The organism is Phorcysia thermohydrogeniphila, assembly GCF_004339575.1.
GTDB lineage: Bacteria > Aquificota > Aquificia > Desulfurobacteriales > Desulfurobacteriaceae > Phorcysia > Phorcysia thermohydrogeniphila.
Map to the genome: position 1 here is coordinate 108,480 of NZ_SMFV01000002.1, position 219,267 is coordinate 327,746.

At 44.9% G+C, this 219,267-nt stretch carries 202 protein-coding genes and 1 tRNA gene (1 of these 203 cut by a window edge); 122 read left to right on the forward strand and 81 right to left on the reverse strand.

The window, feature by feature from the left end; genetic code table 11:
* The 3 genes in view from CLV27_RS03270 to fbp are tightly spaced (at most 60 nt apart) and all read left to right on the forward strand, a layout consistent with a single transcriptional unit that may run on beyond the window.
* Window positions 1-1,303 carry the 3' portion of a DegQ family serine endoprotease gene (locus CLV27_RS03270; RefSeq protein WP_132525783.1) on the forward strand. It extends 140 nt beyond the left edge of the window, so the window shows 1,303 of its 1,443 coding nt (coding positions 141-1,443); its start codon lies beyond the left edge, outside the window; the stop codon is at window positions 1,301-1,303.
* Window positions 1,304-1,312: 9 nt separating this feature from the next.
* Complete coding sequence (locus CLV27_RS03275) at window positions 1,313-2,281, forward strand: sigma-70 family RNA polymerase sigma factor (protein ID WP_132525785.1); 969 nt, start codon at window positions 1,313-1,315, stop codon at window positions 2,279-2,281.
* 60 nt (window positions 2,282-2,341) lie between these two features.
* Window positions 2,342-3,274 (forward strand): class 1 fructose-bisphosphatase, encoded by a 933-nt coding sequence (fbp, locus tag CLV27_RS03280; protein WP_132525787.1) that lies wholly within the window; start codon window positions 2,342-2,344, stop codon window positions 3,272-3,274.
* Window positions 3,275-3,292: 18 nt separating this feature from the next.
* Here fbp and CLV27_RS03285 read toward each other — a convergent pair whose 3' ends face one another.
* The 6 genes from CLV27_RS03285 to murJ are packed head-to-tail and all read right to left on the reverse strand — an operon-like array spanning window position 3,293 to window position 8,682.
* Window positions 3,293-4,726, reverse strand: a complete 1,434-nt coding sequence (locus CLV27_RS03285) for an ASKHA domain-containing protein (RefSeq protein WP_132525789.1) — start codon at window positions 4,724-4,726, stop codon at window positions 3,293-3,295.
* On the reverse strand, window positions 4,723-5,181 hold the full coding sequence (locus CLV27_RS03290; protein ID WP_132525791.1) for a hypothetical protein: 459 nt from the start codon (window positions 5,179-5,181) through the stop codon (window positions 4,723-4,725). The genes CLV27_RS03285 and CLV27_RS03290 overlap by 4 nt, the downstream gene beginning before the upstream one ends.
* Window positions 5,178-5,480: a nucleotidyltransferase domain-containing protein gene (locus tag CLV27_RS03295; RefSeq protein ID WP_132525793.1), complete on the reverse strand. Its 303-nt coding sequence runs from the start codon at window positions 5,478-5,480 to the stop codon at window positions 5,178-5,180. Before CLV27_RS03295 ends, CLV27_RS03290 begins: the two co-directional genes overlap by 4 nt.
* An 11-nt stretch (window positions 5,481-5,491) precedes the next feature.
* Window positions 5,492-6,409, reverse strand: coding sequence for a branched-chain amino acid transaminase (locus CLV27_RS03300; protein ID WP_132525795.1), 918 nt, complete (start codon window positions 6,407-6,409; stop codon window positions 5,492-5,494).
* Complete coding sequence (gene lgt, locus CLV27_RS03305) at window positions 6,406-7,167, reverse strand: prolipoprotein diacylglyceryl transferase (protein WP_132525797.1); 762 nt, start codon at window positions 7,165-7,167, stop codon at window positions 6,406-6,408. The genes CLV27_RS03300 and lgt overlap by 4 nt, the downstream gene beginning before the upstream one ends.
* The gene (murJ, locus tag CLV27_RS03310) at window positions 7,168-8,682 is read right to left on the reverse strand and encodes a murein biosynthesis integral membrane protein MurJ (RefSeq protein WP_132525799.1); all 1,515 of its coding nucleotides are present in this window, start codon (window positions 8,680-8,682) and stop codon (window positions 7,168-7,170) included.
* Between the two features lie 15 nt (window positions 8,683-8,697).
* Between murJ and CLV27_RS03315 the strand changes: the two genes are divergently transcribed.
* The 3 genes from CLV27_RS03315 (at window position 8,698) to CLV27_RS03325 (ending at window position 12,509) form a co-directional block, all read left to right on the forward strand.
* Window positions 8,698-9,990, forward strand: coding sequence for an NAD-binding protein (locus CLV27_RS03315; protein WP_132525801.1), 1,293 nt, complete (start codon window positions 8,698-8,700; stop codon window positions 9,988-9,990).
* Entirely contained in the window at window positions 9,987-11,429 is a 1,443-nt protein-coding gene (locus CLV27_RS03320) for a TrkH family potassium uptake protein (protein ID WP_132525803.1), read from the forward strand. The genes CLV27_RS03315 and CLV27_RS03320 overlap by 4 nt, the downstream gene beginning before the upstream one ends.
* Before the next feature lie 87 nt (window positions 11,430-11,516).
* Window positions 11,517-12,509 (forward strand): hypothetical protein, encoded by a 993-nt coding sequence (locus CLV27_RS03325; RefSeq protein WP_132525805.1) that lies wholly within the window; start codon window positions 11,517-11,519, stop codon window positions 12,507-12,509.
* On the opposite strand, the gene CLV27_RS03330 is transcribed toward CLV27_RS03325, so the two are convergent.
* From CLV27_RS03330 to CLV27_RS03355, 6 genes are all read right to left on the reverse strand, one after another.
* Complete coding sequence (locus tag CLV27_RS03330) at window positions 12,484-13,296, reverse strand: menaquinone biosynthetic enzyme MqnA/MqnD family protein (RefSeq protein WP_132525807.1); 813 nt, start codon at window positions 13,294-13,296, stop codon at window positions 12,484-12,486. The genes CLV27_RS03325 and CLV27_RS03330 overlap by 26 nt on opposite strands.
* Window positions 13,290-14,219 (reverse strand): Dph6-related ATP pyrophosphatase, encoded by a 930-nt coding sequence (locus CLV27_RS03335; RefSeq protein WP_132525809.1) that lies wholly within the window; start codon window positions 14,217-14,219, stop codon window positions 13,290-13,292. Before CLV27_RS03335 ends, CLV27_RS03330 begins: the two co-directional genes overlap by 7 nt.
* A 780-nt stretch (window positions 14,220-14,999) precedes the next feature.
* Window positions 15,000-15,968 carry a D-glycero-beta-D-manno-heptose-7-phosphate kinase gene (gene rfaE1 / locus CLV27_RS03340; RefSeq protein WP_132525811.1) on the reverse strand — a complete coding sequence of 323 codons (969 nt, stop codon included), beginning with the start codon at window positions 15,966-15,968 and terminating at the stop codon, window positions 15,000-15,002.
* Window positions 15,969-16,649, reverse strand: coding sequence for a RadC family protein (gene radC / locus CLV27_RS03345; protein WP_132525813.1), 681 nt, complete (start codon window positions 16,647-16,649; stop codon window positions 15,969-15,971).
* 3 nt (window positions 16,650-16,652) lie between these two features.
* Window positions 16,653-19,451, reverse strand: a complete 2,799-nt coding sequence (gene ileS / locus CLV27_RS03350) for an isoleucine--tRNA ligase (RefSeq protein WP_132525815.1) — start codon at window positions 19,449-19,451, stop codon at window positions 16,653-16,655.
* A 40-nt stretch (window positions 19,452-19,491) separates the two neighbouring features.
* Entirely contained in the window at window positions 19,492-19,782 is a 291-nt protein-coding gene (locus CLV27_RS03355; protein ID WP_132525817.1) for a cupin domain-containing protein, read from the reverse strand.
* Between the two features lie 68 nt (window positions 19,783-19,850).
* Between CLV27_RS03355 and rsgA the strand changes: the two genes are divergently transcribed.
* Genes rsgA through CLV27_RS03370 form a run of 3 tightly spaced genes read left to right on the forward strand, consistent with a single transcriptional unit; the run spans window position 19,851 to window position 22,496 of the window.
* Window positions 19,851-20,738, forward strand: a complete 888-nt coding sequence (gene rsgA / locus CLV27_RS03360; protein ID WP_132525819.1) for a ribosome small subunit-dependent GTPase A — start codon at window positions 19,851-19,853, stop codon at window positions 20,736-20,738.
* 14 nt (window positions 20,739-20,752) lie between these two features.
* Window positions 20,753-21,544, forward strand: a complete 792-nt coding sequence (gene panB / locus CLV27_RS03365) for a 3-methyl-2-oxobutanoate hydroxymethyltransferase (RefSeq protein WP_132525821.1) — start codon at window positions 20,753-20,755, stop codon at window positions 21,542-21,544.
* Window positions 21,525-22,496, forward strand: a complete 972-nt coding sequence (locus tag CLV27_RS03370) for an ABC transporter ATP-binding protein (protein ID WP_132525823.1) — start codon at window positions 21,525-21,527, stop codon at window positions 22,494-22,496. The genes panB and CLV27_RS03370 overlap by 20 nt, the downstream gene beginning before the upstream one ends.
* Here the strand turns inward: CLV27_RS03370 and CLV27_RS03375 are convergent.
* Genes CLV27_RS03375 through hisC form a run of 6 tightly spaced genes read right to left on the reverse strand, consistent with a single transcriptional unit; the run spans window position 22,487 to window position 26,502 of the window.
* Complete coding sequence (locus tag CLV27_RS03375) at window positions 22,487-23,194, reverse strand: ComF family protein (RefSeq protein ID WP_132525825.1); 708 nt, start codon at window positions 23,192-23,194, stop codon at window positions 22,487-22,489. The genes CLV27_RS03370 and CLV27_RS03375 overlap by 10 nt on opposite strands.
* Window positions 23,191-23,628, reverse strand: a complete 438-nt coding sequence (locus tag CLV27_RS03380; RefSeq protein ID WP_132525827.1) for a type II toxin-antitoxin system HicB family antitoxin — start codon at window positions 23,626-23,628, stop codon at window positions 23,191-23,193. Before CLV27_RS03380 ends, CLV27_RS03375 begins: the two co-directional genes overlap by 4 nt.
* Entirely contained in the window at window positions 23,609-23,878 is a 270-nt protein-coding gene (locus tag CLV27_RS03385) for a type II toxin-antitoxin system HicA family toxin (protein ID WP_132525829.1), read from the reverse strand. Before CLV27_RS03385 ends, CLV27_RS03380 begins: the two co-directional genes overlap by 20 nt.
* 55 nt (window positions 23,879-23,933) lie before the next feature.
* A complete protein-coding gene (locus CLV27_RS03390) occupies window positions 23,934-25,100 on the reverse strand; it encodes a metallophosphoesterase family protein (protein ID WP_132525831.1) in 1,167 nt (388 codons plus the stop codon).
* 5 nt (window positions 25,101-25,105) lie between these two features.
* Complete coding sequence (locus CLV27_RS03395) at window positions 25,106-25,393, reverse strand: hypothetical protein (RefSeq protein ID WP_132525833.1); 288 nt, start codon at window positions 25,391-25,393, stop codon at window positions 25,106-25,108.
* Window positions 25,390-26,502 (reverse strand): histidinol-phosphate transaminase, encoded by a 1,113-nt coding sequence (gene hisC, locus CLV27_RS03400; protein WP_132525835.1) that lies wholly within the window; start codon window positions 26,500-26,502, stop codon window positions 25,390-25,392. The genes CLV27_RS03395 and hisC overlap by 4 nt, the downstream gene beginning before the upstream one ends.
* A 66-nt stretch (window positions 26,503-26,568) precedes the next feature.
* On the opposite strand from hisC, the gene CLV27_RS03405 reads away from it, so the two are divergent.
* The 3 genes from CLV27_RS03405 to CLV27_RS03415 are packed head-to-tail and all read left to right on the forward strand — an operon-like array spanning window position 26,569 to window position 28,823.
* On the forward strand, window positions 26,569-27,066 hold the full coding sequence (locus CLV27_RS03405; protein WP_132525837.1) for a CinA family protein: 498 nt from the start codon (window positions 26,569-26,571) through the stop codon (window positions 27,064-27,066).
* Complete coding sequence (gene folK, locus CLV27_RS03410; protein WP_132525839.1) at window positions 27,063-27,467, forward strand: 2-amino-4-hydroxy-6-hydroxymethyldihydropteridine diphosphokinase; 405 nt, start codon at window positions 27,063-27,065, stop codon at window positions 27,465-27,467. Before CLV27_RS03405 ends, folK begins: the two co-directional genes overlap by 4 nt.
* A gap of 39 nt (window positions 27,468-27,506) precedes the next feature.
* Window positions 27,507-28,823: an HD-GYP domain-containing protein gene (locus tag CLV27_RS03415; RefSeq protein ID WP_243644861.1), complete on the forward strand. Its 1,317-nt coding sequence runs from the start codon at window positions 27,507-27,509 to the stop codon at window positions 28,821-28,823.
* On the opposite strand, the gene der is transcribed toward CLV27_RS03415, so the two are convergent.
* Window positions 28,810-30,243 carry a ribosome biogenesis GTPase Der gene (gene der, locus CLV27_RS03420; protein ID WP_132525841.1) on the reverse strand — a complete coding sequence of 478 codons (1,434 nt, stop codon included), beginning with the start codon at window positions 30,241-30,243 and terminating at the stop codon, window positions 28,810-28,812. The genes CLV27_RS03415 and der overlap by 14 nt on opposite strands.
* Before the next feature lie 109 nt (window positions 30,244-30,352).
* Between der and CLV27_RS03425 the strand changes: the two genes are divergently transcribed.
* Together CLV27_RS03425 and CLV27_RS03430 are read left to right on the forward strand one after the other, a co-directional pair.
* Window positions 30,353-31,759 carry a SagB/ThcOx family dehydrogenase gene (locus tag CLV27_RS03425; RefSeq protein ID WP_132525843.1) on the forward strand — a complete coding sequence of 469 codons (1,407 nt, stop codon included), beginning with the start codon at window positions 30,353-30,355 and terminating at the stop codon, window positions 31,757-31,759.
* A 57-nt stretch (window positions 31,760-31,816) separates the two neighbouring features.
* Window positions 31,817-33,220 (forward strand): mannose-1-phosphate guanylyltransferase/mannose-6-phosphate isomerase, encoded by a 1,404-nt coding sequence (locus CLV27_RS03430; protein ID WP_132525845.1) that lies wholly within the window; start codon window positions 31,817-31,819, stop codon window positions 33,218-33,220.
* A gap of 37 nt (window positions 33,221-33,257) precedes the next feature.
* Here the strand turns inward: CLV27_RS03430 and CLV27_RS03435 are convergent, their stop codons facing one another.
* From CLV27_RS03435 to moaCB, 3 genes are read right to left on the reverse strand one after another with little or no spacing between them, the layout of a single operon-like run.
* The gene (locus tag CLV27_RS03435; RefSeq protein WP_132525847.1) at window positions 33,258-33,617 is read right to left on the reverse strand and encodes a molybdenum cofactor biosynthesis protein MoaE; all 360 of its coding nucleotides are present in this window, start codon (window positions 33,615-33,617) and stop codon (window positions 33,258-33,260) included.
* The gene (gene mobA, locus CLV27_RS03440) at window positions 33,580-34,164 is read right to left on the reverse strand and encodes an NTP transferase domain-containing protein (RefSeq protein ID WP_132525849.1); all 585 of its coding nucleotides are present in this window, start codon (window positions 34,162-34,164) and stop codon (window positions 33,580-33,582) included. Before mobA ends, CLV27_RS03435 begins: the two co-directional genes overlap by 38 nt.
* Window positions 34,161-35,072: a bifunctional molybdenum cofactor biosynthesis protein MoaC/MoaB gene (moaCB, locus tag CLV27_RS03445; RefSeq protein WP_132525851.1), complete on the reverse strand. Its 912-nt coding sequence runs from the start codon at window positions 35,070-35,072 to the stop codon at window positions 34,161-34,163. The genes mobA and moaCB overlap by 4 nt, the downstream gene beginning before the upstream one ends.
* Before the next feature lie 517 nt (window positions 35,073-35,589).
* Here moaCB and CLV27_RS03450 point away from each other — a divergent pair.
* Genes CLV27_RS03450 through CLV27_RS03500 form a run of 11 tightly spaced genes read left to right on the forward strand, consistent with a single transcriptional unit; the run spans window position 35,590 to window position 51,686 of the window.
* A complete protein-coding gene (locus CLV27_RS03450) occupies window positions 35,590-36,906 on the forward strand; it encodes a nucleotide sugar dehydrogenase (RefSeq protein WP_132525853.1) in 1,317 nt (438 codons plus the stop codon).
* Entirely contained in the window at window positions 36,890-38,017 is a 1,128-nt protein-coding gene (locus tag CLV27_RS03455) for a right-handed parallel beta-helix repeat-containing protein (protein WP_132525855.1), read from the forward strand. The genes CLV27_RS03450 and CLV27_RS03455 overlap by 17 nt, the downstream gene beginning before the upstream one ends.
* A complete protein-coding gene (locus CLV27_RS03460) occupies window positions 38,002-39,552 on the forward strand; it encodes a glycosyltransferase (RefSeq protein WP_132525857.1) in 1,551 nt (516 codons plus the stop codon). Before CLV27_RS03455 ends, CLV27_RS03460 begins: the two co-directional genes overlap by 16 nt.
* A 19-nt stretch (window positions 39,553-39,571) precedes the next feature.
* A complete protein-coding gene (locus tag CLV27_RS03465) occupies window positions 39,572-40,735 on the forward strand; it encodes a biotin/lipoyl-containing protein (RefSeq protein ID WP_132525859.1) in 1,164 nt (387 codons plus the stop codon).
* Window positions 40,732-43,320: a right-handed parallel beta-helix repeat-containing protein gene (locus CLV27_RS03470; protein ID WP_132525861.1), complete on the forward strand. Its 2,589-nt coding sequence runs from the start codon at window positions 40,732-40,734 to the stop codon at window positions 43,318-43,320. Before CLV27_RS03465 ends, CLV27_RS03470 begins: the two co-directional genes overlap by 4 nt.
* Window positions 43,301-45,157 (forward strand): alginate export family protein, encoded by a 1,857-nt coding sequence (locus CLV27_RS03475; RefSeq protein ID WP_132525863.1) that lies wholly within the window; start codon window positions 43,301-43,303, stop codon window positions 45,155-45,157. The genes CLV27_RS03470 and CLV27_RS03475 overlap by 20 nt, the downstream gene beginning before the upstream one ends.
* 5 nt (window positions 45,158-45,162) lie before the next feature.
* Complete coding sequence (locus CLV27_RS03480) at window positions 45,163-47,283, forward strand: tetratricopeptide repeat protein (RefSeq protein WP_132525865.1); 2,121 nt, start codon at window positions 45,163-45,165, stop codon at window positions 47,281-47,283.
* Between the two features lie 7 nt (window positions 47,284-47,290).
* Window positions 47,291-47,980: an ABC transporter ATP-binding protein gene (locus CLV27_RS03485; protein ID WP_132525867.1), complete on the forward strand. Its 690-nt coding sequence runs from the start codon at window positions 47,291-47,293 to the stop codon at window positions 47,978-47,980.
* Entirely contained in the window at window positions 47,977-49,167 is a 1,191-nt protein-coding gene (locus tag CLV27_RS03490) for an ABC transporter permease (protein WP_132525869.1), read from the forward strand. Before CLV27_RS03485 ends, CLV27_RS03490 begins: the two co-directional genes overlap by 4 nt.
* Complete coding sequence (locus tag CLV27_RS03495; RefSeq protein ID WP_132525871.1) at window positions 49,167-50,354, forward strand: ABC transporter permease; 1,188 nt, start codon at window positions 49,167-49,169, stop codon at window positions 50,352-50,354. The genes CLV27_RS03490 and CLV27_RS03495 overlap by 1 nt, the downstream gene beginning before the upstream one ends.
* Window positions 50,355-50,399: 45 nt before the next feature.
* A complete protein-coding gene (locus CLV27_RS03500) occupies window positions 50,400-51,686 on the forward strand; it encodes an ATP-binding protein (protein ID WP_207891600.1) in 1,287 nt (428 codons plus the stop codon).
* A 7-nt stretch (window positions 51,687-51,693) separates the two neighbouring features.
* Here CLV27_RS03500 and CLV27_RS03505 read toward each other — a convergent pair whose 3' ends face one another.
* The 8 genes from CLV27_RS03505 to CLV27_RS03540 all read right to left on the reverse strand — a co-directional run bounded on the left by CLV27_RS03505 (window position 51,694) and on the right by CLV27_RS03540 (window position 63,371).
* The gene (locus CLV27_RS03505; RefSeq protein WP_132525875.1) at window positions 51,694-52,545 is read right to left on the reverse strand and encodes a nucleotidyl transferase AbiEii/AbiGii toxin family protein; all 852 of its coding nucleotides are present in this window, start codon (window positions 52,543-52,545) and stop codon (window positions 51,694-51,696) included.
* A 1,551-nt stretch (window positions 52,546-54,096) separates the two neighbouring features.
* Window positions 54,097-55,518: a signal recognition particle-docking protein FtsY gene (gene ftsY / locus CLV27_RS03510; RefSeq protein ID WP_132525877.1), complete on the reverse strand. Its 1,422-nt coding sequence runs from the start codon at window positions 55,516-55,518 to the stop codon at window positions 54,097-54,099.
* A 23-nt stretch (window positions 55,519-55,541) separates the two neighbouring features.
* Window positions 55,542-56,714 (reverse strand): bifunctional phosphopantothenoylcysteine decarboxylase/phosphopantothenate--cysteine ligase CoaBC, encoded by a 1,173-nt coding sequence (coaBC, locus tag CLV27_RS03515; protein WP_132525879.1) that lies wholly within the window; start codon window positions 56,712-56,714, stop codon window positions 55,542-55,544.
* Window positions 56,698-58,020: a chloride channel protein gene (locus CLV27_RS03520; protein ID WP_132525881.1), complete on the reverse strand. Its 1,323-nt coding sequence runs from the start codon at window positions 58,018-58,020 to the stop codon at window positions 56,698-56,700. The genes coaBC and CLV27_RS03520 overlap by 17 nt, the downstream gene beginning before the upstream one ends.
* 3 nt (window positions 58,021-58,023) lie before the next feature.
* Window positions 58,024-58,932 (reverse strand): zinc metalloprotease HtpX, encoded by a 909-nt coding sequence (locus CLV27_RS03525; RefSeq protein WP_132525883.1) that lies wholly within the window; start codon window positions 58,930-58,932, stop codon window positions 58,024-58,026.
* Window positions 58,933-58,954: 22 nt separating this feature from the next.
* Window positions 58,955-60,256: an NCS2 family permease gene (locus tag CLV27_RS03530; RefSeq protein WP_132525885.1), complete on the reverse strand. Its 1,302-nt coding sequence runs from the start codon at window positions 60,254-60,256 to the stop codon at window positions 58,955-58,957.
* Complete coding sequence (gene mutL, locus CLV27_RS03535) at window positions 60,184-61,632, reverse strand: DNA mismatch repair endonuclease MutL (RefSeq protein ID WP_132525887.1); 1,449 nt, start codon at window positions 61,630-61,632, stop codon at window positions 60,184-60,186. Before mutL ends, CLV27_RS03530 begins: the two co-directional genes overlap by 73 nt.
* Window positions 61,629-63,371 carry a chloride channel protein gene (locus CLV27_RS03540; protein ID WP_132525889.1) on the reverse strand — a complete coding sequence of 581 codons (1,743 nt, stop codon included), beginning with the start codon at window positions 63,369-63,371 and terminating at the stop codon, window positions 61,629-61,631. The genes mutL and CLV27_RS03540 overlap by 4 nt, the downstream gene beginning before the upstream one ends.
* A 151-nt stretch (window positions 63,372-63,522) precedes the next feature.
* Here CLV27_RS03540 and CLV27_RS03545 point away from each other — a divergent pair, with 151 nt between their 5' ends.
* Together CLV27_RS03545 and CLV27_RS03550 are read left to right on the forward strand one after the other, a co-directional pair.
* The gene (locus tag CLV27_RS03545; RefSeq protein WP_132525891.1) at window positions 63,523-65,466 is read left to right on the forward strand and encodes a DUF505 domain-containing protein; all 1,944 of its coding nucleotides are present in this window, start codon (window positions 63,523-63,525) and stop codon (window positions 65,464-65,466) included.
* Window positions 65,467-65,618: 152 nt separating this feature from the next.
* Window positions 65,619-66,635 (forward strand): nitrate- and nitrite sensing domain-containing protein, encoded by a 1,017-nt coding sequence (locus CLV27_RS03550; RefSeq protein WP_132525893.1) that lies wholly within the window; start codon window positions 65,619-65,621, stop codon window positions 66,633-66,635.
* Window positions 66,636-66,643: 8 nt separating this feature from the next.
* Here CLV27_RS03550 and CLV27_RS03555 read toward each other — a convergent pair whose 3' ends face one another.
* A complete protein-coding gene (locus CLV27_RS03555) occupies window positions 66,644-67,822 on the reverse strand; it encodes an RtcB family protein (protein WP_132525895.1) in 1,179 nt (392 codons plus the stop codon).
* A gap of 234 nt (window positions 67,823-68,056) precedes the next feature.
* Between CLV27_RS03555 and CLV27_RS03560 the strand changes: the two genes are divergently transcribed.
* The 12 genes from CLV27_RS03560 to CLV27_RS03610 all read left to right on the forward strand — a co-directional run bounded on the left by CLV27_RS03560 (window position 68,057) and on the right by CLV27_RS03610 (window position 86,594).
* Window positions 68,057-68,584, forward strand: a complete 528-nt coding sequence (locus tag CLV27_RS03560) for a GTP-binding protein (protein ID WP_165863671.1) — start codon at window positions 68,057-68,059, stop codon at window positions 68,582-68,584.
* Window positions 68,585-68,711: 127 nt separating this feature from the next.
* On the forward strand, window positions 68,712-70,664 hold the full coding sequence (locus CLV27_RS03565) for an aconitate hydratase (protein WP_132525899.1): 1,953 nt from the start codon (window positions 68,712-68,714) through the stop codon (window positions 70,662-70,664).
* Window positions 70,665-70,732: 68 nt separating this feature from the next.
* Window positions 70,733-72,940, forward strand: a complete 2,208-nt coding sequence (locus CLV27_RS03570) for an NADP-dependent isocitrate dehydrogenase (RefSeq protein WP_132525901.1) — start codon at window positions 70,733-70,735, stop codon at window positions 72,938-72,940.
* A 67-nt stretch (window positions 72,941-73,007) separates the two neighbouring features.
* On the forward strand, window positions 73,008-74,309 hold the full coding sequence (locus CLV27_RS03575) for an ATP citrate lyase citrate-binding domain-containing protein (protein ID WP_132525903.1): 1,302 nt from the start codon (window positions 73,008-73,010) through the stop codon (window positions 74,307-74,309).
* 15 nt (window positions 74,310-74,324) lie between these two features.
* Entirely contained in the window at window positions 74,325-76,175 is a 1,851-nt protein-coding gene (locus CLV27_RS03580; protein ID WP_132525905.1) for a citrate/2-methylcitrate synthase, read from the forward strand.
* A 780-nt stretch (window positions 76,176-76,955) separates the two neighbouring features.
* Window positions 76,956-77,105: a hypothetical protein gene (locus CLV27_RS08490; protein ID WP_165863672.1), complete on the forward strand. Its 150-nt coding sequence runs from the start codon at window positions 76,956-76,958 to the stop codon at window positions 77,103-77,105.
* On the forward strand, window positions 77,102-77,308 hold the full coding sequence (locus CLV27_RS03585; RefSeq protein WP_132525907.1) for a hypothetical protein: 207 nt from the start codon (window positions 77,102-77,104) through the stop codon (window positions 77,306-77,308). Before CLV27_RS08490 ends, CLV27_RS03585 begins: the two co-directional genes overlap by 4 nt.
* Before the next feature lie 9 nt (window positions 77,309-77,317).
* Window positions 77,318-81,526 (forward strand): RHS repeat-associated core domain-containing protein, encoded by a 4,209-nt coding sequence (locus CLV27_RS03590; RefSeq protein ID WP_132525909.1) that lies wholly within the window; start codon window positions 77,318-77,320, stop codon window positions 81,524-81,526.
* Window positions 81,523-82,248 carry a hypothetical protein gene (locus CLV27_RS03595; RefSeq protein ID WP_132525911.1) on the forward strand — a complete coding sequence of 242 codons (726 nt, stop codon included), beginning with the start codon at window positions 81,523-81,525 and terminating at the stop codon, window positions 82,246-82,248. The genes CLV27_RS03590 and CLV27_RS03595 overlap by 4 nt, the downstream gene beginning before the upstream one ends.
* 429 nt (window positions 82,249-82,677) lie before the next feature.
* Complete coding sequence (locus CLV27_RS03600) at window positions 82,678-82,920, forward strand: hypothetical protein (protein ID WP_132525913.1); 243 nt, start codon at window positions 82,678-82,680, stop codon at window positions 82,918-82,920.
* Window positions 82,921-82,972: 52 nt separating this feature from the next.
* Window positions 82,973-84,682, forward strand: coding sequence for a DNA double-strand break repair nuclease NurA (locus CLV27_RS03605; RefSeq protein WP_165863673.1), 1,710 nt, complete (start codon window positions 82,973-82,975; stop codon window positions 84,680-84,682).
* A gap of 10 nt (window positions 84,683-84,692) precedes the next feature.
* The gene (locus tag CLV27_RS03610) at window positions 84,693-86,594 is read left to right on the forward strand and encodes an ATP-binding protein (protein WP_132525917.1); all 1,902 of its coding nucleotides are present in this window, start codon (window positions 84,693-84,695) and stop codon (window positions 86,592-86,594) included.
* A 386-nt stretch (window positions 86,595-86,980) separates the two neighbouring features.
* On the opposite strand, the gene CLV27_RS03615 is transcribed toward CLV27_RS03610, so the two are convergent.
* Genes CLV27_RS03615 through CLV27_RS03625 form a run of 3 tightly spaced genes read right to left on the reverse strand, consistent with a single transcriptional unit; the run spans window position 86,981 to window position 91,224 of the window.
* A complete protein-coding gene (locus CLV27_RS03615; RefSeq protein WP_132525919.1) occupies window positions 86,981-88,666 on the reverse strand; it encodes a radical SAM protein in 1,686 nt (561 codons plus the stop codon).
* Window positions 88,647-89,816: a cation:proton antiporter gene (locus CLV27_RS03620; RefSeq protein WP_132525921.1), complete on the reverse strand. Its 1,170-nt coding sequence runs from the start codon at window positions 89,814-89,816 to the stop codon at window positions 88,647-88,649. The genes CLV27_RS03615 and CLV27_RS03620 overlap by 20 nt, the downstream gene beginning before the upstream one ends.
* Window position 89,817: 1 nt before the next feature.
* Window positions 89,818-91,224, reverse strand: a complete 1,407-nt coding sequence (locus tag CLV27_RS03625; RefSeq protein ID WP_132525923.1) for an NAD-binding protein — start codon at window positions 91,222-91,224, stop codon at window positions 89,818-89,820.
* Between the two features lie 155 nt (window positions 91,225-91,379).
* Here CLV27_RS03625 and CLV27_RS03630 point away from each other — a divergent pair, with 155 nt between their 5' ends.
* The 3 genes from CLV27_RS03630 to CLV27_RS03640 are packed head-to-tail and all read left to right on the forward strand — an operon-like array spanning window position 91,380 to window position 93,399.
* Window positions 91,380-92,129, forward strand: coding sequence for an ABC transporter ATP-binding protein (locus tag CLV27_RS03630; protein ID WP_132525925.1), 750 nt, complete (start codon window positions 91,380-91,382; stop codon window positions 92,127-92,129).
* The gene (locus CLV27_RS03635; protein ID WP_132525927.1) at window positions 92,113-93,036 is read left to right on the forward strand and encodes a SufB/SufD family protein; all 924 of its coding nucleotides are present in this window, start codon (window positions 92,113-92,115) and stop codon (window positions 93,034-93,036) included. Before CLV27_RS03630 ends, CLV27_RS03635 begins: the two co-directional genes overlap by 17 nt.
* A 27-nt stretch (window positions 93,037-93,063) precedes the next feature.
* The gene (locus tag CLV27_RS03640; RefSeq protein ID WP_132525929.1) at window positions 93,064-93,399 is read left to right on the forward strand and encodes a class II SORL domain-containing protein; all 336 of its coding nucleotides are present in this window, start codon (window positions 93,064-93,066) and stop codon (window positions 93,397-93,399) included.
* A 35-nt stretch (window positions 93,400-93,434) separates the two neighbouring features.
* Here the strand turns inward: CLV27_RS03640 and lysS are convergent, their stop codons facing one another.
* The gene (gene lysS / locus CLV27_RS03645) at window positions 93,435-94,997 is read right to left on the reverse strand and encodes a lysine--tRNA ligase (protein WP_132525931.1); all 1,563 of its coding nucleotides are present in this window, start codon (window positions 94,995-94,997) and stop codon (window positions 93,435-93,437) included.
* Window positions 94,998-95,118: 121 nt separating this feature from the next.
* Here lysS and CLV27_RS03650 point away from each other — a divergent pair, with 121 nt between their 5' ends.
* From CLV27_RS03650 to CLV27_RS03690, 9 genes are read left to right on the forward strand one after another with little or no spacing between them, the layout of a single operon-like run.
* Complete coding sequence (locus CLV27_RS03650) at window positions 95,119-95,904, forward strand: MlaE family ABC transporter permease (RefSeq protein WP_243644863.1); 786 nt, start codon at window positions 95,119-95,121, stop codon at window positions 95,902-95,904.
* The gene (locus CLV27_RS03655; RefSeq protein WP_132525935.1) at window positions 95,901-96,665 is read left to right on the forward strand and encodes an ABC transporter ATP-binding protein; all 765 of its coding nucleotides are present in this window, start codon (window positions 95,901-95,903) and stop codon (window positions 96,663-96,665) included. Before CLV27_RS03650 ends, CLV27_RS03655 begins: the two co-directional genes overlap by 4 nt.
* A 2-nt stretch (window positions 96,666-96,667) precedes the next feature.
* Window positions 96,668-98,251 (forward strand): MlaD family protein, encoded by a 1,584-nt coding sequence (locus tag CLV27_RS03660; RefSeq protein WP_132525937.1) that lies wholly within the window; start codon window positions 96,668-96,670, stop codon window positions 98,249-98,251.
* Window positions 98,248-98,865, forward strand: coding sequence for an imidazole glycerol phosphate synthase subunit HisH (gene hisH, locus CLV27_RS03665; protein WP_132525939.1), 618 nt, complete (start codon window positions 98,248-98,250; stop codon window positions 98,863-98,865). The genes CLV27_RS03660 and hisH (CLV27_RS03665) overlap by 4 nt, the downstream gene beginning before the upstream one ends.
* 16 nt (window positions 98,866-98,881) lie before the next feature.
* Window positions 98,882-99,286 (forward strand): type II secretion system major pseudopilin GspG, encoded by a 405-nt coding sequence (gene gspG / locus CLV27_RS03670; RefSeq protein WP_132525941.1) that lies wholly within the window; start codon window positions 98,882-98,884, stop codon window positions 99,284-99,286.
* Window positions 99,286-99,999 (forward strand): 23S rRNA (guanosine(2251)-2'-O)-methyltransferase RlmB, encoded by a 714-nt coding sequence (rlmB, locus tag CLV27_RS03675; RefSeq protein WP_132525943.1) that lies wholly within the window; start codon window positions 99,286-99,288, stop codon window positions 99,997-99,999. The genes gspG (CLV27_RS03670) and rlmB (CLV27_RS03675) overlap by 1 nt, the downstream gene beginning before the upstream one ends.
* A 10-nt stretch (window positions 100,000-100,009) precedes the next feature.
* The gene (locus CLV27_RS03680; protein ID WP_132525944.1) at window positions 100,010-100,408 is read left to right on the forward strand and encodes a hypothetical protein; all 399 of its coding nucleotides are present in this window, start codon (window positions 100,010-100,012) and stop codon (window positions 100,406-100,408) included.
* Window positions 100,405-101,409 (forward strand): two-component system sensor histidine kinase NtrB, encoded by a 1,005-nt coding sequence (locus tag CLV27_RS03685; protein ID WP_132525946.1) that lies wholly within the window; start codon window positions 100,405-100,407, stop codon window positions 101,407-101,409. Before CLV27_RS03680 ends, CLV27_RS03685 begins: the two co-directional genes overlap by 4 nt.
* Window positions 101,384-102,106: a sigma-54-dependent transcriptional regulator gene (locus tag CLV27_RS03690; protein WP_132525948.1), complete on the forward strand. Its 723-nt coding sequence runs from the start codon at window positions 101,384-101,386 to the stop codon at window positions 102,104-102,106. The genes CLV27_RS03685 and CLV27_RS03690 overlap by 26 nt, the downstream gene beginning before the upstream one ends.
* Here CLV27_RS03690 and CLV27_RS03695 read toward each other — a convergent pair.
* Window positions 102,017-102,220, reverse strand: a complete 204-nt coding sequence (locus CLV27_RS03695; RefSeq protein WP_207891601.1) for a hypothetical protein — start codon at window positions 102,218-102,220, stop codon at window positions 102,017-102,019. The two genes, CLV27_RS03690 and CLV27_RS03695, sit on opposite strands and share 90 nt — an antisense overlap.
* 121 nt (window positions 102,221-102,341) lie before the next feature.
* Between CLV27_RS03695 and CLV27_RS03700 the strand changes: the two genes are divergently transcribed.
* The 11 genes from CLV27_RS03700 (at window position 102,342) to CLV27_RS03750 (ending at window position 110,675) form a co-directional block, all read left to right on the forward strand.
* Window positions 102,342-103,127 carry an MlaE family ABC transporter permease gene (locus CLV27_RS03700; protein ID WP_243644863.1) on the forward strand — a complete coding sequence of 262 codons (786 nt, stop codon included), beginning with the start codon at window positions 102,342-102,344 and terminating at the stop codon, window positions 103,125-103,127.
* Window positions 103,124-103,888 (forward strand): ABC transporter ATP-binding protein, encoded by a 765-nt coding sequence (locus CLV27_RS03705; RefSeq protein ID WP_132525935.1) that lies wholly within the window; start codon window positions 103,124-103,126, stop codon window positions 103,886-103,888. The genes CLV27_RS03700 and CLV27_RS03705 overlap by 4 nt, the downstream gene beginning before the upstream one ends.
* Window positions 103,889-103,890: 2 nt before the next feature.
* A complete protein-coding gene (locus CLV27_RS03710; protein WP_132525937.1) occupies window positions 103,891-105,474 on the forward strand; it encodes an MlaD family protein in 1,584 nt (527 codons plus the stop codon).
* Entirely contained in the window at window positions 105,471-106,088 is a 618-nt protein-coding gene (gene hisH, locus CLV27_RS03715; RefSeq protein ID WP_132525939.1) for an imidazole glycerol phosphate synthase subunit HisH, read from the forward strand. Before CLV27_RS03710 ends, hisH (CLV27_RS03715) begins: the two co-directional genes overlap by 4 nt.
* A 16-nt stretch (window positions 106,089-106,104) precedes the next feature.
* Window positions 106,105-106,509, forward strand: a complete 405-nt coding sequence (gspG, locus tag CLV27_RS03720; protein ID WP_132525941.1) for a type II secretion system major pseudopilin GspG — start codon at window positions 106,105-106,107, stop codon at window positions 106,507-106,509.
* Window positions 106,509-107,222, forward strand: coding sequence for a 23S rRNA (guanosine(2251)-2'-O)-methyltransferase RlmB (gene rlmB / locus CLV27_RS03725; RefSeq protein ID WP_132525943.1), 714 nt, complete (start codon window positions 106,509-106,511; stop codon window positions 107,220-107,222). The genes gspG (CLV27_RS03720) and rlmB (CLV27_RS03725) overlap by 1 nt, the downstream gene beginning before the upstream one ends.
* Before the next feature lie 10 nt (window positions 107,223-107,232).
* Window positions 107,233-107,631 carry a hypothetical protein gene (locus CLV27_RS03730; RefSeq protein ID WP_132525944.1) on the forward strand — a complete coding sequence of 133 codons (399 nt, stop codon included), beginning with the start codon at window positions 107,233-107,235 and terminating at the stop codon, window positions 107,629-107,631.
* Entirely contained in the window at window positions 107,628-108,632 is a 1,005-nt protein-coding gene (locus CLV27_RS03735) for a two-component system sensor histidine kinase NtrB (RefSeq protein ID WP_132525946.1), read from the forward strand. The genes CLV27_RS03730 and CLV27_RS03735 overlap by 4 nt, the downstream gene beginning before the upstream one ends.
* Complete coding sequence (locus CLV27_RS03740; RefSeq protein WP_132525950.1) at window positions 108,607-109,977, forward strand: sigma-54-dependent transcriptional regulator; 1,371 nt, start codon at window positions 108,607-108,609, stop codon at window positions 109,975-109,977. The genes CLV27_RS03735 and CLV27_RS03740 overlap by 26 nt, the downstream gene beginning before the upstream one ends.
* Window positions 109,978-110,072: 95 nt before the next feature.
* A complete protein-coding gene (locus CLV27_RS03745) occupies window positions 110,073-110,330 on the forward strand; it encodes a 4Fe-4S binding protein (protein ID WP_132525952.1) in 258 nt (85 codons plus the stop codon).
* A 21-nt stretch (window positions 110,331-110,351) separates the two neighbouring features.
* Window positions 110,352-110,675 carry an ATP-binding protein gene (locus CLV27_RS03750; protein ID WP_132525954.1) on the forward strand — a complete coding sequence of 108 codons (324 nt, stop codon included), beginning with the start codon at window positions 110,352-110,354 and terminating at the stop codon, window positions 110,673-110,675.
* Between the two features lie 2 nt (window positions 110,676-110,677).
* Here the strand turns inward: CLV27_RS03750 and CLV27_RS03755 are convergent, their stop codons facing one another.
* The 4 genes from CLV27_RS03755 to argJ are packed head-to-tail and all read right to left on the reverse strand — an operon-like array spanning window position 110,678 to window position 114,926.
* Window positions 110,678-111,547, reverse strand: a complete 870-nt coding sequence (locus tag CLV27_RS03755) for a hypothetical protein (protein ID WP_132525956.1) — start codon at window positions 111,545-111,547, stop codon at window positions 110,678-110,680.
* A 2-nt stretch (window positions 111,548-111,549) separates the two neighbouring features.
* Complete coding sequence (hemE, locus tag CLV27_RS03760; RefSeq protein ID WP_132525958.1) at window positions 111,550-112,590, reverse strand: uroporphyrinogen decarboxylase; 1,041 nt, start codon at window positions 112,588-112,590, stop codon at window positions 111,550-111,552.
* Window positions 112,587-113,696: a radical SAM/SPASM domain-containing protein gene (locus tag CLV27_RS03765; protein WP_132525960.1), complete on the reverse strand. Its 1,110-nt coding sequence runs from the start codon at window positions 113,694-113,696 to the stop codon at window positions 112,587-112,589. The genes hemE and CLV27_RS03765 overlap by 4 nt, the downstream gene beginning before the upstream one ends.
* A gap of 54 nt (window positions 113,697-113,750) precedes the next feature.
* Window positions 113,751-114,926 (reverse strand): bifunctional glutamate N-acetyltransferase/amino-acid acetyltransferase ArgJ, encoded by a 1,176-nt coding sequence (gene argJ / locus CLV27_RS03770; RefSeq protein ID WP_132525962.1) that lies wholly within the window; start codon window positions 114,924-114,926, stop codon window positions 113,751-113,753.
* 81 nt (window positions 114,927-115,007) lie between these two features.
* Between argJ and CLV27_RS03775 the strand changes: the two genes are divergently transcribed.
* On the forward strand, window positions 115,008-117,803 hold the full coding sequence (locus CLV27_RS03775) for an EAL domain-containing protein (RefSeq protein WP_132525964.1): 2,796 nt from the start codon (window positions 115,008-115,010) through the stop codon (window positions 117,801-117,803).
* On the opposite strand, the gene CLV27_RS03780 is transcribed toward CLV27_RS03775, so the two are convergent.
* Window positions 117,790-118,845, reverse strand: a complete 1,056-nt coding sequence (locus CLV27_RS03780; RefSeq protein ID WP_132525966.1) for a PilZ domain-containing protein — start codon at window positions 118,843-118,845, stop codon at window positions 117,790-117,792. The two genes, CLV27_RS03775 and CLV27_RS03780, sit on opposite strands and share 14 nt — an antisense overlap.
* Before the next feature lie 53 nt (window positions 118,846-118,898).
* Between CLV27_RS03780 and CLV27_RS03785 the strand changes: the two genes are divergently transcribed.
* The 3 genes from CLV27_RS03785 to fliK are packed head-to-tail and all read left to right on the forward strand — an operon-like array spanning window position 118,899 to window position 121,937.
* Window positions 118,899-119,987, forward strand: a complete 1,089-nt coding sequence (locus CLV27_RS03785; protein WP_132525968.1) for a tRNA (guanine-N1)-methyltransferase — start codon at window positions 118,899-118,901, stop codon at window positions 119,985-119,987.
* Window positions 119,959-120,870, forward strand: coding sequence for a cysteine synthase A (cysK, locus tag CLV27_RS03790; protein ID WP_132525970.1), 912 nt, complete (start codon window positions 119,959-119,961; stop codon window positions 120,868-120,870). The genes CLV27_RS03785 and cysK overlap by 29 nt, the downstream gene beginning before the upstream one ends.
* 20 nt (window positions 120,871-120,890) lie before the next feature.
* Window positions 120,891-121,937 (forward strand): flagellar hook-length control protein FliK, encoded by a 1,047-nt coding sequence (fliK, locus tag CLV27_RS03795; RefSeq protein WP_132525972.1) that lies wholly within the window; start codon window positions 120,891-120,893, stop codon window positions 121,935-121,937.
* On the opposite strand, the gene CLV27_RS03800 is transcribed toward fliK, so the two are convergent.
* Window positions 121,915-122,316 (reverse strand): FAD-dependent thymidylate synthase, encoded by a 402-nt coding sequence (locus CLV27_RS03800; protein WP_132525974.1) that lies wholly within the window; start codon window positions 122,314-122,316, stop codon window positions 121,915-121,917. The two genes, fliK and CLV27_RS03800, sit on opposite strands and share 23 nt — an antisense overlap.
* A gap of 1 nt (window position 122,317) precedes the next feature.
* Window positions 122,318-122,524 (reverse strand): 50S ribosomal protein L31, encoded by a 207-nt coding sequence (rpmE, locus tag CLV27_RS03805; RefSeq protein WP_132525976.1) that lies wholly within the window; start codon window positions 122,522-122,524, stop codon window positions 122,318-122,320.
* 72 nt (window positions 122,525-122,596) lie between these two features.
* Here rpmE and CLV27_RS03810 point away from each other — a divergent pair, with 72 nt between their 5' ends.
* From CLV27_RS03810 to CLV27_RS03840, 7 genes are all read left to right on the forward strand, one after another.
* Window positions 122,597-123,220: a DedA family protein gene (locus CLV27_RS03810; RefSeq protein ID WP_132525978.1), complete on the forward strand. Its 624-nt coding sequence runs from the start codon at window positions 122,597-122,599 to the stop codon at window positions 123,218-123,220.
* Window positions 123,195-123,986 carry a tryptophan synthase subunit alpha gene (gene trpA, locus CLV27_RS03815; protein ID WP_132525980.1) on the forward strand — a complete coding sequence of 264 codons (792 nt, stop codon included), beginning with the start codon at window positions 123,195-123,197 and terminating at the stop codon, window positions 123,984-123,986. Before CLV27_RS03810 ends, trpA begins: the two co-directional genes overlap by 26 nt.
* 10 nt (window positions 123,987-123,996) lie before the next feature.
* On the forward strand, window positions 123,997-124,233 hold the full coding sequence (tatA, locus tag CLV27_RS03820) for a twin-arginine translocase TatA/TatE family subunit (protein WP_132525982.1): 237 nt from the start codon (window positions 123,997-123,999) through the stop codon (window positions 124,231-124,233).
* Window positions 124,234-124,240: 7 nt separating this feature from the next.
* On the forward strand, window positions 124,241-124,996 hold the full coding sequence (gene tatC / locus CLV27_RS03825) for a twin-arginine translocase subunit TatC (RefSeq protein WP_132525984.1): 756 nt from the start codon (window positions 124,241-124,243) through the stop codon (window positions 124,994-124,996).
* Between the two features lie 45 nt (window positions 124,997-125,041).
* On the forward strand, window positions 125,042-126,313 hold the full coding sequence (gene rho / locus CLV27_RS03830) for a transcription termination factor Rho (protein WP_132525986.1): 1,272 nt from the start codon (window positions 125,042-125,044) through the stop codon (window positions 126,311-126,313).
* The gene (locus CLV27_RS03835) at window positions 126,310-126,921 is read left to right on the forward strand and encodes a D-sedoheptulose 7-phosphate isomerase (RefSeq protein ID WP_132525988.1); all 612 of its coding nucleotides are present in this window, start codon (window positions 126,310-126,312) and stop codon (window positions 126,919-126,921) included. The genes rho and CLV27_RS03835 overlap by 4 nt, the downstream gene beginning before the upstream one ends.
* Before the next feature lie 80 nt (window positions 126,922-127,001).
* Window positions 127,002-127,796 carry a 2-amino-3,7-dideoxy-D-threo-hept-6-ulosonate synthase gene (locus tag CLV27_RS03840; RefSeq protein ID WP_132525990.1) on the forward strand — a complete coding sequence of 265 codons (795 nt, stop codon included), beginning with the start codon at window positions 127,002-127,004 and terminating at the stop codon, window positions 127,794-127,796.
* A 59-nt stretch (window positions 127,797-127,855) separates the two neighbouring features.
* Here CLV27_RS03840 and CLV27_RS03845 read toward each other — a convergent pair whose 3' ends face one another.
* Window positions 127,856-129,286 carry an aldehyde dehydrogenase family protein gene (locus tag CLV27_RS03845; protein ID WP_132525992.1) on the reverse strand — a complete coding sequence of 477 codons (1,431 nt, stop codon included), beginning with the start codon at window positions 129,284-129,286 and terminating at the stop codon, window positions 127,856-127,858.
* Window position 129,287: 1 nt separating this feature from the next.
* Window positions 129,288-130,004 carry a metallophosphoesterase family protein gene (locus CLV27_RS03850; protein WP_132525994.1) on the reverse strand — a complete coding sequence of 239 codons (717 nt, stop codon included), beginning with the start codon at window positions 130,002-130,004 and terminating at the stop codon, window positions 129,288-129,290.
* A 32-nt stretch (window positions 130,005-130,036) separates the two neighbouring features.
* On the opposite strand from CLV27_RS03850, the gene CLV27_RS03855 reads away from it, so the two are divergent.
* The gene (locus CLV27_RS03855) at window positions 130,037-130,996 is read left to right on the forward strand and encodes an amino acid--tRNA ligase-related protein (protein WP_132525996.1); all 960 of its coding nucleotides are present in this window, start codon (window positions 130,037-130,039) and stop codon (window positions 130,994-130,996) included.
* Here CLV27_RS03855 and CLV27_RS03860 read toward each other — a convergent pair.
* Entirely contained in the window at window positions 130,971-131,546 is a 576-nt protein-coding gene (locus tag CLV27_RS03860; RefSeq protein ID WP_132525998.1) for a UbiX family flavin prenyltransferase, read from the reverse strand. The two genes, CLV27_RS03855 and CLV27_RS03860, sit on opposite strands and share 26 nt — an antisense overlap.
* Window positions 131,547-131,743: 197 nt before the next feature.
* Here CLV27_RS03860 and argB point away from each other — a divergent pair, with 197 nt between their 5' ends.
* The 4 genes from argB to CLV27_RS03880 all read left to right on the forward strand — a co-directional run bounded on the left by argB (window position 131,744) and on the right by CLV27_RS03880 (window position 135,905).
* The gene (argB, locus tag CLV27_RS03865; RefSeq protein ID WP_132526000.1) at window positions 131,744-132,622 is read left to right on the forward strand and encodes an acetylglutamate kinase; all 879 of its coding nucleotides are present in this window, start codon (window positions 131,744-131,746) and stop codon (window positions 132,620-132,622) included.
* 121 nt (window positions 132,623-132,743) lie between these two features.
* Window positions 132,744-134,150: a cytochrome ubiquinol oxidase subunit I gene (locus tag CLV27_RS03870; RefSeq protein ID WP_132526003.1), complete on the forward strand. Its 1,407-nt coding sequence runs from the start codon at window positions 132,744-132,746 to the stop codon at window positions 134,148-134,150.
* A gap of 15 nt (window positions 134,151-134,165) precedes the next feature.
* Complete coding sequence (gene cydB, locus CLV27_RS03875; RefSeq protein WP_132526005.1) at window positions 134,166-135,356, forward strand: cytochrome d ubiquinol oxidase subunit II; 1,191 nt, start codon at window positions 134,166-134,168, stop codon at window positions 135,354-135,356.
* 135 nt (window positions 135,357-135,491) lie between these two features.
* Window positions 135,492-135,905, forward strand: a complete 414-nt coding sequence (locus tag CLV27_RS03880) for a hypothetical protein (RefSeq protein WP_132526007.1) — start codon at window positions 135,492-135,494, stop codon at window positions 135,903-135,905.
* 128 nt (window positions 135,906-136,033) lie between these two features.
* Here the strand turns inward: CLV27_RS03880 and CLV27_RS03885 are convergent, their stop codons facing one another.
* The 4 genes from CLV27_RS03885 to rpoN are packed head-to-tail and all read right to left on the reverse strand — an operon-like array spanning window position 136,034 to window position 141,247.
* On the reverse strand, window positions 136,034-136,756 hold the full coding sequence (locus tag CLV27_RS03885) for a protein kinase domain-containing protein (protein WP_132526009.1): 723 nt from the start codon (window positions 136,754-136,756) through the stop codon (window positions 136,034-136,036).
* Complete coding sequence (locus CLV27_RS03890; RefSeq protein ID WP_132526011.1) at window positions 136,711-137,334, reverse strand: hypothetical protein; 624 nt, start codon at window positions 137,332-137,334, stop codon at window positions 136,711-136,713. The genes CLV27_RS03885 and CLV27_RS03890 overlap by 46 nt, the downstream gene beginning before the upstream one ends.
* The gene (locus CLV27_RS03895) at window positions 137,313-139,967 is read right to left on the reverse strand and encodes a [protein-PII] uridylyltransferase family protein (RefSeq protein ID WP_132526013.1); all 2,655 of its coding nucleotides are present in this window, start codon (window positions 139,965-139,967) and stop codon (window positions 137,313-137,315) included. The genes CLV27_RS03890 and CLV27_RS03895 overlap by 22 nt, the downstream gene beginning before the upstream one ends.
* Window positions 139,964-141,247 (reverse strand): RNA polymerase factor sigma-54, encoded by a 1,284-nt coding sequence (gene rpoN, locus CLV27_RS03900; protein WP_132526015.1) that lies wholly within the window; start codon window positions 141,245-141,247, stop codon window positions 139,964-139,966. Before rpoN ends, CLV27_RS03895 begins: the two co-directional genes overlap by 4 nt.
* Before the next feature lie 32 nt (window positions 141,248-141,279).
* Between rpoN and CLV27_RS03905 the strand changes: the two genes are divergently transcribed.
* From CLV27_RS03905 to CLV27_RS03915, 3 genes are all read left to right on the forward strand, one after another.
* On the forward strand, window positions 141,280-142,110 hold the full coding sequence (locus tag CLV27_RS03905; protein WP_132526017.1) for a M48 family metallopeptidase: 831 nt from the start codon (window positions 141,280-141,282) through the stop codon (window positions 142,108-142,110).
* On the forward strand, window positions 142,088-143,047 hold the full coding sequence (locus tag CLV27_RS03910) for a KpsF/GutQ family sugar-phosphate isomerase (RefSeq protein ID WP_132526019.1): 960 nt from the start codon (window positions 142,088-142,090) through the stop codon (window positions 143,045-143,047). The genes CLV27_RS03905 and CLV27_RS03910 overlap by 23 nt, the downstream gene beginning before the upstream one ends.
* 170 nt (window positions 143,048-143,217) lie before the next feature.
* Entirely contained in the window at window positions 143,218-143,445 is a 228-nt protein-coding gene (locus tag CLV27_RS03915; RefSeq protein ID WP_132526021.1) for a hypothetical protein, read from the forward strand.
* Between the two features lie 6 nt (window positions 143,446-143,451).
* On the opposite strand, the gene CLV27_RS03920 is transcribed toward CLV27_RS03915, so the two are convergent.
* Complete coding sequence (locus tag CLV27_RS03920; protein WP_132526023.1) at window positions 143,452-144,735, reverse strand: anthranilate synthase component I family protein; 1,284 nt, start codon at window positions 144,733-144,735, stop codon at window positions 143,452-143,454.
* Between the two features lie 94 nt (window positions 144,736-144,829).
* On the opposite strand from CLV27_RS03920, the gene ilvB reads away from it, so the two are divergent.
* Genes ilvB through ilvC form a run of 5 tightly spaced genes read left to right on the forward strand, consistent with a single transcriptional unit; the run spans window position 144,830 to window position 152,271 of the window.
* Window positions 144,830-146,569 (forward strand): biosynthetic-type acetolactate synthase large subunit, encoded by a 1,740-nt coding sequence (ilvB, locus tag CLV27_RS03925; protein ID WP_132526025.1) that lies wholly within the window; start codon window positions 144,830-144,832, stop codon window positions 146,567-146,569.
* Window positions 146,570-146,579: 10 nt separating this feature from the next.
* A complete protein-coding gene (ilvN, locus tag CLV27_RS03930) occupies window positions 146,580-147,107 on the forward strand; it encodes an acetolactate synthase small subunit (protein WP_132526027.1) in 528 nt (175 codons plus the stop codon).
* Between the two features lie 42 nt (window positions 147,108-147,149).
* Window positions 147,150-148,607, forward strand: coding sequence for a KAP family P-loop NTPase fold protein (locus CLV27_RS03935; RefSeq protein ID WP_132526029.1), 1,458 nt, complete (start codon window positions 147,150-147,152; stop codon window positions 148,605-148,607).
* Window positions 148,608-148,622: 15 nt separating this feature from the next.
* Window positions 148,623-151,271, forward strand: coding sequence for a P-loop NTPase family protein (locus CLV27_RS03940; protein ID WP_132526031.1), 2,649 nt, complete (start codon window positions 148,623-148,625; stop codon window positions 151,269-151,271).
* The gene (ilvC, locus tag CLV27_RS03945) at window positions 151,264-152,271 is read left to right on the forward strand and encodes a ketol-acid reductoisomerase (RefSeq protein ID WP_132526033.1); all 1,008 of its coding nucleotides are present in this window, start codon (window positions 151,264-151,266) and stop codon (window positions 152,269-152,271) included. The genes CLV27_RS03940 and ilvC overlap by 8 nt, the downstream gene beginning before the upstream one ends.
* Before the next feature lie 13 nt (window positions 152,272-152,284).
* On the opposite strand, the gene CLV27_RS03950 is transcribed toward ilvC, so the two are convergent.
* Window positions 152,285-153,265 carry an SPOR domain-containing protein gene (locus CLV27_RS03950; RefSeq protein ID WP_132526035.1) on the reverse strand — a complete coding sequence of 327 codons (981 nt, stop codon included), beginning with the start codon at window positions 153,263-153,265 and terminating at the stop codon, window positions 152,285-152,287.
* A complete protein-coding gene (cysE, locus tag CLV27_RS03955; protein WP_132526037.1) occupies window positions 153,262-153,912 on the reverse strand; it encodes a serine O-acetyltransferase in 651 nt (216 codons plus the stop codon). The genes CLV27_RS03950 and cysE overlap by 4 nt, the downstream gene beginning before the upstream one ends.
* 67 nt (window positions 153,913-153,979) lie before the next feature.
* Between cysE and CLV27_RS03960 the strand changes: the two genes are divergently transcribed.
* Window positions 153,980-154,276, forward strand: a complete 297-nt coding sequence (locus tag CLV27_RS03960; RefSeq protein ID WP_132526039.1) for an ArsR/SmtB family transcription factor — start codon at window positions 153,980-153,982, stop codon at window positions 154,274-154,276.
* Here CLV27_RS03960 and mraY read toward each other — a convergent pair.
* The 7 genes from mraY to CLV27_RS03995 are packed head-to-tail and all read right to left on the reverse strand — an operon-like array spanning window position 154,273 to window position 160,940.
* A complete protein-coding gene (gene mraY, locus CLV27_RS03965; RefSeq protein ID WP_132526041.1) occupies window positions 154,273-155,349 on the reverse strand; it encodes a phospho-N-acetylmuramoyl-pentapeptide-transferase in 1,077 nt (358 codons plus the stop codon). The genes CLV27_RS03960 and mraY overlap by 4 nt on opposite strands.
* 3 nt (window positions 155,350-155,352) lie before the next feature.
* Window positions 155,353-156,420 carry an ABC transporter permease gene (locus CLV27_RS03970; RefSeq protein ID WP_132526043.1) on the reverse strand — a complete coding sequence of 356 codons (1,068 nt, stop codon included), beginning with the start codon at window positions 156,418-156,420 and terminating at the stop codon, window positions 155,353-155,355.
* On the reverse strand, window positions 156,410-157,399 hold the full coding sequence (locus tag CLV27_RS03975) for an ABC transporter permease (RefSeq protein WP_132526045.1): 990 nt from the start codon (window positions 157,397-157,399) through the stop codon (window positions 156,410-156,412). Before CLV27_RS03975 ends, CLV27_RS03970 begins: the two co-directional genes overlap by 11 nt.
* Before the next feature lie 16 nt (window positions 157,400-157,415).
* Window positions 157,416-158,078 (reverse strand): 2,5-diamino-6-(ribosylamino)-4(3H)-pyrimidinone 5'-phosphate reductase, encoded by a 663-nt coding sequence (locus CLV27_RS03980; protein ID WP_132526047.1) that lies wholly within the window; start codon window positions 158,076-158,078, stop codon window positions 157,416-157,418.
* 2 nt (window positions 158,079-158,080) lie between these two features.
* Window positions 158,081-158,704, reverse strand: a complete 624-nt coding sequence (locus CLV27_RS03985; RefSeq protein ID WP_132526049.1) for a CDP-alcohol phosphatidyltransferase family protein — start codon at window positions 158,702-158,704, stop codon at window positions 158,081-158,083.
* Complete coding sequence (locus CLV27_RS03990; protein WP_132526051.1) at window positions 158,704-160,038, reverse strand: UDP-glucose dehydrogenase family protein; 1,335 nt, start codon at window positions 160,036-160,038, stop codon at window positions 158,704-158,706. The genes CLV27_RS03985 and CLV27_RS03990 overlap by 1 nt, the downstream gene beginning before the upstream one ends.
* Window positions 160,020-160,940: a Ppx/GppA phosphatase family protein gene (locus CLV27_RS03995; RefSeq protein ID WP_132526053.1), complete on the reverse strand. Its 921-nt coding sequence runs from the start codon at window positions 160,938-160,940 to the stop codon at window positions 160,020-160,022. Before CLV27_RS03995 ends, CLV27_RS03990 begins: the two co-directional genes overlap by 19 nt.
* A gap of 59 nt (window positions 160,941-160,999) precedes the next feature.
* On the opposite strand from CLV27_RS03995, the gene CLV27_RS04000 reads away from it, so the two are divergent.
* From CLV27_RS04000 to CLV27_RS04025, 6 genes are all read left to right on the forward strand, one after another.
* Entirely contained in the window at window positions 161,000-161,596 is a 597-nt protein-coding gene (locus CLV27_RS04000; RefSeq protein ID WP_132526055.1) for a riboflavin synthase, read from the forward strand.
* Window positions 161,593-162,819: an ABC transporter permease gene (locus CLV27_RS04005; RefSeq protein WP_132526057.1), complete on the forward strand. Its 1,227-nt coding sequence runs from the start codon at window positions 161,593-161,595 to the stop codon at window positions 162,817-162,819. The genes CLV27_RS04000 and CLV27_RS04005 overlap by 4 nt, the downstream gene beginning before the upstream one ends.
* 2 nt (window positions 162,820-162,821) lie before the next feature.
* The gene (locus tag CLV27_RS04010) at window positions 162,822-163,295 is read left to right on the forward strand and encodes an N-acetyltransferase (RefSeq protein WP_132526059.1); all 474 of its coding nucleotides are present in this window, start codon (window positions 162,822-162,824) and stop codon (window positions 163,293-163,295) included.
* Window positions 163,292-164,515 carry a tyrosine--tRNA ligase gene (gene tyrS, locus CLV27_RS04015; protein WP_132526061.1) on the forward strand — a complete coding sequence of 408 codons (1,224 nt, stop codon included), beginning with the start codon at window positions 163,292-163,294 and terminating at the stop codon, window positions 164,513-164,515. The genes CLV27_RS04010 and tyrS overlap by 4 nt, the downstream gene beginning before the upstream one ends.
* Window positions 164,516-164,518: 3 nt before the next feature.
* Complete coding sequence (locus CLV27_RS04020; protein ID WP_132526063.1) at window positions 164,519-165,181, forward strand: hypothetical protein; 663 nt, start codon at window positions 164,519-164,521, stop codon at window positions 165,179-165,181.
* A 120-nt stretch (window positions 165,182-165,301) separates the two neighbouring features.
* Window positions 165,302-165,379: transfer RNA gene (locus tag CLV27_RS04025), tRNA-Pro, on the forward strand.
* A gap of 1 nt (window position 165,380) precedes the next feature.
* Here the strand turns inward: CLV27_RS04025 and uvrB are convergent.
* The 4 genes from uvrB to CLV27_RS04045 all read right to left on the reverse strand — a co-directional run bounded on the left by uvrB (window position 165,381) and on the right by CLV27_RS04045 (window position 170,091).
* On the reverse strand, window positions 165,381-167,369 hold the full coding sequence (uvrB, locus tag CLV27_RS04030; protein WP_132526065.1) for an excinuclease ABC subunit UvrB: 1,989 nt from the start codon (window positions 167,367-167,369) through the stop codon (window positions 165,381-165,383).
* A gap of 4 nt (window positions 167,370-167,373) precedes the next feature.
* The gene (locus CLV27_RS04035; RefSeq protein WP_132526067.1) at window positions 167,374-167,583 is read right to left on the reverse strand and encodes a DUF2283 domain-containing protein; all 210 of its coding nucleotides are present in this window, start codon (window positions 167,581-167,583) and stop codon (window positions 167,374-167,376) included.
* 303 nt (window positions 167,584-167,886) lie between these two features.
* Complete coding sequence (gene purB, locus CLV27_RS04040) at window positions 167,887-169,209, reverse strand: adenylosuccinate lyase (RefSeq protein WP_132526069.1); 1,323 nt, start codon at window positions 169,207-169,209, stop codon at window positions 167,887-167,889.
* Window positions 169,210-169,239: 30 nt separating this feature from the next.
* Window positions 169,240-170,091, reverse strand: coding sequence for an RluA family pseudouridine synthase (locus tag CLV27_RS04045; protein WP_132526071.1), 852 nt, complete (start codon window positions 170,089-170,091; stop codon window positions 169,240-169,242).
* 125 nt (window positions 170,092-170,216) lie between these two features.
* On the opposite strand from CLV27_RS04045, the gene CLV27_RS04050 reads away from it, so the two are divergent.
* Window positions 170,217-170,831 (forward strand): peroxiredoxin, encoded by a 615-nt coding sequence (locus CLV27_RS04050; RefSeq protein ID WP_132526073.1) that lies wholly within the window; start codon window positions 170,217-170,219, stop codon window positions 170,829-170,831.
* Here CLV27_RS04050 and CLV27_RS04055 read toward each other — a convergent pair.
* Together CLV27_RS04055 and CLV27_RS04060 are read right to left on the reverse strand one after the other, a co-directional pair.
* Window positions 170,828-171,838: a polysaccharide deacetylase family protein gene (locus CLV27_RS04055; RefSeq protein WP_165863674.1), complete on the reverse strand. Its 1,011-nt coding sequence runs from the start codon at window positions 171,836-171,838 to the stop codon at window positions 170,828-170,830. The genes CLV27_RS04050 and CLV27_RS04055 overlap by 4 nt on opposite strands.
* Window positions 171,810-172,610, reverse strand: a complete 801-nt coding sequence (locus CLV27_RS04060; protein ID WP_243644867.1) for a glucosaminidase domain-containing protein — start codon at window positions 172,608-172,610, stop codon at window positions 171,810-171,812. The genes CLV27_RS04055 and CLV27_RS04060 overlap by 29 nt, the downstream gene beginning before the upstream one ends.
* 90 nt (window positions 172,611-172,700) lie before the next feature.
* Here CLV27_RS04060 and CLV27_RS04065 point away from each other — a divergent pair, with 90 nt between their 5' ends.
* From CLV27_RS04065 to CLV27_RS04160, 20 genes are all read left to right on the forward strand, one after another.
* Window positions 172,701-173,279 (forward strand): Fe-S-containing hydro-lyase, encoded by a 579-nt coding sequence (locus tag CLV27_RS04065; RefSeq protein WP_132526077.1) that lies wholly within the window; start codon window positions 172,701-172,703, stop codon window positions 173,277-173,279.
* A 74-nt stretch (window positions 173,280-173,353) separates the two neighbouring features.
* On the forward strand, window positions 173,354-173,719 hold the full coding sequence (locus CLV27_RS04070; protein WP_132526079.1) for an NADH-quinone oxidoreductase subunit A: 366 nt from the start codon (window positions 173,354-173,356) through the stop codon (window positions 173,717-173,719).
* A complete protein-coding gene (locus CLV27_RS04075; protein ID WP_132526081.1) occupies window positions 173,710-174,183 on the forward strand; it encodes an NADH-quinone oxidoreductase subunit B in 474 nt (157 codons plus the stop codon). The genes CLV27_RS04070 and CLV27_RS04075 overlap by 10 nt, the downstream gene beginning before the upstream one ends.
* Entirely contained in the window at window positions 174,180-174,665 is a 486-nt protein-coding gene (locus CLV27_RS04080) for an NADH-quinone oxidoreductase subunit C (RefSeq protein WP_132526083.1), read from the forward strand. Before CLV27_RS04075 ends, CLV27_RS04080 begins: the two co-directional genes overlap by 4 nt.
* A 4-nt stretch (window positions 174,666-174,669) precedes the next feature.
* On the forward strand, window positions 174,670-175,851 hold the full coding sequence (gene nuoD, locus CLV27_RS04085; protein WP_132526085.1) for an NADH dehydrogenase (quinone) subunit D: 1,182 nt from the start codon (window positions 174,670-174,672) through the stop codon (window positions 175,849-175,851).
* On the forward strand, window positions 175,848-176,327 hold the full coding sequence (locus CLV27_RS04090) for an NADH-quinone oxidoreductase subunit NuoE family protein (RefSeq protein ID WP_132526087.1): 480 nt from the start codon (window positions 175,848-175,850) through the stop codon (window positions 176,325-176,327). The genes nuoD and CLV27_RS04090 overlap by 4 nt, the downstream gene beginning before the upstream one ends.
* 2 nt (window positions 176,328-176,329) lie before the next feature.
* Entirely contained in the window at window positions 176,330-177,598 is a 1,269-nt protein-coding gene (gene nuoF / locus CLV27_RS04095; protein ID WP_132526089.1) for an NADH-quinone oxidoreductase subunit NuoF, read from the forward strand.
* On the forward strand, window positions 177,595-179,787 hold the full coding sequence (locus tag CLV27_RS04100) for a 2Fe-2S iron-sulfur cluster-binding protein (protein ID WP_132526091.1): 2,193 nt from the start codon (window positions 177,595-177,597) through the stop codon (window positions 179,785-179,787). The genes nuoF and CLV27_RS04100 overlap by 4 nt, the downstream gene beginning before the upstream one ends.
* Window positions 179,787-180,260: a Crp/Fnr family transcriptional regulator gene (locus CLV27_RS04105; RefSeq protein WP_132526093.1), complete on the forward strand. Its 474-nt coding sequence runs from the start codon at window positions 179,787-179,789 to the stop codon at window positions 180,258-180,260. Before CLV27_RS04100 ends, CLV27_RS04105 begins: the two co-directional genes overlap by 1 nt.
* Window positions 180,257-181,219 (forward strand): NADH-quinone oxidoreductase subunit NuoH, encoded by a 963-nt coding sequence (gene nuoH, locus CLV27_RS04110; protein ID WP_132526095.1) that lies wholly within the window; start codon window positions 180,257-180,259, stop codon window positions 181,217-181,219. Before CLV27_RS04105 ends, nuoH begins: the two co-directional genes overlap by 4 nt.
* A 12-nt stretch (window positions 181,220-181,231) precedes the next feature.
* The gene (nuoI, locus tag CLV27_RS04115) at window positions 181,232-181,687 is read left to right on the forward strand and encodes an NADH-quinone oxidoreductase subunit NuoI (RefSeq protein ID WP_132526097.1); all 456 of its coding nucleotides are present in this window, start codon (window positions 181,232-181,234) and stop codon (window positions 181,685-181,687) included.
* On the forward strand, window positions 181,684-182,163 hold the full coding sequence (locus CLV27_RS04120) for an NADH-quinone oxidoreductase subunit J family protein (protein ID WP_132526099.1): 480 nt from the start codon (window positions 181,684-181,686) through the stop codon (window positions 182,161-182,163). Before nuoI ends, CLV27_RS04120 begins: the two co-directional genes overlap by 4 nt.
* A complete protein-coding gene (gene nuoK / locus CLV27_RS04125; protein WP_132526101.1) occupies window positions 182,163-182,462 on the forward strand; it encodes an NADH-quinone oxidoreductase subunit NuoK in 300 nt (99 codons plus the stop codon). The genes CLV27_RS04120 and nuoK overlap by 1 nt, the downstream gene beginning before the upstream one ends.
* 2 nt (window positions 182,463-182,464) lie before the next feature.
* Window positions 182,465-184,327: an NADH-quinone oxidoreductase subunit L gene (gene nuoL, locus CLV27_RS04130; protein WP_132526103.1), complete on the forward strand. Its 1,863-nt coding sequence runs from the start codon at window positions 182,465-182,467 to the stop codon at window positions 184,325-184,327.
* Window positions 184,328-184,338: 11 nt separating this feature from the next.
* A complete protein-coding gene (locus CLV27_RS04135) occupies window positions 184,339-185,793 on the forward strand; it encodes an NADH-quinone oxidoreductase subunit M (protein ID WP_132526106.1) in 1,455 nt (484 codons plus the stop codon).
* Window position 185,794: 1 nt separating this feature from the next.
* Entirely contained in the window at window positions 185,795-187,243 is a 1,449-nt protein-coding gene (locus CLV27_RS04140; RefSeq protein WP_132526108.1) for an NADH-quinone oxidoreductase subunit N, read from the forward strand.
* Window positions 187,240-188,637 carry an L-seryl-tRNA(Sec) selenium transferase gene (gene selA / locus CLV27_RS04145; protein ID WP_132526110.1) on the forward strand — a complete coding sequence of 466 codons (1,398 nt, stop codon included), beginning with the start codon at window positions 187,240-187,242 and terminating at the stop codon, window positions 188,635-188,637. Before CLV27_RS04140 ends, selA begins: the two co-directional genes overlap by 4 nt.
* A complete protein-coding gene (locus CLV27_RS04150; RefSeq protein WP_132526112.1) occupies window positions 188,579-190,636 on the forward strand; it encodes a TonB-dependent receptor plug domain-containing protein in 2,058 nt (685 codons plus the stop codon). The genes selA and CLV27_RS04150 overlap by 59 nt, the downstream gene beginning before the upstream one ends.
* On the forward strand, window positions 190,609-191,370 hold the full coding sequence (locus CLV27_RS04155) for a hypothetical protein (RefSeq protein ID WP_132526114.1): 762 nt from the start codon (window positions 190,609-190,611) through the stop codon (window positions 191,368-191,370). The genes CLV27_RS04150 and CLV27_RS04155 overlap by 28 nt, the downstream gene beginning before the upstream one ends.
* Complete coding sequence (locus CLV27_RS04160) at window positions 191,358-192,614, forward strand: GGDEF domain-containing protein (protein WP_132526116.1); 1,257 nt, start codon at window positions 191,358-191,360, stop codon at window positions 192,612-192,614. The genes CLV27_RS04155 and CLV27_RS04160 overlap by 13 nt, the downstream gene beginning before the upstream one ends.
* 54 nt (window positions 192,615-192,668) lie before the next feature.
* Here the strand turns inward: CLV27_RS04160 and CLV27_RS04165 are convergent, their stop codons facing one another.
* From CLV27_RS04165 to CLV27_RS04210, 10 genes are all read right to left on the reverse strand, one after another.
* Entirely contained in the window at window positions 192,669-193,379 is a 711-nt protein-coding gene (locus CLV27_RS04165) for a LysM peptidoglycan-binding domain-containing protein (RefSeq protein ID WP_132526118.1), read from the reverse strand.
* 3 nt (window positions 193,380-193,382) lie between these two features.
* Window positions 193,383-193,721, reverse strand: a complete 339-nt coding sequence (locus CLV27_RS04170; protein ID WP_132526120.1) for a hypothetical protein — start codon at window positions 193,719-193,721, stop codon at window positions 193,383-193,385.
* A 90-nt stretch (window positions 193,722-193,811) separates the two neighbouring features.
* Window positions 193,812-197,069 (reverse strand): efflux RND transporter permease subunit, encoded by a 3,258-nt coding sequence (locus tag CLV27_RS04175; RefSeq protein ID WP_132526122.1) that lies wholly within the window; start codon window positions 197,067-197,069, stop codon window positions 193,812-193,814.
* A gap of 3 nt (window positions 197,070-197,072) precedes the next feature.
* The gene (locus tag CLV27_RS04180) at window positions 197,073-198,248 is read right to left on the reverse strand and encodes an efflux RND transporter periplasmic adaptor subunit (protein WP_132526124.1); all 1,176 of its coding nucleotides are present in this window, start codon (window positions 198,246-198,248) and stop codon (window positions 197,073-197,075) included.
* Window positions 198,249-198,370: 122 nt separating this feature from the next.
* Window positions 198,371-199,042: a glutamine amidotransferase-related protein gene (locus CLV27_RS04185; protein WP_132526126.1), complete on the reverse strand. Its 672-nt coding sequence runs from the start codon at window positions 199,040-199,042 to the stop codon at window positions 198,371-198,373.
* A complete protein-coding gene (locus tag CLV27_RS04190) occupies window positions 199,039-200,424 on the reverse strand; it encodes a TldD/PmbA family protein (RefSeq protein WP_132526128.1) in 1,386 nt (461 codons plus the stop codon). The genes CLV27_RS04185 and CLV27_RS04190 overlap by 4 nt, the downstream gene beginning before the upstream one ends.
* A complete protein-coding gene (locus CLV27_RS04195; protein WP_132526130.1) occupies window positions 200,425-201,264 on the reverse strand; it encodes an NAD+ synthase in 840 nt (279 codons plus the stop codon).
* Window positions 201,261-202,094 carry a nitrilase-related carbon-nitrogen hydrolase gene (locus CLV27_RS04200; RefSeq protein WP_132526132.1) on the reverse strand — a complete coding sequence of 278 codons (834 nt, stop codon included), beginning with the start codon at window positions 202,092-202,094 and terminating at the stop codon, window positions 201,261-201,263. The genes CLV27_RS04195 and CLV27_RS04200 overlap by 4 nt, the downstream gene beginning before the upstream one ends.
* Before the next feature lie 2 nt (window positions 202,095-202,096).
* Window positions 202,097-203,296, reverse strand: coding sequence for a POTRA domain-containing protein (locus tag CLV27_RS04205; RefSeq protein ID WP_132526134.1), 1,200 nt, complete (start codon window positions 203,294-203,296; stop codon window positions 202,097-202,099).
* Window positions 203,293-203,523: a DUF2905 domain-containing protein gene (locus CLV27_RS04210; RefSeq protein WP_132526136.1), complete on the reverse strand. Its 231-nt coding sequence runs from the start codon at window positions 203,521-203,523 to the stop codon at window positions 203,293-203,295. Before CLV27_RS04210 ends, CLV27_RS04205 begins: the two co-directional genes overlap by 4 nt.
* Before the next feature lie 107 nt (window positions 203,524-203,630).
* Between CLV27_RS04210 and CLV27_RS04215 the strand changes: the two genes are divergently transcribed.
* The 3 genes from CLV27_RS04215 to CLV27_RS04225 all read left to right on the forward strand — a co-directional run bounded on the left by CLV27_RS04215 (window position 203,631) and on the right by CLV27_RS04225 (window position 208,018).
* Complete coding sequence (locus CLV27_RS04215; protein WP_132526138.1) at window positions 203,631-205,421, forward strand: thiamine pyrophosphate-dependent enzyme; 1,791 nt, start codon at window positions 203,631-203,633, stop codon at window positions 205,419-205,421.
* Window positions 205,418-205,951: a 2-oxoacid:acceptor oxidoreductase family protein gene (locus CLV27_RS04220; protein ID WP_132526140.1), complete on the forward strand. Its 534-nt coding sequence runs from the start codon at window positions 205,418-205,420 to the stop codon at window positions 205,949-205,951. Before CLV27_RS04215 ends, CLV27_RS04220 begins: the two co-directional genes overlap by 4 nt.
* Before the next feature lie 75 nt (window positions 205,952-206,026).
* Window positions 206,027-208,018, forward strand: a complete 1,992-nt coding sequence (locus tag CLV27_RS04225) for a pentapeptide repeat-containing protein (RefSeq protein ID WP_132526142.1) — start codon at window positions 206,027-206,029, stop codon at window positions 208,016-208,018.
* A gap of 34 nt (window positions 208,019-208,052) precedes the next feature.
* On the opposite strand, the gene CLV27_RS04230 is transcribed toward CLV27_RS04225, so the two are convergent.
* The 3 genes from CLV27_RS04230 to CLV27_RS04240 are packed head-to-tail and all read right to left on the reverse strand — an operon-like array spanning window position 208,053 to window position 211,401.
* Window positions 208,053-209,636, reverse strand: a complete 1,584-nt coding sequence (locus CLV27_RS04230; RefSeq protein ID WP_132526144.1) for an L-lactate permease — start codon at window positions 209,634-209,636, stop codon at window positions 208,053-208,055.
* Window positions 209,637-209,647: 11 nt separating this feature from the next.
* Window positions 209,648-210,088 (reverse strand): ACT domain-containing protein, encoded by a 441-nt coding sequence (locus CLV27_RS04235; RefSeq protein WP_132526146.1) that lies wholly within the window; start codon window positions 210,086-210,088, stop codon window positions 209,648-209,650.
* Between the two features lie 11 nt (window positions 210,089-210,099).
* Complete coding sequence (locus CLV27_RS04240) at window positions 210,100-211,401, reverse strand: phenylacetate--CoA ligase family protein (protein WP_132526148.1); 1,302 nt, start codon at window positions 211,399-211,401, stop codon at window positions 210,100-210,102.
* Window positions 211,402-211,488: 87 nt separating this feature from the next.
* On the opposite strand from CLV27_RS04240, the gene CLV27_RS04245 reads away from it, so the two are divergent.
* From CLV27_RS04245 to hisG, 5 genes are read left to right on the forward strand one after another with little or no spacing between them, the layout of a single operon-like run.
* On the forward strand, window positions 211,489-212,751 hold the full coding sequence (locus tag CLV27_RS04245) for a phenylacetate--CoA ligase family protein (protein WP_132526150.1): 1,263 nt from the start codon (window positions 211,489-211,491) through the stop codon (window positions 212,749-212,751).
* A 14-nt stretch (window positions 212,752-212,765) separates the two neighbouring features.
* Window positions 212,766-214,139, forward strand: coding sequence for a DcaP family trimeric outer membrane transporter (locus CLV27_RS04250; RefSeq protein WP_132526152.1), 1,374 nt, complete (start codon window positions 212,766-212,768; stop codon window positions 214,137-214,139).
* Window positions 214,140-214,190: 51 nt separating this feature from the next.
* Window positions 214,191-215,036, forward strand: a complete 846-nt coding sequence (gene prmC / locus CLV27_RS04255; protein WP_132526154.1) for a peptide chain release factor N(5)-glutamine methyltransferase — start codon at window positions 214,191-214,193, stop codon at window positions 215,034-215,036.
* A gap of 15 nt (window positions 215,037-215,051) precedes the next feature.
* Window positions 215,052-216,320, forward strand: coding sequence for a UDP-N-acetylglucosamine 1-carboxyvinyltransferase (gene murA, locus CLV27_RS04260; protein ID WP_132526156.1), 1,269 nt, complete (start codon window positions 215,052-215,054; stop codon window positions 216,318-216,320).
* 10 nt (window positions 216,321-216,330) lie between these two features.
* On the forward strand, window positions 216,331-216,972 hold the full coding sequence (hisG, locus tag CLV27_RS04265; protein WP_132526158.1) for an ATP phosphoribosyltransferase: 642 nt from the start codon (window positions 216,331-216,333) through the stop codon (window positions 216,970-216,972).
* Here hisG and purU read toward each other — a convergent pair.
* Both purU and glmS read right to left on the reverse strand, forming a co-directional pair.
* Window positions 216,969-217,823, reverse strand: coding sequence for a formyltetrahydrofolate deformylase (gene purU / locus CLV27_RS04270; RefSeq protein WP_132526160.1), 855 nt, complete (start codon window positions 217,821-217,823; stop codon window positions 216,969-216,971). The genes hisG and purU overlap by 4 nt on opposite strands.
* A 2-nt stretch (window positions 217,824-217,825) precedes the next feature.
* A partial coding sequence (glmS, locus tag CLV27_RS04275) for a glutamine--fructose-6-phosphate transaminase (isomerizing) (protein ID WP_132526162.1) occupies window positions 217,826-219,267 on the reverse strand: 1,442 nt, incomplete at its 5' end.

Consider the following 219,267-nt stretch of genomic DNA (forward strand, 5'->3'; position numbering starts at 1 on the left):
GAGCGTTGCGGAAAAAGTTAAGCCAGCCGTTGTTAACATTAGCACCATATCGGAAGTTAAGATAAACCACCCTCCAATTCCTCCTGAGTTTAAAGACTTTTTCTTCCACTTTGGAGTTCCCTTTCCCCAATTTCCGGACAAGTTCAGAACCCGTTCTCTCGGCTCAGGTTTTATCGTCAAGCAGGAGGAAGAGTGGGCTTACATCTTGACGAACAACCACGTCGTTGATAAGGCCACAAAGATAAAGGTGAAGCTTAGCGATGGTTCTGTTTATAGAGCGAAAGTTGTTGGAAAGGACCCCAAAACAGACGTTGCCCTGATAAAGATAAAGGTTGGAAACAAAAAAGTTCCAACTGTTGAGCTTGGAGACTCAGACAGGATAAAAGTGGGAGAGTTCGTAATAGCCATAGGAAACCCTTACGGTTTAAACTGGACGGTAACCCACGGCATCATTTCTGCCAAGGGAAGGCACGGCCTTGGGCTTAACCCGATAGAGAACTTCATTCAAACCGATGCGGCAATTAACCCCGGGAACAGCGGTGGGCCTTTATGCGACATTCACGGCAAAGTTATCGGAATAAACACTGCCATTGTCAGGAACGCTCAGGGGCTTGGTTTTGCCGTTCCGATTAACATAGCTAAGAAGGTTATGAATGACCTTCTAAAGTACGGTAAGGTAATAAGGGGATGGCTCGGCGTCTACATAGAGGACATATCTCCGGAGCTTGCCAAGAAGTTTGGAGTTAAGAAGGGGGTTCTCATAACGAGGGTTATGAAAGATAGTCCTGCTGAAAAGGGAGGTCTCAAGAACGGCGATATCATCGTTGAGTTTAACGGTCAGCCTGTGAAGAACGTTGCTGACCTTCAGCTAAAGGTTATAAATACAAAGCCCGGCGAAATTGTAAAAATAAAGGTTATTAGGGATGGAAGGGAGAAAGTTCTGACTGTTAAAATAGGGCAAATGCCGGGCACAGAGCACCTTGCCCTTGAAGACCTAATTTCTAAATTTGGTTTCTCCGTTCAGGAGTTAACTGAAGACCTTAGAGAGAGGCTTGGCATTCCCCGTTGGGTAAAAGGAGGCGTAATCGTTACGGAAGTTAAGCCGGGCTCACCGGCGGAGGACGCAGGTTTAAGGGAAGGAGATGTTATCGTCAAAGCCGGAACGACTCCGAGAAACTTAAGGAGAGTTAAGAACCTTGACGACCTCCTTGCCGTTATCAGGAATGCGGGAGATTCGGGTATCCTGCTAAAAGTTGTTCGTGGAGAAGGTGTATTCTACGTTGTTCTAAATCAGGAGGAGTAGGAGACGATGATGGAGGATAAAGAGTTTTTCCTTAGAGATGAAGAGAATTTCCCACTTGGGGAGTTTGATTCTCTGGAAGTAGATGAGGTTTCCTCTGAAGTTGACCTTTTTAGCCAGCAGATAGACCCGTCTCTTATAGAGACCTTTGTACCTGATAAGGACTCCCTTGATGCTTTCTTAAAGTCCATTTCAAAGATTCCCCTTCTTACTCGGGAAGAGGAGATAGAACTTGCCAGAAGAGCTAAGGCTGGGGACAAGGAGGCTCTCAAGAAGCTGGTTGAGTCAAACCTGAGGTTCGTTGTCAGCGTTGCAAAGAAGTACCTTGGCTGTGGACTGCCCCTTCACGACCTCATTGCTGAAGGGATTTTAGGGCTGATAGAGGCTGCAAGGCGCTTTGACCCTGATAAGGGAGTTAAGTTTATCTCCTACGCCGTCTGGTGGATAAGGCAGTCCATAATGCAGGCCTTAGCTCAGCAGACGGGAGCTGTAAAGATTCCCGTTAAGCAGGCAGTCCTCGTTAACAAGATTACCCGTTCGTACGGAGAGCTCCTCAAAAAACTCGGTAGAGAGCCGACAACCGAGGAGCTTGCCGAGTACGTTGGAATGGACGCAAAAGAGATAGAGAGACTTCTTACCGTCTGCCAAGTTCCCCTCTCTCTTGACACGCCGATAGGCGACGAGGAGGATACAACTTTTAAGGACTTCCTCAAGGGAGAGGGAACGGCAGAGGTTGAGGAGAAGGTCGTTCAGGAGGAACTGAAGCAGAGCATTCAGGAGATGCTTGAACAGCTTACCCCTCAGGAGAAAAAAATTATCATAATGCGCTTTGGACTTGACGGAAATGAGCCAAAGACCCTGAGGGAGATAGGGGAGCTCCTTGGAATCAGCAGGGAGAGGGTAAGACAGCTTGAAACAAGGGCTAAGAAGAAGATGAAAGAGTATGCACTAAGGAAGAAGTTAAACGTTTTCCTTAACTAATCTTTTGCTCCCCCCTTGTGGGGAGCTTTTAATAAAACCTTAAATAAGGGAGGAGATAAAATGGCTGTTCCTTTTACTGCTTACCTTCTTAGCAAGAAGGGGGAGATTCCACACCTTGACGATGACCTCATAATCCTTTTAAGCGAGATAGCTTCTGCAACTAAAGAGATTGCCGGAAAAGTAAGGAAGGCCGGACTTTTAAACATCCTCGGCAGTGCAGGTAAAGTAAACGTTCAAGGAGAAGAGGTTCAAAAGCTTGACGAGCTTGCAAACGAGATTCTCCTTGAGAGAATTAAAAACTGCGGTAAAGCCTGTGAGATAGCCTCTGAGGAGCTTGAAACAAGTGTTAAGCTTTCTGATTCTGGTTATGCCGTTTCCTTTGACCCCCTTGATGGCTCTTCAAACATTGACGTAAACGTTAGCATCGGAACGATTTTTTCTGTTCATAAAGACAGCGTCTTAAAGCCGGGAAGGGAGCTCCTTTGTGCAGGTTACGTAATTTACGGCCCGAGCACTATGCTCGTAATTTCTCTCGGAAAGGGCGTTGTTGCCTTCACCCTTGATACAGAGTCCGGTAACTACCTCCTCTCCCACCCTGAAGTGAAACTCCCAGAAAAGGGCAAGATTTACTCAATAAACGAGGCAAACAGGGAAAAGTGGACTGAAGAAGGTTTAAGGAAATTCATAGACTACCTTAAGGGAGAGAAGTACACCCTCCGTTACGTCGGCTCAATGGTTGCAGACGTTCACAGGACCCTCTTTAAGGGTGGAGTCTTCATCTACCCAGCAGACAAGAAGAATACGAGTGGAAAGCTAAGACTCCTCTACGAAGCAAGCCCGATGTCCTTCCTCATTGAGCAGGCCGGTGGTATCGGAACAACCGGTAAGGAGAGGATTCTTGACGTAGTTCCCGAGAAACTCCACCAGAGAGTTCCCGTTATCATCGGAAGCAAGTGGGAAGTTGAAAAGTGCCTTGAATTCTTGGGCGGCTAATTCCCCGCCGCCCTTTCTTTAAAGTTCCATTCCTTCTATGTATTTCCTTTCAAAAGTTTTGTTCCCTGCGAGTTCTAAAACTGCGAATTCTTCCTTAAGTTCTTTAAGTCGTTTCCTATATTTTTCTCTTCCGAGCATTAAGCTTGCGCCTTTTAGGGCTGCGTTGCCGATGGGGGTAGGGTCTGGGAGCTCCTCCGGAATCAACCCCACTCCTCTTAAGCTTCTCCTATCAAGGTGTGTTCCGAAAGCGCCACTAAAGAAGAGTTTTTCCGGTACTTTGGTTTCTGAAAGGAGAGCAGAAAGTCCGCCAAAGACAGCTCCTTTTGCAAGTAGGAACTTTCTTATGTCGTCCTGAGTGATGGCTATTAACGTTTCTCCATCATCGTAGAGAACAAAGGCCTTTTGGCCTTCTATCTCCCTTATGTAGCTTGAGAGGAGTGGGTTCTTTACGTTTTCAAAAGTTCCCTCTTTGTTTAGGACTCTAAAGCTCTTTAATAGGTAAATGGCGTCAAAGTAGCCACTCGCGCAGATTCCGATGGGCTTTGTTCCACCAATTGTTAAAAATCTGAAAGCCTTTCCGTCAAAAAAGACCTTGTAAATAGCTCCGGGGAGAGCTCTCATCCCGGAAAATAGTCCAACTCCCTCAAAGGCAGGGCCTGCTGGAACGGATGTAGCAATCTTCCTTTCGCCGTAGATTCCCATTTCTGCGTTTGTTCCAAGGTCTGCAACGGCAAAATCGCCGTTACCACTCTCTTCAAGGAATAAAACGTTTGAGAGGAAGTCTGAACCTATGAAGTTTTTTAGTGGAGGAGGAACGTAGAAGACGGTTTCTGGAGATTCTTCAAGTCCAAGTTCTCTTCCTGTAATTTCTACTTCCTCTGAGAGCTCCAGTTTAAAGGGATACCTTTCAAAACCGGAAACGGGAAGTCCTAAGAGGAAGTGATGAAGAACGGAGTTAGAGACAACGACGGCCTCTTTTACTTTTACGCCGAGCTCTCTTAGCAGAAGATCAAGGGTTTTTAGGAGGAACTCTCTCTCCTTTTCGTAGTTTTCCCTTGCAAGCTCTACCCTTGTTACAACGTCTGCTCCAAAGGCCGACTGAAGGTTGAGAGCTTTTAAGCTCTTTAAAAACTTTCCAGTTGAAAGGTCAAAAAGTGCAACTTCAACGCCCGTTGTCCCAAGGTCAATACTTACGCCGTAGCCTGTCTTTCCAGAATCAACTTCTACGTTTTCAAGCTCTTCTCCCTCTGCTACGAAGTTTTCCTCTCTTAGTTCAACTTCCCCTTTAAAAGGACCAGATATGAGACAGGCAAGCTCCTCTTTCCCGTCTATCCTAACTGAGCACTTTTTGCACGTTCCACGCCCGCCACAGTAGGCGGACTTCATAAAGCCTTTCTCTCTTAAAACCTCATAGAGCGTAAAACCTTCGGGAACTGTGACGGATAGCTTCATCTTTCAGGAAGTCCCCTTTTTGCCAGATACTCTTTGAATTTCTCGTATATCTCTTTAAGTCTTTCAGAAGCCTTTAGAGCTTCTCTTAGGTTGTCTATGAGCTCTTCTTCCTCCCAAGGGTAGGTATGGGTGAGAAGGTTTCTTAGCTCCCTGAGTTTTTTCCACTCCTTGGCATCAAGGAGCTCCAGCTGTTCAAGTCTATTTAAAATGTCAATGAAAGGCTTATTCCTAACTTCTTCTCCAAGAGAGGAGAGGGTTTGAGGGAATAGCTTTTCTCCCATTGAATCCTGCATCTTTGAAAACCTTAAAACGAAGGAGTCTATGGTTTCAACTTTCTCGTTGTCTTTGAGGAAATCGGGGGAGAGCTCCCCCCAAGACTCAATTTTTTCCTTAGCGTATAGAAGTCTCTGCAGGTGTTTGTCTATTTCCCATAGGATAAGCCTTAGGTCTTTCAAATTTCTACCCCTTTCTCTCTTGCTTCAAGACAGATGGGCTTTTGACAGTCCGGGGTAGCGACGATTAGGTCTATCTTCTGCTCTCCAATTCGCTCTTTTAGCTCTACCAGAAATTCAACTTTTTTGGCTGTCACGTTTTTAATCTCGGGTACTTCAACGAAGATATCTATGTCTCCTCCTCTGAGCTCCGCTTTAGTTCTTGAGCCAAAGATAAAGACCCTGCAATTCTCTCCAAATACCTTGGTAGCAACTTCCTTGATTGCTCTGATTTCGGAATCTTCTAACCTTAATTTCTTCACGAAAAGTTCCTTTAGTAAATTGGCGTTAGCCAGTGGGCGTACTTCTCATTCTCTCCCTTAACGATTGAGAAGTAAACTTCCTGAAGCCTTTTTGTTATCTTTCCTATCTCACCGTTTCCGATGATCACGTGGTCTATCTGGACAACAGGGGCTACCTGAGCTGCCGTTCCCGTGAAGAAGACCTCGTCTGCAACGTAGAGCTCACTCCTTAGGATTGGCCTTTCTTCAACTTCTATGCCGAGCTCGTTTTTTGCAATTTCAATAACTGCGTTCCTCGTGATTCCTTCAAGGATGTTGCTTGAAGATGGAGGAGTTATGAGCTTTCCGTTCCTGACTATGAAGAGGTTTTCACCGCTTCCTTCAGCAACAGTTCCGTCAGGGTTGAGCATTATTGCTTCATCGTAGCCGTGGATAAGGGCTTCCGTCTTTGCAAAGGCGCTGTTTACGTAAGCTCCTGCTACTTTACAGCGGGCGGGAATCATCGTGTCGTTTATCCTGTGCCATGAGGAGGTTTTTGCCTTAAGGCCTTTTGAGAGGTCAAGGTAGTCGCCTAAGGGGAGGGTGTAGATTGCAACTTCTGTCCTGTAGCCTATCAGCTTTGGAGAAATCTTAAGGTCTGCAAAGTAGGCAATAGGTCTTATGTAGGTGTCCTCTCTATGCTGGCAGAGCCTTAGGAGCTCCACCGTTATCTCTGTCAGCTCCTCTGCACTCTTGTCAACCTGAAGGTTTAAAATCCTGCAGTTTTTCAGCATCCTTTCGTAGTGTTCCTTTATGAAAAGGCCAAAGAGCTGTTTTTTCTCCTCGTTCCAGTAGGCCCTTATTCCCTCAAAGACTGCAGTTCCGTAGTGGAAGGAGTTTGTCTGTATGTTTATGTTTGCTTCCTCAATTGGAACGAACTTTCCCTCAAAGTATGCGTATCTCCTGCTCATCTATTTCCTCCAAGTTTTTTTCTTCGGTAGATAACAATTAGCGCTCCTACCGCCACCATTATTATACTTATCACTTGGTTGTTACTAAATAGCCCTAAGAGCTCCTTCGGCGTTGCCCTCAAAAACTCTATCAGGAAGCGAAAAATTCCGTAAAGAATTAAATAGAAGCCAAAAACTTCTCCGGTGGCTTTCCTCTTCCTGTAGAGGAAGTAGAGAGCTCCGGCAATTGCAAAGTTGGCAACTGCCGAAATAGGCTGGGTAGGACACAGTGGAACGCCAAGGGGAGCTGCAGAGTGGGGGTCTTTAAAGACGATTGAAAGGGGGGAGTCACAGACTTTACCGTAACAGCACCCTGCCATTGTGCAGCCGATACGGCCGAATCCAAGACCGACAGACAAGGGAATGGAGACAATATCTGCAAACTTCCAGAGAGGAATGTTCCTCTTCTTTATGAAATAGATGGCCGTTAGAGCTCCAAAAAAGACTCCACCATACCACACAAGGCCACCTTCCCAGAAGAAAAAGAGCTTGTACCATGGGTTTAAGTACTCTGGGTTGTATAGGAAGAAGAAAACCCTTGCCCCTATCACTCCGGCAATGACCGTCCAAAAGGCCGTGTCTGCAACGTCTTTCGTATTTAATCCCTCTCTTTCGGCAAGTTTCATCAGTATCAGTGAACCGAAGAAAATTCCAAGGGCGGCCATAACGCCGTAGGTGTAAATCGTTATGGGGCCAAGCTTAAAGAGTATCGGGTGCATTTATCCCTCCTTCTCTTTAATCAGGCTGATTATAGGGTCTTTTCTAACAACGAGGGTGGTAGCGTAAGTCACTGCAGCTATAAGGATTGTGAGAGTTACGGCCAAGACTTTTAAAAGGAAACCTTCTAAGGAGAAGTAAAGGAGAGCTCCCCCTGTTGAAACGAGGGCTACAGGGATTGAGGAGAGCAGGTAGCTGTTGGCCTTTCTAAAAAGTTCCCCCTTTGTTGAGATTCCGTACCTCCTTTCAAGCTCCCTTAAAAGAACTGTAACGTTTAGTAGTGATGTAAGGCTCGTTCCAAGGGCAAGGCCAGAAGCGCCAAGGCCAAGGACAAAGCAGAGAAAGAGGTTAACTATAAAGTTAAAAACTAAGGTTACTGCCGATACCACTACGGGAAACCTGTACTCGTTCAGGGAGTAGTAGGCGTTTGTAACGATTTTTTCCACAGAGAAGAAGAAGAGGCCGACGCTGTATCCCACAAGGACGAGGTAAGTTCCTGTAAGGTCTTTCTCGGTGAAGTTTCCGTGGTTAAAGACTACGTCAACTATTGGCTTTCCGAAGAATATTAGCCCTACGCTTGCCGGTATGACGATTGCAGAGCACAGGGTAAGGCCTGTGAGGAGCTCCTTCTCAAAACTTTTCCTTGAGCGTTTTGCAAGCCTTGGGAGGAGAACCTGAGATAGGCCGATTGCAAACATTCCAAGGGGAAGCTGGACAAACCTGTTTGCGTAGTAAAGGTATGAGATAGCTCCAGCCGTCAGAAAGGAGGCTAAAACAGTGTCTATCAGCATAGAAAACTGCCTTACGGCAAATCCAAATATTCCCGGAATGATGTTTTTAAGTGTCTCTTTAACCTCTTTTGAAAGTCCCAAGAGGGGCTTTACAGGAAAGTTCAGTCTCTTTAAGAAGATGAGCTGGAGGAGAACCTGAAAAGCTCCCCCCGCTATAACTCCTACGGCAAGGGCTTCTACTGAGAGTTTGTCGTAGAGCAGGAGGGCAGAAGCAATTAAGCTCAGGTTAAAGAGTGCAGTTGAGAAGGCCGGCGCAAAGAAGTGTTCAAAGCCGTTGAGAATTCCACCGTAAAAGGCTACAAGGCTAACCAAAAAGATGTAGGGAAACATCTCCCTTAAGAGCCTTACCGTGAGGGGGTATTGCTCCTCAGGAAGTCCCGGGGCAACGAGCTTAACGATGAGGGGGGCTAAGAGCTCCCCAAGAACTACCGTTATTAAAAGGGAAAGGAGCAGTATGGAGAAAAACTCTCCGGCAAATTTCTTTGCCTCTTCCCTTGATACCTTTAGCTTACGGGAAAAGGCTGGGGTAAAGGCGGAGCTGAAAGCTCCTTCAGCAAATATTCTCCTTAGTAGGTTGGGAATCCTAAAGGCGACGAAGAATGCGTCCGTTAAGCTGGTAGCTCCAAAGAGTGTAGCAATTATGACGTCCCTTGCTAATCCTAAAACTCTACTTCCAAAGATGGAGAGTGATACAATAAGAGACGATTTGACCACCGATTTCGCCATAGTAGAGGAATTATAGTGAAAGTTTGTATTATTGGTGCTGGCGTTGTTGGCAGTTACCTTGCCAAAAGGCTGTCCCGCGAGAACCACGAGATAGCAGTTGTTGACGTTAACGCCGATAAGGCTTCCCAGCTTGCCTACGGCTATGACATCCTTAGCGTTAACTGTGACGCTCTTAGCGTCAACTGTTTAAAAAAGGTGGAATCCTTTGAGCTCTTTGTTGTTGTTACTGAGAGTGACGAGAAGAATATTGCTATAGCTACGCTCCTTAGAAGCATTTTCGGTAAGAAGAGGGTAATAGTTAGGGTTAGTAATAAAGCCTTTTCTTCTCCTCCCGTTAAGGAGTTTTTGGGATGTGAAGTTGTAAACATTCTCTCAGAGACTGTTCAGACAGTTCTCTCCCAGATTAAGTATCCTTTTGCCCACGGAGCTGTAAGGCTTGAGAGTGAGGGGATAGTTATACTCAAGTACCTTGTAAGCCTGAACGATTTCTTGGCTGGTAAGAGAATCTCAGAGCTTAAAAGTGTAAGGGAGGAAGTTGACTTTACAATTGTTGCTGTTGAGCGGGAGGGAAAAGTTATTATTCCAAAGGGAGAGAGCTTTATTTTCCCTGAGGACAGAATCTACATAGCCGTTAAAGAGAATAGAGTTCCAGAGCTTGTTAGGGCTCTTCAGATTCGTTCTGAACCTGTTAAGATGGTTTTTGTCCTCGGCTACTCAAAGTTTACTGAGGAGCTCCTCTCAGTTCTTTCCGACTTTAAGGGAATAAAGGTAAAGTTCTTCTCTCCTGATAGAGAAACCTGTGAGAGCGTCTCAGGGAAATTTCCCGGGGTGGATGTATTTCACGGGGAGTTTACAGACGTGGAGCTCCTAAAAGAAGAGGGCATCGGTAATTCTGACCTAACGGTTTCTTTAAGTGATGACGAGGAGACTAACATCCTTGCAAGCATCTTAGCAAAGAAGCTCGGCACTAAAAAGGTCTGTTCGCTTATCCTTCACCCGGAGTATGAAAACATCGTTGAGTCCATAGGTATTGACGTTCCGCTAATTCCGAGAAAGCTGCTTGCCTCAAAGGTCTATAGGCAGCTTAGCCGTAAAGGTTTCCTTGAAGTCTTTGAGCTATCAGACAGCCTTGAAGTTGTTGAGATGACCGTCCCGAAAAAGTTCTCTGGGAAAACGGTTTCTGAACTTAGAGATAGCATCTGTGGGCTTATCGTAGCAGTTAAGAAAGAGAATGAAACTAAGCTTGCCAAGGGAGATACAGTTTTACTCTCAGGGGAGACCGTAATCTGCATAGAGAAGAGGAAATGAGGTTACAGGTAGTATTCCGTCACGTTACTTTTCTCCTCTTCATTCTGTCTCTTTCGTTTCTCTTCCCAGCGGTTTACTCTTTATGGGTTAATGACGGTCTTTTTATGAGTTTTCTCTACCCCCTCTTCCTTTCTTTTTCGCTCTTCCTTTTGGGAATTCAGTTTGAGAATAAAGAGCCAAAGGTTAAGGAGGCAATTTTAGTCGTTGTTCTTACATGGTTTCTCTTTCCGGTTCTCTCTGCTCTCTTCTATATAGAGAGTGGAGCTATTCCCTACTTTGCCGACGCTTACTTTGAGTCGGTGTCCGGTTTCACTACGACGGGAGCTTCAGTCCTTTCTGACATTGAGTCGCTACCGAAGAGTGTTTTGCTTTGGCGTTCAACGACCCACTGGATAGGCGGAATCGGCTTTGTTGTTTTCTCCCTTTCCCTCCTTCCCGTCTTTGGTGCAGGTGGTGCTCAGCTTATGAGGTTTGAGGCAGCGAAAGCTATTGAGGAAAAGGTTCTGCCGAGGGTTAAAGAAACGGCGAGGGCGATTCTCGTGGTGTATTTACTCCTTACCCTCTCTGAGGTAGTTCTCCTGAAACTTTGCGGTATGAGTCTGTTCCAAGCGATTAATCACACTTTCGCCACTGTAGCAACCGGCGGCTTTTCAACGAAAAACGAGAGTGTTGGAGCTTTTCACTCTTTCACTGTAGAGATGGTTATAGCAGTTTTCATGATTCTTGGAGCTCTCAATCTCTCTCTCTACTACCGAGCCTTTAGAGCTAGGAGCTTAAAGGTTTTCTTTTCAAATCATGAAGTAAAGGGATTGCTGGCAGTAATCTTTATTTCAACACTCTTCTCTATGGCAGTTCTCCTAAAAGAGCACGTCTACACAGACCTGTTTACAGCTTTTAGGTACGCCTTCTTTCAGGTTGTAACGGCAGCGACAACGACCGGTTTTTCCTCTACCGACTATACCAACTGGCCTCCGTCCATCCTTGCCCTAATAATGTTCCTCTCACTGATAGGTGCTTCCTCAGGCTCTACGGCTGGAGGTATAAAGCAGTTTAGGTTTATTGTGATGCTGAAAACAGTTTACAGCGAGCTTAAAAAAACTGCTCACCCGAGGATGGTTTACAGGGTTTCTATCGGAAACAGGGTGCTGGAGCTCTCTATTTTGAATACCATCTGGGCATTTATATCGGTTTACTTCTCTACAGCAGCCATTTTTGGGTTTATTATTGCTGCTTTTGGCCACGACCTTGTAACTTCTTTTTCTGCTTCAGTAGCCTGTATTACGAGCCTTGGCCCCGGTCTTGGTAGGGTAGGACCTGCAGGGAACTTTGGCTTTTTCTCCGACCCTGAAAAGCTTCTCCTCTCCTTAGAGATGATTTTAGGAAGGCTTGAGGTCTTTGCCGTCTTTGCTGTACTTCTTCCTTCTTTTTGGAAAGAATGAAATAAGAAAAATTTGATAGAATATCCGATGCTTTGAGTTACACTTTATGATAAAAATCTTTAGCGAAGAGGTTAAGGAGGAGAGGCTATGGCCATATCCCTTAATCAGGATATAAGGGCGGGGAAGAGTACTTATCACGTTCAGACGGAATACTATAAGACTTCAAATAAAATTATTTCAAACATTTTCAAAGACGGTAAAGCTGTAAAAAGGCTTGAGAAAGAAGTTGAAGAGGGCAGAGACCTTGATGAACAGATAAAGGAATTTCACAACAGTATAATTGAGAGACTTACAAAACCGACCCTCGTTAAGAGAAAGAAAAAGGAAGAAAAACCCGTTCAAGAAGCTCAAAAAGAAGTATTTACGCTTACAGAGCAGCAGGAAGAAAAAATTGCTGCAGTTATCTATCCTTTCTTTGGTATTGCTACTTACCTTGTAATATCTGATGCGGCAAGTAACGCTTCTTCTAAGGAGGAGTTTGTTGACCAGCTTCTCGGTGAGCTTGAGGAGGAAAAGGCAAAGGAGGTAAGGGAAGAGATACTTTCTATTCTCTCTGAAAAGGTAGAGGAAAAGCCTTCGGAGCTCAAAGAAGAGAAGAAGACCCTACCTTTCCCTGAGGAGGAGCTGACGGAAATTCTTTTTCCCTACTTTGGCATTATGACAGGTGTTTTGGTTGAGTCTGCAAAGAGAGTGTGGGACGGTGAGAAGGGGAAGCTGCTTGACTTCTTGGCCGGTGAGCTTGATGACGATGTAAGAGAGGAGGTTCTAAAGAAGGTTAGTAGTCTGCTTGGAGAGGTTGAGGAAAGTACTGTAGAAGTTGAAAAGAAAGAAGAAAAGGTTGAAACTCCTAAGGAGGAGAATCTGCCGACGGGAAGGAAACTTGACAGCTCTGAGGTTGATAAGGTACTTCCAGTTCTTCAGGAGTACTTTGGTATCTCTGCAGCGATGGTAGCCGAGGATGCCTTTGAGGAGTCCGGGGGAGAGGTTAACAGGTTTGTGGAGATTATTCTCAGTGAAGTTGATGAAAACGAGAGAGAGGAGCTTGAGATAAAGCTCAGAGGCTTACTGGGAGGAAGCTAAATTCCGCCTTCACCTTTACGCTTTGTGCGAACTTTTCAAGGCTCTCTAGTTCCTCTTCTCCCAGAGAGAATATAAGGTTTTCAAGGTAATTCTTGCACATTTTTTCAGGTAGCTGTAGCTTCTTAGAGTACCTGCTACATATCTCGCTGAAAGAGCCAATTCCTATTTCCCGTGATTTAGAAAGCCTCCGGTAGAACTCGCCTATCGCTTCTTTTTCTCTCTCGTATGAGTCTTTTCTAACGGCCCAGACCGCAAACACAAATGGAAGGCCGTAGAGGTTGTGCCACTCCTCTGCAAGGTCGTAAACGAAGGAAAACCTACGAGTTTTCAAGAACCTTAGTGCCTCGTCCCCAATCGTAAGAAGTGCCGTTGGATTTTTGGGTAGGTCGCAGACCTTTAGGGAGTAGTACCTAAAGTTAGGCTCTACCCCGTAAACTTCCCTTAGGAGGAACTTTAAGAGCTCCCTTGAGGTCATGGAGCTCCTTGTCAGCCACACGTCCTTCCTGTGGAGCTGATGAATTGGGACAGTAGAGAGGAAGAGGACGCTCAAGACTCTCTTTTTTGCTGAGATGGAGAAATTGGGGAAAAGCAGGTACTTATCGCTGTTTGTTAAGTACTCGTAAGATGAGATAACGGATATATCAAGTTTTCCTTCCCTTAAGAGCCTGTTAAGCTCAGAGGGGACGTCCTCAACGAACTCTATACCGTCTGAGGGAACTTTCCCACTTAAAAAGCCGTAGTAAACGGGAACTGTATTTAAATACTCTATCTTTCCAACCCTTAGCATCTTTCCTTTAGCTTCATGAGCGTTCTACAGACGGAGCAGACGGGAGCTGTCGTTGGCATTCCGCAAACTTCACACTCTTTTAGAACAAGTTGCTCCTTCAGCTCCCTCTCAAAGAGTGGGCGTCCCTTTTTGAGGAACTCCTTGTAAAAGCGTAGCTTCGTTCCCGGCATCTCGTGCTCTAACATCGCCAAGGCTTTCTTAAAGAGCTTGGACGTGGCTTCCTTGGCGTTGGGACAGCCGGTTTCCATGTATTCAATGCCGTTGACTATTGCGTAGCTGACGGTTTCCTTCTCGGTAAAGAAGCAGAAGGGCTTTACCCTCCTTGCAAAGCCGTTGCTTTCTGGCAGTACGGGGTGCTGTCTTCCGAGGTATCCAATCTCCCAGCGAATCGTGTTTGAAAGGAGGAGGGCAGACTCATCGTCAAGGTTGTGTCCTGTTGCTACGACCTTAAAGCCCTTTTCACGGCAGACCTTGTTCATTATGTAGCGCTTAAAGGTTCCGCAGACAGAACAGACGTCCTTCCTTCCAGCACCTTTTGCAATTTCGTTTATGGAATAGCCGAACTCTTCTCTTAGGTTAAAGACCATTAAAGGTCTTCCTATCCTCTCTGCAAACTTCTGACAAATTTCAAGGGACTTTCTTGAAAACTCCCACTCCTCTATGCCAAGGCTTACGTGGAAGCCGTAGGTTTCGTATCCAAGACGGTGGAGGGCAAGCCATAGGGAGAGGCTATCCTTACCGCCTGAAACGGCGACTAAAACCTTGTCCTTTTTGGAGAACATCCTGAAGGTTTTAATCGTCCTCTGGGTCTGCTTCTCAAACCAGCTAATAAAGTGTTCCTCACACAGGGCTAAACGGTGGTGTCTTATGTATATAACTGCTTTGGTTCTCTTCCCTTTAGACTTGCATATCTTGCAGTTCATTACCTTTCCCTTCTGGGAAGTTTTGCAGGTTAATTTATAAACTTCTTAACGTCTTATCAAGAAAACTGCCCCCTCCCAAAAACTTCCAGAGTGTTTGACCCTTTTGGGTGACAATCCCTCTACAGGGCATTTCAACTAAGCAAGGAGTAATGAAATCCTCAATGCTTACGAGTCAGGGCATTTCAACATGGGGTATTGACTGGAATAGCCTCTTGTATAGGAGGTCGCAATCCCTCTATAGGGCATTTCAACAACTTTATCCAACCTAATCTACTTGGAGAAACAACTGTCGCAATCCCTCTGTAGGGCATTTCAACACTAAAAGAAGACTATGAAGATGGAAAATACCACAAGAGTCACAATCCCTCTATAGGGCATTTCAACGTTCCGGTGACGGGTTACGTGATAGACAAAATGGAGTCGCAATCCCTCTATAGGGCATTTCAACCTGAGGAGCTTGAAAGGGCTTTTATTGTTGCAATTGCGTCGCAATCCCTCTATAGGGCATTTCAACGAACCCGAGCCTCCTATCAGAATCGTAGTGGAAAAGAGTCGCAATCCCTCTGTAGGGCATTTCAACCAAGGAGTCCTTATTCAGCTTTTGTCAAAGAACGGCAACGGCCTTCACAAACTATTATAACACGGAAAATGAAGTTTTTTGCAGAGAATCTCCAGTAAGGAATAAGGAAGTAAGGAAAAATCCTTGTTTACCTATTGTGAGACAAGGGGTATCTGTAAAACTAAAGAAAGCGTGGTTTGCTGCAGTTTTTGTTGTTAAATTCAAATATTTAGCGTTTTTCTTGCTTCTTCTATCTCTTCTACGGTTACGGTTGCAGTTCCGAGTTTCCCTACAACTACTCCTGCGGCCAAGTTGGCAATTTCTCCGGCCTCTTCTGGAGTTGCACCGGAGGCAATTGCAAGGGTAAAAACGCTTATAACGGTGTCGCCTGCCCCTGTAACGTCAAAAACCTGTTTAGCCCTTGTGGGTATGTGTTTAACAAAGTCCTTCCCTACAACAGAAAGTCCCTTTTCGCTCCTTGTGACTACGGCGTAGTCAAGTTTGAACTTTTCTATGAGCTTTTTTCCGGCTACCTCTGCGTCTTTATCTTCAATCGGTTTAACCTTTACGGCGTTAAAGGTCTCTTTTATGTTTGGCGTCATTGTGGTTACGTTTTTGTAAAGGTCAAAGTTCTTCTCCTTAGGGTCAAGGGTTACTGGGATGTTTCTCTTTATCTTATCCGTTATCTCAAAGAGCTTTTCGGTTACAACGCCCTTACCGTAGTCAGAGATTATGACTGCATCAAATTCTTTGTAAACAGACAGGATTACTTCGTTGAACTTTTTGGAGAGCTCCCCGTTCACGTAGTCGGCGTTCTCCCAGTCCACCCTTAGAAGTTGCTGAGCTCCGGCTATTATCCTCGTCTTTCTCGTCGTCGGTCTTTCTGGGTCTACAAAGAGGTATTCTGTGTTAGCTCCAAAGTTCTCAAGGAGCTCCCTTAACCTTTTCCCAGCCGTGTCCTTCCCTATAACTCCGAGGACGCTCGGGAGAGCTCCCAGAGAGGCAAGGTTCGCCGCTACGTTGGCAGCTCCCCCCGGCCTGTAGGTTACATCCTTTGCCTCTACTACTGGGACGGGAGCTTCCGGGGATATCCTCTCTACCTTGCCGTATATGTACTCGTCAAGCATAAAGTCGCCGATGACGAGGATTTTCTTTCCCTTAAAGGCCTTTAAAATCTCCTTCCTGAACATCTATAAAAGCCCTTCCTTTTTAAAGCTAAGGAATTGGGAACTGCCAAAAATTATGTGGTCAAGAACCTCAATTTCAAGGTGTTTTCCTGCCTTAATGAGCCTTTCTGTTACTACTATGTCCTCTCGGCTTGGCGTTACCTCTCCGGAAGGGTGGTTGTGAAAGAGGATTACTGCTGAGGCCAAGTCCTTTACGGCCGGATGAAAAACTTCTTTGGGAGTTACGGAGGTAAAGTTAACGCCACCCTTTGAGACTTCGTGAACCGATATGAGTTTCCCCTTAGAGTTGAGTGTAACGATTCCAAAAACCTCCACCTTTAAACCACTGTACTTTGGAAGGAGTAGTTTTGCTACGTCCTCGGGAGAGGAAATCTTTGGAGGAATTTTCTCACCTGCCAAGCACCTTTGGCCGAGCTCAATGGCTGCAATGAGGGTAACTGCTTTGGCTTTCCCGAGGCCTTTAAAGGAGAGGAGCTCCTCAAGGTGAGCCCTTGAAAGTCCTGAAAGTCCACCAAAGTGTTTTAGGAGCTCCCTCGCAAGTTCTAAGGCGTTCCTTTCTTTTGAGCCGGTTCTGAGGATTATTGCAAGGAGCTCCGAGTCCGACAGGTTTTCAGCTCCGAGCTTAATGAGCTTCTCCCTTGGCCTGTCAGACTCTGGGAGCTCCTTTATCGTGTAAAAGGCCATAAGTTAACCTCTTTTTTCCAGCTCCTTGAGGACTTTGGCACACCTTGGGCAAACGTCTGGGTACTCTTCGTCCTTCCCTACTTCCTCGCTGTACATCCAGCACCTTTCACACTTTTTGCCGGGAGCTCTCTCAACGACAACTTTCAGTCCTTTTAGCTCATCGTCGGAGATGGCGTTAGCAGGAGCTGAGGAAAGAGGTTCTACCTTTGCATAAGACGTGATGAACACGTAGGGGAGCTGTTCCTCGTAGTCTTTAAGGAGCTGTAGGAGCTCTCCGTCTGCAAATACTGTTACTGCGGCCTCAAGGGAGTGCCTTATGAGATCCTCTGAGCGTGCCTTTTCAAGTCCCTTGTTAACAACAGTTTTTACCTTTATAAGGGTGTTCCACCTGTTAAGCACTCCTTCGTCAAGAGCTTCACATGCAGGAGGAAACTCCTCTAAGAATACGGACTCCTCTTCTTTCCCGGGGATGTGGGAGTAGACCTCTTCGGCCGTGAAAGAGAGTATTGGAGCTACTAAGGTAGTCAGGCCGTAAAGTATCCTGTAGATTGCTGTCTGGGCGCTCCTGCGCTTTTTGGAGTCTGGGAGCTCGCAGTAAAGGGTATCCTTACTGATGTCAAGGTAGATGGCGCTAAGCTCGTTCGCACAGTACTCGTAAACCAGCCTGTAAATTCTGTTGAACTTGTAGCTGTTGTAGGCCTTAATAATCTCGTTTGAGAGCTGGTAGAACCTGTTGATAGCCCACTTGTCTATTTCCTCAAGCTCTTCGTAAGGGAGAGATTTATCCGGCGTAAAGTCGTTTAAGTTGCCGAGCATAAAGCGGAAGGTGTTCCTTATTTTTTTATAAACCTCAGCTACCTGCCTCAGTATGTTGTCGGATATTCTAACGTCCTCTGTGAAGTTTTCGCTTGCGACCCAGAGCCTTAGAATGTCTGCTCCGAACTTTTTAACGACGTCAAGGGGTGAAATGACGTTTCCAAGGGATTTGCTCATCTTGTAGCCTTTTTCGTCTAAGGTGAAGCCGTGGGTAAGAACTGAAAGATATGGAGCTTTGCCCCTTGTACCGCAGGACTCTAATAGGCTTGCTTGGAACCAACCCCTGTGTTGGTCAGAGCCCTCTAAGTACATGTCGGCGGGCCAAAAGAGCTCCGGCCTCCTTTCAAGGACTGCAGCGTGGGATGAGCCTGAGTCAAACCAAACGTCAAGTATGTCGGTTTCCTTCCTAAAGCTCTCTCCTCCGCACTCCGGACACTTAAAGCCTTCTGGGAGGAGTTCCTTGGCGCTTTTTTCGTACCAAGCGTCTGCGGACTCCCTCTCAAAGATATCGGCAACGTGGTCTGCAAGCTCTTTTGAGTAGATTGTTTTTCCACACTTTTCACAGTAGAAGGCAACTATCGGAACTCCCCAGATTCTCTGCCTTGAGATACACCAGTCGGGGCGCTGTTCTACCATGTTCCCTATTCTCGTCCTACCCCACTCAGGAATCCACTTAACCCTCTCTATCTCTTTAAGGGCTACTTCCCTTAAGGTTGGGTTACCTTTGTCCATAGCTATGAACCACTGGGGAGTTGCACGGAAGATGACTTTACCCTTACACCTCCAGCAGTGGGGGTATGAGTGGGTAATCTTTCCGGCAAAGAGGAGGTTACCGAGCTGGGATAGCTTCTCTATGATGAGCTTGTTGCCGTCCCAGATTTTTACGCCTTTAAGCCACTCGGGAGCTTCTTCAGTAAACCTTCCGTAGTCGTCAACTGGAACGAGGACTGGGAGGCCGTATTTAAGTCCTACTTGGTAGTCCTCCTCACCGTGTCCGGGGGCTATGTGGACAAGTCCCGTTCCAGTATCTGCTGCGACGTAGTCGGCTAAAACGACCTTTCCTTTTCTATCAATGAAGGGATGCTCATAGACGATACCCTCAAGCTCAGAACCTTTAAACTTCCTTAAAACCTCTCCAGAGAGCTCCGTCTTTTCCTTAAAGTCCTCAAGGAGGCTTTCTGCAACTATGTAGTGCTTACCCTGAGAGCTAAGGAGAACGTAGTCAAGCTCAGGGTGAACTGCTACGGCGACGTTTGCAGGTAGCGTCCAAGGGGTGGTCGTCCAGATGACAAGGTGGCTGGTTTCGGGGAGCTCCTTCCCTTTATCGTCAGTTACCTTAAAGGCAACGTAGATAGAAGGGGATGTTTCCTCAGAGTACTCAATCTCGGCCTCTGCCAGTGCCGTAATACAGGAAGGACACCAGTAAACGGGCTTTTTAGCCCTGTAGACGAGTCCCTTCTCGTAGAACTTTCCAAGTTCCCTTACGATATCTGCCTGATAGCGGGGGTCCATCGTTATGTATGGGTTCTTCCAGTCGCCTATAACTCCAAGCCTTATGAACTCCTCTTTCTGTGTTTTAATCCACTTTTCGGCGTAAGCTCTACACTTTTTCCTTACCTCAATGGGGTCTACTTCGTCCTTTCTCTTTCCTATTTCTTTAAAGACTGCTCTCTCTATTGGAAGTCCATGACAGTCCCAGCCGGGGACGAAGGGGGTCTGATACCCCTGCATTGCCTTGGACTTGACGACAATGTCTTTAAGTATCTTGTTGAGGGCGTGGCCTATGTGGATGTGTCCGTTTGCATAAGGAGGACCATCGTGAAGTACAAATTTTTCGTCACATTTATGTTTTTCCATTAGCCTATTGTAAAGGTCTATCTCGTCCCAAAACTTAAGTATTTCAGGTTCTTTTTTTGGGAGGTTTCCCCTCATTGGAAAAGAGGTTTTCGGTAAATTAAGGGTTTCCTTATAGTCTTTCTCTTTCATCTCCCAGCTTCCTCCATTAGCTTGATTGGGAAATAAAATTTTACCCTTTTGAACCGCAAACGTAAGTTACACCACTTTCTCCCACCCTTGCCCAGTGGCGAGTTCCGGCAGGGACCTCCATTCTATCACCGGCCTTGAGAGTTACAACTCTCTCCTCAGTTCCTATGGTTATTTCTCCTTCAATAATCCACCTAACTTCATCTAACGGGTGAGTGTGCCAGTCGTAGTAGGTTCCCGGAGGGTCGTGCCACAGGTATAGTCCCGTGAAGCCCTCTTCCCTGAGAGTTCTAAATATTTCTTCTTTGTTTGTTATCCCAGTTCGTTTTACCATTCCTTACCCCTTTCGGAGGATTATAATTCTTTATTGAACCAAAAATTTGGAGGAGGTAAAGAGGTTTAATGGTTGAAGGAATTGTAACCGAAAGGGCAGGACAGAAGATAACGGTATTTGTTCCAGAAGAAGGGAAGTACTACAGGGGAATTCCCCTCGGCAAAGTTAGGAAGAAGGACAGGATTTACGCTGGAGATAGAGTTACAGGAAGGCTCGTTGACAGTACCACTTTTGCAATAGAGGCGATAAAGGAGAGGAAAAACCTATTGGTTAGACCTCCTATTGCCAACGTTGATAAAGTAGTTGTTGTGGCAACCATAGAAAGCCCTCCTTTCCAGAGTTACCTTATGGACAACCTACTCGTTGTTTACGGGTTTTTGGGTATTGAGGCCGTAGTTGTTTTTAACAAGGTGGACATCCTCAGTGAAGAGGGAAGAAAAGAGCTTGATAAGTGGGTGAAAGTTTACTCAGACGCCGGCTATACCGTTATTCCGGTGAGTGCCGAAACTGGAGAGGGGCTTGATAGGCTATCTGAGGAGCTCTCAGGCGTTACCTCCATTTTTGCCGGGGCTTCAGGTGTTGGTAAGAGCTCCATCATTTCTAAGCTCACAGGTGAGCATCTTAGAGTTGGTGAGGTTAGCGAGAAGACAGAAAGGGGAAGGCATACAACGAGGGAGGTAAGGCTTATTCCCTTTAAGGGTGGCTTTATCGGCGATGCTCCCGGTTTCTCAAGGGTTGAAGCACTAAACTTTATGGACAAAGAGCAGGTAAGGCTTTACTTCCCGGAGTTTTTAAACTACCAGTGCAGGTTCTCCGACTGCCTCCACGTTAATGAGGAGGGCTGTGAAGTTACCGAAGCTGTAAAGAGAGGTGAAATAGCCTGCGAGAGGTATAAGAACTACTTAAAAATGATTCACGAGTTTGTTCCTTGGCTTTCAGAAGTTGAAGGTTGTTAAGCTATGGAGGGAAAATGCCTGTTACAACTGCTGATTTCATAGAGAAGAAAAAGAGAGGAGAGAAGATAACAGTTCTTACGGCTTACGATTACTTAACTGCAAAAATTGTTGATAGTGCAGGAGTTGATGCCATTTTGGTAGGAGACTCCCTCGGAATGGTAGCCCTTGGGTATAAGAGCACGATACCCGTAACTATGGAAGAGATGATTCACCACACAAAGGCCGTTGTCAGGGGCAGGAAAAACGCAATGGTAATTTTTGATATGCCTTTCCTTTCTTACCAGACAGGTGTAAGGGATGCGATACTAAACGCCGGTAGAGCTCTAAAAGAAACCGGCTGTGATGCCGTTAAGATAGAGGGAGGAGTGGAGCAAGCAGAGACGATAAGAGCTTTAGTAAATTCGGGTATTCCCGTTATGGGACATATCGGCCTTCAGCCTCAAAGCGTTAACGTTTACGGTGGATATAAACTGAGAGGAAAGGGAGAGGAGAGGAAAAGGATAATAGAGGACGCCAAGGCAGTAGAGGAGGCCGGAGCTTTTGCAGTTGTTCTTGAGAAGATTCCGGCAGAGCTTGCAAGAGAAATAACCGAAATGCTTTCAATTCCCACAATTGGTATTGGAGCAGGTAAGTACTGCGACGGTCAGGTTTTAGTCTTCCACGATATGGTCGGACTTTTTGAGGACTTTAAACCAAAATTTGTAAAGCGTTACGCAGAGCTTGGAAAGCTTGCGAGGGAAGCCGTAGAGAAGTTCATTGAAGAGGTAAAGAGCGGGAAGTTCCCAGATGAAGAACACTCCTACTGAGATTCTCCGCCTTGAAGGAGTTTCTAAAACTTTTCCGTTAAAGAAGGATTTTTTTGGCAGGGTTAAGAAACTCTTAAAGGCGGTTAACAACGTTTCACTCTTTATTAAACAGGGTGAAACCCTTGGAGTTATAGGTGAAAGTGGCTGTGGCAAGTCAACCCTCGGGAAAATTATCCTTGACCTTGAAAAGCCCGACAGGGGAACTGTTTACTACAAGGGAAGGGATATCTCCAAGCTAAAGGGGAAAGATTACAGGGAGTATAGGAGAAATGTTCAGGCAGTCTTTCAGAACCCCCAGAGCTCCCTAAACCCCCGAATGAAAATCTGGGAGATAGTAAGTGAGGGGTTAAGGATAAACTTTAAACTCTCTAAAAAAGAGCTTAAGGAGAGAGCTCTTTCCCTCTTGAATGAAGTTGGCCTTCCCTCTTCTTACGCCGACAGTTACCCCCACCAGCTATCTGGTGGACAAAAGCAAAGGGTAGCCATTGCGAGAGCTCTCGCCCTCTCTCCGGAGCTCATAGTTGCCGACGAACCGACCTCAGCCCTTGACGTTTCTGTTCAGGCTCAAATAGTGAACCTTTTTATGGATATACAGGAAAAGAAAGGGATTTCTTACTTCTTTATCTCCCACTCCTTACCCGTTGTTGAAGCCGTGAGCGATAGAGTTTTAGTAATGTATAAGGGCTACGTCGTTGAAGAGGGAAAGACTGAGGAAGTTTTTAAGGAGACTGCCCACCCTTATACGAGACTCCTAATAGAGTCTGTGCCGGAGCTCTTTTCTAAGAAGGAAAGGAAAGCAGTTACAACCTTAGAAGCCGAAGATGAGGAGTTAGAAAAAGGTTGTCCATTCTACCCAAGATGTTCTGTAAGAAAGAGAGAGTGCCTTTCGTACGATATGGAATCTTTTAAGCTGACAGAAACACACAAGGTTTCATGTATCCTTTACCTTTGAACTGGAGTATAGGCTACCGTATAGACAAATACGTTACTAGCTCCATTTTCCTTTAAAACTTTCACTATTTCATTGACCGTAGAGCCCGTTGTAAAGATGTCGTCAAAAATTAAAACTCTTTTGCCCTTTACGTTTCCCGTAAGGCTAAAAACTCCTTTAACGTTCTTCTCTCTTTCCTTTTCATTTAAAGAGGACTGCTGCGGAGTTTTGTAAATCTTCTCAAGAAGTGGAGAAAAAGCTACACGAGCTCCTTTCAGTATCTCCTCGCACTGATTGAAACCTCTTTCTTTTAGGCTATCTTTGTGAAGTGGAACGGGAATTACGACCTCTACCCTGTTCCTTAAGATGAAGCTCTTAAGATGACCTCCTATTGTTTTTCCGATTGAGTAGGCTACGGAGAGTTTTTTATCAAACTTTAGAGCTCTCAGAGCGATTTCCACAAGTCCATCGTAGAGGGCGAAAAACTCCACTTTGTCAAACTCAAAAACTTTTCCAGAGATAAGACACCTTTTGCAGTAGTCTCCACTTCCGGGAAGGAGCTCCACAGGGTGACCACAGGAAAGACACTTTTTACCGTGGTATGGAGTAAAGTATCTTCTCCAGCACTCTTCACAGGCTATGTGGTGGTGATTTAAAAAGAGAAAAGAACCACAGACCACGCAGTATTCAGGAAAGAGCAGGTCAAGTAGCCAGTTCATACACCAACAGGCTGAGAAAAGTTTTGCTTTGTCTGTTTGGTTAGGAGTTTCAGGAGTTCTTTCTCTGCACTCCTTGCAGATAGGAGGTTAATTATGTAAGTGTTTAAGCTTACTCCTTCCTCCTTTGCGGCTTCTGCAAGTTTTCGGTGAAGGGATTTGGGAAGTCTAAGAAGGATTCTTCCACTGTATTCCTTTTCTTCTCTCATTGATTCAGGTAAAGGAATATCTAAACCTTCTTCAAGGGCGGTTTCAATCCAAGCTCTTTTAGCATCTTCTAAGAGTTTTAAAACCTCTTCCAATGTATCAGCCTCAGTCATACAACCTTCAAGCTCTTTAATCTTTGCGAAAAAACCTCCATCTTTATAAGGGACTATTTCCACGGTATAGGGTAGTTTCATGTAGTATTCCAACTCTTTACTCACATTCTTCTTCATAGAATTCCTCCAGTTTAAGTAGTTTAATTACCTGCTTGACGTAAACCTCTTTAAGGAACGGACGTTTGAAGGGAATAGTTATAGGCATTGCTCCCTTTTTCCTGTAAACAAAGTGACTACTTCCTCCTCTTGGCTGTTTCGGTTCGTAACCGAATGCTCTGAGAAGTTTATCCATATCCTCAAAACTAACGTGTTTACAGTTGGTTAAAATGGCTTTCACCAACTTGCACTTTCGCTTAGTCCCTGACATTTTTTCCTCAGTGGCAATCTTAATGATATCGTATTTGATATCATAGTCAAGTCCCTTATTCCAGAAAACTCTTTATCTCTCCTAAGTTTTCCTTTAATTCCTTCTTTACGAACTCTTTTAGAATCTCTTGGATGTGGTCTGGATTGGCGGTTAAGACCTCTTTGGCGAGGTTTATTACCTTGTCGCCGTGGTTCTGTTCCCTTAAGAACTCTTCAAGGAACTCTGAAAAGGTCTTCCCCGGAGAGGTTACATCATTACTTTCAGAGGTTATTCTCCTTTTTGTAATTCTTAAGAGGAGGGACTGCTTTTCTATCTCCTCAAGGGTCTTACTGAGAGTTTCAATCTCAAGGGATTTATACTCGTAGTCAATGACGACCACCGGAGGCTGCTCTGCTAAGGAAACAAACTGTAGGACTTCTTCAAGGGTTTCTTTTGCCCTTTCTTCAGAGAACCTTGCTACCTTAAAGGGTCTTAAGTTTTCAAGCTCTATGCGTTTTAATTCTCTCCTATCAGTATCAAAAATGTTAAATCCCCTTTTTCCCCTTTCGGCTTCTTTAACGGTTCTAAACTCTGTTGCTCCAGAGTAGCTAAAGAGGCCTCCCTTTAGGTTTTCTTTGACGAAGGTATGGATGTGCCCGCCGGCGTAGTAGTCAAAGCCTTCTGGGAGCTCCATGAGCTCCATCTCAAAGCTCTCTTCGTAGGGTAGATACTGTCCAATTCCCTGATGGAACATGAGGATAGAGGTAGTGGCCTTAAAGGCAAGTTCAGATAGCTCGTCAAAGAAGCCTTCCTTTAAAACCTTTATCATTCTGCGGGGAAAGTACTGAAAGCCGGCTATTAGAACTCCGTCAAGAGAGAGAACGAGCTCTTCTGCTGGAGCTCCCGGCCTGTAGTTCAGTAGCTTTAAGATTCCTAAGTCCTCTAAAATCCTCTGAGGGGGGATTGTTCCCCTTCTTAGAGCTCTATCGTGGTTTCCCGTGATTGCTATGAACTCTATGCCGTGAGCCTTTACCTTCTGGAGGGTTCTTATACAGCGGGAAAGGGTTACCATATCAGGCTGGTAAGTTTCAAAGAGGTCGCCGGTGTGAAGGATGATGTCAACCCCTTCCTCTATGCAGATGTCAATTGCCCTTTCAAAGGCGAGCATAAAGTCCTGCTTCCTCTCAGGAAGCCGATACTGCATATAGCCTAAGTGGGTGTCCGATATGTGGGCTACCTTCATCTTTCCTACTCGTAATCAACAACTACCGTTCCGCCAAAAGTTCCTACCCTTATTATGTGTCCCCTTTCGTCCTTAAAGGTAACAACTCCCGTGTGTCTTCCGTTTTTGTCCATCTCAAACCAGACGTAACCTTTTCCCCGATACTCAGCGACCAGCTTCCCGCCGTTATACACCTTAACTGTGAACTTACCACCTGTAACTTTTAATACCTCTTTCTCTACTTTCGTCTGCCACTTACAGGAGCAGGAGGAAAAGAGAAGGGGCATAAGGGCTAAAAGTATTAGCTTCCTCATTGCCTTTCTTCCTTAAGCTCTTCAAGGACTTCCCTGAGCTTCTTTATGAAGAAGATGTTTTCCTTCATTGTTCCTATGGTTACCCTTATGTGGTCGGGGAATCCGTAGCCGTCCATAGCCCTTACGATTACTCCCTTTTGAAGGAGGCGCTTAAAGACTTCCCTGCTTGGGTATCCCACTTTAACGAGGATAAAGTTTGCGTAGGTTGGCACGTACTCAAGTCCGAGCTTTTCAAACTGCTCGTAGAGGTATTTCTTACCCTCTTCATTTACAACTTGGGAGTGCTTGATGAATGCCTTGTCCTCTAAGGCTGCGACTCCTGCGACTTGAGCTGGACGGGTTACGTTAAAGGGCTGTCTAATTCTGTTCATGTCGGCAATTATCTCTTTCTTTGCTACTGCGTAGCCCAAGCGGAGTCCTGCAAGCCCGTAGATTTTTGAGAAAGTCCTCGTTACAACGATGTTCTTCTCGTGGATGTACTCTATGCCGTTTTCAATGTCAAAACCTGCTCCGACGGCGTACTCGTAGTAGGCCTCGTCAAGAACTAAGAGGACGTCGTCTGGGAAGTCTTTTAAGAAGGCCTCAAACTCCTTCCTTGTAAAGGCCGTTCCCGTCGGGTTGTTAGGGTTTGCAAGGAAAACTACGGCGGTGTTTTCGTCTATTGCGTCAAGGTGGGCTTTTAGGTCCATGTAGTAGTTGTCCTTTGCCTTTACTACTTTATGCTCTGCTCCGGCAAGCTGGACGACTATCGGGTAAACTGCAAAGGACTTTTCGCTGTAAACTGCGTTTTTACCGGGGCGAAGGTATGCTCTGGAGATTATGTCAAGGGCTTCGTTAGAGCCAAGGCCTACAAAGATGTTTTCCGGCTCAACTCCAAGGTGTTTGGCAAGAGCTCTCTTTAAGTAGTAGGAGTTTCCGTCCGGGTATCTATTTAGGTTCTTTAAGTCCTCAATGATTGCCCTCACTGCTGCGGGGCATGGGCCTAAGGGGTTTTCGTTTGAGGCGAGTTTTACGATTTCTCTAAGTCCGAGCTCCCTTTTGAGCTCCTCCTCAGGTTTTCCGGGTTCGTATACGTGAACTTTCTTTATATGTTCTGGCAGGGAGAACATTGAAACCTCCTTCTTTAATCGGGTAAGATGGTATAGTGACTGAAATTATAACTTGTGAGGAAAGCTATGAGGCCGGAGTTTAAGCTGAAAGAGCTCCTAACTGAAAAAGGACTAAAACTCTCAACGGCTGAGAGCTGTACGGGAGGACTGGTTGCTGCGAGGATTGTAAACGTTCCGGGGAGCTCTGCCTACTTTATGGGTGGTGTGGTTGCTTACGACAATACCGTGAAGATGAAAGTCTTAAACGTTAGCCCTGAGACCCTTTTAAAGTACGGGGCTGTCAGCGAGCAGACTGCAAGGGAGATGGTTATTGGCGTGAAGAAACTCTTGGGAACTGAGTGTGCAATCTCTACAACCGGGATTGCAGGGCCTTCCGGGGGAACTCCGGAAAAGCCCGTTGGGCTTACCTACATCGGCGTTTCGGTAGGCGATAGGATAGAAGTTTTTAGGTTTATTTTTGAGGATAAAGACCCAGATGAGGTGGCAAGGAGGAACAACAGGAGGAGGAAGGCAGCAAAGAAGGCCATAAAACTCCTGATACAGATGCTTGAAGGGAAGCTATGAGGGTAGTCCTGATTCTTGGAACGAACCTTGGTAACCGTCTTGACAACCTGAAGAGGGCTGAGGAGCTTATAAGAAAGTTTGTGGGGAGGATTTTAAGAAGAAGTCCTGTTTTTGAAACTCCACCTTTTGGTGTTGAGAAGCAGCCTCCTTTTTTAAACTACGGTCTTTTAGTTGAAACTCACCACCCTCCTTTTGAGCTTTTAAGGCTCGTTAAGTGGATAGAGAAGAGAGTAGGTCGTTATAGAACTTTTAGATGGGGGCCTCGGGTTATTGATGTGGATATTGTTAAGTACGGGGACGTGAAAATTAGTGTTGAGGAGCTCCAAATACCCCATCCCGGACTAAAAGATAGAGAGTTTTTTAGAAAGATTTGTTCCTACTTAGATATAAGTGTAAAATAGTTGATATAGCAATTTAAACTTAAACAAAAGAGGAGAACTGTGAATTCATCCATAGATATATCAAAGTTTTTACTTGCAGTTTCTTCTATGAGTGGTCTTGTAGACCCGATTTTGAACAACCATAACTACCGAGTTGCTTTCATTTCCTACTCAATAGCAAGGGAGATAAGTTTTTCTAGTGATTTTCTATACAACATACTCGTTTCTGGACTCCTTCACGATATCGGATTGCTTTTGGTTTCCACACAGGAGGATATCGCTTTTGTTAAAGCGGTGGAGCTTGAGAGAGATAAAAGGAGGATGCACCTCCACGCAGAAATTGGATACGAACTGTTAAGACACTTTCCTTACTTCTCAAAGATAGCAAAGATTATCAGGTATCACCATTATAGTTGCCATGAAATTGTAAGGATAAAAGCTCCCTTTAGCTCCTTAATTCTCCATTTGGCAGATAGGATAGATACCGTAATATACGGCAGGATTGAGAAGCTTGGAAGGGAGAATCCTTATGCTTCTATATCGTCTATTAGGACACTGATTGAGGAGTACTTACTGAAGTTTAGTGGTAGAGTCTTTAACCCAAAGCTTGTTGAGATATTCCTTACAAAGATTAGTCCGAAGGACTCTTTCTGGTTTGAGCTATTAAATGAAAACTGCTTAAAGGAGTCTCTGGAGGAGCTCCTAAGGAGTTTTTCTCAGAAGTTACCTTTTGAGGCCTTTTACGATCTCTCAAAGATGCTTGCATACCTCATAGACTTTAAGAGTCCCTTTACTGCTACCCACTCTTCAGGTGTTGCTCAGACTGCCCTTTCTTTGGCGACTCTCTTTAACTTCACTTCCCCTGACCTTAAAAAGATAGAAGTGGCCGGTTTACTCCACGACATCGGGAAGATAGCGGTTCCAAAGGAGATTCTTGAAAAGCCGGGGAGGTTAACTCCGGAAGAGTACAGCATCATGAAGTCCCACGTCTTCTTTAGTTACCGAATCATTTCAAAGCTTGCAATTGACACCAACATAGTTGAGTGGGCTGCCTACCACCACGAAACCCTTGACGGTAGCGGGTATCCCTTCAGGTTGAACGCTAACGACCTTTCATTGGGCTCAAGAATAATGGCCGTTGCCGACGTTTTTACCGCTCTCATGGAGGACCGTCCTTACAAGAAAGGGCTTTCTGGTAAAGAAACAGTTGCAATAATAGAGAAGATGGTGGAGGAAGGAAAGCTTGATAGGACGGTAGTCAACGTCCTTAAGAAGAACCTTAAAAAGGTTGACTCCCATAGGAAGAAGGCGCAGGAGAGGGCGAAGGAGCTCTACCTCTCCCTGCGAAACTTGGCCTCAGACTTTATCTCTTCTTAAAGACAATCCTTAAAGGTATTTTGTTGAACTTAAACTTTTCCCTCAGCCTGTTTTCTAAAAAGCGTCTAAAGGATTGAGGAATTCCCTCTGGGTAATTGGAGAAGAGTAGGAATGTAGGTGGCTTTGTCTTTACCTGCGTTCCGTAGTAAATCTTCACAATCTTGTTCTTGTAAACTGGTGGCTGGTGGATTTCCATGAGCTCGGCGAGAGCTCTATTGAACTTTCCTGTTGTAACCCTCTTTGTGTACTGCCTGTAAAGGTCCTTAATCTGTTTTAATAGTTCCTCAAGCCCCTTTTTCTCCTTAGCAGATATGAATACCCTTGGGGCATAAGGGATAAAGTCAAAGGTAAGGTCAAGCCTCCTGTGGATGTTCTCCCACTCCTTCTGGCTCTGGAGCTTATCAATCTTGTTTACTGCGATAACTATTGGCTTGAACTTTTCTAAGGCGATTCCTGCAATTTTTGCGTCCCTGTCAGTTGGGCCTTCCTCTGCGTCTAAAAGGAGGACAACGACGTCTGCCCTGTCTATGGCGTCAAGAGCTCTCAGGTAAGAGTAGTACTCTATGTCCTTAATCTTTCCACGTCTCCTTATACCGGCTGTATCTATAAAGATGTACTCGTCATCCCCGATTTTTACGTAGGTGTCTATTGCGTCCCTCGTCGTTCCCGGAATGTCGCTGACGATAGCCCTCTCCTCTCCCACTAAAGCGTTTAAAAGGGTTGACTTACCCATATTTGGACGGCCGACGATGGCCACCTTTATCGGTTCTTTCTCCTCCTCTTCAAACTCGTACTCCTCTCCCTTCTCTAAGGTGTCTATGAGCTGGTTGAGCTCCTCAGAGGACTCCTCTGAGATTAGCCTCTCTGCCTTCTCTCTCCTCTCCTCCTTCTCCTGCTCCTTCTTTGCAACTTGGCGCAAAGCTTCGGGGAGTTTCTCTATGATTTTCTCCTTTAGGGTCGGAATACCTATCTTGTGAATTGCAGAGATGGAAATGACCTCATCAAAGCCGAGCCTGTAGAAGTCGTAAACCAAGTCCTCCATAAAAGGTTCGTCAATCTTGTTAACTGCAACGATTACGGGCTTTTTCCACTTCCTTAAAAGCCTTGCGACTTCCTCATCAAGGGGAGTTATTCCCTCCTTTCCGTCAACGACGAAGACAATAACGTCGGCCTCTTCCATAGCCCTTTTTGCCTGTTCCGTTGTCTCCTTGGCAAAACCTTCCCCGTGGGGATCAACACCTCCGGTGTCTACAAGGAGAACCCTGTGGTCCTCTATGTTCGCTTCCTGAATGATTCTATCTCTGGTAACTCCGGGGGTATCGTCAATTATCGCTAAACGTTTCTCAAGCAGCCTGTTAAACAAGGAAGACTTACCAACGTTTGGCCTTCCCACTATAGAAACAACCGGTAACCTTTTCATCTCTTTTCCTCCGAACTTCCGTTTTGCAGTTGTTTAATGTAAACGCTGGAAGTCCCAGAGGGAACCCCAAAAGTGGAGAGTGGTAAAATCCAAAACTTAGGGAGGAAAGATGAACTGTTACAACTACCATATAAAGACAGCCCACACCTTTGAGAGCGTAAGAAGACCCCACTATTTAGACTGGTCAAACTATCCAAGTCCTTTTAAGGTCTATAAGGGGATAAAGAAGTTCTCCCTTTTACCTTTTAAAGGTCCTCTTCAGGAAACTCTGGACGTCCTTTATAGGCTCTGTGGCAGTGGGGCGGAGGATGTTCTCTCCTTTGGGGAGCTCTCCGATTTAGCCTTTGCAATGAACGGGATAAGTAGGGTTGAGAACTTCCACGGAGAGGAGTTCTACTTTAGGACAGTTCCCTCTGCTGGAGCTCTCTACCCTTTTGAGCTCTACTTTTTCGTAAAAGAAGTAGAAGGTATCCCCGACGGTCTTTACCACTACCAACCGATAGACCACTCCTTGGAGCTCCTTGTAGAGAAGGATTTCTTTGAACTACTTCAGACGGCTCTCTGTGCAGAGATTCCCGGGAACGTTGTAGCTGTAATTACAAGCATCTACGCCAGAAGCGCTTGGAAGTACAGGACGAGGGCCTATAGGTACTGCCTCCTTGACGCCGGCCATATGGCTTCAAACGGCGTTGTTTTCTTAAGGTCTGTCGGCCTTGGAGGGTGCGTTGTATCAAAGTTTAAGGACGACAAGTTAAACCAGCTCCTTGGAGTGGACGGAGAGAACGAGTTTGCCTTAGCCGCTGTCCTCATAGATAGGCCTGCCCTCTTTTGGGGGGATGACTTTATAGTGACCTACCCCTATCCTCCCTTTGAGCCTGTAGTCAGAAAGCCCATATACAACGCTGAAATAGTGAATACCCATTTAGTAGGTAACCTTGATTCCTGCGAGTTTTACAGGGAATATCCAGATTCAGATGGAGTTTATCCTGAGGTTAACTCCCTTCCTTTGAAGGATGCCCTTTTAAGGCGTAGGTCTAAGAGGAAGTTTACCGGAGAGAGGCTTGACTTTGAAAGGTTTAAATATCTCCTTGAGTCCTCCCTCAACTGTTTCCCGGCCGACTGGGGATTCCCTCAAACATCCTTTTACCTTCAGGTTAAGAACGTTGAGGGGGTGGCAGATGGCATATACGCAGTAGGGGATGGGGAACTCTACCCGGTAATGAAGGGGGATTTCAGTAGAGAGGTTGCCTACCTTTGCTTGGCTCAAGGCTTTATTGCAAGGGCAAACGTTAACGTTATTTTCACCTTTGACTTTTCGGGTAAAGGCTGTAGGGACTACAGGGGAGCTCTGATGGAGGCGGGAGCTCTTGGGGAACTCCTTTACCTTGCTGCTGAGTCCCTTGGTCTTGGAGTTTGCGGTATAGGTGCTTTTTACGATTTTGACCTAAAAAGATTCCTTTCTCTTCCTGAATTTGAGTATCCGGTTTACGTGGTTTCTGTTGGGATTGTGAAATAATCGTGAAAATTTGTGATAAAATAGCCCAATAAAAATAAAGATAGGGAGAGGTGATACATGAAAATCGTAATCTTGGCAGGTGGGAGTGGGACAAGGCTTTTTCCCCTATCAAGGGAAAAGTATCCTAAGCAGTTCATAAAGTTAATTAACCACAGTTCCTTTTTCCAAGAAACCGTCAAAAGATTTACTTCTAAGTTTTCACTTGACGATTTTATCTTCTCTACAAAAAAGTACTATACATTTATGATAAAAGAACAACTTGAAGAACTAAAATTCAAGACAGACAATGTTCACTTTGTTTTAGAGCCTATAGGTAGGAATACAGCTCCTGCGATAGCTCTCTGTGCCAAGTATGCCCTTGATAAGATGGGGGTGGAGGAGGAGGAGGTTCTCTTTGTAACGCCTTCCGACCACTTTATAAGTCCTCGGGACGCAATGCTTAGGTACTTCCCCCTTACAGAAAAGCTTGCTTCACAAGGCTATATAGTGACCTTTGGTATAAAACCTTCACATCCAGAAACCGGTTACGGTTACATAAAAGTAGGGGAGCAGTTGGAGGAGGGTAGCTTTAAGGTTGAGAAGTTTACAGAGAAACCAGATTTTAAAAGGGCGGTTGAGTACGTTTCTTCGGGAGAGTACTTCTGGAACTCCGGTATGTTTGCCTTTACTATAAAGACTCTTAAGGAGGAGTTCCAGAAGTATCAGCCGGAGATATACTCACTGATCTTTGAAAATAGCTACGAGGAGGCGGTAGAGCGCTTTGAAGAACTTCCGGATATTTCCATTGACTACGCCATAATGGAGAACACCGATAGGGCTGCAGTGATACCCTGTGATGTTGTGTGGTCCGATATCGGTTCTTGGGACGCCGTTTATGAAGTATTCCCTAAGGACGAAGACTGTAACGTGAAGAAGGGTAACGTTATTACCTATGACACCAAGAACAGCATGATAATAGAAAAAGGAAAGAGGCTCATCGTAACAATTGGCGTTGAGGATTTAACCGTAATAGGAACGAGGGACGTTACTCTTATACTTAAGAGGGGTGAGAGCCAGAGAGTTAAAGAGGTAGTTAAGCTCCTCAAGAAGGACATTGAAAGGAAGCATTACGTAGATAGACACGTTACAGAGTATAGACCTTGGGGAAGCTTTACAGACCTTGAGGTTGGTGATAGGTACAGGATAAAACTCATTACCGTTAAGCCGGGAGAACAGCTGAGCCTTCAGATGCACTACCACAGGAGTGAGCACTGGATAGTCGTTAAGGGTACTGCAAAAGTTACGATTGAGGACAAGACCTTCTACGTCCACGAAAATGAGAGTGTATTTGTTCCAAAAACTACAGTTCACAGGCTTGAAAACCCCGGGAAGGTGCCCCTTGTCCTGATTGAGGTTCAGGTTGGTGAGTACATAGAGGAGGACGACATAGTAAGGTTTGAGGATAAGTACGGTAGGGTATAGGGGATTTTAGAGCCCGCGCTTTTAGCGCGGGCAAATTTTAACCGATTTCTTTTTCAACAACTACCTCTTTCTTTATTCGGGAGATAAGCTCTTCAAATGCTGGTAGAACGTCTGTTCTGAACCTGCCTGCAACGACTACGACCATTATGTCGTCGCCAACTTTAAGCCTGCCGCGGTTTATCCAGACCCTTATGGCCTCAATACCATCCCTGCTTTCAAACTCTGAAACAATTTTCTTAAGTTTCTCCTCGTCGTAGTCAAGCTCCATTTCCTCAACTGTCTTGCCACTTCTGGAGCTCCCCCTAACGATACCGTTGTGGACTAAAATCATTCCAAGGTTTTCTGGTCTTGAGGCTCTCTTAACATCCTCTATAAGCTTGTCTACAGATGGCCTCATTAAGTTCCTCCTTTCTGTTTATGTTTAAAAGGCTCTTCCTCGTGTAGTCAAAGGGTTCTAAGCTCTTAAAGTCAACCTGAGTGCTACCGAGTACTCTGTGGAGTTCCGAAATCCTGTGTCTCCCAGACCTTAGAAACTCTTCAACAGCTGGGACGTGCCTTTTGGACAGAAGGCAAAGTAGTGAGTGAACTCTACTTCCCTCAGAAACTACTGCTGGAGGGATGAAGCCAGAAAATGCCCTTAACGCCTTACTGCTTAGGAACGGCGTATCTCCGGGCAGAAAGAGGACCTTCTCGTAGGAGGCTCTTTTAAGTCCTGTAAGTATTCCGTAGATTGGGGAGAAGTCCTTAAAAGGTTCGGGGATAACTCTCACTCCCTTTAAGTGGGGAAACTTCAGTGGGTTCTTAGTAACGACGATAACTTCTGGAAAGTCCTTAACAGAGTTTAGAGTCCACTCTACCAAAAGTCTTCCTGCGACAGGCTCAGATAGTTTGTCTCTTCCAAAACGGGAGCTCTTGCCCCCTGCAAGGATGCAAACCGTTATCAGTGGCCACCTCCCTGAGCCATCTTGAGGGCATGCTTTATCAAGGGGGCGAACATCTTTAAATTCTGCTCAACGCCTTTTGTGCTACCCGGAAGGTTAATAACTATACAGTTTTCACTCAAGAAACCTGCCTTTGCTCTTGACATAAGTGCCTTAGGAGTGAACCTAACGCCAAGGATGTGCATAGCTTCAGAAAAGCCTACCATCTCTTTCTTTATGAGCTTTTCAGTCGCCTCTGGAGTTACGTCCCTTGGGCTGAACCCAGTTCCGCCTGTAGTGACTATTAAGTTTGCCCCGCTTTCCTTAAACCTGTTTATTGCCTCTGTAATTTTTTCAACCTCATCTGGAACAATTTCGTAGCCGATGATTTCAGCTCCAAAGCTTTCAAGAATCTCTTGGGCTACTTTACCACTTTTATCCTCCTTTTTTCCTACGTAGGCAGAATCACTAACAGTTATTACTGCTACTTTAAGACCTGAAAGGTCTTCTGCCCAGTCAGACTTTCCACCACTTTTCTCTACTACCTGTACTCCCTCAATAACCATGTTGCTGTCAAAGGCCTTACACATATCAAATATGTTGAGAAGCGCCATTAAACAGGCGTTCATAGCCTCAACTTCATATCCCGTTCTCCATATGCCCCTTACCTCTGCTTCAACTTCAATAAAGTCCTCTCCAACCTTTGTCTTTACCTCTATGTGGTCAATGGGGATTGGATGACAGAAGGGCATTAATTCTGAAGTTTTCTTTGCTCCCATAATTCCTGCAATTTGGGCAGCCGCAAGAACGTCGCCCTTAGGTATTTCCCTGTTTAGGATTTTCTTTACCGTTTCAGGAGAAAGTTTAATTCTTCCCTTTGCCTTTGCGGTTCTCAGGTTGTCAAACTTCGTCGTAATATCAACGGTTCTCATTTGAGCTCCTCCGCTTCGCTTTTGCCCATAGATTATAGCGGTAATTGTTCTTTTGTGGAGAGAAGGACAGGGATATAGGAGCTTAAGAGTTTTTTGGTTTTTAGTCTTTTGAGCTGACTTAATTTTTGTATTGACTTGACGATTGATTTGAGAGTTTTGGTAGTTTTGAACCTTTGACTTTGTCTATTATGGGCAGTTAACGGTTCACTCTGGGAATACATTTGTTTAGTTAAGTTAAAGTGTTTCTTGTGATTTCTTTTTTTTGATATCTGTCTGATGCGGACTTCTTTGAAAAAGTTTAGGAGAAGAACTATCAGGTGGCAGAAGGTTCCAATGACATTGTGCAATAAGGTTTGAATAGACTTACCAAAACCTTAGGAGTATGTTGGTAGAACTTGAATTTTCTAAGAATCAAAAGAAGTAATTGTTTTTCTGAGGTTTACTCTTTTGAGTAAATCGTGTAAAATGCTGTCGTGAAAAAAACGTAAAAAAACTAAACTACAAAAGGAGGGAAGTCGTGAGAATCGCTGTAATCGGTCTCGGTTACGTAGGTTTAGTTGGTGCCATGTGTTTAGCTTCAATGGGGCACGAGATTGTGGGGGTGGACATTGACGAAGGAAAAATTAACAAATTGAAGAACGGGGAGCTCCCAATCTATGAAGAAGGTCTGGAGGAGTACTACAAAAAGGCAGTTGAAGAGGGGAGGGTATCCTTCACAACTGACGTAAAGGAAGCTGTGGAAAAGACGGAGCTCTGTTTCGTATGCGTAGGAACTCCATCTAGGAAAGATGGAACTGTAAACCTTAGCTATGTAGAGAGCGCGGCTACAGAAATAGGAAGAGCGTTGAAGGATAAAGATAGTTTCTATACAGTTTGTTTCAGGAGCACAATTCCTCCCGGAACTTCCAATAGCTTAATAATTCCAATTTTAGAAAGGGAATCCGGTAAAAAAGTAGGTAAAGACTTTGGCTATGCTTTCAACCCTGAGTTCCTCAGGGAGGGAACTGCAATTTACGATTTCTTCAATCCACCAAAAACCGTTGTAGGTGCTGGGGACGAAAGGTCAGCTGAGGTTATTCTGGAGGTTTATAAAGATATTCCCGGAGGCAAGTTTAAGCTACCAATCGTAGAGTCTGAGATGGTTAAGTACGTTGACAACGTATGGCATGCTATAAAGGTAGCCTTTGCCAATGAGGTTGGCTACTTTGCAAAGCAACATGGAGCGGATGGAAGGCTTGTAATGAAAGTATTTTGCGAGGATAGGAAACTCAACATATCTCCCTACTACCTCATGCCCGGTTTTGCCTTTGGAGGTTCTTGTTTACCGAAAGACGTTAAAGGATTCGTCTCCATTGCTAACCAGAAAGGTATAGAAGTTCCTCTTATAAGCAGCGTTATGAAGTCAAACGAAAGCCATATAGACAAAGCAGTTAAGCTAATCAAGGAGCAAGTAGAGCCGGGAAGCACAGTTGCTATAATAGGAGTTGCGTTTAAACCCGGAACGGACGACACGAGGGAATCGCCAGCCGTTTACCTTGCGAGGAAGCTCCTTGACGAGGGGTATAAAGTAAGGTACTTTGACCCCCTCGTAGATACTGAAAGGGTCTACAGGCACTTTGATAGAGACTTCATTTCCATATCTGACGAAGACTTTTACTCCTCCCTTGAGGAGGCCTTTAAGGATACGGACTACCTCGTTCTTACTGGAAGTTACAGGGACGTACCCCAAGAAGAAGAGGCTTACCGTGAAAAGTACGTCTTTGACCTTAACGGAGTTCTCTACGATAAACCTAACCTAAGGGAGGCTTGCAAGTACTATGCGTTATGTTGGTAAACTCTTGAAAAATAGGAGCAAGGGACTGCTGTCCCTTGCCCTTTTTGTTTTTTCTCTATTTGGCTGTGCAACAGCTTCAGTGAAAGAAACTGCAACTGCTAAGGTGTGGAACGGAGGGAAAGTTATATTTGTCTCCCCCAAAGGAAGTGATAGAAACTCAGGGCTTTCTGCAGAAGAACCTCTTAGGACGATAAATTTAGCTCTTGAGAAGGCCTATCCCGGTGATACAGTAGTATTAATGCCGGGTAAGTATTATCAGAACATCACAACAGTAAGGTCGGGGACGAAGGATAGGCCTATTACTATCGTTGGAATGCCCGGCGCTGTGATTTATGGGTATAAAAGGAGAGGAGGAAGAATAATTCAGATAAGACACAGCTATATAACTTTAATGCACTTAACCGTAGATGGTCACTTTAGGAATTGTGAGAATATTGAGTGCTACCACGACAAACTTCTTTACGTTAAGGGCTCTCCTGACGAACTTTTAAAGGGTATAAGAGTTCTTGCTTCTCGTTTTGAAAACGCTTGGGGGGAATGCCTTAGGTTTAAGTTTGTTGAGGATGGGGAAATCGCTTGGAATCAGGTGTCTCACTGTGGATTGAGGGACTTCGTATTCGGCAGAGGAAAGCAGAATGGAGAAGGTATCTATATAGGAACGGCCCCCGAACAGATGCCAAAGGGGAAACTTGACAGGACGAACAACCTTCTCGTTCACCATAACTCAATAGCTACTTACGGTTCTGAGTGTATTGACGTGAAGGAAGGCTCACAAAGTTTAAAAATTTTTGATAATATTTGTTCAATGAATCAGGCCTATCACGTTGGAGGAATCTCTGTGAGGGCTAACAATAACCTTATTGAGGGAAATGTCGTATTTAAGAACAAAGGTTCAGGTATTCGTTTGGGGGGCGATACAGAAGAATTTGGAATATACAATGAGGTAGTTTCTAACTACTTGGACGCTAACACCTTTTCTGCCCTTAAAGTGATGAGGACTCCACAAAAGAAAATCTGTGGAAACAAGGCAACCCCTACAAATCCTCGCAAGTTTTATCCTAAGAAGAGCAAGTACGCTAAAGAGGCGTTTAGGCCATGCACAAACAGGTAGTTCCATCTCAAGTAGTTCCTACTCTCCTTTACATAGTGATGCTCGTTGTCTTTTTCGTGGCCTTGCCTCCCGTTTACCTCCATCCTGAAATGAAACGTTACGTTTTCATAATTGGTTTTGTTGCTGTGTGGCGTTACTCTTGGACGTTGCTCAACGTAGCGAGGGCTCTTTTCTACAAAAAGGTTTACTTTCCGGAATTAAGAAAAAAAGCGGATAGCGTTCCAAAAGAAAAGCTCCCCGAGCATGCCTTTATCCTCGTTACAACCTACCGTATCCCCGAGGAAATATCTATTCAGGTTTATAGAGGTGCAATAGGAGAGGTTATAAACTGCGTAAAGCACGGAATGAAAGCTACTTTAATAGCCTCTGTTGTTGAAAAGTGTGAGGAAAATCTTGTTAAAAAGCTCTGGAAAGTTATGTCCCCTCCGCCCGGAGCTTCCCTCCTAATTGTTCGCTTTGCTGGAACGGGAAAGAGGGACGGCTTAGCTGTAGCTTTTAGAGCTCTCCTCAGAGAGCCTGCAAAACTTCAAAACTCAGTAGTTGCCCTCGTTGATGGAGACACGATTTTAACTCCGGGTTCTATGGTCAAGTGCGCAAGCCTCTTTGCTATAAACCCCAAGCTTGGAGCTGTAACGACAAATGAAGACTGTGTTCTGCCGGAAAAAGATTGGGTTTACAAAATTTACAAGCAGTGGTATACCCTCCGTTTTGCTCAGAGGGATACCTACATGGCTTCTGTTGCCCTGTCCCACAGGGTTATGACGCTTACTGGAAGGATGTCTGTCTATAGAGGGGAGCTCTTTTTAGACCCTGAATTTGCAGAAACCGTTCAGCACGACTACGTTGAACACTGGCGTATCGGTTGGTTGCGATTCTTAACTGGGGACGATAAGTCCACTTGGTTCTACGTCTTAAAGAACGGATGGGAAATGCTCTACGTTCCAGACGTAATGGTTTGGTCCATGGAAGCTCCCCCCCACCGCAACTTCCTGAAAGGAACAACTATGCTGATGATACGTTGGTTCGGCAACTCACTAAGGGCTACTTACAGGGCCAAAAAGATACCAATCAGCGTTACGGGACTTTACGTTTGGTACACGATTCGCGACCAACGTATCACTATGTGGACAGGTCTTTACGGTCTTTTGGCTGCTCTCTTGGGAGAGATAAAGTGGGGTGGTGGCGTTCTTTTTGCTTACATCTGGTGGATTCTCCTTACTCGCTTTTTGGTAGCTCTCTTCTATGCTGTCCAGAGGGGTTACTACTACATAAGCTGGCCGATACTTCTCTACTTTAACCAGATATACGGTTCTCTCGTAAAGATTTACATCCTTAATCACCTTTACAAGCAAAAGTGGACAAGGCAACAGACAGTTCTGGCAGGTGAGGAGACTAAGTGGGACAGATTTTACGTTGTTACCTCTTCCCATATGACCCTTCTCGTTCAGGCCTTGACCTTTTTCATTGTAACCGGCTTCTCAGTTGGATTCTTTGATACTCAGGATTTGATTCGCTTCTTTGAAGTTTTCCACTGATGATTTAGGGGGTAACGGGATGGATGAAAGGAAAAAGGAGGAAACTCCTGAGACCCAACAACAGCAACCGCAGACCCAGAGGATAAAGCATAAGGCGGAGCCTACGAGGCACTATCCAAGGTATAAGATACCCGCTTACATAGAGATTGATGGAAAGCGTTACAAGCTAAACGATTGGTCGGTTGGTGGATGTGCTATAGACGGTTTGCCAGATGAACAGCTTGACAAGAAGTGGGCAGTTGGAAACTTCATAGTTCCTTTTGATACTTTTGAGACGGTTATAAAGGACATAAAGCTTGAATTTCTTCACAGGCGTCCAGACGGTTCAGTCGGCTGTAGGTTTACGGAACTAAGGCCTGAACAAATTTCTCTTATGCAGGATATAATAGAGGCCTACCTTGAAGGTAGCATTGTTACCCTTGACGAATTCATAAACGTTGTAAAAAGGGAAGACCTTAGAGAAACCCTTGAAGGAAGGCGTCCTAAACCCCCGAAGAGGGGAGGTAAAGAGGAGTTCCTAAGAAGGATTTTTGTTCTTTCGGTTCTCTTTTCTGCTTTAACGCTTCTTGTTATATTCCTCTTAGAAGCGCTTCATGCGAGAATTTTCATTATTAAACCGGTAGCTGCTTTTTACGACGCCAAGCTTGAAATAATTAGGTCGCCTATTAACGGCTTCTTCAAGACCAAGTATAACTGGCAGGTTGGTGATAGGGTAAAGAAAAATCAAGTTATAGGTGTTGTTGATTCACCTGCAAGTTTTTCCGTTGCAATTCCGTCTCCTGTAACAGGAACTGTTGTTGAGGTCTATGCTAAAAACTTGGATGTGGTTAGGTTTATAGACCCCCTCCTTGCAGTTCTGCCCGATGGGGAGGAGATATACGTTTACGCCAACATCCTCCACTCAGATATGGAAAGGGTGAGGGTTGGACAGGACGTGGAAATTATCCGTCAGGACGGCAAAGTACAAAGGGGTAAGATAGTTTCAATAGAAGGAAGCCCCTCTCTTGCGACTTTCCACTCAATTACTCCCTTGCCGGCCTACTCCCTCTCTTGGAACTACGACAGGGTAAAGATAAAGATTATAGGGGAGAAAGTTCCTCTCTCCGACTTGAAAAAGTCGGTTGACGTTGTTATAGACCTGACACCGACCCTTCTCAAGCCAATCTTCTGGATTCTGCCATGAGTTTAAGAAGGTTAGTTGGGCTTATTGTTCTGACAGTCTTTTTGGTGGCTAACTCTCCGTTGGCCTATGCTTTTACCTTTTTGAAGGAGGACGTTTACGAAAAGGCTATTAAGAAATTTTTCGTGGTTCCTCCAAAGGGAACGGTTAAAATAGTTCCGAAGAGACTCTCCTTTAAACCCGAAAAAGTAAAGGAGGCTGAGGAAAAGTTAAAGAAGTTAACGCCGGAGGAAGTTCTAAAGGCTGTTCCCAAGAAATGTAACGGAGGAAAATTTTACTTCTTGCCTGTAAAGTACCTTTACTTTCTGCCCTTTAGGGAATACTACATAAAGTGGTGGGAGGAAGCTCCAAACTTAAAAATCCTCGTTTTGACTAAAGGAAACTTTTCCTTAGAGTGGCTCTGGAAGAAGATAAAGAACGATAAAGTAATTGAAAAAGATGGGGACGCCTACATTCTTAAAGTTCCTGTAATTGTCGCTCGGGGTGCTAACCTCGTTATCAGGAACACAGAACTGAGAATGGCCTTAGAGCCGGGTTGTCCGATTCTCGTCATCGGAAAGATATTCATAATAAGCTCTAAGGTTGTAGCTTGGGATACCAAGAACAACAAATTTTCTCCTCTTCCCCACATTGCAAAAGAAAACTTCTACCTCTACGGAACGCAGAAACAGAGACCTTACATCTTAGCGATTCGTAGTGGAAAGCTGATTATCGTAGACTCTTACTTTTCCGGCCTTGGGTATAAAGGGCTCTTTAGCTCTTTCGGCCTTGGCCTTAACACTTGGGTTAGTAAGAAGTTAAAGGTTAGTCCCGTTGTAAAACTCCTTGATATGCCGGTTTCTCGTGAACAGCCGGAGCTTAAAAGGGTAAATAAGCTTGTTCGTTCTCTCCTTGAACAGGAATACTCAACAGGAATATTCTTGGGGAACGACATTATAGCCAACTACATGGGATTTTACTCCAACGAGGCAAGGAACGTAGTGTTTGTTGGAAACTACGTTAAGGATAACGCCCTTTACAACTACGACCCCCACGACTGGACCAAGAACCAGCTCGTTGCTTACAACGTCTTTGAGAATGCGGGAAAGGCCCACGGCCTAATCTTTTCAAGGTTTACCACAGGGGTAGTTATAGGAAACGTTTCTGTTGGGAATCACGGCGCTGGCATAATGATGGATAGAAAGTCGGAAGCAATTATCTACCGCAACGTTGTTTTTGGTAACAGGCTGGGGGGAATTTCCCTTCTTGAGAGTGATAGGAACTTCATCGTGAACAACGTGGTTACGAGAAACAGGTCCTACGGTATATACCTTAGGAACTCCTTGGACGTTTTTGTTAAAGGTAACAGGATTTTCAAGAATCCAAGTTACGGCTTTGAAGTCGCTGCTGCTGACATTGGTTATCAGATTTACAGGAACCTCTACACGGACCCCTACCACATGGCGGCATCTGCTTGGCTTGAAGAGAACGACTTTCATTTAAACTTTGCCGGTGAGGTAATGGTAGCTAACGGTGGAGCAATAGCTCTCTACAAAAATGAGTTCTACCCTCAGCCAAGGCTCTTTATGGGCGATATTTCAAAGTATACCGACGAAATAATGAGAAATCAGGATAAAGAACCCGTTGTTATTCCCGGTTACGGTATTTTAGAGGAGAGGAAAAAGGTTCGTCCTGATGTTTCAGGTTACCTTGAAAGGATAGAGCTTAACCTTGTAAGGGCTGGAAACGACGAGAGTAGGACTGCCATAGGAGTTCTGAAGCTCTTTAAGGCTCATAAGGAAGCAGAAGAGTATGGAGAATCGGCGAAAACCCGAGCGGAGAAAAGGGAAGGTATAAAGTGGCTTTTATCGGCTGCGTCCCGTGGAGAAACTCAAGGACTTGTAATACTTGGAGCAAACTCTCTTGTAGATAAGAAGCTGCAAGAAGAAGGAATAATGCTTGTTGCCGAGGCAGCGGTTCTTGGTAGCGTTAACGCCCGTTACATCCTTTTCTTGCTACCTGTGTTTTCTGAAGTGAGCAGGAAGGAGGTTAACTCTTACGTTGATAAGGCGATAGAACGTATAGAGAATGGTAAACTCGTAGACTGTGCCCTTTTTGGAGCTAAGAACGCTTGTTTTAAGGTAGGACCAAAGGAAAGGGAGTTCTTCAGGAAACAGATATTAAACTTTAAGAGACAGTTTTCTTTATCAGGGAGCAGGGATTACTGGGAGTTTTTCAGGAAGAACGTGGAAGATGTTGTAACCACTGGCTACAAGAAAAAAGTAGATACACTTAAGGTCGTTATAGTTAAGAAAAACGCTGGTATGAGGAAGTATATTAACTGGGAAAAGGAAAGGTTTCACGATGTTGAGATTGGTTTCCTTGAAGGTTATCCAGAACTTGTTCGCTATATAAGGAAGAACTTTGCTACTATTAAGGCGTGGACCTTGATGCTTAAGCAGGACGATGATGCAGATTTTAAACAAATAGAGAAAGATGTTCGCCAAAACCTTGAAAAGATGAATCTTTTCCGTTTAAGGAAGGTAGACGTTGATAAACTCATGAACCATTTGAGGCAGGGGTATTTCAATGCGCAAGGGGTTGAATAAATTAGCTCTTGTTTTTGTTTTTTTACTGTATTTCCTAACTGGTGAGGCCTCATCAAATTCTTTAAGTGGTGATAGAGACTACTACTGCGTACAGCTTGTAACATCTCCCTACCCCTCTCAACTTGTTGAAATGGCTACGGAACTTTCTGGGCGTTTTGAAGATGTTAGGGTAGAAAAGATAGGCTCTCTGTACACTCTAAGGGTTGGTTTCTGGGATAGGGTTAGAGAGGGAAAGGACGTACTGCGAGAGCTCAAAAGGCGTTTCCCTTCAGCTTTTATGAGGGTGTGTGCTTATAAGCCTGAAAGGTGGATCTTCCCGTCAAAGGTGGTTAGAAAGAGAGAGCAGGAGGTAGAAGAGGTAGAGAATAGAGTTCCTGAGGAGAAGAGTGAGTCTGTAGCTCAGGAGCTCCACAGCGAAGAGGAAAAGGAAGGAGTACTGCCCAGCTGGCTTCGTGAAGGTATTCTGGAACTTCCCAAATGGTTCAAGCAGGCCGTTTTCAGCGAGGATAAACCTCTTGACGTTGCAGCCTCTGAGTCTGCTAAGTCTGCCAGCAGTGAGTCCTTTACGGAGGGAGCTCTCTTTTTGAAATACTACCTTAACCTCTACGCCCGTGTTGCAGATAGCTTGGAGTCAGGAACGTGCAAGTTAGAGGGTAAGGATCTCGTTCTAAAGCCGGGCGTGAAGTTCGCTTGGAGTATGACCGATAAGCTCAGCTTGTGGGGAGATGTAAGGGTAGGTGGCGCTTATCAGAAGTTTTTGGACACTCACAGAAAGAAGTTTTGGCTTGATATAAGGCAGCTTTACATCTCCAACAGGCCGATTTTTGACCCTAACTACTACGGTTTCGTTTTCTCAGCTGGACGGGTTCTTGTTTCAGAGCCGAGAGGATTCTGGTTCTACAACTCCATTGATGGAATAAGGGTAGATTACTTGAGCACCCTGTTAAGCGGTAGCCTCTGGCTTGGAAAGAGGATAAACGACGTTTACGTAACCAACAACGAGGAAAGGAGCAACATCTCTGGATACACCTATCTTGTAGGAACTGTTGATTACCAATACCGCTACCGCCAGCACATTCACCTCTTTTACGTTAAGGAGTATAGGGGAAGCTCGGCTTCTGTTGGTGATACCTTTGACGTTTGGTCTCCTGTGAAGGAAAAGGAAAACCTAAACTGGGTAGGGGGTAGGTGGACCTACTCTTGGGACGATAGGTTTGAGGGTAGAAAAGTTGACCTTTGGCTTGACGTAGGGTACATGTGGGGAGACAGGGACATCCTTGAAACCCAAAGGGTTGGTTGTACTGCTACAAGTGAAGTGATTTCTGTTGCAAGTGCTTCTATGGACGGTGGAGGATTTGAGCTTGGTGGAAAGTATATTGATAACGACGTTGGAATTGGAGCTCGTGTTGCTGGCGGGACGGAGTACTTCTACCAACCGAGACTTTCAAGCAACAGGGAGCACCTCTTTGGTCCAAATACAATTCGCTACTACGGCGAGTACACCAACCCTGACCTAACGAACACTTTGATATTCAGCGTCTTTGGCGGATACCAGTGGAAGGAGAACCACTGGATAGAGCTAAACATCCTTAAGTATAACCTCGTTAATAAGGACCAAGGAACTTCTTTCTCCCGTTATTTCCCTTCTCCTAACGGAAAAGACGGTGACCTTGGATGGGAGATAGACTTCATCCTTGAAGGAGAAGAAAAGGGGCTTTCGGCAAAGTGGCGTTACTACCTCATAGGTAGCTACTTTGAGCCCGGCTCTGCCTACGACGGAGTAAGTGAAGTTGATAGGTCGTATGGACTTTTCCTCAACATTAAGAGGTACTGGTAAAGGTGATGAAAAGGGTAGTTCTCTTCCTGCTTGCTCTGCTAATGTTTGTTTCGTGTGCTGATTTAAGGAGAGCGGAGCTCCTATACCTACAGGGAAAAGTAGAAGAGGCATCTAAGGAGCTAAAAGAGCTTGCTGATAGAGGATTTCCCAGAGCAAACTTCCTTCTCGGTAAAATAGCATTAGAAGAGGGGGATACGGAAAAGGCAATTTCCTACTTTAAGAGGGCTTACGAGCTTGGTTACGTTCCTGCAGCTAAGGAGATAGCTACTCTTTACATGAGTCTTGGAGACGAAGAAGAAGCGTTAGTTTGGCTTGAAATTGCAGCTGAAAAGGGAGACGTTTCTGCTGAGTATCTACTTTACAAGTATAGGCTACAGATAGCCCTCAGGGAGGGGGATGAAAGGGGAGTAAGGAGGGTTCTAAAAAAACTTAACTACTTTGCCAGAGCTAAAAAGTTTCCAAAGGCTTACGTTCTCATAGGGGATTACTACTACCAGCATGGAAAAGTAGAGGAGGCTATTAAGTACTACAGGAGAGCATATCTAAACGGCTTTACAAAAGCCGGTCTGAAGATAGCTTCTATCTATCTTTCTCTCGGCAAGAAGAAAGTGGCAATGGAGCTCTATAAGGAGCTCTACGCTAAAGGGGTTAAGCAGGCTGCTTACAGGCTTGGAAAGCTCTACGAGAAAGAGGCTAAAAGCGTAGAGCTCGGCTACTGTCCGGTGGCCGATGCGAAAACGGCGGAAGACTACCTAAGGTTAAGGAAGGAGATAGAGAAGAAGAAAGAGGCCGTTCTTAAAGAAGCTATAGAGTGGTATCGTCGCGCTGGCGACTACCTACCCGCGCGGTATAGGTTGCTCAGGTTAAAGTGGATATCTTCGGGAAATCCTTGTGGAGATTATCAGGTTATGCTCAGGTTTGCTCAAAACGGAGTTAGGGACGCCTACAAGGATCTTGTAAAACTCTACGCTGCTGGTAGCTGTCCAGCTCCGGAAGGGGTTTCTAAGGTTCTAAGTTCCCTTGAGAGACGTTTTGCCCTTGAGGGAGGAAGGCAGGAAAGAGCTCCACAAGGCGTTTCTGAAGCGACTAAGTGGGTTCGTGAAGCAAAGAGGCTCTTAACGGCAGCTCCATCAAAGGCTAAGGTTTACCTTGAAAAAGCCTGTAGGGCTGGAAGTGAGGATGCTGAGATAGAACTTGCAAGCCTTCTTAAGAAGAAGAATCCAGCTTTAGCTGAGGCCGTTTTCCTCTACCATGCCAGTAAGGGTAACCCCAAGGCTATGTTCTTGCTTGCTCAGCTATACCTTGAGAAAGGTTTAAAGGAGAAAGCTTTCTCTTGGCTTGAAAAGGCCGCTTCCCTTGGATACCGTCCTGCTATAGACTACATGCTTGACCAAGGGGAGGTGCAGAAAGCCCTTGAGTTTGTGAAGAGGTTAAAGGACACCGACCCCTGTTTTTACCACCTTGTTATGTCTAAGGTGTACGGTGAGGGTTTAGGGGTAAAACCGGACTTCAAGAAGGCCTTAGAGCACCTAAAGCTTGCAGACCAGAAGAACTGTCCGCAGGCTAAACTGCGTTTAGCTCAAATTTACTACTCTTCCGGTAAGTACAAAAAGGCCTTAAAGTACGTTCAGAAGTACTTAAAGTATAACAAGAACGACGGACTAGCTTTAGCCCTCCTTGCTAAAATTTACTTAAAGTTTGGCAATACAGAAAAGGCAGTTGACTACCTTGTAAAGGCTATTGAGAACGGTTATTCTCCTCAGCTCTTAGAACTCCAGTTCCTCTTTAACGACCTTAAAGACAAGAAGATAAGAAAAATGAAGCTCTCAAATGCGCTCCTCATTTTCTTGGCCGATAAGCTGGTGGACAGCAACTTTAACGCCTCCGTATGTTACGCTTACAGGGCAGCCCTTAATAGGGCAACAGGTGCAGCCATCTTCATCTTAAGGCTTGGGACAAGGGTGGATACGCAGGAGCAGGCAGAGTTCCTGAAGAAGGTTGCTGAGAACCCAAAAGTTTGCGCTAAATACTTAAGAGCCCTACAAAGCAGGCTGAGGAGAGGAAACCTTACCCTTAGCTCACTCATAGAGTACCTATCTTCCGTCGGTTCTTCCAAGAAGGGGTAAAGCCTTTATGCCTCTCGTAGAGCTAAGGAACGTTACCAAGTCCTACTTTCAGGGAGAACTTGAGGTAAAAGTTCTAAAGGGTATATCCCTCTCTGTAGAGAGAGGGGAGTTTGTTGCCATCATGGGACCTTCGGGTTCGGGGAAATCAACCCTTATGTACATCCTTGGCTGTCTTGATAGGCCAACTTCTGGCGAGTACTACCTTGACGGTAAGAACGTTCTTGAGCTCTCAGACGACGAACTCTCGCAGCTCAGGAGTAGATATATCGGTTTTGTCTTTCAGGCCTTTTATTTAGTTCCGTACCTTTCTGTCCTTGACAACGTTATGCTTCCGGTTGAGTATTTAGACTCTAAGTATAGAAGGGAGCTCTTTTCTAAAACTACTCCTGAAAGAAGAGCAAGGGAAATCTTGGAGCGTTTAGGGCTTTCTGAGAGGCTTCACTTTAAGCCTGACCAGCTTTCTGGAGGTCAAAAGCAGAGGGTTGCGATTGCAAGAGCTCTGATAAACTCTCCTGAGATTATCTTAGCGGATGAACCGACAGGCCAGCTTGACAGTGAATCAGGAAAGGCGGTGATGGAGCTCTTAACGGAGCTGAACAAGGAAGGAAAAACCGTTATCGTCGTTACCCACGACAAAGCGGTAGCTTCTTACGCTAAAAGAATCGTGAGGATAAAGGACGGGCAGATAGTGGAATGATAGGGCTTTACCTTAGGGACCTTGTCTTTTCCCTTCTCCACAACAAAGTAAGAACGCTCTTTGCCCTCCTTGGAATCGTCTTTGGAGTCTCCTCCGTTGTTCTGATAGTTTCCGCCATTGAGGGGAGCAGCCTTCAGGCCAACAGGGTAATAAAGAAGCTTGGACCAGACTCCGTTTTAATAGTTTCCGGAAGTATAGGGAAAGGACCTCGTGGGCTCTTTAGGAACTTAGGACTCTCAGACGTCAAAGAAATAGAAAGGCTTGAAGGGATATTTGCCCTTACCTACGGAATTGTTAAGCCAACGACCGTTGCAGGTGGCCGTCTTTCAAAGTTTTCCTCTGTCTTTGGGGTGGGTGAGAACTGGCTCGTTTCTTGGGACTACAGAGTTGAGCTTGGAAGGGGCTTTACAGAAGAGGACTTTAAAGAAAAGAGGAAGGTCGCCGTCGTTGGACACGACGTTAGCGACTTTCTCTTTCCGGGCGAAAACCCAATAGGGAAGATACTTCTTATAGGCAGAACCCCTTTTAGAATCATCGGCGTTTACAAGAGGAAGGGCAAAACCCCCAACGGCCATAACCTTGACAACAGGGTGTTTATTCCCTACAGAGTCTTTGACAAGGTGGTAGAAAAAACCTTTAACAAGGTTTCGGTTATAAGGTTTAGAGTTCTGTCCCTTTCAGACTACGATAAGATAGTGGATGAGACAAGGAAAATACTCCTCAAGCGCCACAAGCCCGACGACTTTACGCTAATAACTCCCTTAGTTGTCAGGAAGTTTCTCTCTATGCTCTCTGCAACTTTTGCTCTTTTCTTAGGAATAGCCTCAACCACTGCCCTTGTTGTTGGAGGGTTCGTTCTGTCTTCCATTTTCTACATAAACGTCTATACCCGCCAGTGGGAAATAGGTTTACGGAGAGCTCTCGGAGCTACTAAAAGGGCTATCCTTCTAAGAATTCTTCTTGAAAGCCTCATTATTGCTGTTGTTTCCCTCCTTCCGGGAAGCCTCCTTGGGTTTGCCGCCGTTAAGTTCATTCTTCCTCTCCTTAACGTTCCCGTTGTCTATCCCGTCAAGGCCTTTATAGTCTCTGCTACTTTTTCTGTAGCCGTTTGCCTCTTTGCAGCCTACTTCCCGGCAAAGAGGGCTTCTCTCTTTGAGCCAGTCCACGCTCTAAGGAGAAAGGTGTAATGGGTTTAAAGCCACTCCTTTCTTACTTTAGGGAGAACAAGAAGAGGATGCTCCTTTCAGTAGTTGGAGTTGCCATTGGGGTTTTCTCCCTAACCCTTATGATGGGGATAACAGGAGCTATGAGGCAGGCGGTTTTAAAAGCTTTAGGAGATTTAGGGGCGAACGTAATAGTTGTTGTTCCCGGAGATTTCAAGAACCTTGGCGGAAGAACCATTCAGATTTCCTTCTATCCTACCTTAATCCTTGATGATGCTAAGGCGATAAAGGATAAGTGTCCTTCCGTTTCACTTGTCGCTCCCTACAAAAAGGTGGCTCCTAACGTTCACTTTGGTGGAAAGTTTTTAAGGGCTGAAGTTTTCGGTTTAACTCCGGAGTATGAGAAGATAACCGGTTACGGCGTCGCCTGCGGAAGGTTTTTAAACGAGGAGGATTTAGAAGAAATTAGGCAGGTTGCTGTAATTGGTACGGACGTGGCGAGGGAGCTCTACGGCGAGCCCTGTCCCGTCGGGAAAACCATTTACCTTTTCTACGCTCCCTACAAGATAGTCGGCGTGATGGAAAAGAGGGGTACAGACATAAGCGGAGAGAACCTTGATATGAGGGTTTACATTCCCCTAACTTCTGCCATGAGGAGGATAGCTAACGTTGACTACTTGGACGGGATTTATGTTTTACCCTCAGGCGACTTAGAGGAAGCTGAGAAGGAGGTTAAATCTCTTCTATTAAAGAGACACGGGACAGAGGACTTTACCGTAAGTAAATTTGAGGACTTGGCCAACACCAGAAAGCAGGCGATGGAGATATTCTCAAAGCTATCAGTGATTGTAGCTGTGATTGCCTTTGGGGTCGGAGCTCTTGGAATCTTGGCCGTAATGACCCTTTCTGTTTACGAGCGTCTCGTTGAGATAGGGGTGAGGAGGGCCTTTGGAGCTACGAAGTGGGATATTTTTAAACAGTTCCTGTTTGAGTCGGCGCTTCTTTCAATAAGCGGAGCTCTCTTTGGAGTTCTTTTTGCCGTTCTCTTTGTTCTCCTAATATCCCATTTTGCCGGCTGGCCTTTTTACTTGCCTGTGAGGGGAGCTCTCATATCTTTTTCCCTCTCTGTCCTCATAGGCCTTCTCTCCGGGGTCTATCCTGCCCTTAGAGCTACCTCCTTTGAGCCGAGAGAGGTTTTAAGGGATGTTTAAAATTTCCTTTTAAGAAGGAAAGATTTTTGATAAAATTTCCTTATCATGAGGAAGGAAGTTCTCAAAGAGGTGATAGTTTCTTTTCAGAGGAGGGAGCTCCCCCAAGTTATCAGTCGGGATTTAAGACTTCCCATAGACAGTGGGAAGATTGTAACCTTAGTTGGGGTAAGAAGGAGCGGAAAGACCTACCTTCTTTACCAAGTTATAAAAGAGCTAAGAGAAAAGGTAAGTCCCGAAAACATTGTTTACATAAACTTTGACGATGAAAGGCTTGAGTTTAAAAAAGAAGAACTCAACCTCATCTTAGAGGCCTACAGGGAGCTCTACCCCGACAAGAAACTTTCTGAGGTCTATTTCTTCTTTGACGAGATTCAGAACGTAGAAGGCTGGGAGAAGTTTATAAAGAGGATTTATGAAGTAGAGACGAAAAGACTCTTTATCACAGGTTCAAGTTCTAAGTTTTTATCCGTAGAAATAGCTACAGCTCTTAGAGGTAGAACGGTAAGCTACGAGGTCTACCCCCTTTCTTTTCTGGAGTTCTTACGCTTTAAAGGCTTAAGAGTTTCACCTACCGACATTTACGATGTTGAAGTTAAAAGTAAAGTAAAGAAGCTCTTTGAGGAGTTCCTCATTTGGGGAGGATTCCCGGAGCTTGCCTTTGTAGAAGACGAGGAGCTGAAACTTAGAATACTTCAGGAATACTTTGAGGTAATGCTTTTTAGGGATTTAGTTGAAAGGTTTGGCCTTAAAAACCTTCCTGTAGTTAAGTACTTCTTGAAAAGGGCAGTAGAGAGCGTTTCTTCTCCCTTTTCTGTAAATAACGTTTTTAACGAGCTAAGGTCTGCGGGCTATAAGGTTTCAAAGGATACTCTTTATTTCCTCCTTGATGCGGCAGAAAGCGTTTACCTTGTGAAGCTCCTTGAAAAGTTTTCCCGTTCTGTCCTAAAAAGAGAGCTGAGTCAAAAGAAACTCTACGTTATTGACAACGGCCTCATTAATGCAGTTTCTTTTTTCAAGGACAGGGGAAAACTCTTAGAAAATCTCCTTTTCAGGGAGCTCCTTTTAAGTTACGGAAAAATTTTCTTTTATAAGGGAAAAAAAGAGTGTGACTTTGTGGCCTTTAAAGGTGAAAAGCCTTTCCTGTTTCAGGTTGCCTATACGTTAGAAGAGGAGAAGACTTTAAAAAGGGAGGTTGGAGCTCTCATAGAAGCCTGCAACTTCTTTTCCCAAAAAGAAGGACTGATAATAACCTACGACGAAGAAAAGGAAATAGAGAAGGACGGAATCAAGATAAAAATTGTCCCGGCTTGGAAATTTCTAATGTCATCGTAGAAAACTTTTAGCAGAACTCTCTTACTGCTAACTCAATGGCCTTCCTTTTTGGGTAACTAAGTCCTTTGATTCTTCTTTTTAGAACCGGAATAGTCTTTAAACTTATCCTTCTTTCTTCAGGAGGGAAATCCCATAGAAGGTCATGGACTATTTCTTCTATCTTACTTTTGGCTTCTTGGACTTTTTTTTTAACGTTTTCTTCAAGAACCTCTTTTAGTTCTTTAAGGAACTTTTCAAGCTCCTTAACATCTACTTCTTTCAAAAGTAAAGCACTTCCTGAAATTCCTAAGCTGTTAATGGCGAGGAGCTCTTCATAGGGAATGGGAACTCTTTTCCTGTCTGCGAGTTTTAGTATTTCTTCTACGTTTATACCTCCTTCTTTAACTATAAAGTACAGGTCAACGAGGTCTTTAAGTTCTGCCCTGTCTTCAAAGGCGGTGATTTTGTTAACTGCTATGTTGGTAAGGGTGTCAACGTAGAAGTTCTTTTTAGCTTTTGGAGTTTCTAAGGGGAAATCGGCTACAAGGTCTATTTTCAGCTTTTCCTTTCCTTCAAGTAGGACAAAAAGCCTCCCAAAAGTAACAGAAGAGGCTTCTACTACGACTTTGTATCCAGAACTCTCTATTAAATTGACGATTCTCGGAATAGTTGTCTTTATATTCTCAGTTCCTGTAAACAGGTCAAGGTCTTCGGATAATCTGTGCTGGAAGTAGAACCTTGAAAGGGCTGTCCCTCCCGTAAGGTAAAAAGCATCTCCGAAGTGTTTTCCTATTGCCGAAAGTATTCTATCCTGTGCGGGGTATACAACTTCAAAATAGTATTTAATTTCTTCGGCCGTTGCAGAACGCAGTCTGAACATGAGGGGAGCTCCTGCAAAAACTATTAACCGTAACCAAATAACTTATTAACCGTGAGGGAGAATGACAATTGTGAGGGGGATTGTCATCCGTGAGGGGGAATTATCATCCCCCTCAGACTCCCCCTTTGAAAACTTAGAACCCGTCTACTTTTTCGGGCATTTCAAGATGCTTTCGTTAACTCTATGAGCGACATAACCGATTGGAAGTTGCAATCCCTTCCGCTTTTTAGGGCGTTTCAACCAGCTACGGTGAGAAGGCGGTTCAAGAAGTACCCGCTAGAGTGTTGCAATCCCTTTCACTTTTTAGGGCATTTCAACGATGTTTCAGGTGAACAGATAGCAAAGTACACCGCTATAAACGCGTTGCAATCCCTTCAACTTTTTAGGGCATTTCAACCTTGTAGTCTTGGAAGGAAAGGAGATTGAAAACCCGTTTTTAAGTCGCAATCCCTTCCACTTTTTAGGGCATTTCAACTTGGAGGCAACCTGATGATGAATACATAATAACAGCTAATAAGATGTCGCAATCCCTTCCAGTTTTTAGGGCATTTGGCCGTGAGGGGGGATTATCATCCCCCCCAGACTCTCTCCTTTGAAAGACTTAAAACCTTTCCACTTTTTAGGGCATTTCAACAGAATACTCTCCAAAGATTGTTGCAGTCTCAATAGCGGTGAATGAATATAAGTCGCAATCCCTTCCACTTTTCAGGGCATTTCAACCGAGACAAGCTTTATTGTGCCATTGGTCGTGGTGCAGAGGTCGCAATCCCTTCCACTCTTAAGGGCGTTTCAACTCAAACTGATTCTTCTTGGAAGGACTTCTTTGAGACTTCCACAGTGTCGCAATCCCTTCCACTTTTTAGGGCATTTCAACCTCTCGGTTACGGGAAGCTCATGGAGCTGATAGCTGGGTCGCAATCCCTTTCACTTTTTAGGACATTTCAACTGTGGGAGTCTCTTCCGTCCCACAGCTCCCGTCTATATCGGTAGGAGAGCTTTGTCGCAATCCCTTCCGGTTTTTAGGGCATTTCAACGTTCTTGCTAATCCAGTCGTTTATACTCTTCCTCCGGGCACTTATGCAGTGTCGCAATCCTTTCCACTTTTTAGGGCATTTCAACTGAAGGAAAGAGGACTACTAAAAAACATTTACGTTTGGAACGGTCGCAATCCCTTCCACTTCTTAGGGCATTTCAACACTTAATTTTTTCTGATTACAAGAATAGAAGGAAAACTATGTCGCAATCCCTTCCGCTTTTTAGGGCATTTCAACCAGCGACCGCCTTTGGCAAGGCCATTCACAAGTGCATAGAGCAGTCGCAATCCCCGCCACTTTTTGGGGCATTTCAACAGGTCAAAATTTTAGGTATTGGAAATCAAGGGCTTCCCGTTCTAAAGAACTTTATGAATAACTGTGACTCGTTGAATTGCAAAGTTTAAAGTCAAAAGAAGGTTACACCTTGCTGAACTTTGTTCGGGTGGTTGAAATGCCCTTAGCCTTATTCGGTTGTCAAGGAACGGAGTTAGCTTATTCAAATTATAGCACAGCTTTTTTAAGTAGAGCTCTCAAACAGCCCTTCAACGAACTCTTTGGGGTCAAATTTCCTTAAGTCTTCTATTTTTTCTCCGATTCCTACAAGTTTTACGGGAATTTTGAGGTCGTTACAGATAGCTATGACGATTCCTCCCTTGGCTGTTCCGTCAAGTTTGGTGAGGGCTATTCCGGTAACGTCTGTTATCTCTTTGAAAGCTCTTGCCTGAGAGATTGCGTTCTGTCCCGTGTTTGCGTCAAGGACGAGGAGGATTTCTGCAGGCTGGCCGGGGAATTCCCTTCCAATTACTTTCTTAATTTTGTGAATTTCTCTCATTAGCCTTTCCTTGTTGTGAAGCCTTCCGGCTGTGTCCACTATGAGAACGTCGTCTCCTTTTGCCTTAACGCTCTGGATTGCATCAAAGACGACGGCTGCGGGGTCTGTTCCTTCCTGAGCCTTTATGATTCTTACGCCTGCCCTTTCTGCCCAGACCTCAAGCTGTTCTATTGCAGCAGCCCTAAATGTGTCTGCAGCTGCGAGGACAACAGAGAGTCCAGAGTCCTTTAACTGCTTTGCGAGTTTTCCGATAGTTGTAGTCTTTCCGACGCCGTTGACTCCCAATACCAAGATTACTGAAGGTTTTTCAGAAAGGTTTAGTTCTCCCTGACACCTTGAGAGGATTTCTTTGAGTTTTTCTTTTAGGAGCTCCAAAAGCTCATCGGAGCTCTTTATCTTCCTCTTCTTGGCTTCTTGTCTGAGGAAGTCAATAAGCTGCATTGTGGTGTTTACTCCAACGTCTGCAAGTATTAGTCTCTCTTCAAGTTCCTCAAAAAGGGACTCGTCAACTTTCCTTCCTCTAAAGTCAGAAAGCCCAAGGGCATCCCTTGTTTTTTTGAGGCCTTCCTTAAGGGTCTTTAAGAGCTTAGAGCCGGAAAGGCCGAGTTTTTCCTCAAGTTCTCTCTTTTTGACGGAGAACTCCAACTTGTAGTTTTCTGGAACTCTGTCCTCAATCTCCTTTAAGGTTTTTAGGGCTAAGTCGTAGAGCTCCTCCTTAATGTGGATGTTGGCTATGTAGTAGCTACAGAGGAAGGAGAGTTCCTTATTCTGGCTGTTCCTTGCAACGTCGTAGAGGTTTCTGGCCCTCTGAAGGTTTCCCCTATACTCCTCAATTAGGCCTTTTAAAAAGGAGGCGTACTCTTTACCGAGCTTTTCTTCAACTTGTTGGATGAAGGGTTCTATCTCTGTGAATATGGCAAGGTTCTTAATTTTTTTGGTAACGACGTCTATTAGCTTTCCGTTACTGTAAAGAAGGGCGTTTATAAGAGCTCTTGGAGCTTCTTTTTCACTTTCCTCTGCCAGTTCTAACCACTTTTCTGGCTGAGCCGGGTTCTGTTTCAGTTCCTCTTCCAGCTTCTTTTTTTTCCTCTTAAAGAATCCAAACATCTCCTTTCCTCTCCTTATAGCTTTTATAGCTCAGAGATGAGCCTGATAATTTCAAGAGCTACATCCTCTTTTGAACCTTTTAGGTGCGTTTCGCCTTTCTCTGTTATGAATACGACTTCTGTTTGGTCGCTTCCAAATATGCCTTTTTTTACATCATTAGCAACTATCCCGTCAAGGTTCTTCTTTTTTAGCTTCTCCCTTGCGTTTTTGAGTAGGTCTTTTGTTTCTGCAGCAAAACCAACAACGAGCTGTCCGTCCTTTTTCCTTTCTCCTATTAGCTTGAGTATGTCTGGCGTTCTTTCAAGCTCAATTACAAGTCTTTCCTGCCCTTTCTTAATTTTCTCTGGAGCTCTTTTTAAAGGCCTATAGTCACCAATTGCTGCGGAGGAGATGTATATGTCGGCCTTCTCAAACTCACTTAGAGCTGCCTCTTTCATTTCTTCAACCGTTTCAACGTCTATACGCTTTACGCCGTAAGGAGTTCTGAGGTGGGTATTTCCCGTTATTAGAGTAACTTCTGCTCCTGCTGCCCTTGCAGCTTTTGCGATGGAGAATCCCATTTTGCCTGAGGAAGGATTAGAAATAAAGCGGACAGGGTCTATGTATTCTCTTGTTGCTCCGGCAGTTACTACCACTTTTTTCCCTTTGAGGAGCTTGGGGGTAAACCAGTAGGAAACGGCGTCAAGGATGTCCTCAATCTCTGCTAGCCTTCCCTTTCCTTCGTCGCCACAGGCTAAGTATCCAGAGGAGGGTTCAACAACTTCCCAGCCAAGCTCTTTTAGTTTTTTTAGGTTGCCTTGAGTAATAGGGTTTTCGTACATCTTTACGTTCATTGCCGGGCAGATGATACCTCTTCCAAAACAGAGGGCAAGGTCAGTTACGGGAGTGTCGGCTATTCCGCAGGCAATTTTTGCAATAGTGTTTGCCGTTGCCGGAGCTACCAAAAAGAGCTCTCCCCACGCCGAAAGAGTGGTGTGTCTGATTTCTGGAGAGCTCTCCGGCACTACTTCTCTGTAGACAGAGTAACCTGAGAGAACTTCTAAGGTAAGGGGCGTTACGAACTTTAAAGCGTAAGGGGTTACGGCTACGCGCACTTCTGCCCCTTTCTTCTTTAAGGCCCTTAGGAGCTCTATAGTCTTATAGGCTGCAATACTTCCCGTTATTCCAAGGACTATCCTCTTACCTTCTATCTTCATCCCTTTTATCCATAGGCTTAAGCTTTATCTCCTGTCCTAAGTATAGGCTAAAGCCGAAGCTTGTCGTGTAGCTTGTAATTATGGCCGCAGTCATCGGAATTACAACATCTGCGTGGGTCATTTCCGTAATCATCACTATTGCCGCTAAGGGCGTTTTTGCTCCCGCTGCAAGCGCCGCTCCCATCCCTGCAAGGGTAAATGTAACTATCTGGGCTGGGAAAAGGTGGCCAAAGATGTTTCCTATCGCTGCACCGATCAGAAGGTTGGGAAGGACAAGTCCTCCCGGAATGCCAAAAGAGAGGGTTAGACTGGTTACGATTAGAACAACCACGACGATCAGGATGTCTGTCCATACGGGAAAGGGAATTTGGGCAAGTTTAGAAACGATACCCATGTGGGCCGGCGTTGAGAGGAAGTCTGTATCCTTAGTTAAAAGGTAGGTTAAGAGCAAAAAGGGTATCGCTAAGGATGCCCCAACTACAGGTCTTATCTTTGGTTCAAAGAACTTAGAGGAACAGGTTGCCGTGTGGAAGAGGAAGGTGTAGACGTAGGTGGTGAGGCTTATTGTGAGTCCCATTACGACTATGTAGGGAATGCTCGTTAAGTTCCACTCAGGCAGCTTGTCTAAGTGGATGAACGCACTTTCTCCGCGAAAGAAAGAGAATGTAAGGTAACTGACTATTGAGGCGATAATCATCGGTACGAAAGGACGGTAATCAAGGTTGTACATCTCCTCAAGTTCCATTGCAAAGATGGCACTGCCGAGGGGAGCTTTTAGGAGAGCTCCCGTAAAAGCGCCACCTCCAATTAGGCCAAGGAGAGGCTTGTACTTCTTGCTGATTCCGTAGACTTTACCGAGCCACTCACCTAAGGCAACACCGATGAAGAAAGAGGGACCTTCCCTTCCGGCGATAAAACCTCCCGACAAAACTAAGGTTGATGTGACTAATTTTAGGAGAATCGTTTTAAGGGGAATGTATACCTTTGTTTTAAGGTGGATTATCGCGTAGCCTATTCCGGGCCCTCCTATCTTTGGATCAAGACTTGTAGCATATCCAACGATGAGGGAGACGAGGAGGGGGTAGAGAAGAAGCAGGGGAACGTTTTCCGTAAGGAGGGAGTTCAGGTTAACGATAATGATATCCATAAGGGAGGCAACGCCTCCCGTTACAATCCCTACTGCAAACGCAAAGGGTATCCACTTACCGAAGAAGTTGGAGATGGCAGAGATATCAAACCTGTGAGTTAAGTTTGTCCTTCCGCATCCCTTTACGTACTCTGGGAAGTACCTGAACTCTTCCTTCAACCTCTACCATCTCCAGAGCGTTTCCCTGATTCTACCGAAGAGTTTCTGGGCGAGCTCTAAGAGTTTCCTTACCCTTGCTTCTGTTGGCGGGTGAGTTGAGAAGAGGGCTGCTATTGCATCTCCTTTTAGTGGATTAACGATAAAGAGGTGGCTTGTTGCTGGGTTAACTTCGGACTTTGCTATTTCTGGTGGAATTCTGTAAGCGTATTCCTCAAGTTTTTTAAGGGCGCTTGCAAGTGCCTCAGGCTTACCTGAAATGATTCCTCCAGTTTCGTCAGCTTTGTATTCCCTTGCTCGGGATATGGCCATCTGAATCAGAACTGCAGCAATGGGAGCGAGAATTACCATTAGGATTAGCCCGATTGTTTCTGCTAAACCGTTTCCTTCTTCCTCGTCCCTGTTTCCGCCAAAGAGGAAGAACCACTGGGCCATGTTTGCAAGTGTTGTTATTGCACCGGCTATCGTTGCAGCGACTGCCTGAATGAGCGTATCCCTGTTCTTTATGTGGGCAATCTCGTGGGCAAGGACTCCCTCAAGCTCATCCTCGTTTAGGAGCTCCACAATCTTAGGTGTCACTACTACTACGCCGTTTTCAGGGTTCCTTCCGGTTGCAAAAGCGTTCGGGACGTCCATAGGAGCTATACCTACTTTTGGCTTAGGGATACCTGCGTTTTTAGCGAGCCTTTCAACCATTGCGTGAAGGTCTGGAGCTTCCTCCTCAGATAGGAGTCTCACGCCGTACATGGAAAGAACAATCTTATCTGAGAAGTACCAGCTTCCAAAGTTCATAATAGCTGCCATGAAGAGGGCGATAATCATTCCGGCGTTTCCGCCGATGAGCTTACCGAAGACGAGGAGAATTCCTGTGAGAGCGCCGAGCAGTATCGTGGTTTTTAGGGTGTTCCAGTTCATCTATTTCCTCCCGAAGGGGTATTTAGGCGAAGAATTTTGCCGTAAATATTACAGTAATTAAGATAAGAAGAGGATTTAAATCCTTCAATCTTCCGGTTAGCACTTTTACTGCCGTGTAGGTTATGAATCCGAGTCCCATTCCGTCAGAGATGCTAAAGGTAAACGGTATCCCGATGAGTATCACGAATGCCGGAAGGGACTCTGAAGGGTCTTCCCAGTTTATTTTCCTTAGTGAGGCCATCATGAAAGCTCCAACGTATATAAGGACGGCAGAGGTTGCAAATTCTGGGATTGCCGATATTAGCGGGTAGAGGAAAAGTGAGAGTAGGAAAAGAATAGCTACTGTAATTGCTGTGATTCCCGTCCTACCGCCGGAGGCAATACCGCTGGAGCTCTCTATGTAAGTCGTTACAGTTGACGTCCCGAGTAGCCCGCCTACCGTTGTGCCGATGGCGTCTGAGGTTAGAGCTCTCCCGATTTTTTTGTCTGTAAGGGGTATCCCGAGCCTTGCAGAGAGGCCTGAAAGCGTTCCTACGGTGTCAAAAACGTCAACCAGCAGGAAAGCCACTATAACGGGAATTATGGCTCCGGTGAAGATGGAGTGAAAATCAAGCTGAAATGCGGCAGATGGCGATGGAAACCCAAAGAAGGTTTCGGGCAGTTGTGCTTTCCCGAAAACAAGGGCTAAACCTTCCACAAAGATTATCCCTAAGAGGAGACTCCCTGAAATCCCTTTCTTTAGTAGCGTGGCTATTAGAATTAGCGAGAGAAGAGTTACTAAGGCTTCAAAGCTTTTAAGGTTTCCAAGTTTTACTAAGGTGTGGGGATCCTGAACGATGATTCCGCTGTTCTTTAACCCTATGAGTGCAATAAACAGTCCTATACCTGCAGAGATTCCGTAGGCTAAGGAGGGCGGGATAGCCTTGAAGAGAGCTCTCCTTGCGCCAAAGAAAGCCATTAGTAGGAATATAACTCCTTCCAAGAAAACTGCTGTTAGGGCTGTCTGCCACTTTATTCCCATCTGACCGCAGACGGTATAGGCAAAGTAGGCGTTAAGTCCCATTCCGGGAGCTAAAGCAAAGGGAAGTCCTGCGTAAATACCCATTACGAAAGTTGCAATCGCCGATGCGACGGCCGTCGCAAATATTACTCCTTCCTTGGGCATTCCTGTAGAGGAGAGGATTGCTGGGTTTACAACCAGTATGTAGGACATGGTGAAAAAGGTGGTGAGTCCGGCTACAAGTTCTTTCCTTAACTCCTTCCCAGCTTCCTGAGTATTTTTGTTTTCTTTATCCTGTAGTAGATTGGCCTGCCGTGGGGACATACTTCCCTCTCTGAACACTTTAAGTACCTGTTAAAGAGCTCCCTCACGTCATCAAAGTTTAGTGGGATATAGCCAGTCTTTAGAGCTCTCCTACAGGCAGTTTCAGCCACACTTTCTAATGGTTTCCCTTCAATTATATTTTCTACATCGCTAACCTCTAAAATCTCTGGAAGAGAGAGAATTCTTATTTCATCCCTTGAGACTTCAAAGCTGACATGGAGCTCTTTAAGCTTTTTAACAGCCTCCTTAGGGGCTTTCAGCTCTAATGGGGGAACAAGTTGCTTTTGGCGAAGTTTTCCTTCCTTTAGCTCCTTTAGGAGCTCCTCGTAGTTGACCCTCTCGTGGACTAAGTGTTGGTCAAAAAAGTAGTAGTAGTCGCTGTCGTGGGCGATGATTACGGTTCCATCAGTTCCGAGGAGCTCTATAGGTGACCTGTACTCTACCTCCCTCTTTTCCCTGATAAATGGTATTGACGGTAGGGAGACATTGCTCTTGAGTATTTCCTCAATCTCTTTAAGAACCTTTTTATCTTTTAGGAAAACCCTCTCCTTTGAAGGGGTAACGTTTACGTCCACCTCTTGGGGTGGAAGGTCAATGAAGAGGATGTAGTTCTTAACCCTTAGCTCTTCTAAGAGTTTCTCTATCTCTGACACTGTAACTGCTCTTCTGTTTACGAAAATGTAGGAGACTTTCTTCCTTTCGTCATCAAAGGCGCTTGTAAAGAGGAGCTTTACCCTTTCGGAAGTTGCGTAGTTAAAGTGTATAGACTCTCCAAAGAGCTGGCGAATCCTTTCCTTTAAGGAGGTTGCCGGTAGAGTCTCAGCGTCAATCCTAAAAGTTACCTCCGGGTGGCAGAGGGCAAAGGTTTTTACCGTTTGAATTAACCTCTTTTTCTCCCTTCCGTCAAAGGTCTTTTTCCTTACAGGCGTGTTAAAGAAAAGTGAGTTAACGATAACCGTTGTTCCGCCTGAAAATGGAATTGGTGAAAGGGAGAGAACTTTTCCACCTTTTACCTCTATCTTTCCTCCTATGTTCTCGTTTCTATACCTGCTCTTTATCTGCAGGTGGGAGACCTGAGATATTGCGTGGAGGGCTTCTCCTCTAAAGCCGTAAGTTTTTATCCTTTCAAGGTCTTCCGCCTTCTCTATCTTGCTGGTTGCGAACCTCTCAACGGCTAAGGGTAAGTCCTTGTAGGGTATTCCGATTCCGTTGTCAATTACCCGGAAGTTGAAAGGGTCGTCTATTTTCACGGTTACTTCTGTAGCCCCTGCGTCCAGAGCGTTTTCAATTAGCTCTTTCAGGACGGCAGAGGGCGATGAGGCTATTTGGCCGGAGGCGATTTTGAGTACTACCTCTTCGGGGAGTCTCTTTATCATGTTATGCCTTTTTTAATCAGGAATTTCCCTATGTCTGACCTTGAGATTATTCCTACGAGTTTCATCGTTTCAAAGTCACTTACGACGGGAGCTCTGCCAAAACCTTTTGATGTAAGTATCCTCATTACTTTCAGGAGCGTCCAGTCGGGAAGAACGCACTCAGGGTTGGGTGTCATTATCTCTTTTAGCTTAACCTCTTTTAACTTTTCTGGCTCTACTTTTAAGATGTCGGAAGTTGTAACGATTCCGACAACTTTTCCGTTAACCGTTATTGGAATTCCGGCTATGAACTTCTCTGCCATAATTTCCTTTGCCTTTAGGGCGGTATCTTCGGGGGAGAGCGTTATGACGTCTTTTGTCATCACCTCTTTCACCTTGGCCGTTTCAAGAATGTAGGCCTTTAGCTCATCTTTGTGAAGGGGGGAGTCAATTCTTTTCTTAACTTGGCTCTCAAATATCGTTTTTTCATTTCCTGCTATTAGCTGGGCTAAAAGGAGCGATATAAGAGCCAGTGGGAGAATGTTGTACCCTTGGGTCATCTCGGCAACGAGGACAATCGTTGATAAGGGGGCACTGGCAACGGCCGTGAATACGGAAATCATTCCAACGATAGTCATAACCCCTGTGTTAAAAACTGGCTCGCCGAAAAGAGCGTTAAGAACTTCTGAGAGGGCAGCCCCTGTAATGCCACCTACAACGAGGGATGGGCCAAAAACACCGCCAGAGCCACCAGAGCCAAGGGTTAGGGAAAGGGCAAGTATAACGATGAAAATACTTAGGATTAATTCACCGATTGAAAAGGGAGTCGCTTGATTGCTCATAAACATCTGTATCCATCCGTAGGAGTTCCCAATAGCTAAAGGCGTTATAAGGCCACAGATGCCGACGAAGAAACCGCCAACTGCAGGCTTTAAAATCGGGTGAACTTTTAGCTTTCTAAAAAAGTCTCGTAAGGTGAAGTAGGTCTTTACTAAGATTTTTGCAACCACTGCAGAGACGATTCCTAAGAGAACAAATCCTGCAATGGTTTCTTTGGAAAAGTGGGGAAAGGGAACTTCGGTGTGAAAGAGGGGTTCAAAACCGATAACGCTTCCTGCAACTATATAGGCAACAATTGAGGCGACAAAGCCGGGTATCAAGGCTTCAACTTCAAAGTCCTCCTTATAGAAGACTTCGGCACTCAGAATTCCGCCGGCGAAGGGAGCTCTAAACATTGCCCCTATTCCGGCACCAAGGCCTGCCGCAAGGAGAATGTTTTGTTCCCTGGAGCTAAGCTTTAGTTTTGTTGCAATGCCTTTTCCTATACTGGCTCCGATAAGGGCCATGGGACCTTCCCTTCCGGAGGCCCCGCCGGAGCCTATGGTAATTGCAGAGGTTATGAGCTTCATTACTGCCGTCTTAAATCCAACGGGAAGGTTGTGGTGGAATGCCCTTATTGCTGCATCCGTTCCAACTCCTGCAGATTCGGGTGAGAAGAAGTAGATGAGAATGCCCGTTATGAGTCCACCCAAGGCTGTTACAAGCGGCAGGAGCCACTTGTGTTCCATGTAGAAGTTGTAATCAGGTGTTCCCCCTTCCCCTGAAGGCTTTGGTGGGGTATAGCCGACAATTTCTGTTAAGAAGAAGTGGGTTGAGAGCTCTAAGGTTTTTATGAAGGCTATAGTAAACAGCCCTGCAACGATTCCAACTATTATTGAGAGGAAGAGAATCCTTCGGACTTCTAGCCTTTCGTAAATCATGATATTGGAATTTTACATCTTGGCCGTGGAAATGAAATAATTGTTAGAGAGGAGGAAACTGTCTCTTAAAAAAGAGGTTTAGTTGACTTCAAATGTCTTTTGACATAATTTAAAAATAGAGGCGTATAAATTCTAAACCGAGGAGGGAGAAATGGTAATTAGGAAGGAACACGCCCTTGCTCTTTTAAGAGTTAGAGAGGAGGAGCTGAACAACGCACCGGCATGTCAGCTCTTTATGAAAAGTGAGGAGCCTCCATACTTAGAGCTTGAGAGGATGAACCTTTTGAGGATGGTAAGGCCTTTAGAATACTCCCTTACCTACTGGGGAAGAGCTCTCGCAAACATCATTGATGAGATGGTTAGCAAGGGACTCATAGAGCATCCTTCAAAGTGGGACGAGGACTTTAGATGGCTTGGCTCTGAAGTTATCATGATGATTGAAACCGCCATTGAAAACGGGGATGTTCCGGGACCACTTACAGAAGAAGAGCTAAAGAAGAGGGGATTTGTTGAAGAGAAGAAAGTAGAAAAGAAAGGAACAGTAGTTGTTATCAACCAGTACGCGAAGGACGTTTACGATATCTTCAAAAATGCCCACCCAAGGCTGATTATAGACAGGGAGCTCTGCCAGTACATCAAGGAGATGCCTGCAGGACCAGCAGAATCCTCAATGCTTCCAGCTGGCGGCAGGTTCCCGATACTCATGGGAGCTATGAGGCTTCTTGCGTTCTCCGTTCCAACTTCAGACGTGTACGCCCTAACAGCCCTTGGTCAGGAGATAAAGAAGGCCTGCGAGTGCCTTGCGCCGACCTATGAAACTGTTATCTCCGAGGACATAATGGACTCCCTTGCCCGTGTAATAGATGAGGGAGTTGAGGCTCTGACCGACGAGGAAAAAGAAGTCCTTATGGCACTTGCTTACATAGACGGTGAGGGTAACATCCTTCCTGCCGGTGAGCACCTCCTTGAAGCCTACAGGATATGGAAGGAGAGGTGCTTTAGGCCTGTTAAGTCCATCAACGTTGAAATTCTTGATGCAGAACTCCTTAAGGCCATCCGTGAGGTCTGGAAGCACCACGAAAGCGATCCGTCAGTTATGCCTACAGTAGACGAACTCGTCCACTACATGTTCTACAAGCCCCTTAAGGACTACAAGCACCTCATCCAGCACTACGGAAGGAGGCTCTACCAAGATTTAGGCTACCAGAAGAAAGAAGAGATTATGAAGAAGTTCTCAGAGGTAAAAACTGCCGAGGAGCTCTTTAAGAGTTTCTACGAAAAGGGCAACAAGTGGTACGAGAAGATGTACGATATCGTTCAGGAATCTCTTTACACTTTAGAGTCCTTTAACCTGATAAGGGCTGAAGAGAAAGAAGGAAAGAAGGTTCACTACCTCACCGAGTACGGTGAAAAGGTTCTTGAGGATATGGAAAAGCGCGGTATAAGGGAAATTCCTGCCGTTGCTGTTAAGGCGATTACCCTTACAAACAAAGAGTTTGCATCTCCAAACGTTGACTGGTACAGAAAGGCCGTTGATGCCCAGCTTGTTGGCGGTGGTGAAGCCACCGAAGCCGGTAAGATGTACGCTCAGATGGCCTATGAAATAAGGAGGCTGCCCCACATCACCCGCTTTGAGCTTCAGGTTCTCCACAAGATACCCGAAAGGGGCTTCTTCGTGAAGGACGTTTACGAACAGTTTGATGAAACTTGGAAGGAGGAAGTTGAGTACGCCCTCAACAAGCTTGAGGCTCGTGGCTACATAGACATTCTCCAGAACGAGGCTATCGTTCTAACCGAGGCAGGAAAGCTCATAAAGAGGGCACTTTCTGGAACTCCTGAAGGTTTTGCAAACCCAATTACGCCGCTTGCAGTAAGGGTTCTGGAGGCTCTGAGAAAAGTAGGAACCCTCTATGAGAAGGAGAAAAAGGTGAGGGTTCTGCCTAAGAACTTTGCCGAGGCTATGAAGCTTTCCGGCCTTGACCCTGAGTCCTTTGAGAAGGAGCTTATCGTTCTAAGGGCTTCTAACCTAATCGGTAAGAACAGCATCAACGAGGCCGGTCTCCTCATCTTAGAGGCTCTTGAGAAGCTCAACTAAACTAAAACTGCTGCTTTAGAGTTAGAGTTGGGGGGCTCTGCCCCCTTTATTTTTTTTTATGGGGGTTGCAAGTTTGTAGAAAAAATTTATATTAAATTCCCCTAATCTTCGTTTAATATTTAATCTACAAAAACTCATACAGGGAGGTAACAATGGCTTCTCCTCAGGACGCCAAGGGGAGGATTACAGTCCTCACTGTAGTTCCCCTAATTGTCGTTCTTATCTTCGCCTATTTCTTGATATCTGAGAGTTTCAAGCAAGTCAAGAGTGCAGAGTCCCTTGAGAAGGGCATCATACTATCAACGAAGATTTCTGCCGTAGTTCACGAGCTTCAGAAGGAAAGGGGAAGGAGTGCAGGTTTCCTCGGTAGCGGCGGAAAGGAGTTTAAGGAGGAGCTCCGAGAACAGAGGCTTTTGACCGATAAGGCGATTTCAGAGCTTAAAGCTGTCGTTGATAAAGAGTACCTCGCAGCTCTACCGGAAGAGACAAGGAGGGTAATTGAGCGTGTTGTATCTGATGAGCTGAACAGCGTTAGCGAGATAAGGAATAAGGTTGATAGAAAGGAGATAACTCTAAAGGAAGCTGTTAGCTTTTATACAAGACTGAACAATGAACTCATTGATGCTATTGGTGAGATTGCTAAGGTAAGTGACAATGCAGGTATTACAAGAGAGCTTGCTGCCTATGCTGATTTCCTCTATGCCAAAGAAAAAATGGGACTTGAGAGAGCTATTCTCTCTGTTGCCTTTGCCCGCGATAGGTTTGACCTCTCCCTCTTTAAGAGGTTCGTTAATCTCCTTGCGCAGCAGAAGGCCTTTATTAAGTCCTTTGAGCTTGTAGCTCCAGATAACGTCGTTGAATACTACAGGAAGACAGTTGTATCTTCCACTCCGGCAGGAGAGGTATCTAAGCTTGAGAGGCTTGCCCTTTCTTCACCTTTTGACGGAGGATTTAACGTTGACCCGAACTACTGGTTTGGCGTGATTACTGACAAGATAGACCTTATGAAAAAGGTTGAGGACTACATCTCCCGTGACCTCATCTCAAGGGTTGACGTTGTGAAGGAAAGCTCCAAGGGTAAGCTGATGATGGCTATTGTCCTTTCCGCTATATCTGTTGTAGTAGTTCTTGGAATTAGACTAACAATGGGAAGGAGTTCTGAAGGGTAGGGGGCTCCCTACCCTTTTAAGTTATATATCGGTCTGATAAATCTTTCCACTTCTACGGTCTTTGGTAGGAATTCAAGAATCTCCTTGGGGTCTTTGTAGGCGAAGGGAGCTTCGTCTAAGGTATCTTTATTTACGGTTGTTGAGAAAACTCCTGCCTCTTCAACAGCTTTCCTGAAATCGCTTACTGTAAACTGTTCCTTTGCCTTTCTCCTGCTAACCTTCCTTCCGGCTCCGTGGGGGGCGGAGAAGTTTAATTCCCTTATTCCTTTTCCTCTTCCAATGATTAGTCCCGTTGTTAAGTTAAAGGGAATAACAACTCTTTCGCCCCTATGGGCGGATATTGCTCCTTTCCTCACGCACATGTCCCTTTCAAGGTCTATATAGTTGTGAACGCTCTTTATGACTTTATTTTCGTTAAACTCCTGTCCGAAAAACTCTTCAACGATTAGCTTTAGAATCATCCTCCTGTTAAGGTCCGCATACTTTTGAGCCAGTTTCATTGCCCTTAGGTATTCCCTTCCACCCTTGTTGAGGGGGAGAAAGGATAAGTCTGCCGGAATGTCAGAGAACCTCTTCTTTGTATATTCCTTTGCTTTCCTCTGGAAGTGGTTGCAGACCCTTAAGCCCAAGTTCCTTGAACCTGAGTGGACTGTTAGGTAGAGCTCCCCGCTTTCCGTATCGTAACCAAGCTCCAAGAAATGGTTACCGCTACCGAGCGTTCCCACCTGCAGGATAGGGTCTTGTAGGTCTATCTTGTAGGTGTTTATGAGGATGGACTTAATTTCTGAAAGGAGCTCCTTATCCTCCTTACTCAATGGCAGCTTCTTTGCGTTTGACTTTGTCCTTGATGTAAGCCCAATGGGAATTCTTCCCTTTACAAAAGCGTCAAACTTTGGAAGGTTTAGGCTCTCCTTTGGGTTTTCCTTATCAACTTTTATTCCAAGGGGGTATGTATAGACCCCACAGCCTATATCAACGCCGACAATATTCGGGATTACAACTTCATCAAAGTACCCCGTAAACCCTATAACGCAACCCTTACCGGCGTGGCAATCAGGCATTATGACTATCTTGTCCCTGAAGAAAGGTAGGTCCTTTATCCTTTCAATCTGCGCTCTTACTTCCGGTTCTATCTCCTTTGCGTAAACGTATATAGGTATCCTTCCTTCAATTACCGTTGGTTCCATCTTTCCTCCCGGAAAGTGTGTTGCCCTTAATAACTTACGTGGATTTTGATACACTGTCCACTTGTTTGCTGGTATTGTTGTGAAATTGTTGTAAAATTTCGGCTGGGGGAATTTTTAAAAAAATCTAGTAAATAGGGGTGGAAAATGGCGCTTGTAAATCAAGGAAAAAGGGAAATTAACCTAAAAATAATTTACTGGGGGCCAGGGGGCGGAGGAAAAACTAAAAATATTTTAATGTTAGATAAGTTGCTTAACGGGGGAGAAGGTAGGGTTGTAACACTTTCTGGGAGAATGGGAAGGACTGTTTTCTTTGATTTTAATCCTGTTGAGAAAAAACTTCCCGGAGGATATACGCTTAGGTACTCTATTTATACGATTCCGGGACAGGACATTTACGCAAAAACAAGGGAAATCCTAATAAGGGGGGCAGACGGTTTTGTTTTTGTAGTTGATTCACGGAAAAAACGTCTTGAGGCTAACGTGAACTCTATGGAGGAGCTCTCTTCTCTTCTCAGAAAGTTTGGCAGGTTGTCAGTTCCTCTCGTTATCCAGTACAACAAGAGGGACCTTCCGGATGCTCTTCCTGTAGATGTTTTAAGGAAGAACCTCAATACCGCCGGCTATCCAGAAGTGGAAGCCGTTGCTTCAAAGGGTATAGGCGTTAGGGAGACCTTTAACCTTATAGCCAAACTGTCATTTTCTCACTTCCTCGTTAGTGCCTCCCTTAGGGTCCACAGGTCTGGAGAATCTGTCGGGGGATAGTACAAATTTCCCCCTTCCTGCCACTTGAAATTTTTACAAATTTTTAACATAATTTTCACGACTTTTTAGGTACCCTTGAGTGTGACTTTGCACGTAATATAAGAAATATATGATACAAGGAGGAGAAATGGGACTGAACATCGTCCAGAAGATTATCAAGACCCACCTCGTTGAAGGGGACATGACTCCCGGAAAGCCCATAGCCATCAGGATTGACCAGACCCTCACACAGGACGCTACGGGAACGATGGCTTACCTCCACTTTGAGGCTATGGGACTTCCAAAGGTTCAAACAGAACTCTCTGTTTCTTACGTTGACCACAACACACTTCAGGCTGGAGGACCTGAGAACGCCAACGACCACCTCTTTCTTCAGACAGTAGCAGCCAAGTACGGTATTTACTTCTCAAAGGCCGGAAACGGTATTTGCCATCAGGTTCACCTTGAAAGGTTCGCAGTTCCCGGAAAGACCCTCCTTGGTTCTGACTCCCACACGCCAACTGCCGGCGGTATCGGAATGCTTGCAATCGGTGCCGGTGGAATGGACGTAGCCCTTGCTATGGCCGGAGAACCTTTCTACCTCACAATGCCAAAGGTTGTAAGGGTCAACCTCCACGGAAGGTTAAAGCCTTTCGTATCTGCTAAGGACATCATCTTAGAGCTCCTCAGAAGGCTCTCCGTTAAAGGTGGAGTTGGAAAGATATTTGAGTACGGTGGAGAAGGCGTTAAGTACCTCACAGTTCCTGAAAGGGCAACAATCACAAACATGGGAGCTGAGCTCGGAGCTACAACTTCTATTTTCCCAAGCGACGAGCAGACTTACCTCTTTATGAAAGCTCAGGGTAGGGAAGCTCAGTGGAGACCCCTTGAGGCAGACCCAGACGCTGAGTACGACGAGGTTATTGACATAGACCTTTCTGAGCTTGAGCCACTGATTGCATGTCCTCACATGCCCGACAACGTTAAGAAGGTTAAGGAAGTTGAAGGATTAAGAGTTCATCAGGTAGCTATCGGTTCCTGTACAAACTCCTCTTACAGGGACCTCAAGACTGTTGGTGAGATGTTCAGAAGAACCGGCAAGATGGTTCACCCACTCGTTTCTGCAGCTATCTCCCCCGGTTCTAAGCAAGTTCTCAGGATGATGGTTAAGGAAGGTTACTACGATGACTTCCTCAAGGCCGGATTCAGAATCCTTGAGTGTGCCTGCGGTCCATGTATCGGAATGGGATTTGCTCCACCTTCTGAGGGCGTATCCGTAAGAACCTTCAACAGGAACTTCTACGGCCGTTCCGGTACAAAGGACGCTCAGGTATACCTCGCTTCCCCAGAGACAGCAGCAGCTACTGCTATGAAGGGCGTTATCACAGACCCAAGAAGCCTTGGACTTGAAGAAATCAAGGTATTCCTCCCAGAGAAGTTTGAGATTGACGACTCCATGATTTTCGCTCCTGCTGCTGACCCAGACGAGGTTGAAGTTTACAAGGGTCCAACAATCAACTACGTTGGTTACAAAGAGCCCCTTGGCGACAAGCTTGAGGGAGAGGTTCTTCTCAAGGTTGGAGACAACATCACAACAGACCACATCATCCCCGGTGGAGCTAAGATACTGCCACTTCGTTCCAACATCCCTGCAATCTCTGAGTACGTATACTCCGTTGTAGATGAGACCTTCGCTAAGAGGGCTAAGGAGAAAGGTGGCGGGTTCATCGTTGGTGGTGAGAACTACGGACAGGGTTCTTCAAGGGAGCACGCTGCTATCGGTCCAATGTACCTCGGAATTAAGGCTGTAATTGCTAAATCCTTTGCAAGGATTCACCACGCAAACCTCATCAACTTCGGTATCCTTCCACTTGTATTCGTCAACCCTGAGGACTACGACAAGATTGACCAAGGAGACATCCTTGAGATAGACCTTTCAAACTTCGCTCCCGGCGAGGACAACATCATAACTGTAATCAACAGGACAAAGGGTATCTCCATTCCAACCAAGCACGGTCTCAACGAAAGACAGGTCAAGATTATCAAGGCCGGTGGCGTTCTCAAGTACGTTAAGGACAAGTTTGAGGGTAAACTCCAGTAATCCCGGGGGGCTCGTGCCCCCTTTCCTAAGAACTCCTGAAAACCAAAAAACATTAAAGGAGGAAAACTATGGCTAAAAGGCCAACTATTATCTGGACGAAGGTTGATGAAGCTCCGATGCTTGCGACCTACTCTCTCCTGCCAATTGTTAGAAACTTCGTAAAGCACGCTGGCGTAGACGTTGAGCTCAGAGACATCTCACTTGCAGGAAGGATTCTTGCCCAGTTTGGCTACCAGCCAGACGACCTTGCTTACCTTGGGGAGCTCGTTTGGAAGCCAGAAGCTAACATCATGAAGCTTCCAAACATCTCCGCATCCGTTCCACAGCTCATTGATGCTGTTAAGGAGCTCCAGTCCCAAGGTTACGACCTCCCCGACTTCCCAGAAGATCCACAGACAGAGGAAGAGAAGGAAATCAGGGCTAAGTACGACAAGTGTATCGGTAGCGTTGTTAACCCAGTTCTCAGGCAGGGTAACTCCGACAGGCGTATAGCTCCTCCTGTAAAAGAGTACGCTAAGAAGCACCCCCACAAGCTCGGAGAAGTTTCTCCGAAGTCTGAGAGCTACGTTGCTTATATGAAAAGCGGTGACTTCTACGAGCACGAGAAGTCCGTAACTATAGAGAAGGATACAAAGATCCGCTGGGAATTCGTTGACAAGAACGGCAACGTAACCGTTCTCAAAGAGGTAGAGGTTGGCAAGGGAGACGTTGTTGACGGAACTTATATGAGCAGGAAGAAGCTCAGGGAGTTCTTTGACGAGGTAATAAGGGACGCTAAAGAAAAAGGCATTCTCTTCTCCCTCCACGTTAAAGCTACTATGATGAAAGTTTCTGACCCTGTTATCTTTGGAGACGCTATCAGGGTTTACTACAAGAAGCTCTTTGAGAAGCACGGCAAGGAGCTTGAGGAAATCGGATTTGACCCCAACAAGGGACTTGTTGACCTTGAGAACAAGCTTTCAAAGCTCCCACCTGAGAAGCAGGAGGAAATCAAGAAGACAATAGAAGAAATCTACAAAGAGCAACCCGGCCTCTACATGGTAGACTCCGATAGGGGAATTACAAACCTCCACAGGCCAAACGACGTTATCATTGACAACTCTGTTCCATCCGTTATCAAGAACGGCCTCAAGGCTTGGGGACCGGACGGAAACACTTACGACTGTGTAATCACAGTCCCAGACCGCTCCTACGCTACTATGTACAGCGAAATCGTTGAGGACGTTAAGGTTCGCGGTCAGTTTGACCCAACAAAGGTGGGAACTGTTGCAAACATCGGTCTCATGGCTATGAAGGCCGAGGAGTACGGTTCCCACGACAAGACATTCTTCCCACCAGATGACGGAATCATCAGGATTGTTGACGAGGACGGAAACGTCCTCATGGAGCACGAGGTAGAGAAGGGCGACATCTACAGGAGCTGCATCACAAAGGACATCGCTATCCGCGACTGGATTAAGCTTGCCGTAACAAGGGCTAAAGAGCTAAAGATGCCAATCGTATTCTGGCTTGACTCCTTAAGGGCTCACGACAGGGAGCTCATCAAGAAGATTAGGGAAGAGCTTCCTAAGTACGACCTTGAAGGCGTTGAGTGGTACATCAAAGCTCCAAAGGATGCAATGAAGTTCACCCTTGAAAGGTTCCGTAACGGACTTGACACAATTGCAGTTACAGGAAACGTTCTCAGGGACTACCTCACAGACCTCTTCCCAATCATTGAGGTTGGAACAAGTGCAAGGGCTCTCTCCATCGTTCCTCTCATTGCCGGTGGTGGACTCTTTGAAACAGGTGCTGGTGGTTCTGCTCCAAGACACGTTCAGCAGTTCGTTAAGGAAGGTCACCTCAGGTGGGATAGCCTTGGTGAGTTCCTCGCATTCGTAGAGGCCCTCAAGCTCGCCTACAAGCAGTCCGGAGAGGAGAACAAGAGAATCCTCATCATGGCAGATACACTTTCCAAGGCTGTAAGCCGTTACCTTGACACTGACAAGACACCTAAGCGTAAGGTTGGACAGCTTGACACCCGCGGTAGCCACTACTGGCTTGCCCGCTACTGGGCAGAGGAACTTGCTAACCAGACAGAAGATCCGGAGCTTGCCGAAATCTTCAAGCCTGTAGCTCAGAAGCTTGCCGAGAACGAAGAGAAGATTCTCTCTGAGATTGCTGCTACAGAAGGTTCTCCGAAGGACATCGGAGGTTACTACCATCCAGACGACGCCAAGGCCGAAGCTGCAATGAGGCCAAGCAAGACCTTCAACGAGATAATTGACAACCTTTAAGCCTTTCGGGTGGGCTCTGCCCACCCATAATTAACGCAAAATCAATTGCGATTAAGGAGGAAAATAGATGGCTCAAAGGGGGATTAGAGAGTTTGACGGTAAGAGAATCCTTGCAGAGCACTGGAGCGAGTACTTTGCTCCAGAGTTTGAGTACGACTTTAAGTCAGTCCTCGTAACTCCACAGACAGACCTTGACAAGCTTCCCGAAGAGTACCCTTGGCTGAAAGAACTTCCACTCGTAGCAAAGCCCGACATGCTCTTTGGAAAGAGGGGTAAGCTCGGCCTCATTCTCTTTAAGAAGGAAAAGCCCTGTGACGTTGACTACGAGACGGTTAAAGAGTGGATTAAGCAGAAGATGCAGGAAGACGTTGAGATTAAAGGTAAGAAGGGTAAGCTTACCCACTTCCTCATTGAGCCATGCGTTCCTCACGCTCCAGAAGATGAGTACTACGTAGCTATTACTCTTGGCTACGAAGGTGACCACGTTTACATGTCCGCTTTTGGTGGAATTGATGTAGAGGAGAACTGGGACAAGGTAAGGGAAGTTGTTATTCCTGTACTTGCAAGCGATGAGGAAGCTGCCAAGCTCATAGAGGAGAACGTTCCTGAGGAAATCAAGAACAAGGAAAGGTACGCAGAGTTTGTAAAGAGGCTCTACAAGTTCTTCAAGGATATGCACTTTGCTTACCTTGAAATCAACCCACTTGTAATGGTTGGCAACAAGATTTACCCACTTGACTTTGTCGGAAGGCTTGACGATACTGCCCAGTTCCTCGTTGGTAGGAAGTGGGGAGACATTGAGTTCCCAGCAGGGTTTGGTGGAGAGCTCTCTCCAGAAGAAAAGTACATCAAGGAGATGGACGAAAAGTCCGGTGCATCCTTAAAGCTCACAATCCTCAACCCTGAGGGTAGAATTTGGACGCTTGTAGCCGGTGGTGGTGCATCCGTAGTTTACGCTGATACAGTTGCAGACCTTGGTTACGTTCACGAGCTTGCAAACTACGGTGAGTACTCCGGTAACCCATCAAGGGCTGAAACGAGGGAGTACGTTAAGACTGTTCTTGACCTCATGACAAGGAAGAAAGACCCCAAGGGAAGACCAAAGATACTTATCATTGGTGGTGCTATCGCAAACTTCACGGACGTTGCAAAGACCTTTGATGGAATCATTGATGCTTTCAAAGAGTACGCCGACAAGATGAAGGAAGTTGGCGTTAAGATTTACGTTCGCCGTGGTGGTCCTAACTACGAGGTAGGTCTTGCAAGGATTAAGAAAGCAGCTGAAGAACTTGGCCTTCCTATAGAGGTTTACGGTCCAGAAACTCACATGACGGCTATCGTCAAGAAAGCTCTTGATGAAAATCCATAATCTGGAGGGAAGGTAATGAGCAGACCCGATTACATACTCTTTGACAGGAATACAAAGGCGATTTTCTGGAACTTAAACAGGAACGCCATCCAGAGGATGCTTGACTACGACTACATCGTTGGAAGGCCACCTTCCATCGTAGCAATCGTTGCTCCTACACAGAGCAGGAAGTTTGAAAAGTTCTTCTACGGAACTCAGGAAATCATAATCCCACTTTACAGGTCTACCGTTGAGGCTGCAGAGGCACACCCTGAGGCCGACGTTCTTGTAAACTTTGCGTCCTTCAGGACTGCTTACGACGTAACAATTGAAGCCCTCAACATCCCGACAATCAGGACTGTTGCAATTACAGCTGAAGGTATTCCTGAAAGGCTTGCAAGGGACATGGCCTACAGGGCCAAGTCTATGGGTAAGTGGATAATCGGTCCTGCTACCGTTGGTGGTATCTCTGCCGGAGCTTTCAGGATTGGAAACGCCGGTGGAACAATTGAGAACATCGTTAAGTCCAAGCTCCACAGACCCGGCTCCTGCGGTCTTGTAACCCGTTCCGGTGGACTCTTCAACGAGCTCTCCAACATCATCGCAAGGAACGCCGACGGTATCGTTGAAGGTATCGCTATCGGTGGTGACAGATTCCCCGGTTCAGACTTCCTTGACCACCTTCTCAGGTTCCAGAAGAACCCACAGGTTAAGTACATGATTATGCTCGGAGAGGTTGGTGGAGAGCTTGAGTACAAGGTAGTAGAGGCTCTTGAGAAGGGGCTCATCACCAAACCTCTCATCGCTTGGTGTATCGGAACAATCGCTAAGCACTTTGGCGGTGAGGTTCAGTTCGGTCACGCCGGTGCTAAGGCCGGTGCTGACAGGGAAACTGCCGACGCCAAGAACAGGGCTCTCAGGGAGGCCGGAGCTCTCGTTCCAGACTCCTTCAACGATATTCCTGACCTCATCAGGCAGGTTTACGAGGACCTCAAGGCTAAGGGAGAGATTGCAGAGATTGAAGAACCTGAAGTTCCTCCAATGCCTGAGGACTTTGCTAAGGCGGTTAAGGCCGGAAAGGTTCGTAAGCCTACAAACTTCATCTGTACAATCTCTGACGACAGGGGCGAAGAGGCTACCTACTGCGGTGTTCCAATCTCTGAGGTTATTGAAAGGGATTTCTCCATTGCCGACGTTATCGGTCTCCTCTGGTTCAAAAGGAAGTTCCCAGAGTGGGCTTCTAAGTTCATTGACATGGTAATTAAGGTTGTTGCAGACCACGGTCCTGCAGTTTCCGGTGCTCACAACGCAAAAGTAACTGCAAGGGCTGGAAAGGACCTCATGTCCTGTCTTGCAACAGCTATTCTTACAATCGGTCCACGCTTTGGTGGAGCTATTGACGGAGCTGCCAAGTACTTCAAGATGGCTAAAGAGAAGGGAATGGACCCCTACGAGTTTGTTGAGTACATGAAGAAGGTTGAGAAGAAGCCAATCCCCGGTATCGGACACAGGATTAAGTCCACTAAGAACCCCGACAAGAGGGTGGAGCTCCTCAAGAACTACGCTAAGCAGAACTTCCCATCTACGGAGCTCCTTGACTACGCCCTTGAGGTAGAGAAGGTAACAACAGCCAAGAAGGAGAACCTCATCCTCAACGTTGACGGAACAATCGGCGTTCTCCTCGTTGATATGTTCAGAAACCTCGGCTACTCTGAGGCCGAGATTGACGAGCTCATAGAGGCCGGTGCATTCAACGCCTTCTTCGTTCTTGGCCGTTCCATCGGATTCATCGGCCACATCCTTGACGAGAAGCGCCTCGCCATGCCTCTTTACAGACATCCATGGGACGACATCCTCTACGACGTCAAGAGGCCAGAAGGCGTTTAACGGATATATTCATACCGTTGAAAGGGGGGGCATAAGCCCCCCTTTTTTATTTTGAGTGGCTTTTTGGCTGAAAGGAAACAAAGGCTTATAGGTTGATGAGATTAAGCTAAATTGAAGTTAAACATTGACCAATTTGTACAGTAGTAAAACTAAGTGAAGTTACGTGCTGTAGGACTTTGTTCTGTATGGTACGAGGAGCCGGGAAGGTTTCCCAAATTAGATAATTTAGAAATGTACTTTGGAAACAAGGATAAGGAATGCTAAACAGATAATCAGGAGTAGTGTTAGGATTAATGGAAGGGTTGAAAAGGCGAAGACGAATAGGACGAGTATAAACGTTTTCATTTTGGCTTACCTCCTTTACAAGGTTTTGAAATTTTTACAGGGTTTTGAAATTTTCCCCTTCATAGGTACTAAACAATCAAAACGTGGAAATTCGGACTGCTGAAAGGTTAAAATACCCTCACTGTGGAAAGAGAGTGGGGGAAGTACAACAGAGAGCTTATAAGAAGAGGAGAAATCCACAAGACTTTGTAGTAGTTCTTGACTCATCAGGTCTAAAAATAACCAACAAAGGGAAGTGGTTAAGGAGGAAATTGGAAAAGAGACCGAGAAGAAGATAGATGAAGATACACGTGGCGTTTGATATGGCACACATGAATTTTTTCTGTGCTTGAGAAAAGAGAGAATAGAGCCGGAGGTACTTGTGAGGAATGGAGTAGGGGTAGGAGGTTATCTGTATAGAGAGTTAATTCGCGTAATAAGGGAAAGGAAACGGAAATGGAAAAGGTAAGAGGTGGCTTGGAGAGTATGTTTCCAGAGTTAAATTTGAGAGCATCAAGAGAGAACTCTTCATTAAGACTTGACGACAGAAGTTTTATTCTTTATAATACCCCTAAATTAGGGGGAATACTGAGGGAGGAGGTATGAGATTTGCTATTCTCTTTCTTATAGGAATACCTGTTTTCTCTATATTCCTTAGTTCCTGTGGTATTGGATTTTTTGAGAGTAGATATGTTTATGACAACCAGAATAGACTTGAGAGGGAAGAGTATAAGAGCGTTTCGGAGCATAAAGAGTTAAGGTTCATATATGACAATAACGGGAACATTATTGAGGTTCGTACAAACTAAGAGGGGGGAATGATGAGGAGGCTCCTTGCGGTAATAATCGTTGCTTTTTCTGTACTTCTTTTAAACTTTACTTCCTCCTTTTCTACGGAATTTTCAGGAGCTTATATTAACTATCCTGATCCTGTAATAAGGCAGATAGATTCGTTGTTTGAGAAGGGGAAGTTTTCAGAGGCAAAAGAAATCATAGAAAGAATCTTAGCAAAGCCTGAAAACTATAAACCGGAGGAAGTTGCCTTTGCCTATTTGAGGTTAGGATTACTGTATAAATATGATGCTAACTTTGATGAGGCTATTCGTCATTATCAGAAAGCGATAGAGATTTCTCCCGATTTAAAGATAACTAATGATGCAAAGACTCATTTAGCAACGGTTTATTTTTATTTAGGGCGTTTGGATGATGCTGAGAGGTTATTACGAGAGGTTCTTAAAAATACTAAGGACGAAAGACAAATAAAGTTTTGTAACTATTGGTTAAGATATATAAGGAAAATCAAGGAATACCAGAGTAGCTTTGGGCCTTTATCTTTTTCATGCGGAAAAGGTTCGCTTCTTGCTGTAGTGGAGAAGCTCAATTTGCCCATAAGGTGGGAAGAGATAGTCAAATTATCTGTGAGTAATAAGGGTATAAGCTTAGCTGAATTGAAGAACTTTCTTGAGAGGAAAGGAGTAAAAGTAAAGATTGTCAAGGCTAAATTAGAGGAATTGGCAAAAACTTCAAAACCTAAAATAGTACTTGTGAAGGGGAAGCACTATGTGGTTTTGTTGGGAAAGAAAGGAGCAGATGTAGCTTATCTTGATCCTGCCAAAGGAAAGAAGGTTTTAGTAGAAAATATAAAAATTTTTAAGAAGAAGTTTACAGGATATGCTTTAGTTTTTGATGAAGGAAACTATAAAGAAGTAAGTCCAAAATTAGCAAAAAAGTTGTTCGGAGCCTACTGTTGGTGTTGTCCACCGGGAGAGTTGGGAGGGCCGGATGATAATCCAAATACCGAGTATGAGAGTACAGATTGTGGAAGTTCAATGGGACTTCCGTCTATACTCACAAATATGGCCACTTTGAATTTAGTTATTTCTGACGTGGACTTTAGGTATAGACATTATGGAATAGAATTTCTACTTAAGAGGACTTACAATGCTGATTCACCCCACGTTTCAATTTTTGGTAAAGGTTGGAGTTGGTATTATGGAGCAAGGCTGAGGAAGACACCTTCGGGAAATGTAGACTATTACACTCCTACTGGAAGGATAGTTCATTTCTATTACAATGAAAGTACAGGGGATTTCATTCCTGAGTATGGTTTTGCTGATAGACTGTGGAAGGAAGGGGATAGATATATCCTTTATAGAAAACTTGATAGATTATACTGGGTTTTTGATGACATAGGTAGATTGATTGAAGTGAGGGATAGAAATGGAAATTACATAAGGTTTGAATATCAGGATGATAGTGTTCCTTTCAAGCCCATAAAAATTGTAGATTCGGCAGGAAGAGAAATACTTGTAGAGTACAATAATTTAGGATATGTAAGCAAGATTAAAACCTTTGATGGAATAACTATTACGTATGAGTATGATGAAAGAGGGCACTTAATAAGGAATGTAGATGCTTACGGGACAACTGTAGAGTATGTGTACGATAGGTATGGATACTTAGTAGAGCTAAGACTCCCTAACGGAACCTATAAGTTTCATTACTATACAACTTGGGAAGGATATGCTTTAACTGCCATAGAGTTGCCAAACGGGAAAGTTAAAAGATACGGAACGTGGAGAAGTCATTATAACACTCGTGTAGATTATCCTGATGGAACATGGGTTTCTTACTGGAACGTATATCCGGGTTGGACAGAAGAGGTGTTTAATGCAAAGGGTAGGATAGTTCTATACGGGTACAATGCGGATGGTTTTAGAAATGTGATAGTGGATGCAAGAGGGAATAGAGTTGAGCTGAGCTACGATGATAGAGGCAATATAACGAGGATTCAATATGCTGATGGTACGTATGAGGAATTTTCTTATAACGAATACGACCTCCCTACAAGGTACAGAGACAGGAATGGAAACGAGTACCAATTTAATTACGATGATAGAGGAAACTTAGTAGAGATAATTTATCCGGATGGCTTAAAAACTAAATTTGTTTATAACGATACTGGTTTGCCTGTAAAGGTAATAAATAGAGGAAATAAGAAAGTAACCTTAAAATACGATGAGTACGGTTACCCGTCAGAGATTACTTTGCCAAGTAAGAGGAGGTGGAGATTTGAGTATGATATACGGGGCAATCTCGTAAAAGTTACTGACGCTGAAGGGAATGCTTATGAATATACTTACGATAATTTACGTAGAGTGATTCAAGTCAAAGATCCACAGGGGAACATTTATTCCTTGGAGTACAATCACCGAAACTTAGTAAGGTACGTGGATCCTCTTGGGGGAGAAACAACGTACTTTTATGATCCTCTTGATCTTTTAACAAAGGTATGTAAAGGGGAGAACTGCTATTCTTACGAAAGAAACGAAGCAGGAAGGATAGTGGCATTAATTGATTATAACGGTAGTAGGTGGGAGATTCTAAGAGATATCGCTGGATATCCTGCAGGAATTAAAGATCCTTTGGGTAATGTTATACGGAAGGAATTTGATAACAATTATAGACTTTTGTCTGTAACGTTACCAAGGGGAGAAAAAATTACCTATACCTATGACAGTACTGGAAGATTGGTAAGGGTGAGTTATCCTGATGGAAATTATGAAGAATTTAGCTATGATGGGAACGGTAATGTCCTTGAAGCAACGAATAAAAATACAACGATTAGTATAGTTTATGATATTTTGAATAGACCGGTTAAGCTTAGGGATGAAACTCTTAACTTGGAGGTTTCTTATAAATACACTCGCGAAGGTTGGCTAAAGGAGATAGAGTACCCCGGCAAGTTTAAGGTTAAGTATAAGTATGACAAGGATGGGAATGTAAGGAAGATAAAGTTCAAGAAAGGGAAAATTAAGTATAAATATAGTAAAAGGGGTCTTTTAAAAGAAGCGAAAGTAGGAAAAGTAAAACTTAAATATACTTACGATGAGAGAGGTTTGCTGACTGATGTAGAGATAAGAGGAAGTAAGTTTGGAGAGTCCTATTTTGAATATAAACGTGATGCCTTAGGTAGGGTTTGGGGGCAGAAATACGTAGGACCTTTTGAGGAGATTGGTTTTATAGAACCGTTTGCCTTCAAGAACGCTCAGTATGATAAAGCATCTCAGCTTATAAGCTTTGAAACCACAATGGGTACGGAAAACTTTGAATATGACCAGTTGGGTAACTTGATAGCTTGGGATGGAAATTGTGGTAGGAGGGAATATAGGTACGGATACGACAACAAGTTGGAAAGTGTCAAGATAGGAGAGAAAGAGGTAAAGTTTTACTATACAGCTTTGGGATACCGTTGGAAGAAAGAGGTTGGAGATAAAGTTTATGAATACTTGTATGGAGTTGACGGTAACCTTCTTTACGAAAGGATTATTTATGACGGAAACATAAAAGAGGAAAGGTACTACATTTATATTCCGGGTAGCCTTGATAGACCGGTAGCTATGGTTGTTAAGAAGGGTAAAAAGTATGAGGTTTATTACTATATACACAACCATCAAGGTTCTGTTGTTGCTGTGGTTGACAGAAAAGGAAGAGTTGTGAATGTATATGATTATTGGTCGGATGGTAACTTCAGGTATATAGAGGAACAGATAGAGCAACCTTTCCTTTACACCGGTGCTTACTATGACAGAGAAACGGAACTTTACTATTTGAGAGCAAGGTACTATTCTCCAAAACTGAGAAGGTTTATTCAGAGGGATCCTATTCTATTTGAAGGTGGGATTAACCTTTACAACTATACAGGTTGTAATTTCGTTAACTATGGAGATTGGCAAGGAAAGCTTCCATTGCCAGTGACTCTAGTGGTAGTAGGAGCTGTAGTTTATAAAGGTTATAAGTTCGCTAAGTTTACTTATAAGTGTTATTTATGCCTTTCCAAGTTAAACAGTCCTGAAATGGTAGAGTGTAAAGAGAAATACAGTGATCCGGAAAGATGTTTAAATAGAAATGTTGCCTCTGTTTCCTATGAAGTTCTTAAGCATTGTTATCCTAAGGAATGTGACGAAGGTTGTATGGAACTACTTAAGTGGGTGTATCAGGCTTCTTGGAAGGGAGGAAGATTTTGAAAAGAAAAGGTTTTTTGGTATTTTCTTTAGCGGTGTTCTTCCTTTTTCAGACTTACAGGGGAATTTTTTTCTTTTTGGATGTGTTACGTCTAAATGGAGAGGAGGTTTTTCTAATTTTTTTTATAGGAACTATTTTGCTACTTTTGAGTATAGCTAAATTTTTTGTCTTACGGAGTTTTAAAGGTTTAGTTCTGTATGTAATGAGTTTTCTAGCATCCCTTTTCTTTTTTAGGGAGTGCTTTTCTTCTTTAGGCGGAGTTAGAATTGAAATTTTTGAACTAACAAAGCATGTTTCATGTTTTGGTTTTCTAACTTTCCTTGTGTCTCTATTTCTGTTTAGTTTTTTGATCAGTATTGCCGTTCTTATTCATTTAATAAAGTCTAAAGATTTCAAGTTTAGTTTGTTTGCGGCTGCTGTTTCTTTGTATTTAAGCTCTTTTATTATAAGGGCTGAAAAGGACTGGCTGATGCTTTTAGTTTACATAATTTTTGGAGTAATTCTGAGTCGTGGTAGGTACCTCGGAAAAGAGGCTGGAGACGAAAGATTTCTTTTCTTGGCTTTTACTATCTTTTTCGTTATTAGTATCATTACAAGTTTGGTAGCTTTGGTCTGGGAGGATACCTTTTACTTGGTAATTCTGGAAGTGTTGGAGTATATTTTAATTGAGCTGTTCCTTTTCTTGTTCGTTTTCTCTACTCGTAGGGAAGAACTCAAGGCATGAAAAGAAAATTGTTCCATATGTTCTTTTTTGTTTTTCTCTTCCTTGTTACGCTTGTTCCTTGGTTTATGGGTATTCCTAAGGAGAAAAAGGTGTTGTTATCGCTGAGTGAGTTCTATGCACTTTCTCCTCTTTTTGTATGGCTTCTTCGGGAGCTCTTCTCAGAAAAGATTTCCCAACCCATCAAAGAGGCTTTCGTTTTTGCTTATATAACGTTTCTTGGTTTGTCTTGTGCTTTCTTCGCCTTTTTTGGGGCAAACAACAACCCTAAGGAGGTTTATGAGTCGTTCTTGGAGTGGTTTGAAGTACCAGTGTTTGGTTCCTTAGGTACTTTTCTGATTTTGATTTTCGTCTTATCCCCAAAACTCAGGAAGTATGCTGATTAAGCTCAGGAGAGTTTTTGCTGTTTTGTTAAGTTTGCTGAGTTGCCTTTTGGTTTACGTAGGGACGGAGGATTTTGAGGCTGTTTACTGGCTTTTGGCGTACTACCTTGCCATTCCTTTGCCTCTTATCCTAATTCCCGACGTTTTGGGTAACATAACAGGAACGACTTTCGGAAGACCCGGGCCGATAGTAAACAAGAAGAGTCCTTCTGCTGTTTTGGAGCTCCTTGGCTGGTTCTTCCTCTTTTTCCCGCTTGCAATTTTCTTTGTGGAGATTTTAATTTTAAGCTGAGAATAATTCTTGAGGGCGGGGTAAGGATTTGAGAATAAACTTGCTCCAACTGTTGGGAGGGGATGAGGCCAGAGAGAGGGCTCTTGAAGAACTCTTAAGCTCTGTAATATCGGCCTACGAGGAAGATGTTCACCTTGACAAGAAAATAGAAGGTTATATTTCTCTTGTTCCCCTTTTAAAGAAGGTTTTTGAAGAAAGCGTTGAAGTGAAAGTAGGGGAGAATTCTTATACCCTTTCTCTTGAAAGTGTTGACAAGGAAGAGCTCTTAAGACTCTTTGAGGAAAAGGTCAAGGGTAAATGGCTTCTTGCTGTGGATGAGTCTCAGCAGTCTGGAGATCTAATATTAAATCAGAGTTACTTTTTTAGAGGAAGCTTAGCCTATGGCCTGAAAGTTACTAATAAGGAAGATGAAGACAGAGAGAAAATCTTGGCCGTTCTATCTTCCTTTAAGGTTGCGGAGGAAACCTACCCTTTAAAGGACAAACTTGACCTTCAAACCTACATTCAAAATCTGCTTGTTACTTTGTACTCTCTTATTGTCCTTATAGCAAAAGGTGAAGATGTCTACGGCGTTTTTATAGACGGTCCTCTGATAAGGGATATTCACCACTTTCTCTTTATTACTTTCAATAGGGAAGAACTTTTAGAGCTCTTTAAGCTTGACCCAAAGCTTAAAGAGGAACTTGGCAATGAGGGATGGATAAGTAAAGGTTTTTACAGTGAATTCTTAGGTAAAAATATAACGGTTGAGGTTCTTGCAGGGGGCAAGCTTCTTGATTATATCCTCTCCTCACCCGCCTATGAGGAGGTTCTGGAGCTCTTAAGTGGTAGAGGGCATGAAGAAGAAAAGCTCCGTCTAACTTTTTCCTACTACGGTGGTTGGGAAGAGGTAAAAAAGAGGAAGGTTATCCCGGGCATTGTGATTTACTTTTTCCTCCTTCGCCTCCTTTCAGACCTTGCAAGAGAAGAGGGAATACTCGTTCACGGTATTGTAAAGGCTTCCCACCGCTCTAAGGAATTTCTAAGGTTTTATTACTCAAAGGCTTTTACAAAGCTGGCCGAGCGTAACCTTAGATTTCGGTATAAGCTGTACGGGACTGGACTTTTCCCGGTTGATGAAGACAAGATGCTCAGGTTCTCTGAACGCTTAAAAAGGGGAGAGATTTCAAGGGTTCTACTTGAGGAGATGAGTTTAACCGATGACCATCTTATCGCTTTTTGTCTTGACTTTAAGGCTGACAGAGCAAACTTCACTCTGCCTGTTGAGATAAGGAGGCACAGAAGTAAGAGGGCTAACCGGGAGGAAGTTTTTGAAATTGAAAAGGAGTTTAGGGTAGCGACAGCACCTTACGGCAGTGCAACAACAGAAGAACAGACTTTTTGGTTAGAGAGAGTGTTGCTTGATACTATCCTTCCGCAAGATACTTATAAGTTTTACATGCTCTATTTACGAACTTCGGAACTGAAGTTTCCCCTTAGAGTGGAGTTCTCGGCAGCAAACCTTGAAAGGGCGAAAGAGATAGCTTCTGTTGTTTACCTTTTGAGTTCTGTCTACCGTAACTACGGAATTCCGGTAATCCTCAAGTATGCTGACTTTTTGGTTAGGGTCTCTACTCGGATGATTCAGCGTCTTTCTCGGGGACTCTTGAAAGACAAACTGCTTAAGGAACTCATGGAAGTAGCAGAATCGCTTGAGCCGGGTAGTCAAGAAATAATGAAAATGCTCATGTACGAGTTTAAGAGGGATTTCTACACAAGATAGGGGGGATGAAATGGGGCATATAGGAATCGTTTACGGAGAGGCAACGACCGATAGTTTTTCTTTTGTTTTCTCTCCTTCTTACGTGAAAGGCATGAACTTAAAGAACGCTTTTGTGGTTGTAGAGGGTGATAACTTTAAGCATAAAGTTATTGGGAAAGTAGTTGATATAGTTACCGATAACCCGATGCTCTCAGTGGAGAACTTGAAGTTCTTCGTTGATGATGTAATAGGAAGGGAAGTTGGAGAGTTTTTAAAGTCAGATAGGTTCGTGAGTTTTCAGGCAAAGTGTGAGGTAATAGGGGAGTTTGATGAAAATGAGAAACGCATAAAGTCTCTTGAGAAGCCTGTAGAGACCGGTTCAAAGGTTTTCCTAATAGATAAGGAGCTACTTGAAGAAATCTTCTTTGAAGGAAAGCCGGAGTGGCTCTTTCCGGGATTTATCAAGCAAGAAGAAAGTGCCCGTTTTTCCCTCAATGGAGACCATCTCTTAACGATGCACTGCGGTGTTTTTGGAATGACCGGTATGGGAAAGACAAACACTTCAACCACCTTGTTGGAAGAATTGACCTTTAGAGGGGCTAAGAGTATTGTTTTTGATCCCCATGGAGACTACGAGAACTTCGGGATTTTACGAAAAGACCTTTTTGACGCGGTTGAAAGAGTGATTCCTGATGCTCCGGCTTTGAGATCTTTGGTTGAACAGTACAGGAATTTTCTGTCTAAAGCGTGGGAAGGATTAGAGGAGAAAGTTCCATCGGTTTTGAAAGAAAAAGTTAAAGAAGAAAAGAGTAGGGAACTTGAAAATAGTTCTGTCTACCTTAGACTGGCCATGTTCCGTTCCCTCTTAGAGAGGGAGGTAGTTCCTTCTTCATCACCGACCAAGTTTGCTGAGAGCCTTAGGGAGTTTGCTGAAAAGTATAACTTTGAGGAAATCTGCAAAAGAATACCCCAATCTCTTCTTGGTAGGCTCTTAAAGCTTGTTGTGAAGGGTTTTCCGTCCTTAAAGCTTAATGAGTTCTTTGATAAAACGTTTGTTATGGAGCTCATTGAGGCCTACTCCGGAGAGGAAATATCGGAAGCTCAAGGGCTTTACTACTTAAAGTGGCTTGAACAAGTTGAGATGTTAAGTCTAACGGACAAGGAAAAGAAAAGGGACAAGGAACTTTTAAAGTTTCTTAGACTTGAGGAGAACAGGCTTGACAACACTAATAGGTCAAAGTGGCCTATTAGGAGACAGCTCCTTAAGGTTGAAAAGCTTCTGGCTTCGCTAAGAAGAGCAGGATTAATCCCTGTTGATTCTGTTGAATTCATTGAAGAGTTTTCAAGTAAAACCGGAAGTCTTTCCCTTGTCTCAAACCTGATATTTGACCTAACGGAAGTTAGCCCGGAAACTATGCAGAGAGCTCTCCTCTACTCTGTAGCTTACGCCGGCTTTCACCTACATAAGTCAAAGAAGCTCTCTTTCCACAAAGGAGATAGCCCTATCCTGTTTGTAATTGAGGAGGCTCGTGTCTTAATTCCGAGCTCCGGGGCTGAAGAGCTAAGCCATCCTGCAAGTAGGTTTGCAAGGAATATAGTGAGAAGGATAGCCACAGAGGGGAGAAAGATGGGGCTCGGTCTTCTGATAATTTCTCAAAAGCCTTCCTCTGTTGACCCTTTGCCGGTTTCTCAGTGTAACACGCTTGTCCTTCACAGAGTAATAAACCCGGAGGATTTGAGCTTCGTTAAAAGCGTCGGAGAGGCCATATCTGAGGAAGACATTGAGATGCTTAAGACCGTTGAGAAGGGAGTTTCTATAGTCAGCGGAACGGCTTTAAAGTTGAGGAAAAGCCTTTTGGTTAAATTCAGGGAAAGGCTTTCTGCGGAGGGTAGGGAACATCCGAGACCGTTACAGAGAGTTTGGAGCTCCTGAAACTTTCCTCTGCAGTGAACCACCTTTTTGAGCTTTTAAAGCGGAAGGGTTTGCGTTACAAGGGTTATCCGTCAAATTTTTATGTTTTTTAGACTCCCTACTTCCGATTCACTGCAAAAAACTCCCTTTTCTGTGGTATAACAAAAACAGAAAGACATTGCCGTTCTTTGACAAAAGCCGAATAAGGACTTCTTGGTTGAAATGCCCTATAGAGGGATAAGGCGTTGACCTGCTCAGGGGTAAGTGTTTCAACTCCGTCTGGTTGAAATGCCCTATAGAGGGATAAGGCGGTTTACTTTTCCTGTGGGAGGGAAAAGTGCTATACAGAGTTGAAATGCCCTATAGAGGGATAAGGCGGAAAGTCGGCTTTTGGGGAGGTTTTAAAACTAACTTATGGTTATGAAACGGGAGAGTTTTTCAAGGAAGGGGAAGAGGGATAGGAGCTCCACAACATCTTTAAAAGGTCTTTTAAGGATAATCTCCGACGCCAAGTTTCTTGAAACGCCGGGAAGGTAAGTTAGGAGTTTGTAGGAGACTTTGTTTATGTCTATCGGAATCGGGATTCCTATGACAGACCTTTCTCTGTGGCCTACTACCACTACGTTTACGGTTTTAAAGAGTTCTAACTTTTCGGGGATTCTCACTAAAATAGGGTAACTTCCTATCTGCCTTCCGAGTGTGTGCTCCCCGTCGTGGGCTTCTAAGAGGACGTCCCTTATTACGGTTCCGACCGGAAAGACCTTCTTCATCATCGGAAGGTCAACTTCTTCCCTTACCCACTCCTTAAACTTTTCAAACTCCCTTCTAAACTTCGTTTTTGGTCTTTTGACCATTTCAGAAATTGGCGTTCCTTCAAAGACCATCACTTGCCTTATGTTTATCCTGCGAAGGAGGAGTCCTTCATCAAGGATTGATAGGAGAAATTCCCTGTTTTTCTCAAAGGTTTTCTTTGTTTCTCCCGGAAGTCCTACTAAGAAGTTTATTCCCGGAAGGAGCTTGTAGAGGCTGTCTTCCTTTTCTTTAAATGCTCCGACTTCATTTACTATCCTTATGGCCTTCTTCACCCCTTCGGGGTTCACTTTCAGGAAATTTTTCTTTATCACCTCCTCGTCTGCCGTTTCAAGTCCAAAAGGTGCAACGTCCCCTTCTGTGTCGTAGCTTGCAATGCAGGAGAGGGCTTTCTTTGACTCTTCAGGATAGGCGTTTATCGTTCCTGCGTTAACGTTGTCTATGTGAAGGGTCTTTATTTCTCCTACTTCCCTTATAGCTCTAAATAGGTTGCATATTGCGCTATTGTTTGGGACTGGGAACTCTCCTTCTGTCGGTTTTGCCCTGTAGCCAAGGATGTTTGGCTGTCTTCCGATTCTAAAGTACCTTACGCCGTGCTGATGGAGAGCTCTCACCTCTTCAACTATCTTCTCAGGGTCTCTTTCCTGTGGAGAGCCGTAAAAGCCCTCTGTGCAGTAGGAACAGTGGTGTTTCCTCTCGCACCCTCTAAAGGTCTCTATCTCGCAGATTACGTAAGGGTAGTAAAAGTGCTGTTTAACTATGAAAGCTCCAAGGGGAGCAAACCTGTCAACGTGGAGGGCGGTCCTTCTCTGGGTAAAGACACCGCTTGGGAGCTCCCTCCCTTCTACCAAGTACTTTCCGATGTAGTAGGCTGCAAGCTCAACGTCCCCTTTACACACCAAGTCAAAGCCTTCAAAGAGTAAAGGTTTAGCTCTAACTCCTCCCTGTAGTGCAAATCCAAAGGTTACAGGGCCTCCAACCACCTTGTAGGCTGGGAGCTCCCCTACCTCTTCAATCTCTTTTTCCGTTATTGGCTTTCCTCCTAAGTACCTTCCGGGAACGGTCATTCCAGAGATGAGGAAGATAACGTCTGAGTCCTTTAAGAGCTCCCACTTTTCTTCCCTTTTTCTCAGCTCGTCTATGGCTACGTATGAGATGCTCTCTTCGGGTATTCCGGCAGTAACGAGAGCTCCGGCCACGTAGCGCACGTAGGTAGAGATGTAGGGTGGAACGCCTAAACAGGTTGGCTCGTCAACATAACCGTCAAGAATCGTTATCCTCAACTCTCTCCTCTTTCAGGGCAAAGTTAAACAGTATAGGGGCTAAAATGCCGGTTAGTATTGCTGTTAATATAAGTATCCCTTCAAGACCTTCGTCAATTATTCCAAGTTCTTTCCCAAGCTCTGCAGTAACAATTACGAGAGTTAAAGGAGCAGAGAGTAGGAACCCTCCTGCTACGGCCTTTCTGAGTGGAACTCCCTCAAAAACGAGGAGTAGAGAGGGAATGACCTTCACTAAAAGGCTTGCTCCCGTTATTATTCCAAGTAGCGTTAGAGTTTCTGGGTTAATCTCAGGGACTTTAAAGTTTATTCCTACGTAGATGAAGAATATGGGAATTAAAAAGCCGAAGCTAACTCCCGACAGTTTCTCCTCTATGCTCTCTGTGTCCTCAAAAACGGTGGCAAATATCATGCCGGCGATAAAAGCTCCTATGATTGGCTCAATGTGGATTGCAGATGCAGCGACAGACAGCATGAACATTACTGCAAGGCTTATGCGGACGCCGATTTCTGATGGGTTTTTCTCAAAGAAGAACTTAAACCTGTTTGGATACCACCAGACAAAGCTCCTCAAGAAGAGGAGAACGAGTCTTGCGACGATTAGGTAGAGGATTAGCTTCAGGATTCCAAGCCAGAACTCAAACTCAAACTTAAACTCGCTGTAGAGGGTGAAAAGGGTTAGGGTGAGGATACTGATGACCTCTCCTACAATTCCCACCAAAAAGACCGTTTTCCCGAAGTGGGTGTCAAGTAGGCTTTTCTCCCTCAGGACGGATACAACGATGCCGACCGATACGACGCCAATTGCGATGGAAACCAAGGAGGGTAGCGAGAACTTATTGCCGATGAAGAAGGCGAGTAGGAAGGCTAAAAGAGGGACTGCTATGTAAACGAGCTTTGTCTTAAGGCTTAGGGTAGATATCTCTTTTAACTTTACTTCAAGTCCGGCAACGAACATGAGGAGGAGGAAACCGAAGGAGGAGAGGAAGTCTAACCATTGAGAGGGCTGAATGAGGTTTAAGAACGACTTTCCAAGGACTATCCCGTAGAGTATCTCTCCGACTGCGACGGGAATCCTCAGCAGTTTACTTAAGAAGGGAACAAAGAGTATTCCTACCGAAATCAGGATTATGGAAAGGAGGGAGTTCTCCATCCTATTCACCCACGCATATAAGTATTGATGAGCAGTTTGCTCGGTGTATCATGTGGTAAGGAGGGTAAGGATTAAACCAGTTTGTTTTCCTTCCTTTTCTCGCTCCTATGACTGCAAGGTCTGCCTTTTTTGACTCCTTAGAGAACTCGGTTACCGGATTGCCCTCTCTGACAGTGAAATTGATGGGTATCTTGTACATGTTTGAAAAACGAATAATTCTCTCCCTGAGGGAAGTTACCCTTTTATCGTTTTCTCCGCTTGAAACGTAGAGAGCCGTTAGCTCAGCCTTCCACATTAGGGAGAGCTCTATTGCCGCTTCAAGAGCTCTAAAACTGCTGAAAGAGCCTGAGACCGGAACTAAAATTTTCTTTACAGGCGTTGTTCCCCTTGCAATCAGGACCGGCGAGTAGGTTCCTTCTGCAAGGATGACTGGAAAAGTTTTTATTCCTAAGTAGAGAGGAAACTCACTGTACTTATCCGATACGACTATAAGGCCGAAGTTTTCCTCTTTAATAGTCTCAAAGAACTCCTTTTCGCACGTAGGAACTTCTTTAATGTTTACTGGTCTGTTCCCTTTCTTTTCAAACAGTCCTTTTAAGTCAGGAGTAGGTTTAAAGCAGGTATAGATGGATACTTTTTGGAGTCTAGTGTTTTCCAAGAAGAACCGAGCGTCTTTAATTACCTCCTCTTTTCTTTCAGGTAGAAAAATTACCTCTTCTATTCCAAATTGAAGTGGAAACTGAGGTTCTCCTGACTTTATGAGTTCTGCGATGTACTTTAAAATCCTTGGTTCACCAACTATTAAAACTCTATCACCGGGTTTAACAATTGTTCTTGACTTGGGGATTATTAGCTTATCTCCCCTGAAAATAGCAACAATCTTCCATCGCTTTGAGGAGAACTTGCCCACAGGATAGCCTGCAATTATAGAGGTAGGCATAACTGTTACTTCTATTATTTCTCCTTTACCTAAACCTATGTTGGTTGGCATGATGATTCCGGACTCTATCTGCCTTTCAAGTTGGGAGGCCGTAGCTACTGCCTTGTCAACGTAGTTGATTCCTTCATTCTCGTATAGCTCGTCCTTTTCTGTACTGTTAGAGACTGAGAATATCATCGGGACGCCGAATTCCTTAGCGAGCCTACAGGCCTCAAGGTTGACCTCATCGTCTCCCGTGCAGGCGACGAAAGCTTTTGCTTCCTCTATTCCAGCTTTTTTGAGCATAAGCCTGCTCGTTCCGTCTCCCTGAAGAAGTATGGTTCTGTTCATAGAGCTTGAGTCAAGGAGCTCTATAATCTTCTGGAGTTTCTCCTCGTCTTCGTCTATTACAGTAATGGACCAGTCTTTCTGAAGCCTCTTTATAAGTTCCCTCCCTACCTCACCTGCCCCGACGATTATGAGCTTCATACTGTCTCCGCCTTAAGTAAATTAGGTTCTAACTATTTTATCCTATTGACTTGGTTCTGACTAAGTGATAATGGTTATTATTAAGAATGGTTAAGGTATTGACAAAACTTCACTTTGGTATTAAGATTGATACTAAGCTCTCCAAGGAGGTGGCGATGGAGCCAATCTTAAAGGTAGATAACGTGAAGCTAACCATTGACGGAAAGGCGATTCTGAAGGGAGTTAACTTAGAGGTCAATAGAGGGGAGATTCACGCCATTTTAGGTCCAAACGGTGCAGGTAAGTCAACTCTTGCAAAGCTCATTATGGGTATTGATGACCTGAAATCCCCTACAGAAGGAGAAATTATCTTTGACGGTAAGGTTATCAACGGTCTTGAGGTTTACGAAAGGGCAAAGCTTGGAATAACCCTCGCTTGGCAAGAGCCTGCAAGGTTTGAAGGGGTAACTGTTGAGGAGTACCTCAAGCTCTCTGCCCGTAACAACCCTGACGTTGATATTAGGAAGTGCCTTGAAGAGGTAGGGTTAGTTCCTGAAGTTTACCTTAAAAGGTTCGTTGACGACTCCCTCTCCGGTGGAGAGAGGAAGAGGGTAGAGCTTGCAAGTATCTTGGCCTTTAAGCCAAAGTTCGTAGTTCTTGATGAGATAGACTCGGGAATTGACTTTACCTCAATAGAGGACATCCAGAAGATACTGGAGACTATGAAGGAAGAGGGAATAACGGTTCTGATGATTACCCATAACGAGAAGCTCCTTGACGTTGCCGATAGGGCTTCTCTCCTCTGTGGTGGAAAAGTTCTTGAAACGTCAGACCCTCAGAGCATCAAGAGGAAGTTTGAAGAGTGCAAAGTTTGTGACGTCTTAGACTTTGAACAGAAGGGGGAGAAAGATGGAAAGGGTAGATAAGCTTTTGAATAACATCCTCTCTTTGGGACTGCCGAAGGACATACTGAAGAATCCTTCAATAGTCATTGAGGGGCACAAGGTTATCAGGGAAGTTCCCTATCCCGGAATTTCCATTGAGAAGAGGGCTCACGAGGACAGGATAGAGGTCAAGATAAGTGTCCTGCCCGGAGTCGTGATTGAGAAGCCTGTTCACATGTGCCTATCAAAGCTTGGTACTGGAGACCAGCTTATTGATATCACGGTGGATATCGGAGAAGGCGCTAAGGTGAAGATGATTTCCCACTGTGCCTTCAAGGGTAAGAACCTTAAGCACATAAGCAGGACGAAGTTCAGGGTAAGGAAGGGTGCTTCCCTTGAGGTATCAGAGATTCACTACCACGAGAAAGACACCGACATAGTAATAGACGCTCGCTCAGAGGGAGTAGTAGAAGAGAGAGCTTCTTACAAGAGTCTTTTCAAGATAGACTCAAACAACGCAGGAAAGGTAAGGGTAGAGTACGTCGTTGATATCCTTGACCACGCTACTGCAGACGTTGAAACGAAGATAGCCGGAAGGGACGGTGATGAGATATACGTCAAGGATATCATGTACCTGAAGGGTAAGTACTCAAGGGCTATAGCTAAGAGTAGGTTAATGGCCCTTGGAAACACCAAGGCTGAGTTCTACGGAGAGACCTACGGACTTGGCGACTACTCAAGGGGACACATAGACTGTTCTGAAATAGTAAGGGGAGACGATGTTACTGTGAAGGCAATTCCTATAGTTGTTGTTGACAACGAGACTGCAAAGGTAACCCACGAGGCTGCCGTTGGTAGTATAGATAAGAAACAGCTTGAGACCCTTATGGCGAGGGGACTTGACGAAGACGAAGCTGTGGACGTAATTGTTAAAGGAATGCTTAGGTAAATACCACTTAGTATAAAGGAGGAGGAGATGAAGGTATTTGGTCCAGAACCAGAAGGAAAGAGGAAACATACTCCAGTAGTTGAAGCTCCTGCAAAGGTAAAGAAGGGGGAGTGGTTTGACGTTAAGGTTGTAGTTGGAAAAGACATTCCCCACCCAAATACTAAGGAGCACTGGATTCAGAGCATTTCCCTTTGGGCAGGAGACTTTCTTGTAGGAAAGGCAGACCTTGAGCCTGAAAGGGCTGCTTCTGAGGTTGTCTTTAAGGTGAAGCTTGAGGAGACTACAAAGCTCTCAGCCCACGCTTACTGTAACCTTCACGGCCTTTGGCACAGCGAGGAAGTTACTGTAGAAGTTGAAGAATAACAATTAAAGGGGGAGTTGCCTCCCCCTTTTACTTTTTATTTAGATTCACAAGTTTCTTCCTCTTTACCTTCTTCAGACTTCTTCTCTGGTCTTAACTGAGGGAAGAGGAGAACTTCCCTGATTGAGTCCTTGTTTGTGAAGAGCATCACGAGTCTGTCTATTCCGATACCCTCACCGGCCGTCGGTGGCATTCCGTACTCAAGGGCAGTAACAAAGTCCTCGTCGTACTCCATGGCCTCTTCGTCACCTTTTGCCCTTTCTTCAAGTTGCTGTCTGAACCTCTTTTCCTGCTCTTCTGGGTTGTTGAGCTCGGTGTAGGCGTTTGCTATTTCCCTTCCAAAGATTATGAGCTCAAACCTTTCAACAAGTTCAGGGTTATCCCTCTTTTCTTTTGCAAGTGGGGATATAGCCTTGGGGAAGTCAATTACAAAGGTTGGTTGAATGAGCTCTGGCTCAACTAAGGTTTCAAACAGTTCCTGAACCCTCTTAAAGTGGGAGAGCTCCTCTGCCTTCTCTATGCCTACCTCCTTTGCCTTGGCTAAAACCTTTTCCTCGTCGTGAAGGAGCTCATCCTCTGTTAGCCCTGTCTTCTTTGAGAGCTCTCCAAGGAAAGAGATTCTCCTGAATGGCCTCTTAAAGGAGAGTTTTACTCCTTGATACTCAATCTCCCTTACGCCCTTGCCAAATATTTCGTCAAGGAGCTCCTCAAAGAGCTCTTCTGTCATCTCCATCAGGTCGTAGTAGTCGACGTAGGCCATGTACCACTCAACCATTGTGAACTCAGGGTTGTGGCGTGTGCTGATTCCTTCGTTTCTGAAGTTCTTCCCGAGCTCGTAGACCCTTTCAAATCCGCCGACTATGAGCCTTTTGAGGTAGAGCTCTGGTGCTATACGCAGGTAAACGTCTGTGTCAAGGGCGTTGTAGTGAGTGATAAATGGCTTTGCGGCAGCTCCGGAGGCTATAGGCTGAAGTATTGGAGTTTCCACTTCAATGAAACCCCTCTTATCAAGGAACTCACGTATTTTCTTGATTATCTTGGCGCGGGTTCTGAATATCTCCCTTACTTCCGGGTTTACTATGAGGTCCAAGTAACGCTGTCTATAACGTTTCTCAACGTCTTTCAGCCCGTGCCACTTTTCCGGTAGAGGCCTTAAGGACTTTGTGAGCGGCGTTAACTCTGTTACTTCAATGGTCAGCTCTCCGGTTCCCGTCCTAAAAAGCTTTCCTTTGACGCCAACGATATCTCCGATATCTATGAGCTTTTTAAAGACTTGATTGTAGAAATCTGCTCCAACTGTATCTCTCCTGATGTAACACTGAATCCTATCTGTGCCGTCCTGAATGTGGAAAAAGGCAGCCTTACCCATTACCCTCATTGACATAATTCTGCCGGCAAGGGATACCTCTTCTTCCGGCAGCTGTTCGTTTTCCCTTTCTTCCTTGTCCTTGTGCCTTCCGAATTTCTTGATGAGCTCTCCGGCTGATGCTGTTACGTTGTAGTTGTATGCGTAAGGTTCATAACCGAGCTCCTTAAGTTTTTGAGCCTTTTCTTTCCTCTGTTCAACTATCTTCTGCTCAAGGCTTCTCTCCTCAGCCATTTCTCCTCTCCTTTTGCTTGGTAGTTTGTTAGCTAAAGTTTAGGAAATATAGCTTAATCTTCCTAAAATCAAGGTGGTAAGGTTGTATAATTGCAAAAGTCTAATCTTTCGGAGTATGTGGGTGTTAGTAGGGTTATTTGAGGCAGTAGGTAGGAAAGTCATAGAATTTTTGGAGTTTTGGGGGAAATGGTTCATCATTTCGCTAAAGGCGCTCTTTCTTGCTTTCAGAAGGCCGTTTCGGTTCAAACGTTACATTTACTACTTGGCTACCATAGGAACCGACTCTCTGCCGGTTATAGCTATAACCTCCTTCTTTACTGGAGGCGTTATCGCCCTTGAAACTTACGTTGCCTTTCACCGCTTTAACGCTGAGTATATGATAGGAGGGGTTGTTGCAATTTCAATGGCGAGGGAGCTGGCCCCTGTTCTCTCTGCCCTGCTTGTAACTGCCCGCGCCGGCTCTGCCATGGCTGCAGAGATTGGAACGATGAAGGTTACAGAGCAGATAGACGCCTTAGAGATGATGGCCGTTAATCCAATCAAGTATCTAATTACCCCGAGAGTTTACACGACTGTCATAGCTGTTACAGTTCTCACGCTAATCTCTGACATCGTTGGTTATATCGGCGGGTACATCATCAGCATTTACCTGTTTGATGTTAATAAAACCCTTTACATGCGCTATACCGAAATCCTTGCGGAGATGGATGACGTTTACCATGGCCTGATAAAGGCGGCGATTTTCGGTTTCCTCATTGCGACCATAAGCTGTCTTTACGGGTACTCTACAAGGGGTGGTGCAAAGGGTGTTGGAGAGTCCACAACGAGGGCGGTTGTTACGTCTTCAATAGCGATTCTCATATTTGACTACCTGATAACCTACGTAATGAGGCTCTTTGACCTATGAAAGAGGCAATAGTTGTTGAAGATCTCAAAAAATCTTTCGGGACAAATGTTGTCCACGATGGGGTTTCTTTTACTGTTTACGACGGTGAGATCTTTGTCGTAATAGGGCCTTCGGGAACGGGTAAGAGTGTTCTCCTAAAGCAGATTGCGGGACTACTCAAGCCAGATTCTGGGAAAATCTACGTTTACGGAATGGATGTCCTGAATTTAAGTGGCGAGGAGTTTATAAGATTTCGGGAAACCTTAACTTACGTGTTCCAGAATGGAGCTCTCTTTGATTCCCTTCCCGTCTGGTACAACGTTGCCTTCTACCTTGTAGAGAAGAAGGGGATTAAAGAGAAGGAAGCTAGGGAGAAGGCTAAGTATTACCTATCTCTCCTTGGCCTTTCCGGAACGGAAGATTTGTACCCTTCAGAGCTCTCAGGCGGTATGAGAAAGAGGGTTGCCGTTGCGAGGGCTCTCTGTATGAACCCAAGGTGTATCCTCTTTGACGAGCCAACTTCCGGCCTTGACCCGGTTATGACGGCCGTTCTTGACAGGCTCATACTGAAACTGAAGAAGGAGTTTGGGAAGACCTGCGTTGTTGTCAGCCACGATATGACTAGCGCTTTTAGGATAGCTGACAGGATAGCGATTCTGTGGGGCGGTAAAGTTGTTGAGATAGGGACGCCTGAAGAAATAAAGAAGTCAGAAAACCCTGTCGTCAAACAGTTTATAAACGGTGAGCCTGATGGACCGATAACAGCGATGATGGAGCTATAAAGATGGGGAAGCTAACATTAGAGGCCAAAGTAGGGGCGTTTGTCATTCTGAGTTTTATAGGGATTGGCGTTATAGCTACAACTCTTGAACCTTTAAAGTTCAGAGGAGAAAGAGCTGACCAGCGTTATTTCCTTACGTTTAAAAACGTTGCAGGTCTTGAAAAGGACGCTCCCGTAAGGATTGCTGGCGTAACTGTTGGAAAGGTTTCAAGCGTAAATATGAAGGATGGAAAGGCAATAGTTGAAATCGTCTTCTTTAAACCTGTCAAGCTTTACGCCAACGCTAAAGCCCGTATAGAAACTATGGGACTGATGGGAGAGAAGTACATTGAGCTTGACCCCGGAAGTCCTGAAGCCCCAGAACTCCCGCCCGGCTCAAAGCTGGAGAATACGCAGGCTTCGGTCTCAATGGATGAGGTAATGACTTCTTTAAACGAGCTCATTGCCAAGTTTAACGGAGCTCTCCTTACACCGGACGGAAAGAACAGACTTGCCATTCTTATGGAAAGGATTACCCAGCTCTCTGAAAGCGTTGATAGAGCTGTTAACAACATTAATTCTTTGATTGAAGAGAACAGGAAGTCCATTGGGGAAATCGTTAAAAACCTTCTTGCCCTCTCTTCGGTGCTGAAGGAGGAACTTCCACAAGTGATGGACAACGTCAACACCTTGACAAGTCAACTTTCAGAGATCGCCTTAGAGAACAGGGAGGATATAAGGAAGACAGTTATTAACCTTAAACTACTGGCAGAGAGAGTTCCCAAGATAGTAGAAAGAATAGATGGCCTTGTGATAGGAGTTGAAAGGCTTCTGAACGAGCAGAACCTTCAGAATATAGATGAAGCTGTTGAGAACATGAAAGAGATATCGGCGGAGCTCAGAGAGCTCTTGGCAAAGGTGAATAAAGGGGAAGGAACTGTTGGTAAGCTCTTTAACGATGAGGAGCTCTATAATAGCCTTTCAAAAACTGCCAAGACCTTAGGGAAACTTGCCGACAAGTTTGAAGAGACAAGAACCTACATTGGTTTTAGGGGAGACGTAAACTTAAGGACTGGAGACAGCAGAGGAGTCTTCTCGCTAAAAATAGTTCCTTCGGCTGACCACTACTACCTCCTTGAAGTTGTGGGTGACTCACAAGGTAAGCTTGATAGGAAAACCTACTACATTAACTACGGCAGTTCGGTTGAGAAGCGAGAGGAGTTGGAAACCGATTACAGGACCGAATTTACTTTACAGTATGCGAGGGTCTTTGAGGACAGGTGGATACATCCCGGAGGGAAGTTTGTCTTAAGGGGCGGCCTAAAAGAGAGTACCGGCGGTGTTGGACTGGACTACCTTTACAGCGATAGGCTTACCTTTTTCTCTGACCTTTGGGATACCGGCAGGAAGGATAAAAACGGCGAGGATATTGAGCCTCACCTGAGGGTAGGAATTAAGTATAGGCTTGGTGACAACTGGTTTATCTACGGCGGAGGAGATGAGCTCCTCTACAGTAAGTGGAGAGGGTTTTTCGTTGGAGCGGGAGTTATGTTTGGAGATGACGACATTAAATACCTTCTTGGGTCTCTTCCCGGAGGTATAAAGTGATAGTGGTAATAGACTACGGTATGGGAAACCTGCGTAGCGTGAGCAAGGCATTAGAGTTTGTAGGGGCAGAGGTTGTTGTTACAGACGACCCTAAGAAGCTAAAACGTGCAAGTGGGCTTGTCCTTCCCGGCGTTGGAGCTTTTAGGGATGCCGTTCGTAACCTGAAAGAAAGAGGACTTTGGGAGGGTATAGTAGAGGAGGTTGAAAAAGGAAAGCCACTCCTTGGAATCTGCCTTGGGCTTCAGCTCCTCTTTGAAAAGAGTTACGAGTTTGGAGAGACAGAGGGTTTTGGCTTTATAGAGGGGGAAGTTGTTAGGTTTGAGCTTCCAAAGGAATTTAAAATCCCCCATATGGGCTGGAATCAGGTTTACGTGAAGAAGGAGTCGGAGCTCCTAAAAGGCATAAGAGAAGGAGAGTTCTTCTACTTTGTTCACTCCTACTACGTAAAGCCCCGCAGTGAATCTGTAAAGCTTACCGAGACCGATTACGGTATTTACTTTACGTCTGCCGTTGAGAAGGACAACATTTTTGCAACCCAGTTTCATCCAGAAAAAAGTCAAAAGGCTGGCTTAAAGCTCCTAAAGAACTTCTGTGAAATTGTTAGGAAAAGCTGAGGATGGGGGGTATAGAATGAAAAAGCTTAGGGCTGGTTTCACTCTCATAGAGCTCATGATTGTAATCGTTATACTCGGTCTCCTCGCTGCTTTGGTCGCTCCAAAGTTCTTAAAGAGTGGAGAGGAAGCAAAGGTTACGACGACTCAGGTTCAGATGAAGAACGTTGAACAGGCGTTAAAGCTCTATAAACTTCACAACTCCGTTTACCCTACGACTGAGCAGGGCTTAAAAGCACTTGTTGAAAAGCCTGAAACGGAGCCCGTTCCCAAGAACTGGAAAGGGCCTTACATGGATGAAGTCCCGAAGGACGCTTGGGGCAACGAGTTTATTTACATTTCTGATGGCAAACATTTTACCCTTATCTCTCCCGGCCCTGACGGTGAAGAGGGAACAGAGGACGACATAAAGGTGAGCAAGTAATGGTTATATACGGCGTTAACCCTGTAGCTGAGGCGGTAAGGGCTGGATATCCCATCCTTAAGGTTTTTATTGAGGAAGGTTTTAAGGACAGGGAAAAGGTTCTTCCCCTCCTTAAAAAGAGGGGCGTTAAGGTTGTAAAGGCCGGTAAGAAGAAACTATTGGCCTTGGCAAAGACTGAAAAGCATCAGGGAATAGTTGCTGTTGTCTCCCCAGTAGAGCCTGCAGACTTTGGGGAGCTCCTTGACATGACGATTTCAACTAATGGCTGTCTCCTCTTCCTTGACAGGATAGAGGACCCCCACAACCTTGGGGCAATCTTCCGCTCTGCCGACGCCTTTGGAGTTACTGGAATTGTCCTACCGAAGGATAGGAGTGCCAGCATTACAGAAACCGTCGTTAAGGCATCAACGGGAGCTGTTTTCTATGTTCCCTTTGCCGTTGTTGGGAGTTTTGTCAACGCCCTTAGGGAGTTTAAGGAGGCAGGGGGCTGGCTCATTGGACTTGAGGCCGGTGGGAAGAGCGTAGCTTCCTACCAGTTCCCTTTTCCCCTCGGGCTTGTAGCCGGTTCTGAAGGAAAGGGAATTTCAAGGAGCGCCCTAAAACAGCTTGATGATGTTGTCTCTATTCCAATGAGGGGACACGTTAATTCCCTCAACGTCTCTAATGCTGTAGCGATAGGATTATATTTAGTATCCCAACAACAAGGCACTTGAAGGAGGAAAGATGGAAAACCTTAAGGGAAAACTCGTTTTTATTCAGACGGCAGGTGGAGATAGCGTTATACCCTCTTCTGGGATTATTGGCGTTATTGAGGATGTTACGCCGGAGTACGTGAAGCTAAAGGATGCAGGTGTCTTTGCTCTCCTTCCAACGACAAAGGGAGCTCAGGCGACGATTATGCCCTTAGACCCAACTGCAAATGAGCCGGTTGAGGCCTACATACTGAAAAGCCAGATAGTTGCAATTATTCCTGTTGGTGACAGGTCAAGGCTTAAGGAGTTCCACCAGCAGTTTAAGGCGGCAGCTGCCGGAATAGAGCTTGCCTCTCCGGGCTCTATAGACCTTTCAAAGATAAAGGAGTTTCCAAAAGGTGGTGGTAAAGGAGGATTATCCCTTACGTGAAAGGTGAGGATATCCTCTTTTCAATCCCCTTCCCGGTTGCCATAACCGACGGGGAGGGGAGGATTACTAACGTCAACCAGAAGTTTGAGATACTCGTAAACAGGTCGTTTAAGTACCTTGAAGGAAAGAAACTCTCTTCCTTTTTCAGGAGAGCTCCCGATATAGATAGAAAAATATCAGAGGCTTTTTCTAACCTCGTTGAAGTTTTAGGTTTTAAGGACGGCCAATACTTCTTGAACTTTGCTCCCTTTTTTATTTCCTCAGAGGTAAAAGGGGTCATAGTTGTCGTTCAGCCAGCTCCAGAGAGTCCCTTTGAGAAGGACATAGTTGCCTTCCTTAAGGGGCTTTCCCACGAGATAAGGAATCCTCTAAGTGGGATAAAGGGAGCTGCGAAGTGTTTAAAGGAGCTTAAGCTCTATGACGAGGAACTTGTGTCTGTCCTTATAGAGGAGACGGAGCGTATAGAGAGGCTGTTAAATAACGTCGTTAAGAGCTTTGACTTTTCGGTTCTGAACTTAAAAGAGGTGAATATCCATAAGATTATTCAGTTGGTCGTTAAGCTCTTTGAGGCTGAGTTGAGGGAGAGTGGCGTTAACGTTGTGTACGACTTTGACCCCTCTCTCCCGGAGATTCTACTTGACCCTGATAGAATCACTCAGGCCCTCATTAACGTCTTTAAGAATGCTCTTGAAGCAGTTACGGAGTCTTCCAGAAAGGAGGTAAGGATAGAGACAGGTTACGCTATTCATCCCTCTGGATTCATATTTATAAGGGTCAAAGATTCGGGTGTTGGTATGAGCGAGGAAGAGCTTGCCAACCTGTTTCTTCCCTTCTACACCACAAAGGAAAAGGGAAGTGGTCTTGGAGCTTTTATTACTAACGAGATAGTGAGAAGGCACGGTGGAGAGATAAGAGTAAAGAGCGAGAAAGGGAAGGGCACGGAAGTAACAATACTTTTGCCGATGAAGAGGAGTGATGGCAAGGATACTAATAGCCGATGATGAAAGGAGCATAAGGTTAGTACTCAGGAAGTACCTCCAGTCTCAGGGGCACGAGGTTCTTGAGGTTGAGGACGGCCAGAGGGCTTTGGAGATTTTAAAGAGCTCTCCAGTTGACGTTGCCTTTGTTGACATAAAAATGCCGGCTAAGAGTGGCTTAGAGATACTGGACGAGGTTAAAGAGGTTCCCATAGTAATCCTTACCGCCTACGGGACTATGGACTACACCGTTTCTGCAATGGAAAAGGGTGCTGTTGACTACATAACAAAGCCTTTTTCCTTTGAAGAGATAAAGGAGATTCTGGATAAGGTTCTCTCTTCCCACTCTCAAGGGGTGGAAACGGCTGAGGCTTCCGAGGAGATAGTCGGAACGAGCCGTAAAATGCAGGAGGTCTTTAAACTTGTAGGTAGGGTAGCCAAGAGCGACGTTACTGTTTTAATAACCGGTGAAAGTGGCACTGGGAAAGAGCTGATAGCCAAGGCCATTCATAAGTATTCGGACAGAAAAGACAAGCCCTTCCTCGCCGTTAACTGTGCTGCTCTTCCGCCTAACCTCCTTGAGGCGGAGCTCTTTGGCTATGAGAGAGGAGCCTTCACAGGGGCAGTCTCCTCAAAGAAGGGACTTTTTGAGCAGGCAAATGGAGGGACGCTCTTCCTTGTCCTTGTGCCTTCCGAATTTCTTGATGAGCTCTCCGGCTGATGCTGTTACGTTGTAGTTGTATGCGTAAGGTTCATAACCGAGCTCCTTAAGTTTTTGAGCCTTTTCTTTCCTCTGTTCAACTATCTTCTGCTCAAGGCTTCTCTCCTCAGCCATTTCTCCTCTCCTTTTGCTTGGTAGTTTGTTAGCTAAAGTTTAGGAAATATAGCTTAATCTTCCTAAAATCAAGGTGGTAAGGTTGTATAATTGCAAAAGTCTAATCTTTCGGAGTATGTGGGTGTTAGTAGGGTTATTTGAGGCAGTAGGTAGGAAAGTCATAGAATTTTTGGAGTTTTGGGGGAAATGGTTCATCATTTCGCTAAAGGCGCTCTTTCTTGCTTTCAGAAGGCCGTTTCGGTTCAAACGTTACATTTACTACTTGGCTACCATAGGAACCGACTCTCTGCCGGTTATAGCTATAACCTCCTTCTTTACTGGAGGCGTTATCGCCCTTGAAACTTACGTTGCCTTTCACCGCTTTAACGCTGAGTATATGATAGGAGGGGTTGTTGCAATTTCAATGGCGAGGGAGCTGGCCCCTGTTCTCTCTGCCCTGCTTGTAACTGCCCGCGCCGGCTCTGCCATGGCTGCAGAGATTGGAACGATGAAGGTTACAGAGCAGATAGACGCCTTAGAGATGATGGCCGTTAATCCAATCAAGTATCTAATTACCCCGAGAGTTTACACGACTGTCATAGCTGTTACAGTTCTCACGCTAATCTCTGACATCGTTGGTTATATCGGCGGGTACATCATCAGCATTTACCTGTTTGATGTTAATAAAACCCTTTACATGCGCTATACCGAAATCCTTGCGGAGATGGATGACGTTTACCATGGCCTGATAAAGGCGGCGATTTTCGGTTTCCTCATTGCGACCATAAGCTGTCTTTACGGGTACTCTACAAGGGGTGGTGCAAAGGGTGTTGGAGAGTCCACAACGAGGGCGGTTGTTACGTCTTCAATAGCGATTCTCATATTTGACTACCTGATAACCTACGTAATGAGGCTCTTTGACCTATGAAAGAGGCAATAGTTGTTGAAGATCTCAAAAAATCTTTCGGGACAAATGTTGTCCACGATGGGGTTTCTTTTACTGTTTACGACGGTGAGATCTTTGTCGTAATAGGGCCTTCGGGAACGGGTAAGAGTGTTCTCCTAAAGCAGATTGCGGGACTACTCAAGCCAGATTCTGGGAAAATCTACGTTTACGGAATGGATGTCCTGAATTTAAGTGGCGAGGAGTTTATAAGATTTCGGGAAACCTTAACTTACGTGTTCCAGAATGGAGCTCTCTTTGATTCCCTTCCCGTCTGGTACAACGTTGCCTTCTACCTTGTAGAGAAGAAGGGGATTAAAGAGAAGGAAGCTAGGGAGAAGGCTAAGTATTACCTATCTCTCCTTGGCCTTTCCGGAACGGAAGATTTGTACCCTTCAGAGCTCTCAGGCGGTATGAGAAAGAGGGTTGCCGTTGCGAGGGCTCTCTGTATGAACCCAAGGTGTATCCTCTTTGACGAGCCAACTTCCGGCCTTGACCCGGTTATGACGGCCGTTCTTGACAGGCTCATACTGAAACTGAAGAAGGAGTTTGGGAAGACCTGCGTTGTTGTCAGCCACGATATGACTAGCGCTTTTAGGATAGCTGACAGGATAGCGATTCTGTGGGGCGGTAAAGTTGTTGAGATAGGGACGCCTGAAGAAATAAAGAAGTCAGAAAACCCTGTCGTCAAACAGTTTATAAACGGTGAGCCTGATGGACCGATAACAGCGATGATGGAGCTATAAAGATGGGGAAGCTAACATTAGAGGCCAAAGTAGGGGCGTTTGTCATTCTGAGTTTTATAGGGATTGGCGTTATAGCTACAACTCTTGAACCTTTAAAGTTCAGAGGAGAAAGAGCTGACCAGCGTTATTTCCTTACGTTTAAAAACGTTGCAGGTCTTGAAAAGGACGCTCCCGTAAGGATTGCTGGCGTAACTGTTGGAAAGGTTTCAAGCGTAAATATGAAGGATGGAAAGGCAATAGTTGAAATCGTCTTCTTTAAACCTGTCAAGCTTTACGCCAACGCTAAAGCCCGTATAGAAACTATGGGACTGATGGGAGAGAAGTACATTGAGCTTGACCCCGGAAGTCCTGAAGCCCCAGAACTCCCGCCCGGCTCAAAGCTGGAGAATACGCAGGCTTCGGTCTCAATGGATGAGGTAATGACTTCTTTAAACGAGCTCATTGCCAAGTTTAACGGAGCTCTCCTTACACCGGACGGAAAGAACAGACTTGCCATTCTTATGGAAAGGATTACCCAGCTCTCTGAAAGCGTTGATAGAGCTGTTAACAACATTAATTCTTTGATTGAAGAGAACAGGAAGTCCATTGGGGAAATCGTTAAAAACCTTCTTGCCCTCTCTTCGGTGCTGAAGGAGGAACTTCCACAAGTGATGGACAACGTCAACACCTTGACAAGTCAACTTTCAGAGATCGCCTTAGAGAACAGGGAGGATATAAGGAAGACAGTTATTAACCTTAAACTACTGGCAGAGAGAGTTCCCAAGATAGTAGAAAGAATAGATGGCCTTGTGATAGGAGTTGAAAGGCTTCTGAACGAGCAGAACCTTCAGAATATAGATGAAGCTGTTGAGAACATGAAAGAGATATCGGCGGAGCTCAGAGAGCTCTTGGCAAAGGTGAATAAAGGGGAAGGAACTGTTGGTAAGCTCTTTAACGATGAGGAGCTCTATAATAGCCTTTCAAAAACTGCCAAGACCTTAGGGAAACTTGCCGACAAGTTTGAAGAGACAAGAACCTACATTGGTTTTAGGGGAGACGTAAACTTAAGGACTGGAGACAGCAGAGGAGTCTTCTCGCTAAAAATAGTTCCTTCGGCTGACCACTACTACCTCCTTGAAGTTGTGGGTGACTCACAAGGTAAGCTTGATAGGAAAACCTACTACATTAACTACGGCAGTTCGGTTGAGAAGCGAGAGGAGTTGGAAACCGATTACAGGACCGAATTTACTTTACAGTATGCGAGGGTCTTTGAGGACAGGTGGATACATCCCGGAGGGAAGTTTGTCTTAAGGGGCGGCCTAAAAGAGAGTACCGGCGGTGTTGGACTGGACTACCTTTACAGCGATAGGCTTACCTTTTTCTCTGACCTTTGGGATACCGGCAGGAAGGATAAAAACGGCGAGGATATTGAGCCTCACCTGAGGGTAGGAATTAAGTATAGGCTTGGTGACAACTGGTTTATCTACGGCGGAGGAGATGAGCTCCTCTACAGTAAGTGGAGAGGGTTTTTCGTTGGAGCGGGAGTTATGTTTGGAGATGACGACATTAAATACCTTCTTGGGTCTCTTCCCGGAGGTATAAAGTGATAGTGGTAATAGACTACGGTATGGGAAACCTGCGTAGCGTGAGCAAGGCATTAGAGTTTGTAGGGGCAGAGGTTGTTGTTACAGACGACCCTAAGAAGCTAAAACGTGCAAGTGGGCTTGTCCTTCCCGGCGTTGGAGCTTTTAGGGATGCCGTTCGTAACCTGAAAGAAAGAGGACTTTGGGAGGGTATAGTAGAGGAGGTTGAAAAAGGAAAGCCACTCCTTGGAATCTGCCTTGGGCTTCAGCTCCTCTTTGAAAAGAGTTACGAGTTTGGAGAGACAGAGGGTTTTGGCTTTATAGAGGGGGAAGTTGTTAGGTTTGAGCTTCCAAAGGAATTTAAAATCCCCCATATGGGCTGGAATCAGGTTTACGTGAAGAAGGAGTCGGAGCTCCTAAAAGGCATAAGAGAAGGAGAGTTCTTCTACTTTGTTCACTCCTACTACGTAAAGCCCCGCAGTGAATCTGTAAAGCTTACCGAGACCGATTACGGTATTTACTTTACGTCTGCCGTTGAGAAGGACAACATTTTTGCAACCCAGTTTCATCCAGAAAAAAGTCAAAAGGCTGGCTTAAAGCTCCTAAAGAACTTCTGTGAAATTGTTAGGAAAAGCTGAGGATGGGGGGTATAGAATGAAAAAGCTTAGGGCTGGTTTCACTCTCATAGAGCTCATGATTGTAATCGTTATACTCGGTCTCCTCGCTGCTTTGGTCGCTCCAAAGTTCTTAAAGAGTGGAGAGGAAGCAAAGGTTACGACGACTCAGGTTCAGATGAAGAACGTTGAACAGGCGTTAAAGCTCTATAAACTTCACAACTCCGTTTACCCTACGACTGAGCAGGGCTTAAAAGCACTTGTTGAAAAGCCTGAAACGGAGCCCGTTCCCAAGAACTGGAAAGGGCCTTACATGGATGAAGTCCCGAAGGACGCTTGGGGCAACGAGTTTATTTACATTTCTGATGGCAAACATTTTACCCTTATCTCTCCCGGCCCTGACGGTGAAGAGGGAACAGAGGACGACATAAAGGTGAGCAAGTAATGGTTATATACGGCGTTAACCCTGTAGCTGAGGCGGTAAGGGCTGGATATCCCATCCTTAAGGTTTTTATTGAGGAAGGTTTTAAGGACAGGGAAAAGGTTCTTCCCCTCCTTAAAAAGAGGGGCGTTAAGGTTGTAAAGGCCGGTAAGAAGAAACTATTGGCCTTGGCAAAGACTGAAAAGCATCAGGGAATAGTTGCTGTTGTCTCCCCAGTAGAGCCTGCAGACTTTGGGGAGCTCCTTGACATGACGATTTCAACTAATGGCTGTCTCCTCTTCCTTGACAGGATAGAGGACCCCCACAACCTTGGGGCAATCTTCCGCTCTGCCGACGCCTTTGGAGTTACTGGAATTGTCCTACCGAAGGATAGGAGTGCCAGCATTACAGAAACCGTCGTTAAGGCATCAACGGGAGCTGTTTTCTATGTTCCCTTTGCCGTTGTTGGGAGTTTTGTCAACGCCCTTAGGGAGTTTAAGGAGGCAGGGGGCTGGCTCATTGGACTTGAGGCCGGTGGGAAGAGCGTAGCTTCCTACCAGTTCCCTTTTCCCCTCGGGCTTGTAGCCGGTTCTGAAGGAAAGGGAATTTCAAGGAGCGCCCTAAAACAGCTTGATGATGTTGTCTCTATTCCAATGAGGGGACACGTTAATTCCCTCAACGTCTCTAATGCTGTAGCGATAGGATTATATTTAGTATCCCAACAACAAGGCACTTGAAGGAGGAAAGATGGAAAACCTTAAGGGAAAACTCGTTTTTATTCAGACGGCAGGTGGAGATAGCGTTATACCCTCTTCTGGGATTATTGGCGTTATTGAGGATGTTACGCCGGAGTACGTGAAGCTAAAGGATGCAGGTGTCTTTGCTCTCCTTCCAACGACAAAGGGAGCTCAGGCGACGATTATGCCCTTAGACCCAACTGCAAATGAGCCGGTTGAGGCCTACATACTGAAAAGCCAGATAGTTGCAATTATTCCTGTTGGTGACAGGTCAAGGCTTAAGGAGTTCCACCAGCAGTTTAAGGCGGCAGCTGCCGGAATAGAGCTTGCCTCTCCGGGCTCTATAGACCTTTCAAAGATAAAGGAGTTTCCAAAAGGTGGTGGTAAAGGAGGATTATCCCTTACGTGAAAGGTGAGGATATCCTCTTTTCAATCCCCTTCCCGGTTGCCATAACCGACGGGGAGGGGAGGATTACTAACGTCAACCAGAAGTTTGAGATACTCGTAAACAGGTCGTTTAAGTACCTTGAAGGAAAGAAACTCTCTTCCTTTTTCAGGAGAGCTCCCGATATAGATAGAAAAATATCAGAGGCTTTTTCTAACCTCGTTGAAGTTTTAGGTTTTAAGGACGGCCAATACTTCTTGAACTTTGCTCCCTTTTTTATTTCCTCAGAGGTAAAAGGGGTCATAGTTGTCGTTCAGCCAGCTCCAGAGAGTCCCTTTGAGAAGGACATAGTTGCCTTCCTTAAGGGGCTTTCCCACGAGATAAGGAATCCTCTAAGTGGGATAAAGGGAGCTGCGAAGTGTTTAAAGGAGCTTAAGCTCTATGACGAGGAACTTGTGTCTGTCCTTATAGAGGAGACGGAGCGTATAGAGAGGCTGTTAAATAACGTCGTTAAGAGCTTTGACTTTTCGGTTCTGAACTTAAAAGAGGTGAATATCCATAAGATTATTCAGTTGGTCGTTAAGCTCTTTGAGGCTGAGTTGAGGGAGAGTGGCGTTAACGTTGTGTACGACTTTGACCCCTCTCTCCCGGAGATTCTACTTGACCCTGATAGAATCACTCAGGCCCTCATTAACGTCTTTAAGAATGCTCTTGAAGCAGTTACGGAGTCTTCCAGAAAGGAGGTAAGGATAGAGACAGGTTACGCTATTCATCCCTCTGGATTCATATTTATAAGGGTCAAAGATTCGGGTGTTGGTATGAGCGAGGAAGAGCTTGCCAACCTGTTTCTTCCCTTCTACACCACAAAGGAAAAGGGAAGTGGTCTTGGAGCTTTTATTACTAACGAGATAGTGAGAAGGCACGGTGGAGAGATAAGAGTAAAGAGCGAGAAAGGGAAGGGCACGGAAGTAACAATACTTTTGCCGATGAAGAGGAGTGATGGCAAGGATACTAATAGCCGATGATGAAAGGAGCATAAGGTTAGTACTCAGGAAGTACCTCCAGTCTCAGGGGCACGAGGTTCTTGAGGTTGAGGACGGCCAGAGGGCTTTGGAGATTTTAAAGAGCTCTCCAGTTGACGTTGCCTTTGTTGACATAAAAATGCCGGCTAAGAGTGGCTTAGAGATACTGGACGAGGTTAAAGAGGTTCCCATAGTAATCCTTACCGCCTACGGGACTATGGACTACACCGTTTCTGCAATGGAAAAGGGTGCTGTTGACTACATAACAAAGCCTTTTTCCTTTGAAGAGATAAAGGAGATTCTGGATAAGGTTCTCTCTTCCCACTCTCAAGGGGTGGAAACGGCTGAGGCTTCCGAGGAGATAGTCGGAACGAGCCGTAAAATGCAGGAGGTCTTTAAACTTGTAGGTAGGGTAGCCAAGAGCGACGTTACTGTTTTAATAACCGGTGAAAGTGGCACTGGGAAAGAGCTGATAGCCAAGGCCATTCATAAGTATTCGGACAGAAAAGACAAGCCCTTCCTCGCCGTTAACTGTGCTGCTCTTCCGCCTAACCTCCTTGAGGCGGAGCTCTTTGGCTATGAGAGAGGAGCCTTCACAGGGGCAGTCTCCTCAAAGAAGGGACTTTTTGAGCAGGCAAATGGAGGGACGCTCTTCCTTGACGAGATAGGGGAGCTCCCCTTGGAACTCCAAGCAAAGCTTTTAAGGGTTCTTCAAGAGAAGGAAATTCGCAGAATTGGCGGGGAAAGAACCATAAAAGTTGACGTAAGGATAGTTGCGGCAACAAACAGAAACCTTGAGGAAGAGGTCAAGAAAGGAAACTTTAGAGAAGACCTTTTCTTCCGGCTTAACGTAGTAACGATAGAGCTCCCCCCTCTTAGAGAGAGGAGGGAGGACATCATACCCCTTGCGCTCTACTTTATCAGGAAGTTTTCAAGGGAGTTCAAGCTGCCGGTTAAGGAGCTTACAGAGAGGGCAGTTGAATGGCTCATGAGCTACGAGTTTCCGGGAAACGTAAGGGAGCTTGAAAACATGATACTGAGGGCTATGATTGTTTCTCCTACTAACGTTATAGACGTTGAGGACCTTAAACCTTCTCTAACTTCCCGAAAGACTCCCTCCTTTGAGGAGGCGATAAAGAACTTTGTCGTTGAAGTTTTTACCTTGGAGCAGAAAGAAAAGAGCAACCTTTACGAGCTCGTTGTAAAGAGTGCAGAGAAGATACTGATTTCGGAAGTACTACGTTTCTGTGGCTTTAACCAGCAAAGGGCAGCTTCTGTTCTCGGCATCCACAGGAACACTCTTAGGAGGAAGATAAAGGAGTTCGGAATAGAAGTGGGAAAGGATTGATGTATCTCAATTTCTTTTCATCGTAGTATGTTTATATTAAACTTTGAAGCTTTTAAGAACGTTATACCTATTCTGAAGTTCGGAAGGTCTGATGAATGAAGTACCCCTTTGGTAAGGACAGGAAGGGCAGGATAATACTATGTCAGGATGGTTCTCCCTTTCTTCCTCAGTATCCCGGGGGAATAGACCCCTCCCGGTGTACTGGGTGCAGGGAGTGCGTGGAGGTATGCCCGCAAGGGTGTATAGAACTTCAGGAGATAGAAGGAAAACAGGTAGCAGTTTTAATTAGTTTGGATTTTTGCATAGGCGACGGAATATGCAAGATGATCTGTCCTGAGGATGCTTTCTTGTGAGGTATCGGTTGCTCCTCCAGTTTGGAGGATATAGAGGTTAGGATAGAGGACCTGATTTCTGATGCTGATGGTAACTACGCCTACCTTACGTTTGGTGGTCACCTTTATACTCCTTTTTTCCTTGAAACGATAGATAGGGAAAAGTGTCAGAACTGTGAACGTTGCCTACAGATGTGCGATACCCGTGGAATTGATGATGACGGTAACGTTGTTCCGGCCTTTCCTGAAATCTGTAGCGGCTGTATGCACTGCGTAAATGCTTGTCCTTCACAGAGCGTAAAAGTGCGTCCCATTCCCCTTCAGGAAATGATAAAGAGAGTAAAAGCACGGATGAAAAACAAGTAATCTTATTTACACACCTTGAATTTTATCCCTAACCAAACGGCCGTTTTCCTTAAATCTGGATGACCGTTAAGGAGGAGACTTAACTCTTTCAACGAGATTGGAAGAACGGGGTAAGCTATCAGCTCAATGCAGTGAGGGTTTTCTATGAACTCAATTAACGGTTGACCTATTCTCTCCATTAGTACCTTATCCTTATTGATACTTTCGTTGATTGACGTGATGAGTTTTTTCTTAAGTTCCTCTACGCTTATCCCTTCTTCCAAAGCCTGCTGTTTGAAGTACTCGTGCACAAAACCCCTATCCTTGTACTTAAGGGCTAAATACTCAATCTTAGTTTCCCTAATGGTTCTTCTCTCTGATATTACCCCTGCGAGAGCTCTTTCCAGCTTCCTCTTTGAAAGGTTTTTGAGCTTGCAGAGTAAAGAGAGGTCTCCAAGGGAGGAGACAGAAGTTTTCAACATTACCTGTAAGCTGTCGTCTTCAAAGGAGTAACCGGTTACTAAGTTTACTATCGTTCGCGGGGTGTTCGTTATTCCGATTAGGCTGCTTGGGAACTCAAGGCCTATAACCTTTATCAGCATACGGTCGGGGAGCTCCTTCTTCCTCGCTGTAAATGGAAGGTCTATCTCTACGGCTTTGACGGAAATGTTCATTCCAAGGATATTGGTGTTTATGTCTTTGAGGGTTATAGTGTTTTTGAGGAGACTGTAGTCTATCTCAGCGCAGGAGACGTTGAAGGGGAGCTCCTTAATTCTTTTGCTGAACTTCTCTACAAGTTTTGCTTCAATGTAAGTTTCAAGGGCAAAATAGGAAGAAACAACTGCACCTATAAAGAGCAAAAATACGAGGATAGCCTTTGCCCTGTTTTCCATGGCTAACCTTTGAGTTCCTTGCTTATTCTGTGGACTGTGTCAACTAAGAACTTGGCCTTCTTCGGGTCTGTCTGGGGCAGTATCCCGTGTCCCAAGTTAAATATGTGTCCCCTTGCCTTTAGTCCTTCTTCTAAGATTTTCCTAACCTTTTCTTCAATTGTTCTCTCATCGGCAAAGAGGGCTACAGGGTCAAGGTTGCCCTGAATGGACTTATCTATCCTCTCAAGGGCAAAGGAAATTTCCGTCTTCCAGTCAAGGCCTATTACGTCCACGTTTAACCTGTTGTTGACTTCTAAGAGGTGGGAGGAGTTTACGCCAAAGTGGATTATCGGCGTTTCTGGATGTCTCCTTTTTAGCTCGTTGACTATTCTCTCCGTGTAGGGGAAGACGAACTTTTCGTAGTCTTCTTTGGAGAGAACTCCCATCCATGAATCAAAAATCTGGACGATGTCAGCGCCGGCCTCTATTTGGGCGGACAGGTACTCTATTACCGTGTCTGTCAGCTTGCTCATAAGGGAATCCCAAAGTTCTGGGTTGTTCCACATTGTACTTTTAGCAGCTATGTAGTTTTTGGAGCTCCCCCCTTCCAGCATATAGCTTGCAAGCGTAAAGGGTGCGCCGGAAAAGCCTATTAAGGGTCTATCCGTTAGTTTCTCCTTTATTATCTGAATTGTTTCAAGGACGTACGGTAAATCTTTCTCAGGCTCTGGAATTTTTAGCCTCTCAACGTCGTCAACAGTTTCAATTTTTGGATTTAGAACAGGGCCTTTCCCTTCAACAAACTGAACGTCAATCCCCATCTTCTCTACTGGAACTAAGATATCAGAAAAGAGTATTGCAGCGTCAACACCAATCTCATCAATTGGAATTAGTGTTACCTCTGCTGCAAGCTTAGGGTTCCTGCATAGGTCCATAAAGCTGCCCGCTTGTTCTCTTATCTTCCTGTAACGTGCAGAGTACCTTCCTGCCTGTCTCATAATCCAGATTGGAGTAAAGTCAGTCTTCTCTCCTCTTGCTGCTTTAAGGAGTGGGTAATCCTTCATCTGTCCTCCGTCTTTTCTTTGTTCTTCCTCATTTTCACCGGGATATACCTGCAGATAGGGTCTTCCTCCATGTAGTCGCCGTGCTCCCAGTAGGCGCGGACTCTACAGCCGTTACAGATCTTCACGTACTCACAGGAGCCGCAGCGTCCTTTAAACTCCTCTATTTTTCTCATGTCCTGCATAATCTTTGATTCAAACCAAGCTCTGTCAAAGGGAACGTCAAAGACGTTTACGTCCGATATGGGGAAGTAGCTACAGGGTCTAAGCCAGCCGTGGCAGTCTATGTAGGCGATGTACTGGCCTGCAACGCATCCCTTTCCTCCACCGGTTCCAAAGGAGAGGTTTCTCCTCTTTAGGTTTAGTCCATCCCTCTTGGCGTTCTGATTGAAGATTCTGTAGTAGTGGGGAGCACAGGTTGGACGAACCAAGATTGTATTATCTCCTTTTAGGATTAACTCCTTCTCAAGCTCGTAGTGCCAGTTGAGCCAGTATTCAGCTTCCTCTGCATTGAGGAGCTCCGCATTTGCCTCCTCTCCCCTTCCTACCGGTAGGACTAAGAACATATACCAAGCTCTTGCTCCAATTTCCCTTGCCTTTTTGTAAACGTTTGGAATGTCAAAGGCGTTCCTTTTGGTGAAGGAGGAGTTTATGAGGAAAGGAATTCCGTGTTTTTTAAAGAGCTCTGCCGCCTTCATTACCCCTTCGTAGGCTCCCGGCTGCTTTCTGAAATCGTCGTGTATCTCGGGAGTTGAACCGTCTAAGGAGAGGGAGACCATCTTTATTCCGACCCTTTTCATCTCGCGGCAGACTTCATCGTCAACGAGGGTTCCGTTCGTCGCTATGCACATCCTAAAGCCTTTCTCCGTTCCGTAGGCGGCAATGTCCCACACGTCTTCCCTTAGGAGGGGCTCTCCGCCTGTGAGGACGATTGTTGGCTTTGAGAGCTTGGCTATATCGTCCATTAGTTTTTTAGCGTCTTCAAATGAGAAGTGTCCTTGCTCAGACTCCATCGTTGAGGCGGAGCGGCAGTGGATACACTTTAGGTTACAACGCCTTGTTATTTCCCATGCAATCCATTTAGGAAGGAATTCTTCTTTTGTTGCCATCTTAACCCCTTGCTAAATGTTCTTAAAGTTCTGAAAGTTTACCAAACATTTAAGTTATGTCCTGTACTCCGCGTTAATCCTTACGTATTCGTAAGAAAGGTCGCAGGTTAAGTACTCAAAGCTTTCATTTCCTAAGTTCAGGTTCAGCTCTATTGTAATCTCGGAGCTCTCCTTCATGTACTTATAAACCTCTTCTTCAACGTAGTCAGCCCTTTCGCCTTTAAAGAGGAGGAATTTGCCGATGTAGAGCTCCACCTTCTCCTCTTTTATCCCTACTCCCGCAGCTCCCGCCGCTGCGATGATCCTTCCCCAGTTGGGGTCGCAACCAAAAATGGCCGTCTTTACAAGTGGTGAGAGGGCTATTTTCCTTGCAACGGCTCTTGCTTGCTCCTTTGTCTCTGCACCTTTAACCACTATCTTGGCTACCTTTGTAGCTCCTTCGCCGTCCTTAACTATCTGGTATGCAAGTTCTTTAAGCACCTTTGTAAGGAGCTCCTTAAACTCCTCGTAGTTTTCCTCTGTAATGGTGACGTCCGATTTACCTGTGGAGAGCAGAAAGACGCAGTCGTTGGTACTCATATCTCCGTCAACAGTGATTGCGTTAAAGGAAACGTCAACAGCTTCTTTTAAAGCCTTCTGGAGGAGCTCAGGAGGAACTTTTGCGTCTGTTGCTATAAATGAGAGCATTGTTGCCATTGCAGGGTCTATCATTCCGGCACCTTTAGCGATTCCTCCGATGACGTAACCCTTACCTTCTGCAAAGGCCGTTTTCGGAAAGGTATCCGTCGTCATTATTGCCCTTGCAGGTTCTTCTCCTTTAGCCTTTCCAAGGTTCTCTGCTGCTTCCTTTATCCCCTTTTCTACCCTATCCATTGGGAGGAGCTCTCCAATGACGCCGGTTGAGGCGACTAAGAAGGGAGCTCCTTTTCCGGAGTAACGGCCTGCGAGTTCTGCCATCCTTTGGGCGTCTCTAAGACCTTGCTCTCCAGTGCAGGCGTTTGCGTTCCCGCTGTTTGCAACTATACCGTTTACCTTGCTGCTAATACCTTTTGAGAACTTGATAGGAGCGGCCTGCACGTCGTTTCTCGTATAAACGGCCGCAAAGACAGAAGGGGTTTCTGTTACTATCAAAAGGGTGTCTGGCCTATCCAGTTTTTTCTGTGTCTTTTTTATTCCTCCAAAGCCAGTTCCACACAAGATACCGGGAACTTCTGCTATTCCCCTTTTCAACACTTCCTCCGAGTATAGTTTAGTAAGATAGTAGAAAGATTCTAACATCCTTTGAACTCTAAACCAGTTTGTGAGGTCTATTTGGAGCTCTGGAAAAAGCTTTCTATGCTCTACTTCAGGTTCTGGAACAAGTTCTCTATTAGAGCAAGAATACTAATGCTTATTTCTCTTGTTATCTTTCCTATGGTTTTAATGACGGGAAAGTCCGTTTATTCTGGAATATCTAAATATATCAAGAAAGACAAAGAGTTAAGATGTATTGAACATATAAAACATCATATATACATCGTTTCACTACTTCAGAAGCACAGAGGACTGTTATCTATCTACCTTAATGGTGATAAAAGGGTAAAGGAACGAGTTCTGGATTTGGAGCGGGAAATTAAGGAACAGTTTAAGGAGTGTTTGAGGAGGTGCAAAGAACCTGAAAAGAAAAAAGATTTAGAAAAGATGTACCTGCAGTTTAAATCTCTTCTTCTCTCTTCCTTTTTGGAAAAAGGGTTTTCTGCTAAGGAGATTTTTGATAGACATACTTTGCTTATCAGCAGATTGTTGGAGTTTGCGAAGGACGAGGCAATAAAGGATGGGCTATTAGTGGATTCTGAACCTTATATCAGGACTTTGGCAGATGTAGCGCTAATAGAACTTCCGCAGCTTACCGAAATCATTGGAAGAGTTCGTGGGCTGGGGAGCGGGATTCTTGCCAAAAAGAAGCTGGAGGAGGAAGAAAAGGAAGATATAGTAGAGCTCTACAGGCTTCTTTCTGGCTACAGGAGCGTAGTTGGCTGGACAGTTAATAATATCCAGCTACCCCAAGGTATACACGTAGAGTTTCACGATGTTCTTGCAAAAGTTGACAATTACCTTGATTTTGTAGAGTTATCCTTCATTATAAAGTTTAACTCAACTCTTGACCCGATTAGTTTTTTTGACAGGTCTTCTGAGATTATTGATAGGGTTTATAGCCTCTACGATTCTTTAACTGATTACCTTCAGAGTTTTCTAAAAGAGAGAAAAAAGGTTTACTTGGGCTCTTTTACGGTAGAAGCTCTCGCATTAATCCTCTTTTCTTCGTTTTTAACCTGTACTGCGGTTACTATTTACAGGACTATTGGCCTTTCGCTTAACGAGATACTTAGGGTTGCTGATGGAATTTCTCGGGGTGATTTTGATGTTAAAGTGGAGATTTCTGATAGAAATGAATTTGGAAGAGTGGCAAGGGCCCTAAATACAGCCCTTGAAAGGTTAAAGGAAACAGTAACCCTCCTTAAAAATTATAAGCTTGCCGTTGATGAGAGTAATGTTATCCTGAAGACAGACTCTCAGGGAATAATAACTTATGCTAACAAAGAGTTTGAAAAACTTAGTGGTTATAAAGCCTCTGAAGTTACTGGAAAGCATTTAAGTTTTGTTTTTGAGACCTTTACTGACAAAGATACCTTTCACGATGTCCTTAAGGCAGTAAAAGAGGGGAAACTGTGGAAAGGGAGGCTTGTAGGCAAAGGTAAAGCAGACAAAAAGTGTGTTGTTGATACGACGATTGTTCCTATTTCTAAGGAAGGAAAAAAGATCATTGAATTTGTTGTAATCTGTCACGATGTCACTGAGCTTGAAGAAAGTAGGCAGAGGCTTTACCATCTCCTCAACTATGATACCGTAACTGGGCTGCCCAATAGGAACAAGTTACTGGAGGATATCTATAAGGCAGAATATCCTGCTATTTGCGTTCTGGACATTTCTGACTTCAACCATTTAAACGAACTTTTTGGAGAAGAGCAAGGTGATGCAATTTTAGAGCAAGTAGGAAAAGAACTTAAGAAGTTTAGCAAGAACGTTCTCCCTTACAGGGTTCAGTCCGATGAGTTTGCTCTCCTGTATGACCTCGGAAAGAAGAGCCTTACGAAGGAGGAGTTTCTGGCCTTTTGTAGGGAAATAATAAATGCACTTGAAAACGCTGCCTTTAGGTGTGGGGACGTAGACGTTTTCCTTAACTTTAAGGCAGGATTTGCTGCTACTAAGGAGAATAAGAAGAACTTACTGGCCTACGCTGAAATGGCTCTAAATGAGGCAAGGAGAAGGAGGGTGAAGATTTTTGAAATGTCCTTCGGTCGTCACTCTTTTGATTACCTGAAAAACATGCTGTGGATAAAGAAAGTTAGAGGAGCTCTTGAGGATCACAGAATTATTCCTTTCTACCAGCCTATTTACAATAACGCTACTGGAAAGGTTGAAAAGTTTGAAGCTCTGGTTAGGATGGTTGACGAGGATGGCCATTTCGTTTCTCCCGGTATGTTTCTTTCGGTTGCGAAGAAGGCAGGTATTTATCCCGACCTTACCCGTGAGATGTTCAGGCGCGTTCTGGAAGATTTTGAAAACTTACCTTTTGATGTTTCTGTCAACATATCCTTTGAGGACCTGCTTTCAGAAAAGACTGTAAACTTTATTCTGGATGCACTCAAAAGGTTCCCTTCTCCGGACAGGTTAACTTTTGAGATTCTGGAAACAGAAGAGATAGAGAACTACAGCTTACTGCACGATTTTGTTTCAGAGATAAAAACTTTTGGCTGTAAGTTTGCTATTGATGACTTTGGAACCGGTTATTCAAACTTTGAAAACTTAATGAAACTTAGGGTTGACTACCTGAAGATAGATGGTTCAATAATTAAAAGGCTACCGGAGGATAGAGGAGCAAGGGCCTTGACAGAGGCTATTGTATCTTTCTCCAAGGAGCTTGGGATAAAAACGGTTGCGGAGTTTGTTTCCAGCGGTGAAATCTTTGAGCTGGTTAAGGAAATAGGAATAGACTACTCTCAGGGCTACTACTTTGGAAAACCGGAACCAATAGATGTTGTAAAGAGAAAGTTTAAAAAGCTTTGAGTTCTTTCAGAATCTCAAACTGCCTCCTCATTATGTACTCGGAGATAGCTTCCTCTTCTTTGGGCTTAAGGTGGAACTGAATTCCCATCCTGTAGAGCTTGTCCTGCTCAGTAATGTACCTAACCTCACCATCTACTATCATTCTCTTTCCATCAAGCGGAAAGGATACTTTTACTTTGTTGCCCGGAAGGAGTTCAGGATTTACGTGGAAAAGAACGCCTATCCCGCCGATGGATATATCTGCGACAATTCCGGTAAGTTTTCCTCTTTCGCTTTCAACGACAACGCTGAAGCTCTCCTCGGGCTCAACCCTTACGTACTTTCTCTTCTCCTGAGGTATCTCCTCAAAGGAGAGGTTTGATATTTTTATCTGTTTCCTCTCAGGGTGGAACTCTATGACTTCGGCCTTTACAGGCTTTGGAGCGTTGGATATTTTGAGGTACGTAATCTTAGACTCGTAGAAGGCTTTAAGGTAAGAGCAGTTCTCCAAGGATAGCGTTATACCTGACTCCTCTGTCTGGACGACCGTGGCGTTACAGGCTACGGGAACCTGTTTAAAGAACGTTATTGCCTTTACTGGGATTTGTTTTTCCTTTATGAGGGAGAATACATTCATGAACGTCTTCTTGACCGCCTTTTCGCCGGCCTTCTCAGATTCTTTCCTCAGGGCTTCTATGTATTCTCTTTGAACTCTTGTAGCTTCAACTAAGTAGCTTTCTACATGTTCAATGAGCCTTTTGAGCTCATCTATGGAAGGAGATATTGTGATTAGGTGGTCTACGTAGTCCTTTATCAGTATCATCATTGATTTTGTGAGGCACTCTGAGAAGTCAACGTTGCTTTCAAGGGCTTTTTTTAGGAGCTTGTGAAACTTCTCCTTAGAGTTCAGTATAAAGATGGTGTCGTATATGTTAATAGCTAATGTCCTGACTGCGTTTTCTGAGAGGATGCATCTTGAGAGCTTCTTGCTCTGTTCTACGAATGTTTCAGTGAACTTTTCCTTGTATTCTGAGATAAATTTTTCGGATAAAATCTTTCCCATCTGTGAGACTCCTGAAAAGGTGATGGTTCAAATTCTACCAGATTGGAAGGGACATGAAGTTCAAGAGACCTAAGTGCCTCGTAGCAGAGAGACTGAAGGAGGAGGGTCTTAAAAGGCCAAAGCTCCTGTTTTACCCCGGCAGAGGAGATGTCTTTAACAGGATTGCCTATAAGCTCGTGAAGGGTGAGCTGGGAATTCTGAAAGAAGAGGAGTTCGGAGAGAGCATTCTGCCGGGGAAGGTCGTGGGCGAGTGCGACGGAGTGGAGCTCCTTGCTCTACGAGGAGATGTAAAGCCGGACTCTGCAGTTGTCAAGGCGAGAGGAAGCGTTGACTTTAGCGGTATAAGCTTTAATTACCCTACCTTTGCCGTTGATATGTCTCTTTTTGATAAGCTCCTTCCTTCAGAGAGAAAGAGCCTTATGGTTCAGCTTGAGATAGCCTACGGAGTTATTAAGGATTATTTGACCCCCGAGAATTTCATCGTCACCTCTGCAGGTGACGAAGCTATCAAGATACTGGAGGAATTTTTCTATCCATCTGTTCCGTTTCAGCTTTACAGCTCCCTGCCGAAAGTAGAAAACGTCATAGTCCTTGACCCCTTCGGAGATGAGGAGTTTACACACGAGGAGGTGACGCCGGATACCCTCATAGTAGTTGGTGGTATCGTTGACAGTAGCGAGAGGATGAAGGGAGCAACCTTGCAGATACTCCCCAACGTAAAGCACAGGCGTATAACCTATAAGGGAAGCCGGGAGATTGTTCCGGACAGGATAAACGAAATCGTTAAGATTGTCTGCCAGTACCTAACGGAAGATATAACCTTAGAGGAGGCGGTAAGGAGAAATATAACAAGGGATGCAAGGCTTCGCTTTGTAAGGAAGGAGCTCCAAAAGAACTTGGTTCGCTTCCTTGTTAACGGAGAGCTCTTAAGGGGCATTCCTGAGGAGCTCTATTTAAAGTGGAAGGAGGAGTTTGAACTTTCCGATTTCTTCTTCAGGAAAGGGGCAAAGCACGTTGGAGGTTTTATAGTCTTTAGGCCTTCGGTTTTTGATAGAGTTATAGGTGAGACGAAGAGGAGGAAGAAGAGAGTTTTTGTTTTGGGGGAATTAAAGGATGAAGACATTGTTGCGGTCTATCCTTGAAGAGGTAGGGAATACGCCCCTTTTAAGGGTAGAGATTGAAGGCGTTGAGCTTTTCTTGAAGCTGGAGATGTTTAACCCCGGAGGTTCTATAAAGGACAGGGTTGCCCTTGCAATTATTGAGGATGCAGAAAGAAGAGGACTTTTAACGCCTGACAAAATTGTCATAGAGGCTACGAGCGGTAACACCGGCATAGGCCTTGCACTGGTGTGTGCAGCGAAGGGTTACCGGTGTGCAATCGTTATGCCGGAGAACATGAGTGAGGAGAGGAAAAAAATCCTGAAAGCCTACGGGGCAGAGCTAATCCTGACACCGGCAGAGGAAGGAATTCCGGGAGCTGTAAAGAAAGCAAGGGAACTCGTTGAGAATAACCCGGAGCTCTACTTCCCTGCCAAGCAGTTTGAGAATCCTGTGAATCCAGAAGTTCACTACAGGACTACCGCCAAGGAGATACTTGAACAGATGGGAGTTGTTCCGGACGTTTTTGTTGCCGGTATCGGAACGGGCGGGACGTTTACGGGTGTTTCAAGGCGCTTTAAGGAGGTAAATCCAGACTGCCTCTGCGTTGCCGTTGAACCTGATACGTCTGCCGTTATCTCTGGAAAACCGGCAGGTCCTCATAAAATTCAAGGAATAGGTGCAGGGTTTATTCCGGCCGTTTTAGATACCTCACTGATTGACAGGGTAGAGACAGTTTCTTACGAAGAGGCTAAACGGTATGCAAAGCTCTTAGCGTCAGAATTTGGGATTCTCTCAGGAATTTCTTCTGGGGCTAACGTTGCCGTTTCTGTAAAGGTTGCTAAGGAGACGGGGAGAGTCAAAAGGGTTGTTACGGTACTTCCCGACACTGGAGAGAGGTACCTCTCTACCGACCTTTTTGATTAACTGAATGAAGGGGATGGAGCTTGGAGATAAGGCGGATAGAGGGGATTGTCCCCCTTGAGGGAATTTCAAGGAACCTTCCTCAAAAGTTGGAGAACTTTTCCTACCACGATATGAAAAAGCTCCTCTCAACGATTTCTTCGGGAGCGCAGAAAAAAGGTGTAGAGGAGGAGCTGAGCTCTCTCCTTATAAAGGCGACGTTTGAGGGTTTTACCCCAGAAGGTAAGGCAAAGCTTCGCTCAGGACACTTAATCCTGATTGCAGACGTTGAGGTTAACAGGGAGTTTAAAATTGGAGAGGAGCTCCTTTTTCGCTTAAAGTCCCTCCACCCTCGGATAGAGCTCTCTCTGGTAAAGGAAGAAGAGCTTTTAGAGACTGTCCTTGGGAAGTTAAGGTTACTTTTACCAAAGTTTTCTGCCGATAGAGTCCTCCTCACCTTAGAGGTTCTAAAAAACCCAAAAGTTCTTAGCTTCCTTGCTAACTACGTATCACTCCACTACCCTGAGCTTAAAGAAGAATTCGGAAAGTTCTTAAAGGGTATCTCCAATTCGCTCAGCAAAACCTTTTTTTCTCCCTTTTCTCTTTTTTCCCTGTTACTTCTTTTAGAGGATGACGTCTTTGAGAGCGTTAAGGAAGAGCTCCCAGAAAAACTTACGAAGGGCTCAATCAAGGAGCTGGTTACTTCCTTCCTATCCCTTCAGTCTGTTTTTGTTGTTAGCGGTATTGTGGTTTTTCCCTTTATCTTTGATGAGGAGTTTAAGGGGGACGTTTACTTTGCGCCTAAGGAAGATGACATTCAGAAGGTTTACGTTGAGGTGGAAACCCGCTTTGGAAGGTTGGGAATTTTTATTCAGCTTCTTAATGAAAGCCTTTCGGTTGAGGCTGTAACGGAGAGTGAAGAGCTCAGGGGAATTTTAAGGAAGAGTGAGGAGTCCTTCAGGAGAGAGCTTGAAGAAGAGGGATTTAAACTTGTCCTCTTTCGGGTTTCTGATGACCTAAGCTACGGTGATGAGAAGAAGAGGGAAATCTTTAAAGGGGAAAGGGGTGTTACTGTTGACTTTTCGGCTTAGGTAGAAAGTCTGGCAGGAACTTTGAAATTTCCTTTGTAAACCTTAGTTCAGGTTTTTCTGCTAAGAGTTCTATCATTGTCCTGAGGTTTAAAGAGACTATGAAACCATCCTCAGTTTCCGTTATCTTTAGGAATGGTTTATCAATCATTATCCTGAATAGCTCCTCTTTAAACGAGTCATCCACTTTAAAGGTCATAACGCCGTGCTCAACGACGGATAGGTGCCCCATTCCCACTACTTTCTTTATTAAACGCCTGTCTTCCTCTTCAGAGTAGCGGGAAAGGAGCTGTTCAAGCGGCAGCCCGGAGTAGCAGACCCGGGCTGCAGTAGCGATAACTTTCAGCATATCGTCGGTTTGGGATAGGAGGGTAATACCCATTTTAGTACTTGCCCTCGTACTTGGCCATAAACTTCTCTACCCTACCCCTCATAACCTTCTGCTTCTGGGTTCCCGTGAAGAAGGGATGGCACTGGTTGCACACTTCAACCCTGATTTCTGGGAACTTGGTGGACCTCGTTACCCACGTGTTGCCGCACGCACAGATAACTCTCGTTTCCCTGTATTCGGGGTGGATGCCCTTTTTCATTTAATGAACCTCCTGATATAATTCGGCTCTGCTGTGCTTGTGAAGTTTAGTTAAGAAGGCTAAGGGTGTCAAGTGGAGCTTGGGAGCCTTGTTGAAGTTTCAACCCAGTTCATAAAGAGCCATCCGGAGCTTGCCTGCTTTTTCCTCTTTTTGTGGGCTTTCCTTGAGACGGGACTTCTGCTTGGTCTCCTCCTTCCGGCTGAAAAGATACTGATTGTCGGTAGCGTTCTCGCCTCAAAGGGCGTTATCCCTCCATCCTCTTTCCTAATCTGTGCAAGTTTTGGGACAGTTCTTGGTTATACGGTTTCCTACCTTGCAGGGTACTTTCTGGGTGAGGAGCCCCTAAAAAAGTACCTATCCTTCTTAAAAGTTTCCCGTGAGGACTTTGAGAGGGTAGGAAAGCTTATAAGGAGGAGAGGAGAGCTTACCGTTGTCTTTGGACGTTTTATACCGGTTGTGAGAGCTGTTCTTCCCGTAGTCATTGGAGCTTTCAGGCCGCCTTTCTGGAAGTTTACCCTCTACAACGTTATAGGAGCTCTTCTTTGGGTTTTATCTTACCTTGTAGTTGGCAACTTGATAGGTGAGTTCTTTTCATTTATCATTAAGCATAAGCTTATCGGCGTTACTGTTCTATCTGCTGCTCTTCTACTCTACTTTTTCTGGAGAAGGTATGGAAAGAATAAGAAACTGCTTTGAATCCCTTGAAGCTAAAGGCGAAAAGCCGTTAATAGTTTACGCAACGGCCTGTGATCCGGACTGTTCTAAGTCGGTAGAGATCTTTAGGTTGCTCTTAGAGTATGCCGACATGTTAGAAGTGGGAATGCCCTTTTCTGACCCTCTTGCCGACGGTCCCACGATTCAGAAGGCCCACGAGAGGGCCCTTTCTTCAGGGGCAAACACGAAGAGAGTTTTTGAGCTCGTTGAGAAATTACGGGAGTTTGAGAGGGAAAAGCCTATACTCCTCATGGGTTACTACAACCCAATTTTCGTTTACGGAGAGGAAAAGTTCATAAGGGACGCAAAGGCTGTTGGCGTTGACGGCTTCATCGTGCCAGACCTTCCTCCAGAAGAGGGGGAGGATTTTGCAAGGAAGGTGAAGTCACTAAAGCTTTCCCCCGTTTTCCTTGCAGCTCCAACCAGCACTGACGAAAGGGTTAGAAAGATTGGAGAGGTTACCGGAGAGTTCATCTACTACGTTTCCGTTACTGGCATAACGGGGGAAAGGGAGAGGCTTGCCTATGAGGAGATAGAGAGAGACATCCGTAGGATAAAGGAAATTACCGGTAAGAGGACTGTTGTAGGTTTTGGCATATCGCGGGGAGAGCACATAAGGGAGATGTATAATACTCCTGATGGCTTCGTTGTCGGTAGCGCCGTAGTTAGGCGGATAGAAAAGGGCGATATGGACGGGCTTAGAGCTCTCCTCAAAGAGCTAAAAGAAGCTACGAAATCATCTATTTAGCGGAGGAAATATGTTTGGTCTTGGAACTCAGGAACTTTTGCTTATTTTTGCGATTGCACTGCTAATCTTTGGGCCTAAGAAACTCCCTGAGCTTGCACGCTCTACTGGAAAGGCCATAAGGGAGTTCAGGAGGGCTTCCTCTGGAATACTTGACGAGGAAGAGGAAAAGAAGTCTGCTGAGAAAAAAGAAAAAGAAACAGTAGCCGAGGCTGAAAAGGTAGAAAAAATAAAGGTCAAGGAACAGTAGCGAGGACATGTCAACAAAGAGAACCGTTGATCCCCACGAAGAACTGCCGGTTACAGAGCATATAGAGGAGCTTAGGCAGAGAATTTTCCGCTCTGTAATAGCTATCGTAGTTGGCTTTCTGGTTGCGTGGCCTTTTAAAAAGGATATACTCCTATTCTTAGAAAGGCCACTACCGGAAAACCTTCAGGGGAAATTAATATTCCTCTCACCTCCAGAGGCCTTCTTCACGGCACTAAAGGTCACGTTTTTTGCGGGTATTCTAATTGCTTTTCCGTACGTCCTCTATCAGGTCTGGAAGTTTATAGAACCCGGCCTTTACGAGCACGAGAAGAAGTTCGCTCTACCCTTTATGTTCTTTTCCATTTTCTTCTTCTTCTTGGGAGCTCTTTTTGCCTACTTCGTTATTCTTCCTTTTGGCCTTAGGTTCCTTTTAGGATTTATGGGAGACCTGTTAACTCCTCAAATCACGGTAGGGAGCTATATATCCTTCGTCATTCAGATGATACTTGCTTTTGGTTTTGTCTTCCTGCTTCCGGTTGTTGTGTGGTTGCTTTCAAAGCTGGAAGTAATAAATTACGTGATGTTAGAGAAGAACAGAAAATTTGCTATCCTTGTAATATTCATAGTAGCTGCAGTACTAACGCCTCCTGATGCTTTCTCTCAAGTGATGATGGCTTTGCCTCTTCTTGGACTTTATGAGCTGAGTATATGGATTGCCAAACTATCTGGAAGGAAGAGAGAGGGAGAAGAGGAATCTTACTAAACAGCTTCACTAAAAATCCCAAACCCTGTTTGGAGGAACGTCTTTATGGCGGAAAATGCTACCCAAGGATTTACTATTGACCAGCTCCAGAAAATGAGCATTTTTGACCTCAGGAAGATAGCCAAATCCCTCGGTATAGACGTTAAGCTCGTCAAGAAGCAGGAGCTTATAAGGAAGATACTTGAGAAGGATGCAGAGAGAAGGGGTGCCATTTTTAGAGTGGGAGTTCTTGAAGTTCTGCCTGATGGTTTTGGTTTCCTGCGCTCTCCAGAAAATAACTACCTGCCAAGCTCAAGTGACATCTACGTTTCTCCTTCCCAGATAAGAAAGTTTGGTTTAAGGACCGGCGACACGATTGCGGGAGAGGTAAGACCTCCAAAGGAAGGTGAGAAGTACTACGCTCTCCTAAAGGTTGACGCGATAAACTGGGAGCCTCCAGAAGTTGCAAAGACAAGACCCCAGTTTTACCAGCTGACACCTCTTCACCCCACCGAGCGCTTCAGGCTGGAGAACGACCCTGCGGAGCTCTCAACAAGGGTTGTTGACCTTATCACTCCTGTTGGTAAGGGACAGAGGGGACTTATAGTTGCTCCTCCAAGGGCAGGTAAAACTGTCCTCCTCCAAAAGATGGCCAACGCTATAAAGACAAACTACCCGGAGACCTACCTCATTATCCTTCTGATAGACGAGCGTCCGGAAGAAGTTACCGATATGAAGAGAAATACCCTTGCAGACGAGGTTATCAGCTCAACCTTTGACGAACCTCCCGAAAGGCACGCTCAGGTTGCAGAGATAGTTATAGAGAAGGCAAAGAGGCTTGTTGAGCATAAAAAGGACGTTGTCATTCTCCTTGACTCTCTCACAAGGCTTGCAAGGGCTTACAATACCCTTACTCCTCCCAGTGGAAAGATACTCTCTGGTGGTATTGACGCCCACGCCTTCCACAAGCCAAAGAGGTTCTTTGGTGCTGCGAGGAACATAGAGGAGGGCGGTAGTCTCACAATAATAGCTACGGCCTTAGTAGAGACAGGTAGTAGGATGGATGATGTTATCTTTGAGGAGTTTAAAGGAACTGGTAACATGGAGATAGTCCTTGACAGGCAGCTTGTTGAAAGGCGTATCTTCCCTGCAATAAACATTCAGAAGTCGGGAACGCGTAAAGAAGAGCTCCTTTTACCTGAGTGGGAGCTCAACCGCGTTTGGATTTTAAGGAGACTCCTTACTTCCATGTCTCCAGTTGAGGCGATGGAGTTCCTCCTTGAAAAGTTGAAGAAATATAAGACCAACGAAGACTTCCTGAAGGCAATGAACGCATGAAGGAGCTTATATACTATTCCTTTGTAGAGAGCGCTGACCTAAAGAGAGCCTTTGTTGAGGAGAACCGGGAAAAGATATACACGGTTTTCCTTGAGATTGCCAAGAGGGTAAAGGAGGGGAGGAAAATACTTCTCTGCGGTAACGGCGGTTCTGCCGCTGACTGTCAGCACATAGCGGCGGAGCTTGTTGGCAGGTTCGGGATGGAGAGAAGGCCGCTGCCGGCAGTAGCTCTCACGACGGATACTTCGATCTTAACTGCCGTTGGGAACGATTACTCGTTTGATAGAATATTTGAAAGACAGGTGGGAGCTCTGGGCGAGGAAGGGGACGTGCTTATAGCAATAAGCACAAGCGGTAATTCTAAGAACGTCATAAATGCTGTCCTGAAAGCTAAGGAGAAAAAGCTTCTTACAGTTGGATTTTCCGGCAGGGACGGTGGCGAGCTTGCAAAAGTAGCCGACCACTGCTTTGTTGTTAAGAGCTTTTCCACTCCCAGAATACAGGAAGTTCACATAACCCTTGGGCACGTCCTATGCGACTTCATTGAGAAATACCTTTTCTCCTATGACAGCTATTTCCCTCCCTTCGGGGAGGGAAGCCAGCAGTAGTTCTCTTTTAGGTCCTGAATAACCTGATAAAATTCCCTAACCTTGAAAATTCCTGAAAATTCCATTTGGAGGTTTCCATAATGAAAATCGGAAAAGAGATAAGAATGGAAAGAATTATTAACAGGGAAACGGGGAACACTGTTATTATCCCGATGGATCACGGTGTTTCAATGGGGCCGATTCCGGGCATTATAGACATCAGGGAGTCAATAGATAAAGTTGCCAATGGTGGCGCTAATGCCGTAATCATCCACAAGGGACTTGTGAGGCACGGTCACAGAAGACGCGGTAAAGACGTTGGACTTATCGTTCACCTTTCAGCAAGTACTGCTCTTTCTCCGAAACCAAACTCAAAAGTCCTTGTTTGTTCTGTTGAAGAAGCTATAAAGCTTGGAGCAGATGGTGTTTCTATCCACGTAAACTTGGGGGATGTGAACGAAGATAAGATGCTTGAGGACTTTGGCAGGATCTCTGAAAAGTGTCTTGAGTGGGGAATGCCCCTTATTGCTATGATGTATGCCCGCGGTGAGCATATCAAGGATCAGTTTGACCCTGACGTTGTTGCCCACTGTGCAAGGGTTGCTGCGGAGCTGGGAGCTGACATCGTTAAAGTTCCGTACACCGGAGATCCAGAGTCTTTCAGGAAGGTAACTGAGGGCTGTCCTATTCCTGTTGTTATTGCTGGTGGTCCAAAGATGGACAGTGACATGGCGATCCTTGAAATGGTTGAAGGAGCAATGAAGGCTGGTGGTAAGGGCGTTTCAATCGGAAGGAATGCCTTCCAACACGAAAATCCGGAGAAAATCGTTAGAGCTATCGCTGCAATAGTCCACGAGGGTAAAACGGCAAAAGAGGCCGCAGAGCTCTTAAAGTAAGGGGGCTTTATCCCCCTTTTTACTTTTTATGTATAGAAGGGCAGGAAAACCTGCCCTAATTAATTTAGATCAAAGCATATAGTCTTAATTTCTGTCATTTCCTCAATGGCAAAGTGGGGGCCTTCCCTTCCTATGCCACTTTCCTTAACGCCGCCGTAGGGCATCTGGTCAACTCTGAAGGTTGGAATCTCGTTAACCATAATTCCGCCGCACTCAACTTCTTCTACGAACTTGAAGGCCGCTTTGATGTTATTCGTAAAGATTCCGGCCTGAAGTCCGTAAGGAGAGTTGTTGACCTGTTTAATTCCCTCTTCAAGTCCGGAGACCCTGTTTACGAGGATTACTGGGCCAAAGACCTCTTTTGAAAAGAGCTTGGCTTTTTCGGGAACGTTTGTAACGATTGTCGGCTCAATGAGGGTATCGCTTAACCTCCTGCCACCACATACAACTTGACCGCCAAGGGCGACCGCTTCCTCTATCCACTCCATAATCCTGTCAGCAGCGTTTTTGTCTATTACAGGTCCAACGTCTGTTTCCTCTTTTCTCGGGTCGCCTACTTTCAGGGTTTTCGTGAACTTTGTTATTTCCTCAACGAACTGCTCAAACAGCTTTTCGTGGACGAATACTCTCTGAACGGATATACAAACCTGTCCGGCAAGGGCAAATCCACCCCTTGCAACTTTTTCGGCAATTGCTGTGAGCTTCTCTTCCTGATCCTCGTCTATATAAACGCCCGCGTTTGAACCGAGCTCCATCGCATACTTTTTAAGCCCGCCACGGCTCATTATTATCTTTCCTGTCTCAACGCTTCCGGTGAAGGTAATCATCCTAACGTCGCTGTTCCTTACAAGGGCGTCGCCGGCCTCCTCCCCGTAACCTGTGACGACGTTTACCGCTTCTGGTGGGAATCCGGCCTCTATAAGGACTTCAGCCAGCTTTATGACCGTTAAAGAGGTGTTTTCAGATGGCTTTATTATCACGCTGTTTCCTGCTGCAAGGGCAGGAGCTACCTTGTGGCAGGTTAGGTTTAGGGGGAAGTTAAAGGGAGTGATGCAACCTATTAGTCCTATTGGAACTCTCCTGTAAAAGCCTACTTTGTTCTTAATTCCGGGAGCTGCGTCAAAGGGGACTTCCTCTCCGAGGACTCTTTTGGCCTCTTCTGCCGCCAAGGTTATTGTATTAACGGCTCTTCCCACTTCTCCCATTGATTCCTTTATGGTTTTACCGACTTCCAACGTTAGGAGCTCCGCAAACTCTGGAGCTCTACTTGAGAGAATCCTTGCCGCTTTCTGAAGACACTGGTAACGTTCATAAGCCGTCATTTTTTTCATCTTTTCAAAGCCTACTTTTGCAGCTTCAACGGCGAGTTTTACGTCTTCTTCTTTACCCCTCGGAATGGTGCCGATTAAGGAGCCATCGTAAGGGAAAAAGATTTCAATCTCTTCATGCTTAAAAACTTTCTTCCCTCCTATGAGCATGTAACCTTTCATCCTACACCCCCGCAAGTAGTCTTGCTGCTAAAAATTCTGGAAGACCTTCTTTCAGTATGGCCTTTGCTGCGCTTTTTACGTCGTAGCTTTTTCTGCGGAAGTAAACCTTACCGTCAGAGACGATTATAAACGAGGCATCAGGGTTCCTGTCCCGTGGTTGACCGACGCTTCCCGGGTTTATTAGGTATCTTCCTGAGCTAAGAGTTATTTCGCTTGCAGAGAGCTTAGCCGCACTTGCACCTTTTAGCTCGTAGGCAACGGGTATATGTGTGTGACCAAAAAAGCACACAGGACGAACCTGTCTTATTAGGGCTGAGTAGGCATCCTCTGCTGTTAAGATGTACTCCATACTTCCCGGAGCTACAGGCGTGTCATGAACTAACTGATAACTTTGGGTAAAAGCCTGAACTCCCTTTTCCATCAACTTGTTTAAGAGGGAGGGCTTTACCATTTCTTTGGTCCAGAGGATTGCCCTTGCAGCGTAATCGTTAAGTGCCGTTATGTCAACAAAGCTTAGAAGGGCAAGCTCGTGGTTTCCGAGGATGAACTGGGAGCAGTTTTCAAGTACCCATTCTAAGCACTCGTTCGGGAAAGCTCCGTAGCCGATAACGTCGCCTAAGCACCATATTTCGTCTACTTTTTCTTTTTGGAGCTCCTTGGCTACTGCCTCAAGGGCGTGGTAGTTACTGTGAATGTCGGATATTATTCCCACTTTCATGACAGTTAAAGTTTATTATGGGAGGCGAGTTAATGGAAGTGGAAATCCTTAGCCTTCGTTCAAGGGCTCTAAAAGCCGTTAGAGACTTTTTCTACTCTCAAGGTTTCTTGGAAGTTGAAACGCCTCTCCTTGTCCCTTATGAAAACCCAGATTCAAACGTTAAAAACGTAAAGGTTCCCTTTCAAGATTTTGCGGGAAAAAGCTACCATTGGTACCTCCACACCTCCCCTGAGTTTTTTATGAAAAGGCTCTTGTGGTACGGTGCCGAGCGGATTTTTCAGGTCTGTAAAGTCTTTAGGGACGGAGAAGTAACGGATACCCACAACGTTGAATTTACTATGGTTGAGTGGTATAGGGTGGATGGAGATTATAGGGTCGGAATGGCCGAAACTCTTGAACTTGTTAAAGCAGTTCTTGAAGCCTGCGGAAAGGTGGAGTTCCTTTTTAAGGGAAAGAAGGTAAAGCCAAGTAGCCCTCTCTACCTGACGGTCTCTGAGGCTTTTAGGGAGTTTGCGGGCGTTAAGGACGTCTTTGACGAGGAGGAGGTAAGATTTTTTTCTAAGGAGGAAAATTACGAAGATGGATTTTTTAAACTTCTCGTTGAGAGGGTAGAGCCGGCTCTTTCTGAGGTTGACGTTCCTGTTTTCCTCTACGACTACCCTAAGAAGTTTTCTGCAATGGCTAAGGTAAAGGGAAATTTTGCCGAGAGGTTTGAGCTCTACATTGCGGGTCTTGAGGTTGCCAACGGTTACACGGAGCTAACAGATTTTGAGGACTACAGGAGAAAGTTCCTTGAGAAGGGAGAAAAAGCTGTAGATTTAGGTTTTTTGGAACTCCTACGCCGAAAGCCTCTGCCTCCTTGTGAGGGAGTAGCTCTTGGCTTTGATAGGTTACTCATGCTCATTTTGGGAGCTCCCAAGATTAGTGATGTTATACCCTTTACGGTTAAAAGGTTGACAGGAGAGATTACTTCCCTTTCCAGTCTTCCGTAAGGTTAAAACTTCTGCCGGTAAGTAACCTTAAGGCCTTTTCAACTACGAAATCAACGAGCTCCATAAGCGATGATGGTTTGCCGTAAAAGCCGGGACATGCCGGGAGGACGGTAGCTCCTGCATCTATTGCTTTGAGCATGTTCTCCACGTGAATTCTGTTTACCGGCGTTTCCCTGAAAACGAGGACAAGAGGTCTTTTCTCTTTAAGCGTGACATCGGCTGCTCTGTGAATCAGGTTGCTCGTTACTCCATTTGCTATGTGCCCTAAGGTTCCTGCTGAACACGGGATTATTACCATTCCTTTGGTTCTGTAGGAGCCGCTTGAGGGGGGAGCAAAGAGGTCTTCTGGACTAAAGAGGTTAACCTGACTTTTTGGGAGCTCCCTAACAAACTCCTCGGGTTTTAGTCCCGTCTCATATTCAAATACTCTCTTCCCCGTCTCGGAGAATATCAGGTCAACGCCGTAACCGTGAGTTACCAAGACTTCAACGGTTCTTTTACCGTAAATAGAGCCGCTCGCGCCTGTTATTCCTACTACTATTCTCTCCACCGGTTTTTTCTCTCCTCTTCTCTTCCAAGGTGTGTTTCCAAGCTAAGATAGCGAATGAAAGGGGAAGAGCTATTGCTATAATAGTGCAGATTATTCCGAGAATGGTGTTTTGGTCCATTTCCTCGCCCCTTTGTGAGTTTTGCTTTCCTTATAATATTGGAAATTTCCTATTAAATAGCAATAGGTGGAGAGGAAATATGGAAGAACTCATAGAAAAGGCTACGGTTCTGCTGGAAGCCCTTCCCTACATAAGGAAGTTTTACGGTAAGACGGTTGTTATCAAGTACGGCGGTAATGCAATGGTTGACGACGAGTTAAAGAGTGCCTTTGCCGAGGATGTTGTTCTTCTCAAGTACATTGGAATTAACCCGGTTGTCGTTCACGGCGGGGGACCTCAGATAGGGGAGTTCCTAAAGAAGCTCAACATTCCTACTCGCTTTGTTGGTGGTATGAGGGTTACAGATAGGGAAACTATGAACGTCGTTGAAATGGTTCTCGTTGGAAAGGTTAACAAGGAAATCGTTAAGCTCATAAACTCCCACGGCGGAAGTGCCGTTGGTCTTTCTGGCAAGGACGGCAACTTGATAGTCGCCGAAAAGATAGACTCTCGGAAGTACCTTTCAGAGGTAAAAGCACCTGAGATTATTGACCTTGGTTTTGTTGGAAAGGTTAAAAAGGTCAACCCAGAGATTGTCATAAAGCTTCTTGAGTCTAAGTTTATACCTGTAATAGCTCCGGTTGGGATAGGGGAAGACTACGAGGCTTACAACATAAACGCAGACCTTGTTGCGGGGGAGGTTGCTGCAGCTTTGAAAGCTGAAAAACTGGTTATGCTTACAGACGTGGAGGGGATAAAGGACAGGTCGGGCAACCTTATTAGGTCTATTTCCCGTCAGGAACTTTCCTCTCTAATTGAGGACGGTACCGTTTCGGGGGGTATGATTCCGAAAGTGAAAGCTTGCGAGATAGCTCTTACTGGAGGGGTGAAAAAGGCTCACATCATTGACGGAAGAGTTAAGCACTCTGTCTTACTGGAGATATTTACGCAGGAAGGGATAGGGACGGAGATAATATAAGATATGTTCAATATTCAGCATATTAGATTCCTGTCCAGTTTAACAGGGTTTTGATATAATCATTCTGCCAAGCGTGAAATAGATTGCAATTGGAAATAAAAACCCTTAGGGAGGTGCCGCAATGGACGGAGGATTTGTACTACTGGTGTCGCGACTGCAGTTCGCGATGACAGCCTTTTTCCACTTCCTATTCGTGCCATTGACTCTTGGTCTATCAACTATCTCTGCAATCATGTTGACCCTCTATTACACCACCAACAAGGAAATCTACCGTGACATGGCCAAGTTCTGGGCCAAGCTCTTTGCTATTAACTTCGCCCTTGGAGTAGCTACAGGGCTTGTTCACGAGTTTGAGTTTGGTATGAACTGGTCAGTTTACTCAAGGTTCGTTGGTGATATTTTTGGAGCTCCCCTTGCAGTTGAAGGACTTCTCGCCTTCTTCATGGAGTCCACGTTTATGGGAGTTTACATCTTTGGATGGGACAAAGTTCCAAAGGCAGTTCACTTACTTGCAGCTTGGCTTTCATCCATAGGTTCAAACCTTTCCGCTCTCTGGATTCTCATTGCTAACGGGTGGATGCAGCACCCTGTCGGGGCAAAAGTGGTTGAGGCTGCTGCAGGAAAGAGGGCAGAGCTTGTAGACTGGTGGGGAATTGTTTTCAACCCTGTAGCGGACGTGAAGTTCTGGCACACTTCTACTGCAGGAATGGTTCTTTCTGCAGTATTTGTTCTTTCAATTAGTGCTTACCATATTCTTAAGAAGCAGCACGTAGAGTTCTTCAAGAAGTCTGCTTACATAGCTCTTATCTTTGGCTTCATTGCTTCTGTTGGTGAAATCGTTATCGGTGATATCCACGCCCATGAGGTTGCTAAGACTCAGCCAACAAAACTTGCAGCAGGTGAAGCTCTTTGGGAAACAAAGAAAGGGGCTAACATCCTGCTTGTAGCTTGGGCTGATGAAGAAAAGCAAGAGAACGTTATAGAGATACCCCTTCCAATACCGGGACTCCTCAGCTTCCTCGCAGCTCACAGCTTTGACGCAGAGATTAAAGGAGCTAAGGAACTCCAAAAGCAGTTTGAGGCTCAGTTTGGACGGGGTGACTACATCCCACCTGTTAACTTCAACTTCTGGGCATTCCACACAATGGTTTACCTTGGATTCTACTTTGTAATTCTCTTCCTTCTCGGTCTTATGAAGTACAAAAACCTTGAGAACAGCACTGGTTACCTCAAGATGGCTCTCTACTCACTTCCGCTTCCATACATTGCTTGCTGGCTTGGATGGGCCTTTGCAGAAGTTGGAAGACAGCCTTGGATTGTTTACCCACTTACTGACGACTACGGAAAGTTCATTCTTCCTGAAATTGGACTTAAAACTGCTCAGGCTGTATCCCCGCTTACAAACGTTGAAGTTGTGATTACCTACGTAATCTTCGTCCTAACCTTCGTTGGACTTGCGATTGCAGACTTCTACCTCCTTGCCAAGTTTGCAACCAAGGGTCCAGAAAAAGAAACAGAACTCTATTAATGGAGGAGGTGAGAGATGCACTTTGATTTACCTACCATATGGACAATCCTTGTAACCGTGCTTATTGCCGGTTACATCGTTACAGACGGTTTTGATCTTGGTGTAGGTATCCTTCATACCATTGTTGCCAAGACAGACATAGAAAGAAGGGTTACCATTAACGCTATCGGTCCTGTTTGGGACGGTAACGAAGTTTGGTTCATTACTGCTGGTGGTGCGGCCTTTGCTGCCTTTCCTGAGCTTTACGCCGCTCTATTTAGCTCCCTCTACATTGCTCTCTTTGTAGTTCTCTTAGCTCTCATCTATAGAGCTGTATCCTTTGAGTTCAGGAGCAAGGAAGAGAGTGAAGGTTGGAGGAAGTTCTGGGACCAGAGTATCTTCTGGTCAAGCTTGATAGTTGCTCTCCTTATCGGTGTTGCAGTAGGTAACATCTTGGCAGGTATTCCAATTAAGAACTCTGCTATAGAAGGTGAAATGCTCAAAGGCTTTGTTTATGCTGAGAAGTTCCCAATGAGTTTTATCAATCTCGTTAATCCATTTACCTTCCACGGTCTCTTTGGACTTCTCGTTGGTGTAACAACTGTTCTCTTCATCATCCTTCACGGTGTTTCATGGCTCATCTGGAAAACTGAAGGTGAAGTTGCTGAAAGGGCAAGGAACATAGCTCTTAAGGTATGGCCACTCTTTGTGATTATGTACGTTGTTTGTACTGGAATTGCCTACACAATTTCCTTCAAGATTAAAGACCCTGAAAACGTTAAGTACCTGAACCTTCCTGAAGATATGCTAAAAGAGATAGCATCTATGCTAAACAACGGCGTTCTTGAACATGCTCTCTTTAGATTCCCCGCTATTGAGTTCACACTTATAGTTCTTGCCGCTCTGTCTGCAGTAGGTTACTTCTTTGCCGTTAAAAACATGAACGGTGCTAAGGCATTTCTCTTCTCTACTCTTACTTTCCTCTTTGCAGGCTTTGCTGTTATGTTTGGCGCTTATCCGTTGGCAGTTCCTTCAAGCTATGGACTTGAACACTCAATTTCCATCTACAACGGATGTTCCAGTAACTATACTCTTACCGTTATGCTTGTAGCAGCCATCATCTTTACACCAATTGTTATTGCTTACCAAGCTTGGGTTTACAAGATGTTCCTCTTTAAGATTTCTGCTGAGTCCATTAAGAAAGAAATTGAAGAGGCTAGGGCTTAAAGGAGGGAGATATGTGGCTTATAATAGCTTTTATCTGGTGGGTTGCGGTAGCTTTCATCACCTACAGCCTTGCAAAATCAAAGTTTGAGGGAGAGGGGGCTTAGTTCCCTCTCTCCTTTACTATGAGGAGGGTAAATGGCCGCCATCATTGGCCTGAAGGAAAAGTTCCTCCCTGAAAGAAAGGATTTAATTGACAAAGCCCTTTACCTCTACCAGCAAACCGAAAGCTGGGAAGAGGTGGAAAGGTTCCTGAGGGAGGAGTTCAAGGAGGAACTCAGTTTCTTCAGGCCTAACCTCTTTACCTATTTCCTGATTGTTGGCGGTGCCCTTTTACTCCCGACGCTCTACCTGTGGAAAGTGGTCTTTGAACCGGGAACATCAGCATACTTTTTCTCAAGGCTTGTATTTATCCTATCTGCAATGTTTGCCCTTAAGGGTATTGTTGGTCATTACGTTATTGTTTTCCTGAACCGTGACAGGTTTGAGGCTGAGCTTAAGAGCTTAAAAGCATTTATTACAGGAGGGAAGGATGGAAAACAGCCCCATTAGGAAATTGATGTTCTTTGGCGTTTTCGGGACATACCTTCTGATAGTTCTCGTTACCTCCCTTGTGATTTATTCTACTATGAAGTAAAGATAGATAAGTTGAGGAGGGGGGAGCCTCAGCTCCCCCTTTTCTATTTTCGCAGTTCCAATATAAAAGCCTTAAAACCTTCGTCCGGGTTTTCCTTGTAGAGCTCTATCAGTTCCCTTACCCTTTCCTGACTTATCCCGAGTTCTCTAAGGAGCTCCTTCCTCCTTATCAAGTGGTAGCCGACAAACTGGAGTAAGTTCCTTGGCCTTTCTGAAAACTTAGCGCTTTCAAAGTCTATTACCCTTATTCTCTGACCATCAAAGAGGAGATGCTTTTCTCCCTTTATCTCCGAGTGTTTAACTCCTGCCCTGTCAAGGAAGTAGCAGCTCCTCAAGGCCTCTTTTACGACGGTTTTTGGGTCGTAATTTTTTAGAGCTCTGGAAAAAGGAAGTCCTTCTATGAACTCCATTATCAGGTACTCTTCGGTGCATTGGTGAACCTTTGGAGCTGGGTTCTGTTCTTCCGTCTTTATTGAAAAGTTTTCAAGGTGTTTGAGGATTTCACACTCCTTCTCTATGAGCTTTTCTTTTAGAACGTCAGACCTCTTTACCTTTATGGCTACTAAGTTCCTGTTAAGTTTGCCTTTAAATACTGTTCCCCTGTAGCCTTTGGCTACGAACTCTAAGAGCTCCACTCCAAGTTTTTGAAGTTCCTTTAGTATCCTCAGAGCTCTCTCTTCCCTGCATGTCGGGTAGTCAAGGAGAAGGTAGAGCTCTCTTTTCATAGCAGAGTAAACTCCGGGATACCGTGTTTTTTCCTCAGACATTTTTTAATGAGAGCTCTCTCTGTAACCTCATAGACCTTTTCGTGCCAGTAGAACCTGTAAGGTTTAAGTTTTTCAACCGCTAAGTGTTTACAGCTCTCTGCATAGGGTGAATACTGGAAGAGGAAGTCGTAGAACTTCTCCTCAAGGTTTATCAGCTCTTCCTCAATTTCCTTTAAACTGTCAAGGCCTTTAAGCTCCTCTAACCTCTCTATTATAGAGAGGTCATCTATTTCAAGCTCAAGTAGTATGGACTTGAGTATTGTGTATAGCTTGTCAAGCTTCCTGTAGGGAATTGTCTCTTCCTGTAAAGAACCAAGGGCAAACTTGGCCTCTTTGCGGGTAAACTGCTTGAAACGTTCCCTAACCAGCCTGTCTATATCGCAGAGCGTAAAACGTCCCTGTGGGGGATTTTCGCTTAAGACTAAGAGGACAAAGTGTAGGGGAATCTGCATTGAATACCAATCCCTTAAAACGGCCGTGTCGTTTGAGCCAGAGTAGAAAAAGAGTGATGGGTATTCTTCTTCAAGGTGAGTTACAATTTCTCTGATGTATTCCTTTAGACTCTTTTCTTTATCCATTCAACGAACTCCCCGAAAGCTTCCCTTATCTCCTTTTTGAGCTGGACAATTCTATCACTGTAGGTGATGAAACTGCCAAAGAGCCTCTTTTCTGTCTCTGCCTCTCTGATTTTCCTGTAAAGACGGGTTAGCTTTTTAAATTCTGGGGTTTTCTCGGATAGAGCTCTCAAGGCTTTTAGGGTGTTGCCGAACTGCCTCCTTGAATAGAGCTGGTAAATGTAAGCAATAAACTCAAGGTCAACAACGCCGCCAGCAGAGTACTTTATGTCGTTCTTCCCTTTTCCAAGCTCTCTTTCAAGCCTTTCTCTCATAGTTAGTATTTCGTGTAAGGTATCCTTATCAAGGGGTTTCCCAAACAGGAAGTCCTTTACAATTCCTTCTACTTCTTCCCTGAGGTTCCCTTTCAGGAAACGGAAACGGGTGAAGGCGAGCCTTTCCCAGACTCGTGCAGTCTTCTCTGTGTACTCCCTAAAGTACTTGACGGTGAATATGAGCTCTCCCTTCTCTCCAAAGGGTCTGAGCCTTGTGTCAACCTCGTACCCTAAGCTTTCAAGCTCCTTGATAAGTTTTAGAGCTCCTTCTGTGCTTTCAAGAGGTTTCTCTGAGAAAAAGAGTAGGTCAATATCTGACTCTACGTTCATTTCCCTACTTCCGTGCTTTCCTAAGGAGGCTAAGGAAAAGGCCTGAGGAGAGTTTTCGTATAGCGTGTCAATAACAAAATCTGCAATTTCTGTGAGCTCCTTAAAGAATTCCTCTACCTCTGTTCGCTTTAGTCTCAGGCGGAGGAGTGCCCTTACCTCTGCTAAGTTCTTCACAAACCTGAGGTTTTTAAACTCTAATAAATCTTGGCGGAGGCCTTCCTTTGTTACTGGGTTCTCTATGTAGTCGGGGTTAAATATGAAGTCAACGATTTCTGGCGTTTCTCTAAAGCGCTTTATGAAAAAATCCTTTGTGGAGAGGAGGAAGAAGAGAAGCTTTATGGCGTGAATTTCTGAGAGAATGGAGAAGAAGAAGACCCTTCCCTCTTCTCTCTCAAAAAAGGTTACAAGGTTCTTCATGGCGTTCTTGGAGTCCGGGGCATCAAAGAGGAGCTCCAAGAAGCGTTCTCCCATTACGTCTAATCGGTTAGTCTCTTCTGCAGAGAGCGTCTTTAAGTTTAGGAGAACTTCTATAAAGCGTTTAACCTCTTCTGGTTCCCTGAATCCAAGTTTCTGGAGCTCAAGAGTTGTAACGGCAGATAGAGGTTTCCTGTCTCCTGTAGGGAAGAACTTGTTAAAGTAAGCGTTAACCGTTCCCATGAGGTGTTGGAGTTTCTCAAGGAATTCCTCTCTACTTTTAAATCCCATCTTTTTAGCAAGCTCTTCTGCCTCTTCACTTTCGGGGTGGAAGGTTTGGGTTTGACGGAAGTTCGTGATCTGGAGCATGTGCTCGGCTTTTCGTAAAAAAATGTAAGCCTCTTTTAGTTCTTCATACTCCTTCTCCTGAAGGAATCCCCATTTAAAGAGCCTTCTTAAGGCTATGAGAGTGTTCTTTGAGCGTATGTATGGGTGTTTTCCGCCGTAGATGAGCTGGAAGGCCTGAACGATAAACTCAACCTCTCTGATTCCTCCTTCGCTGAGTTTAAGGTCAATTTTCTTTCCTTTCTTTAGAACCTTTGTTTTTATGAGCTCTTTAAGCCTCAGGAGCTCCTCAATTAGCGTAAGGTCTATGTACTTCCTGAATACAAAAGCTCTCGCCAGTTTCAGAAACTCAGTGCCAGTTCTCATTAGGTCGCCGGCCGACGGCCTTGCCTTTAAAAGGGCAAATCTCTCCCAAGGCCTTGCGACGGCCGTGTAGTACTGTTCTAAGGCCTCTATGTCGTTACACAGAGGGCCCATAGTTCCGTTGGGTCTAAGCCTTAAGTCAACGTTCATGCAGATGCCTTCGTCTGTGTTTTTAGTAAGGAGCTCCACCAAGTACTTTGAAAGTATCGTAAAGTAGTCGTGGTTCTGGAGCTTTCCGTAGCTTCCTCCTGTTGTTTCGCCGTACCTGCTCTCATAGACAAAAATGAGGTCTATGTCGGAGGAGTAGTTGAGCTCGTAACCTCCTGCTTTTCCCATATCAACGACGACAAATCCACAGGAAGGTTTGCCGTAACGCTCTTCTAGAACTTTTTCGGCAAAGGAGAGGGCGGCCTTTATACAGGCGTCGTGTATGAGGGTTACGTCCCTGACAAGCTCCTGAAAGTCAGCAATTCCGAGTATGTCCCGCAGAACTACCCTTGACATCTGAAGGTTTTTGTAAACCCTTAGCCTGTTCATAAAGGATTTTTCCGTTTCACTTTCAAGGAGCTCTACCCGAAACTCTGAGGGTAAAAAACGTTTTTTATAGATTTCTTTAAGTTCCGGTAGTTTATGTGTGTGTTTTATCAGGAAATCTCCTAAGAACTGAGAAAAAGAGAAGAGCTTTATAAGGTGAAAGAGGAAGTCGCCCTGCAGCCACTTAGGCATCTGGCCGGATAATTTCTCCCGTAACTTCTCTGTGAGTATTAGAGCTCTCCTTTTGTTGGGGAGCTCTTCCTTCTCAATAAAGTCTAAAGCTTTTTGCCATTCAGGTTCAAAGGAGTTTCTACACTTTTCAAGTAACAGTTTCATTTCTCTCTCCTCTCAAAGGCTGATGGTATTCCCATCTCCTCCCTGTACTTTGCTACGGTTCTCCTTGCTATTTTAATCCCCTCTTTTTTCAGAATTTCTGCTATTTTACTATCGCTTAAAGGTTTTTTCTTGTCTTCGTTTTCAATTATTTGTTTGATACGCTCTTTCACGGATTCCGTTGAAATACCGCCTATGCCTTTTTTAAAGAAGAACTTGAAAGGATAAACGCCGTGAGGTGTTTCAACAAACTTATCTTTAACCGCTCTACTTATCGTTGACTCGTGAATTGAGAGCTTCTCCGCAACTTCGTGGTAGCTTAGGGGTTTTAGGGTTCTTCCGTCTTTGAGGAACTCTTTCTGGTGCTCAAAAACAACTTTTCCTATTTTTTTTAGAGTTTCGTTTCTCTGTTCTATAGCCTTTTTAAGGTTTATAGCCCGCTGGTATTTCTCGTATATGTATTTTTTCAGTTCTTCTCTTGTGGCGTGTTTTAGGTAGAAAGTGTTGATTTTCAGGTTGAACCTTCCCGGCTGCAGCACTTCTACTATTACGTTTTCGTCCTTAAGGTAGACCCTTAGGTCGGGAACTATCCTAAGGTTAAAGTCTCCGAGGTTTCCGGGCTGGGGGTCAAGTCTTTTTAAGAGTGCTAAGAACTCTTCAAGTTCTTTGTCCGTGAGGCCTACCTTTTTCTGGAAGTCTTTCCTGCTCTTGGAAAGGAGCTCTAAGTGGTCAATGGCAGATATGAACTTTTCAGTTACTTCTAATTCCTGTAGCTGTGCTTTAAAGGCTTCCTTTACAGAGTAAGAGCCGCAGCCGGCTGGTGATAGTTGCTTAACAACTTCGCGCACCTTTTTAACCGTTTCAGTCGGAACGGAGAGCTCCTTGGCTATCTCGTTCTCCGTTAGGCTCAGGAACCCTCTTTCATCAAGGTTCTCAATTATCAACTTAGCTATTTCAAGCTCTTTTCCCTCAAGTTCTGCTGCTGCTTGCTGCAGGAGAGATTCTCTCAGGGAAAGCCTTGAAGGTATAACGGTTTTTTCTTCCTCCTCTGCCGGAAATACGTTGCCTCCTTCAAAGATAAACTCAGGGATTTCTCTTTCTTCTATCTCCTTTTCTGCTTCTTCGCCCTCTTCCAGCTCTAAGAGTGGGTTTTCTTCTATTTCGTTCTTTATGGCTTCCTCAAGCTTTAAAAGGGGAAGCTGGAGGACCTCAAGGTGAAGGTAAACGCTCGGGGTTAGCTTGAGCTGTAAGGAAAGCTTTAAATCGTAGCGGAGCTCTGCCATACGTTCCCGTTTGCTTTGATAGAATTTCTGACATGAAGAGAATATATGTTCACCTACTCATTGTATCATTGCTGGCCTTCCTTGCAGCCTGCGGAGTTGTAAGGACCTCCCCCTTCGGAGATAAGGCTTTTATTTTTATCCCTACTCCTCAAGAAGTAAACATCGGTAGGCAGGCTGCAAGGCAGGTAGAGAGGAAAGTCAAACTCTGTCGTGACCCCGTTATAAACGAGTACGTTAGGTTTGTAGGAAATAAAATAGCGGCGGTTAGCGACAGGCACGACGTTATCTATCACTTTAAGGTCATAGACTCTGACGAGATTAACGCCTTTGCCCTGCCCGGGGGGTGGGTCTATATCTATACCGGCCTTTTACGCCACTTGAAGAATGAGGCTGAGCTTGCCTTTGTTCTTGGGCACGAGGTTGGTCACGTTGTTGGAAGGCATGCCGTTAGGAGGCTACAGTTCATATACGGACTGGACTTTATTCTTTCTCTGACCTTTGGGGGAAAGGAGCTCTCGCCGGCAGAGAGGGAGTTCCTCAACATTCTTCTCAACCTCGTGGTGGCTGGGTACAGCAGGAAGGAAGAGCTTGAAGCAGATGCTATGGGTGCCTATTATACGGGGAAGGCAGGCTGGAATCCCGTTGCCTCTGTTGAGACCATTAGGCTCCTTGACTCTCTAATAAAGTTTAAGCCTACAGGGGTAACGGAGCTCTTTATGGACCACCCCACTAACAGGAAAAGGGTAAGAAACCTTAACCGCTGGTTGAGTAACTTTCCAAAGGAGTGGCAGAAAAATCCCTTCAACGAGGAGAGGTATAGGGAAAAAGTCTTAAGGAGGCTTGAGGTTGGACATTGTAGATGAAGCAAGGCGAGTAATCCTGCAGGAGGCAGAGGCCTTAAAAAAGCTTGCTCAGGGTCTTGACGATAGTTTCGTAAAGGCAGTTGACATACTCCTTAAAACGAAAGGAAGGGTTGTCTTAACGGGAGTTGGAAAGTCAGGTCTTATATGTAAGAAAATTGCTGCTACGCTTGCAAGTACCGGAACTCCGGCCTTTTTCCTCCACCCTGCCGATGCTGCCCACGGTGACCTTGGTATGGTTAGGGGAGACGACACGGTTATTGCCGTTTCAAACAGCGGAGAGACGGCGGAGCTCCTAAACGTCGTTCCGATAATAAAGAGCTTTGGTATTCCCGTTATAGCTGTAACAAACAATCCAAACTCCTCCTTGGCAAAGCTTGCCGACGTGACGCTGCTCTTGCACGTAGAAAAAGAGGCCTGTCCCCTCGGTCTTGCCCCTACAACCTCAACAACGGCAACCCTTGCCCTCGGTGATGCTATTGCAGCTGTCCTTATGAAGCTGAAAGGGTTCACGAGCCAAGACTTTGCCAAATTCCACCCCGGCGGCAAGCTGGGTATAAGACTTTCAAGGGTTAAAGACTTAATGAGGACAGGCGATGAGATACCCGCTGTTTCACCTGACACGGCTCTTAAAGACGTTATTTATGAGATTTCTTCCAAGAAACTTGGAGCTACTCTTGTCCTTGATGGTGGAAAGCTCGTCGGGATAATAACTGATGGAGACCTCAGAAGAGCCTTTGAAAGGGGGGTGGATTTTTCTACACGGGCTGAGGAGATAATGACCAAAAATCCAAAGACGGTTGAGGAAGATGTCTTTGCAGAGAAGGCTATAGAGATTATGGAAAGGTACAAGATAACTGTTCTGCCTGTTGTGGGTAGGGACAGAGAAGTGAGAGGAATAATTCACCTTCACGATATTCTCGGCAGGAGAATAGTCTAAATCTTCTAATAAATCTCTCTGTTTTATACCTTATTTGGAATTTTTAACTAATTTGTTACAATCAAATTAGTGATGTTTGTAATTGAAAAACTGCCTGTGGTAACTATGATAGACAGGGAACGGGTAGGAATGCCCGTTTAGGTGCGTAAAACCATCCAAGGGAGGCTAAGATGGCAAGAGGAAGGAAACCCGGAAAAAGAGCTAACAAGGTTGTAAAGCTTTCCCTTCCGAAGAGGATATACTACGTTCTCTACGGAATTGCTGGAAACAACGAGCAGAGGATGAACAAGCTGATTAGGGCTATTCTGGAAGAGAAGCTGGAAAACTCAACCCTTGCTGAGCTTGCAAGCCTACTGGAGACCGGCAGAAGGGAGAAGGAAGAAGAAACTGCCGAGTAGCCGTGGTTACACTTTGATTCCAAGGCTTTCTAGGAGGGCCCTCCCCTTGTGGAGGGTCTCCTTAAACTCTTTTTCAGGGATAGAGTCCCAAACGATACCTGCTCCCACTTGGAGAAATCCTAAATCTCCTCTGAAGAGGAGAGTCCTTATTACTATGTTTAGGTCCATCGTTTCGTTAAAGCCGATGTAACCGACAGAGCCAGTGTAGAGAGAGCGCCTTGTAGGTTCAAGCTCTGCAATTATTTCCATAGTTCTAACTTTTGGAGCTCCCGTTATGGTTCCCCCCGGAAACATTGCCTTTATAACGTCTACACTGTCAAGTCCTTCTCTTAGTTCCCCTCTAACGTTTGAGACTATGTGAATGACGTGGGAGTACTTCTCCTTCACCATTAGCTCGTCAACCTCTACGCTACCGTAGCGGCACACCCTTCCAAGGTCGTTCCTCTCAAGGTCAACAAGCATTATGTGTTCTGCCCTCTCCTTCTCTGAGAGAAAGAGCTCCTCCTCAAGTCTCCTCTCTTCCTGAAGGTTTCTTCCCCTCCTTCTCGTTCCTGCTATAGGCCTTGTTTCAAGGTGTTTCCCATCTCTCTTAATCAGCCTTTCAGGAGAGCAGGAAACTGCCTTTATTTCACCGAAGTCAAGGAAAAAGGAGAAGGGAGAGGGGTTTATCTTCCTTAGTTTGTGGTAGAGGTACAGGATATCCCCTTTAAAGTAGACGTCAATTCTCTGGGAGAAGTTAACCTGAAAGGTGTCCCCAGCAGCTATGTACTCTTTGATTTTCTCAACACACTCCTCAAAGTACTCCTTAGACATGTTAAAGCCTTTAAACTCTGCTGAAAACTCTCCAAAGTTTGGTGGTTCTAAGGAGAGCTCCGGTACTTCTGAAAAGGTTACAGCGTGGAGCTCCTTTTTAACGTTGTCAAATATTAGGGTAGTTTCTGGAAGGAAAAATAGAAGGTCTGGAAAGTTTATATCGTCAATTTGCTTTCCTTCTATCCTTTCAAGAAACCTGTTTGCATCGTAGGAGATAAGGCCGTATATCCCAAAAGGTACGTTGTCTACTCTGTATTTTTGCGAAAGCCTTTTGTGGAAACTCTTGAGCTTCTCAAAGAGAAGAGGGTCGTCCTTACACCTTAGCTCTTCTACACATCCGATAGCTATTACTGAGTAACGTCCCGTTTTGGGATTTACACTTGCCGAATCAAGAAATAACTTAACAGGATAACCCCTCTTTTTTAAGGATAGAAATGTTCTGTACGGGTCCTGAAATGGGAGTCTTTTTAGCTTCAAACTCACTCTCCTTTTAAGGAGTGTCACGGGGGAATATAGGCACTAAAAGCCTTTTATGCTAATATTCCCAATTACAAGTAAACAGGAGGAACAGATGAAGCTTTCCGGCGCAGAAATTCTCCTAAGGGCTCTTGAGCTTGAGGGAGTTGATAGGATATTCGGGTACCCGGGCGGTGCAGTTCTTGACATCTACGACAGACTCCCCTTTTGCTCCATTAAGCACTACCTAACAAGGCACGAGCAGGGGGCAGCCCACGCTGCCGACGGTTACGCAAGGGTAACCGGAAAGGTTGGGGTGTGCTTTGCAACTTCTGGCCCCGGAGCGACTAACCTCGTAACCGGCCTTGCGACGGCCCAGATAGATTCTGTTCCCATTGTTGCCTTTACCGGAAACGTTCCAACTTTCATGATAGGAAACGACGCCTTTCAGGAAGTTAACACCGTTGGAATAACGAGGCCTATAACAAAGCACAACTTTCTAGTAAAAGACGTTAAGGACTTAGCAGACACCGTTAAGAAGGCCTTTCATATAGCAAGAACCGGACGTCCCGGCGTAGTTCTTGTTGACCTGCCAAAGGACGTTACGAGGGAGCTTGAAGACTTCTTTGAGGAGGAGTACAAGGCGCCGATTCAGATAAGGAGCTACAAGCCTGTCCTTAAGGGACACCCGGGACAGATAAAGAGGGCAGCTAAAGCTATTGCCTCTGCTGAAAGGCCGGTTCTCTACATCGGTGGTGGGGTCGTCTCTTCTGGTGCTTCTGAGCTTGTCGTCAAGATGGCCGAAGTCGCCAACATCCCTATGGTTGCTACTTTAATGGGGCTTTCTGCCGTTCCGGGCAACCATCCCTTCTTCTTTGGAATGCTGGGAATGCACGGAACGTACGCTGCCAACATGGCGGTAACAGAGTGCGACCTCCTAATAGCGATAGGTGCAAGGTTTGACGATAGGGTTACTGGAAAGCTTTCTGAGTTTGCTCCAAATGCTAAGGTTATTCACATAGACATAGACAGTGCTGAAATTGGTAAGAACAAGGCCGTTGATATACCTATAGTTGGAGATGCAAAGCTCGTTATGGAGGAGCTCCTGCCCGAGGTTGAAAAACAGGTTGCAAAGAACAGGGAGCTCTACGCCCACCGTGAAAGCTGGATAAGGCAGGTTAAAAGGTGGGCAGAGAGGTATCCCCTCTGGTACGAGCCAAGCGACAGGGTTATAAAGCCCCAGTTCGTCATTCAGAAAATCTGGGAAGTAACGAAGGGTGAGGCGATAATCACGACTGACGTCGGTCAGCACCAGATGTGGGTTGCCCAGTACTATAAGTTCCGCTTCCCAAGGCAGCTTGTAACTTCTGGCGGACTTGGAACGATGGGATTTGGAGTTCCTGCGGCGATAGGTGCTAAGGTTGGGAGACCGGATAAAACGGTCTTCTGCGTTTCTGGTGATGGTTCCTTCCAGATGAACATGCAGGAGATAGTTACGGCCGTTCAGTACGGGATAGCCATAAAGGTTGCGATAATAAACAACGGCTTCTTAGGAATGGTTCGCCAGTGGCAGGGAATCTTCTACGACAGGAACTACTCTCAGAGCTCCCTTGATGTCCAGCCCGACTTTGTAAGGCTCGTTGAGGCAATGGGAGGAGTCGGGCTTAGAGCTGAAAGGCCTCAGGACGTTGAGAAAGTTCTCAAGGAGGCTATGGCTATAAACGATAGGCCTGTTGTTATAGACTTCGTTGTTGACAGAGAGGAGGATGTCCTCCCTATGGTTCCTCCGGGCGGTGCTATAAAGGACATGATACTGCCGGACTACGGCAGGAAGGTGGAGAAAAAGGCAGTTTAGAGGGGTAGTTATGGAAAAGTCCCGTTACAGGAAGCACGTGATAAGCGTTCTTGTTGAGAACCAGCCGGGAGCTCTTGCAAGGATCATTGAACTCTTTAGCTCCCGCGGTTACAACATAGAGAGCTTAAACGTTGGCCATACTGAAGACCCTACGATTTCAAGAATCACTATGGTTGCAAAGGGTGATGAGCACACCATAGAGCAGATAGTTAAGCAGCTAAGGCGGATAATAGACGTCTTTAAGGTTAGGGACTTAACCGATAAGAAGAAGCTTGACAGGGAGCTCCTCATAGTCCGCGTAAACGTAGAATCTGCGGAGAAAAAAGAAGAGGTAAAGAGGCTTGTTGACATTTTTGGAGCTCAGATAGTTGACGTTTCTCACGACACCTACACCGTAGAGCTTACAGGGGACGAGGAGCAGATTGACGCCTTCTTAGAGCTCATAAAGCCCCTTGGAATCAGGGAAATGGCAAGAACCGGCAGGGTGGCTATGGTGAGAGCTCTTCAGGGAGATACCTTTGGAGGAGAAAGGGTATAATTATTTTGTAACTTTCCGAAATTGCAGAAATGTGGAGGGGGGATGAGGTTAAGTTTTCGGGTTGAAGAGCCTATGGAAATAGTAAAGTATGAAAGCTACGGATGTGAAAAGTTAAAGGAGAAAGATGCTCTTGGAATGGAGGAACAGGTTGAGAAATTTAAAGAGGAGATTTTAATGCAGAATGGGAAGTTTAGAGAGGGAACTGTGGGAATAGTTTCTCAGTATGGAGGAGGTAAAAGTTTTTTTCTTAGTCTTCTTTATTGTAAGCTTAAGCAGGATAGAAACTGTATTTACGTGGATATATCGCGTTATGAGCATGAACCAGACGTGTTTAGGGTGCTTATGGAAGAAATACTGAGAGAGGCGACTATCAAGTCTTCTCTTAGAGAGAGGGTTAAAGAATTTATAAAGATTGTTAGGAGTACTACCCCTTTGATTCAAGGATTTGCTACATTCCTTTATCCTGTAGCACTTCCTGCTGTTCAGTTAGGGAAAGGATTGGTAGATACCTTGGACAGTGTGGTAAATGATGGGAATTTGCGTGATGAGCTTTATGCTAAGCTAAGTGAAGTAACGCAGGATATGCCTTTGGTGGTCTTAATAGACAATTTGGATCGTTGCAGGCCAGATTACGTTCTTCATTTTCTTGCAAGTGTAAAGGATATTTTGAAAATGAGAGGAATATTGTTCATCGTAGCTTACGATAAAACAGAGCTTTTGAATGTTATTAAGAAAACTTTTGGTGAGAAAATAGATGTAGAAAGTTATTTACGAAAATACATAGCTGTGGAATTTTCGTTAGATAGTTTTTTTTGGCATTTTGACAAGGAAAAGAAGATTAAAGCATTGAACAAACTTTTAGTTTTTTCTGAGGAAGAGAGAAAGGTGGTAGAAGAGAATTTGAAAGAAGTGGGAGCGGGGATTTCGGATTTTGAAGGGGTGGTGAAAAGTTTAGAAGAAAATAGTATTACTGCTATGGAGGAATTTTTCTGTCTGTTTCCGGCAGTTTCTTTTCGTAAGTTGGAGCTAATTTTTAAGCATTTTAAAACTTTACTGCTTCGAAAAGATTTTAGCAAGGCGTTGTTAGAACTAAATGAAGGATTTTTTAAAGGAGAAAAACAAAAAATCTCTGAAAAGGCGGCTTTTTATTTGCCTTTCTGTGTAATTTTTCTTTTATTTGTAAAAAGTCTGAGTAGTAATATTTATGAGTTTTGGAAACTCTCGCTGGGAGATGATGTTCTTTTAATTGGTCTTTTTGATGAGGAAGAGCGCGAAAAGATGGAAAAGGAAATAGAGCAATTACTCAATAGTGCGAAAAAAATTGTAGAAGAAATAGATAAAAAATTTAATTTCTCTTTACTAGAAGCGGGTATTTTCGATGGTAATTTTGAGGAAAATGGAAGGATATATATTTGGAAAAAAGCTTTTTCGCTTGTTGATGTTATTAGTGATTTTGAATTGTATTCAGGAGTAACTAGTGAAGAAGGAAAGAGTGAATAGAAGGAGTCTGTAGAGATGAGAAGTAATATAGAAAAAAGTAATTACCAAGTTTTTGAAATAGATGATAGGTCAAATGAACTGGGTAGAACTTTTTGTTTGAAGTTGTTGGAGCTATATATTCAGGAAAGAAGATGGCTTCACGCTAATCCTAGCGTTTATCAAGAGTTAAAGGATGTAGTGGAAGAATATATTGTTCGTACGAAGGCTTTAAAAGATTTTGAAAAGACACTTTGGGAATGCGTTAAAAATAAAGAAAAAAAGGTATTTTTGTTTTTAGGAAACAAAGGGGCTGGTAAGACGTCCAAAATTAATTATTTCGTCAATACTCAGACCGGGAAGTTGAACGAAGAAAACTATAGTTGGATAAGAATAGATTTAACAAAGGTTTATAGAATTCTTTTTGGAAGGCGAAGAAGAGAGAGGAAGGAGATAAAAAAAGAGCTTATAAGGTATCTTTCTGCTCAAACTTTGTATGTTTATACAAAGTATGGTATTACGGGAGTGGATAGAGTTTTGGCTTCTGTGGGTGAAGAAGAGTTTTTAGAGAAATTGCCGAAAAAAGCTTTAAGAGGTTGGGGTTATATTAAAAAAGGGATTTTAGAAGATCCAAAATTTTACGATTCAATTTTTAGTAAACCTATAAACTGGCGATATGTGGTTGAAGCACATAACGTTGTAATTGAGCTCTTAAGAAGGAAAGGGAAGAAAATAATTCTTCTAATTGATGGGATTGATAATATAGATTACTCGTTAATTTCTACTGAATTGAAAGAGGGTATTGAAGATTTTATTGAAGAGATAGTACACTGGATACACGAAGAGAAAGAAGAAAAAATGTCTTATGAGAAGCTGTTTGTGTTTCTTAGGAAGGATAGTCTTAAATTGTTTAAGCTTCCTCAGGTGCTTAGCAATTATGGGATTTATGAGGAGATCAGTTTACCTGAAGAGAGTTTTGTGGAAGTGTTAAGTGGAATAAAGAAAACTTTGGAAGAAAAAAAGGAAGGCTCAAACTTGAAGGAGAAAGCCTTTAGAGGTCTTTTAGATAGCATATTAGATACTAACCGACGAATATACGGAATGGGTAAAGGTTGTTCGAGTTTTGTTATAGCTCTGATGAATAATAAATTACAAGAGGTCTACGAGAAAATAAGAGAATCTTGCTATGATGTTTGTTATAAATCAAAGTGTTTCTTTCCTCAGAATGTTAAGTTTAAAAGAGATGTAAAAGAAAGATTTAGAACAGAATTCGGAGAAGAGACAGCAAGATTTCTCCTCTATCTTAGAGATCTCGTTGAAAAATTGCCTAGTGAGTTAGTTGGAGATTTTGCAAATTTTATAGGGAAATTTCCGGAATTCGTTAAAGTAGCTTTTGAGAGGAAGAATATAGATGTAAAAAAATTAGATACAGAAGATTTTATAACTAGGCTATATAACAGTAATTTAAGGGCTCTTCTTGATGATGCTGTAGCTGTATATATATATGTGTATTCCTACTTAAGGTGCTGTAAAGAAACTATTTTTGGAGTAAGTGAGTATTTATCCTCATCTTTTCGCTTGGTAACAGAGGCTTTGTTTAGAAAGGGAAAATTTTATTCACCATCCTATAAGGATAAACTTTATGTGCCCCCTTATAGTGATGTAACTTTCCCGAACTTATTGAATATTACTTTAAGAGGTGAGCCAAAACCTCCGCTTATGACTATATTCCTTTTGTATTTTCTTTTAGTAAATAGGAAAAGTGGAACTCATAAAACTACCAACTATATTGCATCTGTTTTGAGAAGGGAATTTAAAAAAGATTGGATTAGCGACGAATATGTAAGAGGTAACCTTCTTAGACCTTTATGGGAGTGTGGGTACGTTAAGTTGGGAGATAATGATGATTGTTGGTATATAACAGATAAAGGAGAGTGGATTCTTTTGTATACTTTCAGAGATATAAATGCTTTTTCCTCTCTCTGCTACAATGGAGTGATAAGGAAGAAATATCATAGGTTGTTGGTTAAGTATACTGATTTAGGCGGAAATTTAGGGGATGGTAATCCTTGGAAAGAGTATTTAAGTGTAACCTTGAGGAATTCCGTAGTTCTACTTGCCTTTTTACAGGAGGAAATTCAATATTTGGAAGATGAGTATTCATATCATCTTGAAAGTTTGATTTTTAACGAGGAACTTAAAAAAGATTTTGAAGAGTTTTTAATCTTTTATTTAGGCAAATTAGAAACAAATTGGATTATGGAAACAATAGAAGTAGATTTGAGAAACTTCGGAGATAGTGGAGATGAAATAATTAGAAGGGTAGAAGGAATTTTGGATAAGTTAACAAAAGACAGTAAAGATTTGATAGAAAAACTTCAGCGAATAAAAAGAGAAGATTTACTTACACTATCTCGTAAAGCTTTTGATGCCTTAAAGTTTGAAGAAAAATTATCTCTTCTAAAGTGGCTGATGAAATATAGACCCGGAGAGGTTGTTCCAGAGTATAAAGATCCTTCTTTACTTGCAGATGATTATATAAGCCATGTATTTTTGTTTGGAAACTTTGAAGAAAGTGAGTTACAAAAGAGAAGGAGTGCAATAGTTAATAATTATTCTAAAGCGAATTATCATCCGAAAGAGCTTATTAATAAAATCTCTAAATTTTTAGGAGGTGAGAATGGCTAAGGTTTACTACGACGAGGACGCAAAGCTGGAATACCTGAAGGATAAGACAGTTGCAATCCTCGGTTACGGAAGCCAAGGACACGCCCACGCTTTAAACCTTAGGGACAGTGGCATTAACGTTATCATCGGTTTAAGGCCCGGAAAATCCTTTGAAAAGGCAAAAGCCGATGGGTTTGAAGTTCTCCCACCAGACGAGGCTGCCAAGAAAGCCGACGTTATTATGTTTCTCCTTCCAGACCCTGTTCAGAAGAAGGTTTACGAAGAGGCCGTTAAGCCAAACCTTGAGCCCGGAAAGGCCTTAGCTTTTGCCCACGGTTTCAATATCCACTTTAACCAGATTGTTCCACCAGCAGACGTTGACGTCTTTATGGTGGCTCCAAAGGGTCCCGGGCATTTGGTACGTTGGACATACCTTGAGGGAGCAGGTGTTCCAGCACTTGTTGCTGTTCATCAGGACGCAACGGGAAATGCAAAGGAGATAGCCCTTGCCTACGCTAAGGGAATAGGTTCAACGAGGGCTGGCGTTATAGAGACGACCTTCAAGGAGGAGACAGAGACAGACCTCTTCGGTGAGCAGACGGTTCTCTGTGGAGGAGTTTCAGCTCTGATAAAGGCCGGTTTTGAGACCCTCGTTGAGGCAGGTTACCAGCCAGAGGTTGCTTACTTTGAGTGTCTCCATGAGCTAAAGCTCATCGTTGACCTCATCTACCAGCACGGACTTGCCGGTATGAGGTACTCCATCTCCGATACTGCCGAGTACGGCGACTACACGAGGGGTCCAAGGGTAATTGACGAGCGCGTTAAGGAGAACATGAAGAAAATCCTTAAGGAAATCCAGTCCGGTGAGTTTGCAAGGGAGTTTGTCCTTGAAGCTCAAGCAGGCTACCCTGTTCTTAACGCCTACAGGAAGATGGAAGCCGAGCACCCAATTGAGAAGGTCGGAAAGCAGCTCAGGGAGATGATGCCATTCCTCAAAGCCCAGAAGAAAGACCTTAAATAATTTTTCGGGGGGATTATCCCCCCTTAAATTCCTTGCCTGATAAGCTTTCAGCTTTTTTCTCAAAAAGGTCAGCCAGAATGTCTAAACCTTTCTTCCTTAGGTCCTCTGCAATTTCGCTGTAGAGAGTAGAAGCCTCTAAGTACCTTCCAGTTTTCTCAAAGCTTTCTGCAACTGCCTTCTTTACAAAGGTATCTTCTGGATTCTTGCTGAGGTAGGGAATTCCAATTTCTAAGACCCTCTCGTACTTATCTTCCTTCAGGAGGGAGGCTATAAATTTTTCAAACTCGGCTTCTTTTACCTTTTTGCCCTTCCTCTTTCTGCTACCTTTTACTATAAGAGCTCCAAGAGGTATTAAAAGTGCCGGTATCAGGAGAAAGGGGAAGTAGTTTGTCCTCTCAGGCTTCTTCTCTGTTACACTGAGGGAGTTATCCTCCAGTTTTTGGAGCTCCTCCTCTATCCTCTCTATTGTTTGCTCAGGTGTTTCCTCCTTTTCTACCTTAGGTGGTTCTTTTTCTTCTTCTTTGGCTGGTGGAAGGGGAGGTGGAGGTTCTGTAACCTTGTCTGTCTTGTTTACCTCTCCTTCAGTTTTTTGTGGGGGAGACTCTTCTTCCCTTTCTGCCTGCCTTCTGGGAGTTTCTTCCTTTGCAGGGAGAGAGGAGGATGAAAAGAACTCAACGTTTTCGGGAATAAACTTTATTGCTGTTATGTAGTAGTCTGGAGCTACTTCATCTAAGTTGTTCTTCTTTCCAAATTCTGAAGCCTCCTTGGCACTCTTAAAGAAACCGACCCTGACCTTGAACCTTCCTTTCCTGTAGCTTATTCTGGCGTAAGGAAGGTTCTTAACTTTCTCAAGGATTTCTAAGGCCTTCTTTTTAGTCTTAAAGGAGCCGACCTGAATTGTGAAAACCTTTTCTCCTGCTTTTGGGATGCTCATAGCAAAGGAAGGAGAAATAAGAAGAGAAAGGAAAATGGCCAAGTATATGGGAGCTCTCATTTTTTCAGTTCCTTCCTCAAGGATTTAACTTCAAGCTCCAAGTCGTGAATGATGTCAAGCATCTGTTTTAGGGATTCCATAACGGGGTCGGGAAGTTTGCCATGTTCAAGGTCTACCTTGGTTGGCTTTATTCCATTCCTCTTTACCACTTTACCCGGGATACCAACAACGGTTGAGTTGGGGGGAACGTCCTTTATAACAACTGAGTTAGCACCTATTTTACAGTTGTCACCTATTTTTACAGGTCCAAGAATTTTAGCTCCGGCACCTATAACAACGTTGTTTCCTATGGTCGGGTGTCTTTTTCCCTTTTTGGTGCTCGTTCCCCCTAAGGTAACCTGATGGTAGATGGTAACGTCGTCCCCTATTTCTGCTGTTTCGCCGATAACGACTCCCATACCGTGGTCTATAAAGAAGCGCCTCCCTATCTTTGCGCCGGGGTGAATTTCTATGCCGGTAAACCACCTAGAAAAGTGAGATATGAGCCTCGCAAGGAGCTTAAAGTTGTGGTTCCAGAGCCAGTGGGCAATCCTGTGGAGCCATATAGCGTGAAGTCCCGGGTAGCAGAGGATAACCTCTATTACGCTTCTTGCCGCAGGGTCTCTCTCAAAGACGGTTTCTATGTCCTCTTTTAGCCTTTTAAACATTCCTTCTCCTGTAAATGCCCAAGTTGCTTTTTGCTAAAATACATCCATCCGAGCAGGGAGGTAGTGGATGGACGAAACGTGCCAGAAGTTTTACGAAAAGTATAACGAATATGCTAGGCTCTTTGAAATCCTCTCTAACCCCATAAGAATCGGCATCATTGTAATGCTTGCGAAAGGGCCAAAAAGACCTAAGGAAATAAGGGAAAAGCTGGGAGTCCCTCAATCACTCCTCTCACAACATGCATCAATACTGAGGGAGATGGGGATAATAGAGAAAGTTGATAGGTTTAACGTTAAATCGCCGTGTAGGCTGAAAAATCCTAGGGTTTTGGAGATACTGAAGGCTGCTGGAATAGAGTTTTAGCGAATTTTTAGCATACTTAAGGCTAAAAGTGCAAGAATTATTGAAATTATCCAGAACCTGACTGTTATTTTAGGTTCCTCCCATCCTTTTTTCTCAAAGTGGTGGTGAAGGGGGGCCATTTTAAAGATTCTTCTGCCCTCTCCGTACTTTCTCTTCGTGTACTTAAAGTAGTAGCGTTGAACGATTACAGATAGTGTCTCAAGGACAAAAATTCCTCCTGCAATTGCGAGAATAAACTCTTGCTTTGTAAGGATGGCGACTGTTCCAAGGAGAGCTCCCAGCGACAGCGACCCAACGTCCCCCATAAAGACGTCGGCCGGGTAAGCGTTAAACCAGAGAAAAGCTAAGGAAGCGCCTATCACTGCGGCGCAGATTATTGTTAGCTCTCCCGTCCCGGGGACGTAGGGAAGCTGAAGGTATTGAGAGAGCTTTACGTTACCGATAACGTAGGAGAAAACCATAAACACGAAGGAAGTGGTTATCACTGGTCCTATTGCAAGGCCATCAAGTCCATCTGTTAGGTTTACGGCGTTTGAAGTTCCAACTATTACAAACACAGCCCAAGGGATAAAGAGTAGCCCTAAGTCTATATGGAGGTTCTTAAAGACGGGGAAGTAAAGTTCCGTAGAGAACCCCATCTTGTAGAGGGCAACAGCGATAACCGTTGCTACGGCGACCTGAGAGAAGAACTTTTTCTTCTCTGAAAGACCTTCTGGATTTTTCTTCTTCGCCTTTATGTAGTCATCAATAAAGCCGATAACACCAAATCCTATAACGGCCGTTATAACGAGCCAAACGTAAGGGTTTTTCAAGTTGTTCCAGAAGAGAACGGAGATAAGTAGGGCTGTGATTATGAGAAGTCCTCCCATTGTGGGGACGTTTTTCTTCTTGTGGGTCTCTGGAAGGTACTCCTTAACTGTCTGTTTGAACTGTAAATCCTTGAGTTTCTTCTCAAAGTAGGGGTAGAGGGCAAAGCCTATGAACATGGCCGTTATGGCGGCGTAGATACTTCTAAAGGTGATGTACTTAAAGAGAACTATCCCAAAAACCTGATAGAACAGGAAGTAGAGCATCCGTTACCTCTCTAACTTTACGTCAAAGTAGTCCCTTAAGCCGTCACCGAGGAGGTTAAAGGCCACTATAACTGAAAAAATGGCAAATCCCGGAAGAAGTACCCACGGGTAAGCGGAGAGTGTATGAACGTTAGTAGCCTCAGAGAGCATGTTACCCCATGAGGGGTACGGCTCTTGGATTCCAAGCCCTATAAGGCTAAGGGCCGACTCTCCGAGGATGTAACTCGGAACGCTAAGTGTCGCGGCAATGATAACATAAGAGAGAGTGTTTGGGATAACGTGTCTAAAAATTACGTAAAGGTGACTGCCTCCGAGAACTCTTGCTGCCTTTACAAACTCCTGTTCCCTTATTGATAGGACCATTCCCCTTATTACTCGGGAAAGTCCAGCCCACCCGATAAGTGAGAGGATTGCGACGATAATTATGAATACAAGGACGCTTGGCATATCCACCGGAAACATTGAGCGAAGGGCAAGCATTAAGTAAAAAGCAGGGAAGGCCATGAGAATCTCTATGAGCCTCATTATGACGTTATCTACTTTGCCACCAAAGTAGCCGGCGATGGAGCCGACCAGAATGCCTATGGAGAACGAAATAGCTACCCCTATAAGTCCTATGGTTAGGGATATCCTAGTTCCGTATAGAAGCCTTGAGAATATGTCCCTTCCGAGCCTGTCCGTTCCAAGCAGGAATACGTGTCCATCCCCTTCAACGCCAAAAAGGTGAATGTCCGTCTTTATGAAGCCGAGGAGGTAGTGAGTTTCTCCTTTTACAAAGAACTTTATCGGGTAAATCTTGGAGTAATCTGTTTCGTAGGTTTTTGTAACGGGGTCTACGAGGCAGTGGCCGTAAACGAAGGGTCTTAGGTGAAATTTTCCTTCCCTGTCAAAAAAGTGGATAGGGGTCGGTGGATGGTATGGATACTGTCTAAACTGGGTATCGTATGGGTAGGGGGCTATAAAGTCGGCAAAGAGGGCAATAAAGTACAGGAAGACGAGGAAGGCTAAGGAGTAAGCTGCAAGCTTGTTTTTGGCGTAGAGCTTTTCAATGAAGGAGGTCCTACCTGACAACTTTTCCCTCTACCTCTTTTTCCCTAATTCTTGGGTCGTTTAGGGCAAGGAGGATGTCTGCAATTAGGTTTCCTACGACAAGCATGATTCCACCGATGTAGAGAGAGCCCATCACTAAGAAGAGGTCCTGAGACATAACGGCGTCAAACATTAGCCTTCCCATTCCCGGCCACGCCGTGATTATTTCTATAAGGGCAGCTCCCGAAAGTAGTCCGGCTATATCAAAACCTATGAGGGTCAGAAAGGGGTTCATGGCGTTTCTAAAGGCGTGTTTCATAACTACTGTTCTGTAGGGAAGTCCTTTGGCAATGGCCACTTTAACGTAGTCCTTGTTTAGCTCCTCTATTATGGTGCTCCTTACAAGCCTTAAAAGTCCTGCGATACTTCCAACAATGAGAACTGTAAGGGGTATCGCCATGTGCCAGAGCCTATCGGCAATTTTTCCGATTAGGGAGAGCTCCTCGTAGTTTTCTGATACAACTCCACCTATCGGAAAGAGTCCCGTTTTTGAAGCAACGTACATCAGTATGAAGGCTAAGAAGAAGTTGGGAAGTGATATTCCGAAGAGGGAAAAGAGTGTAATTATCCTGTCAAGGAGTTTGCCGTTGTAAACTCCGGCGATAATCCCGAGGGGTACTGCAATTAGCCAAGAGAGGATAAAGGAGGAGACCGTAAGCTGGAGAGTGTTAATTAGCCTTTCGCCGATTAGCTCTGTTACGGGCTTGTGGTATGCAAAGGAGTATCCGAGGTTAAACTGGAGTGCGTTGATTAACCAGTGGAAATACTGTAGAAGTAAGTTTTGGTCAAGGCCGTAAGATTTGCGGAGTTCCTCAATCGTTTCCTTTGAAATCGCGGGGTTCATCTCTAACTGTGTAAAAAAGTCCCCCGGAGCAAGCTTAATAACGAGGAAGGATACAAAAGTCATCCCGATGATTATGGGTATCATCTGAAGGAGGCGTTTTAAGAGGAAAAGGAGCATTGTCTATACCCTGTTTTTACGCCCTCTCATACTCGGTTATTATCTGGTTACCACACTGAAAGACCCTTTTAATTTTGAACTTTTTAACGGCATCAAGGCTTTTAAAACCTTCCCCTGACATTAAGGATGGAACGTCATCTCCCCCAACAACTACCGGAAGGTGAATTAGCCTTATCTCGTCAACCAAATCGTTCTTTATGAGCTCCCAGTTAACTTTACTGCCTCCTTCAACCATGAGCTTTTTTATGCCCATCTCGTAGAGCTTTTCAAAGAGCTCCACAAAGTCCACCCTGTCCTTCCCTGCAACGATTACCTTAGCTCCTCTTTCCTCTATAGCCTTTATTTTTTCTTTGGGAGCTCTCTCAGAAACTGCAATTACCGTTGGAGCAACTTCCGTGTTTAAAACGTTTGATTCAAGGGGAATATCTGCCGTTGAGGAAGGAATGATTCTTGTTGGGTTCTCTCCCTCAACGTACCTAACCGTCAGGTTGGGGTTATCTATCCTGACGGTGTTTGCTCCCACCATTATTCCGTCACATTCAGCCCTTATGGCGTGAAGGTACTTGTTGGCTTCATCGTCCATCAGCTTCATTATCTCCTTGCTGGAAACGCCCTTTGCAAGGGTCAACTTACCGTCAATGGTAACTTCCGAAACTATCATTACGTAGGGTCTTTTCATAGCTACTCCTCGTAAACCTTACCGTATCTTTTGTAGAGGTAGTAAACCCTGTGCATCAGGGATAGGAAAGTCATAACGGCAATGAACTCTATTCCGTAGGTTAGGGACTTCTGGTAAAAGGGGTAAACGATGGAGCTTATAAATAGAACTGCGAAGGTTTCCGGCCTGCCGAAAAAGCCCGTGCTCTCTAAGGGGTCTTTTATCTTTCCTACCTTCCTCTCCTCGTAACCTATCTCTGCGTAGGCTACCGGCTTTATGAAGGTGTGAAGCATACTGGCCACTACAACGAAGAGGGCAACCCACTCGGAGGAGTACTTGAGGGCAACTGCTCCAAGGACAAAGCCGTCAACCCACTTATCGGCAAGCCAGTCAAAGACAGCTCCAAACTTAGTGGCTTTCCTGTTGTTGACTGCAACGTAACCGTCACAGAGGTCAAGAACCCCTGAGGCAAATAGAAGGAAAGCCCCTATAACGGGGTGGCCCAAGTAGTAAAGTAAAGCTGCAATTGTTCCCGTAACGATGGCCATTAATGTTACGGTGTTTGGGGATACGTTCGTTTTTGCAAGAACCCAACCAAACGGGGAGTATAGCTTTTTGAGAGAGTCTCTCTTACTGGTAATGTTCATTACGGTCTCCCTATGCTTTCATAGGTGCAAATACTCTTCATGACGGAAGGTTCCCAGAGGTTTCTTCCGTCTATTACCACTTTTCCCGTAAGTTTATCAAAATCAACGTCCCTGAACTCTTCCCACTCTGTAACGAGTATCAGGGCGTTTGCCCCTTCAAGAGCCTTGTCCTTTTCTGTGACGAACTGGAGACGCTCACCGTACTTTTCAATCTCCCTGCTGAAAACTCTCTTTGCGTTCTGTAGGGCTACAGGGTCGTAAGCCTTTACGGTAGCGCCAAGCTCAAGGAGCTTTCTGATTATGGGGATTGATGGGGCTTCTCTCATGTCGTCGGTTTCTGGCTTGAAGGCAAGTCCCCATACTGCAACCGTCTTTCCTTCAAGGTTTGGTATGTGTTTTAGAAGTTTCTCAACAGGCTTAAGTTTCTGCCTCTCGTTTACTTCAATAACGGCTTCAAGGATTTTGGGCTCTCCGTCTACCTGCTTTGCCGTATAGATGAGGGCTTTTACGTCCTTTGGGAAACAGCTCCCGCCAAAACCGCAACCAGCGCCTAAGAAATAAGGGCTTATCCTGTGGTCAAGTCCCATTCCCCTTGCAACTACAGTTACGTCTGCCCCTGTGGCCTCACAGATGTTTGCTATCTCGTTGATAAAGGAGATTTTTGTTGCTAAGAAGGCGTTTGATGCGTACTTAATCATCTCTGCCGTCGGTAGGTCGGTTATTATCATTGCCGGCTGGAGCTTCTCGTAAAGGGAGGCTACCATTCCGGCAATGTCCCTGTTATCTGCTCCAACAACTACCCTGTCCGGGTTCATAAAGTCCTCTACTGCCTTGCCTTCCCTTAAGAATTCGGGGTTTGATACGACTTCAAATCTCTCCTCAGGGTTCTTTATACCTCTTTTGCGAAGGAGCTCCGCTATAAACTCCTTTGCCCACCTTCCAGTCCCGACCGGAACGGTAGATTTGTTTACTATTACCTTAAAGTCCTCATCTCCTATCTGCTCTGCTATGCTCCTGTAGGCGCTTTCAACGTATGAAAGGTCTGCTGAGCCGTCCTCCTTTGATGGCGTTCCGACGGCGATAAAGATGAAGTCTGAGTTCTTGACGGCGTAGGCGTAATCGGTTGTGAACTCTATGTTTCCCTTCTCAAGAGCTCTCTGCAAAATTTTGTCCAGTCCCGGCTCGTAAATGGGGATTTCTCCTCTTTTTAGCCTCTCAATCTTTGTCTCGTCTATGTCAAGGCCTATAACTTTGTGTCCCAAGTAGGCAAAGCATGCACCGGAAACAAGACCTACGTACCCAGTTCCAATTACAGCTATCCTCTTTGTTGACATTTTAAGGCCTCCTTCAGTGCTAAAGCGTAAAGTAAGCCCAGTTCACTAACAGTCAATTCTTTAACTTCAAAGACTTCGCAGAAGACCTTGAAAAAGGCCAGTCCCGGAATTATTACGTCGGCCCTTTTCTCTTCAAGTCCCTCTACCTTTTTCCTCTCCTCCATCCTCATTGAGGAGAGCTCCCTGTACCACCTCTCAATCATCTCCCTCGTTACCCTGTAGCCGTGAACGACTTCCGGTTTATAAACTATCATTTTCTCTTCCATAGCAACGACTGAGGTAATCGTTCCTCCTACGGCGTAAACGACAGGCTTTTCCTTTATCTTTGGCTTTATCTTGGAGAGCTCTCCCCTTATAAAACCTTCCATTTTGAGGAGCTCTTCACTTTTTGGGGGGTCAGACTTTATGAAAGTTTCGTAGAGTGCAACGACGCCAAACTTAAGGCTCGTTAAAAACTCAATTTCCTCTCTGCTCCCGTAGACTATCTCAGTGCTTCCACCTCCAAGGTCAACGGTCATCGCCTTCTGATTTGGGTTAAAGTGGAGAACGTTTGCCCAGAAGACGAGCTCTGCCTCCTCTCTATCCTGCAGGATTTCTATCTCAAAGCCCAGTTCTGAGGCAGCTGCCAAGAACTCGGAGGCGTTCTCTGCTACCCTCGCAGCTTCTGTTGTTACTACTATAACCTTTTCTACGCAGTAACTCTCTATAATCTCCTTAAACTCCCTGAGTGCGTTAATCGTCCTCTCTATTCCCTCTCTTGAGAGCCTTTTTCTTTCTCTGACCCCCTCACCAAGGCGGGTTACTCTTCCGGTTTTGAATATCTCGTGAACTTTTCCATCTTTTATTTCAGAGATTAGAAGTCTTGTTGAGTTTGTTCCTACGTCAACAGTTGCTATTTTCAAACCTCTTTTCCTCCCCTGTTATAAATTTTGGATATCAAATTTTACACGAGGAGTAGCCTATGTTCACAGGCCTTGTTGAGGAGGTAGGGAGAGTATTAGAGCTGAGGAGGTCTTCCTCATTCGGTAGGTTGAAGGTAAAGTGTTCCAAGGTTCTTGAGGACGTTAAGGAGGGAGATAGCGTAGCCGTTAACGGTGTATGTCTTACAGTTGTAGAGATTGGAGCTAACCATCTGCTCTTTGACGTTTCTGCTGAGACCCTTAGAAGGACGACTGTAGGAAGTTTTAAATCGGGAGACCCCGTTAACCTTGAGAGAGCTCTAAGGCTTTCAGATAGGCTTGGAGGGCACATTCTACAGGGACACGTGGACACGACAACAAAACTGATGGGAGTGAAGAGGGAAGGAAACGGCTTCGTATTTACTTTCCGCTTACCTCCAAATTTTTCCCACTTAGTCGTTGAGAAAGGCTCAGTTGGAATAGACGGAATAAGCCTTACTGTTGCAAATCTTTTTAGCGATTCCTTTACGGTGGCTGTTATACCCCACACTTACGAGAACACCAACCTTAAATACCTTAGACCGGGGGAGCTTGTAAACGTTGAGTTTGACATAATTGGAAAGTACGTTGAGAGAATCTTAAAGGCTTGGAAGAGATGAACACTTTAATTAGGTGGCTGGTTCTAAGGGGTTTCCGTCTCAAAAAAGGTTACTTTTCCTTTGCCTTCTTTATTGCCGTTCTTGGGGTTATCGTCGGCGTAGCAGCCCTGATAGTCGTTAACGCCGTAATGACAGGTTTTCAGGACGCCATTAAGGAGAGACTCCTCTCAAGCAACGCCGACATCATCGTTATGAAAAGGAGTGGGAGCTTCTATAAGTATGAGTACGCAGAGAGGAAAATCTCAGAAATTCCCCACGTTGTCGGGACGGAAGAGTTCCTCTACGTTCCCGTTATGGCGACTTCTACCGATGTTTCAGCTGCAACAAGCGCCTCAATTAGGGGGTGTAACCCCGATAAAGAGCCCTTGGTTACCGACCTACCTAAGAAGCTCATCTTGGGAGACTGGGAGCTCTTTAAGTCTTCAAAAAACGGGGTTGTCATTGGGAAGATACTTGCAGATACTCTCGGTGTTACCCTCGGGGACGAGATAACCGTCTTTTCCCCGATTGGTAGAAAAACCCCTTTTGGAATCATCCCAAGGAGCACCAAATTTATTGTCGTTGGTATCTTTGAGGCCGGAATGTACCAGTTTGACTCCTCCTTAATTCTTGCCCACATAGATGCTGTGAGGAAAAAGTTCGGTTTTGGAGACGTTGTAACGGGAATTATGGTTAAGCTTGATAACCCTGAGCACGCCAAGGAGGTAGAGAAAAAGATAGAGGAGGTTTTAGGAGAGGACTACATAGCTCAAGACTGGATAAGTTTAAACAAGAGCCTCTTTTCTGCACTAAAGCTTGAGAAGTTGGCAATGTTCTTAATCCTTACCCTCATAGTTATCGTTGCCTCATTCAACATATCAAGCCTTTTAATGATGACCGTTAACTCAAGGGCCCGAGAGATAGCTATCTTAAAGGCCGTTGGAGCTCTTGACTCCTTCATACTTAAGCTCTTTATCCTGAGGGGGCTCTTTATCGGCGTTGTTGGAACGGTAATTGGTGAGGTTATAGGAATTTCTGTTTCCCTCCTCGGTGAAAAGTATAAGCTCTTTCCGTTACCTCCCGACGTTTACTACATTGACCACCTACCCTTTAAGCTCCATATTTTTGACTGTTTAGTTGCAGCCCTCGCAGCTATACTTATAAGTGTCCTCGCTACAGTTTACCCGGCAAGGAAAGCTGCAAGAACCGACCCGGTTAAAGTTTTAAGGATGGGAGAGAGTTAACATTGGAAGGAACTGTAAGGAAGGCGAAAATTTCCGACGCTGAAAGGATACAGTACTTGATTAACGAGTACGCCAAGCAGGGACTCATGCTCCCCCGTTCAATAAACAGCATTTATGAGAACATAAGGGACTTCTGGGTTTATGAGGAAGGGGGAGAGGTTCTTGGAGTGTGTGCCCTTACGATTTTCTGGAACGACCTTGCAGAGATTCGCTCTTTGGCCGTTGACCCAAAGCACACGGGCAAGGGCATAGGGACTGCCCTTGTAAAGAAAGCCCTTGAAGAGGCCAAGGAATTTGGAATATACAGAGTCTTTACGCTAACCTATCAGGTGAAGTTTTTTGAAAAGCTTGGCTTTAAGGTTATTGACAAGAACACACTTCCCCATAAAATCTGGCGGGACTGTATAAACTGTGTAAAATTTCCAAACTGCGACGAGACTGCAATGGAAATCTGGCTAAAAGAGGTGGAGGGATGACACCGGAAGAGCAGCTGAGGATTATAAAGAGAGGAACTGCCGAGATAATTGGTGAAGAGGAGCTCCTTGAAAAGTTAAAAAGTGGCAAGGTATTGAGGGTAAAGGCCGGTTTTGACCCGACAGCTCCAGACCTTCACCTTGGACATACAGTTTTACTCTGGAAGTTAAGGGACTTTCAGGAGCTTGGACATAAAGTTTACTTCCTCATAGGCGACTTTACTGCAATGATTGGCGACCCTACTGGTAAATCTGAGACCCGTCCTCCTTTAAGCAGGGAGGAGGTCTTAAAGAACGCAGAAACTTACGCTCAGCAGGTATTTAAGATTCTTGACCCTGAAAAGACTGTAGTTGTCTTTAACAGCGAGTGGCTTGGAAAGCTATCGGCTACCGACCTTATAAAGCTTTCCTCAAAGTACACCGTTGCGAGGATGCTTGAAAGGGACGACTTTGCGAAGAGGTTTAAAGAAGGCCGTCCGATACACATCCACGAGTTTATATACCCACTCCTTCAAGGTTATGACTCCGTTGAGCTAAAGGCAGACGTTGAGCTCGGAGGAACTGACCAGAAGTTTAACCTCCTCATCGGGAGACACTTACAGAGGGAGTTCGGGCAAGAGGAGCAGGTCTGCATAATGATGCCCATCTTAGAGGGGCTTGACGGCGTTCAAAAGATGAGTAAGTCCCTTGGAAACTACATCGGGATATTAGAGCCTCCAGAGGAGCAGTTCGGAAAGGTCATGAGAATCTCTGATGAACTTATGTGGCGTTACTATAGGCTTGTTACTCGCATTCCTGAAGAAGAGATAGCTGAAATGGAAAAAGCTGTTCAGGAAGGTAAACTCCACCCAATGGAGGCGAAAAAGCGCCTTGCCGAAACGATAGTTAAGACCTTTCACGGGGAAGAAGCTGCAAGAAAGGCAAGGGAACACTTTGAGAGGGTGTTCTCTAAGAGGGAGCTCCCCGAAAACATCCCAGAACCTAAGATAACCGTTACCGAAAACCCAATCTGGCTTCCAAAGCTCTTAAAGCTTGTAGGACTTGTTTCTTCAACCTCTGAAGGAAGGAGACAGATAAGGGGAGGTGGAGTCAGGATAGACGGCGAAAAAATCCTTGACGAGAACTTTAAGGTTGACCTCCTTGAAAAGGAGTTTGTCCTTCAGGTTGGTAAGAGAAGGTTTGCAAGGATAAAGCCGGAGAACGTAAAGGTTGAAGGGACTTAAACGATGAACAAAGAGTTGGTTCAATTGGCTTTTTTGTTTTTACCGGGTTTATTGGGAGATTCTATACTCCGAAAGCTTACTGGAGTAAAAAGAGAAAGAGTTTGGCAAGACTTTGTTTCTGTTTTTGTTTTCGCTTTGTTGAGTTATTTACTATCGGAAATTACGCTGATGGGACTTAATTATTGTCTTGACATTAATATTCCTTTGGTTTTTCCCATTTTGGAAGATGGGAACGGTAACCGGCAAGCTTATTATCTTTCCGTAATTTTAGGCTCTATTTATGGAGTTTCGTTAGGCTTTTTGGGAGCTTTCATTGAAAGTAGAAATTTTATAAACAAAATGGGAATGCGTTTAAAGGTATCTAAAAGATATGGTGGTGAGGATGTTTGGAGCTTTTTTCATAAAACTTTCAATAAGGAGTTTGAATGGGTAATAGTTAGAGATCATAAGACAGACCTTGTCTACTATGGGCATATAGTGGCTTTCTCGGAGTCTGAGAAGGAGAGAGAGCTCTTGATGAGTAATGTTGATGTCTTCAGTAACGAAACAGGTGAAAAATTGTATAGTGCTGAATATATTTATATATGTCGCAATAGATATGATCTATCCATTGAGATAATGAGGGAAATGAATGAAGAAAGGAACGAAAGGCCCGAAGCAGATTAGTGAAGGTTGGCTCAATAAAGGTGGGGTTAATCCCTCACCTACGACAAAGAAACCTGTTTTGGGTTTTATCCCACCCCAGAAGCCTAAACCTACAAAAGTTTCTGGTGGGAAGAGTTAAAACGGGGCGTGGCGCAGCCTGGTTAGCGCGCTTGGTTCGGGACCAAGAGGTCGGGGGTTCAAATCCCCCCGCCCCGACCATTTAAGCAGGTATTAATAGTTTCCTCAGCTCCTTGATCCTGTCCCTTAACTCAGCTGCTCTCTCAAATTCCCAGTTCTTGGCAGCCTCTTTCATTTCCCTTTCAAGGCGGGCGATTTCTTCAAGGAGCTCCTCTTCCGTTCTCGGTATTCTCTCTCCCTTCTTTTTCTTTAACTTGTGGAAAGGTAGTAGCCCAGCATCCTCTAAGATGCTTGAGTCAAGGTTTCTCTTTACGGTTTGAGGGGTGATTCCGTGCTTTCTGTTGTACTCTTCCTGAATTCGTCTTCTCCTTTCCGTTTCCTCAATAGCCCTTTTCATTGATTGAGTAATTCTGTCGGCGTAGAGTATTACCTTGCCGTTTACGTTCCTTGCAGCCCTGCCGATTGTCTGAATTAAGGAGGTAGTTGAGCGCAAAAAACCTTCCTTGTCGGCGTCAAGAATCGCGACTAAGGAAACCTCTGGTAGATCAAGTCCTTCCCTTAAGAGGTTTACCCCGACTAAGACATCAAACTCTCCGCTCCTTAAACCCCTTATTATTTCAACCCTTTCAACAGAGTCTATCTCTGAGTGCATATACTTTGCCTTTATTTCCTTTTCAATGAGATACTCTGTTAACTCCTCGGCGCTCCTCTTTGTGAGGGTCGTTACGAGAACTCTCTCGTTTCTCTTAATTCTCTCCCTTATCTCTGAAAGGAGGTGGTCAATCTGCCCTTCTGTTTTCCTTACTTCAACAACGGGGTCTAAAAGTCCCGTCGGCCTTATTATCTGCTCAACCACCTTTTCGGAAACTGAGAGTTCAAACTCTCCGGGGGTGGCGGAGACAAATATGGCCTGTGGGACTCTTTCTAAGAACTCTTCAAAGTTTAGTGGGCGGTTGTCGTAGGCAGAGGGTAGGCGGAAGCCGTGCTCAACGAGGTTAAACTTCCTTGCCCTGTCTCCCCTCCACATTGCCCTTATCTGTGGAATCGTAACGTGGGACTCGTCTATGACTACTAAGAAGTCCTCAGGGAAGTAGTCTAAAAGGGTGTAAGGGGGCTCTCCGGGCTTTCTGCCGTCTAAGTGGCGTGAGTAGTTTTCAATTCCCTTACAGTGACCGACCTCTAAAAGGAGCTCCATATCGTACCGCGTTCTCTGTTCTAACCTCCTTGCCTCAAGCTCCTTTCCCTGTTTTAAAAAGTAGGCAATCCTCTCCTCAAGCTCCTTCTCTATGGACTTTACCGCCTCAACTATCCTTGAGTATGGGGTTGCGTAGTGGGAGGCTGGGTAAACGGTGTAAGAGTCAAAGGTCTTAAATACTTTCTGGTTGAAGTAGTCAAGCATAACTATTGAATCAACTTCATCGCCAAAGAGCTCCACCCTTACAAAAAAGTCCTCCGTGTCTGCCGGAAAGATGTCAATGACATCTCCCCTTACCTTAAAAATTCCCGGACGGAGGTCGTACTCGCTCCTCTCATACCCAAGGGTGACGAGCTTCCTTATGACTTCGTCCCTTTCAATCTCTTCTCCGACCGTAAACCTTAAAGAGAGGTTCTTGTAGTAGTCGGGAGAACCGAGGCCGTAGATGCAGGATACAGAAGCAACGACTATTACGTCCCTTCGGGTTAAAAGGGAGACGGTGGCAGAGTGGCGCATCCTGTCTATGACGGGGTTTATGGAGCAGTCCTTCTCTATGTAGAGGTCTCTGCTTGGGATGTAGGCCTCTGGCTGGTAGTAGTCGTAGTAGCTTATGAAGTACTCAACTGCGTTTTCTGGAAAGAAGTTCTTAAGCTCGTGGTAGAGCTGTGCTGCTAAGACCTTGTTGTGGGATATGACGAGGGTGGGCTTTTGAACTTCCTCTATGACTTTTGCAATTGTGTAGGTTTTTCCGCTTCCTGTTATTCCAAGTAAGGTCTGAAATCTAAGCCCTTTTTTTATCCCTTCTGAGAGCTCCCTTATAGCCTTTGGCTGGTCTCCCTTAGGAGTAAATGGTGATACTACCTTAAACTTTTTCATGGTTCTAAGCTGAAACCATAAGAAATTTTCCAATTAGAGGCAACTCAAGATTTTTTCGTTTGCTCCAGTCAAAAATTTCAATCCCAACAACCTCACCATTCTCGTCATAGTCAATGACAATTCCTTCGTCCTCTAAATGCTCACTCTCAACGGGATACTTATCGGTTAGTTCAATGACAAGAATGTCCACATCAGGGCTATACTTTACTCGCATAATCCTTTCCTCCGGAGATTACGGTCAAACATCAACGTTATAACCACCAATTTTTCTCTGCAAAGTTCTACCACTACTTTTAAACATCGGTCTTCCACCTTTTTAATGCGACATTCTCTATTGGGACGATTCTTATCTGGCAATACAAAGTCGGGAGAAGAGATAGCAAGTTCTACCAATTCTAAAGTCAAGGGCACTGGTGATTCTCTCTGTCTCCGATAAAATCTATCCCAAAAGTGTTTGGTATAGACTATTTCCACTTTTTACCTCGTTAAAAGGTGGGCAGAGCCCACCGGGAGGTAATTATTCGCCAAAAACTCTCTTGAATATGTAATCAACGTGTTTTGTGTGGTAGGAAAGGTCAAAGATGTCCTCAATTTCCTCCTCTGTTAGAACCTTCCTGACTCTCTCATCGCCCTTTAGGAGCTCCTTAAAGTCAGCCCCCTCGTTCCAGACCTTCATTGCGTTTTCCTGAACGATGGCGTAGGCATCTTCCCTTGTAAGTCCTCCCTTTTCAATGAGTGTGAGGAGAACTCTCTGGGAGAAAACGAGGCCTTTTAGGAGGTTTAGGTTCTTGAGCATGTTCTCCGGATAAACGACCAAGTTCTCTATGAGGTTCGCAAACTTCTGGAGCATGTAGTCAAGAGCTATACAAGCGTCTGGGAAGATTGTCCTCTCTGTTGAGGAGTGGGAGATGTCCCTTTCGTGCCATAGAGGTATGTTCTCCATTCCGACGATGCAGGCGCTTCTAACTACCCTTGCAAGTCCACAGAGCCTTTCAGAAAGTATCGGATTCCTCTTGTGGGGCATTGCAGAAGAGCCCTTCTGTCCCTTCCTGAAGGGTTCTTCAACTTCCCTTACTTCGGTTCTTTGAAGGTGTCTAATTTCAGTTGCAAACTTTTCAATTGATGATGCAGTTAGAGCCATTGCTGCTAAGAACTCAGCGTGTCTGTCTCTTTGAACTACTTGGTTTGAGGCCTTGGCGTAGCCTATTCCAAGCCTTTCGCAGGTCATTTCTTCAACTTTCGGGTCTATGTTTGCAAAAGTTCCGACAGCTCCAGAAATCTTTCCGACTGCCGCCCTCTCGGTTGCGGCCTTTAGCCTCTCGTAGTTTCTTCTCATCTCGTCGTACCAGATTGCAAGCTTTAAGCCAAAGGTTATTGGTTCAGCGTGAATTCCGTGAGTTCTACCTATCATAACTGTGTACTTGTGCTCAAAGGCACGCTTCTTTATGGCCTCCATGACTTTCTGGATGTCCTTTAAAAGGAGCTCCCCAGCCTGCTTTATCTGGAGGGCAAAGGCAGTGTCAAGCATGTCTGATGAAGTCATTCCAAAGTGGAGGTATTTGGCCTCTTCTCCTACAACCTCCCTTATGTAGGTGAGGAAAGCTATAACGTCGTGGTTTGTAACTGCCTCTATCTCGTTGATTCTCTTAACGTCAAACTCTTTTTCTCCTTCAAGGAAAGGTTTTACCTTTTCCTTTATTTTCTCTACTGCCTCCTTCGGAACTTTTCCGAGCTCTGCCCAAGCTTCTGCAACTGCAACCTCAACCTTTAGCCAGTTCCTGAGCTTATTCTGCTCGTCCCAGATAGCGCCCATTTCGGGGAGGGTGTATCTTGGTATCATTTCAAACCTCCGAAAAATTTTTGCGAGATTTTAACCTACTTCTTTTTCTATCACTTTGAGCTCCTCTTCTCCTCTTAAGATTCGCAAGAAAAGCTTAAAGTCCTCTGGAAAGGGAGCTTTTACGGAAACCGTCTTTTTCAGTATCGGGTGGGGGAACTCTATTTTTCGGGCGTGAAGGAGTATTCTCGGAGAAAAGAGGTGAATTTCCTTGTCCCACTTCCTCTTCCAGTAGTTAAACTCCCCAAGGACTGGGTGGTTGATTAGTGAAAGGTGTCTCCTTATCTGGTGCTTCCTTCCGGTCGGTATTTCAACCTCAAGGAGGGAAGTTCCGTTAAACTCTTCCAAGACTCTGAAAAGCGTTTCTGACGGTTTCCCGTCAAGGGGAACGTTTACCTTACCGCTCTTTTTCTTAAAGTTTCCTGCAGCGAGGCACAAGTAGACTTTTTTGACTCTCTTCTTCTTAAAGAGCTCCTTAAAACTTTCAAAGACCTTTCTCTCCTTGGCCGCTATCAGAGCTCCACTTGTCTGCTTGTCAAGCCTGTGGACGACTGTGTAGTCTTTATTTTTCCTTCTCAGTATCTCTTCAACGTTTGGAACATCTTTGTTACTATTTATGAATGGTGGTTTGTTGATTATGAGAATATACTCATCTTCGTAGAGTTTTTCTATTCTTTTTTCATCAAAAAGAAGATGGTTAAAGGAAACGTAAATGGAACTCTTAGCCTTTATTTTTTTGCGGTAAAAGAGTTCTTTTAGCCCATTTACGGAACACAGCCCTTCGTTTATCAACTTTTTTGCCCTCTTCTTACTGCCTGTAACCGTAGAAACGCACTCTATAAGTGGTTGTTCCCCTCTACTTTTAAGCTTAAAAAACTCCACCATTTTTTCTCTCCTGCTGTATGAATTTTATCTCTCTATTTTATAGACAAATTCAATCCTTTGAATAGTTGACTTAGGGAAGTTCTATAACTAAGTTTAAAACTGAAAATAACTTGCAGGAGGGAGACATGGCTCTCGTTGGACAAAAGGCTCCTGAGTTTGAACTCCAAGCCTATGACCCAAACACCGACAGCTACACGACCGTAAAGCTCTCTGATTACGTTCCTAACAACGAAGGTAAGTTCCTCGTTGTATGCTTCTATCCGGCAGACTTTACCTTCGTCTGACCAACAGAGCTGGCTGCGGTCGCAGCCAAATATGAGGAGATTAAGGCCCGTGGGGCAGAGGTAATTGCCATTTCTACGGACACTGTTTTCAGCCACCAGATTTTCTGCAAGGTTGAGCCTCTTATGAAGGACGTTAAATTCCTCCTTGCAGCAGACCCAACAGGAGAGACTGCAAGGAAGTACGGCGTCTACATTGAGGAAGCAGGTCTTGCAAGGAGAGGAAGGTTCATTATCAACCCTGACGGCATCATAGTAGCTGAAGAGGTTCTCAACCCACCAGTTGGTAGGAACGTCAACGAGCTCCTCAGACAGCTTGACGCTTGGAAGTACGTTTACGAGCATCCTGACGAGGCCTGCCCAGCTAACTGGAGACCCGGTAAGAAGACTCTCAAGCCCGGTCCAAGTATTGCTGGAAAAGTAGGAGAGGTAATTACGATAGATGAGATTCTCTCTTAATCCTTTCTTTGCCCCGCTCTGCGGGGCTTTTCTCCGTTAATCGCCAAGAAGAAAAACTCGGCCTTCCTTCCAGTTTCCCTGTTAAAACATCTTATTCCGATTCTCGTTTTAAGCCTTTTTATCTTCAAGGGAAAGGGAGATTCAACGACCTTTCCCTTTTTCTTTGCCTTTACCCAGCCATTTTCGGAAGTGTATATAGAACAGTTTTTGTACTTTTCGGGCTCTTTTAGGAGGAAACGGACTGTGACAGGATTTTCCTCTAAAAGCCCTATTTCCGGATAGTGGCTAACTACCGGAAGAGGTTCTATCTGGAGGTTCCTTACAAAATTTCTAAAGCCTGATAGTGAACCTACAACAGCCATTCTTGGAATGGGGTCTTCTTTACCGCTGTAGCTTCCCCTGTCCTGAGAAAGGAGGAGCTTGTATCCCTTCTTCTTGAAGAATTCAACGCTCAGCCTATCGTAGCTACCGTATGGGAAAGCGAAAAACTCAGGCTCACTGCCGAGGAGTTCTTTAAACCGCTTTCTTGAGAGCTCCTCCTCTTTTTCAAGAACTTTCAGGTATTCCTTAGGGGAGAGTTTTGCTCTTAAAACTGCTAAATCGGGGTGGCTGTACAGGTGATTTCCGAAGTCTGCGAGGCCGCTCTTTTGGAGCTCCTCTAACTCTTCTTTGGTTAAAAAGTCTGGATACCTTCCGACCGCTTCCATGTAGAGAAAGACAGTGAAAGGGAATCTGTATTCCTTAAGTATCTCAAAGGCTTTCATCGTTGTTCTGTAACCGTCGTCAATTGTTATTACAACGGTCTTTGGAGGAATGGCTTTCCCTGATGAGACAATCTTGTAGAGTTCTCTCAAGTGTATTACGTTGTAGCCGTTTTTCTTCAGGTATTCCATCTGCTTCCTGAAGTCCTGTAAAGAGACAGACGTTGAAGGATACCTTTCGTCACCAAAGCGGTGGTAAATTAGGATAGTAGCGTAGTTATCTGTTGCAAGGAGTCTCTTCGGCAAGAACAAACTTAGAATCGTCAAAGCGAGTAAAACCGTTCTTTTCAATAACATTTTTGACCAGCCTCACGTATTCGTCCCTTAGGGTTGAGTACTTCTCAAGGGCTTCAACTAAGGTGTAAACGTCGGCTCCTTTTTCCCTTGCCTTCCTGAATTCTTCATATGCCCAGCTGACGTTGATATTGTATATGTAGTCCTTAACCGACTGGTATAGGTTATCGTAGACTTTGAGGCAAACGTTGCTGTCTTTGGCCTTTATGCATTTTGTTTTATCCTTCATGGCGTACATGCCGAAGGCGTTGTTTGCCTCTGTAAAGAACCTTGAAGTTCCCCACCCGCTCTCAACGGCGGCCTGAGCTAAAATGAGGCTTACGGGAACAGCATCAACACGTCTTAAGAGTTCGGAGATAGTAGAGGCTTTGTACTTTTTAAGGATCTCCTCTAACTTCCTCTTTTCCTCCGGCGTCAGTTCTTTTTTGTTTGAAACCGAAACAACAAATTCCCTCTCTTTAAGAACCTCTTGGTTAGCCCTCACGATAAGGGGAAGCATTATTTCAACGAACTTTTTCTTTCTTTCTTCTGGTTTTAAGTGCTTTAGAGAGACGTGGGATGGAAAAAGTGTTTTAGACTCTTCATGAATGATTTCACAGACCTCTGAAATCGTGTTGGAGCTCTCTGCTGTTTCTTCGCTCTTCTTACACGTTAGAGTTCCTTCAGAGTTTATGAAAGAAAGCAGGGGAATCCCCGCTATTAGAATCCAGAGCCTGTGCTTCACTTGGCCTCCTATGCCTAATTTAAGGGTTTGCTAACCGCAAATTTATCTCGTTTGCTATACTATGATTATCCCCACCTTAGGAGGTTTTGCATGTCTGCAATAAGGATTACAACGCCAATTGATGAGAAAGTAATTGAAAAGCTCAAAGCTGGTGACTTTGTACTCATCTCTGGAGTCATCTACACAGCAAGAGATGCTGCCCACAAACGTATGGTAGAGGCCTTAGAAAGGGGTGAGGAGCTCCCCTTTGACCTTCAGGGACAGATAATCTACTACGCTGGTCCTGCCCCGGCTAAGCCCGGAAAACCTATTGGTTCTGTAGGACCAACCACAAGCTACAGGATGGACCCTTACGCGCCAAAGCTCTTAGAGGCCGGCCTTAAGGGAATGATAGGAAAGGGAACGAGGAGCAAAGAGGTAGTTGAGGCGATAAAGAAGTTTAAAGGCGTCTACTTTGGAGCTGTTGGAGGAGCTGCGGCCTACCTTGCAAGGTGCGTGAAGTCTGCAGAGGTCATTGCCTATGAGGACCTTGGGCCGGAAGCTGTAAGGAGACTCGTTGTAGAGGACTTTCCTGCCTTTGTGATAAACGACATTTACGGCAACGACCTTTACAAAATGGGAAGGTACAAGTATACAGAGGTTGAAGACCCAGCCCTCTTTGGATGTTAACAAAATGTTAACATCGTGCTATAATACCCATGCCTTTTTCCGAATATACAAAATAGCGGATAGAGGAGACTGAGTTGGGAAGTTACGTGGTTCTTTTCGTCTTCTTCCTCGTGGCTCTTGTTGTAGCCCTTTTAGTTCCAAACATTAACCTCATAACGAACCGTTTCCTGAAGATAAACAGGGACGTTGCTGGAAAGTATGAACCCTATGAGTGTGGAATACCGCAAGTTTCTCCCCTTAACAGGCGTTACTTTGCTCTTTTTTACGTCCTTGCACTTGTTTTTCTACTCTTTGACATTGAGACAGTTTTCCTCTTTCCGTGGGCTGTGGCCTTTAGGGAACTTGGAGTTCTTGGTTTTGTGGAGGCCTTTGTCTTTATAGCGATACTCCTTGTTGGTTTCTTTTACGCTGTAGCCAAGGGAGCTCTAAAATGGGACTAAGAAACGGAGTTTTCTTAGCAAGGCTACAGGACCTTATAAACTGGGGTAGGAAAGGGGCTCTTTGGCCTTTGGCCTTTGCGACTGCCTGCTGCGGAATAGAGATGATGGCCGCGGCGGCTTCCCGTTACGACTTTGACCGCTTTGGAGTTATCTTCAGGAACACTCCAAGGCAGTGTGACCTTCTGATAATGTGTGGAACGATAAGCAGAAAGATGGCTCCCATTATAAAAAGACTCTGGGAGCAGATGCCCGACCCTAAGTGGGCGATAGCGATTGGAAGCTGTGCAATTAGCGGAAACATCTTTCAGACCTACTCAACTCTAAGGGGACTTGACTGCATAGTTCCCGTTGACGTCTACGTTCCGGGCTGTGCTCCAAAGCCGGAGGCCTTTTACGAGGCCCTCATAATGCTTCAGGAAAAGATAAAGAAGGACAGACCTATAGTTCTTGACGGTGAAAAATGAGGTATGTAGCTCCAGAACTTGTTGAAAAACTAAAAAGAACTTTTCCAGAGGCTATAGAGTCTGTAGAGGAGTTTAGAGGAGAAGTAACGGTTACAGTTAAGAAAGAGTTCTTGCTTGAGTTTATGAGATTTTTAAAGGTGGATAAAGACTTTCAAATGGACATGCTCGTTGACGTTACTGCCGTTGACTACCCAGAGAACGAGCCCCGTTTTGTAGTTGTCTATCATCTTCGCTCCCTCTCAAAGAGGCATAACCTGAGAGTGAAGTGTTGGGCAGAAGGGGAAGAAGTTCCATCAGTTGTTGATATCTGGAAGACCGCCGAGTGGACAGAAAGGGAAGTTTATGAAATGTTCGGCGTAAGGTTCACAGGAAGGAAGCTAAGGAAACTCCTCCTTCCCCAGAAGTACCCCTACTTCCCTTTGAGAAAGGACTTCCCGCTTGAAGGGTACGAAGAGCCCTGTGAAGTTTGGGACTGGGAGTAAGTGGATGGAGAGGGAAAAGGTAGACCTCGTTATAAATATGGGACCTCAGCACCCATCAACTCACGGCGTTTTAAGGCTTATCTTAGAGCTGAAGGGAGAGAAGATAGTTGGAGCCGATACGGTCATAGGTTACGTTCACAGGGGCGTTGAGAAGTTAGCGGAGAGCAGAAGGTATATGCAAGTTCTTCCCGTTTTTGACAGGGTTGACTACGTTTCTGCTACCTCCAACGAGCTTGGATTCGTCCTTGCCGTTGAGAAGCTCCTTGGCATAAGTGAAAGAGTTCCCGAAAGGGCCCAGTACTTAAGGGTCATTATGGCTGAGCTTACCCGTATCTCCTCACACCTCCTTTGGCTTGGCACTCACGCCCTTGAGCTTGGGGCTATGAGCGTCTTTTTATACGCCTTTAGGGAAAGGGAAAAAATACTTGACCTTTTTGAGGAGATAGCGGGTGGGAGACTTCACACCGGTTATATGAGGATTGGGGGCGTTGCCAATGACGCAACTCCCAAGTTCTTAGAGGAGCTTGAAGAGTTTCTTGAATTTTTCCCAGAAAAAATTGACGAGTATGAGACCCTTTTAACGAAAAACAGAATTTGGCTTTCAAGGACAAAGGGCGTAGGCGTTATAGACAAGGAAACGGCGATAAACTGGGGAATAACAGGCCCTACTTTAAGGGCTGCAGGCTGTGATTATGATGTGAGGAAGTATTACCCCTACTGCGTTTACGACCGCTTAGAGTTTGACGTTCCCGTCTTTCACAACGGGGATGTTTACGACCGCTACCGCGTCAGAATGGAGGAGATGAGGCAGTCTGTCAGGATAATAAAGCAGTGCCTTGAAAAGATGCCTGAAGGCCCTGTTCAAATTGACGATCCCCACGTCTTTTTACCGCCGAAGGAAGAAGTCTACAACACAATGGTTGGCCTCCTTCAGCACTTTGAGCTGGTAATTCACGGAATAAAGCCTCCTCCCGGTGAGGTTTACGCTGCCGTTGAGGGTCCCCGGGGAGAACTCGGCTACTACATAGTGAGCGACGGTTCAGACAAACCTTACAGGCTGAGGATAAGGCCTCCTTCACTCATAAACATCGCCATAATGCCGGAGCTCCTTAAGGGCCACTACGTTGCAGACGTTATTTCCATCATAGGTAGCTTAGACCCCCTTATGGGAGAAGTTGACAGATGACCCTTGAAGAGTTCAGGGAAAAGGTAAGAGAACTAAAGAACAGCGGGAAGTATCCGGTGGCAAGGTCCTACATTCTTCCCGCCCTCTGGATTGCCGAGAAGAACTTTCCTGCAATTACCCACGAGGTTATGAAGGTCGTTGCGGAGGAGCTCGGCGTTAAACCTGTTGAGGTTGAAGAGGTTGCAGAGTTCTACGCAATGTTCCATACAAAGCCAAAGGGAAAGTACGTCATAAGGGTCTGCACGAACCTTTCCTGTATGCTCTGCGGCGGGGAAGGAATCCTCGCTAAATTTTCTGACCTTCTTGGGATTTCCCCCGGTGAAACTACGGAAGATGGTCTTTTTACCTTAGAAGTTTCTGAGTGTATGGGCTTGTGCGATGGAGCTCCCGCCGTAACCGTTAACGAGGAAAGGTTCTTGAAGGTAACCTCTGAAAAAGTTCCAGAGATACTCAGGAAATTTGGCTGGAAGGGCTAAGGATGGAAAGGCTTCTCCTTAGAAACGTTGATAAGGAAAACTCCCATACCATAGAGGTTTACATAAAGGGCGGTGGCTATCAGGCCTTAAAGAAAGCGTTAAAGGAGATGTCCCCTGAGGACATTATTGAGGAGGTAAAGGAGAGCGGACTCAGGGGAAGGGGTGGAGCAGGTTTTCCTACGGGACTAAAGTGGGAGTTTGCCGCCGCCGACGTAAAAGAGCCCAAATTCTTCGTCTGTAATGCCGACGAAGGTGAGCCCTGTACCTTTAAGGACAGGGTGATAATTGAGAAGGATCCCCACGCCCTCATTGAGGGAATGTTAATTGGCGCTTACGCTACAGGCTGTCGTTACGGTTACATATACCTACGTGGGGAGTACCCCATAGGTAGGAAAATACTGGAAAGGGCAATAGCTGAGGCCTACGAGAAAGGCTTTCTCGGTGAAAACATCCTTGGGACGGAGTTTTCCTTTGACCTTTACGTTCACTCTGGGGCTGGCGCTTACATATGCGGAGAGGAAACTGCCCTTATAGATTCCCTTGAGGGTAGGAGGGGAGAGCCGAGGATAAAGCCTCCCTTCCCAGTTAACGCCGGTTACCTCTGGCAACCGACCGTCGTCAACAACGTTGAGACCCTTGCAAACATTCCCCTCATTATTGAGAGGGGAGGAAAGTGGTACTCACAGATAGGCTCTCCCGACTGTCCGGGGCCAAAGCTTTATGCGGTCAGCGGAAAAGTAAAAAGACCCGGGGTCTATGAGCTACCAATGGGAACGCCTTTAAGGGAGATTATCTACGAGCACGCCGGTGGTATCGTCGGTGATAGGAAGTTAAAGGCAGTTTTTCCGGGTGGAGCTTCAAGCTGTGTTTTAACCCCAGAGGAAATAGACGTTCCTATGGACTTTCCCTCCTTAGCTAAGGCCGGAACGATGCTTGGTTCTGGTGCAGTGATGGTTCTTGATGAGACGGACTGTATCGTTAAAGCGGCGCTAAGGCTCATAGAGTTCTTTAGGCACGAGTCCTGCGGTAAGTGCGTCCCCTGTAGGGAAGGAACGGACTGGCTTGTGAGGATAGTGAGGAGGATAGAGGAAGGGCAGGGAACAGAGGACGACCTTGACGTGATACTCTCTGTTTCTGAGACGATGGAGAACTCTTTCTGCGGCCTTGGAATGGCTGCCCACAACCCTGTAGCTTCAACGGTTAAGAAATTCAGGGAAGAGTTCTTAAAGCACATTAAGCTTGGAAGATGTCCCTTTAGGAGTGGCCAATGAATAGCTTCAAGATAGTTATAGACGGTAAGGAGTGTGAGGCCTATCCGGGAGAGACGGTTTTACAGGTTGCTGAAAGGAACGGGATAGTTATTCCGGTTTTTTGCTACCACAGGGAGCTCCGCCCGGAAGGAGCCTGTAGGGTTTGCCTTGTTGAAGTTGAGGGAGCTCCCCGTTTGGCGACCGCCTGCACTCTTAAGGCCATGCCCAACATGGTCGTAAGGACAAACACCGAAAGGGTAAAGAAGGCAAGGGCCGGGGTCATAGAGCTCATTCTCAACAACCATACCTTGGAGTGTCCTATCTGCGATAAGTCCGGTGAGTGTGAGCTCCAGATGACGGGCTTTAGGCACGGCCCAAAGAAGTCCCGCTATAAGGAGCCAAGGCGTGAGAAAGACATTGTTATAAAAGGCCCTCTTATTGAGATAGACAACGACCGCTGTATCCTGTGCCGCCGTTGCATAAGGATGTGCGGCGAAAATATGGGGAACCGAGTTCTTGGAATCCTTAAAAGGGGCTACAAAGCTTACGTTTCTCCTTTTAAAGGTGACTTCCTTGAAAGTGGCTGCAGGCACTGTGGAAGTTGCATAGACGTATGTCCCGTTGGCTCTCTCCTTGACAGAGCTTTTAAGTATAAAGACCGCCCTTGGCGTATGGAAAAGACGTGGACTACTTGCACCTTCTGCGGTTCAGGTTGTAGGCTGGAAGTAGACACCTATCACGGCCGAATAAAGAGAGTTGTCGGAAGAATAGGAGTAAACAGCGGACACAACAGAGGATACCTTTGCGTAAGAGGAAAGTGGGGCTGGGACGTTGTTTACTCTGAGAGGAGGCTAAAGAAACCTCTATTAAAGGATGGGGAGGGACTCCGAGAGATAACCCTACAGGAAGCTATAGATGTTCTAAAGGAGAAAGTTTGTGGCAGGAGAGTTAACCTTTACGTTGATAGCTCCCTGACAAATGAAGAGCTGGAGTTCCTTTATGCTGTCTTTGGAGGCGAGAACGTAACATCTGACGCCTATTCCTTTTCTCAGGCTCTTTCTGGAATTTCAGAGATAACCGGCAGTTTTGAGACAGATAGATTTTCGTCAATATACGACGCGGACATAGTTTTCGTCGTTGGCGACTTCATAGAGGAGATAACTCCTGTTGTGGCAACGCTTTTAAGGCTTGCAGTTATTCAGAGAGGGAAAAGGTTAATAAGGCTTGGAACCTTCCCTTCAAAGCTTGACTCTGTAGCTTTTCAGTCCTTACTCGTTGGGGAAGAGGACCTTATAGACACCTTGAAGCACTTTATCATGGGAGCTCTTGACTCTTCCTATACTTCAAACAGCCGGGATATAGACAGAGCTGCAAAGGTTCTGAGGAACAAGAAGGTAGCCTTCGTTTTAGCTGGTTTAACCCTTTTCAGTCCCGATGTAAAGGAGATTTCCAAGACGGTTGCTTACCTTGCCAAAAGACTCTTTGCTAATAGTCCTGTAATAGTTGTTCCTCCAAAGGCTAACTCAATAAAGGTTTCAAAACTCTTTAACCTGAAAAAGCCTTCTGAGCTTGAAGGTGAGGTAAACGTCCTTGTGAATGTAGAGCTTAACAGGGACTTTCCGGGAGTTTCTTTAAAGGAAGGTTTCACCGTTCTCTTTTCTCCCTACTATACCCGGGACGTGGCCTTGGCAGACCTTATAATTCCCGTAGAGACGGGGCTTGAGAAGAGGGGAACGGTTGAAGGGGTAGAAGGGGAGCTCTCCTTGGAGACCTCCCTTGAGCCTGAATATTCCCTGAAGGAGATACTGAACTCGCTGCCGTTAGAACCTGTAGAAGTTTTAAGAAAAGAGTTTCCTCTGAACGAGGAGCTTGGCCATACAAGTCTAAAGAGGGAAGAGGGAGAGTTTTACCTGACTGTTCTTTTAAACAGGACAGGGTGGAACTCTGTGAGCTACTACTCTGAAAACGTTAGTAGGGTAGCTTCTGGAAGGGTTCTCCTCCTTAACCCTGAAGATGGGAAAGGAAGGGAGATTGTAACTTTGAAAACTTCCGGAGGAGAGCTGACAGTTCCGGTAAAGGAGTGGGAAGGAGTTCCACAGGGTAGAGCTCTGCTTAGGATAGAAAGGTTTACGAGGGACGTTTCACAGCTTTTAAGAGGATACTTTCCTGCAATGACAGGAATTCCGTGTAAACTGCTACTGGAGGCGTGATGGTAAAGGTTGAGATGGCAAAAAAGTTTCCTCTCTTTTCAAACTTTACGGAGAAAGAGCTTGAAGAGGTTTCCCACTACCTTGACTACAAAGTTTTCCCAAAGGGAGAGGTTCTCTTTGAAGAGGGAGACCCCGGAGACAAGATATTCTTCTTGGTAAAGGGAAGGGTAGGGCTTTACCGTCCAGACCCTTTTGGAAATGAGGTGAAGGTGGCCGTAAGCGAGGCCGGAACTCCTCTTGGAGAGCTCTCCTTCTTTAGCAGCAAGTTTCACTCTTCAAAAGGTGTGGCTCTAAAAGAAACCCATGCCTTAGTTCTTACAAGGGAAGGTTACGAGAAATTAAAGGAAGAAGACCCCTACTTGGCGGTTAAGATGGTGGAATCTTTGGCCAGAGTCGTTGCAGAAAGGCTAAAAGAAATGAACAGAAAGTTCGTTGATACCGTCTGCTTTATCTGGGGAGGTCCTAAGAAGTGACGAGTAACTTTTTAAGCCTTCTCTTCGTCGTGGGGCTTATGCTCGTTGCGGTTCCCCCTATTACTTACCTTGAAAGGAAGGTTCTCGGCCACATGCAGCAGAGGCCGGGGCCTATGGTTGTAGGCTTCCACGGCCTACTTCAGCCCCTTGCCGACGCTATAAAGCTCATTTTTAAGGAAGACATAGTTCCCCGTGGAGCGGATAGACTCCTATTTATGCTTGCCCCTTCTTTCAGCGTCTTTGGAGCTCTCCTTGCTGCCTCTGTGGTTCCAATTGGCTTTATACAGGCCGTTCCGCTAAAGTCTGGTCTCCTCTTTGTTATGGCGATGAGCGCCATTTCCATCTACGCCTTGGTTCTTGCCGGTTACGCTTCAAACAGCAAGTACTCCTTCTTGGGCGGAATGAGGGCTGCCGCTCAGGTTCTCGGTTTTGAGCTACCTATGGGATTTGCCATTATGGCCATGGTTCTCCTCTACGGCACCCTTGACTTTAATGAAATGGTAAAGTGGCAGCAGGAGCACGGCTGGGGAATCTTTTACCAGCCCGTAGCTTTTCTCCTCTTCCTCTTTATGATGGTTGCAGAAATTGGAAGACCTCCCTTTGACCTGCCGGAGGGAGAGAGCGAGCTCGTTGGAGGTTTCCACACAGAATATTCCGGAATGAGGTTCGCCGCCTTCTACTTTGGGGAGTACATAAACATAATCGTTTTGTCACTAATTGTTTCCCTTCTCTTTTTGGGTGGCTGGAGTGGACCTTTTGCAAAAGAATATCCCGTCCTTGGCGTTATTTACCACCTTCTGAAGGCCGGTTTCTTCATCTTCCTAACCTTCTGGCTTCGGGCTACATTCCCACGCTACAGGTTTGACCAGATGCTCTCAATTATGTGGAAGATAATGCTTCCAGTTTCCATAGTTAACGTTTTTGTAGCAGCGCTTCAAGTTTTTCTTTTTAGACTTTAAAGGGGTAGGTGGATGGAAGTACTGAAGAAGGCGCTTTTTACAGACCTTCTCAAAGGGATGAGGGTGACTTTAAGGACTATGTTTAAGCCTACGGTCACCCTTCACTACCCCTTTGAGAAGGAAAAGCCCAGAAAGCGCTTTAGAGGTATTCACGCCCTCAAACTTAACCCGGACGGTAGCTTGCGTTGCGAGGCCTGCTTTTTGTGTGCAACTATGTGTCCAAGTAACGTCATAGATATGGAAATGACAGAGGGAGAGAACGGTGAGAAGGTTCTCGTTGACTTCACCGTTGATCTAACGAGGTGTCTCTTCTGTGGGCTATGCGTTGAAGCCTGTCCAAGGGATGCAATCGTTATGACAGATATTTACGAGTTCTCCCAGTACAGTGTAGATAAACTCGTTCTGCACAAGGAAGATCTTTTAAAGCTCGGAGAGTACTACCAGAAGTGGGAGAGGGAAAATAAATGAGTGAGGTGTTCTTTTACTTTTTCTCCGTTCTCTCTATAGTCTTTGCTGCGGTTGCAGTTACTTCGCAGAACATCATAAGAGGTGGAGTAGCCCTCCTTGGATGCTTTGTTTCACTTGGGGCAGTTTACTTTACCGTAGGCGCGGAGTTTCTCGGAATAGTTCAGGTTATCGTCTACGGTGGAGCCATTATAGTTCTTTACCTATTTGCCCTTATGACGATGGATTTAGCCTCTTTAAAGTCTGAGCCTTTTAAGGCTTTTCTTGTTGCAGCTGGTGGTTTACTGTCGGTTGTTACGGCCTTCCTCTTGCTGACGGGAGGTATGGTTCTTACTAAGGACTTTAAGCCTTCTATTTCTGGTGCTGAGGACCTTGCCCTGCCGATGTTCTTTAAGTTTCTTCTGCCTTTTGAGGTCGTTTCGGTGTTGCTTTTAATTGCCACTGTAGGGGCTGTTGCGATTGGAAGGAGGGAAAGCTGATGGCACCGACGGACTTTTTTGTCTTAAGCGCTTTTCTCTTTGGGATAGGAATTTTCGGGCTCGTTGTGAGGAGGAACGTTATATCAATCTTTTTCTCTTTGGAGCTCCTTTTAAACAGCGCAAACGTTCTTCTTGTTGGCTTTTCAAAGCTTCACGGAAATCTCTACGGTGAAGTTTTTGTCTTTTTCGTCCTTGCAGTAGCGGCTGCAGAGGCTGCTGTTGGGTTGGCAATAGTTGTAGCCCTATATAGGCTAACTGGTAGCGTGGACACTTCAGAGTTTAGAAGGCTGAGGTGGTGAGGATGGGACTTACTTTCCTTATAGCTTTTCTGCCGCTGGTTGCCTTCTTAGTAAACGGCATATGTGGGTCACTCTTTGGCCTTAGTGGTTTTCGCAATCGCTCTCACTACGTTGGCGTTACAGCGGTTGGAGCTTCTATGCTCCTTTCCTTTTACGTTCTCTTTAAGGTAACGGGTGGAGAGGTAATCTCGGAAGTCTGGTTTAGCTGGCTCATTTCCGGTGGACTTTCCGCCTCCTTTGGAGGCTACGTTGACTCCCTAACGGCAGTTATGCTCGTTGTTGTAACTTTAGTCTCGTTCCTCGTCCACGTTTACTCCGTCGGCTACATGCACGAAGACCCCGGTTACGACCGCTTCTTTGCTTACCTTGGGCTTTTTACTTTTTCAATGCTCGTTCTGGTGCTGTCCCCCAACTTCCTCCAGCTGTTCTTTGGATGGGAGGCTGTAGGACTATCTTCTTACCTCTTAATAGGTTTTTGGTACAAGAAAAAGAGTGCCGCCGACGCTGCCGTTAAGGCCTTCCTGATGAACAGGGTGGGAGATTTCCTGTTTATACTGGGAGTAGTGTCTGTCTTCTGGGTGTTTGGCTCTCTGGATTTTCACGATGTATTTAGCAAAGTTCCGGAAGTTTCGGTTAAGGAGCTCTCAATCATTGCCCTTCTCCTCCTTGGCGGAGCTGTTGGAAAGTCCGCTCAGTTTCCCCTTCACACTTGGCTTCCAGACGCAATGGAAGGTCCTACGCCAATCTCTGCCCTAATTCACGCCGCAACTATGGTTGCTGCCGGAGTTTTTATGGTTGCAAGGTGTGCACCAATTTATGAGGCCTCTCAAGTTCTTACAGTCGTTGGGGTTATCGGCGTTATAACCGCCTTTGGAGCGGCAACCATAGGTCTTACCCAGTTTGACATAAAGAGAGTTCTTGCCTATTCAACTCTTTCCCAGCTTGGGTATATGTTTGCAGCCCTTGGGGTTGGGGCATACGTCTACGCAATGTTCCACCTCTTTACCCACGCCTTTTTCAAGGCACTTCTCTTTTTAGGTTCCGGTAGCGTTATCCACGCTATGGGAGGGGAGCAGGATATAAGGAAGATGGGAGGACTTTATAAATACATGAAGGTGACTGCTGTTACTTTCATTGTTGGAGCTTTAGCCCTTTCTGGTATTCCTCCCCTTGCTGGATTTTTCAGTAAAGACAAGATAATAACTTCCGCCTTTGGAGAGGGCCACTTGGCCTTCTGGTTCTTCTTAACGGCCGGTACCTTTCTCACCTCCCTCTACATGGGAAGGCTGATTTTTCTCGTCTTCTTTGGAGAAGAAAGGTTTGGCGATGAGGTGAGGAAGCACCTTCATGAATCACCTCCCGTTATGACGGTACCTCTTTTGGTTCTTGCGGTTCTTTCACTCTTTGCAGGTTTCCTTGAGGGTTGGTTCGTCCACTTCGTTGGGAATTCCGTTCCGAACGTTTCCTTTGAGCTTTCCCACTCGGTGGAGGTTTTCTTAGTTCTTACTTCTATTGGTCTTTCTCTCCTTGGAATTTTTGTTGCGGCTTACATCTACTTGTGGAGAAAAGCTTCTCCGGAGAAAATTGCAACCCTTTTCGGGCCTCTCTATAGGCTCGTTTACAACAAGTACTACTTTGACGAGGTGTATGATTTCCTCTTTGTAAGGGGCGTTGGCTTTGTTACCGGTAAAGCCTTGGCTCTTACTGACAAGTATGTGATTGACGGGGTCGTTAACGGCCTTGCGGCCACAGCGAAGTGGTCGGGAGAGCTCTTAAGGCTCACTCAGACTGGAGTCGTTAACACCTACGTTGCCTACATGGTTATTGGAATGATTCTCTTTGCAGTAATTATCTGGCTCTACTAAGGGGTGTGTGGATGCTGAGTGCTATTTTGCTGATTCCACTTTTGGGGGCTTTACTGGTTGCTTTCTGTAGGAATGAAGAGAGGGTAAAGTGGATTGCCCTTTTCTTTACTGGGGTGGAGCTCCTTCTAACCCTTTACGTTATGTTTAACTTTGACCCTTCAAGGAGCGGTTTCCAGTTCGTTGACTACGGCAGCTGGGTTCCGGACATTTCCGTAATGTACAAGGTGGGAGTTGACGGCCTAAGTCTTGTGATGCTCTTTATGACGACCCTCATTACGTTCATAGCAGTTCCTTCTGCTTGGAACTACATCAAAGAAAGGAAGAAACTCTTTTACGCCCTTCTCCTTCTACTTGAAACGGCTATGGTGGGTGTCTTTATTTCCCTTGACCTTCTCCTCTTTTACATCTTCTGGGAGGCAATGCTCATCCCTATGGCCCTCATAATCGGCATTTGGGGAGGGGAAAGGAGGATATACTCGGCTTTAAAGTTCTTCATCTACACCTTTGCCGGTAGCATTTTCCTTTTAGTTGGAATGGTTGTTCTTGTCATCCTTTACGGTAGTACCACCGGAAACTATACCTTTGACATTACTGAGCTTACAAAGCTAAAACTTCCTTTAGAGGTTCAGAAGTGGCTCTTCTGGGCCTTCTTCATTGCCTTTGCAGTGAAAGTCCCTGTGTGGCCCTTCCACACTTGGCTTCCCGATGCCCACGTTGAAGCTCCAACTCCCGGAAGTGTTATTCTTGCGGGCGTTTTACTGAAAATGGGAACTTACGGATTCTTAAGGTTCTCACTTCCCCTCTTTCCCGATGCCTTTAAACTCTACGCTCCGGTGGTTTTCGTCTTGGGAGTTATCGCCATAATTTATACAGCCCTTGTAGCTCTCGTTCAGGAAGACGTGAAAAAGATAGTTGCTTATAGCTCCGTTTCCCATATGGGATTTGTGATGATAGGTATGTTCTCACTAAACGTTCAAGGGATAGAAGGGGCTATTTTCCAGATGCTAAACCACGGCTTGGTGAGCGCTGCCCTCTTTTTTGTAGTTGGCGTTATCTATGAAAGGCTCCATACGAGGAATATTACGCAGATGGGTGGACTTTCGGAGTTCGCTCCAAAGCTTGCAACGCTTGCGATGGTCTTTACTATGGCCTCCGTTGGACTACCGGGTACCAGTTCCTTTATAGGTGAGTTTCTCACGATTCTCGGTGGCTTTAAAGCTGCTAAATGGGCTGGCATTCTAATGGCTCTTGGGGTGATTTTCGGAGCTGCCTACATGCTCTACATGTACAGGAACGTTTTCTTCCTGAAACCTAAGGTTAGCAAGTTTTCAGACCTTGACTTGAGGGAGCTTGCTACTCTGGCATTTATTGCTGTTCTTGTTGTCTGGTGGGGATTTTTCCCTGAGGTGATAATGGGCTTTTTCCACAGCTACGTTTCTGAAATCTTAAAAGTTGCCGGAGTGTAGGATGGAGCTGAATCCGAACCTTTTACTTCCGGAAGGTTTTTTGCTTGTTTCTGCTCTGATTATGTTACTCGTTGACCTTGTGGTCCCCGACAGGCGAAAAAACGGGCTGTTTGCTGCTGTTTCCTTTGTGGTTATTGCAGTTACGATGTTCCTTGTTGCCTCTACAGTTACTCTTGAGCCGCAACGCGCCTTTAACGGCTTTGTTAAGAAAGACGCAATGGTCGTTATCTCTCAGGTGTTTATCCTTCTGTGTGGCCTATTTTCGGTTCTCATGAGCTACAGTTACATTGAAAAGTTTCCTTTAAAGCACAAGGGAGAGTACTACTACACACTTCTTTTTGCCGTTTTAGGGGGGATGCTTTTAGTTGAAGCCAACGAGTTTTCAACGCTCTTTGTTTCCTTAGAAGTTATGTCTATATCGGTTTACATCTTAATTGCTCTGTTTAAGGGTGAAGAGAGAAGTTTAGAGGCTGGTCTTAAGTACTTCATAATGGGCTCTGTCGGTGCTGCAGTTCTTGTTTATGGCCTTGCTGTGCTCTACGGCCTGAGCGGAACAACTCTCTACTCGGGAGTTTCTGATGTAGTTAACGAAGCTGAAATAACGCCGGCCCTTCTACTCTCTGTTATCCTTGTTGCTGTGGCCTTCCTCTTTAAGACGGGAGCTGTTCCCTTTCACGGCTGGGTTCCCGACGTTTACCAAGGTTCTGCGGCGCCGGTTACTGCATTTATGAGCGCTGCTGTGAAGCTCGCTGCCTTCGTAGCCTTCTTAAGGCTGTTCCTTCCTCTCTTTTCCAGTATAGCTACCGAGTGGACACTGGCAGTTTTAGCTGTTGCGGTCGTTACTATGTTTGCCGGGGCTCTTATGGCCTTGAATCAGGATAACGTCAAGAGAATGTTGGCTTACTCTGCGATTTCCCATACCGGCGTAGTCCTCGCAGCCTTCGTTACCGTTCCGGCTTTAGCCTCTTTTACAGTTCTTTTCTACCTTTTCGTTTACGTCTTTATGACTGTTGCTGCCTTTGGAATAGTCTCGCTACTTACATCTCGCGGGTTTAAAGGTGAGGACGTTCAGGACTGGAAGGGTCTTTTAAAGAAAAGTCCTTTCCTCTCTTTCTGCGTTGTCGTTATTTTCATGTCACTTGCAGGTATTCCTCCCTTTGCCGGCTTTTGGGCAAAGTTTTACGTCCTCCTCGCTCTCGTAAGGGAAGGGTTTGTTCTAACAGCTTTAGCAGTCCTTCTATCAAGCCTGCTTTCCCTTTACATTTACCTTAAGCCGCTTGTCTACGTTTTCATGAAAGAAGGTTCTGAACTGGAAGTTTCCTTTAGCTCTACGGATTACGTAGTTGTCGGTTTTACGAGCTTGTCTATTTTAGTTCTTGGTATTTTCCCAAAGCTCGTGGCAGAGCTCTCCCTCCTTAGCGTTGCCTCTTTCTTGAGGGGGCTAAGTTGAAAAAGGAACTTTTCAGGCAGATTCCAAAAGTTGACGTTTTCCTAAGCGATAAAGAACTTCTTGAAGTACTTGGAGATTCACCCCGTCCTCTCCTTGTTAAGGCGGTAAGAGATGTCCTTGAGGATTTAAGGGCTGGAATAGCTGCCGGTAAGGTTCAGGAGGTTGACGTAGACAGGATAAGGGAAGAGATAAAGTCAGAGCTTAAAAAGCTCTTAAGACCTAAGCTCCATAGGGTAATAAACGCCACTGGCGTTGTTCTTCACACAAACCTTGGTAGAGCTCCAATATCAGAAAGAGTTGCAGAGCACCTTAAAGAGATAATAACCGGCTACTCAAACCTTGAGTACGACCTTGAGAAGGGGAAAAGAGGCCTCAGGTATAGAAACCTTGAGTGGATACTCAAAGAACTTACAGGTGCAGAGGACGTCTGTGTCGTTAACAACAACGCCGGTGCTGTTTTGCTCGTTCTTTCTGCCCTTGCAAAGGGTAAAGAGGTTATCGTTTCAAGGGGTGAGCTGATAGAGATAGGAGGCTCTTTCAGGATTCCTGACGTTATGGCGCAAAGCGGTGCAATCCTTAAAGAGGTAGGAACGACGAACAAAACTCACCTGAGGGATTACGAGAGCGCCATAAACGAGAACACGGGACTTCTCCTTAAAGTTCACACGAGCAACTACAAAATTCTTGGCTTTACAGAGTCCGTTTCAACTGAGGAGCTTGTTGAGCTCGGTAGGCGCTACGGTATTCCTGTTTACGAGGACCTTGGAAGCGGTAGCTTTATAGATGTGAGGAAACTGGGACTTTCCTACGAGCCTACAGTTCAGGATGTCTTAAAGAGCGGAGTTGATGTCGTTTCCTTTAGCGGGGATAAACTCTTAGGCGGAGCTCAGGCGGGGATAATTCTCGGCAAGAAGGAGTTTATTGAAAAAATAAAGAAGCATCCCCTTAACAGAGCTCTCAGGATTGACAAAATGACTTTGGCCGTCCTTGAGGCCACTTTAGTTTACTACTTGGATGAAGAGAAGGCCCTTAAAGAGATACCGACTTGGAGGTTACTCTCACAGTCTCCAGCCGTCATAAGGGAAAGGGCAGAGAAACTTGTGGAGCTTCTTAAACCTCGTTTGCTGGATAAAGCCCTGCTGGAAGTAGTTGAGGATGAATCTGAGGTGGGAGGAGGAGCTCTGCCCTTGCAAAGGCTACCTACTTACTGCGTCGCCGTAAAACCTCTCTCTCTTTCGGTCGGCGAACTTGACTGTAGACTAAGGAGCTGCGAGGTTCCAGTAATTGGTAGAATTAAAGATGAGAGGTATCTCCTTGACATGAGGACAGTATTTGATGAAGAGTTGGAGATACTCGCAAATAACCTTTTCAGGGTTCTTAAGGGAAGTTCTTAAAAAGGGAGGAAATATCCTTCTGCTTTTCTTCCTCTTCCCTCCTTTTGTTAACGCTCAAACGGAGCAGACCTTTCCTTTTTCTTACTACCTTGTAGAGAAGGAGCTCCAGATAATTTCAGCCACAAAGGAGGTAATCCTTTACTCTTCTGTACCTCGTTATATGAGGGTAATAACGAGGGAGCAGATAGACAGGTGGGGAGCTAAGAATCTCTTTGACCTCTTTAGACACCTACCTGAGTTCTACGTTAGAAAGAGCGACTTCTACCTAAACGCCGTTGGAGCTTTAGGCCTTAGACAGAGTTACTTTTCCGAAAAAGTTCAGGTTCTAATAGACGGTATCCCTCTAGCAGACCCGTCAAACGGTTCCTCGTTTAGCACGAACAACAACATATCCCTTGATAACGTAAAGAGGGTTGAGATAATCTACGGCCCTATGACCTCCCTTTACGGTTTTAACGCTTCTTTGGCCGTTGTTAACCTCATAACTTACTCTCCGGAGGATATTGACGTTAAGGTAGGAACTTCCCTGAGTACCTCTGGTTCAAGTGATAGTTATCTGGTCGGTTCCTTTAAAAAGGGTGGTTTTGAGGGCATTTACTCTTTTGTTTACAGAGAAGATAAGGGACCTCATGAAGGGTATACGGATTGGATAGGTACTACGAGGAATATCTCTCTATTCAGTAAGCACTTTACCTACTACTTGAAGCTCAACCACGAGAGCGGTTTCTACTTTAAATCTTACGGAGTAAACAGGGACGATTCTTTCCCACTTTCCATTTCAGGATTTATAGTTAACGGTGAGCATTCGTTTACCGATAGAACTGCTTACTTTAACCAGTTTGGCTTTAAGAGGAACAAAGATGCCTTTTTCTTTGATTTCCACGCTTACTTTAACTGGTTCTACCTCAAAAGGGGATACAACCTATGTCCATCAACCGTTTCTATCTGTAGTAATTACTTTGCCCCTGACGGCCTTTACGCTGTTGAAAAGAGGTACGTAAAAAATCCGGGACTCTCCTTATTTGCGAGTTATACCTCTGACTATGGAAAGTTTTCTGGAGGATTTGATTTAAGCGTTGCGGAGCTCTATAAAACGACTATAGATGCTAACTTTCTGCTTTCTTCAACGCTTTTTTTGAGCTTTGAGGATGTTGAGAAAGTTCCTTATAGCACTCTTCCAGCATCCGAAAATCTAATAGACGAAGTTACGAGAGTTACGCTTTCCCCTTACTTTCAGTACCTTTTAGCGGAGGATAACTACAGCTTTCTTTTCAACGTAAGAGTAGACAGAGCAACAGATGTAGGTAACGCCCTTTCTTACTCTCTTTCGGCCCTCTATAAGTTTAACGATAATTTGAGCTTTAAGCTCAACCTTGGTAGAGCCGCAAGGGTTCCTTCCTTTGAAGAGATGTACATCAAGAACAACCCGGTGTTGCTCGGTAACAGAGATTTGAAATTTGAGAAAGTGGATTCTGTAATGCCTGCCCTTGAGTACACAGGGGATACAACGCAGCTTAAGCTGCTTTTCTACTTTAACTGGATTAGTGACCTGATTTACAAAGAGACTGTAAACGATATTCAAAAACGTTGGACCAATGCTGACGGCTCTGTAAAGGTAAGAGGTATGCTCCTTACTCTCAAGAAATCTCTCTTTAATCGCTATGAAGTCTACTTTGATGTCGGCAGAAGGTTCTCATACTCAGGTAGTGTTGAAAAGGATTACTTTCAGTTTCCCTCTTGGAAAGGAGTTACGGGAGTTACGTATACTGGCAGTGGCGTAGAACTTGACGTCTGTACAGAGTTCTACTCGCGTATTTCAGATGATGTTGGAGGATACTACCTGCTCAACCTCAGTTCGCGCTGGAATCTTCGTAAAGACCTTACCCTTACTCTTGAACTGAGAAACATTTTGGACAGGAACGTTTATTACCCGGCATCTTGGCCAAAATTGGTAGATGAAGGTAGAAATCTATGGCTTGGATTAGAGTATTCCTTTTAGTTTTTATTGTTTTGTTGCCGCTGGCTTCAAGTGCTAAAGAGGTTAGAGCTTGTATTATTGACAGCTACGGTATTAGGGTCACTAATTACGTCAGAGAGCGTCTTGAGGAGCTTTTGAAGAGAAAGTACACCTTGGTTTCTTACTCAAGAAAGAGCTGTGATGTAAAGGTGCTTTTGGGCACTCCAGCAGTTGTGAGGGCTTTAAAGGAGGGAGAAAAGGGCAGAGTAATTTATACCTTTGTTATGTTTCCTGAGCTTCTTAGGCTTGAAAAGAAGAAGAACTTTATAGGCATTAGGATATTTCCATTACCTAAGAGAACTGCTGAAAAGTTCTTTACCTATACAGGGCTTGAGAGGAAAAAAATTGCTGTTCCTATTAGTAAGGATATGGTAAAACTTGCCAAACGCTACCTGCCACCGGACCTTTTTGACCTTGTCCCTTTTTCTGGGGACGTTGCTACTGTTTACCCTAAGCTAAAGGACTATAGCTATGTATACGTCTTCCCTGACCCCGTAGTTTTGAGGATAGTTAACATGCTTAACCTCGTTAAGTTCTGTAAGAACAGCGGGATAATCCTTATCTCTGGTCTCCCTGATCTTGATAGGTATGATGTGAACTTCATATATGCTGTTGATTATAACGACCTCGTGGATATAATTGTGGAGCTAATTAACGAGAACCCTAAGGAGAGAATAATTCCCTGTCCGGCAAGAGTAAAAGTATGGAATCGCTAAAGAGGTTTCTCCTTAAAAGGTCGTCGGTAATTTTCATTTTCTCTATAGTGGCTATAGTAGCCTTTAGTTACGTTTCAACAAGGGATGTTGGCAAGATTTACAATAAAAATTACCTCTACATAACTGCACTTGCGGGAAAAAGCCTTCGTTATATAACTGATATATACTACAATGATTACCTTATTTATCAGAATTTGAAAAACGTTAAATATAGAATCAATGACGTTGAAGCGGTCTATCTGTTTTTTAGAGGGAAAGAATACCTGTATTCCGAAGGTGTTTCTGGGGACTACTTCCCTCTCTTTAGGAAGTGTCACGAAGTTGAAAAAGAAAAAATGATTTCAGTTGATGGAAAGGTTCTTGTATGCTATCCATTTCATGAAGAGTTAGCTTCAGAACTTTTAAGGGATACGCGAAAAGAGGGAGTATTTGCCATTCTATTTGATAAAAAATACGTTGAGGTTATTCTAAAGGACTGGTTTTTAAAGAACTTGGTACTGCTGTTTCTACTCTTTGGTGTGGGAACCTTGATTGTTGTGGCTATTCTTGTTCGTATTTCTGAAAACTTCCGTCTTTTGGAGAGTATGATTAGGAGGACGGAGGAGTTTCTGAAGAGAGAGAACTTAGCACAGGAATATAAAAAGGAACTCCAGAAATTTGTTGACTCGTTTTCTTTCTTGGAGTTCAGCAAGATAGGAAACCTAATAATAAACTTGATGGGAAGAGTTGTAGAGCTTACCCAGAGGTTAAAGGAGCAGGCTATAGTTGATGCTTTGACAGGTCTTTATAACAGGAACTACTTGGAACAGTTTGTAGATAAAATAGTTAACTTGGTCCAAAGACAGGGACTTCCGTTAGCTGTAGCGATGATTGACATAGATAATTTTAAACAGGTAAATGATACCTACGGTCACAAGAAAGGGGACGAGGTTTTAAGAACCCTTGGAAAGATTGTTAAGTCTTCCGTAAGGAGGTCGGATATTGCCATTCGTTACGGAGGAGAAGAGATACTTATTATCTTTCCTAACAGTAAGAAAGAGTATGCTAAGTATGTTGTGAATAGGATTAAAGAAAGGTTGAAGAGTTACGACTTTGGCATAGGAAGGCCTGTAACCTTTAGTGCTGGTATCGCAGGTTACCCAGAAGAAGTTAAAGATTTGAGTTCTCTCAACAGTATAATTGAGATAGCGGATAAAAAACTTTATTTAGCCAAGAAGAAAGGCAAGGACAGAATAGAGCTATAGAGATAGGAACCGCCCGGAGAATCGTCCGGACGGCACTAAAAGGAAAAACTCATTCTATTTCTTACACTTCTTGCAGAGGAAGTAATCTGTAGCGGTTGTTGGTATCTCCTCAGCCTTTACGGGCCCTACTTTCTTAGGCTTTACTCCGGGAGGTGGTGGGGTCCTAAGAGCTTCCTTGCGGGCTTTTATTATATCTTCGCAAGTGATATCTCTCGGTATTTTGAGCTTCTGCTTGGGAAAGATAAGGTGGGGATTCTTAATCTTGTCCCTGTTTGCTTTGTAAATTAAAGGCCACTGCCATGGGTCTCCGTAGATGTAATCTTTTGAAGCTATTCCCCATAGAGTGTCCCCTTTCTTGACTACGTAACTCTTTGGAAGGGATTGCCACTTTTCAAGGAGCTCCTTGCACCTGTCCACCTTTTGACGGGCGATTTCTTCAAGCCTTTGTAACCGCTTTAAGAGGTTTTCTCTTTCTTCTAACTCTCTCCTTAGTTTGTCAACTTCAGAAGATACAACCCCAAAGCGTTCCTTTAGCTCTTCTTCTTTTGCTCTCAGGAGGGCAAGCTCTTTTCTACACTTTTCAAGCTTTGCAAGAAGTTCCTTATGTTCCTCTTTTGCCTTCTTGTAGGCCTTAAAGAGGGCTTCTGGGTAGAATGCAAAGTCTGGAGCATATAGGATGTAGTTTTCTGTGGCGTTAGCTTGGTTTGTGCCTGTAGCAATTCCGCTTATAAGTGCTATTGATAAAGCTGCTAATATTTTTTTCATCTTTTACCTCCCAAGCTTCTCTTCAAGTTCGCGAATTTTCATTAGGAGCTCCCACTTTGAAGGGTAAGATTCAAGCTTATTAGTCAACTGAGCTCTTTCTCTTTCAAGGTTGGCAAGCTGAGATTCTAAGGAGGAAATTTCTTTTCTTATAGCTTCTTTCTCTTTCATGCATTTATTTAACGCGCTTTTAAGGGCCTCATTCTCCTTTTTGAGTTTCTGATACCGGGCTGGGAGTGTATCGGTTTTTGATTCAGCTTCCGGTTTTATATCGCAAACGCCGGCATAAGCGGAGGCAGATAGGAGCATTCCTGAGGAAATTAGAATAGCAGACAGTTTTTTCATGCTTCCTCCCGTTTTAATCTAAGTTACCTGCTGCAGTTCATTATATCACAAAGAGATGAAAAGCCCCCAGCAAAGGCAGGGGGCTTTGGTTTAGTTTTGCTGTTCGTTCCACCGCTTTTTCTCAATCATGTAGTAGATAACCGGAATTACTACAAGGGTTAGCGTTGTTGAGGCAAAGACGCCAAAGAGGAGGGAAATTGCAAGTCCTTGGAATATCGGGTCAAGGAGGATAACCGCTGCGCCGACCATTGCTGCAGCTGCTGTGAGGACTATTGGTCTAAACCTAACTGCACCGGCCTCTATGATGGACTCTTTTAACGGAGCTCCCTCTTTTTTCTTCATCAGGATAAAGTCAACCAAGATAATGGAGTTCCTAACAACTATACCTGCGAGAGCTATAAACCCTATCATTGATGTAGCTGTAAAGTAGGTTGTCTTTCCAAGGAGCTTTGTCATTATCCAGTGGCCGGGGACAATTCCTATCATGGTTAGCGGAATTGGAACCATGATTATCATCGGAATTACGAAGGACTGGAACTGACCAACGATAAGGAGGTAAATAAGGATTAGGGCAACTGCAAAGGCAGCTCCCATATCCCTGAAGGTCTCATACGTAATCTGCCACTCTCCGTCCCACTTCATCATTGGCTTAAAGTCGTCTTTTGGCATGGACGGTGGAATGAAGGTGTAGTCTATCTTGTAGCCTTCGGGGAGCGGATTCTCTGAAAGGTACTTGTTAATTGCCAGTATCGGGTAGATTGGAGCTTCGTATTTTCCTGCCACGTCTCCAATTACGTAGGAAACGGGGTGGAGGTTCTTGTGGTAGATAGTTTTATCCGCTGGAACTTTAACTATCTCTACGAGCTCCCTTAAAGGAATGAGTTTACCCTGCCTGTTCATTACAGAGAGGCTGAGGATGTCCTCAATTTTTTCCCTTTGCTCCCTTGGAAGCCTCACGAATATCTTGACTGGGTCTGAGTCAAGGTCTGTATGGGCAACGCTAACTGGAGCTCCTTGAAGGGCAATGCTGATAGTCTTGGTAATCTGTTCCTCTGTTACGCCGGACTCCCTTGCTTTACGCCTGTTTATTTTCACCTCGTACTTGTAGTAGTCGGCGTCAACGAGGGTGTCAACGTCAACTACACCTTCCGTCTTCCTGAATACTTCGGCAATCTGCAGGGCTATCCTTCTCCTAACCTCATCGTCTTTTCCGTAGATTTCTGCGACAAGGGTTGAGAGAACCGGAGGACCCGGAGGAACTTCAACGATTTTAATGTTAGCTTCAGGGTTGACTGCTTTAGCTACCTCTTGAATCTTAGGCCTTTCTTCTTTTGCAATGTCGTGGGACTGACGCTTCCTCTCGTGCTTATCTATGAGGTTAACCCTTATATCTGCAACGTTTCCGCCTTGCCTTAGGTAGTAGTGTCTTACAAGTCCGTTAAAGTCAAAGGGAGATGCCGTTCCTATATAGGCTTCGTAGTCTGTAACCTCTGGGATGCTAGAGAGGTACTCTGTAATAGCTTTTACTACCCTTGCAGTTTCTTCAAGTGAAGTACCTTCAGGCATATCTACGACTACTTGGAACTCGCTCTTGTTGTCAAAGGGGAGGAGCTTAACGATAACTGTCTTTGTGTAGAACATTGAAACGGCTCCTACCATCATGAGGAGGACGGCAGAGAGGAAAGCCCACCTCTTCCAAGCGGACTCAAGGAGGGGCCTTACAATTTTGTTGTAAGCCCTGTAGGTGAAGCTCTTCTTTAGGTCAAACTTTTCCTCTTCTTCTTCAGCCTCTTTCTTTAGGAGGTAGTAAGCAGCCCAAGGGGAAATTACGAATGCGACTATGAGGGAGAAGAACATTGCAATTGAGGCGTTAACTGGAATTGGCCTCATGTAGGGACCCATGAGGCCGCTGACGAATGCCATCGGCAGGAGGGCAGCTATAACGGTAAAGGTCGCGAGGATTGTCGGGTTACCAACCTCTGCTACGGCGTATATAGCCGCCTGAAGTGGGGGCCTCTCTTTTAGCTTGAGGTGCCTATGGATATTCTCAACTACTACGATTGCATCGTCAACAAGGAGACCTAAGGTGAATATTAGGGCAAAGAGGGTAACGCGGTTGAGGGTGTAGCCTGTTAAGAGGTCAATAAAGAGAGTTAGTGCTAAGGTTGTCGGAATTGCGATGGATACAACGAAGGCCTCTTTTACTCCAAGGGTTAAGCCTATGAATATAACAACTGCGAAAATAGCCACTCCTAAGTGGAACATTAGCTCGTCAAACTTGTCCTGAGCGGTTTTACCGTAGTTCCTCGTAACGGTAACGTGGACGTCTTTTGGAAGTATTTTGGGCTTTATTTCTTCAAGCTTTTTAAGTATTTCCTTGGCAACTACAACAGCGTTTGTTCCTTTCTTCTTAGCAATTGCTATTGTAACTGCCGGGAACTGGTTGCCGTGCTTTTCTATAAATTCCCTGCTTACTCCTTTTTTCTCGGCGTTTGGACCAAAACCTATGAAGACGTAGTTCTCAGGGTCAATTGGGGCATCTGTAACGGTCGCAACGTCCTTTAGGTAAACAGGTTTGCCCCTGTAAACGGCAACGACGACGTTTTTAAGGTCGTCTATCGTTTTTATGAACTCTCCCGCTTCAACGGGGAATTCAGTGTTATCTTCAACAACCTTTCCGGCTGGGAGTTTCTGGTTAGCAGACCTTATGGCCTGAACTACCTGAAGGAGGGAGAGATGGTAGCTCTTGAGCTTGTTCTTGTCTATTAAAACCTTATACCTCTTAGTATCGCCGCCGATTATCCACGTCTTTGAAACGTCTTCTACCTGCTTGAGCTGTAAGCAGAGCTCCTTTGCTATCTGCCTTAGCTCGTAGGGAGTCCTCTTTTCGCTCCAGAGAGTTAAGGCGACTATCGGAACGTCGTTTATGTCCATCGGTTTAACGAGAGGTTGGAGAGCTCCCGGCGGGAGCTTGTCCATGTTTGACATTAGCTTGTTGTAGAGTTTTACAAGGGAGTCCTCCATGTCCTCGCCGACTTTAAACCTTGCAACTATCAGCGCCATTCCCGGCTTGGACACGGAGTAAACGTAGTCCATTCCCTTTATTTCCCAAATCAGCTTTTCAAACTCCGTCGTAACTTTCCTTTCAACCTCTTTTGCAGAAGCTCCCGGATAAGGAATGAAGATATCAACCATAGGGACGACTATCTGGGGTTCCTCTTCCTTGGGAGTGAGGACGATAGCAGCAAGTCCTATGAGTATTGATGCCAGCAAGAAGAGAGGCGTAAGCTTAGAGGTTATGAACTTTTTGGTTATGTTTCCCGCTATTCCAAGCTGAACGTTTTTCATTTCTTACCCCTCTACCTTTGCTCCGTCGCAGAGTTTACTTACGCCGGAAACAGCTATTGTCTCTCCTTCGTGAAGTCCCGAAATAACGGTGACCCTATCCCCTTTCCTCTTTCCTGTCTTTATGAGCCTTAGGTGGGCAGTGCCGTTCTCTATAACAAAGACGTACTCAAGGGAGCCTACTCTGTAAACTGCAGAGGCAGGGATTGATATCTCTTTTCTTGAGGATATAGGAAATTCAATAACTGCGTAAGTTCCGGGTATTACATTTGGAGCTTCGGGGAGAGTAACTTTTACTCCGAACTTGTGGGAAACGGGGTCGGAGCTCCTGTCAACCTCCGATACCGTTCCTACAAGCTTTAGTCCTTTTACTTTTACAGTTACTTTGTCACCTACGTGGATTTTACCCGCATAAGTGTTATCTATAAAAGCTCTAACCTTTAGAGGGTATGTCCCTATTTTAAATACAGGAGTCTGGGGTGAGACCAGATTGCCGCTGTCAACGAGCTTCTGGAGGACAACACCGTCAACCGGTGACTTTAGGTAGGTGTAGGAGAGGTAGGCGCTTGCTTTTTTAAGGTCCGCCTCTATCTGTTCTTTCTTTGCAAGGAGTGCCTTTTCCCTTTCTTTAAGCTGGGCCTCTTTGGCCTTTACGGCTTCAAGGTTTGCCTTTGCAGCCTCATACTGGGTTTTAACTTCATCAAACTTCTGCTTTGAAACGGCATCGGCCTTTAAGAGCTCTTCAAACCTTCTGTAAGTTTTCTCGGCTAAGAGTAGATTTGCCTCGGCAGCTCTCCTGTGAGCTCTAACTTCTTCCATAGCTTGGGAAATCTCTTTAAGGGCGGCCTCTATCTCTTTAATACCGGCTTTTGCCTTTTCAACGTCCGGCCTTATATCGCTGCTGTCAATAACGGCGAGAACCTCTCCCTTCTTTACTTTCTTTCCGGGAGTAGCTTTTACTTCTATGAGATAACCTACGACCTTGGGGGAGATAAATATTTCTTGGTCGGGAATTACAGTTCCGGAGAACGTTTCCTTTTCTTCTACGGTGGTTGACTGAACGGTTGCCGTTTTAACTCCCGTTACAGTTTTCACTTTGAGCGGTTCAAGCGATGACTCTTCGCTACCGCAGGAAGAAACGGCCAAAAGGAGTGCAGCGGCAATGAGTAGCCTTCTCGCCATTTGATACCTCTCTTCTTAAAGTTTGCTGTCGGAATAATTATCTTATTAGAATCAAGCATAATGTCAAGTATTGTAAGTTACGATTGAAGCTATTAAGCCGCTGCACCCTTAAGAAGAATTTCCTAAAGTTTTAGGAAGTAGTTAACGAAGACATCGCAGTAGAGTTCTAACCTCTTCCACTTTTCCTCAGTTCCCCTGACGATGCCTGTGTCTATCCCCTCCTCCTTGAGTTCTTCTCTATAGGCCTCTATCCACTTTTCCACGTCTTCCTGAGTAACTTCCAAGTGGAACTGGAGGCCAACAACTTGGTTTCCTATCCTAAAGGCTTGATTCCTGTACTTTACGGAGGAGGCCATTCTTACAGCACCTTCTGGAAGGTCAAAGGTATCCCCATGCCAGTGGAAGACCTCAATCTCGCTCTGGTATATCACTTCAAGCTGGTCCTGAGGGTAGATAAAGTCCCAGCCTATTTCTTTCCCCCACTTGCCCTTGTAGACCTTTGCACCGAAAGCGCTCGCTATGAGCTGGGCTCCCAAACACACTCCAAGAACCTTCTTTCCTGAGCTGTAGAACTTCTTTATGAGCTCTTTCTCGTAGGAGAGGAAGGGGTACTTGTCCTCTTCGTAAACTCCCATTGGGCCGCCTAAAATAAGGAGTATGTCAAAGTCCTCCTCTCTGGCCTCTTCCCCATTAAAGGCGTTAATTTCTGTTATCTCAACTCCCCTCCTCTCAAAGCTCTTTTTAAAGTTTCCAAGTCCTTCTATTTCAATGTTTTTTATGGCTAAGAGTTTCATTTCGTTCCTCCCACCGTAATTTCTGGAATTCTAATCGTGGGGAGTCCATCAGAAACCGGAACGCCTTGTCCATCTTTTCCGCACGTTCCAATGGAGAATCCTAAGTCGTTACCGACAGCGTCTATCTGACGGAGAACCTCAGGACCGTTACCTATCAGCGAAACACCCCTTATGGGCTCTGTAACTTCGCCGTTTTCAATGAGGTAGCCCTCTGACACTTCAAAGATAAAGTCCCCGTTTACCGTATTTACTTGACCGCCTCCCATTTTTACGACGAGTATGCCTTTTTTTGTGTCCCTTATTATTTCTTCTGGGTCGGTGTCTCCCGGGGCTATGTAGGTGTTTGTCATCCTCGGGATTGGAACGTGCATGTAGGACTGTCTCCTTCCGTTCCCGGTTGAGAACTCGCCGCTCTTCATAGCCTCAGTGAGGTCGTACATGAAGCTTTTAAGAACACCGTTTTCTATGAGGACATTTTTGCGGGTAGGAGTTCCCTCATCGTCGTAGCCGGAGCTCCCGTACATTCCAGCCATACTACCATCATCAATAACCGTGATGAGCTCAGAGGCCACTTTTTCACCGATTTTTCCTGAGTATACTGATAGTCCCTGATTTGCAAGGTCTGCTTCAAGGCCGTGGCCAACGGCCTCGTGTATCATCGTTCCGCCGGCCTTTGAGGAAATTACAACGGTAAACTTCCCGGCCGGTGCTGGCTTTGCGGAGAGCATCCTTAGAGCTCTCTCCGCCGCCTGTTTAGCTATCTCCTCTGGTGGGTACTTTTCAAATATTGAGTAGTCTCCAAGGTGACCAACTGGCTCATAGCCCGTCTGGAGGACGTTCCCGTCTGAGGCTACAACGAGGGTATAGAAAACAATTCTTGGCCTTACATCTTCAACAATATCGCCGTTTGTATTAACGATTGTTACTTCTTGAAGTTGGTCTCTTAAGACAACAGTTACCTGTTTAATCCTGTCGCCGTGGGAACGGGCAACGTCGTTGGCGCGAAGGAGCAGGTCAATTTTCTTCTCCACAGGAACTTCAAAGTCCATCCCGCTAACTAAGTTGCTGTAGCGAGGCTCTCTCGTGTTAAAGTCAAGGACAACCTCTTTTTCGGCGTCAGCGGCAGCTGCTAAGCTCTCTATAACTCTTCTGATAGATTCCTCTGAAAGCTCGTTTGTGAACCCGTAGTAGGTTTTGAAGTTCTTAATGTAGCGAATGCCAACTCCAGCTTCTAAGCCAGAGGAGATGTTTTCAATCCTGTTGTCCTCACACTTGGCGGTAAAAGTGAACCTCTTCTCAAAGAAAAGGTCTCCGTAGTCTGCGCCTTTTTTCTTGAGCTCTTTAGCTCCGAAGATTCCAAGCTCTTTAAAGTCCAGAAGCATTTACAGCCCCCAGTCTCTAAGGTAGAGGAAGTCTTTATCTACCGTTCTCTGGGCAATTTTACAGATTATTGGAAGTCTCCTCTTATACTGGGAGGTTCTTACCATTTTTAAAACTTTGTCCACAACCTTTTCCTCGTAGCCTAAGGCTACTATCTCTTCTTTCCTGAGGCGGAGCTCCACGTAAGCCACCAAAATCTCGTCAAGGAGACGGTAGGAAAGTCCTATTTCCCCTTCATCCGTCTGTCCCGGCCAGAGGTCTGCTGACGGCTTTTTCTTAACAATTCTTTCCGGGACTCCAACGTAAGCGGCCATTTCCCAAACTTGAGTTTTATAGAGGTCTCCTAAGGGGTTGATATCGTGAGCGCCGTCGCCCCAGCGAGTTGAGTAGCCAATGAGGAGCTCGCTCTTGTTGCTTGTTCCAAGGACTAAAGCTCCCTTCCAGTGGGCAAAGTCGTAGAGGATGCTCATCCTCTCCCTTGCCATCTTATTGCCGCGCCTGATGTTGTCTGCGTCGGGGAAGTTGCTGTAGTAGGCATCTACCTGAGAGGTAATGTCTATCTCGTGGAACTCAATACCAAGGGTCTTTGCAACGAGCCTTGCGTCCTCAACTGACTCCTTTGCGCTGGTTCTATAGGGCATGGAAATGCCGATAACGTTTTCCTTGCCGAGGGCTAAAACGCCTAAGAATGCAGATAGAGCTGAATCTACGCCTCCGGAGATGCCTATAACTGCCTTTTTAAAGCCGGCCTTGTGAAACTCCTGCCTTATGAACTGGACAAGGACCTTTTTGATGAACTCTTTGTCTTTTATTGAAAGGAGCTCTGCAATTTTCTCCCTCATCCGAGTATTCTCCTGAGGTTGTTCATGACCATTTCTGGCTTTTCATCCCTTAAAAGTGGAAGGTTTATCCTCGCAGAGCGAATTAAAGACTCCTTGATTTCAACGGTGATGAGTTCCTCCTCAAAAGGAGACCCTTCTGCAACGATGTTACCGTAAGGGTCTGCAACGAAGGATTTTCCAGAGAAGACAAAACCGTCTTCTGTCCCGACCCTGTTAACAAAGAAAAAGTAACTGCCCGTCATTCGGGAGTAGAACTCCCCCATGTTCATCCAGACTTCAGCGTTACCGAACATTCCCTCTTCCCTGTACCCTCTACCGGGGCTGGCAGATAGTGCAAAGATGTGTTTTGCTCCCTGAATAAAGGCTAAATAAACCGTTGAAAAGTGCCAGAGGTCCTCACATATGAGTATGCACCCCTTTCCAACTGGTGAGGAGAAAGTTTCAACCTTGTTCCCTGCTCCTGTAAACCTTGCTTCGTCAAACATTCCGTAGGTTGGAAGGTAAACTTTCCTGTGAACGTGAACTATTTTGCCGTCCTTCATGTAGAAGGCAGAGTTAAAGAAGAGGTTCTCTTCTGTTTCCTCAATAAGTCCAACGATTATTCCTATTTCCCTACTGAGCTCTAAAAGGGGAATTAACCTCTCGTCTTCACGGGTCATTGCCACTTCAAAGGTTAAATCCTGTAGGGTGTATCCTGTAAGGCTAAGTTCTGGGAAGATGCAGAGGGAGGATTTTTCCCTTATCGCCTCTTTTACAAAGGCTACCGTTTTCTCAATATTTGCCTCTACGTCTCCAAGCTTTGGGTAAACCTGTGCAACCGAAACCCTCATTCCTACCACCTAAAGTCAAATCTAAAGTTTGTTTGGGTATCACTTCCCTTTCCTATACCCTTAGAAAATTTGAGACTAATAATACCATCAGCGAGTTTGGCCCAAAAGGCCGTAAGTTCAAAACCGGGAGCAATTAAGAGGTCATCCGGCCTACTTTTAAAGGCGTCGCCGACGGTTAAATTCGGCCGTAGAAAGACGCTCTTACCTACTATGGCCTTCTTTAAAGAGAAGTTCCACCTAAGGAAACGTTTGTTTATAGTTTTCTCGCTTTTGTAACCCGGTATGCCGGAGTTTACGAAAAATCCTTCCGAATACCCTACCTTTGTCCCTGCGGAGAAACTGCAGGAGTATGTGTCAACGTAATTTACGTGAATGTTGTTTTCCCAGTGGAAGAATAGTGCTCCCGTAAAGACGGAAGAGGTTGTCGGTTCTGCAACTTCTCCGTATATGTAGGCTCTACTTCCCTTTATGTAGTAGACCATATCGCTTGTCCTATCAAAGACTAATCCGAAAGTTAAGTAGTAGAACCTTCTGTCAGAAACGAACTCTGAGTAGTGGCTGAATGTAGGCCTGATTCCGACGATTATTTGCTTGACTTTCTCAGGGTCCAAGTAGGAAGTTAGGGATATGGGAATGCTAACCATTCTGAGGTTATACTTACCGAGCACTTTGTTGTCTTCTACGTATTCTATGTCCTCACCCTTAGCCCAAGAGATGCCGGCGTTTAAGTCTATGTCGTTTTCTATGATTCTGTAGAGTTTTGTGTAGATGAAGGCATTTTTCCAGTGATTATCAGTTCCGAACCAGCGGGTATACCCTACGTAGAGCCTGTGTCCCATTCCAAATAGGTTGTAATCTCTTACCTCCATTCCGGCCTTGTAGGTTCCGTCAGCCTTTAACCTCACACGCGGAATTGGGACAATCGGAAACCTCTCCTTAAAGCGGAGCTTTATTACTACTTTCCCGTCAACTTCCTTTATCTCAGGCACAACTTTGTAAAAGAGGTGGGTGTTGAGGAGGTTCCTTATTGATTTCTTTAACTTCTCCTTAGAAAACTCCTCACCTTCGTGTATTAGGAGCTCCTTTCTAACGAGAGCTTTTTTGGTCCATTTAAGGCCTACTATTTCAATTTTTGAAACTGTTTTACCGTATCCACTGAGGGGAAAGAGAACTGCAAGGAGGAAAATGATGAGCTTCTTCATTGTTTCCTCATCAGAAGGAAAAGGAGGAAGGAGAACAGTGAAAACGCTAAGCTTATGAGAAGGCTTGTCCCCAAGGGAAAGTAGAAAGCGAAATTATCCTTCTTTATGTAAATGTCTCCCGGTAGTTTTCCTATTGGAATGTTCCACTTTGAGACAGCCATTATGACAACGCCCGTGATGACGAGAAAAACACCCGTGTAGATAAGAACCTTTCCTACTTCTTCCATCTTTCCTTCTCTTGTGATAGACCTTTTAATCAAAGATATAGCAAACGAGAAGCTAAAGCAATGTTAAAATACGCTGAAGGTAGAAATAATCGTTTGACGGGGTGAAAATGAAAAAGACCCTTCTCGGTAACGAGGCAATTGCTTGGGGACTGCTTTATGCAGGTGTTGATTTTATGGCTGCCTATCCCGGAACGCCAAGTTCTGAAATCCTTGAGACCTACCAGAAGCTCATAAAGCAAATGAACCTACCTGCCTATGCTGAGTGGTCTACAAATGAAAAGGTTGCCTATGAGGTAGCTTACGCCGCAGCTATTACTGGAAAGAGGGCTGCCTGCGGAATGAAGATGGTTGGGCTTAACGTCGCTTCAGATGCCATGATGAGCAGCGCCTACATCGGTAACAGGGGAGGATTCCTCATAATATCTGCCGACGACCCCGGCTTTTACAGCTCTCAAACGGAGCAGGATTCCCGTTATTTTGCTAAGTTTGCAAGAATTCCAGCTCTTGACCCTTCAAGTCCTCAGGACGCTTTCAGGTTGGCAGTTGTCGGCGTAAATCTCTCTGAGAAGTTTGAGATACCTGTGTTACTTAGACCCGTCCTGAGGGTCTGCCACGGAAGGCAGATTGTTGAGATTCCAGATTTTGAGTTTAAAGCCAAAAAAGGAAGTTTTGAGAGGGATATAGAAAGGTGGGCTGCTGTCCCGAGGAATCCCCGTCTGAAGCAGGGATACGAACTTTTAAGGAAGCTGAGAGAAATTTCAGAGTTTAACTATGAAGAGTTTTTAAAACCTCAGATTGAGAAGTTAAAGGGAGAAGAGCTCCTCATAGTTGCCTCTGGCACTCCTTATGCCTACGTCCTTGAGGTCTTAGAGGACACCGGATTGAAGGCAGACGTTCTGAAGGTTGATATGCCAACTCCCCTTCCCGTTGACAGGTTGAAAGAGGTGATTTCCTCTTACTCTACTGTAGTTGTTTTTGAGGAGACCTATCCCCTCATTGAGGAGCAGATAAAGCACCTTGGAAACGTTAAAGGAAAGTTAACTGGAGACGTTTTTGAGATAGATGAAGCAACCCATGAGAGGGTAGCAGAAAGCCTTCAAAAGCTCGGTTATCTTAAAAAGAACGTTTACGTTGGCAAGAAATACGATAAGGAGCTCCCACCGAGAGCTCCCTCTCTCTGTCCCGGTTGCCCCCACAGGACTGTCTTCTACGCCATGAAAAGGGTCTTTGGTAACAAGGCTATTTATCCTTCTGACATTGGTTGTTATACACTTGGGCTAAATCAGAAAGCCGTTGATACTGTTCTCTGTATGGGAGCTTCTGTTGGCCTTGCCTGTGGATTTTCAAAGTCTGACACTGAAAAGCCAATCGTTGCAACGGTGGGCGATTCAACCTTCCTCCACGCTGGAATTCCCCCTCTGATAGATGCGGTTGCTAACAAGCACCGCTTTATCCTCGTCATAATGGATAACAGCACCGTCGCAATGACGGGACTTCAGCCAACACCTGAAAGGATAGGAAACGTCAGTATCCCAAAGATTGTTGAAGGTTGTGGAGTTAAGCCGTTAATACTTAACTACGACGGCACAATAAAGTCCACCCTTGAGTTTTTTAGGAAAGTCAAGGAAACTTACGAAAAGGCAAACGGTCCTGTTGTAGCAGTGGTTAACGAGTTCTGCACCTTTGACAAGGAGAGGGTTAAACTCCCCGGTAAATTTGCCAAGGTTGACCAAGATAAATGTACCGGCTGTGGTCACTGCATAAGGGAGTTTGGATGTCCCGCCTTTAGGTGGAACGAGGAAGGAAAGGTGGAGGTTGACCCGTACTTCTGCGTAGGTTGTGGTGTTTGCCTTTCAGACCTCTGTCCATTTGACGCTTTCGTGGAGGATAAGAGATGAGATACCAAATTGTTCTAACAGGAGTTGGCGGACAGGGAACAATTTTCTTAGTAAAACTCCTTGCCCAGTGTGCTCTAAATAAGGGGATTGATTTTATAGGGACGGAAACTCACGGTATGGCTCAAAAAGGTGGAACGGTTATCTCTTACCTGAAGATAGGGAACTTTAGAGCTCCACTTGTAGGGGAGGGGCAGGCCGATTTACTCTTAGGTCTATATCCGACTGAGACCCTAAGGTTTCTTAGCTACCTTAAACCTAACGGTTACATCGTTACAAACATAGAAGACGCTTTCCCTAAGATAGAAGGCTTTAAACTTTTTACCGTTAATGCTTCAGAGCTGGCGGTAAAGGGGGAAATAAACCCAAAATCCTTAAACGTCTTTATTCTTGGTTATGCCTTAAAAGTTGTTGAGGGCTTTCCTTTCTCAAAAGAGGAGCTTGAAAAAGCAATCGTTGAACTGAATCCGAAGTTCGCAGATGCCAACATAGATGCTTTAAATAAGGGGTATAGTGTAGCTTCAAGACTTTGACTTTGTAAGGTTGACTGCTAATAACTGAATACTGAGGATTTCCGGAATTTAGGGATGGGGTGGAGGGTAGTCTACTTGGACGGGGAAGAAGGGAGAGAGTTTAGAGAGTGTAAAGTTTGTCGTAAGTTAAAGAGAAATGTAATAGAGCCTGTTGCTGTTTTTCTAAAGGATGGCCAGAATTTGGAAGATTTGACAGAAGAAGAACTGAGGAAGTTTGATACCTGCATTTTCCATTGTGAGAAAGAGAATGAGGTGTGGATGGAAAATGTAGAGGAGTATAAAGAATGGAAGAAAAAAAGAGATGAAACATTAAGGAAGGGTAAAGATTTTAAGGAAAAAATAGAAATAAAATGGAATGAAAATTTAGTTGATGAGTTCTGGAGGAGGGTAAGGGCGTATAGGTTTGCTGTTGATTTTGTATGGGAGAGCTTGTTGGGATGTGAAGGGGTAGAGTTTACTGTGGAAGATTTGGAAAAGGAAAGGAAGTTGGTTCGCTTTAATTTGAATAATCTTCTCAAGAGTCATGGTTTATGTTCCTATGATTATGATTTTAGATATTTTATATTTCCTAAGTTCTATATTCCTGAAGTTTCTAAGGACTTGAAAATAAGTAGGGAAAAACCTCATTTATATTTTTCAAGGCGTTCCTTTAATTTTTGGTATGAAGGAGAACCTTTGCTATTTAGTAAGAGCTCAAAGTTTTTTGGTGCAATTTTTCTGGATAAGGCTGAATTTAAGAGAGTAAATTTCCAAGAAGAAGCTGTTTTTGAGAAGATTGTTTTTCAAAATGAGGTTGACTTCTCTAGGAGTGTTTTTAAGGATTTAACTGAATTTATTGAGATAGTTTTTAAGGGTAAAGCTCTTTTTATTAGGACATTATTTAATAGTGAAGTTGAATTTAGAGATATAAAATTTCAAGATGTTGTTAGCTTTTGGGATGTAACTTTTGAACGTGGTGTCGTTTTTTGGAGATTGAGTTTAACGGAGGCATATGTAAAGGCTGAGGGCTTAGCATTGATGTTTGATGACATTCGTCTGTCAAAGGATAGCTATGTGGAGATAAGGGATTCGCGGATAGCCAAGTTAGTGTTGAAGAATGTGAATAACTCAAGCGATAACTTTTGTTTTTTTAACATAAAGTTAGTGAAGACAGATAGAGAAAATTGTGAACAAGGAGAATTAATAGAACCAAGTATAGAAATAGAGAATTCAAGATTAAAGGGTATGGAACTTATAAACTGTAACTTTTCTGAGGCGAAACAAATAAAGATAGAAGACAGTTCTTTAACAAAGGTGGAGTTTATAAATGTTAACTGGGGAAAAATTTCTGAGAAAAGAATATGTCGTGAATTGTTTGAAAAATCACCTGAAAAGGCAAGGGACGTTTATAGGCAGTTGAAGCTGGCGCTAGATAATCAGAAAGACTATATAAACGCTAATGAGTTTTATTCTCTTGAAATGAAAGCCTATGAAAGAGCTCTACGAAAGAAATTGTTGCCTTTACAGAAGAAGCTTGTTTTTTCAATTCATAAGTTTGCCTCTGACTTTGGCCAGAGCTGGTTAAAACCTCTGCTTCTGATAATACTGCTGACCACTGGAGAAATGGGAGCTAAACTTGCTCCTAGTTCCTTTTTCAGTGAATTTCTTTACTTCTTAAAGTCATACATTTTCATTGCTTTGTTTTTATCACCTTTGTTAGTGATATCCGAAGAATGGAGAAATTTTTCTACTTTAGAATGGAAAAAACTTTCTACTTTCAAAGAGCTGTTTTCAATGCTTTTAACTTGGCTCTTATATATCTGCTTATGGGAGATAAGTATAATCTTTGCTTTATCAGGCTTTATAGTTTTCAACAAGTTTTTACCTTGTTTTTCTTTTAATCCAGAAAGTTGGCAACTTTCCCTCAAAGTGTTTTTAGAGGAGTTTGCACAGACGCTAAACATCTTCAACTTTTTCAAAAGCAGTCAAGTGCCAAGCGAAAAATTCTTACACACTCTCTACTCTATAGCAGTTACTTTTCTTACTTACCAGATGATTGTTGCAATCAGAAGGCAGGTTAGAAGGTAGACAAAATAAAAAAGGTGGGCAGGAAGCCCACCTTCTACTTGCTTAGGGTAACGATTATCTGGAGCATGATTCCAACGAAGAGCGTTAGGGCAAGAACGGGAAGGATGAGGGTTTTAAGGAGCTGGCTTTCGTCTTTTCCTTTAAGTCCAACAAGGGCAGCGGCGTTTGTAATCTTTGAGGGGGTTATGGCGCTGGCGATTCCGCCTGCTACGGCGTGAGCTCCGTAAACGGCCATGAAGGCAGAAGCTCCAATTGTTGAGGCTACTGCACCGTACTGAATCTTGGCAAAGAGAACGTTAGAAGCAGTCTCACTTCCGCCGACAAACGCTCCAAGGAGTCCCAAGAAGGGAGCAATTAGGGGGTATAGGCTTCCGAAAAGGTTTGCGAGAGTCTTTCCTATAATGATGTCCATATTCATTGAAGCAAAGTTTGCTCCGGGCGTTAGCTTTCCATTAACGATTTCCATCCCAGACCAAGCCATTATAAAGGCAACTGCGAAGAAGAGGGAGTAAGCTATAAATGGTCCCCAGACCCTTTTTACCCACGTGTTAAACGCCCTTTTAAGCTCTTCACCTGTAGGTTTCAGTATTGGGAGAGAGACAACTACCGCCACGAGAATCCAGAAGTAAACGTGGGCAAAGATGTTTAGGTCTATTTTCTTTCCACCGACTATGTGAATAACCTCTGCATTGCCGGGAAGCCCTGCCAAAAACTTCTTAACAGGTGGATAGTTCGTTATGAGTGAGAAGATAAACAGGAGAATCCACGGAGAAGCTGCTCTTAGAAAGCTACCGTCTAACTTTACCTTTTCTTCGCCGTTCTTCTTGTACATGAAGTAGGAGACGAGCATCGTCGTAAAGCCTGCGAGGATACCGATTACTTCAACGGGAACAATTTTTGTAAACGAGAGAAGTAAGGCAGTTATGGATAGGACGAGCCCTGCAACGGTTGCTCCGAGCCAGTGTTTCCTTATTGCTTCCCACTTCCCAACGAAGTAGAGCATCATAAAGGCAAAGCCTACGGAAACGACCGGCAGGAAGATGGTTATGTTCTGCGTAAAGGACCAGATAAACTGGTCTGCGTTCTCAACTCCGGGAGGTCTGATGCCGAAAGGTCCCCACGCTACCCGTGCAGGGAGCGTAATAGGAATGGATAACAGCGCAAAGGAGGTAAGGGGGTCGTAACAGAGGATAGAGATAGCTACCGCTGCAAGTGGCGTAAATCCAAGGGCAACAAATACAGGCGGGAAAAGGGCAGGCGTTACAACTCCGAGGGAGGTTGCCAGAGAACCAAATCCCATTCCGATGAAAAGGGTCTGTTGGATTTTGTCTTTTGTGATGGAGCGAACGGTTTTGACGATTTCTTGGAGAGCTCCGGCCTCTTTCATTATGAATATCATCAGCATCGTAAAGGCAACGGCGAACGTAATCGCAAAGGCCTTAACTATCCCGTAAACGCTTGCGCCGATTACGACGCTTAAGGGAGTCTTAAAGTAGAGCCACGCTGTAATGGCGGCGAAAATCCAGCCCACTACCGACATAAAGACTCCTGAGCGGGAGAAGAGGAGCATTCCAACAAGGACAACAAGTATCGGCAGGATTGCCATTAAAAAGTCCATCCCTATCCCCCCTACTCGTAGAATTTGGCGGCCTCTATTAGCTTGTGCCCGCTTTCCTCAAGGAGCTTTAGGGCTTTTGAAAAGTCCTCGTTCTTTACCTTGAAGAAGAGAATTGCCGTGTGTGATGCACCTGCATAGGCGTAGGTGTACTCAACGTCTATGCCGTTCTCGGCGAGGATTTTAATAACACTGTAAAAGCCTCCCGGCTTATCCTCTACTTCAACTGCAAAGACATCTGTTTCGTTTGCAGCAAATCCTTTGGAGATTAGGACGGCCTTGGCCTTTTCTGGATTGTTTACTACGAGCCTTAAAATTCCGAACTCGGAAGAATCTGCGAGAAAGAGAGCTCTTATGTTTATTCCAGCTTCGGCAAGCACCTTTGCTACATCTGCAAGCCTTCCCCTCCTGTTTTCTAAGAAAACAGATAGTTGTTTCACTGCGTATTTAGTCATTTTTCTCCCCCCTAAGAGCTTAGTTCTCTCCTGTCAACGATTCTTTTCGCTTTGCCCATACTCCTTTCAAGGGTCTTTGGTTCAACCAGCTTCACTTTAGCGTTTATGTAGAGGTGGTTAAGAAGCTCCTCCTCCAGCTTCTTCTGGAGTCTCTCTAAGGTGCCTACTCCGTCGGTGAGCATTTTCTCGTCAACCTCAACCCATACCTCCAGCTTGTCAAGGACGCCCTTCTTATCAACGACAATCACGTAGTTTGGAGTAACGCCTTCAACCTTCGTAATGACGTGCTCAACTTGGGACGGAAAGACGTTAACGCCGTTAACAATTAACATGTCATCCGCCCTTCCCTTGATGCTCTCAATCCATACTATTGTCCTTCCGCACTTGCACGGCTCTCTGTGAATTACTGTGATGTCTTTCGTTCTGTAGCGAATCATGGGGAGTGCCTGTTTGGTGAGCGTCGTAATAACGAGCTCTCCCTCTTCACCGTCGGGTAGGACTTCTCCCGTTTCTGGGTCTATAACCTCTGGAATGAAGTGGTCCTCAAAGACGTGGAGAGAGCCGTACTCACAGCTTGCTGCAACGCCGGGACCGATAATCTCAGAGAGTCCGTAGGCCTCAACGTACTGGATTCCCCAGCTCTCTGCCACGGCCTTCCTTAAGCCCGGAGATGCTGGTTCTGCTCCAAAGAATCCCGCCCTTAACTTGAAGTCCTTCTTAAGGTCGTAACCTTCTTCTTTTGCAACCTCCGCCAAGTGAAGGGCAAAGGAGGGAGTACAGCAGAGGATTGTTGCTCCAAAGTCCTTCATGAGCATCAGCTGTCTCTTTGTAAACCCACCGCTTGCAGGGACAACGGCAGCTCCAAGGGCTTCTGCCCCGTAGTGGAATCCTAAGCCTCCCGTGAAAAGCCCGTAACCGTAAGCGTTGTGGACAATGTCCTTTTCACTAACGTCGGCCATTAGGAGAGTTCTGGCCATAACTTCTGTCCAGACGGCCATATCGTGGCGGGTGTAGCCTACAACGGTTGGCTTTCCGGTAGTTCCTGAGGAGGAGTGTATCCTTACTACCCTGTCCATCGGGACGGCAAAGAGGCCAAAGGGATAGTGGTTCCTTAAGTCCTGCTTGGTCGTAAAGGGCAGTTTTTTGAGGTCCTCAAGGGAGCGAATGTCTGAAGGCTTTACGCCTGCCTCGTCAAACTTTTTCCTGTAAAAGGGGACTAAGTGGTATGCCCTTTCTACTGTTTCTTGGAGTCTTTTTAGCTGGAGAGCTCTGAGTTCTTCTTTTGGCATAAAGTCCTTTTCTTTCAGAGACATGCCCCGACCTCCTCGCTGTTGTAGAGATTATTGTATAAAATACCAAAATGTTACTTTAAGAACAGTGTAAATCTGTGAGGGGTAAAGATGTTTCAGAGGAGGCTGGAAACGCTTGACCGGGAGGTTCTTGAGAGAATTCAGCTTGAAAGGCTAAAGAAGACGCTGGGGAGGATAAAAGAAAAAAACAAGAAGTACTGGGAAAAGCTTGGCAAAGTGGAGCCGGAGGACATTAAAAGCCTTGACGACTTGAAGAGCCTGCCTTTCCTGACAAAGGAAGAACTTAGGGAGAACTATCCTTTCGGCCTTGCCTGCGGGGAGCAGTGGGAGTTTGTAAGGTTTCACATGTCCTCTGGAACGACGGGAACTCCTGTGGTGAATCCCTATACCCCTTCTGACGTGGAGCAGTGGGGAGAGATAATGGCAAGGTGTCTTTCCGCTGCCGGCTTGACCTATAAGGATGTTCTCCAGATTACGCCATCTTTTGGCCTTTTCAACGGAGGTTTTGGATTCCACTACGGGGCGGAAAAAATCGGCTGTTTCGTCGTCCCGATTGGTCCGGGAAGAACCCTTTTACAGCTCAAGTTTATGAAGGACTTTAAGACGACGGCAATTGCCGCGATAGCCTCTTACCCCCTTCGCCTCATTGAGGTCGCTAAAGAAGAAGGCTTTGACTTTAATGAAACGGAGCTGAGGGTAGGTATTTTTGGCGCTGAGGTCTGGAGCGACGAGATGCGTCGCTACATAGAAAGAGAGATGGGAATAGAGACCTTTGACATAATCGGAATGACTGAAACTGGAGGCGTTGGCTTAGGAATAGACTGTAAAGCTCACTGCGGTATCCACGTTTGGGAAGACCATTACATAGTTGAAATTATTGATCCTGAAACCGGAAAGAGAGTGCCGGATGGAGAGGAAGGGGAGCTTGTGGTTACAACTCTTACCCGGGAAGGCCTCCCACTCATCAGATACAGAACGAGGGATATAACAAGAATCCTTTCCCGTGAAAGGTGCGACTGCGGTAGAACCCACTTACGCCTTGATAGGATAAAGGGAAGAACCGACGATATGCTCAAAGTTAAAGGGGTCTGTTTCTATCCCCGCCAGATAGAAGAAGTGATAATGAAGTATCCAGAGATCCTGCCAAACTACCAGATAATCATCGGAAAAGTTGAAGGTAAAGACGTCGTTGAAGTTGTGATTGAGTCCAGCAGACAGGACGAATACCTTAGGGAGCGTATAGAAGAGGAAATTTACAGTCTCTTAGGACTTCACGTGAATGTAACGCTCAAGAAAAAGGGAGAAATTCCAAGGAGCGAAGGAAAGGCTGTGAGGGTAAAAAAGTTCTCATAGAGAGGGAGGTTGGAATGAGGAGAGCTCTGCTACTCGGAACGGCTTTTATCCTTTCATCTTCTCTTCCGGCACTTGCCGTAACGGACTACGAGGTTGAACAGCTCCGTCAGATGATTGAACAGATGAGGATCGAGCTCCAGCAGGTAAAGGAGGAAAACAGGAGACTGAAGGAAGAGATTAGACTCCTAAAAGGTGGAGCTACGGCGAAGGGAGCTCCTTCCTTCAAGAGTAAGTCCGGGAAGTCCGTTGACTTTTACGGCTTCTTCAAGATTGACGCTGCCTACTCCGATTCAAAAGCTGTAGGAAAGGACTACATCCTCTTCGTCCTTCCAGAAACTTCTTCCTCCAACGATGACGACTTCAACCTTAACTTCAAGCACAGTAGGTTTGGATTCCTGATAAAGACGGAAGAAGGTGACTACAAGATAGTTGGAAACCTTGAATTTGACTTCTACGGAGACCTTTCCGGTAGCAACGACCCCAACAAAGAGGGCATAAGGGTAAGAAAAGCTTGGGTTCAGTTCGGAAAAGAAGACTGGAACATTAGGGCTGGTATGGACTGGATGCTCCTTACTCAGCTCTATCCGCACCTTTCAAACTTCCCTTCTGGAGCTCTGATGGGTAACATCGGTTACCGCATTCCACAAATTAGGTTTACAAAGCTCTTCAAGACGGAGTCCGGTAAGTTCACAACCCAAGTTGCCCTTGACAAGGTCTGGGGTGATCCTTGGAACGATCCTCTTAAACCTTACATAGACACCGGTTCTGACTCGGGTACTCCGGACGTTCAGGGAAGGTTCGTTTACGACTTTGACCTTGAGGGAGTAAAGCTTCACCTTGGAGTTATAGGCCACTACGGAAAGATGCAGATTGACCTTGCCGGAGGGGACAAGTACCTTGACACCTACTCCTACGGTTTTGAGGGAGCTATTTCACCTGCCGGCTGGCTGACGATTTCGGGAAAAATATGGGCTGGAAGGAACTTGGCCGGCTGGTACACGGGAGGAATCGGTCAGGGTGTTCTCTACGTAGACTCTCAGGGGCTTTATACAAAACTTGCCGACGTGAAGGACGACAAGCCGACCGATGCAAGAGAGATAGATGCTAAAGGAGGGTGGATAGAGGTTACCCTCAAGCCAACTTCTCAGTGGCTCTTCCACGTCGGTTACGGTGTTGACGACCCGGACAACGACGACTTTAAGTACGGTAGCGATGTCTATAAAAAGGCAAGGACAAAGAACACAATGTACTACGCAAACGGCCTTTACAAGCTTACTCCATCCCTTGGCTTTATGATGGAGTACCTGAGGGTTAAGACCGACTACGACTTCATAAGTGCTGATGGTACAGTCAACCGCTTCCAAGGAAGCGTCCTTTACTTCTTCTAACCGCTTCTTTTCCCTCCCCTTTTTGGGGAGGGTTTCATATAATTCCAATCTATGAAATGGACTGTTGGAACGCTTGTTAAAAGAGCTACGGAAATTTTAAAAGAAAGAGGTATTAAAACCGCCCGCCTTGATGCAGAGCTCCTTTTAGCCCACTCCTTGGGATTCAGCGATAGAGTAAAGCTCTATACGGAGTTTGATAGGCCTTTAACTGAAGAGGAAGTTGAAAGTTACAGGAAGCTAATTGTCAGGAGAGCTAAAGGAGAGCCTGTTGCCTACATAACGGGGAAGAAGGAGTTTTACGGTTTTACCTTTAGGGTAGAGAGGGGAGTATTAATACCAAGGCCTGAGACGGAGCTCTTAGTAGATGTCGTCCTTGATTACCTTGAAGGTAAGGAAGGGAAAATAATTGTTGATGTTGGAACTGGAAGCGGCTGCATAATTATTACCCTCTGTAAGCTCCTGAAAAATAAACACCGTTACATAGGAACGGATATTTCCTCAATAGCCATAAAAGTTGCCGAGAAAAACCGTAGAATTCACGGCTGTCGTGAGGTTGAATTCATTAAGACAGACCTTCTTAAAGGTGTAGAACCTCCGGTTGACGTTGTTGTTTCAAATCCTCCTTACGTGCCAATAGGAGATAGGCGACTTGAGGAGAGCGTTAGGAAGTTTGAGCCTGCCGTTGCTCTCTTTGGCGGGAAAGACGGCCTTGAGGTCATTAGAAAGTTAATTCCTCAGGCCTACGAAAAACTCAAAAGTGGTGGTTTAATAGCCCTTGAGGTCGGAAAGGGACAGGCGGAGGCTGTAAAAGAACTGCTTGAAGCCTCTGGCTTTAGGGACGTCAAATTCCATAGGGATCTTTCTGGGAAAGAAAGGGTAGTGTCAGCACTAAAATAGTTTAACGGGGAGAAAATGGAAAAGTTTGTAATAAAAGGTGGTAAGGAGCTAAGGGGAAAAGTAAAAGTTTCTGGGTCAAAGAATGCATCACTACCAATTATCTTTGCCTCTATCCTTTCTGGAGAGCTCCACCTTAAAAACGTTCCCGATCTAAGGGACGTAGATACAAGCTGTAAACTGCTAACTCAAATGGGATTTAACGTAAGAAAGGAACGCTCAGAGGTTCTTGTTACGGCGGAAAACTCCATAAAAACAGAAGCTCCCTACGAACTTGTAAGGACGATGAGAGCATCTATCCTATGCCTTGGCCCTCTCCTTGCAAAATACAGAAAAGCAAAGGTTTCTCTTCCCGGAGGGTGTGCAATAGGCGTTCGTCCTGTGAACCTTCACCTTAAAGCCCTCTCCAAAATGGGGGCGGATATAAAAGTGGACCACGGCTACATTACCGCTGAAGTTAAGGGAAGATTAAAGGGAGCAGAGATAACCTTTGACTTCCCTACCGTTGGAGGAACGGAGAATACCTTAATGGCTGCAGTTCTCGCTAAGGGGAAAACGGTTATAAAAAATGCGGCGAAAGAGCCGGAAATTGTTGACCTTGCGAGAGCTCTAAAAACCGCCGGTGCAGAGATAGAAGGAGAGGGTACGGACGTTATTGAGGTAAACGGAGTTGACGAGATAGGGAAGATAGAGTATTCGGTAATGCCCGACAGAATAGAGGCCGGAACCTTCTTGGCAGCGGTTGCCCTTGCCGGCGGTGAAGTTGAAATAGAGGACTTTCCCTTTGACCTTCTCACCGCCGTAATAGAAAAGTTTGAGGAGGCTGGACTTAAAGTAGAGAGACTCTCAGGTAAAAAGGTTCGCGTAGTAAAAAAAGAGAGGCTCAAGGGGACGAACATCGTTACACAGCCTTACCCCGGCTTTCCAACAGATATGCAGGCTCAGTTCATGGCGGCTATGTGTCTTGCAGATGGAATTTCTGTTATAAAAGAGACCATATTTGAAAACCGTTTTATGCACGTTTTAGAGCTCCAGAGGCTCGGAGCAGACCTTACAATTGACGGAAACACCGTTGTAGTTAAGGGAGTTGAAAAACTCGTTGGAGCTAAGGTAACCGCAACCGACCTTAGAGCAAGTGCCTCCCTTGTTATAGCAGGTCTTGCCGCTGAAAACACAACTGAGGTTTATAGAATTTACCACCTTGATAGAGGATACGAAAAACTTGAGGTAAAACTCAGAAACCTTGGAGCTGAAATCTGGAGAGAGAAGAGCGAACTTCCCTACTAAAGGAGATGAAATGAGGTACGACACTATAACCCTTGCACTACCGAAAGGAAGGCTTCTAAAGGATGCAGTGAACTTCCTGATAAAAGCCGGCATTGATGCTTCAGAGGTTTTAACTGAGACCCGTAAACTCGTTTTTGTCAAAGACAACTTCCGCTTTATACTGGTTAAACCTATGGACGTTCCAACTTACGTTTACTACGGAACGGCCGATATCGGCATTGCCGGGAAGGACGTTATAGAGGAGAAAGGTTACGACCTTTACGAGCCCCTTAACTTAGGCTTTGGTGAGTGTAGGCTTTCAGTTGCTGAACCTGTAGACATAAAGGAGCCCTACGATATAGAAAAGCTCTCCTTCATAAGGGTGGCTACGAAGTATCCCAAAATTACAGATAGATACTTTAGGAGCAAAGGGATACATCCTGAAATAATCACTCTCTACGGCTCTGTGGAGCTTGCTCCCTTAGTTGGGCTTGCAGATAGAATCGTTGACCTTGTTCAGACAGGAACAACTTTAAGGGAGAACGGGCTAAGGGAAGTTGACGTGATACTTTACTCAACTGCAAGGTTAATAGTTAACAGGGCTAGCCTCAAAACTAAGTATCATATAATCAAGCCAATAATAGATAAGATGAAAAGGGCCCTGTCAGATTAATCAAAGATTACAGTTTTATTGTCGTAGACCAATATCTTGTTCTCAAGGTGCCACCTGACGGCCCTCGCAAGGACTATTTTTTCAAGGTCCCTTCCCTTCCTTATCATATCCTCTAAGGTATCCCTGTGGCTTACCCTTACTACGTCCTGCTCAATTATTGGGCCTTGGTCAAGTTCTTCCGTTACGTAGTGACTTGTTGCTCCGATTATCTTTACTCCCCTTTCGTAAGCTCTGTGGTAAGGTTTGGCCCCTACAAATGCGGGAAGGAAGGAGTGATGGATGTTTATTATTCTGTTCCTGAACTGGTTTACAAAGTTATCGCTGAGTATCTGCATGTAGCGGGCAAGAATTATGAGGTCAATTTTCTCTTTTTTTAGGAGCTCTATCTCCTTTTCCTCCACTTCTAACTTGGTTTCTTTCGTTTTAGGAAAGTGGTAGAAGGGAACACCGTAGGTTTCAACGAGCTCTTTTAAATCGGGGTGGTTACTTATTACGAGCTTGAGGTTTCCTTTGAGTTCTCCAGCTTTGAACCTGTAGAGAAGGTCGTGTAAACAGTGGTCGTACTTGGAAACGAATATTGCAACGTTTTGAACCTTAGAGCTAAAGTGAAGCTGATAGTTCATCGCAAACTCTTTGGCTATAGGCTCAAAGCTTCCTGCTATTTTCTCCTTGGGTATTTTGAAAGAAGACAGGTCCCACTCAATTCTCATAAAGAAGATTTCCTTCTGAAAGTCAATGTGCTGGTCGGCGTGGAGAATATTGCCGCCGTTTTCGGCTATAAAACCTGTAACTTTTGCGAGGATTCCTTTCCTATCGGGACAGGATATGAGAAGGATTGCCGTTTCCCTCATCTTTACTCCACCGTTACGCTCTTTGCTAAGTTTCTTGGCTGGTCAACATCGTAACCCAAGAAATCGGCTACGTAGTAGGCAAGAAGCTGCAATGGGACAATGTTTACAACAGGAGAGAGAAACTCGTTAACTTCTGGAACTTCTATAAAGGCGTCTGCCTTTTCTTGGACTTCTCTACATGTGAAGTTTGTAACGGCTATAACTTTCCCCTTCCTTGCTTTTACCTCTTCCATATTTGAGAGCATCTTCTCGTAAACCCTTCCTTTCGTTGCAACGACAACGACGGGCATAGTTTCATCTATCAGAGCTATAGGACCGTGTTTCATCTCTCCAGCCGGATACCCTTCTGCGTGGATGTAGGATATCTCTTTGAGTTTTAGAGCTCCCTCAAGGGCTATCGGGTAGTTCACATGCCTTCCTATGTAGAGGGCGTTTGTTGCCTTGTGGAAACTGTCTGCTATTTCCTTGACCTTTCCAGATTCTCTTTCGTCGTTTAAGAAAGTTTCCACTTTTGAAGGTAGCTCCATGAGTTCATGAAGGAGTCCCTCTACTTTTTCTTCCTTTAAGGTGTTTCTATTTCTTGCAAGCCACAGAGAGAGCATAAAGAGAGTTACTACCTGAGTTGTAAAAGCCTTTGTAGAGGCCACGCTAATTTCGGGGCCGGCGTAGGTGTAGAGGGTTTCATGGGCTTCCCTCGTTACGGTGGAGCCTATAACGTTACAGATGGCAAGGACTTTAGCACCTTTACTTTTAGCGAACCTTACAGCCGCTAATGTATCTGCAGTTTCTCCGGACTGGGTTATGGCAATAAAGAGGGTTTTCTCGTTTACGACGGGATTTCTGTACCTATACTCAGAAGCCAAGTCAACTTCGGTAGGTATAAGGGAGAAATTTTCAAGGTAGAACTTACCTATGAGACCTGCGTGGTAAGAAGTACCGCAAGCTACGATTTGGACTCTATCAAACTCTTTTGGAGAGATACCTTCAAGAGGGACTTTTCCGCTGAACCAAGAAAGGTTGCCGCTTATAGTGTCTGCTATTGCTCTGGGTTGCTCGTAAATTTCTTTGAGCATAAAGTGCTTGTAGCCGGCTTTTTCAGCCTGAGCTAAGGACCAAGGGATTGTGCGGATTTCTTTTTTCTTTTCGTTTCCGTTAATGTCAAAGACCTTAAAGGAGTCTTTTTCAACGATAGCTACCTCGTAGTCGTCTAAGAAGACGGCTTTATTTGTATAGGAGAGGAAAGCGGGAATATCAGATGCTACGAAGTTTTCGTTGTTTCCGACGCCTATGATGAGAGGGCTATCCTTCCTTGCGACGAAGATTTTTTCGGGCTCGTAGGTAGTAATGGTTGCAACTGCGTAGGAGCCTTTGAGTTTTTTGATAGCTTTTATAAAGGCGTCAAAGAAAGAAGAGCTCTCCTTTAGTTCTTCCTCTATCAGGTGAG

Coding starts and splice junctions, on each gene's coding strand:
- hemE (WP_132525958.1), bottom strand. CDS start 112,590: ATGAAGGATTACCCACTCCTTAAAGCAGCAAGAGGAGAGAAGACTGAC.
- CLV27_RS03355 (WP_132525817.1), bottom strand. CDS start 19,782: ATGGTAAAACGAACTGGGATAACAAACAAAGAAGAAATATTTAGAACT.
- CLV27_RS03890 (WP_132526011.1), bottom strand. CDS start 137,334: ATGGATAAAGAAAAGAGTCTAAAGGAATACATCAGAGAAATTGTAACT.
- CLV27_RS03405 (WP_132525837.1), top strand. CDS start 26,569: ATGAGGCCGGAGTTTAAGCTGAAAGAGCTCCTAACTGAAAAAGGACTA.
- CLV27_RS03895 (WP_132526013.1), bottom strand. CDS start 139,967: ATGAAACTGTTACTTGAAAAGTGTAGAAACTCCTTTGAACCTGAATGG.
- rpmE (WP_132525976.1), bottom strand. CDS start 122,524: ATGAAAAAGGGCATCCACCCCGAATACAGGGAAACGAGAGTTATCTGT.
- CLV27_RS04250 (WP_132526152.1), top strand. CDS start 212,766: ATGAGGAGAGCTCTGCTACTCGGAACGGCTTTTATCCTTTCATCTTCT.
- CLV27_RS03320 (WP_132525803.1), top strand. CDS start 9,987: ATGAGGTTACAGGTAGTATTCCGTCACGTTACTTTTCTCCTCTTCATT.
- nuoI (WP_132526097.1), top strand. CDS start 181,232: ATGGAAGTACTGAAGAAGGCGCTTTTTACAGACCTTCTCAAAGGGATG.
- CLV27_RS03300 (WP_132525795.1), bottom strand. CDS start 6,409: ATGAGCAGGAGATACGCATACTTTGAGGGAAAGTTCGTTCCAATTGAG.
- CLV27_RS04105 (WP_132526093.1), top strand. CDS start 179,787: ATGGTAAAGGTTGAGATGGCAAAAAAGTTTCCTCTCTTTTCAAACTTT.
- CLV27_RS03850 (WP_132525994.1), bottom strand. CDS start 130,004: ATGAAAGTGGGAATAATATCCGACATTCACAGTAACTACCACGCCCTT.
- nuoL (WP_132526103.1), top strand. CDS start 182,465: ATGGGACTTACTTTCCTTATAGCTTTTCTGCCGCTGGTTGCCTTCTTA.
- CLV27_RS03885 (WP_132526009.1), bottom strand. CDS start 136,756: ATGTCTGAGGAAAAAACACGGTATCCCGGAGTTTACTCTGCTATGAAA.
- CLV27_RS03780 (WP_132525966.1), bottom strand. CDS start 118,845: ATGGGAAAGATTTTATCCGAAAAATTTATCTCAGAATACAAGGAAAAG.
- CLV27_RS03655 (WP_132525935.1), top strand. CDS start 95,901: ATGAAAGAGGCAATAGTTGTTGAAGATCTCAAAAAATCTTTCGGGACA.
- CLV27_RS03425 (WP_132525843.1), top strand. CDS start 30,353: ATGAACTGTTACAACTACCATATAAAGACAGCCCACACCTTTGAGAGC.
- ilvC (WP_132526033.1), top strand. CDS start 151,264: ATGGCTAAGGTTTACTACGACGAGGACGCAAAGCTGGAATACCTGAAG.
- CLV27_RS03390 (WP_132525831.1), bottom strand. CDS start 25,100: ATGAAGGTAGCCCACATATCGGACACCCACTTAGGCTATATGCAGTAT.
- CLV27_RS03800 (WP_132525974.1), bottom strand. CDS start 122,316: ATGGGTATTACCCTCCTATCCCAAACCGACGATATGCTGAAAGTTATC.
- CLV27_RS03950 (WP_132526035.1), bottom strand. CDS start 153,265: ATGAGAGCTCCCATATACTTGGCCATTTTCCTTTCTCTTCTTATTTCT.
- CLV27_RS04090 (WP_132526087.1), top strand. CDS start 175,848: ATGACCCTTGAAGAGTTCAGGGAAAAGGTAAGAGAACTAAAGAACAGC.
- folK (WP_132525839.1), top strand. CDS start 27,063: ATGAGGGTAGTCCTGATTCTTGGAACGAACCTTGGTAACCGTCTTGAC.
- ftsY (WP_132525877.1), bottom strand. CDS start 55,518: ATGTTTGGATTCTTTAAGAGGAAAAAAAAGAAGCTGGAAGAGGAACTG.
- CLV27_RS03915 (WP_132526021.1), top strand. CDS start 143,218: ATGGCAAGAGGAAGGAAACCCGGAAAAAGAGCTAACAAGGTTGTAAAG.
- CLV27_RS03480 (WP_132525865.1), top strand. CDS start 45,163: ATGAAAAGGGTAGTTCTCTTCCTGCTTGCTCTGCTAATGTTTGTTTCG.
- CLV27_RS03610 (WP_132525917.1), top strand. CDS start 84,693: ATGGGGCATATAGGAATCGTTTACGGAGAGGCAACGACCGATAGTTTT.
- CLV27_RS03275 (WP_132525785.1), top strand. CDS start 1,313: ATGGAGGATAAAGAGTTTTTCCTTAGAGATGAAGAGAATTTCCCACTT.
- CLV27_RS04195 (WP_132526130.1), bottom strand. CDS start 201,264: ATGAGGGAGAAAATTGCAGAGCTCCTTTCAATAAAAGACAAAGAGTTC.
- CLV27_RS03630 (WP_132525925.1), top strand. CDS start 91,380: ATGGAGCCAATCTTAAAGGTAGATAACGTGAAGCTAACCATTGACGGA.
- ilvB (WP_132526025.1), top strand. CDS start 144,830: ATGAAGCTTTCCGGCGCAGAAATTCTCCTAAGGGCTCTTGAGCTTGAG.
- CLV27_RS04140 (WP_132526108.1), top strand. CDS start 185,795: ATGGAGCTGAATCCGAACCTTTTACTTCCGGAAGGTTTTTTGCTTGTT.
- CLV27_RS03990 (WP_132526051.1), bottom strand. CDS start 160,038: ATGTCAACAAAGAGGATAGCTGTAATTGGAACTGGGTACGTAGGTCTT.
- CLV27_RS04185 (WP_132526126.1), bottom strand. CDS start 199,042: ATGAAACTCTTAGCCATAAAAAACATTGAAATAGAAGGACTTGGAAAC.
- CLV27_RS08490 (WP_165863672.1), top strand. CDS start 76,956: ATGGAAAAGGTAAGAGGTGGCTTGGAGAGTATGTTTCCAGAGTTAAAT.
- CLV27_RS03980 (WP_132526047.1), bottom strand. CDS start 158,078: ATGAAAAGACCCTACGTAATGATAGTTTCGGAAGTTACCATTGACGGT.
- CLV27_RS03545 (WP_132525891.1), top strand. CDS start 63,523: ATGGTAATTAGGAAGGAACACGCCCTTGCTCTTTTAAGAGTTAGAGAG.
- CLV27_RS04180 (WP_132526124.1), bottom strand. CDS start 198,248: ATGGCGAGAAGGCTACTCATTGCCGCTGCACTCCTTTTGGCCGTTTCT.
- gspG (WP_132525941.1), top strand. CDS start 106,105: ATGAAAAAGCTTAGGGCTGGTTTCACTCTCATAGAGCTCATGATTGTA.
- hisC (WP_132525835.1), bottom strand. CDS start 26,502: ATGTTCTCCCTGCCAGAACATATAAAGAAAGTTCACGTATACGAACCC.
- cydB (WP_132526005.1), top strand. CDS start 134,166: ATGCACTTTGATTTACCTACCATATGGACAATCCTTGTAACCGTGCTT.
- mraY (WP_132526041.1), bottom strand. CDS start 155,349: ATGCTCTACTTCCTGTTCTATCAGGTTTTTGGGATAGTTCTCTTTAAG.
- CLV27_RS03565 (WP_132525899.1), top strand. CDS start 68,712: ATGGGACTGAACATCGTCCAGAAGATTATCAAGACCCACCTCGTTGAA.
- murA (WP_132526156.1), top strand. CDS start 215,052: ATGGAAAAGTTTGTAATAAAAGGTGGTAAGGAGCTAAGGGGAAAAGTA.
- CLV27_RS04220 (WP_132526140.1), top strand. CDS start 205,418: ATGAGATACCAAATTGTTCTAACAGGAGTTGGCGGACAGGGAACAATT.
- CLV27_RS04120 (WP_132526099.1), top strand. CDS start 181,684: ATGAGTGAGGTGTTCTTTTACTTTTTCTCCGTTCTCTCTATAGTCTTT.
- CLV27_RS04235 (WP_132526146.1), bottom strand. CDS start 210,088: ATGACTAAATACGCAGTGAAACAACTATCTGTTTTCTTAGAAAACAGG.
- CLV27_RS04210 (WP_132526136.1), bottom strand. CDS start 203,523: ATGGAAGAAGTAGGAAAGGTTCTTATCTACACGGGTGTTTTTCTCGTC.
- CLV27_RS03695 (WP_207891601.1), bottom strand. CDS start 102,220: ATGGCTGAGGAGAGAAGCCTTGAGCAGAAGATAGTTGAACAGAGGAAA.
- CLV27_RS03375 (WP_132525825.1), bottom strand. CDS start 23,194: ATGAACTGGCTACTTGACCTGCTCTTTCCTGAATACTGCGTGGTCTGT.
- CLV27_RS03550 (WP_132525893.1), top strand. CDS start 65,619: ATGGCTTCTCCTCAGGACGCCAAGGGGAGGATTACAGTCCTCACTGTA.
- CLV27_RS03455 (WP_132525855.1), top strand. CDS start 36,890: ATGCGTTATGTTGGTAAACTCTTGAAAAATAGGAGCAAGGGACTGCTG.
- panB (WP_132525821.1), top strand. CDS start 20,753: ATGCCTGTTACAACTGCTGATTTCATAGAGAAGAAAAAGAGAGGAGAG.
- CLV27_RS03485 (WP_132525867.1), top strand. CDS start 47,291: ATGCCTCTCGTAGAGCTAAGGAACGTTACCAAGTCCTACTTTCAGGGA.
- CLV27_RS03470 (WP_132525861.1), top strand. CDS start 40,732: ATGAGTTTAAGAAGGTTAGTTGGGCTTATTGTTCTGACAGTCTTTTTG.
- CLV27_RS03370 (WP_132525823.1), top strand. CDS start 21,525: ATGAAGAACACTCCTACTGAGATTCTCCGCCTTGAAGGAGTTTCTAAA.
- CLV27_RS04075 (WP_132526081.1), top strand. CDS start 173,710: ATGGGACTAAGAAACGGAGTTTTCTTAGCAAGGCTACAGGACCTTATA.
- lysS (WP_132525931.1), bottom strand. CDS start 94,997: ATGGCTGAGGAGAGAAGCCTTGAGCAGAAGATAGTTGAACAGAGGAAA.
- CLV27_RS04240 (WP_132526148.1), bottom strand. CDS start 211,401: ATGTCTCTGAAAGAAAAGGACTTTATGCCAAAAGAAGAACTCAGAGCT.
- CLV27_RS04205 (WP_132526134.1), bottom strand. CDS start 203,296: ATGAAGAAGCTCATCATTTTCCTCCTTGCAGTTCTCTTTCCCCTCAGT.
- CLV27_RS03495 (WP_132525871.1), top strand. CDS start 49,167: ATGGGTTTAAAGCCACTCCTTTCTTACTTTAGGGAGAACAAGAAGAGG.
- CLV27_RS03855 (WP_132525996.1), top strand. CDS start 130,037: ATGGAAGTGGAAATCCTTAGCCTTCGTTCAAGGGCTCTAAAAGCCGTT.
- radC (WP_132525813.1), bottom strand. CDS start 16,649: ATGGCCTTTTACACGATAAAGGAGCTCCCAGAGTCTGACAGGCCAAGG.
- tatA (WP_132525982.1), top strand. CDS start 123,997: ATGTTTGGTCTTGGAACTCAGGAACTTTTGCTTATTTTTGCGATTGCA.
- CLV27_RS04230 (WP_132526144.1), bottom strand. CDS start 209,636: ATGGACTTTTTAATGGCAATCCTGCCGATACTTGTTGTCCTTGTTGGA.
- CLV27_RS03570 (WP_132525901.1), top strand. CDS start 70,733: ATGGCTAAAAGGCCAACTATTATCTGGACGAAGGTTGATGAAGCTCCG.
- CLV27_RS03335 (WP_132525809.1), bottom strand. CDS start 14,219: ATGAACTGCAAGATATGCAAGTCTAAAGGGAAGAGAACCAAAGCAGTT.
- CLV27_RS03710 (WP_132525937.1), top strand. CDS start 103,891: ATGGGGAAGCTAACATTAGAGGCCAAAGTAGGGGCGTTTGTCATTCTG.
- CLV27_RS03580 (WP_132525905.1), top strand. CDS start 74,325: ATGAGCAGACCCGATTACATACTCTTTGACAGGAATACAAAGGCGATT.
- CLV27_RS04100 (WP_132526091.1), top strand. CDS start 177,595: ATGAATAGCTTCAAGATAGTTATAGACGGTAAGGAGTGTGAGGCCTAT.
- nuoK (WP_132526101.1), top strand. CDS start 182,163: ATGGCACCGACGGACTTTTTTGTCTTAAGCGCTTTTCTCTTTGGGATA.
- ilvN (WP_132526027.1), top strand. CDS start 146,580: ATGGAAAAGTCCCGTTACAGGAAGCACGTGATAAGCGTTCTTGTTGAG.
- prmC (WP_132526154.1), top strand. CDS start 214,191: ATGAAATGGACTGTTGGAACGCTTGTTAAAAGAGCTACGGAAATTTTA.
- CLV27_RS03285 (WP_132525789.1), bottom strand. CDS start 4,726: ATGAAGCTATCCGTCACAGTTCCCGAAGGTTTTACGCTCTATGAGGTT.
- tyrS (WP_132526061.1), top strand. CDS start 163,292: ATGACACCGGAAGAGCAGCTGAGGATTATAAAGAGAGGAACTGCCGAG.
- CLV27_RS03560 (WP_165863671.1), top strand. CDS start 68,057: ATGTTAGATAAGTTGCTTAACGGGGGAGAAGGTAGGGTTGTAACACTT.
- CLV27_RS03500 (WP_207891600.1), top strand. CDS start 50,400: ATGAGGAAGGAAGTTCTCAAAGAGGTGATAGTTTCTTTTCAGAGGAGG.
- CLV27_RS03960 (WP_132526039.1), top strand. CDS start 153,980: ATGGACGAAACGTGCCAGAAGTTTTACGAAAAGTATAACGAATATGCT.
- CLV27_RS03490 (WP_132525869.1), top strand. CDS start 47,977: ATGATAGGGCTTTACCTTAGGGACCTTGTCTTTTCCCTTCTCCACAAC.
- moaCB (WP_132525851.1), bottom strand. CDS start 35,072: ATGAGAACCGTTGATATTACGACGAAGTTTGACAACCTGAGAACCGCA.
- rpoN (WP_132526015.1), bottom strand. CDS start 141,247: ATGGCAGAGCTCCGCTACGATTTAAAGCTTTCCTTACAGCTCAAGCTA.
- mutL (WP_132525887.1), bottom strand. CDS start 61,632: ATGATAAAGAGACTCCCCGAAGAGGTAGTACTCAAAATCGCCTCCGGC.
- CLV27_RS03785 (WP_132525968.1), top strand. CDS start 118,899: ATGAAGTTCAAGAGACCTAAGTGCCTCGTAGCAGAGAGACTGAAGGAG.
- CLV27_RS04035 (WP_132526067.1), bottom strand. CDS start 167,583: ATGCGAGTAAAGTATAGCCCTGATGTGGACATTCTTGTCATTGAACTA.
- CLV27_RS04065 (WP_132526077.1), top strand. CDS start 172,701: ATGTCTGCAATAAGGATTACAACGCCAATTGATGAGAAAGTAATTGAA.
- nuoF (WP_132526089.1), top strand. CDS start 176,330: ATGGAAAGGCTTCTCCTTAGAAACGTTGATAAGGAAAACTCCCATACC.
- CLV27_RS03430 (WP_132525845.1), top strand. CDS start 31,817: ATGAAAATCGTAATCTTGGCAGGTGGGAGTGGGACAAGGCTTTTTCCC.
- CLV27_RS04175 (WP_132526122.1), bottom strand. CDS start 197,069: ATGAAAAACGTTCAGCTTGGAATAGCGGGAAACATAACCAAAAAGTTC.
- gspG (WP_132525941.1), top strand. CDS start 98,882: ATGAAAAAGCTTAGGGCTGGTTTCACTCTCATAGAGCTCATGATTGTA.
- rfaE1 (WP_132525811.1), bottom strand. CDS start 15,968: ATGTTCAGGAAGGAGATTTTAAAGGCCTTTAAGGGAAAGAAAATCCTC.
- CLV27_RS03835 (WP_132525988.1), top strand. CDS start 126,310: ATGAAGGAGCTTATATACTATTCCTTTGTAGAGAGCGCTGACCTAAAG.
- CLV27_RS03880 (WP_132526007.1), top strand. CDS start 135,492: ATGGCCGCCATCATTGGCCTGAAGGAAAAGTTCCTCCCTGAAAGAAAG.
- CLV27_RS03330 (WP_132525807.1), bottom strand. CDS start 13,296: ATGCTAAGGGTTGGAAAGATAGAGTATTTAAATACAGTTCCCGTTTAC.
- CLV27_RS03975 (WP_132526045.1), bottom strand. CDS start 157,399: ATGCTCCTTTTCCTCTTAAAACGCCTCCTTCAGATGATACCCATAATC.
- CLV27_RS03640 (WP_132525929.1), top strand. CDS start 93,064: ATGAAGGTATTTGGTCCAGAACCAGAAGGAAAGAGGAAACATACTCCA.
- nuoD (WP_132526085.1), top strand. CDS start 174,670: ATGGAGAGGGAAAAGGTAGACCTCGTTATAAATATGGGACCTCAGCAC.
- CLV27_RS03870 (WP_132526003.1), top strand. CDS start 132,744: ATGGACGGAGGATTTGTACTACTGGTGTCGCGACTGCAGTTCGCGATG.
- CLV27_RS03940 (WP_132526031.1), top strand. CDS start 148,623: ATGAGAAGTAATATAGAAAAAAGTAATTACCAAGTTTTTGAAATAGAT.
- rsgA (WP_132525819.1), top strand. CDS start 19,851: ATGGTTGAAGGAATTGTAACCGAAAGGGCAGGACAGAAGATAACGGTA.
- coaBC (WP_132525879.1), bottom strand. CDS start 56,714: ATGAAGATAGAAGGTAAGAGGATAGTCCTTGGAATAACGGGAAGTATT.
- CLV27_RS03530 (WP_132525885.1), bottom strand. CDS start 60,256: ATGTCCCCACGGCAGGCCAATCTACTACAGGATAAAGAAAACAAAAAT.
- CLV27_RS03620 (WP_132525921.1), bottom strand. CDS start 89,816: ATGGAGAACTCCCTCCTTTCCATAATCCTGATTTCGGTAGGAATACTC.
- fbp (WP_132525787.1), top strand. CDS start 2,342: ATGGCTGTTCCTTTTACTGCTTACCTTCTTAGCAAGAAGGGGGAGATT.
- CLV27_RS03840 (WP_132525990.1), top strand. CDS start 127,002: ATGAAAATCGGAAAAGAGATAAGAATGGAAAGAATTATTAACAGGGAA.
- CLV27_RS04150 (WP_132526112.1), top strand. CDS start 188,579: ATGAAGAGTTGGAGATACTCGCAAATAACCTTTTCAGGGTTCTTAAGG.
- tatC (WP_132525984.1), top strand. CDS start 124,241: ATGTCAACAAAGAGAACCGTTGATCCCCACGAAGAACTGCCGGTTACA.
- trpA (WP_132525980.1), top strand. CDS start 123,195: ATGGAAAGAATAAGAAACTGCTTTGAATCCCTTGAAGCTAAAGGCGAA.
- murJ (WP_132525799.1), bottom strand. CDS start 8,682: ATGGCGAAATCGGTGGTCAAATCGTCTCTTATTGTATCACTCTCCATC.
- CLV27_RS03765 (WP_132525960.1), bottom strand. CDS start 113,696: ATGGCAACAAAAGAAGAATTCCTTCCTAAATGGATTGCATGGGAAATA.
- CLV27_RS03525 (WP_132525883.1), bottom strand. CDS start 58,932: ATGAACTGGAACACCCTAAAAACCACGATACTGCTCGGCGCTCTCACA.
- hisG (WP_132526158.1), top strand. CDS start 216,331: ATGAGGTACGACACTATAACCCTTGCACTACCGAAAGGAAGGCTTCTA.
- CLV27_RS03505 (WP_132525875.1), bottom strand. CDS start 52,545: ATGTTCAGACTGCGTTCTGCAACGGCCGAAGAAATTAAATACTATTTT.
- CLV27_RS04080 (WP_132526083.1), top strand. CDS start 174,180: ATGAGGTATGTAGCTCCAGAACTTGTTGAAAAACTAAAAAGAACTTTT.
- CLV27_RS03395 (WP_132525833.1), bottom strand. CDS start 25,393: ATGAGGAAGCTAATACTTTTAGCCCTTATGCCCCTTCTCTTTTCCTCC.
- purU (WP_132526160.1), bottom strand. CDS start 217,823: ATGAGGGAAACGGCAATCCTTCTCATATCCTGTCCCGATAGGAAAGGA.
- CLV27_RS03435 (WP_132525847.1), bottom strand. CDS start 33,617: ATGAGGCCATCTGTAGACAAGCTTATAGAGGATGTTAAGAGAGCCTCA.
- CLV27_RS03575 (WP_132525903.1), top strand. CDS start 73,008: ATGGCTCAAAGGGGGATTAGAGAGTTTGACGGTAAGAGAATCCTTGCA.
- purB (WP_132526069.1), bottom strand. CDS start 169,209: ATGATACCAAGATACACCCTCCCCGAAATGGGCGCTATCTGGGACGAG.
- CLV27_RS03985 (WP_132526049.1), bottom strand. CDS start 158,704: ATGAACATTACCAGTAAGAGAGACTCTCTCAAAAAGCTATACTCCCCG.
- CLV27_RS03475 (WP_132525863.1), top strand. CDS start 43,301: ATGCGCAAGGGGTTGAATAAATTAGCTCTTGTTTTTGTTTTTTTACTG.
- CLV27_RS03635 (WP_132525927.1), top strand. CDS start 92,113: ATGGAAAGGGTAGATAAGCTTTTGAATAACATCCTCTCTTTGGGACTG.
- rlmB (WP_132525943.1), top strand. CDS start 99,286: ATGGTTATATACGGCGTTAACCCTGTAGCTGAGGCGGTAAGGGCTGGA.
- rho (WP_132525986.1), top strand. CDS start 125,042: ATGGCGGAAAATGCTACCCAAGGATTTACTATTGACCAGCTCCAGAAA.
- CLV27_RS03590 (WP_132525909.1), top strand. CDS start 77,318: ATGATGAGGAGGCTCCTTGCGGTAATAATCGTTGCTTTTTCTGTACTT.
- CLV27_RS03585 (WP_132525907.1), top strand. CDS start 77,102: ATGAGATTTGCTATTCTCTTTCTTATAGGAATACCTGTTTTCTCTATA.
- ileS (WP_132525815.1), bottom strand. CDS start 19,451: ATGAAAGAGAAAGACTATAAGGAAACCCTTAATTTACCGAAAACCTCT.
- CLV27_RS04160 (WP_132526116.1), top strand. CDS start 191,358: ATGGAATCGCTAAAGAGGTTTCTCCTTAAAAGGTCGTCGGTAATTTTC.
- CLV27_RS03745 (WP_132525952.1), top strand. CDS start 110,073: ATGAAGTACCCCTTTGGTAAGGACAGGAAGGGCAGGATAATACTATGT.
- uvrB (WP_132526065.1), bottom strand. CDS start 167,369: ATGAAAAAGTTTAAGGTAGTATCACCATTTACTCCTAAGGGAGACCAG.
- CLV27_RS03385 (WP_132525829.1), bottom strand. CDS start 23,878: ATGTCAGGGACTAAGCGAAAGTGCAAGTTGGTGAAAGCCATTTTAACC.
- CLV27_RS03380 (WP_132525827.1), bottom strand. CDS start 23,628: ATGAAGAAGAATGTGAGTAAAGAGTTGGAATACTACATGAAACTACCC.
- CLV27_RS03555 (WP_132525895.1), bottom strand. CDS start 67,822: ATGGAACCAACGGTAATTGAAGGAAGGATACCTATATACGTTTACGCA.
- CLV27_RS04020 (WP_132526063.1), top strand. CDS start 164,519: ATGAACAAAGAGTTGGTTCAATTGGCTTTTTTGTTTTTACCGGGTTTA.
- CLV27_RS03690 (WP_132525948.1), top strand. CDS start 101,384: ATGGCAAGGATACTAATAGCCGATGATGAAAGGAGCATAAGGTTAGTA.
- CLV27_RS04135 (WP_132526106.1), top strand. CDS start 184,339: ATGCTGAGTGCTATTTTGCTGATTCCACTTTTGGGGGCTTTACTGGTT.
- CLV27_RS03935 (WP_132526029.1), top strand. CDS start 147,150: ATGAGGTTAAGTTTTCGGGTTGAAGAGCCTATGGAAATAGTAAAGTAT.
- CLV27_RS03325 (WP_132525805.1), top strand. CDS start 11,517: ATGGCCATATCCCTTAATCAGGATATAAGGGCGGGGAAGAGTACTTAT.
- CLV27_RS04000 (WP_132526055.1), top strand. CDS start 161,000: ATGTTCACAGGCCTTGTTGAGGAGGTAGGGAGAGTATTAGAGCTGAGG.
- lgt (WP_132525797.1), bottom strand. CDS start 7,167: ATGCACCCGATACTCTTTAAGCTTGGCCCCATAACGATTTACACCTAC.
- CLV27_RS03705 (WP_132525935.1), top strand. CDS start 103,124: ATGAAAGAGGCAATAGTTGTTGAAGATCTCAAAAAATCTTTCGGGACA.
- CLV27_RS04190 (WP_132526128.1), bottom strand. CDS start 200,424: ATGCTTCTGGACTTTAAAGAGCTTGGAATCTTCGGAGCTAAAGAGCTC.
- CLV27_RS04215 (WP_132526138.1), top strand. CDS start 203,631: ATGAAAAAGACCCTTCTCGGTAACGAGGCAATTGCTTGGGGACTGCTT.
- CLV27_RS03460 (WP_132525857.1), top strand. CDS start 38,002: ATGCACAAACAGGTAGTTCCATCTCAAGTAGTTCCTACTCTCCTTTAC.
- CLV27_RS03905 (WP_132526017.1), top strand. CDS start 141,280: ATGAAGAGAATATATGTTCACCTACTCATTGTATCATTGCTGGCCTTC.
- CLV27_RS04245 (WP_132526150.1), top strand. CDS start 211,489: ATGTTTCAGAGGAGGCTGGAAACGCTTGACCGGGAGGTTCTTGAGAGA.
- CLV27_RS03755 (WP_132525956.1), bottom strand. CDS start 111,547: ATGGAAAACAGGGCAAAGGCTATCCTCGTATTTTTGCTCTTTATAGGT.
- CLV27_RS04155 (WP_132526114.1), top strand. CDS start 190,609: ATGGCTTGGATTAGAGTATTCCTTTTAGTTTTTATTGTTTTGTTGCCG.
- CLV27_RS04200 (WP_132526132.1), bottom strand. CDS start 202,094: ATGAGGGTTTCGGTTGCACAGGTTTACCCAAAGCTTGGAGACGTAGAG.
- cysE (WP_132526037.1), bottom strand. CDS start 153,912: ATGTTTAAAAGGCTAAAAGAGGACATAGAAACCGTCTTTGAGAGAGAC.
- CLV27_RS03660 (WP_132525937.1), top strand. CDS start 96,668: ATGGGGAAGCTAACATTAGAGGCCAAAGTAGGGGCGTTTGTCATTCTG.
- CLV27_RS04005 (WP_132526057.1), top strand. CDS start 161,593: ATGAACACTTTAATTAGGTGGCTGGTTCTAAGGGGTTTCCGTCTCAAA.
- CLV27_RS03680 (WP_132525944.1), top strand. CDS start 100,010: ATGGAAAACCTTAAGGGAAAACTCGTTTTTATTCAGACGGCAGGTGGA.
- cysK (WP_132525970.1), top strand. CDS start 119,959: ATGAAGACATTGTTGCGGTCTATCCTTGAAGAGGTAGGGAATACGCCC.
- CLV27_RS04165 (WP_132526118.1), bottom strand. CDS start 193,379: ATGAAAAAAATATTAGCAGCTTTATCAATAGCACTTATAAGCGGAATT.
- CLV27_RS03730 (WP_132525944.1), top strand. CDS start 107,233: ATGGAAAACCTTAAGGGAAAACTCGTTTTTATTCAGACGGCAGGTGGA.
- CLV27_RS03845 (WP_132525992.1), bottom strand. CDS start 129,286: ATGAAAGGTTACATGCTCATAGGAGGGAAGAAAGTTTTTAAGCATGAA.
- CLV27_RS03465 (WP_132525859.1), top strand. CDS start 39,572: ATGGATGAAAGGAAAAAGGAGGAAACTCCTGAGACCCAACAACAGCAA.
- CLV27_RS03540 (WP_132525889.1), bottom strand. CDS start 63,371: ATGATTTACGAAAGGCTAGAAGTCCGAAGGATTCTCTTCCTCTCAATA.
- der (WP_132525841.1), bottom strand. CDS start 30,243: ATGAAAAGGTTACCGGTTGTTTCTATAGTGGGAAGGCCAAACGTTGGT.
- CLV27_RS04045 (WP_132526071.1), bottom strand. CDS start 170,091: ATGGTGGAGTTTTTTAAGCTTAAAAGTAGAGGGGAACAACCACTTATA.
- CLV27_RS04170 (WP_132526120.1), bottom strand. CDS start 193,721: ATGAAAAAACTGTCTGCTATTCTAATTTCCTCAGGAATGCTCCTATCT.
- rlmB (WP_132525943.1), top strand. CDS start 106,509: ATGGTTATATACGGCGTTAACCCTGTAGCTGAGGCGGTAAGGGCTGGA.
- CLV27_RS03625 (WP_132525923.1), bottom strand. CDS start 91,224: ATGAAGCTCATAATCGTCGGGGCAGGTGAGGTAGGGAGGGAACTTATA.
- CLV27_RS03740 (WP_132525950.1), top strand. CDS start 108,607: ATGGCAAGGATACTAATAGCCGATGATGAAAGGAGCATAAGGTTAGTA.
- argB (WP_132526000.1), top strand. CDS start 131,744: ATGGAAGAACTCATAGAAAAGGCTACGGTTCTGCTGGAAGCCCTTCCC.